The following is a 226973-nucleotide window of genomic DNA, read 5'->3' as shown; positions in this document are numbered from 1 at the left end:
ATGATCCTGATCGGCGGCGTCGCGCTGTTCAATCTCGCAGTCGCGCAATATCCCGATGTGGTGCCGCCGACGGTCCAGGTGACGACGCGCTATCCCGGCGCGTCGGCTAAAACCGTGATCGACACGGTGGCGCTGCCGATCGAGCAGCAGGTCAACGGCGTCGAGGACATGCTCTACATGCAGTCCTACAGCGGCGCCGACGGCACCTACACGCTGACGGTGACCTTCAAGATCGGCACCGACCTCAACTTCGCGCAGGTGCTGGTGCAGAACCGCGTCTCCTCGGCGCTGTCGCAACTGCCGACCGCGGTGCAGAACCAGGGCGTCACGGTGCAGAAGCGGTCGACCTCGATCCTGCTGTTCGTGACACTGACCTCGCCGAACAAGACCTACGACAGCCTGTTCCTGTCGAACTATGCCACCATCAACATCCGCGACGAGCTGTCGCGTCTGCCGGGCGTCGGCAACGTCACCGTGTTCGGCGCCGGGCAGTATTCGATGCGGGTGTGGCTCGATCCGAACAAGCTGCAGGCGCGCGGGCTGATGCCGCAGGACGTCATCCAGGCGATCCAGCAGCAGAGCCAGCAGGTCACCGCGGGTCAGGTCGGCGCGCCGCCTGCGCCGCAGGGGCAGGCGTTCCAGTACACGCTGAACGTCAACGGCCGGCTCGACGATGCGAGCCAGTTCGAGAACATCATCGTCAAGACGGGCAATGTCGGCGACGTCATCCGCGTCCGCGATCTCGGCTGGGTCGAGCTCGGCGCGCAGACCTACAGCCAGGTGTTCTCGCTCAACCAGAAGCCGGCCACCGGCATCGGCGTGTTCCTGTCGCCCGGCGCCAACGCGCTGCAGGTCGAGAAGGAAGTGCAGAAGAAGGTGGCCCAGCTCGCCAAACAGTTCCCGCAGGACATCAAGTACGACACGCCGTTCGACACCACCAAATTCGTCCAGGCCTCGATCGACGAGGTCTACCGGACGCTGATCGAGGCCGGCCTGCTGGTGCTGGTGGTGATCCTGGTGTTCCTGCAGGACTGGCGGGCGATGCTGGTGCCTGCGACCACGGTGCCGGTCACCATCATCGGCGCGTTCGCGGCGATGGCCGCCCTCGGCTTCACCATCAACCTCTCGACCTTGTTCGCGATCGTGCTGGCGATCGGCATCGTGGTCGACGATGCCATCGTGGTGGTCGAAGGGGCCGCGCACAATATCGAGCGCGGCATGTCCGGGCACGATGCCGCGATCAAGGCGATGGACGAATTGTTCGCGCCGATCGTCGGCATCACGCTGGTGCTGATCTCGGTGTTCCTGCCGGCGGCCTTCCTGCCGGGGCTGACCGGCCGGATGTACGCCCAATTCGCCCTGGTGATCGCGGCGACCGCGCTGCTCAGCGCCGTCAATGCCGCGACCTTGAAGCCGACGCAATGCGCGCTGTGGCTGCGCCCGCCGGTGCCGCCGGAGCGGCGCAATTTCTTCTACCGCGGCTTCAACGCGGTGTATGACCGGGTGGAGCGGGGCTACGCCCGGATGATCGGCGGCATCGCCGGCCACGCCAAGACCTCGGTCCTCGTCGCGCTGATCCTGATCGGAATTGCCGGCTACGGATTGTCACGGGTGCCGACCGGCTTCATTCCGATCGAGGACCAGGGTTACCTGCTGGCCGCAGTGCAGTTGCCCGACGGCGCCGCGATCGATCGCACCCAGCGGGTGCTCGATCAGGTCACCGAGATCGCCCGCAAGACGCCGGGTGTCGAGCAGGTGGTCGCCATCGCCGGCATCTCCGCGCTCGACAATTCGTCGAGCCTCGCCAATGCCGGCGTCGCCTATGTGATCCTGAAGGATTGGGGCTCGCGCGGGCCCGGCGAGGATCTGCGCTCGCTGGTCTACGGCCTCAACGACAAGCTTGCGGCGATTCCGGAGGCGCGGATCCTGGTGATCCCGCCGCCGCCGATCCAGGGCATCGGCAATGCCGCCGGCTTTGCCATGCAGGTGCAGCTCCGTGACGGCAACGCCGATTACGGCAAGCTGCAGGCGGTCACCGGCGCCGTCGTCGGCAATGCGCAGACCCAAAGCGCGCTGCAGCGGGTGCAGTCGTCGTTCCGCTCGATGGTGCCGCAGTTCGACGTCCAGGTCGACCGCGTCAAGACCGAGACGCTGCACGTCACCACCGACCAGATCTTCTCGACGCTGTCGTCCTATCTCGGCGCGAGCTACGTCAACCAGTTCACCAAGTTCGGCCGCACCTTCCAGGTCTACGCCCAGGCCGATGCGCAATACCGCCTGACACTGCGCGACATCGAGAACATGATGGTGCGCAACAGCAATGGCGACATGGTCCCGCTCGGCACCGTGGCGAAGATCACCCCGTCGGTCGGACCGTCGCTGATCAGTCTCTATAACCTCTATCCGTCGGCGACCATCATCGGCCTGCCGTCGCAGGGCTACAGCTCCGGGCAGTCGATGGCGCTGATGGAGGAGATCGCCGCGAAGACGCTGCCGACGGGGACCGGCTATGAGTGGACGGCGATGTCGTACCAGGAGAAGGAGGTCGGCGGCCAGATCTACTACGTATTCGCGCTGGCGCTGCTGCTGGTCTACCTCGTGCTCGCCGGACAATATGAGAGCTGGTACGCGCCGATCTCGGTGATCCTGGCGGTGCCGCTGTCGCTGCTCGGGCCCATGCTGGTGCTGACGTCGCTTCGGATCGAGAACAATCTCTACACCCAGATCGGCACCATCCTGCTGATCGCGCTGTCGGCCAAGAACGCGATCCTGATCGTGGAGGTCGCGCTCGAGCATCACATCCGCGACGGCAAGCCGGTGCTGGAGTCGGCGATCGACGCGGCGCGGGCCCGGTTCCGGCCGATCCTGATGACGTCGTTTGCCTTCATCCTCGGCGTGCTGCCGCTGGTGATCGCGACCGGCGCCGGCGCCAATGCCCGCAAGTCGATCGGCATCACCGTGTTCTCCGGGATGATCGCCTCGACCTGCCTCGCGGTGCTGTTCGTGCCGGCGTTCTTCGTCGTGGTGCAGAATTTCGAGAACTGGCGCAAGGCGAAGAAGGGCAAGGCGGCCACGCCGCAAGCCGCACCGCAGCCGTCAGGGACGGTGCATTGACTCCCTCGCCCCGCTCTTGCGGGGAGAGGGTTGGGGTGAGGGGCTCGCTCCGCCGGGCGGTGCGAGTTGCTAGACCTGTACCCCCTCACCCGGATCGCATCTTGCGATTCGATCCGACCTCTCCCCGCAAGCGGGGCGAGGTAAGAAAGATGGCTACACCCTCACCATGCGCTTGCCGCGGTTTTCGCCGGCGAGCAGGCCGATCAGCGCCTGCGGCGTGTTCTCGATGCCGTCGATGACGTCCTCCTGGACCTTGAGCTTGCCCGAGGAGACCCAGGATTGCAAGTCGGCGAGCGCGGCATCGCGCTGGTCCATGTAGTCCATCACGATGAAGCCCTGCATGATCAGCCGCTTCACTACGATCAGGCCGGGCACGCCGCGCGGGCCGTGCGCGGAGGGCACGCCGTCATATTGCGAGATCGCGCCGCAGCAGGCGATCCGGCCGCGGTTGTTCATCTGCGCCAGGCAGGCCTCCAGGATGTCGCCGCCGACATTGTCGAAATAGACGTCGATGCCCTTGGGCGCCGCTGCGCGCAGCGCCTTGTAGGTGGCGCCGTCCTTGTAATCGACCGCGGCGTCGAAGCCGAGCTCCGAGGTCAGCCAGTGGCACTTGTCCTTGCCGCCGGCAATGCCGACCACGCGGCAGCCCTTGATCTTGGCGATCTGGCCGACGATCGAGCCGACCGAGCCGGCGGCCGCCGACACCACCACGGTCTCGCCTTCCTTCGGCTTGCCGACATGGAGCAGGCCGAAATAGGCGGTCAGGCCGGCAATGCCATAGACGCTGAGCAGATGCGTCATCGGCTCGAGCTTCGGCATCTTCGCGAGGTGCTTGGCAGGCACGGCGGCATAGTCCTGCCAGCCGGTGTCGCCGAACACGATGTCGCCGGGCTTCAAGCCGGGGTCATTCGACGACACCACTTCGGCGATGCTGCCGCCGGCCATCACGGTGTTGGCTTCCACCGCAGCGCGATAGGTGGCGCCGTGCATCCAGGCGCGGTTGGCGGCGTCGAGCGAGATGTAGCGCGTCCGCACCAGCGCCTCGCCATCCTTCGGCGCGGGGACCGCGCCCTTGGTTAGGCGAAAATGCTCGGGACCAAGCTTGCCGGTCGGTTTTTCAACAAGCAGGATCTGGCGATTGACGGTTTCGTTCATTGGCGGTGTCTCCCCTCGCGTTGGTCGTTTCGCATGCAGTTTGACTGCGACGCGCGCAGCGTGTTGCACAGATTGTGCGCTGCACGAACGCTAGAGCATTTTCGAGCGAAGTGGAAACCGGTTCGCGCAAAGAAAATGCGTCAAAACATGAATCCAGAGCCCGTTCCGATTCATCGGAGCGGAAAAGGCTCTCGTCCGCGCGCTGGCATCCCACAACGCGAACAAATCGGCAAAGTCCCGCTCGGCGCGAAGCGTGTTGCGAAGCTGCGTAAATCTGCCACACTTGCCCTTCGCCGGGAACTTACGGGGGTAAGAATGTCGAACAGGTTTACGCAATACATCCTGATTGCGATGGTCCTTGGCATCGCGATGGGGACGATCGTCTTCAACTATCTGCCTGACAGCCGCGCCGAGATCGCAGCCGACGTCAACCTGATTGCAATGCTGTTCCTGCGCCTGATCAAGATGATCATCGCGCCACTGGTGTTCGCGACCCTCGTCGGCGGCATCGCCCATATGGGAAGCGGCGCCAAGCTGGGGCGCATCTTCGCCAAGACCATGGGCTGGTTCGTTTCCGCCTCGTTCGTTTCGCTGCTGCTCGGCCTCGTGATGGTCAACCTGTTGCAGCCCGGCGCCAATTTCCCCGGCACGCTGCCCGACAAGGCGCAGTCCACCGGCCTGCCGGTTTCGGCCTTCTCGATCGAGAAATTCCTGACCCATCTGATCCCGACCTCGATCGCGGATGCGATGGCGCAGAACGAGATCCTTCAGATCGTGGTGTTCGCGGTGTTTTTCGCGGTCGCGCTCGGCGCCATGCCTGAGCGGGCCAAGCCGATCATGGCGCTGATCGACGATCTCGCCCACATCATGCTGAAGGTCACCAGCTATGTGATGCTGTTTGCGCCGATCGCGGTGTGGGCCGCGATCATGGCGACCGTCTCGAAGAACGGCCTCGGCGTGCTCTGGAAGCTGATCGTCTTCATGGGCGGCTTCTACCTGTCGCTGCTGATCCTGTGGGCCATCCTGGTCGTGGTCGGCTTCGTCGTGATCGGGCCGCGTTACAGCCATCTGCTGCGGCTGATCCGCGAGCCGCTGATGATCGCGTTCTCGACCGCCTCCTCGGAGGCGGCCTATCCGAAGACGCTGGAGGGGTTGAACAGGTTCGGCGCCTCCTCGCGGATCTCGGCCTTCGTGCTGCCGCTCGGCTATTCCTTCAATCTCGACGGCACGATGATGTACTGTACCTTCGCGAGCATCTTCATCGCGCAGACCTACCACATCGAGATGTCGCTCGGCACGCAGTTCGCGATGCTGGCGACACTGATGATCACCTCGAAGGGGGTCGCCGGCGTGCCACGTGCCTCCCTCGTCGTGATCGCCTCGACGCTCGGCCAGTTCGGCATCCCCGAGGCGGGACTGTTGATGATCATGGGCATCGACACCTTCCTCGACATGGGCCGTAGCGCCACCAACGTGATCGGCAACTCGCTGGCGACATCAGTGGTCGCGAAGTGGGAGGGCGAGCTGAAAGCCGAGCACGAGCTCGGGCCCGACGACGTTGTGCCGCAGGATGCGGTGCCCGGCGCCGTGATGGCCGGTCATTGACGGGAGGGATGCATGCATCGCGCCCGCTGGAGGCCGATATGGGCTGAGGCGCCTCTATTGTCGACCTGCCTGCTGTCAGCATGTGTGCTGGCGGCAAGCCTGCTGATCGGACCGGTGTCCGCACAGCCGGCGGGCGAGGGGCTCAGCCCCACGCTCGCCAACATCAAGGCCACGCACGCGGTGCGGATCGGCTATCGCGAAAGCTCGCCGCCGTTCTCGTTCCTCGACCACTCCAACCGGCCGATCGGCTACAGCCTCGAACTATGCGATGCGATCGTCGACGAGATCGCGGCCGAGGTCGACGACGCCAACCTCAAGATCGACTACGTCAAGGTCACCTCCGACGACCGCATTGCGGCGGTCGTCGACAAGAAGATCGATCTCGAATGCGGATCGACCACGGCGAATGCCGAGCGCGGCAAGCAGGTCGCGTTCTCGCCGCTGATGTTCGTGGCCGGCACCAAGCTGATGGTGCCGAAGGCCTCCGGGGTCACCCAGGTCGGCGACCTCAAGGGCAAGACGGTGGTGGTGACCAAGGGCACCACCAACGAGCAGGCGATGCACAATGTCGACGCCAAGCAACAGCTCGGCCTCGACATCGTGACCGCCGGCGACCATGAGCAGTCCTACCAGATGCTGGTGGACGGCAAGGCGGATGCGTTCGCGACCGACGACATCCTGCTCTACGGCCTTATTGCGCGGCACAAGTCGCAGGACAAGTTCCGCGTCACCGGTGACTATCTGTCCTACGATCCCTACGGCATCATGTACCGCAAGGGCGAGCCGCAGATGAAGGACGTGGTCGAGCGCGCCTTCCGCAAGCTCGCCTCGAACCGCGACATCATCCCGCTCTACAACAAGTGGTTCGTCGCCCGCCTGCCGACCGGCGAGAAGCTCAACGTCGCGCTCTCACCGCAGCTCGAAGACGCCTTCAAGGCGCTCGACGATTCGGCGGGCGGAGCCAACTAGCCGCGAAGTCCGGCCTCTCTCCTTGCGGAAGAGGCCGGATTGCGTTGCAGACGCAATCGGATGAGGGGTCCTGCGCAAGGCGCGCGGCTTTCCAAGCGTTTCCGAACTGTCCCGACGAAGCGCGACTTCGCGCCGACCTTCGTCAAGCGACTCAAGCCGGTGGCTATGGGTCCCTGCGTTCGCAGGGACGACACCGGTGTAATGGCAAAAGCCGGGACGACATCACTGGCTTGTGGTCACGGTCGGAACATACGCCGCCGCAAACTCTCCGTCGTCCCTGCGAACGCAGGGACCCATAACCACAGAGAGCGGTTCGTGGCACACCGGTCAGACAAGCAGAGCTGCAGCTTGCCCTGGAGCGATATCGAAACTCATCGCCAATAGCGATGCGACAAATCCAGGCACTGCCGCACCCAGTAGCCGTTCACATGGATCAGCTGGCATGGGCTCGGCGGCGGCTCCTTGATGATCGGATAGCCGTGGATGTCGATATTCGTCGGGGCCGTGACGCCGCGCCAGAACACGGCGTTGGCGGCCGGAGGATTGAAGGCGGCAACGAACGCCGTGATTGCGAGGAAGCTCAAAAGAAGTTTGCGCATAATCTGTATCCGGATCGATTAATGCGCATCAGCGTACTCCCTTGAGCGGGATGAGCAAGCCGCTGAATGGATCAAAATGACGGCGAGAGCTTCGCTGCAAGCTGCACCGCCGCACGCGCTTAGCCGCCGTGGACCGCCATGGAAGCGAGGGCAATGATGCCCACCGCCGCCAGGACACCAGTGACCTGGAAGATCGCGCGTCCAAGGATCGCTCCCATCAAAACTCCATCGATCCGGCGGGCATCCTGCTTCGAGTTTCCGCGCCGCGATCTCTGGAGCATCATCGGCAGGCGAGATTTGAAGTCTGCGAACTCGTCACTTCACGAGCTAAAGCGCGATGAGATCAGGTGGAATCGTCATCGCGCTTTAGCTCCTTATTTGAGCATGATCTTTTCGGAAAACCGCTTCACACTTTTCCGGATCATGCTCTAGTGCCGCTCCGCGACGAGCCGATCGACCTGCTGCTTGAGCTCTGCTTCCATCTCGGAAACGATATCGTGCGGCAGGCGAGCGCCGAGCGAACCGGTCGTCTCTCGCTCCATCGCCTGATGCCGCATGTCATTGGCATCCGGGATCGGGTCTTCGACCCGTCGTCGAGAGGACAGATAGCTGGGCGGGCCAGCCGCCGCGTCGGCTTTGTAGGGTTCAGAAAGATCCTGATCCGGCCGTACAGCGTTCTTCATGCGCTTTGCCTCCTGCCAAGACTTCATTCCCCAGGCCCGAACCATCTGGCCCGTCGCTCATCAATGACGTGGTAACCTCGAATGTTGTTCCGCTCGGAACTTGCAAACGTCCGCTGGAACCCGGCGGTTATCGAGCCTGGAACCAGAACTATAAACGTCCTCAGTCATTGACACTGGGGTTGACCGTTTGGAGGTTGCCATGGGCTACGCGAGGTCAATTCATCAGACCGCAATTGTGGTCGAAGACGACACGATCCAGCGCGACATGATTGCGCTGTTGTTGAAAGAGGGCCACTTCGACGTCATCCAGTGCGAAGATGCCGAGACGGCAGCGCTGGCCATCAAGATGCGTCACCCGTCGCTGCTGGTCACCGATATCAAGCTCACGGGTAGAATGAACGGCATCGAACTCGCACAATTGGCCCTCGATTGCGACCCGGGCGTGCGCGTGCTGGTGATCTCAGGCCTGGCGCCGCCCAGCGATCTGCCTGACGGCGTCAAATTTTTTGCCAAACCGGTTTATCCAGCAGCCCTGCTACGCGAGCTGGCGTCGTAACTCCTGGCCGATAGAGACATAGATTGATGCAAGACGATCCCGAAATCGATTGGCACCGCGAGCAGATCACCAGGAACCGTGAACTGCTCGCGGAATTGCAATCCGGAAATACAGCCGGGACTGACGTCTTTCCAGAGACGCAAGCCGAGATCGACCGTCTCACGGCGCAGATCGAGCAGTCGGAACTGATCGTCGCCGCCTATGAGAAAGAGCACCCGCGAAAATGATCGGGGGATCAAGGCAAGCGCGTGGCACGCTGCCTATGCAAACACGGCGTCCAGCGCCGCGTGATACGCCGCCTCGACCAGCGCCGGATAGCGGCGGCCCAACGCTTCCATCTTCACGCCGGAATTCACCTCAAGCACCTGCCACGCGCCATCAACGCGCACGACATCGATCGAAGCGAACCGGATGCCGACGGCCCGTGCGGCCTTGATCGCGAGCGCGACGCAGGCGTCGCGTCTCGCAACATCGGTGAGCAGCACCGGCTCGGCGCCGGCATCGAGATTGTGCCGCCAGTTGAGCAGAAGCCGTTCGCCGGCCGGCGGAACGGCGTCAAGCGCAGCGGCATCGAAGTCCTCGGAGAGGGCCTTCAGCTGTTCGGCCGTCGCGGTCGCCTGCGCCAGCGCGCGCAGCGAGTGGACGCCGTCGCCAACCACCGACGGCCGTGTCTTGCGGTAGACGATCAGCGCGCGATCATCGAGCAGCACGACGCGCACCTCGTCCTTGATCTCGACGTAAGGCGAGATCGCAAGGCTCGGATGCGCGGCGAGGATACGGGCGACCGCCGCCTCCAGCTGCGTTCGCGTCGTCACGCGGAAGACGCGCTCGCCGGAGGTCCCCTCATTGGGCTTGACGACGAGGCCGTGCGGATACTGCTTGAGCAGAAGCGACATCGCATCCAGCGAGTCCGATCCGGGGATGTGCTTGCTGAGCTTGCTGCCGAGAAACAGCCTGTGCGGAACGGCGGGGATGCCGGCCGATTCCAGCACTTCGGCGCAGGCCGATTTGTCGTTGGCGACCTGATGCGCGACCGCGCTGTTCAGCCCGATGTCGTAGCCGATCGCAAGCCGACGCGCGTCGCCCTTGGTCATGATGACCAGCCAGCCGCCGGACCGCACCTCGACGGCAATCGCGTGCGCCAAACAATATTTTTTGATGGTTTCCAGGAAGATTCGCTGGCTGATCAGGACCACGAGATCATTTTCCCTTCACCGTGGTTTTCGCAGCAATTAATTGCCAGATCGGCGCCGATCTCAGCAAGTAAATTACCTGCGGCATGACGTGTTAACGATGTCGCGGTTGAACCTCCGCGCGAAATCGAACGACTGCCATTCTGAGATCGCAATTGCACGCCAGTTGATCTTGACTATCTCATGCATTGGCGCAATGGACACGCGAGATCTTCAATGATTTCGGCCACTTCAGCGCGGTCGCGAGCAGTCTAGAAATCAAATCATTCTAAATCTGATCAGCCGAGAAAACGAAAACCCATGAGCGCGTTCTATCGAGAGAAAGTTCTTTCCGTTCAGCACTGGACCGATACGCTTTTCAGCTTCCGAGCCACCCGCGATTCCGGTTTCCGCTTCCAGAATGGCCAGTTTGCCATGATCGGCCTCGAGGTCGATGGCCGGCCGCTGCTGCGCGCCTATTCGATGGCGAGCGCCAATCACGAGGAAGAGCTCGAGTTCTTCTCGATCAAGGTGCAGGACGGCCCGCTCACCTCCAAGCTGCAGAAGATCCGCGAGGGCGACACCATCCTGGTCGGCCGCAAGGCGACCGGCACGCTGATCACCGACAATTTGATCCCCGGCAAGCGGCTGATGCTGCTGTCGACCGGCACCGGCCTTGCGCCGTTCGCGAGCCTGATCAAGGACCCCGAGGTCTACGATCGCTACGATCAGATCCTGCTGGTGCATGGCTGCCGCCAGGTCTCCGAGCTCGCCTATGGCGAGGAGCTGGTCGCCAAGCTGCGCGACGACGAGCTGTTCGGGCCGCTGCTGTCCGAGAAGCTCTCCTATTATCCGACCGTGACGCGCGAGCCGTTCCGTAACCGCGGCCGCATCACCGACCTGATTACCTCGAACCAGCTGTTTGCCGACCTGCATCAGGGGCCGCTCGACATCGAGACCGACCGCATCATGATGTGCGGCAGCCCGGCGATGCTGGAAGAGCTGAAGCAGCTGTTCGAGACCCGCGGCTTCAAGGAAGGCAGCGGCAACACCCCCGGTCACTTCGTGATCGAGAAGGCGTTCGTCGAGCGCTGATCTCTGTCGTCCCGGGCAAGCGAAGCGCGACCCGGGACCCATAACCACCGTTGCTGATTGGACGAAGGCTGGGGCCCGATCGGGCTCCAGCCTTTTGCATTTTCCCGGCGCAATTGCGAAGGCCAGGACGACATCGGTGTTGGTGGCGCCGTCCATTCCGTCGCTGCTATAACGCCCGCAACGCCGCGCAGCCGTTTCCTGAACGCGGCGACCGAGGGAGCAGTACCTTGTCCATCACCGATCCGGATGCCCCGAAGACCGCCTTTGTGTTCGCCGGCGGCGGCAGCTTTGGCGCGGTTCAGGTCGGCATGCTGCAGGCGCTGGCCGCGCATGGCGTGGCGGCCGATATGGTGGTCGGCTCCAGTGTCGGCGCCTTGAACGGCGCGTTCTATGCCGGCGACCCGACCGTGTCGGGCGTGGCACGGCTGGCCGAGATCTGGCGCGGCTTGAACCGGCAGGACGTGTTTCCGGTCACCTGGCGGACACTGGTGGGCTTCCTGTGGCGGCGCGACTTCCTGATCCCGCATGACGGGGTCCGCAGGCTGATCGAGGATTACATCCCGTTCCGTAATCTCGAGGACGCGCGGCTCCCGATCCACATCGTCACGACGGACATCATCAGCGGCGACAGCGTGGTGCTGTCGGAAGGCTCGACCGCGGAGGCGATCGTCGCATCGACCGCGATCCCCGGCGCATTCACGCCGGTGCACTACCGCGATCATTTCCTCGCCGATGGCGCGATCTCCAGCAACACACCGGTCCGCGTCGCCGTGAAGCACGGGGCAAAGCGCCTGATCGTGCTGCCGACCGGATATGCCTGCGCCAACCAGGCGCCACCGGTCGGCGCGCTCGCCAATGCGCTGCATGCGCTGACGCTCCTGATCGCGCGGCAGCTCGTCAACGAGCTCGAGAACATTGGTCCCGACGTCGCGTATTTCGTGGTGCCGCCGCTCTGCCCGCTGGTCGGTTCGCCCTACGATTTCTCCCGGACATCCGATCATATCGCCCGCGCTCTCGACGTCACCAATGCGTGGCTCGCCAGCGACGGCCTGAAGGCGGGGCATATCCCCCACGAATTGCAGCCGCACGACCACTAGGCAAACGGCGCATGCGACCTCGCCCGCAAGCGCAGGACGATAGTTTCGGGGTCTCTCCACGATTTCTGGATAATGGAAGAATGCCGCTGATTTGCCCGACGAGTCAAGCTGCCTTGTCGAACGCCGGCAGTCGCCGGCTCCTTTGCATGGGGTTGTTTTCGATATTTTGGCAGCGCGCCCCGGCGACGGTAGCTATCGGCCTCGTTCCATAGCCGGGCCATGACGAGTGGACAGGTCAGTTGCAGAAGCCCGCAGGCGCATGTGCGATAGCCTTGCCCGCAAGCGGGAAAGGGGGGCGCAGTCTTTGTGGAGCTCCGCTTCGTTGCACTGCAAAAGGCGATTTCGTTTCAATTTGACTGGCGCCGCACCCACCCAACCGGGCGGTTGTCACATCTGTGACTGCTCGGCCGTATTACCGTAGTGCACTTGTTCCGCGAGTTAGATTAGGCTCACTGCCGACAGGGCATTCAAGGCAGACCGGGGGATTTGATGGATACGTTGCTGCTTCCGTTCTCGCCGCGCTTCATCGTGCTGACGATCTGCGCCGTCGTCACCGCGCTGCTGCTGCTGGTCGGAATTTTCGATCACAAGGTCGTCAAGATCGTTGTGATCCCGCTGGCGATCTTCGGCGCGCTGACATTGCTCGGCATCCGCGACCTGACGCAGAAGAACCACGCGGTGCTGCGCAACTACCCGATCTCGGCGCATGTCCGCTTCCTGCTCGAGGAAATCCGCCCGGAGATGCGGCAGTATTTCTTCGAGAGCGAGAAGGACGGCATGCCGTTCTCCCGCGACACCCGCGCGGTGGTCTATCAGCGCGCCAAGGCGGTGCTCGACAAGCGGCCGTTCGGCACCCAGGAGGATGTCTACCGCGAGGGCTATGAGTGGATGCACCACTCGGTGGCGCCGAAGCCGCGTGCCGACGAGAAATTCCGCATCACCATCGGCGGCCCCGACTGCACCAAGCCGTATTCGGCCTCGGTCTTCAACATCTCGGCGATGAGCTTCGGCGCACTCAGCCCTAATGCGGTGCGGGCGCTGAATGCCGGCGCCAAGAAGGGCGGCTTCGCCCATGACACCGGCGAGGGCGGCGTCAGCCCCTATCACCGCGAGATGGGCGGCGACATCATCTGGGAGATCGGCTCCGGCTATTTCGGCTGCCGCAACCGCGACGGCAGCTTCAATCCGGAACTGTTCGCAAGCGTCGCAGGCGACGACCAGATCAAGATGGTCGAGCTCAAGATCAGTCAGGGCGCCAAGCCCGGCCATGGCGGCGTGCTGCCGGCCGCCAAGGTCTCCGAGGAGATTTCGAAGATCCGGGGCGTGCCGATGGGCGAGGACTGTATCTCGCCGGCCTATCACAAGGCGTTCTCGACACCGCTGCAGATGATGGAATTCGTGGCCCAGATGCGCAAGCTGTCCGGCGGCAAGCCGGCCGGTTTCAAGATGTGCATTGGCCATCGCTGGGAGTTCCTGGCGATCTGCAAGGCGATGAAGGAGAGCGGGCTCTATCCCGACTTCATCGTGGTCGACGGCAATGAGGGCGGCACCGGCGCCGCGCCGCTCGAGTTCATGGACCATCTCGGCATGCCGATGCGCGAGGGCGTCAATTTCGTCCACAACGCGCTGATCGGCATCGGGGCGCGCGATCGCATCAAGATCGGCGGTGCCGGCAAGATCGCGACCGCTTTCGACATGGCGCGCGCGATGGCGATCGGGGCCGACTGGTGCAATTCGGCGCGCGGCTTCATGTTCGCGCTCGGCTGCATCCAGTCCCTGAGCTGCCACACCGATCGCTGCCCGACCGGCGTGACCTCGCAGGACCCGATCCGCAACCGAGCGCTCTACGTGCCGGACAAGATCGAGCGCGTGTACAACTACCACCACTCGACCCTGCACGCGTTGACCGAGCTGCTGGCCGCCGCCGGCCTCGAGCACACCAAGGATCTCCGCCCGATCCACTTCTCGCAGCGGTCCTCGACCACCGACGTCCGCACCTTCGCGCAGCTCTATCCGGCGCTGCGCCCGGGCGAACTGCTCGAAGGCACCCAGGATCCCCGCTTCCGTGAAGCCTGGGCAATGGCGCGCGCAGATTCGTTCCAGCCGGCGGCGTAGGGGCGCGGTTTCGGTTCACCTCTCCCGCTTGCGGGGGAGGTCGCCGCGCATTGCGCGGCGGGTGGGGGCTCTCTCCACGATGTGACACGCGGAGAGAGCCCCCACCCTAACCCTCCCCCGCAAGCGGGAGAGGGGACGCGGTCCCGATGCTGCCAACGCCGGGGCCCTATCTTGTCACGCAGCTGGCGCGCCGAACCATTTGGTCAGCGCCTCGGCGAGGCCGAACTGACTCCGGCCTCCGACCCACGCCACATAACCGTCGGGCCGGACCAGCGCCGCGCCGGGCGCCGCAACCTTTCCGAGCGCCGGAAGCTCCCACGTGCCGGCGTAATCGGCGTCGACCAGCTGAACCCGGTCAGCCCATCCCGCAATGTCGAAGCTGCCGGGCTCGTCGAAATTGAGCAGCACCGGTCGCGCGCCGTGCAGCAGCGCGAAGACCCGCAGCGGACCGTTGGTCGTCGCCAGATCGAGATCGGGCATGCGCCGTCCGAGCAGCGGATGGCCGTCGCCGAGATCGTAGTGCAGGTCGAGGCCCGACATCATCGCGGCGAATTTTCGGCGCGGTTCGTCCATGCGCAGCAGTTCGGAGACGATCTCGTGCATCGCCTTGCTGCGGGCGTCGGTCCGGCCGAGCGCGACATGCGCCATGGTGTTGCGCAGCACGCGGGCCGCCACGGGATGCCGCTCGGCCTGATAGCTGTCGAGCAGGCCGTCCGGTGATGTCAGCTTGACCACCTGGGCGAGCTTCCAGCCAAGGTTCACCGCGTCCTGCACGCCGATATTGAGGCCCTGTCCGCCCATCGGCGGATGCACATGGGCCGCATCGCCGGCCAGCAGCACGCGCTGCTTGCGATAGGTCACGGCCTGCCGGGTCATGTCGGTGAAGCGTGATATCCAGACCGGGCTGTGGATGCCGAAATCGGTGCCGTACACGGCGGCCAGCCGCTCGCTGACGTCGCGCAGGGTCGGCTCCCTGTCCGTGCCGAGTTGCCCTTCGGTCAGCACGAGCCGCACCCGTTCACCGTCTTCGACCTTGCCGATGGCATAGATGCCGCCATCGTCCTGGCGAAAGCCCCATTCCGGTTCGTTCGATGTCTCGGCCTCGGCGATCAGCCAGCTCCTGGTCGGATCCCATCCGGCGAATTCGATGCCGGCCGCCTTGCGGACGATGCTGCGGCCGCCGTCGCAGCCGACCAGATACCGTGCCCGGAGCACCTGGCCATCCGACAGCGCGACATCGACGCCATCCTCGTCCTGCGTGAAGCCGGTCACGTCACGCCCGCGATCGATCGGCACCGCCAGTTGTTCGGCCCATTCGCCGAGCACGCGCTCGATATGATTCTGCCGCAGCCCCAGCGTGAAATTGCGCCGGGTCGGGAAGTCGCTGATCCCGAGCGGAACCAGATGGGAGTGGAACAGCACCGCCGGATGGCGCGTCCCCAGCGCGACGAAGCGATCGCCGATGCCGCGCTGATCGAACACCTCGATGGTGCGCGCGTGCAGACCGCCTGCTCGCGCGCCGATCAGGTCCGGATTCTCGCGCCGCTCGACGATCGTAACGTCAACGCCGGCCAACGCCAGCTCGCAAGCCAGCATCAGCCCGGTCGGCCCTCCGCCGGCAATCACCACAGCATGTTCCCGCATCGCGCACTCCTCCGTTCGATTGGGCGCGCGTTCTACGGGATGACCCCGGGCTTGCGGCAAGCCAGGGGAGTCTACATATATCTGGGTGGGGAGAGGGCGCTGGCGTGGCCGTGTCCCAACCTCGGTCAATCCGTCATTGCGAGGAGCGAAGCGACGAAGCAATCCATGCTTCCGCGCGTGCGGAACTATGGATTGCTTCGCGTCGCCCGCAATGGCTTCGGGATCAGAACTCGCCGTGGATGCGGCCGGAGAAGATGTGCACCGGGCCGCGATCGGCGTTGTAGGCGGGGTTGGTGATGAACTGATAGTCCGCGGTCAGCGTCAGGCTCTTGTTCACCTGGTAGGCATAGTAGGTCTCGAAAATCCGCTCTGGACTGTAGTTGAGCGCGCCGTCGCCGATCAAAAGGCCGAGGCCGCCGGCGGCGATGTAGTCGCGATGCGCTGACGACAGTCCGTTGACCGCGCCGCCGATGCCGATCGTGTCGTTCGCCCGGCCCCAATAGCTGCCCTTGATCGACACGCCGCCGGAGACGCTGCGGTCGACGTCGGTGAACGACAGGATCTCGTTCTGGCCGTCGTTCCAGCTCAGGCGGCCGAACAGGCCGACATCGGTTGCGATCTGCTGCTCGCCGTTCAGGTAGAAGCCGTATTTCAGGTTGTCCTTGCGGATGCCCGCCATCACGGTGTTGATGTCGAGCGACGGGTCAGTGGCTTCGATCGCAAGCGCCTGGCTGTAATTGCCGGTGTTGCCGCGGTTGCCGAACACGCCGACGCGCAGCTTGCCCGGTTGATCGAAGATCGAGTAGCGGCCTTCGAATTCCACCACTGCACCGCCGGTCTTGAACGTCAGGACGTCGGTGTTCGGTGCATTGGGCACCTGGAACACGCCGGCGCGCACCGCCCAGTCCTTGCGGTTGAGCTCGACCACGGCGCCGCGGGTGTAACCTGGCAGATCGGCCGGGAAATCGTAGGCCGCCGAGGCCCACATCGCCCAGTTCATGAAATCGGCGCGCGGGTCCTTGGCGTAGGAATTGCCGTCGAAGAAATCGCCGACCGCAAAGCGTCCGACGACCACCGTGAGGCGGTCGATGTCGCGCTTGCCCGCGATCTGGTTGGGACCGTCGGGGACGTCTTCCTGCTCGCCGCCGAAGCCGAAGGTCTGCTTGAGATAGTAGCGTTGCGGCCGGATCCTCGGATATTCGGCGCCGGCCTTCTGAGCCTCGCCGTTCGGGAAACCGGCGAGGCCGAGCGTGCCGTGGAGGCCGAAGCCCTGCGCAGTCTCCGGATTGAAATAGAGCTCGCCGCCTTCCCAGAGCCGCACGCCGAGAAACGCCGTCGTGGTCCAGGTTTGTTGCGCTTGCCCCGCGCCCGGAAGGCTGTTGGTGCCGCTATAGGGCGCGCGGAACGACAGATAGCCCTGGCCGATCAGCGTGGTCTGCCCATGCACGCTCCAGTCGCTGGAGTCCGGCAGCGCGGACCGCGTCGGTGTCGCCGACCAGGGCGAATCGCCGAGCTGGTAGTTCAGGCCGAATTTCAGCAGATGCAGCCGCGGGTCGATACTGACGCCGGGCATGCCGAAATCGTTGAGACCGAGCGTGCGGCGCGACAGGTCGATGTAGTCGTATTCGAGCTTGGCCGTCCAATTGCCGCTCAGTGCAAATTCGGCGCCGGCGCCGACAGTCCAGCCGGTCTGATACTGGCCGGGCTCCGAGATCACGTCGCCGGCGGTATCGTTGACCCTGACCTGGCTGCGGCCCCAGGCGAAGCCGCCAGTGATGTACGGCATCCAGGTGCCAAAGCTGTAACCGGCGCGGCCGCGCACGGTGCCGACATAGTCGATCGACGAGTTGAAGGGGCCGAGCCTGCGCCGCGGCAGATCGACCGGGCCCACGAATGTCGCATCGGCCTCGACGCCGAGCACGAAGCGGTTTGCGAACTGGTGATTGTATCCGACCTGGAAGCCGCCGATCCCTCCCGTGACACTGTGAGGAAAGAAGACGCCCTGCAAGGGAAGCGGATTGGTATCGGGACCGAGGCTGCCGTCGCCATAGCCGACATGGCCGCCGACGTAAAAGCCGGTCCAGCTATAAACCGCCGCGTTCATGGCCCGTGACTTGACGGCCATATCGGCCGCGGCCGCCGGCGTGCCGAATGCCGCCGCGCCGAGCGCTGCGCCGGCGGCGATGCGAACCCGGAAGAGGCGGACGCAGGTCATGACGCGGCTTTCCGCGAACGGTTGGCGGTTTCGCCCGGCATTGCAGATTTGGCGGCCACTTGCCACCCGAGATTTGTCGTCATTGCCCGCCGTCCCCGGTCCGATCCGTATCGCCCTATCCAAAGCCAGACCAGCACCTAGCATCCACTGTGGCTTGTTGGAAGTAATTCGCAATAGCAACTGAGGCGCGCCCGATACCTCTCCGATTTGCACGCCACTATGACAGTCGCGTAACACGCCGAGGCTGTAGGCCTCATCCGCTACGATCGCCCGCGCCGCTGTGGCAAATCGATCGAAATCCGACCGTTCAAGCAATGTCAGCATGGTCTTCGTCCTTAATCTTGATCAACGTGGGTCGCGTCCTGCCGAGTACGACCCTTGCGCCGGCCCGTTCGACACATCGCGCCATGGACAGCGCCGTCCGCAGCTCGGCGCCTGAAATCTTGCGCCGCTGACAAAGCGCGGTTGCGCCGCGCAAGATGGCGCTTGCCAGCTTGAACAACACGATCGCGCCCCATCTCCGGCCGCGGCCTAGCGCGGTCACGCCCCCACCGTGGCGAGCTGGACGATCCGCAGCAGCACGAGGCCGGCAGCGACGACGAGGTAGCCGCGCAGCACCAGCATCCAGATCCGGCTCAGCGGGCTGAGCCGTGCTGGCGGCAGCCGGTCGAGCGGCGGCATCCGCCAGGTGTCGCGCTCGACCAGAGCGTTTTCGAGCGAAGTGGGTACCGGTTCGCGTGAAGAAAACGCGCCAAAACAAGAATCTGGAGCCCCGTTCCGATTCCATCGGAACGAAAGAGGCTCCAGCGGCGGCTTGCGCTTGAAGCGGAACGACGCGTGGCGGTGCGACGACATCTCGTACAGCTTGACCGCCGCGGTGACTGCGAGCGCGAGCAGGCTGCCGCCGACCAGGATGCCGATGATCCATTGCTCGCTGAGATCCGGGAACAGAACCGCGGCAGTCAGGATCACCGATAGCATCACGAGGCCCGCCACCACCGCGCCCGTGAACAGGTTCAGCCAGGTCGAGTTGATCCAGGGCCCGAGGATGTGGCGGTCGTTGCACAGCAAGAGCAAGAACGCGGTCGCGCTCGGCAGCAGCACGCCGGCCAGCGTCTGCACCGCGTTGGTGAGCAGTCCGAGCGGCGTGCCCGGCGTCAGCACCAGCACGGCGGCGAGCACGATCAGCCCGCAATAGACGCCGTAGAAGCCCTTCGCATCCCACGGCTTGCGGTGCAGCGAGTGCTTGACCGCGAACACGTCACCGATCGCGTAAGCCGTCGAGAGGGAGACCGCGGCCGCGCCGATGATGCAGGCATCCAGTAGTGCGAGGGCAAACAGCACCGCCGGCAGCCGGCCGGCATATTTCTCCAGCCCGACCGCGGTCCCCAGCGCGTCGGTGTAATTGCCGAATTCGGGCTTTCCGGCGAATACCTCGGCGCAGAACGAGATCATCGCCACGGCGCCGACCACGACCAGCACGATGCCGATGCACAGATCCATCCGCTCATAGCGGATGAAGCGCGGCGTGATCCGCTTGTCGACGATGTAGCTCTGCTGGAAGAACAATTGCCACGGCGCCACCGTGGTGCCGACGATGGCGACGATCAAGAGCATCACCTCGCTGAGCTTAGCGCCCTCGGGCATCTTCGGCACGAAGAAATCAGCCGCGATCTGCCCGACCGGCGGATGCACCATCAGGATCACGGGCACCAGCAGCAGGCTGCCGGCGACCAGCACGATGCCGAAGCGTTCGAAACGGCGGAAGGCTCCGGTCGAGACCGCGAGCATCACGATAACAGCCGAGGCCAGAACGCCCCAGAACTGCGAGACGCCGAGAAAACGAAGCGCGAAGGTGATGCCGATGAATTCGGTGACGATGGTCAGCGCGTTCAGCACCAGGAGATCGATGACGCTGAAGGCGCCCCAGAATTTGCCGAAGCGCTCGAAGATCAGCCGCGCATGGCCGACGCCGGTGACGGCGCCGAGCCGCACCACCATCTCCTGGTTGACGTAGAGCACGGGGATCAAAAGCAGCAGCGTCCACAGCAGCGTGGTGCCGTAGTTCTGTCCGGCCTGGGTATAGGTGCCGAACGCGCCGGCATCGTTGTCGCCGACCATCACGATCAGGCCGGGGCCGACGATTGCCAGCAGGGTCTTCAACCGGGCCAGCAAGGTCGCGCGCGGCGCGGTGTCGTCGCGCGCGATGCTGCCGAGCGCGCCGTGGATGTCGCCGGCATGCGCGGTGTCGAGAATGGCGGTTTGGGTGGACTTGGTTTCGGTCATATCGCGTCTCCTCGCCGCCCTTCGGGCACGGCGAGAGGGACGCGGACCGTCAGGCGCGCACGTCTCCGCTGCCGTGAGCAGCGGCATTTCCAGATGTGATGCAGGTCGAGAATCCCGCTGCCGCGCCGCAATGGCGCGCAACGGGACGACTAGGTCCGTCGTCCATATTGGCCTCCTGGCGCATCATCCGGAAAAGTGCGCAGCGGTTTTCCGAACGAGATCATGCGAAAAAGATTCGAGCGCACAGCCGCGACTTTGCCGCGGCGCGACGCGCAGTTGTCACGCGCGGGCCAAAATACCGGCCCGCGCGCCGCTGATGATCGAGATCACCGCTGGTGTCGTCGACGGTCCACCGGCACTCCAGGCGGCCGTCGATCAGGATCCAATGACAGGCCGGGGTTGGACGCCGGCGGTCCGCCGGGCGGCGAAAACCCGGCAGGTTGTCATTGGAATAGGTGGCCGCCCGCGGCGGGATCTGCCGCGGCTCGACAACGCGCCGCGGGCTTGCTTGCCGGAATTTTGCGAGCTTTTCGAACATCGCTCACCTCCACTTCCGCTGTCGCGCGGCAGGCCGGTGAGGAGCAGGCGGTTACGTGAGGCGTGACCACCCATCCACGCAGGCGAAATCTGCGCGATCAGTCTTGCTGTGTTGCGGCGTCAATAGTCCCGTCAGCGGTCTACTGTCGCCTGAGTTGCTACTGCCCATGTGCCTTCTGTGTTGGCTCGTGGTCGGGTTGATGTCCGGGGTCAGACCCCGGTGCGGAACGCATGTTCCGACAATCGGGCACTACGCCTGCCACAATGGCCTGTCAAGCCGATTCTACTATCCTCCGGGGAGGATCATGATTATCCTGCGGGGAGGATAGGAGAACCGAATGTCAGACGACCATCCGCACGCTGCGATCGCCCGTCGCCTCAAGCGTGCCAACGGCCATCTCGAGACCATTGTCGAGATGATCGAGCAGGGCCGGCCCTGTGCGCAGATCGCCCAGCAATTGCAGGCGGTGGAGAGCGCGATCGAGAGTGCCAAGAAGGCGCTGATCCACGATCACATCGGCCACAGCCTGGAGGAGACGCTGAAGGTATCGGGTCCGAAGGGCCGCAACGTGCTGCGCGACTTCCGGCTGATCGCAAAATATCTGTGATCGCCGCGATCAAGAATTGACCCGCCCGGGGGGATCACCGGACGGGTCGTGTGCGACACGGGGTGGATGAGGACCCGTGCCGAACGCAGGATCCGCAGCCCTAGAGCCTATTCGGCTCTGGATTCTTGTTTGACGTGTTTTCTTCACGCGAACCGGCGCCCACTTCGCTCGAAAACACTACGAAAATCCCGTCGATCAGTAGCAGGAGCGCACGCGGCCGATGTAGTTGCCGTAGGCGTCGAACTGGCGCACCCAGGCGCAGCGCCGATAGCCGCCGTCGTAATAGCCGTCACTGGCCGCGATCGCGCTGCCGACGATGGCGGCGCCGACGATGCCCGCGCCAACGCCCCAGCCCCAGCCATACGGCTTGGCGTTGGCCTGCGACGTCGCGGCCGCGATGGTGCCGGTCACGGCGAGCGCGGTGAGGGCGAGGGCGGCAAACTTGGTCTTGATCGACATGGGATACTCCATCCTATTTGGGCGCGGCGCCGGTGTGGTCCGCATGCCCGTTGGACGGAGGCTTTTCGGTTCCGGTTCGAAGGCCGTGACGGAAATATGGTTTCGTGGATTGTTTCGCCGCCTCCGCCAGGACGAAGGAATTCCGGGTCAGCTGGCGCGAAATACGCCCGGATCAAACCGGTCGACGTCGGCCAGCAGCTCGCAGAACGCGCGCGCGCCGTGCTCGATCAGCTGCTCGCCCTTCGCGGCCGAGGCCTTGGTCGCATCGCCGATCGCGCCGCTCGGATTGAGGTCCTGCGCCTGCCAGGCGAACGGCGCCGGCCGCTGGGTCGACAGGAAGCGGTGGTCTTTCTCGATCTGTACGCTCGTGGGCTTGAAATCCGCGATCGCATCCTTGCGCACATGTTGCGGATATTTTGCCAGCATGATCGAGGTCTCGACCGCGCCGCCATGGATGCCGTGGCGCAATTCCTCGGCATCGAACAGCCCGTCCGGCGTGCCGAAGCGCGACCAGCTCGTGGTCACCACCAGCATGCCATGTTGCGCGCGCAAATCCTGCGCCACCAGCTGCATCGCGGCGGAATTGCCGCCATGGCTCGTCACCATCACGAGCTTCTTGATCCCGGCGCGTGCCACGCTCTCGCCGAGCGCCATCCAGCTGTTCAGCGCCACCTCGGTCGGCAGGGTCAGCGTGCCCGGAAAATCGATGTGCTCGGTGGAGATGCCGACCGGCTGCAGGGGCAGGAACGTGGCCGGGATGGCCGCCGGCAGCAGCTGCTGCACCCGCGCCAGATACGCCTCGCCGATCATGACGTCGGTTCCAACAGGCAGATGCGGCCCGTGCTGCTCGGTCGCGGCCAGCGGCAGTACCGCGATCCAGCGCGCGGCCGCGTCCCTGGCGAGGTCGGGCCAGTGGATAACGGTCCAGTCACGGGGCGGAAGCGTCGAGGTCATCAAGCCAGTCGTTTCAATACAAGCGTTTCATGGGATGGATTTGCAGGGTAGTTTGTTTAACATCGGTGAGGCGTTCGCGTCTCCGGGTGCGATCCACGTCTTCCCGCCTTCCATCATGGGCCATATTGATCGACGGAGTCCAACCATGATCCCGGCCTTTTTGCCGCGAGCGTTAACCACGGCCCTTCTGGCCGCCACCCTCGGCGTTTCCGCAGGCCTCCTCCCGGCGCGGGCGGAGACTCTGGACAAGGTCTCGTTCGGCACCAATTGGGTCGCCGAGGGCGAGCATGGCGGGTTCTTCCAGGCGCTCGCCGACGGCACCTACAAGAAGTACGGCCTCGACGTGTCAATCGTGCCCGGCGGTCCCAACGAGAACAACCGCATGCTCTTGATCGCGGGCAAGCTCGACTTCTTCATGAGCGCGAACTCGCTGCAGACCTTCGACGCCGTCACCAACAACGTGCCGCTGGTCGCCGTCGCGGCGATGTTCCAGAAGGACCCGCAAGTCTTCCTGACCCATCCCGAAGTCAAGGTTGGCAAGATCGAGGATCTGAAGCCGCTGACGCTTTTGATCTCGAAGGAAGGCATCACCAGCTACTTCCAGTGGCTGAAATCCGAATATGGCTTCGACGAGAACAAGGTGAAGCCCTACACCTTCAACCCGCAGCCCTTCATCGTGAACAAGCAGACCGCGATGCAGGGTTATGTCACCTCGGAGCCCTTTGCGGTGGAGAAAGCCGCCGGCTTCAAGCCGGACGTGCTCTTGCTCGCCGATTACGGCTTCAACTCCTATTCGACGTTGATCGAGACCCGCCGCGACCTGGTCGACAAGAAGCCGGACCTGGTGCAGCGCTTCGTCGATGCTTCCGTCGTCGGCTGGTACACTTACGTCTACGGCGACAACTCGGCCGGCAATGCGATGATCAAGAAGCTCAATCCGGAGATGAACGACGAACTGCTGACTTATTGCGTCGCCAAGATGCGCGAGCACGGCATCGTCGATTCCGGCGATTCCATCAAGAACGGCATCGGCGCGATGACCGACGAGCGGATGGCGAGCTTCTTCGACAAGATGGTGCGCGCCGGCGTGGTCAAGAGCACCATCGACTATCGCCAGGGCTACACGCTGCGCTTCGTCAACAAGGCGGTCGGCGTCGAGCTCAGGCCGAAGAACTGACGGTGCGGACGGGCGTAATGAGATTTAGCGCAGATGTTGCGGCGCTGGCGGTCTACCTCTCCCCTTGTGGGAGAGGTCGCGTCGCATCGCCAGATGCGATGCGGGTGAGGGGTTCGGCTCTCTCGTGGGACCGGCGCCCCCTCACCCGGCGCTTCGCGCCGACCTCTCCCCAGTGGGAAGAGGTGGAGTTTGCGGCACGATCGCGCCCGGCAATATCCAGTTCCCGATGGTAGAGAGCACCTTGCCGGAAACCGATGGCAGCGGCTTCGCCGTGCGCCTGCGCAGCGTCACCAAGACCTATGACAGCGGGGTGATGGCGCTCGGGCCGCTGGATCTCGACGTGAAACACGGCGAGTTCGTCTCGCTGCTCGGCCCCTCCGGCTGCGGCAAATCCACCGCACTGCGCCTCATTGCGGGGCTTGCCACGCCGAGCGCCGGCACGGTGGATCTCGCCCATCACGGCCTTGAGCCGCGCGGCAGCCACAGGATCGGCTTCGTGTTTCAGGAGCCGACGCTGATGCCGTGGGCCAATGTGCGCGACAATGCCCGCTTGCCGCTGAAGCTCGCCCGGCTGCCCGCGACCGACGCCGAAGCGCGCATCGAGGCGGCGCTCGATCAGGTCGGGCTGGCGGAGTTCGCGGCCGCCTATCCGCGCGAATTGTCCGGCGGCATGAAGATGCGGGTGTCGCTGGCGCGCGCGCTGGTCACCGATCCCGATATCCTGCTGATGGACGAGCCGTTCGCCGCGCTCGACGAGATCACGCGCTTTCGCCTCAACAACGACCTGCTGTCGCTGTGGCGGAACCTGCACAAGACCGTCATTTTCGTGACGCACTCGGTGTTCGAATCGGTCTATCTCTCGCAGCGCGTGATCGTGATGACGGCGCGCCCGGGCCGGATCGGCGCCGAGTTTCGCATCATCTCGCCGGAGCCGCGCGGCGAGGAGTTCCGCACCTCGGCCGAATATGTCGCCTTCTGCCGCGAGGTCTCGGCCGCGCTGGCGCCGTCTTACGCGGGGCAGGCGGGCGCATGAAGTCTCCGCAGGACCTCATCCGCTTTCTGCTTCCGCTTGCAGTGTTTGCCGCGGGCCTCGTGCTCTGGGAAGCCGTTGTCCGCGCCTATGGCATCCAGCCCTATGTGCTGCCGAGCCCGCTCCTGGTGCTGAAGACGCTGGTTGTGGACTGGCCGGTGCTGTCGCAATCGCTCGGCGTCACGCTCCTGACTACGCTGGAAGGCTTCGCCGCCGCCGCGGTCGGCGGCATCGTGCTGGCGCTGCTGTTCAACCAGTCCAAATGGCTGGAATATTCGTTGTTCCCTTACGCGGTGGTGCTGCAGGTCACGCCCGTGATCGCGATCGCGCCGCTGCTCCTGATCTATCTGCAACAGCAGACCGCGGTGATCGTCTGCGCCTGGATCGTGGCGTTCTTCCCGGTGCTGTCGAACACCACGCTCGGCCTCAACTCGGTCGATCGCAACCTTGCCGGATTGTTTCAACTTTATGGCGCTTCACGGCTGCAGACGCTGCTGTTCCTGAAGCTGCCCGCGGCGCTGCCCTATATCCTCGGCGGCCTGCGCATTGCCGGCGGCCTGTCGCTGATCGGTGCCGTGGTGGCGGAGATCGCGGCGGGCAGCGCCGGCGCCGGCTCGGGCCTTGCCTTCCGGATCGCTGAATCGGGCTACCGGCTGAATATTCCCCGCATGTTCGCAGCACTTCTGCTGCTATCGCTGGCCGGGATTGTCATCTATGGGGTGCTGGCGTTAGTTTCGCACCTCTTGTTGCGGCGTTGGCATGAAAGCGCGTTAGGAAAGGACAATTGATGGCCCCGATTTCTTCCGAAAAGATCGATCTGTTGATCTATGGACCGATCCGGCCAATCCTCGAAAACGGCTTCTCCGATCAATACGTGCTGCACCGGGCCGAGAGCCGCGGCGACCTTGAGCGCCTGACGCCCGACACGATGGCCAAGATCCGCGGCATTGCCGTCACCTATCACACGATGGCGACCGACAAGACCGCGATGGCGATGTTTCCCAAGCTCGAGATCGTCGGCAGCTTCGGCGTCGGCTACGACCATGTCGATTCCACCTATGCGCGGGATCACAATATCGTGGTCACCAATACGCCCGACGTCCTGACCGAGGAGGTCGCCGACGTCGCGATGGGGCTGTTGATCGCGACGCTGCGCGAATTCGTCAAGGCCGACCGCTACGTGCGCTCCGGCCTGTGGCAAACCCAGAATTATCCGCTCAGCGTCGGCTCGTTGCGCGATCGCAAGATCGGCATCGTCGGCATGGGCCGGATCGGCCAGGCGATCGGGCGCAGGCTCGAGGCCTCGCGCGTGCCGGTGTCCTATCATTCGCGCAATCCGTCCAAGGACGTCGCGTACAAGCATTATCCCGATCTGATCGAGATGGCGAAGGCGGTCGATACGCTGATCGTCATCGTACCGTGGCGGCGCCTCGACGGCGAAGATGATCAACGCCGACGTCCTGAAGGCGCTCGGCCCGCGCGGCGTGCTGATCAATGTCGCGCGCGGCTCCGTGGTCGACGAGCCTGCGCTGGTCGCGGCGCTGAAGTCCGGCACCATCCTCGCCGCCGGCCTCGACGTGTTCGCAGCCGAGCCGAACGTGCCGGACGAACTGAAGGCGATGCAGAACGTCGTGCTGCTGCCGCATATCGGCTCGGCCTCGGTGGTCACGCGCAATGCGATGGACCAGCTCGTGGTCGACAACATCAAGAACTGGTTCGCCGGCAAGCCGCCGCTGACGCCGGTTGCCGAAACGCCGGTGAAGGGGCGCTGATGTCCCTGTCCCGCTTCAACGTCGTGCTGCTCATGCTGCTGGCCGCCTGCGGTCCGACAGCCGCGCAGGACGTCAAGACGTTGCAGAAGGACATGATCGGGCAGTGGGAGCTCGCCACCACCGAGCGCAGCAAGACGTGCGTCGTGACGCTGAAGAGCGATGCGACGCCGCAAGGTTTCAAGCTCGAGCTCGAGCCGGCCTGCGCCGCCGCGTTGCCTTTCACCAAGGAGATCACGGGCTGGAGCATCAAGGGCCTCGGCGACATCGTGCGGCTGCACAATGCGGCCGGCGAGGCCGTGATCGATTTCACCGAGGTCGAGACCGGCATCTTCGAGGGCATGCGCACCAACGAGGGCGTCTACATTCTTCAAAACCTGGCCGCTGCCCGCGCGCTCGCCAAGTCGATGGACCAGATGATCGGCGACTGGTCGATGGTCCGCGGCAACGGCCAGGCGATCTGCGCGCTGGTGCTGACCAACACCGACGCCGGCAACGACAATTTTCAGGTGTTCCTGAAAGGCAAATGCGATCCCGCGGTCGCGGCCTTCAACCCGACGCTGTGGCGGCTCGACCACGGCCAGATGATTCTGATGTCCGCCAAGGGCGAGACCTGGCAGTTCGAGGCCGACGACAACGCCCAGTGGCGCCGCGTCCCCGACAGCGCCGACCCGCTGATCATGCTGCGGGAGCAGTAGGGGCACCTATTTCGCCTCTCCCGCTTGCGAACCTGGTTTTCCCGTCATCCTGAAGAGCGCGTCGGCGCTTCCGAGTTCCCCGACACGTCAAGTTGCTGTATCGAGCGCCGGCAGCCGCCGGCTCCTTTGCATGGGGTTGTTTTCGATATTTTGGCAGCGCGCACCTGCGGCGCTCGCAAGCGCGGAAGGGGCGCACCACCGATGCGTCGGCGGTTTGCCCTGCTTCCTCGTCCACCCTTAAAAATAATTCCCGAGCCCATGTCGATCCGGCTGGCCCCGAATCGTCGTCCCCTGTAGCGAGCCGGTCTTGCGGCGATCGTCGCCGCGTCTCGCCTCACAGGAGCTTTCCGATGCGTTTCATGTATATCGTCACCTCCCCGCAGCCCCCCGGGCCGCCGACCCCGGCCCTGATGGAGGCAATGGGCAAGCTCGCCGAGCGAGAGATCAAGGCGGGCCGCATGATCGACACCGGCGGGCTCTTGCCGGTCGCGATGGGCGCCCAGGTGCGCATCACCGACGGCAAGCTTAACGTCATCGACGGTCCGTTCGTCGAGACCAAGGAGATGATCGGCGGCTACGCGATCTTCGAGCTCCGCAACAAGGAGGAGGCGGTCGCAGCCGCGGTGGAGTTCATGCAGCTACACAGGGAACATATGCCGGGCTGGGAGGGTACCTGCGAGGTTCGTCCCTTCGCCACGCCTGGTGCCGACGGCGGTTGCCAGGTCGACGTCTCCGCCTGCGCCTGATGCGCGAAGCGACGACATCACGTCGGCGGCGATGACGGCCGCCGACATCGAGGCCACGATCCTCGCGGTGTGGCGCATCGAGCAGCCGCGGCTGATCACCAGCCTGTCGCGGATCCTGCGCGACGTGCCGCTCGCCGAGGATCTGACTCAGGAAGCGCTGATCGCGGCGCTCGAGCACTGGCCGCTCGGTGGTGTGCCGGAGAAGCCGGGTGCCTGGCTGATGGCGACCGCCAAGCGGCGTGCGCTCGATCATATCAGGCGCCATCGCATGCTGACCGAAAAGCACGGCATGCTTGCGCATGATCTGGTGCGGGAGCAGGAGACCATGCCCGATTTCGATTCCGCGCTCGACGACGATATCGGCGACGAATTGTTGCGGCTGATCTTCACCGCCTGCCATCCGCTGCTGTCGCGCGAGGCCCGCGCCGCGCTGGCGCTTCGGATGATCTGCGGCCTCACCACCGAGGAGATCGCGCGCGCCTTCCTGCAGGCGGAGGCGACCATCGCCCAGCGCATCGTGCGCGCCAAGCGCACGCTGTCGGAGTCAGGTCTTGCCTATGAGACCCCGCGCGGAGAGGCGCTGTCGGAGCGGCTCGCCTCGGTGCTCGAGGTCGCCTACCTGATCTTCAACGAGGGTTACACCGCGGCAAGCGGCGACGAATGGTTGCGGCCGCAGCTCTGCAACGAGGCGCTGCGCATCGGCCGCGTGCTGAGTTCGATCGCGCCGCAGGAGCCGGAAGCGCACGGATTGCTGGCGCTGATGGAATTCAACGCCTCGCGGATGGCGGCGCGCACCGACGCGGCCGGCGAGCCGATCCTTCTGATGGACCAGAACCGCGCGCTGTGGGATCGCCTGCAGATCCGCCGCGGGCAGCTGGCGCTGGCGCGCGCCCGCGAACTCGGTGGCGGCGGCGGCTTCTACGCGCTGCAGGCCGCGATCGCCGCATGCCACGCCGAGGCCGACACGCCTGACGCGACCGACTGGCGCCGTATCGCCGCGCTGTACGGCGATCTCGCCGCGCTGCTGGATTCGCCGGTGATCGAGCTCAACCGCGCGGTCGCGATCGGCATGGCCGAAGGGCCGGTTGCCGCGCTTGCGATCGTCGACGGTCTCGCCGACGAGCCGGCGCTGAAAGCCTATCATCTGCTGCCGAGCGTGCGCGGCGATCTATTGCACCGGCTGAGCCGCTTCGCGGAGGCGCACGCCGCGTTCGAGGCCGCTGCCGCATTGGCCGGCAACGCACGCGAGCGCGAGTTCCTCAAGCGGCGCGCGGCGGTCGCGGCACGCGCCGCGCAGGGTCACGATGGCCGCTGAATGGCTTCGCGATTTCGACGCAAAGCGCCGGCATGTTCGCCGAACCCGCAGTGCGTCAGGGAACCGCGACCATGACCAAGCCATCCGTGCTGGCGATCGGGCTCGATCCCACCTTCGTCGATCTGTCCGTCATGCCGCAGTTCACGCCCGAACTCGTGCGCAGCTACATCGGCGCGCAGATCGAGGGCCTGCGGACGCTTGGCTACGATGTCGAAAGTTGCCTCATCGACCTTGGCGACACGGCCGAAGCGGTGACGGCGGTGGCCCTCAACGCGCGCCGCTATGATTGCGTCGTGATCGGTGCCGGGCTGCGCGAGCCGCCGGAGCGGCTGCTGCTGTTCGAGACGATCCTCAATCTGGTGCATCGGCTCGCGCCCGGAGCGGCCATCTGCTTCAACACCAACCCGGCCGACACCGCTGCGGCCGTGCAGCGCTGGGTCAAACCTTGAAGCGCGACAACATTGGGCAGAATCGTCATCGCGCTTTAGCTTTTTGTTTCAGCATGGTCTTTTCGGAAAACCGCTTCGCACCTTTCTGGATCATGCTCGAGGTGCAACGCGCGCAGCCTTGCCGCGCAGCCCCCAAAGCAGCAGGATCGATGCTGCGATGATCGCAAGACCGATCGAGACGAATCCGATGGTCACCAGCGTTTCCTGCCACGGCGCGGCACCATGCCCGGCCGCAGTGACCGGCGACAGCGCGCCGGTTCCGAGAATGGCGGCGAGCGTCGTCACGGCCCAGTTGCCGTATGTCCCGCACAGCAGCGCCCAGTAGGCTGCGACGCCCGCGCGGGGCGGCAGCCTGACCTCGCTCCAGATCGCGCCGACCGCCAGCAGGAACGTGCCATTCATCACGCCTTCGAGATGCGCTGCGAGCGCCATCCGCACATTGGTGAAGCGCTGCTCGAGAAGGCCGGTCAACAGCCCGATCAGGAACAGGGCCATGCCGTGAAAAAGCAGACGCCGCCGATAATCCATTCTCGCCTCTCGAATAGCTTGCCTGAGAATCGGCCGATCATAGCAGAAAGTACGAAGGCGCCCCGCCGGCGATCCGGACCGTGGCCTGGGCTCTCCGTGTCCCGCCGACCCTGCGGCGGACGCACCGGGGCGGGTTGGTGCCAAGCGGAAAAGGCCGGAGGCCTGGCGGAAAAGGCCGGCGGTTGTTGCCGGCGGCAACCTATGACACCATCCCGACTCCAGCTTGTTTTTTGACTTTGGAAGCCTATGCCGCGTCGCAAATATGCCTGGGAGAAGCTCACGGATGCGCAGTTGCTCGAGCGACGCCTCAGCAGTCTGAGGGTTGCGGTCGAAGGCACCTGGCTCGCGGATTGTGTCAGCACGCTCTACGAAGAGCTCGAAGAGCGCGGCATCCGGCTGCGGCCGCACACTTGGATCTCGAGCGAATGGTTCAGCCCGGCCGATGTGCCCGGGATCGCCATTCCCTTCTATCTCGCCCATCCCCGCCTGATGAAGCTCGAGAAGAAGATGATGCTCGACGTCGAGGGCGCCTCGTGGTCCGAGTGCATGGCCATCCTCCGCCACGAGGCGGGCCATGCCATACAGCACGGCTACCAGCTGCAACGCCGCCGGCGCTGGCAGCAGCTGTTCGGCCCATCGTCGCAACACTACCCGCGCTACTATCGGCCCAATCCGGCCAGCCGCAATTACGTCCAGCATCTCAGGCTGTGGTACGCGCAGAGCCATCCGGACGAGGATTTCGCCGAGACCTTCGCGGTGTGGCTGCGGCCGCGCTCGAACTGGCGGACGCGATATGCCGGCTGGCCGGCGCTGAAGAAGCTCGAATATGTCGACGAGCTGATGGGCGAGATCGCAGGTGAGCGGCCGTTGCTCACGACGCGGGAGCGGGTCGATCCGCTGCATACGCTCAAGCAGACGCTGGGCGAACACTACAAGAAGAAGCAGGCGTTCTACGCCTTCACGCCGCCGAAGACCTACGACCGCGATCTGTCCAAGCTGTTCTCCGCCGATCCGCGGCATCAACGGCATCCGGCGGCCGCGGTCTTCATCAGGCGGCACCGCGCCCAGATCAGGCAGCTGGTCGCGCGGTGGACCGGCGAGAACCAGTTGACGCTCGATGCCGTGCTCGATGACATGATCCTGCGGTGCCGCGAGCTCAACTTGCGTGCCGTCGGCCCCGAGCAGAAGCTCGTGACCAATTTCACCATCCTGCTGACAGCCAAGACCATGCACGCGTTGTTCGGCCCGTCGCGCCGCAAATGGATCGCGCTATGAAACACTTTCGCATTCTGGTGCTGATGCACCCGGACTGTGTGCCGCCGGACTCCAGCGACGGATACTCCGCGCGGGAAATCAACGAGTGGAAAACCGAGTACGACGTGGTGAGCACCCTGCGCGCCGCCGGTCATGAGGTTCGTCCGCTCGGCGTGCAGGAGGAAATCAAGCCGGTGCGCGACGAGATCGAGGGCTTCAAGCCGCACGTGGTGTTCACGCTGCTGGAGGAGTTTCACTACGACGTCGTGTATGACCAGCACATCGCGAGCTATCTCGAGCTGATGAAGATCCCCTATACCGGGTGCAATCCGCGCGGCCTGATCCTGGCGCGCGGCAAGGATCTGTCCAAGACGCTGGTGCATCACCGCCGCATCGCGGTGCCGGCCTTCGCCGTGTTCCCGATGCGCCGCAAGGTCAAGCGGCCGCCGCGGCTTGCGCTGCCGCTGATCGTCAAGAGCCTGAGCAGCGATGGATCGCTCGGCATCTCGCAGGCGTCGATCGTCGATACCGACGAGAAGCTGGCGGAGCGCGTCGCCTTCATCCACGAGCGGATCGGAACGGCGGCGATCGCCGAGCAGTTCATCGAGGGCCGCGAGCTCTATGTCGGCGTGATCGGCAACAACAGGTTGCGTGTCTTGCCGGTCTGGGAATTGAAGTTCGGCAGCATGGGCGGCCCCGCCGCACGCCAGATCGCCACCGAGAAGGTCAAGCACGATACCAGCTACCAGGAGCGGATCGGAATTGCGGACGGGCCGGCCGAGGATCTGACGCCGGAACTGTCCGCCCATATTCAACGGCTGGCGAAACGCATCTACCGGACCTTGGGGCTCGATGGCTACGCGCGCATCGACTTCCGCCTGTCCACCAGCGGCGTTCCATATTTCATTGAAGCCAATCCCAATCCCGAAATCGCGAAGAGCCAGGAGTTCGCGACGGCCGCCGGGCATGACGGACTGGACTATCCGGTTCTGTTGAATCGCATCGTGGCGCTCGGGATCAGCCGCGCCAAGGCCGGCGTATCCCTGGGCTGAAACGAAGCTCTCGATTCTTGTTTTGACGCATCATCTTCGCGCGAACCGGCGTCCACTTCGCTCGAAAGCGCTTTAAAGGCGCCGCTGCATCAGGTGGCGTCGCGCGTCCCTGGGGATGAACATCGCAAACGTTTCCCTAACGCGCGCCGCCGGGGTCGCGGTGGCCGTGGTTGCGGGAGCGGGTGCCGCCTCCGGACGAAACGCATCCGGTTCCGGCCAGCGCTGTGCAATCACGTCGCTCACGGGAGCCGGCCTCAGCAATCCGTCGCTGCGGCAGGCATCGTAGACGTACAAAGCGGCAAGAAAAATCGATACGACAACAAGGATCGTCCTGAAAATCGGCATTGTGATTGCGCCTTCTTGATTGAGGCGAACAATGCCCGGTCACGGTGAACCGCGCGTTTAGCGCGCCGGCCGATCGGCCGATACGGTTCCCAACTCATGAACGGGCTGGTGTAAACGGCTCGCTTACCAATGCCTTCAAGGTTGCGGCAACCAGCTTTCCTCACCGCCGGGAAAGAACTCTCTGGCATCAAGAGACCAACAAGAAGACTGAGGAGGCACCATGTTCGTCGCCATTCGCGTTATGATCCTGATCGCCAGTGCCTACGCCGGCTCGGCCGTTGCAGAGATGCAGTTCGCGCCGCTGCCGAGCCTTGCGGCGTCGTCCGCGCCGTAGCACCGGCATGCTCGCAGGTAGCTCCCGCCGCGGTCTAGGCCGCAGCGGCCGCCATCAGTGCGAGCCCGCGACAACCCGATTGCGCGGGCTGCGTTTTCCGTCATCATCCGGATCGCCGTCAGCCGCAGGAACTACAGCGACAGTCCTGGATTGCGTTTGGCTTCAGCCCGACGAACGCGAGCGCGAGGCTACGCGAATGGCGCGGCCCTTCGCCGACCTTACCTTGGCTGCGACGATGGTCGGGCGTGACCTGCCGAGCCGGGCTGCACCGGGCGAACCCTTCCCAAGCAGGAGTGCGAGTCGTTTGCGTGTGCGGCTGGCGACGGACCTTGCCGCCTGCTGGGCCGCCTCCGCCTTACGAATGAGCGTGGTCATCGCAGATGCTGGCGATGCAGAGACGAAAGCGACATCCTTCGACTTCGACAGGCCGCCGGTTCCTTCGCAAGGCGCTTCGCTCGGCAGATCGATGCGAATGGCGAGCGTGTCGACGTTCTCGATCCAATCCTCAGCCCTGGTTCCGGTGATGATCCGGACATAATCCCGGGTCTCGCGCGGCAACTCGCTTTGCCTGGCAAGCCACTTCAGGACGCGGCCGCTACCGGCGTTGTAGGCGGCAGCCGCAAGGCCGAGATTGCCGAAATCGTCGCGCAGCTTGCGCAGCAGCTTGGCCGAAGCAGGCAGTGCCTTGAGCGGATCGAAGGGGTCGTCGAGCCCGACTTCCGCGGCCGTCTCGGGCATGAACTGTGCAACGCCCTGCGCACCCGCGTGGCTGACTTCGTTCGAACGAAAGCGCCTCTCCTGCCAGATCAGGCGCGCAAAGAACGCGACGGGGATTTCGCTCGCTTGGGCCGCGTCCTGTAAGGAGTGGCAGAACGTTTCGATCGCGGACGCCTGCGGCTCGGCCGCGGCATCGCGCGGCTCGATCGCAGGTGGCGGCGCCTCATCCTCGGCCGTCGGACCGGGTGCTTCGCCGGCATCGGCGCTTTCGATGAAGCGGGCGGCGAAAGGAACGGCGTCCGTTGCAGTGTCGTGCGAGAGTGGAGGGGCCTGGGCTGTTGAGGTGTTGATTGAACTTGGCAAACGATCGACGTCGAGCATCAAGACAAGAAACGCGGCAAGCGCCGCGACGATGAATCGCATTTGCTTCGAGAGACCTGAACTGTGATGTGAGCTGCGCGCAAATGCGCTTCGGATAACGACTTTCTAGCGGGTCGATTGCGGCGATGCCGCGATATCAGCTGTTCCACTGCAGAACTCGGCCGCTGCTGCATTGGAACTTCGACGCTTTCCGTAACTTTACGGAATGGAGCCACGTTGGGACACGCGATGCTTCGACATTGTTTCGTTGCGCGTTTTGCTTTTGTACTTTTGCTTGTCTCCGCGCCGGTGATGGCGGAGAGCCTCGATGCCGCCGTGATCAACGACGCAGTGGCGCCAACGGGAAAATTGCCGGGCCGACACCAGGTCAACGCCTCCATTGCCAAGCTCGAGATTCTGCTCGACCGCGCGCATTTCTCTCCCGGTGAAATCGACGGCAAGCTCGGCGAGAATGCGCTGAAGGCGCTCACGGCGTTTGCCGAGGCGAATGGACTGTCATTCGACAAGGCCGTGACGCCAGAACTCTGGAGCAAACTCGCCGCTGCCAGCGAAGGGACCGCGATCGTCAACTACACGATCGCGGATGCCGACGTGAAAGGCCCCTTCCTGAAGCGGATCCCTGCGAAGATGGAGAGCATGAAGGACTTGCCCGCGCTGAACTACACCAGCCCGCGCGAAGCGCTCGCTGAGAAATTCCACATGAGTGAGGCGCTGCTTCAGGCGCTCAATCCGGGACAGAAGTTCGACAAGGCCGGTGACAGCATTGCGGTCGCGAACGTTCTCGACGCCGGAGGTTCAGCGCCGGTTGCACGCGTCGAAGTCGACAAGACGCGGCAGACGCTCAGCACATTCGATGCCGCAGGGAAGCTCATCGCCGTCTATCCTGCAACGGTCGGCAGCACGGAGAAGCCGACGCCGAGCGGCACGTTGAAGGTAACGGCGATCAACAAGAACCCGATCTATCGCTATAATCCGAAATACAAGTTCAAGGGCGTCAAATCGAAGAAGCCATTCACGATCAAGCCCGGCCCGAACAATCCGGTCGGGTCGATCTGGATCAACCTTTCGGCGGAAGGCTACGGCATCCACGGCACACCCGAACCCGGCAAGGTTTCCAAGGCCGCGTCGCATGGCTGTGTTCGGCTCACGAACTGGGATGCGCAGCGAGTCGCGGCCGGTGTCGCGAAGGGAACGCCGGTCACGTTCGTGGAGAGCTCGCGATAATGCGATTGACGCAGGAGGGACCGAGTCGCGCCGTCATCGCAAATCGCCGCCGGCACCGCGGCACCGAGATTGACAGGTATGCCAGGGATCGCGGATGGTCCGGTGACAGCCGCATCCCGACGGGGCGCCGATGCATCTCAGACATTTGGTCGTGTCGACGCTGCGGGGGCTGTCGCTTGCCGCGCTGATCTGGTCAGGTTCAGCCCGCGCAGAAGGCGCCGCCGATCCGGTGTGGCCGACCCGGCAGTGGCAGACGACGACGCCGGAAGAGCAGGGGATGGAGTCCGCCGCGCTCGCGCGGCTCGTCAACTTTGGCGCGGCTCACAGTTTCGATAGCCTCCTGATTGCGCGTCATGGCCGGATCGTGCTCGACGCTTACTATGCGCCGTACACGCCGGAGATCCCGCATCTGATCAATTCCGCCACCAAGGCGGTGACCGGCACGCTGGTCGCGATGCTGCTCAAGGATAATTTGCTCGACAGCCTCGACCATCGCATGGTGGATTTCTTCGGCGACCGCACCATCGCCAATCTCGATGACCGCAAGCGGGCGATCACGATCCAGACCATGCTCGACATGACCTCGGGGATGGCCTGGACGGAGGGCGTCGAGGGCGGCAGGCCGGACTCGCTGATCGAATGGGGGCGCAGCCCCGATGCGATCCAGTTCATCCTGGACCGTCCGATGGCGAAGCCGCCGGGCGCGGCGTTTGACTACAACACCGGCAATCCGCAGCTATTGGCCGCGATCATCAACAAGCTCGCCGGCGTGAGCGCGCGGGACTATGCGGTGACGAAACTGTTTCGTCCGCTGGGGATTGCCGCGCCGTACTGGCACAGCATCGGGCCGGGGCTGACGCAAGGCGGCGGCGGGCTTCTGCTCGCGCCGCGCGACGCAGCCAAGATCGGGCTGCTCTATCTGCATGACGGCGAATGGGAGGGGCAACGGCTGCTGCCGTCCGGCTGGGTCGATCGCATCAGGCACGCGACGACAGAGATGCACGCCTCGTTCGATCCGTCCCTGCACTATGCCAATTTCTTCTGGGTGGTGCCAAAGCAGCAGGCCTTCATGGCGGTCGGCGACCGCTGCCAGCTGATCATGATCTTTCCCGCGCTCGACATCGTCGCGGTCGTGACCGCGCGCGACTACTGCTCATTCGGCAGGATGGCCGACGACATTTCCGGCGCCGTCAAGTCCGACACGGCGCTGCCGGTGAACTCCGCCGGCGGCAATCAGCTTGCCGCGGCGCTAAGCGACAGCGCGACGGAAAAGCCGTCGGCGGTCGGTGCGGTGCCCGAGATTGCGGCGGCCATCTCGGGCAAGACCTGGCGCTTCCCGCCCAACGGCCTCAATCTGCGGGCGCTGACGCTGTACCTGGCCGATCCGTCCGCGCACTACGAGCTGGAAACGGCGACGCCGGATGCGGCGAGGTCGGCAGTCAAATTGGCGGGACCGATCGGGCTCGACGGCACCTATCGTCTCGGCCAGCCAACGCCGCTCGGCGTGATGGCGCTGAAAGGGACGTGGCAGACCGCTGAGACGTTTGCGATCGACCTGCGTCTGGTCGGCGGCGATACCGACCGCAGATGGCTGCTCACGTTCGACGGCGGCAAGGCCAGGCTCAGCGGCAAGGATCGCTTCGGCCACGATGTGCAAGTCGATGCGGAAGCGCAGGCCGCGCAATAACGATTCGCTATTTTGAGGCAAGGCGCACGGTGCAATGATGGTGATGTGTGCACGCACCCCGGCCTTCCCTGCGCCCTCTGTTCAAGAGAGAGGGCGAAACAAAATGCAAAACTCGGACAAGGATGTCGCGAGAACGCGGAAGCGTGATCCACAAGCAGCGCCATAAATTCAGTGTCGTCCCTGCGAAAGCAGGGACCCATCACCATCGAAGGTGATTGTTGCGCGCAGCTGGGGCCACAGCTCTCTTCAACAACACGACCCTGTGGGTATGGGTCCCTGCTTGCGCAGGGACGACGCCTGGGAAGGAGCCGTGCACTCGCGCCTAATGGTCCGTCTTCGGCGTCTTGGCTGCGAAGTCGAGGCCGAGCCGAAGGGCGCGCTCCTGGCGCTCCTCCGTCAGGAGCTGCAGCTCCCGTTCCAGCGACCGCGCGACCTGGTCCTGCGTTTCCTTGGAGTGGCGGCGGGAGCCGCCTAGCGGTTTGGCCGATTGGGCAGTCACGGGAGAACCCTTGTCATCGCAGTGTCACAGGCCCTGATGCCACGGCCGGAGTCCGGCGAACAATCAAAAAGAATTCAGCGAGGCCGCTTTGGAACGTTTGTTGTGCATCTGACTCAAATTTAAGCAGGAAATTCTCCTGGCCTTGTCGCGAGCGCAGAAGCCGTAGACCGGCGGTCTCATCAATTCGGATGAGACGGCCCGGTTCCCACGAAATCATTTCCGGATTCGCACGAAGACGTCCCGAAACCGACAAGGTCTAACCTTAGTAGCGTTGTGAAGGACGGGTGCCTGGTGAGACGCTGACGATTGAGGTCGCAAGATTCATCGGTGCTCCTGAGACGTTGGGGATGATCTCGGAAATGAAGAAACCGAATGCTGTGCCATATGTCTGGGCGGCCGCGCTGATCGCAGTTGCGATCTGGGGCGTGACCGGGACCCCGCAGATGGCACATACCTCCGCCAGCACGCATCTGGCTCGGGCGAGATAGACCGTTTTCCAGCGAAGTGGATTCCCCCTCGCGTCGAGAAAGCGTGTCTCAGCAGCCTAGAGCTTTGGCCGCAGCGAGCGCTGCATTTCCATCGTGTAGGTGTAGCGTCCTTCCGGGTGCGTGGTGATGGTGACCTCGAACAGTTCCTCGCGCAGGCCGTAGTAGCGGCGTACCACGGTGAGCGCCGGCGAGCCGGTCTTGACCCCGAGCGCCTTGGCGATCGGCGCCGGCATGCCGCGCACGAAGATTTCCATCTGCGCGCGCTCGGTGACCTGGCCGTACATCCTGGCGATCTGCTCGTGCACCGGGGTGCGGCCGTGGTCGGGCCGGGTCACGACATCGGCGAACCGGCGCAGCACGTAGATCTCGGTCCAGCCGAGCGGCGCGGCGAACTGGTCGGAGCGGCGCACGGCCTCGATCAGGAACCAGCTCTTGCCGGGCTCGCATTTCAGAAGCGCAGCCAGCTTGCGGTCGGCGACGATGTCGCTGCTGCCGACCACGTCGCGGTAGGTCTCGTTGGAATAGCGCAGCCACTCGCCGAGCGACTTGACGCTGTGGGTGAACAGCACCGGCGGCTCGGAGGCGATCACCACCGAACCGAGGCCGGCGCGGCGTACGATCAGGCCCTGGTCGATCAGGATGCGCAGCGCTTCGCGCACCGTTTGGCGGCTTGCCTGATAGCTCGCCATCAACTCGGTTTCGGTCGGCAGCAGATTGCCGACCGCGTAGGTGCCGAGACGGATGTCCTTCTGCAGCCCGGTGGCAATGTCGCGGTAGCGGGACGATCTCGCCCTCTCCGGTTGTTCAGGCATGGCGGATCACTGGTATGCCGTATGGCAGGCAACCGGATATCCAGACTGCATCGACTGCAACGCGGCCTCGAACGCGGCGAGCGTCGCCAGCACATCTGCTTCGGGCACCGGGAACGGCTGTTTGCGTTCGATCGCGTCGGCAAAGGCCGAAAGTTCCGCGGTGAGCGTATTGACCGCCGGATAGCGTGTCGTCGCGGGCGCCTCGCCGGATTTCCGTAGCACCATCGTCCCTTCGTCGAGCACCTCTGCGGATCCCCTCGTCCCGAACACATGCACGCGCCAATAGAACGGTGTTGCGCGGACCGTAGCAAGGGTTGCACTCACGCCATTCACAAATTCAATCGCTAAAGTTGCAGTATCGAGCGGCGGGGGTCCGGCCTCGCGTGCACTCAACCGGGCATAGACCTGGCGCGCGGGGCCGAGCAGGCTGACGAAGCCGTCGAGCACATGCAGTCCCGCGCCGGTCAGCCCGCCGCCCGGCGACTCCGCGGGCGACAGCCGCCAGCCCTGCGTAATGCCTTGCGAGTTCTCGTTGCTGTTGTGGCCCTCGACATGCATGATCGTGCCGAGCTCGCCGCCGGCGACCATCGCGCGCAGCGCCTGCATCGACGGCCAGAACCGGCGGTTATGTCCGACCGCGAGCAGCACGCCGGCGTTGCGGCAGGCTGCGAACATCTCGGCCGCATCGCTGCGCTTGAGCGCCAGCGGCTTCTCGCAAAACACCTGCTTACCGGCCGCGGCGGCCGCGATCACCTGGCTCCGGTGCAGCGAATGCGGTGTTGCCAGCAGCACGGCATCGATCTCGGGCTCGGCCAGCACGGCCTCGAGGCTGACCGCAGGGGACAGACCGTGCGCTGCGCAAAAGCTCGCGGCGGCGCTTATGTCGGGTTCCACCGCGCGGACGATCCTCAGCCGCGGCTCGCTCTGCGCAGCCTCGACCAGCGCGCGGCCCCAGCGGCCGAGGCCCGCGATCGCACAATTGATCATGAGTGGTCCCTGTCCTGATCGCGTTCGGCACGGATAGCCTCGATGACAGCGGCGCTGTCGCTGTCCGGGCCTCGAAGCACGATCGCCTTGCGCAGCAGCTCGGCCTGCACCGAGGTCAGCGGCAGAGGCAGGCCGTGCCGGCCGGCCTCCTGCAGGATCAGCTCGGCGTCCTTCAGGGTCTGCGCGATATGCGATTGCGGCGAGAAATCCCGCGCCAGCATCTTCGGTCCCTTGCTGTCCATCATTCTGGAATATGCCGCCGATTGCCGCGCGGTCGCAAGGAACGTCGCGCCGTCGAGGCCGAGACTCTCGGCAAACGCAATGCCTTCGGCGAGCGCGGCGCGGTTGTTCTGCAGGATCAGGTTGATGGCGAGCTTGGTGCGGCTGGCACTGCCGATCGCGCCGACATGGATGCGCTGCGGGCAGAGGATGTCGAGCGTCGCCGCTGCGGCAGCGATGACGTCGCGATCGCCGGCGACCAGCGCGGTGGCCGTGCCCGCGCGCACCTCGGCGCTGGTGCCCGAGAGCGGTGCTTCGATGAAGGAGAGGCGCGAGCGCGCGGCGAATTCGGCGATCGCCGTGATCTCGCCGGGCGCGCAGGTGGTGGTGCAGATGAGGAGCGGCGGCGGCTTGGCGTTCGCGAGGTCCGGCAGCAAGCCCGTGACCTGGGCCGCGTCGTACACCGCAATGACGATGGTCCGGCAGCGCGCCGCCACGTCCGCGGCGAAGGTCGCGAACTCGGCGCCGCTGGCCCGCAACCCGTCCGTCTTCGCCGCATCGATGTCGAAGCCGATCACCCCGACGCCCGCTTCGATCAGCCGCGCGGAAAGCGCTGATCCCATCAGGCCCAGGCCAATCATGCCGACCGGTGTCTCGCGAGCCATGATGCGGCGGAGCTCTGGTCTATTGCGGCTGGATGCCGGCCGCCTTCACCTCCGCCGACCAGCGCACGACCTCGCTCTTGACGAATGCGCCGAACTCGGCCGGCGCCAGCGGCGCCACCGTCACGCCGACATCGGCGAGCTTCTTCCTGGTCTCCGGCATTGCGAGGTATTTGGCGCACTCGGCGTAGATCTTGTTGACCACCGGTTCCGGCGTGCCGGCGGGTGCGAACAGCCCGTACCAGATGGTGGCCTCGAAGCCGGGCATCGCTTCGGAGAGCGCGGGCAGGCCGGGCGTCAGCTCGTTGCGGGTCGCCGATGTCACGGCGATCCCGCGCAAGGTGCCGCCCTGCATCTGCGGGATCGCGACCGAGAAATCGCCGAAGGTCAGGTCGATCACCCCTGCCATCACGTCGGTCATCGCCTGCGGCACGCCGCGGTATGAAGCTGCGATCAGCGACAGGCCGCCGCGCGACTGCAGCTGCGCGATCGAGATCTGCGATGCGCCGGAGCCGTAGCCGGCGGTCAGATTGGGGGTGGCCTTGGCGTAGGCGAGGAACTGCGGCAGGTCCTTGGCCGCAAGCTTCGGGTTGACCAGCAGCACCATCGCCGTGGTGGTGGTGCGGATCACCGGCGCGAAATCCTTCACCGGGTCGTAGGGCAGGCTCTTGAGAGTTGCGACATTGCTGGCGTGGGTGGTGTTGGTGCCCATCAACAGCGTGTAGCCGTCGGGCGCGCTGCGGGCGACCTCCTGGGCGCCGATGCTGCCGAGCGCGCCGGCGCGGTTCTCGATCAGCACGGTCTGGCCGAACGCGTCCTGCAGATGCTGGCCGACCAGCCGCGCGACATTGTCGGGCCCCGCGCCGGCCGGAAACGGCACGATGATCCGGAGCGGTCGTTGCGGGAAATCGTCCGCTGCCCGCGCCGGCAGGGCTGGAAGCGCAGCGAGCAGGACGACGAGCAGCCCCAGCCGTAACTTCATCCCGGTCCCCTCCGCTTCTGCTTTTGGCCAATTTATACGGACAAATGGCTCGGAAGCGCAAGCGTCGAGCCTGTCGGAATGTTGAGGTGCGTCATATTTATCCGTATAAATAGCCCATACAGGGGAGCCAGACGACGATGGTGGACACCAGCGATCTCCACGCCCGCGGGCTGCGCCGGCGTCAGAAGATGTTCGGCGAGGTCGATGTCGCCAAGCGGATGGCGGCCGCGGGCGATTTCGGCACGCCGCTGCAAAACATCATCAATGCCTACGTCTATGGCGACGTCTGGGAGCGCAGCGGGCTGTCCGACCAGATCCGCAGCCTCGTGATGCTCGGCATCACCGCGGCGAGCAGCAAGCCGACCGAGTTCCGGGTTCATGCCAAGGGCGCGCTGGCCAATGGCTGCACCGCCGCGCAGGTGCAGGACGTGCTGCTGCTGGTCGCGATGTATTGCGGCATTCCGGCCGCGATCGAGACCAGCAAGATTGCAGCCGAGGTGTTCGGCGAGGCGCCTGCGGAGGGGTAGGGCACGGACCCGCGCCGTGATAGGGACGTTGCCGACTGCGACCGGCAACAGGATCTGCCCATGTCCGCCTTTCCGACCTCGACCACCGTGCTCGATTCCGTGCTGTTTCGCGATGCCTTCGGCACAAGCGCGATGCGCGAGGTGTTTTCCGACCTGCGGCTGCTGCAACGCTATGCCGAGGTCGAAGTCGCGCTGGCAAAGGCCGAAGCGCGCTGCGGCGTGATCCCTGCGGAAGCGGCCGAGGAGATCGCAAAGCGCACCGACGTCGCCGCGTTCGATTTCGACCTGCTGCGGCAGGAGACCGACATCGTCGGCTACCCGATCCTGCCGCTGGTGCATCAGATGGCCAAGCAGTGCGGCGAGGCGGGCCGATATGTCCATTGGGGCGCGACCACGCAGGACATCATGGACACCGCCGTAGTGCTGCAGCTGCGCGACGGCCTGAAAATCGTTGAGGACGATATCAGCGCGCTGCGCGGCATCCTCGCCGATCTCTCGAAACGATACCGCGACACGCCGATGGCCGGTCGCACCCATCTGCAGCAGGCGCTGCCGGTGACCTTCGGCTACAAGACCGCGATCTGGCTCGCCGCCTTCGATCGCCACGCCGCGCGGCTGGCGGAGCTGAAGCCGCGCGTGCTGGTCGGTCAGTTCGCCGGCGCCGCCGGCACGCTGGCCTCGCTGGGCGACAAGGGCTTCGAGGTCCAGCAGGCGCAGTGCGAGGAGCTCGGGCTCGGCGTGCCGGTCGCCACCTGGCACGTCGCGCGCGACGGTCTGGCGGAAGCCGTGAATTTCCTCGCGCTGGTGACGGGAACGCTCGGCAAGATCGCGCTCGATATCATGATCATGGCGTCGACCGAATTCGGCGAAGTCTACGAACCGTTCGTGAAGGGACGCGGCTCCTCCTCGACCATGCCGCAGAAGCGCAACCCGATCTCGTCGGAGCTGATGCTCGCCGCTTCCAAGGCGGTGCGTCAGCATGCCGGCCTGATGCTGGACGCGATGGTGCAGGATTTCGAGCGCGCCACCGGCCCGTGGCACGCCGAATGGATGGCGATCCCGGAAAGCTTCGTGCTGACCGCAGGCGCTCTGCACCAGGCCAGGTTCGCGCTTGGCGGCCTGATCGTCGACGAGAAGCGGATGGCCGGCAATCTCGACATCAGCCGCGGGCTGATCGTCGCCGAAGCCGTGATGATGGGCCTTGCGCCCGCGATCGGCAGGCAGGAGGCGCATGATGTGGTCTACGACGCCTGCCGTGTCGCCAACGACAGGGGTCTGACGCTGGCCGAGGCGCTGGCGGCGGATGATCGCGTCACGAGCCGGATCGACCGGGCGACGATCGACCGCCTCACCGCGCCGAAAAACTATCTCGGACTCGCGCCCGCGATGGTCGATCGGGTGCTGGCTTCAGTGAAGCGGTAAAATTCGACGCAATTGCTCGCCGTCGCGTGATCGGGCGCGGCGGGCGGGAACCTTGCGGATGCGGCTCGAATTGGACTACGAATCCTTAAATGCCCTCAAACGACACGGCCGGACGCTTCATGACCGCACATCAACGCAACCTTTCCGCCTCGATCGATCCTGTAAAACTCGATCGGCTCGCCGAAGTCGCGATCAAGGTCGGCCTGCAACTGCAGCCGGGGCAGGATCTGCTGCTAACGGCGCCGGCGGCGGCGATGCCGCTGGTGCGGCGGGTGGTGGAGCACGCTTACAAGGCCGGCGCGGGTCTTGTGACCCCGTTCTTCTCGGACGAGGAACTCACCCTGGCGCGCTACCGCTACGCCAACGACGCAAGCTTCGATCGTGCCGCGGGCTGGCTCTACGAGGGCATGGCGAAGGCGTTCGGCGCCAACACCGCGCGGCTTGCGATCGTCGGCGACAATCCGATGCTGCTGTCGGGCGAAGACCCGACCAAGGTGGCGCGCGCCAGCAAGGCGAATTCGATCGCCTACCAGCCGGCGCTGGAGAAGATCGTCAATTTCGACACCAACTGGAACATTATCGCCTATCCCAGCACGTCCTGGGCGAAGCAGGTATTCCCCGATGATGCCGAGGACGTCGCGGTGGCGAAACTCGCGGATGCGATCTTCTCCGCGTCCCGGGTCGATCAGGACGGCGCCGTCGCCAACTGGGAGAAGCACAATGCCAGGCTGCGCGAGCGCACCGAATGGCTGAACGGCCAGCGCTTCCACGCGCTGAAATATTCCGGTCCCGGAATGGACCTCACCATCGGCCTTGCCGACGGTCATGAATGGGAAGGCGGCGCGTCGACCGCCAAGAACGGCATTGTCTGCAATGCCAACATTCCGACCGAGGAGGTCTTCACCACGCCGCACTGCCGCCGTGTCAGCGGCCACGTCGTCAGCTCCAAGCCGCTGTCCTATCAGGGCACGCTGATCGACAATATCTCGGTCAAGTTCGAGGAAGGCCGCATCGTCGAGGCCAAGGCCTCCCGCGGCGAGGAAGTGCTGAACAAGGTGCTCGACACCGACGAGGGCGCGCGCCGCCTCGGCGAGGTCGCGCTGGTGCCGCACTCATCGCCGATCTCGAAGAGCGGGCTGTTGTTCTTCAATACGTTGTTCGACGAGAACGCCGCCTCGCACATCGCGCTCGGCCAGTGCTACTCGAAATGCTTCGTCAACGGCGACAAGCTGACGCCGCAGCAGATCGCCGAGCAGGGCGGCAACAAGAGCCTGATCCACATCGACTGGATGATCGGCTCCGCCCACACCGACATCGACGGCATCCACGCCGACGGCCGCAGCGTGCCGGTGTTCCGCAAGGGCGAGTGGGCGTAAGGCGCGGCTACCAAAGCTTGCGCGCACGCGCGGCGATCAGGTCGCCGCGCGGCGCACTGAAGCGGCAGGTCTCGTGCTGCGGCCGGAAGCCGAGGCGGCGGTAGATCTTCAGCGCGGGCGCGTTGCGGCTCGAGACGTTGAGCCAGCAGGGATGCTCGACCGACACGTCGTGTGCGGCCAGCACGCGGTAGACGAGGAGTTGGCCGAGCCCGCGTCCCTGCCGCGCCGGGTCGACGGCGACCGACTCGATCCACATCGAGTTCCGCTCCGGCTCGGTCAGGCAGAAGCCCGACATCTGGCCATCCTCCGACGCGATCCAGACTTCGCTCTCGGTCAGGACCTGCGCCATCTCCTCCGGCGAATACCGGCGGAACGCGGAGTCCGAGGCATAGGCAGCGTTGTGGATGCGCGCCACCTCGCCGGCGCAGGCGGTGACGTCACTGACCTGCTCGATGGTGGCGCGGGCCGCCGCGAGCGTGCGTGCCGGCTGCAACGGCTCGACGCATTTCATCCCGATCTCTGACTCGAGATGAACAAAGCCGAAGGCGCCCACGAAGGCCATTCCCGCCGGCCAATCGCTGCTCACCAGCGTCTGGACAGTGAGATCGGGATCGGTGTCGATCGCAAGCACGTCGTCGAACAGCGCGAGGCCAATCCGGCGGTGCCGCATCTCCGGCGCGACGACGATCTTGAGGAACCGGGAATGATGCGCGCCCTGATCGCGCAACGATGATTCAGCCAAGCCGATGAGCCGCCCATTCCGCTCGGCAATGCGGAAGTCGCGGCCGCCACGGTTCTGCGGCAGTTTCAGGAACTGGTCCCACTGCGGCAGCGTGACAGGGCCCAGCCGCGGTTCCACCGCAGCCGCCTTTGCGTAGAGTTCGACCACCGCTTCTGCATCAGCCTCACGAAGCGGCCGGATGGTGATGCTGTCATCCATGAGTCGGAAGTTTACCCGATATCGAGCCGATAGACATCCTTTGCCGTCTGCAAGAACAACGCCGTCTTCTCGGCTTCGCTATATTGTGATGCAAGCCGTTTAAAGGTGTTGAAGATCACCTGATAGCTGCACTGTCCCTTATCAGGTGGGAAGTTGCTTTCGAACATGCAACGGCTCGGGCCGAAGGCCTCGATGCAGGTCTCCACATAGGGTCGCCAGGCGGCGGCGAGTTCCTCCGACGAGGGCGGCCTGGGGCGCAGGTGGAAGTCGTAGCCGAGCAGGCACATCGCCAGCCCGCCGAGCTTGACCACGACGTTCGGGCATTTGGCGATCTCCTGGATCGACGCCTTCCAGACCGGAAAGGTCTCCTCGCGCTTGCCGGCGAAGCGGCCGGTGCCGACCGGGCCGCCGCAATGGTCGAGCACGATCCGGGTGTCGGGAAAGGCCCGGGCGAGGTCGGCCAGTTCGCCGATCTGCGGGTGGAACAGCCAGGCATCGAAGCTGAGGCCGAGCGGCGCCAGGCAGGCGAACCCCCTACGAAAGGTGGCATCCAGCAAGATGCCCTTCGGGCGGTTGGCATACATGTGGGCGACGTTGGGGTCCTCGTCCCAGGCCGAGGAGTGGCGGATGCCGCGGAACCGGCCGTTGCCGGCGGCTATCTCAGCCTCCAGCACCGCCTTGGCCTGGTCGCCGATCAGAAGGTTAACGTGGCTGACGATGCCGGCGCAGATCGCGGCCTTGCCATAGCCGCCGCTCGCCGCCATCGCCGCGACGCCGTTGGCGAACTCGACCTCGCCGACCGGGCGGAGCGCCTCCGGCCCGTCGGCGCGATACATCGACCGGCAATCGACATAGACGGTCGCCACGATGTTGTGGCCGGAGGCAATGTCATCGCGCATCTCCTCGATCAGATAGCGCAAGCCCCCGCGGTCCCAGAGATGATGGTGCGGATCGACGATCGGCCTGTCAGGATCGATGATCTCCTCGGTGTATTGGGCGAGCCAGTCTTCGCGCGGATTGGCATAGAGCCCGCTCGCAGAGGCGGGCAGAGTGCTGGCCATGGATGATGCTCCCTGTTCTTGCTCTTGTCGGCCGCCGATCCGATGTCGGCTGTGGAGAGGATAACGAGGCGTGCGAGAGCAGGTCAAATGCGCAGGCGTGGCGCCTCGTGCCCTGTCACCATCGACGCCACGCCGGCGCCAGCGAACTGGACGAGGCTTCCGGCGATCATCGAAAGCAGCAGGCCGTGGCTGCCGCCGCTTAGCATGCACCGAGCATCGCGGCCCCGAGCCAGTGCGATGCGCGCATGGCAAAGGGTTTACGCCGAAGCATATCGTCCATCGCGGATCCTGCTATTCGATGTCGGGTTGGGCGTTCAGGCCCTGGTGGCGGGCCGCTTGGCGCGGGCGCGCTGCTGTGGCGAGACCTTGGGTCGCGTGCCTGCCGCGACCCACTCGTCGTAGAACTCGATCTTGGCGTCGACCAGCGCGAGCGCTTCGGTCCATTTGTGGTGATCATGGCCCGGACGCGGAGCTGGTGCTCGGCGAGCAGCGCGCGGCGCTTGCGCAAGGTCGCGCTGCCCTGCTTCACGAGCGTGGTATAGTCGCGAAGCTGCTTGATCGACATCCCGGTCAAGCGCAGCCGCTCCATCAGATCCAGCCAGCCAATGTGATAGTCGTTGTAGACGCGGCGCCTGCCGCGGTCTCTGACGACGCCGGGCATCAGGCCCTGCGCTTCATACCAGCGGATGGTATGCACGCTTCGGCCGGAGCGCCGCGCGATGTCGCCGATGTAGAGTGTGTTCGGCGTCGCCTGCAAATCAGGTGTCCGGGCGTCCATCACAGATAAACCGCCTTCATCGCGCCGGCCGGATAACGCTCACCTGCCGCGGCGCCGGCCGGGATGGCTGCTGAAATCCGTGCCAGCTCGTGCGGCGAAAGCACCACGTCGAGGGCGCCGATGTTCTCGTCCAGCCGGCTGCGCTGCTTGGTGCCGGGAATCGGCACGATGTCCTGTCCCTGTGCCAGCAGCCAGGCGAGCACGAGCTGAGCCGGTGTGCAATTCTTCTCACGTGCGATCGTCACGATGCCGCTGACGAGATCGCGGTTGCGGACAAAATTATCGCCGGCGAAGCGCGGATGGTCGCCGCGGCGATCGCCCGCGATGTCGGCCGGCGACTGGATCTGCCCGGTCAGGAAGCCGCGGCCGAGCGGCGAATAGGCGACGAAGGCGATACCGAGCGCACGCGTCGTCTGCAGGGTCTCCTCGGCCTCGCTGCGGTACAGCAGGGAATATTCGGTCTGGACCGCGGCCAGCCTGTGCACCTTGTGCGCGCGGCGAATGGTTTCGGGGCGCGCCTCGCACAGGCCGAGATGGCGAACCTTGCCTTGCTCGACCAGACGCGCCATCGCGCCGACCGTATCCTCGATCGGGACGTTCGGATCGATGCGGTGCTGGTAGTAGAGATCGATGGTTTCGATGTTGAGCCGCTTCAGGCTCGCCTCGCAGGCTTGCTGGACATAGGCGGGCCGTCCGTCCACGCCCTGTCCGGTCGCGGTCTTCACCTGACCGAATTTGGTCGCGATCACGACCCTGTCGCGCAGGCCCTTCAGCGCGCGGCCCAGCAATTCCTCGTTGTGGCCCCAGCCATAGAGATCGGCGCTGTCGAGGAAGTCGATGCCGCGGTCGATGGCGTAGCGGATGAAGTCGGGCGTCGCCGTATCGTCATTGGCGCCGTAGACGCCGGATAGTGACATGCAGCCGAGCCCGACGGCGGAAACCTGCGGGCCGTCATTGCCGAGCCTGCGGTGCGGGAGCTTGCTTGAAGGTGTCATGCGGTTGGTCCTCGTGGCCGGGTGTTGCCGGACGATCCCGAGTGAACAAGCTAGAGTATACTCTAGGTCAAGTGCGAAAAGTGCAGGCGCACGAAATCGTGTCAGGGGGCAGTCGGGCGCCTTATACCCCGTCGAGGATGATCACCGTCGGCGTCCCCGGCAGTGTGTCGCGCGAGATTCGCAAGGTACGCTCGCCGCCGCGGCGGTCGATCTCGAATTGCTGGCCGATCAGGCGCATGAACTCGTCGAGCGGGGTGGCGAACCGGTGCATCGGCAGCACGACGGCGGCGCGCAACCGCCTGGTGATCTCGGAGATGCCGTCGAGCGACATCGTATAGGTGCCGTCGATCGGCACCATCACGATGTCGAGCCGGCCGATCGCCGCGAAATGGCTGTCGTCGAGCTTGACGTGGAGGTGGCCGAGATGGCCGATGCAGAGGCCGGCGACCTCGAAGATGAAGATCGAGTTGCCGTCCTTGATCATCTCGCCGCCGGAGCCCTCGCCCCAATAGCGGCGAATGTCGGTGGTGACGTTGCGGATATAGACGTCGCCGATCCGCATCCCGTAATGCGCGGCCTGGCCGTTCTCGCCCCAGCCATGCAGCACGTAGGGAATCCCGGGGTCGGGAAACAGCGTGTAATGCGTCTCATGGGCCCGGTTCATGGTCGCGACGTCGGGCAGCCGCCCGGTCCGATAGACGCCGTTGTAGTCGGTCGCGATCCTGATGCCGCCGGGCGTGTCGATGTAATAGGTGGAATGGCCGGCATAGGTGATCGCGACCTCGTCGGCTTTGGCTGCGACACGCCGGTCGTTCACCGGGACGGCGCGGGGCGATGCATTGGCCATCGCCAGGCATTCGCTGCGCTGGGCGTCCTGCGCCAGGGCGTGGCTGGTGAATGTTCCCAGCAGGACGAGCGCGGCGAGCAATCTCAGCATGACCTGTTCCGCCTTCGGCGATATCCGCCGGAGCGAGAGTATCGCGCAATTGGCGTGCCGTCATGATGAGGCGGGCGCATCGCTCCATGGCGTTGGCTGCAATGCGATCCGGGCGATTATTGCGTTGGCAGGCGCTATCATGCCGCGCAGATCACAGCGATCAGGGAGTTCTGCGTGACTGACAATAGCTCCGCGCCGCGCGCATCATCCACCAAACGGCTCGAGCCATTGCGCCATGTCGATGCAGGCGTGCTCGACATCGCCTATTACGAGGCGGGTCCCGCCGACGGTCCGGTCGTGATGCTGATGCACGGCTTTCCCTACGACATCCATTCCTATGTGGATGTCGCCCCGATGCTGGCGGCACAGGGTTGCCGGGTCATCGTGCCCTATCTGCGTGGCTACGGCCCGACGGCCTTCCGCGACAAGGCGACGCCGCGCTCGGGCGAGCAGGCGGCGGTCGGGGCCGACCTGATCGCGCTGATGGATGCGCTCGGCATCAAGCGCGCGGTGGTCGCCGGGTACGATTGGGGCGGCCGCGCCGCCTCGATCGGTGCGGCGCTGTGGCCGGAACGATGCATCGGGCTCGTCTGCACCAATGGCTACATGATCCAGGATATCGCACATGCGATGGTGCCGGCGCGGCCGGATCACGAAGTGGCGCTGTGGTATCAATATTACTTCCAGCTCGAGCGCGGACGCGCCGGGCTTGCCGCCAACCGGGGCGGCATCGCGAAGATATTGTGGGCGCAATGGTCGCCGAGCTGGGCGTTCGACGACGCCTGTTTCGAGCGCACTGCCATCGCATTCGACAATCCGGACTATGTCGACGTCGTGATCCACAGCTACCGGCATCGCTTCGGCCTCGCCGATGGGGACCCGCAATATGCGGAAGTGCAGCGGCGGCTGGCCGCATTGCCGGTGATTACGGTCCCCACGATCTCGCTCGATGGCGCCGACGACGGCGTGACGCCTGCGCGCGACGGCAGCGCCAGCGCGGCCAAGTACACTGCCCGCCGGGCGCATCGCGTGATCCCGGGCGCCGGGCACAATCTGCCGCAGGAAGCGCCGGAGGCGTTCGCCGCGGCGGTGATGGAGCTGGTGAAGGGTTGATTTGGTTCCTACGCGCGCTGCGGGCTGATCTTCCAGGCGATCGCAAGCGTCAACAGCGTCAGACTGCCGCTGATGAGCGCGGCCGTCGGGATCGTCAGGACCAGCGCTGCGGTTGCGGCCCAGCCGATCGAGGAGAAGGCTTCCGCGAAGGTGGCGATGCGGGAGGAGGTCTGGCGCCGGCGGAACTGGCTGCGCTTGGCCTGCGCGCGGAACCAGAGCTGGACCGCGGCGGCGGATCCGGTCGCGACGACGATCGCGATCGCCGTCACCGCGGCCTGCCCCGGCGAGGCGAATGCCAGCGCGGCCACCAGCGGCGCGAAGACGGCCGCGATTGCGATCAGGACGACCTCGAGCTTGGCGCGGGTCACGCGCGACGGCGGCAGCGGCGCGGTCGCCACCAGATCGGGCGCGTCCTCGCCCGAGATGGTCAGCCAGGCCAGCCCGCCGGCGAGCTGGCCTGCGGCCATCACGATGACCGGCGTGATCAGCACGATCGCGGTCGACGTGCCGGAGAAGGTGCGCCACAGCATCAGCGCCGGCGGCAGCAAATAGAGCATCTGCATCAGGCTCTGCGACAGCAGCCAGGGATCGCGGCGCAGCAGCAGAAATTCCTTGCGCCGCAGCGCCTGCTGCCGCGAGCCGGTCCGGAACGCGCGGGCGCGTCCCTGCGTGACCGTCGCCGGATTGGCGGCGACACGTGCGACGGTGTCGGCGAACCGCGGCGCGAACACCGCCATCACGCCGCCGAGCAGCACGAGCGCGGTGGCGAGCAGCAGCATCATGATTTCGAAATCGCCGAGCGATGCGCGCGCCGGCCACCAGACGAGGCTGTCGAGGGCCGGGGCAATTCGTGCCGCGGTATCCGAGGTCAGAAAGGCAAAGCGCGACAGCGTGCCGTAGGACAGCACGGCGACGACCTGCAACGCGATGACGAAGCCGGCGCCGATGACGGCGGAGACGATCTGTGCCACCAGCCGCGTCCGGCCGGGTCCGATCATGCGAAACAGCAACGCGGTGACGGCGATCGCCGCCGCCGCCGCCGACAGCCCGATCGCAAGGACGACGCCGAAGCCGGCAAGCCAGCGTGCACCGCCGAGATACACCAGCACGTCGATGAACGGCGTCGACAGCAAGAGCGCCATGCTGCTCACCGTCAGCGCGATCGCGGCGATCCGGATCGAGAAGATGTTGGTGAGCTTTGCCGGCGACGACATGATCAGGTCGAGATCGGCGCGGGCGTAGAACACCCGCGTCACCGACTCGATCGCCTGCGAGAGCATCAGCGCCCAGGACAGGAAGATCGTCGCGGTCAGCACGATCAGCGAGGAGGGATCGAGCGGAAACCGCAGGTCGACATAGCGGGCGACCACGGCATAGGCCGGCAGATGCAGGATCGCCGCGAAGATCAGCAGGCCGATGGCGGCGCGATTGCGCCGGCGCCGGCCGCCGGTCATCATCGCCAGCCATTCGCGCCACGCTAGGCGGAATTCGTGGCGGGCGAACCAGGTGAGGTGGGCTGTCGAGCTCACGCGGCGGCCGCCTCGGTATCGACCAGCGCGATGAACATGTCCTCGAGGGTGGTGTCGTTGCGGCCGTTCTGCTCGCGCAGCTCGGCCAGCGTGCCCTCGGCGATCAGCCTGCCGGCCGCGATCACGCCGATCCGGTCGGCCATGCGCTCGGCGACCTCGAGAATGTGAGTGGTCATGATCACGGTGCAGCCGGCCCGGACGCGCTCCTGCAGCAGTCCCTTGACGTGACGCGCCGACAGCGCGTCGAGGCCGGTCAGCGGCTCATCGAGAATGATCAGGCGGGGATCGTGCACCAGCGCACCGGCGAGCGCCACCTTCTGGCGCATGCCCTTGGAGAAGCCCTCGCAGCGCTCGTTGAGATGCGGCTCGAGCCCGAGCGACACCAGGAGATTGCGCGCCGACTTCTCCGACGTGCGGGGATCGATGCCCCACAGGCCGGCGACGAATTCGAGATATTCGAGCGGCGTCAGCTTGTCGTAGATCATCGGCTCGTCGGACACCCAGGCCATGATCTGCTTGGCTGAGACCGGGTCGGCCAGCGCATCGATGCCGAGGATCGACACCGAGCCGGCATCGGGCCGCAATAGCCCCGCCACCATGCGCAGCGTCGTGGTCTTTCCGGCGCCGTTCGGTCCGAGCAGCGCATAGAATTCACCGACACGGACGGTGAGATCGAACGCGTCGACCGCCGGGCGGTCAAAACGCTTGGTTAACCCTCGCACGGCGAGTGCGGACAGTTCCGAAGTCATGGTGCGTGGCGATCCGGGAGTTCGCTCGTCGGTTGCGCAAGCTTGGACAAAAACCGTTTCGGTGCAATGAATCGCACGGGGCAAATCGAACGCGATATCCGTATTAGTCCGTGCTGCGGCATTTCTCCGCAAATGTGATGATACAGCCGGATCAGCGGTTTGTTGACAGGGATCGGGCCTTTTGGCTCAATCGGGGCGGACATAGGCAGCTTTCAGCGCTTCCGACACAAGGGCGCGAAGGCGGGATGCAACGAGCGATCGGGAAGAATCGCCGGGCATCGGGGAGGGAACGATGCTGGACTTTGTTCAGCAGCTCGTCAGCGGCATCGCGCTCGGCTGCGTTTACGGCCTGATCGCGCTCGGCTTCGTGCTGGTCTACAAGGCAACCGAGGTCGTCAATTTCGCGCAAGGCGATTTGATGATGCTGGGCGGCTTTTTCGCCTTCACCTTCATCGGCATGCTCGGGCTGAATTACTGGGTCGGCTTCGCCGGCGCGGTGATCTGCATGGCGCTGTTCGGCATGCTGGCCGAGCGGCTGGTGGTGCGGCCGATCCTCGGCTATCCGCAGTTCTCCATCATCATGGCGACGATCGGGCTCGGCTATTTCCTGCGCTCGGTCGCCGGCATGATCTGGGGCACCGACGACTTCAAGATCGAAACGCCGTTCAGCCAGGGCGTCTTGAGGATCGGCAGCCTGGTGCTCGCCTATGACAAATTGTCGGTGATCGCGGCGACCGTCATCCTGTGCGCGCTGCTCTATCTGTTCTTCAACCGCACCATGCTCGGCACCGCGATGCGCGCCAGCTCCGAGAACATGCTGGCTGCCTATTACATGGGCATCCCGGTCAAGCGCGTGGTCTCGATCGTCTGGGCGATCTCGGCGGCGGTGGCGACCTGCGCCGGCGTGCTGCTGGCGCCGATTACCTTCATCCATTCCAATGTCGGCCTGGTGCTGGGTCTGAAGGCGTTTCCGGCCGCGGTGCTCGGCGGCTTCGGCTCGATCCCGGGCGCGGTGGTCGGCGGCGTCCTGATCGGCGTGATCGAAAGCATGGCCGGCTTCTATCTGCCGCAGGGATGGAAGGACGTCGCGCCCTATATCGTGCTGCTCGCGGTGCTGCTGCTCAAGCCCGAGGGCCTGTTTGGCCTTCACGTCCGCAAGAAGGTCTGAGGAGGAAGCATGCGGTTTCTCTTCAAGACCGACTACGAAGACGACATCAGGCTGTTCCCGCATTCCGGCTATATCTATTCCTACGGCCTGCTGCTGGCGGTGCTGCTGATCGCGCCCTACCTGCTCTCAAGCTATCTGATGAGCCAGCTCGTCTTCGTCTGCATCTATGCGACCGTCGGCGTCGGGCTGATGATCCTGACCGGCTTCACCGGGCAGGCCTCGCTCGGCCATGCCGCGTTTCTTGCCATCGGTGCCTACACCGCGGCCTATCTGCAGCAATTCAACGTGCCGTTTCCGGTCTATTTCCTCGCGGCGGGGCTGTTGACCGGCGTGGTCGGCGCGCTGGTCGGATTTCCGGCGTTGCGCCTGCAGGGCATCTATCTCGTGATCGCGACGATCTCGTTTGCCTTCATCGTCGAGGAAATCCTGGCGCGCTGGGAAAGCGTAACCCACGGCAATGAGGGCATGCGGGTCAAGACCATTCAGCTGCTCGGCACCACGGTGTCGCGCGATGGCCCGACCTTCTACTATCTCTGCCTCGCGGTACTGGTGCTGACCATCGTCGGCACGCTCAATCTGCTGCGCTCGCCGACCGGGCGCGCCTTCGTCGCGATCCGCGACAGCGAGACCGCCGCACGCAGCATGGGCATCAACGTCGCGCTCTACAAGGTGAAGTCGTTCGCGATCTCGGCGGCGATCACCGGCTTTGCCGGTGTGCTGTTCGCCCACAAGCTCTCCTTCATCTCGCCCGAGATGTTCACCTTGCAGCTCTCGATCGAGTTCATCATCGTGATCCTGATCGGCGGCACCTTCAGCCTGCACGGCGCGGTGCTCGGCGCGATCTTCCTGGTCATGATCGATCCGTTCCTGACCTACCTGAAGGACGACATGCCTGGCGTGATCGGCGGCGTCGCTGCCACGTTCGGCGCCGGCACGGAACGCGCGGGCCACATCCAGGATGCGGTCGCGGCGTTTGCCTCCGCCAACGGGCTGAAGGGCGCGATCTACGGCATCATCATCGTGGTGTTCGTGCTGTTCGAGCCCTTGGGGCTCTATGGCCGCTGGCTCAAGATCAAGCTCTTCTTCCAGCTGTTCCCGCTGTACAAGCGCGCGACCTTCAAGCGGCAGAAGATCTATGTGAAATCGGAGCGGAACCGATGAGCTATTTCCGCGCCGAGAACCTGTCCCTGCATTTCGGCGGCCTCAAGGCGGTCGATGCCGTCAGCTTCGCGGTCGAGAAGGGCGAGATCCTCTCGATCATCGGACCCAATGGCGCCGGCAAGAGCTCGATCTTCAACCTGATCTCGCGGATCTATCCGCCGACCTCGGGCAAGATCTTCTTCGAGGATCAGGACATCACGCAGGAGCCGGCCTACGACATCGCCAGGCTCGGCATCGCGCGCACCTTCCAGAACATCGAGCTGTTCGAGAATGCGACCGTGCTGAGCAATCTGCTGGTCGGCCGCCACCGCCATTCCACCACCCGGCTCTGGCAGGAGCTCTTGTTCCTGCCGAGCGTCCGGGCCGGCGAGAAGGCGCATCGCCGCCGGGTCGAGCAGGTGATCGAATTCCTCGATCTCGAGCCGTACCGCGACAAGCTGATCTCGGGGCTGCCTTACGGCGTGCGCAAGGTGATCGAGCTGGCGCGCGCGCTGTGCTCGGAGCCGAAGCTGATCCTGCTCGACGAGCCGTCATCCGGCCTCAACGTCGAGGAGACCGACGACATGTCGTTCTGGATCCGCGACATGAAGAGCGAGCTCGGCATCACGGTGCTGATGGTCGAGCACGACATGACGCTGGTCAACCGCGTCTCCGACCGCGTCATCGCGCTGAACTACGGCCGTGTGCTGGCGATGGGCTCGCCGTCCGAGGTGCAGCACCACCCCGACGTCGTCGCAGCGTATCTCGGCGCATGAGGATGATGCCATGAGCGCAGCAGACATCATCCTGAAACTCTCCAACATCGAGAGCTATTACGGGCCGATCATGGCGATCCGCGGCATCAGCCTCGAGGTGCCGCGCGGCCGGATCGTGACGCTGCTCGGCGCCAACGGCGCCGGCAAGACCACGGTCTTGAAGACGATCTCCGGCATCCTCGATCCGCAGAAAGGGTCGATCGAATTCCTCGGCAAGCCGATCCAGCGCATGGAGGCCGACCGGATCGTGCGGCTCGGCCTCAGCCACGTGCCGGAAGGACGCGAGGTGTTTCCGTTCCTGTCGGTGCGCGAGAACCTGATGATGGGCGCCTATCTGCGCAAGGACCGCGACGGTGTGGCGCAGGACCTCGAGCGCGTCTACGGCTATTTTCCACGGCTGAAGGAGCGGCTCGGCCAGCCGGCCGGACAGCTTTCGGGCGGCGAGCAGCAGATGCTTGCGATCGGGCGGGCGCTGATGAACCGGCCGACGCTGCTGCTGCTGGACGAGCCGTCGCTCGGGCTGTCGCCGATCCTGGTGAAGGAGATCTTCACCATCATCCGCCGCGTCAATGAGGAGCAGGGCATGTCGATCCTGCTGGTCGAGCAGAATGCCAAGATCGCGCTGGAGACGGCGCATTACGGCTATGTGCTGGAGATCGGCCGCGTCGTCATGAACGACACCTGCGAGCGGCTGTTGAATTCGCCCGATATCCAGGAGTTCTACCTCGGCGCCAAGGAAGCGGGCGCGCGGGGTGAGCGGCGCTGGAAAAAGAAGAAGACGTGGCGCTGAGCTCAGATCGGCGTTGACGAAGGTTGCCGTCGACTAAAGTTGGCCGAGGAAGGTTTGGCGCTGAGAGCGAGTTGGAGCTAGATTTCGGGCCTGCTTCGCGAACAAGACCGGCATTCGAGCCGGCGGGTGAGGCAAGCGGCAGAGGAGGGAGCGCGCATGGCAGGACCAGCGGTGCTGACGGTTGCCGACACGATCGCGAGGAGCTTTCTGCTCGCGGTGCAAACGCGTGGCGACAGGCCCGCGATCCGCGAGAAGAAGTTCGGCATCTGGCAGCCGACCAGCTGGCGCGAATGGCTGCAGATATCCAGGGACATCGCCTTCGGCCTGCATGCGACCGGCTTCCGTCCCGGCGACGTCGCCTCGATCATCGCCAACGCGGTGCCGGAATGGGTCTATGCCGACATGGGCATCCTGTGCGCCGGCGGCGTGTCCTCCGGCATCTATCCGACCGATTCGGCGGCGCAGGTCGAATACCTCGTCAATGATTCCCGCACGCGGGCGATCTTCGTCGAGGACGAGCAGCAGCTCGACAAGGTGCTGACCTGCCGGTCGCGCTGTCCGACGCTGGAAAAGATCGTCGTGTTCGACATGGAGGGCCTCTCCGGCTTCTCCGATCCGATGGTGCTCTCGCTCGCCGAATTCACAGCGCTCGGCCGCAATCATGCGCAGGGCAACGACGCCCTGTGGGATGAAATGACCGGCAGCCGCACCGCCTCCGATCTCGCGATTTTGGTCTATACGTCGGGCACCACGGGCCCGCCCAAGGGCGCGATGCACTCCAACCGCAGCGTCACGCACCAGATGCGCCACGCCAATGATCTCTACCCCTCGACCGACAGCGAGGAGCGGCTGGTGTTCCTGCCGCTCTGCCATGTCGCCGAGCGGGTCGGCGGTTACTACATCTCGCTCGCGCTGGGTTCGGTGATGAATTTCGCCGAGAGCCCGGAGACGGTACCGGACAATCTGCGCGAGGTGCAGCCGACTGCATTCCTCGCGGTGCCGAGGATCTGGGAGAAGTTCTATTCCGGCATCACCATCGCGCTGAAGGACGCGACCCCGTTCCAGAACTGGATGTACGCCCGGGCGCTTGCGATCGGCAACCGGATGACCGAGTGCCGGCTGGAGGGCGAGACGCCGCCGCTGTCGCTGCGGCTCGCCAACCGCGCGGCCTACTGGCTGGTGTTCCGCAACATCCGCCGCATGCTCGGGCTCGACCGCTGCCGGATCGCACTGACCGGCGCGGCACCGATTTCGCCGGATCTGATCCGCTGGTATCTCGCGCTCGGCATCGACATGCGCGAGGTCTACGGCCAGACCGAGAATTGCGGCGTCGCGACCATGATGCCGGCGGACCGCATCAAGCTCGGCTCGGTGGGCAAGGCCGCGCCCTGGGGCGAGGTGATGATCTGCCCGAAGGGCGAAATCCTGATCAAGGGCGACTTCCTGTTCATGGGCTACCTCAACCAGCCGGAGAAGACCGCCGAGACGATCGACGCGAAAGGCTGGCTGCACACCGGGGATGTCGGCACGATCGACAATGAGGGCTACGTCAAGATTACCGACCGGATGAAGGACATCATCATCACCTCCGGCGGCAAGAACATCACGCCGTCGGAGATCGAGAACCAGCTGAAATTCTCGCCTTACGTCTCCGATGCGGTCGTGATCGGCGACAAGCGGCCGTATCTCACCTGCCTGATCATGATCGATCAGGAGAATGTCGAGAAATACGCCCAGGACCGGGATATCCCCTTCACCAACTACGCGAGCCTGTGCCGTGCCCGCGAGATCCAGGACCTGATCCAGCGCGAGATTGAGGCGGTCAACGCGAAGTTCGCGCGCGTCGAGACCATCAAGAAATTCTACCTGATCGAGCGCCAGCTCACGCCCGAGGACGAGGAGCTGACGCCGACCATGAAGCTGAAGCGCAATTTCGTTAACAAGCGCTACGCGGCCGAGATCGACGCCATGTATGGCGCGCGGGCGGTTGCGTAGCCGGACGACGACGGACGCGGCGAAGGAGCGAGCAGGCCCGACCCTTCGCTCAACATGGGCCATGTAAGGAGGAGACTGCAATGTCGAAATCGCTGAAGGCGCTGGGCCTTGCGGTGAGCGCGCTGGCGCTGACCTGTCTGCCGGCCGCGGCCCAGACCAAGGTCACCAATGAAGGCATCTCGCCGACCGAGATCGTGATCGGAACGCATCAGGATTTGTCCGGCCCGATCAAGGTCTGGGGCGTCCCGGTGTCCAACGGCATGAAGATGGCGGTTGAGGAAATCAACGCCAGCGGCGGCATCAACGGCCGCAAGATCAAGATGATCCTGGAGGACAATGGTTACGACCCGAAGAAGGCCGTGCTGGCCTCGCAGAAGATGGTCGAGCGCGACAAGGTGTTCGCGATGATCGGCCCGATGGGCTCGCCGACCGTGCTCGCCGCGCAGGACATCCTGTTCGATGCCGGCGTGCTGCAGCTGTTCCCGCTGACCGCCGCCGAATTCACCTTCAAGTTCGATCCCGCCAAGCCGCAGGAGCGGCTGAAGTTCAACAACCTGCTGCCCTATGTCGAGAGCACGCGCGCCGCGATCAAATACATGATGGAGTGGAAGAACTTCAAGAAGCCCTGCATCATGCACCAGGACGACGAGTACGGTAAGAACGTGCTCGACGGCTTCACCCAGCAGCTCGCCGCGATGAAGGTGCAGCCGGCCTCGGTCACGAGCTACAAGCGCGGCGCCTCCGACTTCTCGGCGCAGGTCGCCAAGATGAAGTCCGACGGTTGCGACCTCGTCGTGCTCGGCACCGTGATCCGCGAGACCATCGGCGCGATGAACGAGGCGAAGAAGCTCGGCTGGGACGTCACCTTCCTCGGCGCCACGCCGACCAACGTGCTCGAAGTGCCGGCGCTCGGCAAGGAAGCGGTCGAAGGCCTCTACGCCGCTTCGGGCTTCGAGATTCCCTACGAGGACACCGCCAAGGGCAAGGTGAAGGACTGGCTCATCAACTACAAGAAGATGTTCAACAGCGAGGCCAACACGCAGGCGATCATCGGCTACAATGCGGTGATGACCTTCGCCTTCTACGCGCAGAAGGCGGGCAAGGATCTCACCGGCCAGAAGATGCTCGACGCGCTGGAGTCAGGCGACAAGTTCCTCGACATCTTCAACTCGCCGCCGACCAAGTTCTCCAAAACCGATCATCTCGCCAACACCATCACCCAGGTGCAGCAGGTCAAGGGCGGCCGCTGGGTGCTGGTGAAGGATAATTTGATGTTCTGAGGGGCGGTCCACAACTCCGTCATTGCGAGGAGCAGAGCGACGAAGCAATCCATCCCTCCGTGGAGCGATGGATTGCTTCGCTTCGCTCGCAATGACGCAAAGGTAACTTGATTGTCGTGCTCAATTCACCGCCGCCGCCGGCCGCCACGCGGCCTCGGCGACGGGCGGCGCAGCGACATAACGGCTGACGCCGTTCAGGTCGATCACGAAGGTCGGCCGAAAACGCCTGATGTCGGCGTCCTCGATCATCGCCATGCGGCGGTTGTCGAGCGTCAGCCAATGACCGTCGAGCCGCGCCGCGACCACGGCATGGTCCCCGCCGCCGAGCAGGTCATGCATCACGACGATGCGCAAATCTTCCGGCGCGACGCCGGCCTTGCCGAGCGCCACGAATTTCGCGATCGCATAGTCCTCGCAATCGCCGCTGCCGCGGGCAAAGGTGGCGAGCGGCGTGGCCCAGACGTCGGGCTCGCCATACGTCGCGAGATCGCTGCCGGGGCGGATCGCCAGATTGATCGCGCGGTTGATCTCGCCGAAACGGGCGCGGCCGGTGCGCGCGCGACCGGCATCGACGATCGCCAGGAACCGCAGCGCCTCCAGCGACGCACATCCTGCGCGGTCGCGCTCGCAGGCTGCGAGCTGCACCAATTCGTCGGCAAGCTGGCGCTGCACGCCGAGCCATTTGTCGCGCAGGCCGCCGCCGGCAAGCAGGCTGGTCGCCAGGCCGAACGGCTCGGTCGATTTTCTGAGCAGTGTTGCCGGGCCGGGCGAAAGCACCGAGGCGGCATTGAGCTCGGCAATTGGCGCGGCCAAGGCCAGGCCGAAGCCCAGCATGACGGCGCGCAGCGCAAACGAGCGAAGCGAGTTACCCATGTGACACCCCCTGTCCGCTCATCGACGGGTGGATACTGCACCGCGCACGCGACCGGATCGTTTCATGCCGGCAGCATGGCCAACGATCCCTTCGAATCGACTTAAGATGTGGGCAAACCGGGCAGGAGGCTAAACGGCGTGTGGTCCGGGTCCCGAAAACTTTACCGGTTTGTGAAACGAACCGGCGAACCTTTTTCCACCGAAAAACGCCTCATCGTTGCCCTCTGGTTAGCCCGGCCGGTCCGCGCACGGGATAGCTGCGATTTGTAAGCCAGGTCACAGCTTTAGCCGGAAAATTGGGGTCAAATGCCCTCTCGGGGCTGCGGGGAAATAAAGGCAAGTAGAGAAATGCCAGTTAATACCACGAATACGTGGCTCACCACCCATCTTGGCTTAAATCCCATCTCATGGTACCGTCAATTAAGTCAGAACTACACGACTCATGAGAGCGTGAGCCAAGTCACACCCAGTCAAACCGCGCAATCAGAGCACCTTGCGAAAGCACAGGATGGTTTCGCGAAGCTTTATCCGATGATATGCAGACGAAATCATTCGGATATTCTACCAATATTAACCCTCGTGCGGTGATCCGCAGTGAACTTTGTCGAGAAATTCGACGGCCATTTGCCGAATGCGGACGCTTATGCCCGTGGATCGGTGCAAGTCGACAGCGTTTCCGCGCATGCTCCGTCCGGCGCGATCACCGTCGCTGACGGGCAATTGCTGTTCACCGGCGACTTCAAGCGGACCGGGCTCGATCTCGTCATTTCGAAGGACGACCGGGAACTCGTCCTGCACGACTACTTCAAGGGCGAGAAACGCGCGGCCCTGGCGTCGCCTGAAGGCGCGCATCTCACCGGCGACCTCGTCAACGTGCTCACCGGCCACACCCAATATGCCCAGGCCGGCGGCGCGGTGGAACCGGCGAAGGTCATCGGCCACGTCACCAAGCTGGCGGGCAGCGCCACCGCGGTCCGCAACGGCGTCTCGGTCGTCCTCAACCAGGGCGACAACGTCTACAAGGGCGACGTGGTGCAATCCGGCGGCGACTCGACGCTCGGCATCACCTTCATCGACGGCACCGTGTTCGGTCTCGGACCGAATGCCAAGATGGTGCTGAACGAGATGGTCTACGACCCGAACGGGTCGAGCAACTCCTCGCTGATGAGCCTCGTGTCCGGCACGATCTCGTTCGTTGCCGGCGCGACCGCCAAGCATGGCGACATGAAGGTCGATACGCCGGTTGCGACCATGGGCATCCGCGGCACCGCGGTGCTGGTCGAGATCGATTTCGACGTCCAGGGTGCGGGCGGCGTGCCGCCGGCCAAATTCCAGGTGCTGGTCGAGCCCGACGGCTCCACCGGCTCCTACATCCTGTTCGACAAGACGACGCTCAATCCGATCGCAACCGTCGATCAGGCCGGCACCCAGACCATCGTCAACGGCCAGGGCAGCGTCAGCTTCGTGTCGTCGGCGCAACTGTCGACCGATGCGCAGAAGCTGATCTCCGATGTCTTCGCGCTGAAGTTCACCGACAATTCGAATCCCAACACCAAGCTCACGACGAACTTCACGGACAGCGTCATCCCGGTCACGATCGGCTTCAAGCTCGCGGCCGGCGATGCCATCGTGCCGATCAGCTTTCTGCTGGGGTTGACCAACAATCCCGGATCGCAGCCCGCTCCCATCAAGTCCGACCACATTGCCGGGGCGCCGCATGTCGTGACCCAGAATGGGGCGATCACCGAACAGGCGGGGCTGACCCACAGCGCGCTGCCCGACACGGTGAAAGGCCAGATCACCTGGGTGGACGTCAATCTCGGCGACAAGCCGACTGCAACCGTCAACTTCAGCACGTTCAGCTACCGCGATGCCGGCGGCAACGACGTCACCTCGTCGCTGACGGCGGCGGAACAGGCGGCGATCGCGGCCGTCGAGGTCCCGGTACTGCTCGACCCCAATCCGCTGAACAGCAACATCGGCTCGGCGACATGGACCTACAGCCTTGCCGACGGCGCCTTCGACTTCCTCGCCGCCGGCGAAACGCTGACGCTGACCTACATGGTGCGCGTCGATAACAACTACGCGCCGAGCAACGAGACCGCATTCAAGACCATCACGATCACGATCACCGGCACCAACGACACGCCGGTCGTGACGTCCCCGGCGCAGGCCGGTTCGATCACCGAGCTGCCATGGACGACGAATTCCGCCTCGCCCGATACGGCGCATGGCACGGTGACGTTTACCGATGCGGATTTGACCGACACGCACACGGTCGCCATCACCGGCGTCACCGCGACCGGCTTCACGGGCGGAATTCCCAACCAGGCCACCATGCTGAGCTGGCTGTCGCTGGGCACACTGACCGATTCGACCGACGGCGTGATAGGATCGCGCTCCTGGACGTTCTCGGCCGCCGACAAGAGTTTCGACTATCTCGCCGCCGGCGAGACGCTGACGCTGATCTACACCGTCCAGATCGACGACCATCATGGCGGCGTCGTCACGGTCCCCGTCACGATCACGATCGCCGGCACCGACGACAAGCCGGTGATCACCTCGCCGACCCAGGCGGCGGCCATCACCGAGGCCGAGGGCGTGACCAGTTCGGCGAATCCGGACAGCGCGTCCGGCACCGTGACCTTCACCGATGCCGATCTCAGCGATACCCACAGCGTCACCGTGGCCGGTGTTACCGAAACGGGCGTGACCACCGGGCTCCCCGATCAGGCGACGATCCTGAGCTGGCTGTCGCTCGGCACGTTGAAGGATACGACCGGCGGCGTCACCGGATCCAATGCCTGGACGTTCTCGGCCGCCGACAAGAATTTCGACTATCTGGCGGCCGGCGAGAAGCTGACGCTGACCTACCTGATCCAGGTCGACGACCACCACGGCGGCGTCGTCACCCAGCCCGTCACGATCACCATCACGGGCACCAACGACACCCCGACATTCACATCGGAACCGTCGACCACCTCGATCCCCGAGGCGATCGGCGAGACCGGCTCGACCAAGCCGGACGTGGCCCAAGGCGTGGTGGCGTTCGCCGACGTCGATCTCAGCGATACTCACACCGTATCCATCACCGGCGTGACCGAATCCGGGGCGACCGCGGGCCTGCCCGAGGACCAGTCCACCATCCTGAACTGGCTGTCGCTGGGGACGCTCACGGATTCGACCGGCCATGTGAATGGATCGCAGGCCTGGACCTTCTCGGCCGCGGACCAGAATTTCGACTATCTCGCCGCCGGCGAGACGCTGACGCTGACCTATACGATCCAGATCGACGACCATCACGGCGGCGTCATCACCACGCCCGTGACGATCACGATCGACGGCGCCAACGACGCGCCGACGCTGGCTGACGTCAACGCCGGCACGCTCACCGATACCGCTGCTGACGACACGTTCAGCCCGCTCACCGGAGCGCTGCACGGCCATGACGTCGACGATGGCGAGACCGCGACGCTGACCTATGCCGCCCTCAATGCGAACCACGTCGCGGTCAACTCGCCGATCGCGGGCCTCTACGGCTCGCTCACGGTCAACCCGGACGGTACCTACAGCTACGTTCCCGACGCCGCCGCGATCAACGCGCTGGCCAAAGGCACCTATGCCGATACGTTCACCGTCGAGACCATCGATGCGCATGGCGCGACCGGGACTGCGACGCTGACGGTCGATGTCGTCGGCGCCAACGACGCGCCGGTGATCCATGCCGACAACATCAGCATTACCGACAATCCCAATGGGACCGAAACGATCTCCGGCCTGACCGTGACGGATGTCGATGCCGGCGCCAACGAGAACTTCACCCTGGCGGCCGCGACGAACCCCGGTTCGGGCAGCAGCGTCGCGCCGACGGTGCTGCTCGGCCATCTGCCGGATATCAACACCGCACTCGGGTCGCCGGGCCTTGTCTACGACCCGGGCCAGACGCCGCCGGCGACCGACAAGATCGCGCTCTCCGTGACCGACGGCCATGGCGCGAGCGATACGGTCAACCTGATCTTCAACGTCCAGCAAAATCCGTCTCAGCCGGTGACGCTGACGGGCACCGGCGACAAGGACGTGTTCTTCGGATCGGGCTATCAGGACAAGTTCGTGTTTGCGCCGAACTTCAATCACGACACGATCCTGAACTTCACGCCGGGCCAGGACCAGATCGACCTGTCCACCGTCGTCTCGACGAGCACCTTCAGCAGCTGGTTCGATCAGAATGTGACGACGTCGCCGACGAATTCGGCGGATACGCTGATCACGGTCGACAGTGCGGACACAATCACGTTGCACAACATCTCGAAGGCGAGTCTGTCCCAGAACGACTTCATCATTCATTATACGTGATGAGCGCCGCCCTCCCGAAAAGCCGGCCTAATCCTGCATTGCCCGACGTCTGCTCGATTGGAACTCCTCTCCGCGCGTGATATCCAGATGGCATGAAACGGCTGAAGGCGATACGAAGGTGGTTCGGACGGCGCTTCGGCTATGCGCGGCTGGCCTGCGTGGCGCTGTTGATCGGCATTGCCGCGCTGCGGATGGCGGATCCGGGCCCGGTTCAGGAGCTTCGCGTCAGGACGTTCGACACGTTCCAGGTGATCGAGCCGCGCCAGAAGACCGCGCGGCCCGTCACCATCGTCGATATCGACGAGAAGAGCCTCGCTGATCCCCGGCTTGGCCAATGGCCGTGGCCGCGGACGCGGCTCGCCGACATCGTCGTCAATCTCACCCGGCTCGGCGCCGTGGTGATCGCGTTCGACGCGGTGTTCTCCGAGCCTGATCGTCTCAACCCCGATATCGCGGCCGATACGTTCAGCAGCCTGGATGAGGAGATGCGCGCCAGGCTGCGGCAGCTGCCGAGCAACGACAGCATCCTGGCCGACGCGATCAGGAATTCGCGTGTGGTGCTCGGCGAGTCCGGCGGCCCCAACGTGCGCGCCGACCTCAACGAAAAGCTGCCGGTCACCGGGCTTGCGATGCTCGGCGAGGAGCCGCAGAGCTTCATGTTCCAGTTTCCGGGATTGTTGCGCAACGTGCCGGTGCTCGAGGAGGCCGCGGCCGGGCGAGGCCTGTTCACGATCAGGCCGGAACGCGACGGCATCGTCAGGCGGGTGCCGATGATGATGGTCGCGCAGGGCATCACCATGCCGTCGCTGACCTTCGAAATGCTGCGGGTGGCGGGCGGCTCGGGCACGATCCTGATCAAGGCCGACAAGGCCGGCATCAAGAGCCTCGGTATCAAGGGCTTTGCGATCCCGACCGATCTCCACGGCCAGCTCTGGATCCACTATGCGCGGCGTGACCCCTCGATCTACGTCTCGGCCGTCGACGTGCTGGACGGGCGGGTGCCGCCGGACAGGATCGCCGGCAAGCTGATTCTGATCGGCACCTCCTCGGTCGGGCTCAACGACATCAAGACCACGCCGGTGACGCCGGCGATGCCCGGTGTCGAGGTTCATGCCCAGGTGCTGGAGAGCGCACTGACCGGTGACGTGGTTTCGCAACCGAACTACGGCATCGGCATCGAGTTCTTCGCTGCGCTGATCATGGGGCTCCTGGTCATTGCCTTCGCGCCGAAGTTTGGTCCGGTCACGCTGGTCGTCGTCGGCGGGTTGTTTGCCTCGGTTCTGATCGGCACCTCCTGGTATTTCTACTCCCAGCACCGGCTCCTGATCGACTTCACCTATCCGCTGATGTCGACCACGGCGATCTATCTCACGCTGATCTTCTCCGCCTTCGTGCGCGAACAGCAGCAGCGCCGGCAGATCAGGTCGCAATTCGTGCAGTACATGTCGCCCGCGCTGGTCGAGCAGTTGGCGCAGGCGCCGGAGCGGCTCGTGCTCGGCGGCGAAGAGCGCGAGATGACCATCATGTTTTCGGACATGCGCGGCTTCACCACGATCTCGGAAACCTACAAGCGCGATCCGCAGGGCCTCACGGCGCTGATGAACCGTATCCTCACCCCGCTTTCCAACGCGATCCTTGCTCGCAAGGGCACCATCGACAAGTATATGGGCGACGCCATCATGGCGTTCTGGAACGCGCCGCTCGACGACAAGCAGCACCAGCTCAACGCCTGCGACGCCGCGCTCGACATGTTGGAACGCGTCGACGACCTCAACCGTGAGCGCGAGCGGGAGGCAAAGGAGGGCGGCCACATCTATGTGCCGCTCAACATCGGGGTCGGTCTCAACACCGGCACCTGCGTGGTCGGCAATATGGGCTCCGACGTGCGCTTCGACTATTCGGTGTTCGGCGACAGCGTCAATCTGGCCTCGCGGCTGGAGGGGCAGTCCAAGGAGTACGGCTTCCCGATCATCGTTGGATCGAAGACTGCGCTCGCGGTGAAGGAGAAGTTCGCGATCCTCGAACTCGACTTCATCATGGTGAAGGGCAAGAAGGAGCCCGAGGTGATCTATGCGATCGCAGGCCGCGAGGACGTGGCCCGTTCCGGCCGCTTCCAGCGGCTGCGCAACCTGACCATCGAAATGCTCGCCTGCTATCGCAGCCGCGATTGGGGCGGTGCGCTCGCCGCGATCGAGCGCGGCCGCAAGACCGACGAGGCGCAGACGCTGCAATATCTCTACCGCCTCTACGAGGCGCGCATCCGCGCCTTCCAGAGGGAGCCGCCGCCGGACGATTGGGACGGCGCCTTCGCGTTGACGACGAAATAGGCGACGCACATTCGATGTCGTCCCGGCCTGGCGCGCAATTGCGCACTAGCCGGGCCGACGAGAGATCTACTCCAGTCCGATCTGCGTTAGATCCTGGAACCAGTGCTGCGCCTGCACGAAGGTTTTCACCTTCGGCGACAGCGCGTGCGGATTGGTGTCGTGCACCACCCACACCAGCGCGGCATCGTCGACGATCAGCGCGTGCGCCTGCGCCAGCAGCGCATCCTGTTTTGCGCTGTCGAACGTCTGTTTGGCCTCGTCGATCAGCGCGTCGACCTTCGGATTCTTGTAGCCGCCCCAGTTGACGCCTGTCGGCGCCACTTGGCCGGAATGGAAGAACCGCACGATCGCGTAGAGCGGGTCCGAGGTGACATAGGCGATGTTGTTGGCGGTGATGCCGGCGTTCATCTCGTCGGCCGCGCCCTTGCGCCAGTGCGAATAGAGTGTCTCGAGCTCGACCACCTTGAAGTCGATGTCGATGCCGATCTCCTTGAAGCTCTGCTGCAGGAATTCGTTCATCGGCAGCGACAGCATCTGCCCGGTGCCGCCCTGGGCGATGATGAAGGTCGTCTTCAGCGGCTTGTCCTTGGAATAGCCGGCTTCCTCCACCAGCTTCTTGGCCGCGGCGAGGTCGTACTTCAACTCGAAGCTCGGCTTGCCGAACCACGGGCTCGACGGGTCGACCTGGCCCTTGGCCGGCTTGGCGAGGCCGTTCATCAGGCCAACCACCGCATCGCGGTCGATCGCGAGGTTGAGCGCCTTGCGCAGGCGGATATCGGTCCAGGGCGAGCCCGGCAGCACGCTCAAATGATAATTCCAGACATGCGGCGTAACGTTGTCGACGATCCTCATGCCGGCGGCCTTGAGCTGCGGCACGGCGTCCGGCGCCGGCGTTTCGATCAGGTCGACCTGACCGGCCAGCAGCGCGTTGGTGCGGGTCAACGCCTCCGGCATCGGGATCAGGATCATCTTGTCGACCTTCGCCAGCCGCTTCTTGTCCCAATAGTCCGGGTTCCTGGTCAGCTCGGCGAGCTCGCGCGGCACCAGCTTGGTCAGCTTGAACGGGCCGGTGCCGGAGGGCTGGCTGGCGAACTTGTCCCAGTCCCTGCCGAGCTTCTCATATTGCGCGGGGCTCGAGACCAGGAACCAGAGCATCTGGTAGGGGAAGAAGGAGTCGACCGTCTTGGTCGTGATCTCGACGGTCTGGTCGTCGATCTTGGCGTAGCTTGCGACCGAGGGTAGCCGGGTCTTGACCTGCGCGCTCTGCCGCTTGTCGAATTGCGGTGCCTTGTCGTTCAGCACCTTGTCGAGATTCCAGATCACCGCGTCGGCGTTGAAGTCGCTGCCGTCGTGGAATTTGACGCCCTTGCGCAGGGTGAAGCGCCACTTGGTCTTGTCGCTATCGTCGACCTTCCATTCGGTCGCAAGCCCGGGCACCAGTTTGCCGGGCCGGTCGGCCACGTCCATCTCCCAGGCCACCAGCGGATCGTAGATCGTGTAGGCCGTGAACTGATAGGCGCCGGCCCCGCGATCGGGCTGGCCGGTCGTCAGCGGAATGTCGGCCATCGAAATGCCGTAGCGCACAATGGACTCTGCTCGCGCTGAGATGGCCGGCCAGCCCGCGGTCAGGGCGAGCGCCATTGCCGCCGTCAGGATCGAATTGCGCGCGCGCATATGAAGGCTCCGTTGGTGGGAAGTCGGGGCCAGATCCTGCAAGCATGATGCCAGAATAGGCATCTTCGCACGGTTCAGGCGCGAGGTGGGAAGAAATGACGCGCCCAGCGGTTATTTGCTGAAGAACTATTCCCCTTGGCACAGGCATTGCATACGCTTGCTCAAGAAATAATCACTAAAACGTCACCAGACTTCGAAGGGGTTGCTCAGATGCGTAACAGGAAGACCAATGCGACGGCGATCATGCTGGCGCTTGCGATCGCCAATTGTGTGCCGGCGATCGCCAGCGCCGAGACCGTGCTGCGCATTGGCATGACGGCTGCCGATATTCCGCGCACGCTCGGGCAGCCCGACCAGGGTTTTGAGGGCAACCGCTTCACCGGGCTCACGATGTATGACGCACTGACGATGTGGGACCTGTCCTCGTCGGACAAGGCGAGCGCGATGATTCCGGGCCTTGCGACCGAGTGGAAGGTCGACGATGCCGACAAGACCAAGTGGGTCTTCAAGCTGCGTCCCGGCGTCAGCTTTCACGACGGCTCGCCGTTCAATGCCGATGCGGTGGTCTGGAACGTCGACAAGGTGCTGAAGCAGGACGCGCCACAATACGATGCGAGCCAGGTCGGTGTCACCGCCTCGCGCATGCCGACCTTGGTTTCGGCGCGCAAGATCGACGACATGACGGTGGAGCTGACCACCAAGGAGCCGGACAGCTTCCTGCCGATCAACCTCACCAATCTGTTCATGGCGAGCCCGGCCAAGTGGCAGCAATTCTACGACAAGGCCGAAGGTGCCGATGCCAAGGCGAAGTCGCAGGCCGCATGGGCCGCGTTCGCCAAGGACGCTTCGGGCACCGGCCCGTGGAAGATGTCGAGCTTCACCCCGCGCGAGCGGCTCGAGCTGGTGAAGAACGAGAATTACTGGGACAAGGCCCGCGTGCCGAAGACCGACAAGATGGTGCTGTTGCCAATGCCCGAGGCCAATGCGCGCACTGCGGCGCTGCTGTCGGGCCAGGTCAACTGGATCGAGGCGCCGGCGCCCGACGCACTGCCCGAGATCAAGCAGCGTGGCTTCAATCTCTATTCCAACGAGGAGCCGCATGTCTGGCCGTGGCAGTTCTCCCGCGTCGAAGGATCGCCGTGGAATGACATCCGGGTCCGCAAGGCCGCCAATCTCTGCGTTGATCGCGAAGGGCTACGTGACGGCCTGCTCGCGGGGCTGATGGTGCCGGCCACCGGCACGTTCGAGCCCGGCCATCCCTGGCGCGGCAACCCGACCTTCCAGATCAAATACGACAAGCCGGCCGCGCAGAAGCTGATGCAGGAGGCGGGCTTCGGTCCGAACAAGAAGTTGACGGTCAAGATCCAGACCTCGGCGTCGGGCTCGGGCCAGATGCTGCCGCTGCCGATGAACGAGTATCTGCAACAGGCCTTGGCCGAGTGCTACTTCGATGTGCAGCTCGACGTCATCGAGTGGAATACGCTGTTCACCAACTGGCGGCGCGGCGCCAAGGATCCGTCGGCCAACGGATCGAACGCGACCAACGTCACCTATGCGGCGATGGATCCGTTCTTCGCGCTGGTGCGCTTCCTGCAGTCGGGCATGGCGCCGCCGGTCTCGAACAATTGGGGCTTCATCAACAATCCGAAGTTCGATGAGCTGGTGAAGAAGGCTCGCCAGACCTTCGAACCGGCAGCGCGCGACGCCGCGCTTGCCGAACTGCACGCCGCCTCGGTCGACGATGCGGCGTTCCTGTACGTCGCTCACGACGTTGCGCCGCGCGCGATGAGCCCGAAGGTCAAGGGCTTTGTGCAGCCGAAGAGCTGGTTCGTCGACTTCTCGCCGGTCTCGGTCGTGCCGTGAGATAGCGCGCGACGCTTTTAGGTACCCTCTCCCCTTGTGGGAGAGGGTGGTTTCGCGACAGCGAAGCCGGGTGAGGGTTGTCTCCGCGGACGCTCCTCGCCGAAAATGAAATGACTGTATCCGCGGATAGAACCCTCATCCGGCGCGCTCTGCGCGCCACCTTCTCCCACAAGGGGAGAAGGAAGAAAGAACGCAACGTGCTCGCCTATACGTCCAGACGGATCGTCTACGTCATTCCGATCGTGCTCAGCGTTGCGCTGGTGTGCTTCCTCTTGGTGCACATCACGCCCGGCGATCCGCTGGTCGCGGTGCTGCCGGCCGATGCCTCGCAGGAGCTCGCCGCGCAGTTGCGCAGCGCCTACGGCTTCGATCGCCCGCTACCGGTACAATTCGGTCTGTGGCTGTGGCGCGCGATCCATGGCGACCTCGGCAATTCGATCGCCACCGGGCGGCCGGTGCTGTCGGAAGTGATGCGCGCGGTCGGCAACACCGTGATGCTGGCGATTGCGGCCGCGATGATCGGCTTCACGCTCGGCCTGCTGTTCGGGCTGATCGCCGGCTATTTTCGCGACACCTGGGTCGACAAGGTCGCGACGTCGGTTGCCATCGCCGGCGTCTCGCTGCCGCACTACTGGCTCGGCATGGTGCTGGTCATCATCTTCTCGGTGCAGCTCAACTGGCTGCCGGCGGTCGGTGCCGGTCCCGGCGGCTCCGGCGCCTGGGCGTGGGACTGGGAGCACCTGCGCTATCTGGTGCTGCCCGCGATCACCACCTCGGTGATCCCGATGGGCATCGTCACGCGCACGGTGCGCGCGCTGACCGGCGACATCCTGAGCCAGGATTTTGTCGAGGCGCTGCGCGCCAAGGGCCTGCGCGAGACCGGGGTATTTCGTCACGTCATCAAGAACGCGGCGCCGACTGCGCTTGCGGTGATGGGTCTGCAACTCGGCTACATGCTCGGCGGCTCGATCCTGATCGAGACCGTATTCTCCTGGCCGGGCTCGGGCCTGTTGTTGAACTCCGCGATCTTCCAGCGCGATCTGCCGTTGCTGCAGGGCACGATCCTGGTGCTGGCGCTGTTCTTCGTGCTGCTCAATCTCCTGGTCGACATCGCGCAGGCCGCGATCGATCCGCGCATCAAGCGGAGTTAGAGCATGATCCGGAAAAGTGGAGACCGGTTTTCCGCGAAGATCATGCTCCAACCAAGAGTCTTCCCATGAGTGCGATGTCAGATACTGCATTGCAGGCCGCCCCCGCGACAAAGGCACGCGGCTACTGGGCGACGGTTGGGCGCCGCATCAGGCGCGACAAGGTCAGCATGGCCTGCGCTATCATCCTGGTTCTGATCTTTGCCTCCGCGCTGCTGGCGCCATGGCTGCATCTCGCCGATCCCTATCAGGGCTCGATGATCCGCCGTCTCCGTCACATCGGCACGCCAGGCTATCCGCTCGGCACCGACGAACTCGGCCGCGACATGCTGGCGCGGCTGATCTATGGCGGACGGCTGTCGCTGGTCATCGGCATCCTGCCGGTGATCCTCGCCTTCATGATCGGCACCTCGCTCGGCCTCGTCGCCGGTTACGTCGGCGGCAAGCTCAACACCGCGATCATGCGCACCGTTGACGTGTTCTACGCCTTCCCATCGGTGTTGCTGGCGATCGCGATCTCGGGTGCGCTCGGCGCCGGCATCGCCAATTCGATCGTATCGCTGACCATCGTGTTCGTGCCGCAGATCACCCGCGTCGCCGAAAGCGTCACCACCGGCGTCCGCAACATGGACTTCGTCGAGGCGGCGCGCGCGTCTGGCGCCGGTCCGTTCACCATCATGCGCGTCCACATGCTCGGCAATGTGCTGGGCCCGATCTTCGTCTACGCCACCGGCCTGATCTCGGTGTCGATGATCCTGGCCGCTGGCCTCTCGTTCCTCGGGCTCGGCACCAAGCCGCCGGAGCCGGAATGGGGCTTGATGCTGAACACGCTGCGTACCGCGATCTATGTCAACCCGTGGGTCGCGGCGCTGCCGGGTGCGATGATCTTCGCGGTCTCGATCTGCTTCAATCTGCTCAGCGACGGCATGCGCAGCGCCATGGACATCAGGAACTAAGGCATGAGCGAAGCCAAACTCTCCGTCGATATGCTGGAGCCGGTCGCCGATATCGGCGGCGCCGCGCAGCCGCTGCTGCAGGTCAAGGGACTGACCAAGCACTTCCCGGTGCGCGGCGGGCTGTTCAGCCCGCGCAAGACCGTGCGTGCCGTCGACGATGTCTCGTTCGCGGTCATGAAGGGCGAGACCGTCGGCATCGTCGGCGAATCCGGCTGCGGCAAGTCGACCACTGCGCGGCTGTTGATGCACCTGATGGCGCGCGATGCCGGCGACATCATCTTTGACGGCCGGCAGGTCGGCCCGGCGCTCTCGCTGCGCGATTTGCGGCGCGGCGTGCAGATGGTTTTCCAGGACAGCTACGCCTCGCTCAACCCGCGCCTCACCATCGAGGAGTCGATCGCGTTCGGACCCAAAGTCCACGGCATGGCCGATGATACGGCGCGGACGCTGGCGCGCGAACTGCTCGGCAAGGTCGGCTTGCGGCCGGAGATTTTCGCCAACCGCTATCCGCACGAAGCGTCCGGCGGCCAGCGCCAGCGCGTCAACATCGCCCGCGCGCTCGCGCTGTCGCCGCGGCTCGTGATCCTCGACGAGGCGGTTTCCGCGCTCGACAAATCGGTCGAGGCGCAGGTGCTCAATCTGCTCGCCGATTTGAAGCGTGAATTCGGCCTGACCTATCTGTTCATCAGCCACGATCTCAACGTGGTCCGCTACATCTCCGATCGCGTGCTGGTGATGTATCTCGGCGAAGTCGTCGAGCTCGGCCCGGTCGACTCGGTCTGGGACGCGCCGGCGCATCCCTATACCCGCGCGTTGCTGGCGGCGATGCCGTCATCCGATCCCGACAGGCGCACCGAGGTGCCGCCGATCTCGGGCGATCCGCCCAATCCGATCGACCCGCCGGCCGGCTGCCGGTTTCACACCCGTTGTCCGTTTGCGGAGCCGCTCTGCGCAAACGACACGCCAAAACTCAGCGATCTCGATACAATGGGCCATCAAGCGGCGTGCTACATGGCCATTGCTGGCTCGGGGCACAGCCGCGCGCCGGCAAAAGCAAAAGGAGAAAACGCGGCATGACCAGACCAACTCCCAAGGACGTCAAGGTGATCGCGCACGTCGCCGACGTGCCCGCCGATGACGATGTTGCGACCCGCATCGCCAACTCGATCGGGCCGGCATTCGACGGCTTCGCGCCGATCTCCGGCACGCTGCCGTTCGATCTCGAACCCGCGAGCTTCCTGCTGGCGCAGAAGGTGTCGAAATGAGCACCGAACCGGCCCTGATGACGCTGACCGCGGTCGCCAAGGCGATTGCTGACAAGAAAGTCTCCTCGCATGAGGTGACGCGCGCCGTGCTGCATCGCATTGCTGAATGGCAGCCGCGCCTCAACGCCTATATGGCGATCGAATCCGAACAGGCGCTTGCCGCCGCTACCGAGGCCGATGCCGCGCTCGCCAAGGGCAACAGCCGCGGCCCACTGCACGGCGTGCCGCTGGCGCACAAGGACATGTACTACGAGGCCGGCAAGGTCGTGACCTGCGGCTCGCTGATCCGCCGCGACTTCGTGCCGAAGACGACCGCGACGGCGTTACGGCGGCTGAAGGATGCCGGGCAGGTCCGGCTGGGTTCGCTGCAGATGGTCGAGTTCGCCTATGGGCCGACCGGCCACAACGTGCATTACGGCGCGGTGCGCAATCCCTGGAACGTCGCGCACATCACCGGTGGCTCGTCGTCGGGTTCGGGCTCGGCGGTCGCCGCGCGGCTCACCTTTGCTGCGCTCGGTTCCGATACCGGCGGCTCGGTCCGCATGCCCGCGCATTTCTGCGGCGTCACCGGCCTCAAGACGACGGTCGGCCGCGTCAGCCGCGCCGGCGCGATGCCGCTGTCGCAGTCGCTCGATACCGTCGGTCCGCTGGCGCAAACCGCGGAGGATTGCGCGCTGCTGCTCGGCCTGATGGCCGGCGCCGACCCTGAGGATCTGACGGCGTCGACGCAGCCGGTACCCGATTATCTGGCCGCGACAAGACAGTCGCTGAAGGGTCTCAAGATCGGCGTGCCGACGGCGTTCTATGTTGACGACCTCGATCCCGAGGTCGCGCACATCCTCGACGAGACGGTGGCCACCTTGAAAAAAGAGGGCGCCGAGATCGTCAAGGTCGAGCTGCCCGATCAGGGCCAGCTCAGCGCCGCGTCGCAACTCGTGCTCGCGGCCGAGGCCGCGGCCTACCACAAGCGCTGGATGATCGAGCGGCCGCAGGATTACGGCGCGCAGGTCCTGATGCGGCTGCAGAACGGCCTCACCATTCCCGCGGTCACCTACCTCGAGGCGATGCGCTGGCGCGGCCCCGCGCTCGCCGCGCACAACGCGGCGGTCAGCGGCGTCGATGCGGTGATTGCGCCGTCGGCCCCGGTGCCGGCACCGACGATCGCCGAGAGCGACGTCGGCAATGGCCCGGGCGCTGAAGCGGTGATCCAGCGGCTGACGCGGTTCACCCGCCCGGTCAACTATCTCGGCCTGCCGTCGCTCTCGATCCCCTCGGGCTTCACAAAGGCGGGTCTGCCGGTCGGCATGCAGCTGATCGGCCGCTCCTTCGAGGAAGCGGTGTTGCTCCGGATCGGCGCCGCCTTCCAGCGCGCGACCGATTTCCACGCCAGGGTCCCCAAGCTCGCATGACCAGTCTCGTCGAGATCAACAACCTCAACATCCGCTTCACCGGAGATCGCACGGTCCATGCCGTGAACGATCTCAGCCTACAGCTCGGCGAGGGCGAGGTGTTGGGGCTGCTCGGCGAGTCCGGCTCGGGCAAGAGCGTGACGCTGCGCGCACTGATGCGGCTGTTGCCGAAGAAGCGCACGCAGATCACCGGCAGCGTCAATGTGCTCGGTCGGGACGTGCTGGCGATGGATGACGAGGCGCTGTCCGCATTCCGTGGCCAGACCGTCTCGATGATCTTCCAGGAGCCGGCGCTGGCGCTCGATCCGGTCTACACCATCGGCCGCCAGATTGCGGAGACGGTGATGCGTCACGAGGGCAAGAGCGAGCGCGACGCCACGGCGCGCGCGCTCGAGATGCTCGAAGTGGTACGGATCCCCTCGGCGAAACGAAGGCTCGAGTCCTATCCGCATGAGATGTCGGGCGGCATGCGCCAGCGTGCGATGATCGCGCTGGCGCTGGCCTGCAAGCCGAAGATCCTGCTGGCGGACGAGCCGACCACCGCGCTCGATGCCACCGTGCAGATCCAGATCCTGCTGCTGCTGCGCGAGCTGCAGCGCGAGTTCGGGATGTCCGTCATCTTCGTCACCCACGACATCGGCGTTGCCATCGAGATCTGCGATCGGGTCGCGGTGATGTATGCCGGCCAGATCGTGGAGCAGGGCGCCTTGCGCGATATCGTGCGCACGCCGGTTCATCCCTATGCGAAGGGCCTGCTGGCCTCCACAATTCACGGCGCGATGCGCGGTCAGCGGCTCGAGACCATTCCGGGCACGCCGCCCTCGCTCGATCACGCACCGGCCAGTTGCTCGTTTGCACCACGCTGCAAGTTCGCCGAGCCGCGCTGCGGTGAACAATTGCCGCCCAGCGTGCAAACCGCGCCGGGGCATCTGGCGCGCTGCGTTCTCGCAGAGCCGGCGGTCGCCGCGGTTTAGGATGCCCGCGCCACCGCGTCGGCGATCCAGCGCCGCACCGCCGCGATCCGCCGGTCTCGTGCCTGCTCGGTGCGGGAGACCAGGTAGATCGTCTCGTGATGCGCGGCCTCGAACGCAAACGGCGCCACCAGCCGCTTGCCGAAGCCCGGCCGCGCCTTGATCAGGGGCGTCATTGCGAGCGCCACGCCGAGCCCGTGTTCGGCGGCCTCCAGCATCGCCGGCACGCTGTCGAGCCACAGATGCCCGCGCGGGGCGAGATGCGGCAGCCCGGCCTCCTTCAGCCAGGCCGGCCACGCCCGCGGTTGCGTCGTGACATGGATCAGCACCTCGCGAGACAGGTCCGCAGGGCTCCGAAGCCCCGCCTTGACCATCGCCGGCGTGCACACCGGCAGTCCCCTGACCTGGACCAGCGGCTCGACCTTCAGCCCGGCGGCCTGTTCCCGCCCGTAGCGGACCGCGACATCGACGCGCGAGCCGTTGAAGTCGGCATATTGGTGCGTGGCCTCGATCCGCAGCGTCAGTTGCGGATGGCGCCGCTTGAACTCCGGCAGCGCCGGCAGCAGCACGGCGCTGGTGAAGAACGGCAGTGAGCTGATCCACAGCTCGCCGCTGGCCTCGCCGCGTTGCCGCAGCATGTCGCGGCTCGCCTCCTGCAGCGTCGCCAGCGCGGCCGACACCTTTACAAGGTAACGTTCGCCGTCCGCGGTCAGCCGCACCGAGCGCGCGCCGCGGATGAACAGCTTGGTGCCGAACTGCTGCTCCAGTCCGCGGATCTGATGGCTGATCGCCGACGGGCTCAGCGACAGGTCGCGCGCGGCGCGACGGAAGCTGAGCTGGGTTGCCGCGCGCTCGAAGGCGAGCAGCGCCGGCAACGGTGGGATGGCCCGTGGATCCGGGGCATCCAATGGGTGAATCCTGTTCACCTGAAGTGATGAATGGCCTTTTGTCATGGTCGCTATTTCTGGACCAGATTGCTCCCACGCTCAATCCTGCTCACCTCAAGGGATCTCATCCGCCTTGGCTATCTTCGAACCGCTCGCCACGCCGCATCACTGGAAGCCCGCCGCGCTGGCGGCGGGCCCGTTCGCAGGCCTCCAGGGCGGAGCGGTCGCGAGCCTCTTGACCGCCGAGGTCGAGGCCATGGCAGGTCCGCGCAACTGGGGCACCGCGATATCGGCGTCGGCCTGGTTCCTGCGGCCGACGCCGATGGCGGAATTGCGCACGCAAGTGACCGTCGTGACCGAGGGCGGCCGGATCAGCGTCGTCGACAACACCCTGTGGCCGGCCGGCGAGGAGCAGCCCTGTGCGACGGTGCGCGTGACGCTGTCGCGCGAACGTGCGGTCGAGGTCCCCGGTTTTCGCGGCAGCGCAGCCGACCCGGTGGATCCCACGCGCTTTCCGTTGCGCAGCCCGCACGCGGTCCATGGCCGCAGCTGGTTCATGGACGCGATGGAAGCCCGTGCCGGCGGCGACGTCGCCTGGTTTCGCATGCATCATAGCGTGACTGCGGATGCCGGCCCGCTGGCGCGCGTGCTCGGTCCGGCCGACTGGACCCACGGCATCGCGCGCCCGGTGCAGAATGTGGTGGCCGACCCCAATCCGAACCTTGCGGTGCAACTGTTCCGGCCACCGCGTGGCGAGTGGGTCGGCGTTCGCGCCGAGGCCCGCTGGCGCCCGGAGGCCGGGCTCGGCGTCGGCAGCGGGGTATTGCTCGACGTGGATGGCGAGATCGGCCGGGTCTCGATGTCGGTCATTCTCGTGCCCTTTCCGGGAAGCGCACCCGCTGCGGGTCCGGGTTCCGCGGCAGGTTAACCCTAATTATTCCGTCAACTGTCTGTGGGATCACAAAAATAGGCCGCGAACCATGCTTTGGTCGGCGCGACTTGAAATGGACGGTGGTCGCAAACGTCTGTACAACGTGGCGATCACGTAACTCTTTTGTTTTGCAGAGATCGGTTTTTATGGCAGCCGCGCCCGCTGTCCGGCGTTCCGAACTGGCTGAGGCGCTGCGCGCATGCCGCAGTGCCTTCGTCGGCGTCGGCCTCATCAGCTGCATGATCAACCTGCTCTATCTGACAGGTTCGATGTTCATGCTGCAGGTCTACGACCGGGTGCTGCCGAGCCGCAGCGTTCCGACCCTGGTCGGCCTCGTCGTCATCGCCGCAGTCCTCTACATGGCCCAGGGCGTGCTCGATCTGTTGCGCGGACGGATCCTCGGCCGCGTCGGCACCTCGCTCGACGAAGCGCTCAATGCGCGGGTGTTCGACACCATCGTGCGGCTGCCGCTGATGGCCGGCAATCGCAGCGAGGGCCTGCAGCCGCTGCGCGACCTCGACAATGTGCGTTCCTTCCTCGGCAGCATGGGGCCCGGCGCGTTCTTCGATCTGCCCTGGCTGCCGTTCTACATGCTGATCTGCTTCGCATTCCATTGGTTGCTCGGCGTCACGGCGCTGGTCGGGGCCGTCATCCTGGTGACGCTGACGCTGATCACCGAATACATGTCGCGCACGCCGGCCAGGGAAGCGATGTCGCTCGCGGCGCGGCGCAACGATCTCGCCGCCTCCAGTCGCCGCAACGCCGAAGTGCTCGTGGCGATGGGCATGGCCGGGCGGATGAACAAGCGCTGGAACGAAGCCAACGAGGAGTATCTGTCCGGCAACCAGCGTGCGAGCGACGTGAGCGGCGGGCTCGGTGCGGTCGCCAAGGTGCTGCGCATGATGCTGCAGTCGGCCGTGCTCGCGGTCGGTGCCTATCTCGTGATCCACCAGGAGGCCACCGGCGGCATCATCATCGCCGGCTCGATCCTGAGCGCGCGGGCGCTGGCGCCGGTCGATCTCGCGATCGCGCATTGGAAGGGCTTCGTTGCCGCGCGGCAGAGCTGGCAGCGTCTCAACCGCCTGCTGCAGCAGATTCCGGCGCGGCCGGAGCAGACGCTGCTGCAGGCGCCGCAGAAGAAGCTGTCGGTCGAGGCGGTGACCATAGTTGCGCCGGGCGACCAGCGCCCGATCGTGCAGGATGTCACCTTCGCCGTCGAAGCCGGCAGCGGCGTCGGCGTGATCGGCCCGAGCGGGTCCGGCAAGTCGTCGCTGATCCGGGCGCTGGTCGGCGTCTGGGTGCCGGCGCGCGGCAAGGTGCGGCTCGACGGCGCCGCGCTGGATCAGTGGTCGTCGGACCAACTCGGCCGCCATGTCGGCTATTTGCCGCAGGACGTCGAACTGTTCGCCGGCACGGTCGCGCAGAACATCTGCCGGTTCGATCCCGACGCCAAGTCCGACGCTATCATCGCGGCGGCCAAGGAGGCCGGCGTGCATGAGATGATCATCAAGATGCGCGAGGGCTACGACACCCAGGTCGGCGAGCAGGGCACGGCGCTTTCCGCAGGCCAGGCGCAGCGCGTCGCGCTGGCGCGCGCGCTCTACGGCAATCCGTTCCTGATCGTGCTGGACGAGCCGAACTCCAATCTCGACAGCGAAGGTGACGAGGCGCTGACCCGCGCGGTGCGTGGCGCCCGCGCGCGCGGCGCCGTCGTCATCGTGGTCGCGCACCGGCCGATCGGCATCGAGGGCGTCGACCAGCTGCTGGTGCTCAAGGACGGCCGCATGCAGACCTTCGGGCCGAAGGAGACCGTGCTCGCGCAGGTGCTGCAGCGCGTCGCGCCGCCGGCGCCCACGCCGATCAAGATCGTCGCCGAGGCGGGGGCGGCCAAGTCATGAGCGACCGCATGACCGATCAGCCGCGCAACGCACATGCTTCGATCAGAAGGCACCTCGTGGTCGGCCTCGTCGTGGTCCTGGTGCTGGGCGGCGGCGTCGGCGGCTGGGCCGCGACGGTGCCGATCTCGGGCGCGCTGATCGCGCCGGGCTCGGTGGTGGTCGATACCAACGTCAAGAAGGTGCAGCATCCGACCGGCGGCGTCGTCGGTGAAATCCTGGCGCGCGACGGCGACACGGTCAAGGCGGGCGACGTCGTCGTGCGCCTCGACGAGACCGTCGTGAAGGCGAGCCTTGCGATCGTGGTCAAGACGCTGAACGGTCTCTATGCGCGTGCGGCTCGGCTCCAGGCCGAGCAGCAGGGCCTCGACAAGGTCGCCTATCCGCCGCAGCTCACCGAGCAGGCGAGCGATCCCGACGTCCGCGATATCATGGCGAACGAAACCAAGCTGTTCGAGGTCCGGGTCAACGGCCGCGCCGGCCAGAAGGCGCAGCTGCGCGAACGCGTCATCCAGCTCAACGAGGAAATCGCCGGCCTTCAGGCCCAGGAAGCCGCCAAGGACAAGGAGATCGCGCTGGTGCAGCAGGAGCTGGTCGGCGTCCGCCAGCTGTATGAGCAGCATCTGGTGCAGCTGACCCGCCTCACCACGCTGGAGCGCGACGCGGCGCGGCTCTCCGGTGAGCGCGCGCAGTACATTGCGTCGCGCGCCCAGGCCAAGGGCAAGATCACCGAGACCGAGCTGCAGATCATCCAGGTCGACAAGGACATGCTGTCGGAGGTCTCGAAGGACCTGCGCGAGGCCAACGACAAGATCGGCGAGTTCGTCGAGCGCAAGGTCACCGCCGAAGACCAGCTCCGCCGCATCGACATCCGCGCGCCGCAGGACGGCGTGGTGCTGCAATCGACCGTCCACACCGTCGGCGGCGTCATCACCGCGGGCGATGCGATCATGATGATCGTGCCCAGGGCCGACGACCTGTCGGTCGAGGCCAAGGTCAATCCGCAGGACATCGACAAGCTCCAGGTCGGACAGAAGACCGTACTGCGGCTCTCCGCCTTCAACCAGCGCACCACGCCGGAGCTGAACGGCGTCGTCACCCGCGTCTCCGCCGACGTCAACACCGACCAGCGCACCGGGCAGAGCTACTACACGATCCGCGTCTCGATGCCGCCCGAAGAAGTCGCGCGCCTCGGCAGCGAGGTGAAGATCATCCCCGGCATGCCGGTGGAAGCCTTCGTCCAGACCGGCGACCGCACCATGATGTCGTACCTGATGAAGCCGCTGAGCGACCAGTTCATGCGCTCGTTCCGCGAGAAGTAGGTTCTCGCGAGTCCTCGTAGCGGGTCGCGCGAAGGCGCGCCCGACGACAGGCTTCGCGAAATCCGGGAACGGTCGCGCGGCGGATGCAGCTGCGCCGGATTGCGCTTCGCTCCATCCGGGCTACTGCTCTTCGTTAGATTGCAAGCTCCTTCCCATGTCGTCCCTGCGAAAGCAGGGACCCAACCACCGTCGATCATTGCTGCGCACGGCTGTGGCCCCAGCGTTCTTTAACGCCGGCAGTTGTGGTTGGGTCCCGGGTCGCGCTTTGCTTGCCCGGGACGACACCGGGGGCAATCACAGATTCTTCAACAACAGCTCCAGCGCCGCCTTCGCGAACGCCTGCATGTTGGCCTGGCGGTCGCCGCTGGCGGTTTCCAGCGTGATCACCTGTTGCCGAGGGCCTGCGACCGCCATGCAGCTGTGGCCGGCGGCATCGCCGTAACGGTTGCCGGTCGGGCCGGCGGCGCCGGTTTCCGACAATCCCCAATCGGTCGAGAGGCGCTCGCGGATCCGGCGTGCCAGCAGCTGCGCATAGGGCTCCGACGACGAGCGGAGGCCGCGCATGGCATCGTCGGGAATGTCCATCAGCGCGCGCCGTGCATCGCGGGTGTAGATCACGCCGCCGCCGAGGAAATAGGCCGATGCGCCGGGGACTGCGAGCAGCGATGCCGAGATCAGTCCGCCCGTCGATGATTCCGCGACCGCAATCGTCTGCTTGTTCGCGATCAGCTTCGCGGCGACCTGTTCGGCGATGGATATGAGTGCGTTCATCGGCGCTCTTTCTCGTTGCTTGCCATGAAAATCCTGTAGGGCGTTCTGCCTTCCTAGCACACCACACCGGCCCCTGCCGAGTTGCGGACCGCAGCCCGGCCTGATTGAATATCGGACAACAACCAAGCGGCGCCCGACAAGTTGTCGTGAGAGCGTGCGCCGGAGGAAACACCATGACGTTGCCGATCGCGGGCGGCGTGGATTGCGATCTGCATCCCGCCGTGCCTCACCTCACCAGCCTGCTGCCGTATATGAACGACTACTGGCGCGACCAGGTGACGACGCGCGGCATGACCGACCTGATCTCGCAATCCTATCCGACCAATTCGCCGATCGCCTCGCGGCCGGACTGGCGTCCCGCCCAGGGCAAGCCGGGTTCGAGCCTTGCCGACATGCAGCGCCAGGCGCTCGACCGGTTCGGCACCGCCACCGGCATCTGCAATCCGCTCTATGGCGTGCAGATGGTGTTCTCCGAGGACATGGCCGATGCCTTCTGTCGCGCGCTGAACGACTGGCTGGTCAAGGAGTGGCTCGACAAGGACGATCGCCTGCGCGGCTCGATCGTGATCCCCGTGCAGAGCATCGACAAGGCGGTCGCCGAAATCGAGCGCTGCGCGCAGGACAAGCGCTTCGTGCAGGTGCTGATGCTCGTGATGGGCGACATGCCGCTCGGCAAGCGTCACTATTGGCCGATCTACGCCGCGGCCGAACGGCTCGGCCTGCCGATCGGCATCCATGCCGGCAGCGCCTATCACAACCCGCCGACCTCGGTCGGCTGGGGCTCCTATCACATCGAGGACTATGTCGCGCAGGCGCAGGCGTTCCAGACCCAGCTCACCAGCCTGATCGTCGAGGGCGTGTTCGCGCGGCATCCGAGCCTGAAAATGGTGATGCTGGAGTCCGGCTTCACCTGGCTGCCGCCGTTCCTGTGGCGGCTGCACAAGTTCTGGCGCGGCGTGCGCATGGAGACGCCGTGGGTCGACCGCGCGCCGCTGGAGATTGTGCGCAGCAACATCCGTTTCTCGCTGCAGCCGGTCGACGCGCCGCCGGACGGCGACACGCTGAACCGGCTGTTCGACCATATGCAGTCGGACGAATTGATCCTATTCTCGACCGACTATCCGCATTGGCAGTTCGACGGCGACGAGGTGCTGCCGAAGGGGCTGTCGCAGGACCTGGTCCGCAAGATCATGATCGACAATCCGCACGCGACATATGCGCGCTTGCAGGTGAAGGAGACGACGCCATGAACATCCAGATTCGGGAACGTCCCGAGGCGGCTGCGTCAACTGGCACCAAGACTGCGATCGCCGATTGCGACATCCATCCGGCGCGCGCGACCAAGGACGAGCTGCATCCTTATCTGGCCAAGCGCTGGCACAGCCATCTCGAGACCTTCAGCGTCCATCCCTATCAGGGCATGATGGAAGGCCCGCCCTATCCGAAGGCGCAGCCGAATGCCTCGCGCCGCGATGCCTATCCGCCGGAAGGGGGCCCGCAGGGCTCGTCGCTGTCGTTCATGCAGAAGCAGCATCTCGACCCGAACAATGTCGTGCTCGGCGTGCTCAACCCGCTCAACACCGGGCAGGGCATCCGCAACCAGGATCTCGCCGCCGCGATCTGCTCTGCGATCAACGACTGGCAGATCGAGAAATGGACCAGCAAGGACTCCCGCCTGAAGGGCTCGGTCGTTGTCGCCAATGAGGACGGCGTGTCGGCCGCGGCCGAAATCCGCAGGCGCGCAGGCGATACGAATTTCGTCCAGGTGCTGCTGCTGAGCCGCAATGTCGAGCCGCTCGGCCAGCGCCGTTACTGGCCGATCTATGAGGCGGCGCAGGAGGCCGGCCTTCCGATCGGCGTGCACGCCTTCGGCTTCGGCGGCAACCCGATCACCGCGTCGGGCTGGCCGAGCTATTACATCGAGGAGATGGTCGGCCATTCGCAATGCCAGCAGACCGCGCTGGCGAGCCTCGTGCTCGAGGGCGTGTTCGAACGCTTTCCGAAACTGAAGATGGTGATGGTCGAGGCCGGGTTCGGCTGGGCGCCGTCGCTGGCGTGGCGGCTCGACAAGGTGTTTGCGCGGCTGCACGCCGAGGTGCCGCATCTGAAGCGCAAGCCATCGGAGTATATCCGCGATCACATCTGGTGGACGACGCAGCCGATGGAGGACCCGGAGAGCCGCGACCACCTGTTCCAGACCATCGAGTGGATCGGCTGGGACAAGCTGCTGTTCGCGACCGATTACCCGCATTGGGACTATGACGAGCCGTCGCGCGTGCTGCCGGCCGGCGTCAGCGATGCCAATCGCCAGGCGTTCTATCTCGACAATGCGAAGCAGCTTTACGGTATCGCATGATCCGGAAAAGTGGGAACCGGTTTTCCGAATCAGATCATGTGTGAGAACAACTAGATGGCGCGTCATGTGATCGCCCCGGTGGACGAGCTGCCGCCGGGGTCGCGAAAATTCCTCGAGATCGACGGACGGCCGATCGCCGTCTTCAACGTCAAGGGCGAGTTCTTCGGGCTGCTGAACCGCTGCCCGCATCAGGGCGCGGCGCTGTGCGAGGGGCCGCTGATCGGGCTCGCCTCGTCGTCAGACCCCGGCGAGATCGAATACACCAAGCTCGGCGAGATCCTGCGCTGTCCCTGGCACGGCTGGGAATTCGATATCCGCACCGGCCAGTCCTATTGCGACCCGCGCCGCTTCCGCGTGCGCGCCTATCCCGTCAGTGTCGAGCCGGGCACCAATGTGGTGAAGGGGCCGTATGTCGCCGAGACCATCAAGGTCGCGGTCGAAAGCGACTACGTCGTCGTGGATCTCTGACCATCCGTCATTCCGGGGCGCCCCGAAGCGGCGAGCCCGGAATCCATTCCACCGCTTGTTCTCCGGCTCGATGGATTCCAGCCCTGCGCCTTCGGCGCATCCCGGAATGACAAGGATGCGGGTGAGCCGGCGTAGCGCAATCCACCCTGCGCTTATTCCGCCATCATCTGCCGTTCGCGCGCGTAGCGCATCAGAGCGACGAAGCGGTAGATGCCGTGCACGAATTTTCCGTAGGGCATGGTGATGAACAGCGCGAACACCACGCCGAGATGCAGCGCCAGCAGCGGGCCCATCGCGGCGCTCTCGCGCCACAGCAGCAAGGCAAGGCCGGTGATGCTGGTCAGGAACAGCATCAGGATGAACGCGGTGTCCATGCCCATCTGCTGCTCGTCGACCAGCACGCGGTCGCGCTTCCATTTCTCTGAAAAGAGCCCGATCGGGCCGACCACGAGGCCAATGCCACCGAGCGTGCCGAGCACGACCGGCAGGTCCCACCACGCATAGGGCGCTTCGCGCGCCAGCAGATAGTGGTACAGCGTGCCGACGCAGGTCGCGGCGAAGCACAGCATGAAGCCGTAGAAGGTGAAGTGGTGATACAGCTTGCGGCGGTCGGTCGGGTGGTCGTCCTCGTTGAAGCAGCCGACGCCGCCGCCGTCGAGATAGCGCAGCTCGCCGGCGTCGCGGACCGCCTGCAACAGCGACTTCGCGTCCGTTTTCATGCCGACGGGCTCGCCGATCGCGCGCCAGAATGCGCGCACGCCCATCACCAGCGCGAGGATCGCATAGAGCAGGGCGGCGCCGAACAGCAGCGCCATCGCATTATGCGGCATCAGTTTGTAGAACGCACCGGGCCCGGTGTGGGTGCCATAAAGCACGCCGCGGTCGTTGATCGCGGCGAAGCCGAAGATGAACGCGGCGACGCTGAGCGCGGCGATCAGGCTGATGACGAGGCCGTTACGCGCGAACGCGCCGGCAAATGCGCGCGGCCAGGCACAGGCGGCGTAGGATTCCGCGCGTGCCACCGCCAGCGTCTTCGGGACATTGACGTTGAACTCGTGCGGTGGCGAGAACTGGCAGTCGGTGTAGCAGGCGCCGCAGGCATGGCACAGATTGGCGAGATAGTTGAGGTCGCCGTCGGAGAAGGCGCGGCGCATCTCCATCGCGGGAAATACCGCGCACAGGCCTTCGCAATAGCGGCAGGAATTGCACACCGTCATCAGACGGTCGGCTTCCTGCAAGATCCTTGTCCCGTGCATCGCGCCAGTCCCGTCCTCAGTTCCGCGCATTCTTCGCCGCTTCCCGCCCGGCGACGCGGCCGAACACGCTGCCGATGGTCATGCCGATGCCGGCGGCGTAGCCCTTGCCGAGCACGTTGCCGGCCATGATCTCGCCGGCGGCGAACATGTTGGCCGACGGCTTGCCGTCCTTCATCAGCATCCGCGACTGCTTGTTCACGCGGGTGCCGAGATAGGTGAAGGTGATGCCCGGCCGCACCGGATAAGCGAGATAGGGCGCCGTCTCGATCCTGCGCGCCCAATGCGTCTTCGCCGGCGTGATGCCTTGGGTGCGGCAGTCGTCGAGGATGGTGTGGTCGAACGTGCCGGGCTGCACCGCGGCGTTGAAATCGGTGATGGTCCTTTCCAGCGCTGACGCATCGAGCTCCAGCTTGCCGGCGAGTTCGGCAATCGTCGCGCCCGCGATCGGCGGAAACAGCGTCGGCATGAAGCTCGTCACGACGGTGGAGTCGAAGATGATGTAGGCGATCTGGTCCGGCTGCGCGGCGACCAGGCGGCCCCAGATCGCGTAGCGCTTTGGCCAGATGTCCTCGCCTTCGTCGTAGAACCGCTCGGCATGCTTGTTGACGACGATGCCGAACACGACCGAGTCGTGGCGGGTGATGATGCCGCCGTCGAATTTCGGCGCACGGGCATCGATCGCCACTGCATGGCATTGCGTCGGATCGCCGATCTCCTGGACGCCCTTGGCGAGCAGCATCTTCAGGATCGCGCCGCGGTTATAGGGCGTACCGCGGATCAGGAAATTGTCGGCGGCCTCGCCCCAATATTCCTTCAGCCATTCGATATTGGCCTCGAAGCCGCCGGCGGCCGCGACCAGCGTCGAGGCGCGCACCTCGGTCTTGCCGCCGACCGGCTGCTTCAGCTGCGCCGACAGGAACATGCCGTCCTCGATCTTGAGATCGATCACCTCGGCGTCGTAGAGGACGTCGATGCCGAGCTCCTCGGCGGTGCGATAGAGCGCGTTCAGCATCGCGCGGCCGCCGCCGAGGAAGAACGAGTTGGTGCGGCCGAGGCTCAGCGTGCCGCCGAGCGAGGGCTGCCAGCGCACGCCCTGTTCGACGATCCAGTTCAGGATGTCCTTGGACTCGTGGATCATGAAGCGTGCCAGTTCCTCGTCGGTCTGGCCGCCGGTCACCAGCAGCAAATCCTTCCAGAATTCCTCCTCGGTGTAGGGGCCGGTGAGGATCTCGGTCGCCGCGTCATGGGCGCAGCGCATGTTGCGGGTGTGGCGGGTGTTGCCGCCGCGGTAGAATTTCGGGGCGCCCTCCAGCACCAGCACGGAGGCGCCGGCGCGCCGTGCGCTGATCGCAGCGCAGAGCGCGGCGTTGCCGCCGCCGATCACCAGCACGTCGAACCTGCGCGTCAGATCAACCATGCGCTCTTGTTATCGTTGTTGGCATGGAAAGCAACACGGCCGGACGGATACCTGATCCCCCGGCCGCGATGCGGAATATCAGGCCGTGACCGTCTTGCGCTGCTCGATGGTCTGGCCGCCACGATAGACGATCAGTGCGGCGATGATGCCGAGAACAGCGCCGAACATGAGCCAGTAGGCAGGCGAGGCCTTGTCCTGGCCGGTCATGGCGATCAGCTTGGTTGCGACAAAGGGGGTCGATGTGCCGAAGATGCCCGCCGCCAACGCGAACGCGATCGAGAAGCAGGTGGTGCGGACATGCGCCGGCACGATCTCGACCAGGCATCCCAGCATCGTGCCGCTGTAGACGCCAAAGTAGAACGAGAACATCATCTGCACGGCCAGCAGCTTTCCGAGCGTGGGCTCATGCGAGAGCCACGACAGTGCCGGGTAGGCGGTCACGAACGACAGGCTCGCGATCGCGATCAGCACCGGCTTGCGGCCGATCCGGTCGGACAGCGCGCCGCCGACCGGATTCCAGATGAAATTCGTCACCGCAACGAGCAGGGTCACCAACAGCGTCCCGGAGGCTGAAAGATGCAGCTCCTTGCCGAAGCCGGGCGCATACACCGTGATGAAATAGAACGTCGTGGTGGTCAGAACCGCGATCATCATGCCGAGAATGACGATGCGCCAGTTCTCGATCGCCGAGGCGAACACTTCGCTCGCCGTCGGATGCTTTTTCATGGCCAGGAAGGCCGGCGTTTCCTCGAGCGAACGCCGCAATATGAAGATCACGGGAATGATGAGGCATCCAATGAAGAACGGGATGCGCCATTTGGCGACGCCGCCGATCGCATCCAGGAAAGTGTCGCCGGGGATCGCCTCTCTCAGGACGAAGCCGATCACGGCTGCAACAAAGATGGCAACCTGCTGACTGGAGGATTGAAACGAGGTGTAGAATCCCCGATTGCCGGGCGTCGCGATCTCGGAAAGATAAACGGAGACGCCGCCCAGTTCGACGCCGGCGGAGAAGCCCTGGATCAGCCGGCCAATCAGCACGATGATCGTTGCGGCGATGCCGATCGACGCGTAGGACGGGCAGAAGGCGATCACCACCGTGCCAAGCGCCATCAGCGTGAGCGTCACGATCAGGCCCTGGCGGCGGCCGATGCGATCGATGTAGGAGCCGAGCACGACCGCGCCCACGGGACGCATCAGCGCGCCGAGCCAGAACACGCCATACGCATTGAGCAGCGCCGCGGTCTCGTTCTGGGCGGGGAAGAACGCCTTCGCGATGTCCTGCGCATAGAAGCCGAACAGGAAGAAGTCGAATTGCTCGAGGAAATTGCCGCTGGTCGCGCGCAGGATGGCGCCGAGACGCGACTTGATCTGCGGGACTTGCGATGAACTCGACTGCGACATAACGCCCTTTCCTCCCCGTGACAAAACGGCCGGCGCAAATTGTGTCGCCGGCCAAGGCAGTTAACTGCCATATGCGGCAATTTGGCACGGCTGTCCGGCGCGACCAACCTGAAATCGCGCCGGCGCTATGGGAAAAAAGCCGTAGGTGGGAATTTGCTGATGCCGCGTGCGCCGCATCAAGTCGTCGTATGTGCCGCAGCGCCGAGCCAGGAGCGGAACGCAGAAAGCTTCGGGGAATCGGCGCGTCCTTGCGGCGTGACCAGATAGAAGCCGGCGTCCGCCGGCAGCGCGATCTTGAAGGGAACCACGAGACGACCCTTGGCGATGTCGTCCTGAACATAGGAGGTGCGGCCCATCGCGATGCCGATGCCGTCGATCGCGGCCTGGATCGTCACGAACAGCAGGTCGAAGGTCACGCCCGGCTGCTTGGAAATGTCGGTCGGCAGTCCGGCCGCGGTCAGCCACAGCCGCCAGTCGTCGCTGTTGGCGTTGCTGGTGTGCAGCAGCACATGGTCCCTGAGATCTTCGGGGCATTTGAGCGGCCTGGTTCCATCCAGCAGCGACGGGCTGCACACCGGAAACAGCTCGTCCGCCATCAGCCAGTCCGCGCGCAGGCCCGCCCATTGTCCGCGGCCATAGCGGATCGCCGCGTCTACCTTGTCGCGCTGGAAGTCGACCAGACTGGTCGAGGTGGTGATGCGGACATCGATGCCGGAATGCGCCTCCTGGAATGCCGACAGCCGCGGCAGCAGCCATTTGGCGGCGAGCGATGCCAGCGTCGAGACGGTCAGCACGTGATCGTCGTCCCGGCGCAGCAGGCGGTCGGTCGCGAGCCTGAGGTCATTGAAGGCTGCGCGGACGCCGGGAAGGTATTCGGCGGCCTCCGGCGTCAGGCTCAACGAGCGGTTCTGGCGGACGAACAGACGGATGCCGAGCTCTTCCTCGAGGCGCCGGATCTGATGGCTGATCGCGGTCTGCGTCACGTTCAGTTCGGACGCCGCGACCGTGAAGCTCATGTGCCGCGCGGCGGCCTCGAACGCCCTCAGGCCGTTCAACGAAGGCAGGCGGCTGGTCATGTCAGATGGCCTCCAATGCATGATTTTAATTCATGCGAATCGGTACAAAGTGTCGTTTGTGAACGGGCCGAATAGCTCAGATATTACCGCCAACAGGTTACCGATAGGAGCCGCAGATGTCCATTTTCACCCACGAATCGATGACAAATCATCATACGCCTGGGTTGCTGAACCAGGTCAGCGACACGCTGCATGTCTGGTGGGATCGCTACGAGCGCCGCCGCGAGCTGTCGCAGTGGACCGAGCGCGACCTGCACGACTTCGGCATGTCCCGCAGCGACATCGTTTTCGAGACCGACAAGCCGTTCTGGCGGGCCTGACAAGGACGCCTTCGCCGGCGCTGCCTCGACCGGGGGGCGCCGGCCAATTCCTTCACCCGAGGAGCGTGTCATGACTGCGCTGCATCTCGACGATCTCAAGCAATATTCTGACGTGCTGCGCGCCAAGAACGGGAGCGAGATCAAGGTGCGCTTCGTCGAGCCGCGCGACCGCGAAGAGCTGCAGAATTACATCCGCTCGCTCTCCGCCGGGTCCCGTTACAACCGCTTCCTGGGTGCACTGAGCGAGCTGCCAAAGATGGAGCTCGAGCGTTTTATTCACGTCGGCGAGGCTGACCGGTTCACGGTGGTCGCGACGATGCTGGTCGATGGCTTTGAGACCATCGTCGGCGAAGCCCGCTACGCCTTCCATGCCGATACGTCGAGCGTCGAGTTCGGCCTGTCGATCGATGACCGGTGGCAGGGCCACGGCATTGGCAAGGCGCTGCTGAAGAATCTCGAATGCCGCGCGGCGTCTTTCGGAGCTGAGCGCATCTTCGGCGACACGTTACGTTCCAACGCGACGATGATCGGTCTCGCCCGCAAGTCCGGCTACGCCTTCACTACAAGCCCCGGCGATTGGAAGCTGGTGCGCTTTGCGAAAGAGATCCACGTCGAACCGCAAGACATTCCCTGTGCCAGCTGGCGGCTCGCCGCCACTTCCCGCTCGGCCACGATGTCCTCGCTTGCGGTTTGACTGACTAGGCCCGGTTCTGGCCCCTCCAGAACCGGGCCCTTTTCTTTTGCACTGCCGCGCTTGCCCTGACCTCCCCTTGAAAAGGGGAGGTCGCTTTGCTCGCCAGAGCAAAGCGGGTGGGGATCGGCTCCCTCCACGAGTAACCGTGCGTGTCGCTGGACCCCCATCCCGACCTTCCCCCTTTCAGGGGAAGGAGAAGAGATCGTGTGGTCGCCCCTCAATTCCCGCGGAACACCGGCTTGCGCTTCTCGATGAAGGCCTGCACCGCCTCCTTGTGATCCGCCGTCGTGGTGAGGCGGATCAGCCGCTCGGCCTCGTGGTCGCGCGCGCTGGCGAAGTCGAATTGCAGCGCCTCGTCGAGATTGTCCTTCATGTAGCGCAGCGCCAGGGTCGGGCCTTCGGCCATCGACTTCGCCAGCGCGAACGCCTCGTCCTGCAGCGTCTCGTCCGGTACCACGCGGTTGACGAGACCGATCTGCTCGCATCTTGCGGCATCGACCTTCTCGGACGTGAACATCAGCTCGCGGGCGCGCGAGGTGCCGACCAGGCGCGTCAACAGCCAGGCCATGCCGTAGTCGCCGCTCAGCGCCACGCGCAGATAACCGGTCGAGATGAAGGCGGATTGCGCCGCGATCCGGAGGTCGCAGGCCATCGCGATCGCAAGGCCGGCGCCTACCGCCGGGCCGGGCAGTGCTGCGATGGTCGGCTTGCGCACCGAGGCGAGCGCGCCGGTGAGCAGGCGCTGGCGCTCCTGCAGGTCGGCGACCTTGTCCTCATAGGACATTTCGAGCTTCTTCGGGTCGCGATTGGCGCCCATGCCCTTGACATTGCCGCCGGCGCAGAACGCCTTGCCGGCGCCGGTGACGAGCAGCACGCCGACCTCGGGGTTCTCGCCGCAGGTGCGGATCATCGTGCGCAGCGCCGGCGTCAGCGTGTCCGACAGCGAATTGCGGGCGTCCGGACGGTTCAGCGTGATGACGGCGACGCGGTCGCGGATCACGCAGAGCAGTTCGTCGGTGCCGGTCTCGATCTTGATTTCGTGGGTCATGGTTCCTCCGCGGGTCAATTGTTGTCGTCATTGCGAGCGCAGCGAAGCAATCCATGCCGCCGCGAATGGAGAAATGGATTGCTTCGTCGCTTCGCTCCTCGCAATGACCATCAGGATCGGTGCTCGGGCCAGCCTACGCCTTAGAGATGATCTCCGTCATCTCAAAACTTCTCAACCCAGGGCCGCAATTCCAGCTCCCAGGTCCAGGCGCTGCGCGGCTGCTGCAGCACGTTCCAGTAGCTCAACGCGATCGCGTCGGGATCGAGCATCGAATCCGGGCGGTCGGCGGGCTCGGCGCGCGCGGCGCTGCGGATGCCGCCGTCGATCACGAAATGCGCGACATGGATGCCCTGCGGCGACAATTCGCGCGCCATGCTCTGCGCCAGCCCGCGCAATGCGAACTTGCCCATCGCGAACGGCGCCGATTGCGCATAGCCCTTGACGCTGGCGGAGGCGCCGGTGAACAGGATCGCGCCCTTCTTGTTAGGGACCATCCGCTTCGCCGCCTCCTGCGCCACCAGGAAGCCGCCGAACGCCGAGACCGCGATCGCTTGCTCGACCTCGGAGGGAACGAGTTCAACGAAGGGTCCGCGCGAGCGCCCGGAGGCGTTATAGACCACGAGGTCGGGTGTTCCGATCTCGCGCTCGACCAGGCCGAACAGACGCTCGACATCTTCCGCCTTGGTGGCGTCGCAAGCATAGGCGCGCGCGCCGGTTTCCGTGCAGAGCGCACCGAGCTTCTCGATGCTGCGCGCGCCCAGTGCCACGCGAATTCCCTCCCGCGAAAATACCCGCGTCAGCGAGGCGCTGAGGCCCTCGCCGGCGCCGACGATCAGGGCGATCTTGTACTTCGGAATATCCATTGGGCTTTCCTTTGCTCGGCCGGAGGAGGATAGTCGTGCCCAAACAAATGAGCACCGCAACCGGGAATTCAATGCAGCCGCACAAGCAGGATCCGAAAACGCCATCCGCCAGCCAGCCGGGCCTGCTCGCGCCCGACACGACGGGAATGAACTTCTACCGGGCCGATCCCGCGCTGACCGATCTTCTGAAGCTGCATCTGCCCGAGGCGTTGTTCCGCCACATCGAGCCGCATCTCGACCGGCTCGGCGGATTGGCCGGCGGCACTCTCGACGAGTGCGCGCGGCTTGCCGACCGGCATACGCCGGTGCTGCACCAGCGCGACAAGTTCGGCCGCGACGTGCAAACCATCGAATATCATCCGGCCTATCGCGAGATCGAGAAGGCCGCGTTCGGCGAGTTCGGCATTCATGCGCTGTCGATCCGCAAGGGCATCATGGGCTGGCCCGACAAATATCCCGTGGTGGCCAAGCACGCCTTCACCTTCCTGTTCAACCAGACCGAATTCGGCATGGGCTGTCCGATCAACGTCACCGACGGGTGCGCAAAGCTGCTGGCGAATTTCGGCAGCGAGGCGTTGAAGGCGAAATATCTCGACGGCCTGACCCAGACCGACATGAGCAAGCTGACGCAGGGCGGTCAGTTCATGACCGAGAAAGAAGGCGGCTCCGACGTCGGCACGCTGACCACGCGCGCGGTGCAGGAGGGCGACCACTGGCGGCTCTATGGCGAGAAGTGGTTCTGCTCGAATGCCGATGCCAAGGTGGTGATGCTGCTGGCGCGCCCCGAAGGCGCGGGGCCGGGCACCAAAGGTGTCGGCCTGTTCCTGATGCCGCGTTTCCTCGACGACGGCTCGCAGAACCACTACCGGATCGTGCGCCTCAAGGACAAGCTCGGCACCCGCTCGATGGCCTCGGGCGAGATCAAGCTCGACGGTGCGATCGCGTACGCCGTCGGCAAGCTCGACCGCGGCTTCGTGCAGATGGCCGAGATGGTGAATTCGTCGCGGCTCTCCAACGGCGTGAAGTCGACCGCGCTGATGCGCCGTGCCTGGCACGATGCGATCACGGTCGCGAAGGGCCGTGTGGTGTTCGGCCAACGGATCATCGACCTGCCGCTGGCGCGGCGCCAGCTGATGAAGATCATGCTGCCGACCGAGCAGGCGCTGTCGATGAGCTTTTTGACCGCCGATGCGCTCGACCGCGCCGAGGCCGGCAGCCAGGACGCCGCGGCGCTGCTCCGCATCCTGACGCCGACTTTGAAATTCCGCGCCACCCGCGACGCCCGCAAGGTCTGCGGCGACGCGATGGAGATGCGCGGCGGCATCGGCTACATCGAGGAATTCGTCACGCCGCGGCTGCTGCGCGATGCGCATCTCGGTTCGATCTGGGAAGGCACCGGCAACATCGTCGCGATCGATGCGCTGAAGCGCGCGGTCGGGCGCCATGGCGCCGACAATGCGCTCGCCGCCGATCTACATGCGCGGCTCGACGACAGCCCGAATGTCCCGCAAGCCTGGCGCAACCGGCTGCGCGATCTCAGCGATCGTGCGGTCGGGTTTGCGCGCGAGGTCGCGAGCCGCATCGACAATGAGGGCGATGCGCGGCGCGCCACCAGCCTGCTCTATCATGTCGCAAGCGCCGTGGCGCTGGCATGGGAGGGCGGACGTATCCACGAGATGCGCGGCGACGCGCGCCGGCTGCTGCTGTCGCGGATGGTGATCGAGCATCGCGTGATGCCGGGCGATCCGTTCCGGCTTACGGAAAATACCGTTCAGCGCAGGATGACCGAGCACCTGCTCGGCGATCGCGCAATCGGCATGGCCGAGGTTGGCGAATTGCTCATCGCAGCGTAGGCTCGCCGTGGCCGCTCGCGCAGTCTCACCTCTCCCATCGGGAGAGGTCGGATCGCGCCAGCGATCCGGGTGAGGGGTTGCGCTCTATCGATAGACCTGAACCCCTCACCCGGACCGCATCTTCGATGCGCTCCGACCTCTCCCGTTGGGAGAGGTGGAGAGCGTACAAAAAACACGAGAGGAAATTCCGATGAAGGCCGCCGTCCTGCATGAAGTCAATCAGCCGCTGGTGATCGAGGATGTCAGCGTGCCCAATCCGGGGCCGCGCGAGGTCCTGATCCGCACCGCGGTCGCGGGCCTCTGCCATTCCGACCTGCATTTCATGGAAGGCCTCTATCCGCATCCGCTGCCCGCGGTGCTCGGCCATGAATCGGCCGGCGTGGTCGAGAAGGTCGGCTCAGACGTCAATTACGTGAAGCCCGGCGATCACGTCGTCACCTGCCTCTCGGTGTTCTGCGGCACCTGCGACAATTGCACCACCGGCCGCACCGTGCTGTGCACCGACACCACGGTGAAGATGCTGCCCGGCGCCTCCAACCGCCTGTCGTGGGGCAGGAAGGAAAAGCTCAACCAGTTCCTCAACCTGTCGTCGTTCGCCGAGCAGATGCTGGTGCACGAGAACGCGATCGTGAAGATCAAGAAGGAGATGCCGCTCGATCTCGCCGCGCTGATCGGCTGCGGCGTCATCACCGGCTATGGCGCCGTGGTGAACACCGCGAAGGTCACCGCGGGCGAGACCGTGGCTGTGATCGGCTGCGGCGGCGTCGGCATGGCCGCGATCAACGGCGCGCAGATTGCCGGTGCCGGCCGTATCATCGCGATCGACACCAATCCGGCGAAGCTGCAGCTGGCGACCAAGCTAGGGGCCACCGACATCGTCGATCCCGCGCGCGGCGACGTGGTCCAGCAGGTGCGCGAGCTCACCGGCGGCGGCGTGCATCATTCCTTCGAGGTGCTCGGCCGCAAGGAGACCGCCGAGCAGGCCTTCGCCATGCTGGCGGCGGGCGGCACCGCGACCATCGTCGGCATGATCCCGTTCGGCCAGAAGATCGAGCTGCACGGCTTCGACTTCCTGCGCGAGCGCCGCATCCAGGGCTCGTCGATGGGCTCCAACCACTTCCGCGTCGACATGCCGCGCCTCGTCGACTTCTACATGCGCGGCAAGCTGCATCTGGAGGACTGGATCTCGGCCAAGCTGAAGCTCAGCGAGATCAACGAGGGCTTTGCCAACATGAAGGCCGGCAAGACGCTGCGCAGCGTGATCATGTTCGATAGTTGAGGTTATGTCGTCCCGGCGAAAGCCGGGACCCATACGCCGCGGCCGTGCTTTGGGCACGGCGATGGACGACTTTCTTTGCTCACCACCGGTAGCGGTGGTTGATGGTGTGGACGGCCCCCTACGGCATCAGTGTGCCAGAATGAGGTTGTTGCAAATCTCAGACATGGGAGCCGTCCGTGAACCAGATTATCCGCATTGGGATGGATACGTCGAAGCATATTTTTGTGCTGCATGGGGTTGATGCGTCCGAGCAGCCGGTCTTACGCAAGAAGCTTTCGCGCAAACTCGTGCTGGAGTTCTTCGCCAAATTGCCGCCGACGGTGATCGGGATGGAGGCCTGCGGGGCGTCGCAATATTGGGCGCGAGAGCTTTCCAGGCTGGGCCATGAGGTGAAGCTGATGGCACCGCAATTGGTGAAGCCCTACGTGATGCGGAACAAGAATGACGGGCGAGACGCAGAAGGCCTGTGTGAGGCGATGAGCCGGCCGAGCATGCGCTTTGTGCCGGTGAAAAGCGCCGAGCAGCAGGCTGCGCTGATGCTGATGGGGGTCCGCGACGGACTGATCGCCCGGCGCACCCAATTGACCAACACGATCCGCGGCCATGCGGCGGAGTATGGCCTGATCGCGCCCAAGGGGCTGGAGGCGATCGAACCGCTGCTGGCGCGGATCGCGCAGGACGAGACGCTTCCCGCTCTGGCGCGCGAGCTGTTTGCCATGCTGGGCCGGGAGTGCGTCAGGCTCGAGGACGAGTTGGAGGCGGTTGAGGCCAAGCTGATGGCCTGGCACCGCGGCGATGCCACGGGCCGGCGCCTGGCGCAGATTCCGTCGATCGGTCCGATCATTGCAACGATGCTGGTGATGAAGACACCTGATCCGGCCGCGTTCCGCTCAGGTCGTCACTTTGCGGCTTGGCTCGGCCTCACGCCCAAGGACCACTCCACCGCAGGCAAGACCAGGCTTGGCAAGATCACGCGGGCGGGCGATGAGGACCTGCGCCGTCTGCTGGTCGTCGGGGCCACGGCGGTGATCCAGCAGGCCAGGCGCGGACGCGGTCATCACTCGCGCTGGCTACTGGCGCTGATCAAGCGCAAGCCGCCGAAGCTTGCGGCCGTAGCGCTTGCCAACAAGGTGGCGCGCATCGCCTGGAAGCTGATGGTGACGGGTGAGAGTTATGACGCCGCACGGCTGAATGCCGCTACGACGGGTACCGCTTAACAGATTGGCCGGCCGGCGGGCTCGCTCGCCGACCGACCGGAGCTGCAAGAGCAGATGGAGCGATCGATCGAGCAACGATGCGAGACAATCCGTGGGACCCATCGGCCGTCAACAGGTCGCGTGGTTGTTTGGAACTCGCATCGCGCAAACCAGCTTGGCCAGCGATTCATTCGATCGCACTCAACAGGCCGGACATATGGATGCAAGCGATCCGATCAATCCCAGAAAGCTCTTGTGCCACGGGGGCCGTCCACATATGGGTCCCGGCATTCGCCGGGGCGCCGATCGAGGTTGTGATCGGGTTCACCGCGCGACGTGGGCGGACACCGCGAGCCATTTGCCGTTCTGCCTCGCCCAGCAGTCGGTGTAGCGGCCGTGCGCGGGCTCACCGTCCGCGCCGGTGTAGCTGGTCTGGGCGTGGATGATGGCGAAATCGCCGAGGATGCGGATTTTGACGTCCTCGGCCTTCAGCCCCTTGATCTTCACCGGGATCGCCGTCTGCTTCAGGAAGGCGGCGCGGTCGACCAGGCTCTTGTCGGGATTGGTGCAATAGAAGTCCTGCGCCAGGATTTCATCGAAGCGCTTGACGTCGCAGTTCTGAACCGAGTCGACGTAGTCCTTGTTGAGCTTCGTGAGCTCTTCGAGGTCCTTGCTCATTGGTGTCCTCCCAGTTGTTCCTCATTGCGAGCGCAGCGAAGCAATCCATCGCCGTGCTCGCTGATATATGGATTGCTTCGTCGCTTCGCTCCTCGCAATGACGACAGCAACTCACCTAGTCATCAAACATCTTCGGCGGCAAGAAGCCGCCGAACTCGCGCTCGATCAGCTCGGCGAGCTTCAGCGGCGTGCGGTCTTCCAGCATCGGGCCGACGATCTGCACGCCGACCGGCAATCCGTCGGGCGCAAAGCCGGTCGGGATCGCGGTGGAGGGCAGGCCCGGCAGGGTGGCGATGCCGGGCCAGGCGAGCTGGTCGGTATACACATGCGGCTCGCCGTCGATCAAAATTCGCCGCTGCTCCTGGTCGGGCGAATGATCGTGCGGATAGGCCGGCGTCGGCATGATCGGGCAGATCACGGCGTCGAACGACTTGAACAGCTCGCGCCATTGCGCGCGCAGCCGGGCGCGGCCGCCGTCGGCGATCACCCAGTCGCGATGGCTGAGCGCGATGCCGCGCAGGCGCTCGGCTTGCAGGCTGGTGTCGCTGGCCGGCAGCGCAGCTGCCGCCGCGCAGGCGCCGGCATAGACCTCCGGCGGGAAGGTCGCCCCAAGGAACGACAGCAGGATCCGCATGTAAAGCCGCGAGGACGCGGCGAAGTCCGGCAGCAGCGGGCTCGAGCGAGACACCTTCGCGCCGGCCTTGTCGAGATTGCTCGCGAGCTTGTCGATGCTTCCGCGGATCACCTTGTCGGTCGGCAGCACCGGATCGCTGTCGATCACGAGGACGCGGAAATCCTTCAGGGCGGTGTGGCGCGCCGCCGGCAGGTCCAGCCGGTACGCCTTGCCCGCTTCGAGCGGATCGGGACCGGCCATCACGTCGAGCACGAGTGCGAGGTCGGCCGCGCCGCGCGCCATCGGGCCGATCACGGACAGGTCGCGATCGAACGGCAGGGGCGGCAGCGGCGGCGGGGTGTGACCACGCGACGGCAGCAGCGCGAAGGTCGGCTTGTGCGCATAGATGCCGCAGTGGAATCCCGGCACGCGCAGCGAGCCGCCGATGTCGGAGCCGAGCGACAATGCGCCGTAGCCCGCGGCAAGCGCCGCCGACGATCCGCCGGAGGAGCCGCCCGGCGTGCGGCCGAGGTCGTAAGGGTTGTTGGTGGTGCCGTAGATCTCGTTGTAGCTCTGCCAGTCGGCGAGGCCGACCGGCACGTTGGTCTTGCCGAGGATGACGGCGCCGGCGTCCTTTACCCGCGTGATCGAGAGCGCGTCTTCCGCCGGCACGAAGTCCTTTTGCGGCAGGAAGCCCCAGGTCGTCGGCAATCCCGCGACGTTGAAGGATTCCTTCACCGTCATGGGAATGCCGAGCAGCGGTCTGTGCTCGCCGCGCGCGATCGCGGCATCGGCAGCGCGGGCAGCAGCGAGGCCCCGCTCGAAATCGCGCACGCAAACTGCGTTGATCTTGCCGTCATGGCGCTCGATGCGGCCGATCGCGTCTTCCGCTAGTTCGACGGCCGAGACCTGCCTGTTGCGCAGCGCCTCCGACAGTTCGACGGCGGTCTTGAAACTCCATTGCGATTTGGCCACAGCGTGCTCCCTTGTTCTGGCGGCGATCATGCGCAGAATGGAACGGGCGGGCAAGACCGGCTTGATCGCAATTGCGCTGGCCGCCTAGCCCGGAAGCATGCGCTGCATGACGCGGTCGCGGTAGATCAGCGAGTGCACCAGCGCGGTCGCGACGTGGAGGCAGATCAGCACCAGCAGAGACCATTCTGCAGCCTGATGCAGGCCGTCGATCGCCTTGCCGGCCGCTGTATTGTCCGAGACCAGCATCGGCAGCGGCATCACGTAGAAGAACGAGACGGTCCAGCCGCGAAACGATGCAAACAGCCAGCCGCTGATGGTCGTTGCCAGCACGAGAACATAGAGCATCCAGTGCACGGCTTCCGAGCTCAGCCGTTGCCACGCAGGCAGCGAGCTTTCCGGCGCGACCGGGTGCGTCAGCCGCCAGATGAACCGCAGCACGATGAGCGCAAGGATGACGATGCCGAGGGAAATATGGAACGTCATGGCGGCGCCGGGAGCCTGACCGCGATGAATGTCCGGCATCAGCCAGCCGATCGGGTATTGCACCGCCAGCAGGGCGACGATCACCCAATGCAGCAGCTTCGCGGTGGTGCCGTAATGCAGGCGACCGGTCATAAACTTTCGAGCCGTTTCTGAGATTGTCGAGCCAATCTAATACGGCGTGCTGCGCGCCGACAGATGCGCCATCGGATTGATGGGGCCGCTCGCGCTGGCGCGCTCGCTGCTCTCCTTGGTCCCGGGCACCGGGAAGGCGTATTCGATGATGGTCTTGACCACGAGCCGGTCGGATGCCCGCGTCAGGCCGTAGCCGACGCCGAAGTCGATGTCGACATCACCCACCTTGAAGTCGGTCACCGCGAACAATGTGTGCTGCTGCTCGGCGAGCGGGCTGAAGGCGCCGATCTTGCCGAAATCGGCATAGTATTCGAGGCCGACATACACATCGTCCTTCAGCTTGCGCGCCACGCGCGCGGCCGGCGCGAAATCCGCCTCGCCATATCTGCCGAAGCCGACATCGACGATCGGGTTGACGATGAATTCATAGTCCGCGTTGCGCACGCCGATGATCGGCCGGATCTCCAAGCCCCAGCGGGTCTGCGCGAACTTCGGCATCTCGTAGCTCAGCTCGAAATTGATGCCGTAGAACAGGTTGCGCTTGTCGGCGTTCGGCGAGACGAACAGCGTGCGCAGCTTGAATGCATTGGACAGGAATTGCCGGTCCTGCACGGCAAACGGCAGATAGAGCCCGAGCTCCCACCAATCCGTCATGCCATAGGCAAATTCCGGCGTGCCGTTAAGGCTGTGGTTGGAGGGAAAGCCGCCGGGAAACGGCGGGTCCTTCTGGCCGATGCCGACATAGTTGAGATGCTGCTCGACGGTGAGCTGGCCGACTGCCGCAATGCCGGCATTGTAGACCTGGATCTCATCGGTCGCCCGCGCATGGCTGCTGTATCCGACCGCGCCGAGCGCAATCAGCACCGCGCTGGCTAGATCTCTACATTGGTGCCGGGATCGCATCGGGAGCCTCGCCGTCCTACGCCGCGCCGATCAGGATGCCGACCGCGAGCACGATCGCGCCGCCGAGCACGATCTGGAATACCGCCTGCAGGAACGGCGTGTCCATATAGCGCGAGCGGATGAAGGCGATCGCCCACAACTCGAAGAACACCACGATCCCGGCGATCGCGGTCGCGATCCAGAATGCGTTCGGCCAGGCATCGGGCACCAGATAGGGAATGGTGTGGCCGAGGCCGCCGAGTGTCGTCATCAATCCGCAGGTGATGCCGCGCAGCCAGGGCGAGCCGCGCCCGGTCAGCGAGCCGTCGTCGGACAGCGCTTCGGCAAAGCCCATGCTGATGCCGGCGCCGATCGAGGCGGCGAGGCCGACCAGAAACGTCTGCCAGTTGTGATGGGTGGCGAAGGCGGCGGCGAACAGCGGCGCCAAGGTCGAGACCGAGCCGTCCATCAGTCCGGCGAGGCCCGGCTGCACATATTGCAGCACGAACATCCGCCGCCGCGTGCGGTCTTCCTCTGCGCGCACATCTGGCTTGAGGATGTCGCCGGTCAGCTTGACCGCGAGTTTCTCGTGGCCCTTCTCCTCTTCGGCGAGATCGCCGAGCAGCCGGCGTACGCCGGTATCCTCAGCCTTTTCTGCCGCCTTGGCATAGAAGCGCTCGGCCTCCAGTTCCATGGTCTCGACTTCCTTGCGGATGGTGTCGAGCGGCAGGTTCTTGGTCAGCCAGATCGGACGCCGGCGCAGAAAGCCTTTGACGTCCTCGCGCCGGATCGGCGGCAGATGGGGGCCGAAGCGCTGCTCGTAGGTCTCCAGCAGACGGTGGCGATGGCCGCGCTCTTCCTCCGCCATTTCCTCGAAGATCTTTGCGGTATCGGGATAACGATCGGCGAGGTCCTCGGCGAAGGACATGTAGATGCGGCTGTCCTCCTCCTCGGAGGCAATCGCGACCGCCAGCACCTCGCGCTCGGTCAGATCGGCGAAATTCTTCACGGCAGACGCCTTGTTTTCAGAGTTTAGAATTAGAATAATTCTAATATTTGTTCGTCAGTCCGAGGTCAATCCTGGATGGGTGCGTCTCTGCCCGTTCGTGATCAAGATCAGGGGAACCAGGCTGTGCTACGTCCGTTCGAGTTCCTGCTGTGCACGAGAGGATGCCATGGACACCGTCAAATTCCGCCTGAACGACGCGCGACTGGCGCCGCGGCGGACGAAACTCGAGATTCCGGGCTGGGCCGGCAACCGTGAGCCGCGCAGCGATGGTTCGCGCGAGCAGGTCTGGCATTGCGTGCCGTTCTCGGAAGGCGCGCAATACGGGATCGAGCTGTTCTATCCCTATGATTTCGAGCTGCGCGTCACCACGAAGGACGGAAGGCTACAACTCGACGCCGATTGGGGTGAGCCGCCGGACAGCGGCGTGCAGTGGCCGCCGTTCCGGAATTTCGGCGACGCGTTCTACACCTATCAGATATTGCTCGATCTCAAGGTCGAGAAGGGCATGGCGATCCGTACCGAACCGCATCCGCGCTTCTACACCGATCGCTCCGACACCGTGCCGATCGCCGTTCCGGCGCTCGTGCGCAATTGGTGGCCGATGATGTTCTTCACGGTGTTCAAGGCGCCGGCGGAAGGGCGCACTCACATTTTCCGGCCGAACGAGCCGTTCGCCCAGATCATCGTGATTCCCGAGGAAGCGAACTTTCAGCTCGAGCAGATGGGCGAGGAGGAGGCCGCCGAACGCGAATTGCAGGCGCGCCGCATCTACAACAATCGGCCCAAACTGGCCGCCGGAACGGAATGGACGTCGTCATCGGACACGGTGTTCGACGGCACATATCGCCATCTGCACCGCGCCGCAAAGGAGAAGGCGCGCAACGATTGAGCGAGATGCCGCATCATAGTTGACAAAACAACGGGGCCCGCGGGCCCCGTTGTGGTATCGCCGATCGGGCGCGATCGCTCAGTAATCGCGACGGTAGAAGCTGTGATGATGATGGTGGTGATGATGGTGATGGTGGTAGCGCCGATAGCGCGGCACCACGATGACCGGGCGCTCGTAGTAGCCGCGGCGATAGTAGCCGTGATGATGGTGGTGGTGATGGTGGTGGTAGTACTGTGCAAGCTGCACGTTCTCGCGGACCGGAGCGGGCGCAGCCTCGTCGAGCGCCTGCAGCTTTGCGGAGGCGTTCGAGATCGGCTCCAACAGGTCCGCGTATGAGTTCGCCTGCAGAACGTCGGCCGGGTTCGGCCCAGGCGCAGCTTCGGCGGCACCGACCGCGCCGAACGCGGCCACCGCTCCCAGAAGTCCAGCGATTTTCTTATCCATCTTTGCTCTCCTCAAAAAGTCGCCGGACCGAGCGCCGGTTTCTAGCAACGCCAATCATTGCCCAATGTTTCGTGAACCGCGCATTAACGCCCTGTGACGGGATCGTGGCGGCAGGCATCCGCATCTGACGCGGGACGGATGCCGGTTCGCGCGAAGAAAACCTGCCAAAACAAGAATCTAGAGCGACTGATTCGATCAGAACCGAAGTGGCTCTAGCTTGCGCGATCGAGGAACTGCAGCAGCAGCCGGCTCACTTCGTCCGGCTGCTCCTGCTGCACCCAGTGGCCGGCTCCGTCGATCAGGTGGCAGCCGATCATTTTGGTACAGGCCCTGGTCTGCATCGTCTCGAACACGCCGGGCCGCTGATAGGTGCCCCAATCCTGCTTGCCCGAGATGAACGCGGATGGTTGTTCGATGCAGCGGCCGCTCCAGGTCTGCAATTCCGGAGTGAACGCGCCTGACGTGCCGCAGCGATACCATTGCAGCCCGCCCTGGAATCCCGTGCGCTGATACTCCGCGCTGTAATAGGCCAGCTCGTGGTCCGGTAGCCATGCGTTGGCGGCGATCGCCTCGCGCGACGGCATCTCCTCGGCGACCGTCGCGGCCATGTCCTTGGCGAGGTCCATCACATAGTAGGTCGGCAGTTTGGCCAGTTCGCCCGCCGACCAGGACTGCAGCGGATAGGGCTTGTTGCCGGTCCAGTCGGCGCTCTTGTGATGATAGTAAGCGCGCAGGAAGTCGTGCACGCCCTGCGGCGCGCGATGCATGTCGTCGTTGGCCTGATACGTCGAATAGTACCACTGGTAATGCTTGCGCGGCCTCGGCAGCGCGGCGAGCTCGCGATGCACGGGGTCTTCGGTCGCGGGCTTCGCCGGCTCATTGGCCGTGTTGAACGGCAGCGGCGGCGGCCCTGCGAACGGCGCGCTCATCATCACCACCGCACGGAACACGTCGGGGCGGATCAGCGCGCACCATGCCGCGATCGACGAGCCGAAATCGTGCCCGATCACCGCATCGACGTGCTTGTAGCCGAACGCCGCCACCAGCCCGAGCGCATCGCGCACCAGATTGGGCAGGCGGAAGGGGGCGAGGTCGCCGTCATACCCCGCGCTCCAGCCTGTGGTGCGGCCATAGCCGCGCTGGTCCGGCGCGATCACGTGATAGCCGGCCGCGGCAAGCCTCGGCATCACCTTGCGCCAGGAGAACGCCAGCTCGGGAAAACCGTGCAGCAGCAGCAGGCAGGGACGGCCGGCTGTTTCGAAGCCCGCCTCCAGCACATGCATGCGCAGGCCGTTGATCCCGTCGACATAACGCGAGCGGATGGTGGCGGGCAGTGGGACGTCGGGGAGCGTTTCCATCGTGCAGATCACCTGTTGGGCCTCGCCGCACAACCAGCGCATTTTGCTGTATGCTGGCGGCCATCGATTCACGATAGCAACTTTGGCCACGGGATGCATACCGCATGCGCCACGCGAGGATTGCAGAGCTGCCCGGCCGGATGTCGCGTCTTGGCGTGATGATCGTGGCCGCCGGCCTGATGCTGATGTCCGCGGTCCGCGCGGCCGACATCAAGGAGCTCACCGAAAAATTGCCGCGCGCCTATATCGGCGAATTCCTGTGGGATGGCGACAACACTGTGCAGAACGTCGTCATCACCTTCGACAAGGTGCAGGTCCTGAACGAGCAGAACGCGGAAGCCCGAGGCTGCGGTTCGTATGAGGTCGGCCGTCATGTGACCAGGATCGGCGTGCAGATGTTCATCCGGCTGTCCGATCTCGAGGTCGAGATCTTCGAACGGTCGCCCGACGGCAACGGGACGTTCGAGACCGACGGCAGCCATCGCGGCAAGCTGTCGGGGGATTTTCAGCAGATCGATGCGCAGTGGACTACCACAGCATCGGGCAAGCACGGCCAACTGCATTTGCGTGCCGCGGCGTCGGTGGCGTGCGGACCGGCCGAGGATTTGTAGGTCGGCGGGTTGGGCGCGAGCGGCGTCCCGCATGCGCTCTTCATCCTCCTGGAGCGCGGGTGCGGATCGCCTGCACGACTTCGGAATATTAGAAATATACCCCTGAGTTGCCCGACGTGTCAAGTTGCCTTGTCGAACGCCGGCAGCCGCCAGCTCCTTTGCATGGGGTTGTTTTCGATATTTTGGCCGCGCGCGGCGGTGGCCATCCAGGGGAGGTGAACCGCGGTCACGCCCTGGCAGGCGCCTTCGGCCAGTATCTGTCGCGCAGATGCCGCTTCACCAGTTTCCCGGTCGGGGTCCGCGGCAACTCTTGCTCGAAATCGATGCTCTTCGGGCATTTGATCGGTGACAGATGCTGGCGGCAGAACGCGATCAGCTCGGCCTCGAGCTTCTTGCCGGCCGTGGCGATGTCGTGCGGCTGCACCACGGCCTTGACCTCTTCGCCCATCTCCTCGTTCGGCACGCCGAACACCGCGACGTCGGAGACCGCGGGATGCGTGATCAGCACGTCCTCGGTCTCCTGCGGGTAGATGTTCACGCCGCCGGAGATGATCATGTAGCTCTTGCGGTCGGTGAGGTAGAGGAAGCCCTCTTCATCGAGGTAGCCGACGTCGCCGAGCGTCGACCAGCCCTTGGCGTTGTAGGCCTTCTTCGTCTTCTCGGGATCGTTGTGATAGCTGAAAACCGGCGCGTCGGCGAAATAGACCTGGCCGATCTGGCCGGTCGGCGCCTCCTCGTCGTTCTCGTCGAGAATCTTGACCTTGCCGACCACGGCGCGGCCGACCGTGCCGCGATGGGTCAGCCATTGCTGCGAGGTCGAGACGGTGACACCGTTGCCTTCGGAGCCGGCGTAATACTCGATCAGGATCGGTCCCCACCATTCGATCATCTTGGCTTTCACGTCGACGGGGCAGGGCGCGGCGGCGTGGATCGCCCCCTTCAGCGATGAGACGTTGTAGCGGGCGCGCACCTCGTCGGGCAGCTTCAGCATGCGCACGAACATGGTCGGCACCAGCTGCGACTGCGTCACCTTGTGCTTCTCGACCTGCTTCAGGAACTCCTCGGCGTCGAAATGCTCCATGATGATGGAGGTGCCTCCCAGCACGGTTGCCATCATGTTGAAGCGCAGCGGAGCCGCGTGATAGAGCGGCGCCGGCGACAGATAGATCGAGTCGGCATTCATGCCGCACATATCGGCGGTGAGGATCCGCAGGAACGGGTTCGGCACGTCGATCCGGTTGCCCTCGAATTCCTTCTTGATGCCCTTGGGCCGGCCGGTGGTGCCGGAGGAATACAGCATGTCGTAGCCCGCAACCTCGTCGGCAACCGGCGTGGACGGCTGCGCGGCGGCCTCCTTGTCATAGGAGCGGAAGCCCGGGGCCGGCTCGTCCATCATGTAGAACAGCGGCTCGCCCGGCTCGCCCTTGATCAGGCCCTTCACCTTGTCGGCGCATTGCGGCGTGGTGATGAACACCTTCGCACCGCAGTCTTTGATGATATAGGCAATCTCCTCTTCGGTCAGGTAGCGGCTGATCGCCGTGTAATAGAGCCCCGAGCGCTGCGCGGCCCAGCAGATCTCCATGAAGGCGAGGCGGTTCTCCATCAGGATCGCGATGTGGTCGCCGGGCTTCAGGCCGAGCGAGCGGAACAGATGCGCGCCCTGGTTCGAGAGCTCGTCGAGCTCGCGATAGGTGATCGCCTTGCCGCTGCCCGCCATCTGGTAGGCGATCTTGTTCGGATGGTTGCGCGCGTGGATGGACGGGTGGGTCAAAGATGTTTCCTCAGGTGGTGCGTCGTCCCTGCGAAGCAGGGACCCATAACCACCGTGTTGTGTTGTTGAAATGGGTTAGGGCCGCAGCCCGGCATAACCACAAGCACCTGTGGTCGGGTCCCGGCTCAAGGCTGAGACGACACCTTTTGTGTGGCCGCTTGTACGGCTCGTTTGTCCGTTGATGCGGACTCTCTCTTACAGCCGCTCGACGATCGTCACGTTGGCCATGCCGCCGCCTTCGCACATGGTCTGCAGGCCGTAGCGCTTGTTGCGCTGCTTCAGGGCGTGCAGCAGCGTCGTCATCAGCTTGGTGCCGCTGCCGCCGAGCGGATGGCCGAGCGCGATCGCGCCGCCATTGACGTTGAGCCGGGCCGGATCGGCGCCGGTGGTCTTCAGCCACGCGGTCGGCACCGAGGCGAAGGCCTCGTTGACCTCGAACAGGTCGATGTCGTCGATTGTCATGCCGGCCTTCTGCAGCGCGCGCTGGGTTGCCGGCAGCGGCGCTTCCAGCATGATCACGGGGTCGCCGCCCATCATGGTGAGGTGATGGATGCGGGCCATCGGCTTGACGCCGAGCGCCTTGAGGCCCTTCTCGTTGACGACCATCACGCCGGAGGCGCCGTCGCAGATCTGGCTGGCGCTCGCCGCGGTCAGCTTGCCGTTCTCGGCGATCAGCTTGACGCCCTTGATGCCGTCGAGGCTGGCGTCGAAGCGGATGCCTTCGTCGATGTGGTGGGTGTCGGTCGAGCCGTCGGCGCGGGTGATTGTCACCGGCACGATCTCGTCCTTGAAGTGGCCGGCTTGCGTGGCCGCGATCGCGCGCTGGTGGCTGTTGTAGGAATATTCGTCGAGTTCGTCCTTCGACAGGCCGTACTTCTCGGCCATCATCTCCGCGCCGGTGAACTGGCTGAACACGATGTTGGGATATTTCGCCTCGATGCCCGGGCTCTTGTAGTGGCCGAAGCCGTTCTTGGCGGGCAGCGAGGAGGCGAGCCCCATCGGCACGCGGGTCATCGATTCCACGCCGGCGGCGATCACGCAGTCCATGGTGCCGCTCATCACCGCCTGCGCCGCGAAGTGCAGCGCCTGCTGCGAGGAGCCGCACTGGCGGTCGATCGAGGTCGCGGGCACGCTCTCCGGCAGCTTCGAGGCCATCACCGCGTTGCGCGCGATGTTGGTGGACTGCTCGCCGGTCTGCATCACGCAGCCCATGATCACGTCCTCGACCTGCGCCGGGTCGGCGCCTGATCGTTCGACCAGCGCATCGAGCACGGTGGCGGCCAGATCGGCCGGATGCCAGCCGGCGAGACGCCCTCCCTTGCGGCCGCCAGCGGTGCGGGCGGCGGCGACGATAAATGCCTCGGCCATGTCTGTTCTCCCTGATGTTTCTGGATTGGGCGGTTTTGAAAGTTGGGCCGGATTTAAGGGGCGGCTCAGCATTTAGTCAATCAATCAATTAACTCTTGAGTGCAGCCCCGCCATGGGCTTATGTGCGGCCTCGATTTACCGGCGAGCCAGGAAACAGCTAGGAACAGCCGGGGACACAGAGCGGGACCAGAGCGCAGTTGAATACCAGCGTACCGACGAAACTTCCGGCCGGCAAAAATGCCACTGCCGACAAGCTATTGGTCGCAGCCAGCGAGCTGATGATCGAGCGCGCCTCGATCGAGGTGTCGCTGTCCGACATCGCGCAGAAGTCGGGCGTCAACGCCGCGCTGGTGAAATATCATTTCGGCAACAAGGACGGCCTGTTGCTGGCGCTGCTCGCGCGCGACGCCGCCACCGAGATCTCGCAGCTCGAATATCTCATCAGCCAGCCGATCACGCCGTCCGCGAAACTGCGCCTGCATATCGGCGGCATCATCCGCGCCTATCACCAGTTCCCCTATATGAACCGGCTGATCCATTATCTCCTGCACGAGAGCTCGACTGCCGCCGCGAACGAGGTGTCGAAATTCTTCGTCGCGCCGCTTTTGGATTTTCACCGCCGCCTGCTCGCAGAGGGCATCAAGGCCGGTGAGTTTCGCAAGATCGATCCGGTGCTGTTCTACACCAGCCTGATCGGCGCCTGCGATCACCTGTTCTTCGGCCGCCACGCGATGTCGCGCGCGGTCGGCGTCGGTCCGGTCACCGACGAGGTCTGCCGCGAATATATCAAGCATATGGAAGCCTTGATCTTCGGCGGCGTGCTCAATCCCGATAAGGAAACGGCAGCGGTTGCCGCCGGATAACAAGTTCGAAGTCTAGAGAAGAAACGCCCAAGGAAAGGTTGCTCCCATGCAGTTGAAAGACGTTGCCGTTCTCATCACCGGCGGTGGCTCCGGCCTCGGTGCCGCAACCGCGCGCGCCATGGCCGCCAAGGGCGCCAAGATCGGCGTGATCGACCAGAACAAGGAAAACGCCGAGAAGGTCGCCGCCGAAGTGAAGGGCGTTGCCCTGCACGCCGACGTCACCGACGAGGAGGCGATCAAGGCCGCGATCGCCAAGGCCGAGGCCGCGCACGGCATCGCCCGCGTGCTGATGAACTGCGCCGGCATCGGCGGCTCGCAGCGTATCGTCGGCAAGGACGGCGTCTATCCGCTGGCGAAGTTCGTCCGCATCATCAACGTCAATCTGATCGGCACCTTCAACGTGCTGCGCCTGTTCGCCGAGCGCCTCGCCACCGCCGAGACGATCGGCGAGGAGCGCGGTGTCGTAATCAACACCGCATCCGTCGCAGCCTATGAAGGCCAGATCGGCCAGATCGCCTATTCGGCCTCGAAGGGCGGCGTCGTCGGCCTCACGCTGCCGGCCGCGCGCGACCTCGCCAGCCTGAAGATCCGCGTCAACACCATCGCGCCGGGCCTGTTCCTGACCCCGCTCTTGATGGGTCTCAACGAGGAAGCCCGCAAGAGCCTCGGCGCCCAGGTGCCGCATCCGGCCCGCCTCGGCGACGCCTCGGAGTACGGCAACCTCGCGGTCCACATCGTCGAGAACCCGATGCTCAACGGCGAAACCATCCGCCTCGACGGCGCCATCCGCATGGCGCCGCGCTAAGCCACAAGCTCGACTGTCGTCCCGGCCTTGCGCGCAATTGCGCGCTGGAGCCAGGACCCATACTCCGCGGCGTCTGTAACAGGCAAACCTGGCAGACGCCGCGCAAAAACACCAAAAGCCTGTGGTTATGGATCCCGGCTCGCGCTTCGCTTGGCCGGGACGACGGTCGGGAGGACCATGCGCGTGTCTCAGCCGCTGCTGATCGAACATCACGACGGAACAGATTGGGTCACGCTCAATCGCCCGGAAAGCCTGAACGCGCTCGATCCCTCGCTGATCGACGCGCTCAATGTCTACTTCCAGGGCCTGCAGCGCAATCGCGACACCCGTGTCGTGGTGCTGAAGGGCGCCGGCGCGAATTTCTGCGCCGGGCTCGACCTCAAGCATGCGATGGCGCGCCGCGGCGGACAGGCCGAACCGCCCGGCGTCACCGAGTCGCTCGACTCGCAGCGCCGCATTGCCGATATCGTGATGCTGATGCGACGCTGTCCGCAGCCGATCATCGCGCTGGTGCAGGGCGCGGCCGCCGGCGGTGGTTTTGCGCTGGCGCTCGCCGCCGACATCCGCATCGCGGCGAAGAACGCGCGGATGAACTGCGCCTTCATCAAGCTCGGCCTCGGCGGCTGCGACATCGGCACCAGCTACTTCCTGCCGCGCCTCGTCGGCGTGTCGGTCGCCTCCGAATTGATCCTCACCGGGCGCTTCATCAACGCGGACCGCGCGCTTGCCGTCGGTCTTGTGTCTGAAGTGGTGGAGGCGTCCGATCTCGACGCTGCGGCCAATCCTTATGTCGACGCGATGATGACGGCCTCGCCGGTCGGCCTCCGCCTCTCGAAGGAGTGCCTCAACATGAGCGTCGATGCCGGCTCGATCGAGGCCGTGATCGCGATGGAGGATCGCAATCAGGTGCTGTGCAGCCGCTCGGAAGATTTCCAGGAAGGCATCAAGGCCTTTCTCGAGAAACGAAAGCCTGTCTATATCAGGCGCTGAGAACAGATCCTCAAAAGGACGAGAATTCCGGGAGACGCAAAATGGATGGAGGCGCGGCGATGCTGACGAAGCCTGCCTTTCGCAAGGTGGATTGGCTCGCGCGTGACATCGCGGTCGAGCGGCGCGCTGACGGGACCGTCGTCCTGAAGTCGCGGATCCCGTTGCAGGCCTACGAGACGCACATCCCGGCCTATCTTGCCAAATGGGCGGCAGAGGCGCCGGAGCGGATCTGGCTGGCGCAACGCGGCGGCCCCGACCGGCGGTGGCGCAAGGTCTCCTATGGTGAAGCCAAGCGCACCGTCGATGCGCTGACGCAGGGCCTGCTCGATCTCGGCATCGCCGACGGCCGGCCGGTCGCGATCCTGTCCGGCAATTCGATCGAGCACGCGCTGATGACGCAGGCTGCGATGCAGGCGCGGCTGCCGGCCGCGCCGGTGTCGCCGGCCTATTCGCTGATGAGCCAGGATCATCTCAAGCTCAAATACCTCTTCAACCTGATCAAGCCCGCCGTCGTGATGGTGCAGGACGGTCCGACCTTCGAAAGGGCGCTGAAGGCGATCGATCTTACCGGCATCACGGTTGTTCACGTGCAGCGTCCCTGTGAGGGGATCAAGAGCGTGTCCTTCGCCGAGCTCGCGGCAACGCCGGTGACGGCCGATGTCGGCGCGTCGATCGCGAAGATCGCGCCCGACACCGTCGGCAAGCTGCTGTTCACCTCGGGCTCGACCGGCATGCCCAAGGCTGTCATCAACACCCAGCAGATGATGTGCGCCAATGCGGCGATGATGATGCAGGTGCGCCCGCGTGAAACGGCCGGCCCGATCCCGACCGTGCTCGACTGGATGCCGTGGAACCACACCATGGGCGGCAACGCCGCGTTCAATCCGGTGCTGGTCGACGGCGGCACGCTCTATATCGACGACGGCCGGCCGATGCCCGGGCAACTCGAGGAGACCATCAGGAACCTGCGCGAGGTGTCGCCGACCTATTACGCCAACGTGCCGGCGGGCTATGCCGCGCTCGCGGCGGCGATGGAGAAGGACGAGGCGCTGTGCGCGAGCTTCTTCAAGAACCTCTCGATCATGGCCTATGGCGGCGCCCGGCTGCCCGACGATCTCTATGACCGGATGCAGGCGCTGGCGGTGAAGACGACGGGCGAGCGCATCGTGTTCTACACCGGCTGGGGCTCGACCGAGACCGCGCCGACCTCGACCGGCACCTATTGGGACACCGAGCGCGTCGGCCTGATCGGCCTGCCGTTCCCCGGCGTCGAGCTGAAGATGGTGCCGTGCGGTTCGAAGTACGAATTGCGGCTGCGCGGCGTCAACGTCACGCCGGGCTATTTCGGCCAGCCGGACCTCACCGCGAAAATGTTCGACGAGGAGGGCTTCTACTGCATCGGCGACGCCGGCGTGTTCGTGGATCCCGAGGACCCGCTGCAGGGCATCATCTTTGCCGGCCGCGTGGTCGAGGACTTCAAGCTGACCACAGGCACCTTCGTCCATGTCGGCTCGCTGCGCACCGATGCGATATCAGCTGCGACGCCGGTCGTTCATGACGCACTGGTGGCCGGGCAGGATCGCGAGTTCATCGGCCTGTTGTGCTGGCCCAACCTGCATGCCTGCCGTCAGCTGGTCGGCAATGCGGACGCAACCTATGAGGATGTGGTCCGGCATCCCGAGGTGGTCGCCTGTCTCAGGAAAGGCTTGCAGGCGCACAATGCATCTTGCACCGGCAGCAGCATGCGCATCGCGCGTGCGATGCTGATGGTCGAGCCGCCGTCGATCGACGGCAACGAGCTCACCGACAAGGGCTACATCAACCAGCGCGCCGGCCTCGAACGCCGCGCCGCACTGGTGGAGAAGCTCTACGCCGGCAAGCCCGGCGATGAGGTGATCGTGCTGTGATGAGGCCGACGCTCTCTCCATTCGTCATTTCCGGGCTCGCGCTTCACGCGCCCCGGAATGACGGCCAATTGAAACGACAAGAACCAAGAAGGTAGCCGCCATGAATTTCGATTTCTCCGACGAACAGAAGCAGATGCGCGACGAGGCGCGGAAGTTCCTCAGCGAGCAGTGCCCGCCGAAGGCCGTGCGCGAGGTGCTCGACGGCAAGGCGCCCTACGACAAGGCACTCTGGAAAGGTCTCGCCGAGATGGGCTTCCTCGGCGTCGCGATCCCGGAGAAGTTCGGCGGCGCGGGTGCCGGCCATCTCGAGCTCTGCGTGATCGCGGAGGAAATGGGCCGCGCGCTGGCGCCGGTGCCGTTCTCGTCCACGGTCTATCTCGCCGCCGAAGCGCTCCTGATCGCAGGCAGTGACGCGCAGAAGCAGAAGTGGCTGCCGAAGATCGCCTCCGGCGATGCCATCGGCACGCTGGCGCTGTTCGAGGGCAAGGGCAATCCGTCGCCGAAGGCGATCAAGGTCACGGCCAATGGCGGCGTGCTCAACGGCGTCAAGAAGCCGGTCGCCGACGGCGCGATCGCCGATTTCGCCGTTGTCGCCGCGCGCACCGGTTCGAGCGGTCGCGAGTCGGACATTTCGTTGTTCATCGTCGATCTCAAGGCCGGCGGCGTCGAGGTCAAGTCGCTCACCAACATCGATCTGACCCGCGGCCAGGCCGAGATCGCCTTCAAGGACGCCAAGGCCGAACCGCTGGGCGCCACAGGCGAGGGCTGGGGTTTGATCACCCAGGTGCTGGATCGTGCCGCCGTGTTGATGGCGTTCGAGCAGGTCGGCGGCGCCGACCGCGCGCTGGAGATGGGCCGCGACTATGCGCTCGACCGTATCGCGTTCGGCCGTCCGATCGGCTCGTTCCAGGCGGTGAAGCACATGCTGGCCGACATGTATGTCTCGGCGACCCTGGCGCGCTCGAACTGCTACTACGGTGCCTGGGCGCTCTCGACCAATGCCGGCGAACTGCCGGAAGCGGCAGCCGCCGCGCGCATCAGCGCAACGCAGGCGTTCCAGCACTGCGCCAAGAACAACATCCAGGTCCATGGCGGCATGGGTTTCACCTGGGAGTTCGACTGCCACATGTACTACCGCCGCGCCAATGCGGTGGCGCTCGGTCTCGGCAGCCTGTCCTATTGGGAAGACGCGCTGATCGACCGCATGCGCAAGAAGAACGCGGCGTGAGGATTCGCAACTTGTAGGATGGGAATGGGTAGAGCGTAGCGAAACCCATCATGGCGCGGGTGGTCCAAAGATGGGTTTCGCTTCGCTCTACCCATCCGACGACACCGGCGAAGGATGACAGACTATGAATTTCGACGATACCCCGCAGGAGGCCGCATTCCGCGCCGAGGCGAAAGCCTGGATCGCGGCCAATGCGCCGAAGCAATATGAGGAGGAGCTGCGCAAGGCCTCGCTCGGCCGCGTTCAGCTCAAGGGCGCCAACATTCTCGAGGTCGCGAAGGCCTGGCAGAAGAAGAAGGCCGACGCCGGCTGGGCCTGTCTGCACTGGCCGAAGGAGTATGGCGGCCGCGGCGCGTCGCCGATCGAGCGCGTGATCTGGCAGCAGGAGGAGGGCCCGTTCGGTCGCCTCAGTTCGATGTTCATCATCGGCCACGGCATGTGCGGGCCGACCATGATGGCGTTCGCCGGCGAGGAGCAGAAGCGCAAATATCTGCCGCCGCTCGCTTCCGGCGAGAAGGTCTGGTGCCAGCTGTTTTCCGAGCCGGCCGGCGGCTCCGACGTCGCGGGCCTGCGCACCCGCGCCGAGAAGCACGGCGACGAATGGGTGATCGACGGCCAGAAGATCTGGACCTCGGGCGCGCATTACTCCGACTACGGCATCCTCTTGACCCGCACCGATCCGACCGTGCCGAAGCACAAGGGCCTCACCATGTTCTTCCTGGACATGAAGAGCCCGGGCGTCGAGGTCAGGCCGATCAAGCAGGCGAGCGGGGCCTCCGACTTCAACGAGGTCTATTTCACCGACGTGCGGATTCCGGACTCGCAGCGGCTCGGCAATGTCAATGACGGCTGGAACGTGTCGCTGACGACGCTGATGAACGAGCGGATGTCGATCGGCGCCGGCGTCGCGACCGGCTTCCCCGAGTTGTTCGAATTCTGCAACAGCCTGATGCTGGAGGACGGTCCCGCGATCGAGAACCGCGCGGTGCGCGCGAAGCTCGCGAACTGGGCGGTGAAGGCGAGCGGGCTGAAATACACCAGCATGCGCGCGATCTCCGCGCTCTCCCGTGGCGAGCGCCCCGGGCCTGAGAACTCGATCGGCAAGCTGGTTGCCGGCTCGATGATCCAGGACGTCGCAACCTACGCGCTCGATCTGCAGGGCGCCGCCGGCGCGCTGACCGGACCCGAGGATGCCGAGGTCGCCGGCAAGTTCCAGGCGATGCTGCTGCGCGCGCCGGGCACCCGCGTCGAGGGCGGCACCGACGAGATCATGCGCAACATCGTCGCCGAGCGCGTGCTGGGCCTGCCCGGCGACATTAGGGTCGACAAGGACGTTCCCTTCAACAAGATCCCGACCAAGGGCCGCGCCTGAGCGCGCGAAAAATCAAAAGAGGTTCGCCATGAATTTCGACGACACGCCGCAGGAAGCTGAATTCCGTAGCGTCGCCCGCAACTGGATCGCGGCCAACGCGCCGAAGGAGTTCGAGGAAGAGCTCTCGAAGTCCTCGCTCGGCCGCATCAGGCTTGCCAAGCACGACATGGTCGAGGTCGGCAAGGCCTGGCAGAAGAAGAAGGCGGAGGGCGGCTGGGCCTGCCTGCACTGGCCGAAGGAATATGGCGGCCGCGGCGCCACCCCGATCGAGCGCGTGATCTGGCAGCAGGAGGAGGGCGTCTACGGCAAGCTGACCCAGCCGTTCCAGATCGGCGAGGGCATGTGTGGCCCGACCGTGATGGCCTGGGGCTCCGAAGATGCCAAGCGCCGCTATCTGCCGAAGCTCGCCTCCGGCGAGGAGATTTGGTGCCAGCTGTTCTCCGAGCCGTCGGCCGGCTCCGACGTCGCCGGCCTGCGCACCCGCGCCGAGAAGAAGGGCGACAACTGGGTCGTCAACGGCCAGAAGATCTGGACCTCCGGCGCGCATTACTCCGACTACGGCCTTCTGATCGCGCGCACCGATCAGAATGTGCCCAAGCACAAGGGCCTCACCATGTTCTTCCTCGACATGAAGAGCCCGGGCGTCGAGGTCAGGCCGATCAAGCAGGCCAACGGCATGCAGGAGTTCAACGAGGTCTATTTCACCGATGTCGTGATCCCGGACAGCCAGCGCTTAGGCGCGGTCGGCGAGGGCTGGAGCGTGTCGCTGACCACGCTGATGAACGAGCGCATGTCGATCGGATCGCGGCTTGCGACCGGTGTCCCTGAAATGTTCGAGTTCTGCTCCAATCTGATGCTGGAGGATGGCCTTGCGATCGATGATCCGGCGGTGCGCTCCAAGCTTGCGAGCTGGGCGGTGAAAGCGAGCGGGCTGAAATACACCAGCTACCGCGCGATCTCGGCGCTGTCGAAGGGCGAGCGGCCCGGTCCGGAAAACTCGATCGGCAAGCTCGTCTCCGGCCTGATGCTGCAGGACATCGCGACCTATGCGATGGACCTCGAGGGCGCGGCCGGCAGCCTCACCGGCAGCGACGAGGAGCAGGCCAACGGCCAGTTCCAGCAGATGCTGCTGTCGTCGCCGTCGATGCGCATCGCCGGCGGTACCGACGAGATCCTGCGCAACATCATCGCCGAGCGCGTGCTCGGGTTGCCGGGCGACATCCGGGTCGACAAGGACGTGCCCTACAACAAGATTCCCACCAAGGGGCGTTGAGCATGGACGCGAAAACACCGAACGCGCGCTACGCGGCCGAAGACCGCATCGGCGCGCTCGAGGAATTGCTCAACGAGCGCTACTCGGTGCGCGCGTTCGAGCCGCGCGAGGTGCCGCGCGACGTCATCGAGCACATCCTCGCGACCGCGCAGCGCACCGCGTCCTGGTGCAACAGCCAGCCCTGGCAGGTCCTTATCGTATCCGGCGAGGCCAAGGAGCGCTTTCGCAAGGCGATCTATGCCGAGGCTTCGCGCGGCCTCGGCGAGGACTACGACTTCACGCCGCCGCGTGAATATGTCGGGGTCTATCTGGAGCGCCGCCGCGAAAGCGGCTTCCAGCTCTACAACACGCTCGGCATCATCAGAGGCGACCGGGCGGCGTATGCCAAGCAGGCGCTGGAGAACTACAATTTCTTCGGCGCGCCGCACATTGCCGTGATCCACACCAACGAGCCGCTCGGCATCTATGGCGCGATCGACTGCGGCGGCTATGTCTCGAACTTCATGCTGGCCGCGCAGGCGCTCGGGCTCGGCACCATTCCGCAGGCCGCGATTGCGCGCCATTCCGGCCTGATCCGCCGCCATTTCAACCTAGCCGACGACCGCCGGGTTGTCTGCGGTATCTCGTTCGGCTATGCGGATCATGCGCACAAGGTGAACAGCTACCGCACGTCGCGCGCAACTGTGGCGGATACTGTCACATTTGTGGATGTATAGTTTCCTCAAGGCGGGAAGGTCGGTTCACCCTCCCGCCGAGGACAAGAAGAAACGACAAGAAGAACGACTAGAACAACAATGGCGAATAACGCCTCCCTGACGCCGGCGGAGATCAGCTGGCAACTGCACCGTCTGCCTGCGCTTGAGCGCGACGCGTTCATCGCCGCGCATTACCTGGGACAGCCCGTTGCCTGGAAGACCCGCTTCTTCGATGCGATCGACTGGGGCGCGGGCTCGGTGCTGCAATTCAGCTTTCTGCAACGCGGCTGGCACCGCCATTCCCGGCTCGACAACCCGATCTATGCCTATATCGACATCGAGCAACATCCGGAAACACGCGGCTTGCGCCGCGGCCGGCGGATCGATCTCGACGGAACGATCAAGGGCGTCGATTTCGTGACCGGGATTACGCTCGAGCTCGACCGGTTCGAGATCCTGCCGGTCAACTTTCTCGACCGCTTCGTCATCAGCTCCGATCGCCGCTACTGACCCGGGCTTGATGAGAGCAAGTATCAGCGGCATCGGTACCGCGTCCCCTCTCCCGCTTGCGGGGGAGGGCTAGGGTGGGGGCTCTCTCTGCGAGTCACATCGTGGAGAGAGCCCCCACCCGGCGCTGCGCGCCGACCTCCCCCGCAAGCGGGAGAGGTGCAGCGACTGTGCCGCGCCATTCAACCCAATCTCATCGCGCTTTGGCGCCCGCCGCGCGGCACGCTGGCGCGTCCGCATAGCGTGCGGCCATCGCGACCGCCAGCTCGGCCATCTTCTCGCGCAGCTCCGCGGGCGCGATCACTTCGGCCTCGGCGCCGAGCCGCAGCAATTCGGAGGCGGCATGCCACACCGTCTTGCCGACCGGCATGGTGGCGACGCGCCAGCCGTCGGGCTCAGCGCCATCGGCAAGCCGCATCCGCGCCTTCACGTAAGGGTGGGCCAGCGCATCGAACAGTTTCAGCCCCAGCGGCGACAGCCGCACCGTGGCCTCGTTCGGATGCAGCTCGGCCTCGAGCCGCGCGATCGAGGCGCGCCAATAGGTGGCGAGATCGAACTCCGCCGGCCGCGCGAACGGCGTCTCCAGCACCGTGCAATCCAGCACCCGCGCGACCCGATAGGTGCGCACATTGCCGTCGACGAGGCCGGCGAGATACCAACTGCCGCCCTTCAGCACGAGGCCGAGCGGCGCCACGCGCCTCCGCTTCTCGGCCTTCCAGCTCTGGTAGCGGATCTCGATCAGCGTCTCGCGCAGCACCGACGCTGCAATGGCGCGCAGATGCTTCGGCTCCTCGGTCTCGCCGAACCAGCCCGGCGCGTCGAGATGGAAGCGCTGCTGCATGCCCCGCGCGTTGGGGCGCAGCTTCTCCGGCAGCGCCGCCATCAGCTTGGTCTGCGCCGCCGCCATCGCGGCATCGAGGCCGAGCGCGGCGGCGGGGCCGGGCAGCCCAGCCATGAACAGCGCCTCGGCCTCGCCCTGCGATAGCCCGTTGAGCCGCACCCGATAGCCGTCGAGCAGGCGGTAGCCGCCCTCGGCGCCGCGGTCGGCATAGACGGGAACGCCGGCGGCCGAGAGCGCATCGATGTCGCGATAGATCGTGCGCACCGAGACCTCGCAGGCCTCGGCCAGCTCGGGCGCGGTGACCTGTCCCCGCGCCTGCAGGGTGGTGAGGATGGAAAACAGCCGGCTTGCGCGCATGACGGATTCATACCTGACACAAGGTGTCAGGTATAGGCCGACATAAGGAGACCATGCCCCTGACGGCGCAAGGAGACCCGCTGATGACCACCGCTGCCCCCACCGACAGCGTCACGCTGTATTACTCGCCGCAGAGCCGCGCCACCGGCACCCGCGTGCTGCTGGAGGAACTCGGCGCGCCCTATGATTTGCACATCCTCAACATGAAGGCGGCCGAGCAGCGCAAGGACGCCTATCTCGCGATCAATCCGCTCGGCAAGGTGCCGGCGATCCGCCACCGCGACGCGCTGGTCACCGAGCAGGTCGCGATCTTCATCTATCTCGCTGATCTGTTTCCGCAGGCGGGCCTGACGCCCGCGCTGAACGACCCGCGCCGCGGCCCGTATCTGCGCTGGATCGCCTATTACGGCGCCTCGTTCGAGCCGGCGGTGATCGACCATTTCATGAAGCGTGAACCGGCGCCGATCACGCAGTCGCCCTATGCCGATTACGACACCATGCTGGGCACGCTTGAGGCGCAGCTCGCAAAGGGGCCCTATCTGCTCGGCGAAGAGATCACGGCGGCCGACATCCTCTGGGGCATCGCGCTCAGCTGGACCATGATGTTCGGCATCGTGCCGAAAAGGGACGTGTTCGTCCGCTATGCCGAACGCATCGCCGCGCGCCCGGCTTTCATCCGGATCACGAAGGCCGACGACGAGATGGCGGCGCAGCATGCAGCAGCAGCCGGAGTGTGATACGGATCGTGTCGATGGCGAAACAGCTGTACAGCACCAACTGCTTCAACACCCTGATCCGCGTCGCCGAGGATTGCCCGGCGCAGTGCGGCGAGGAGCCGCAGCCGCGCGGCGGCCAGCCCACGGTCGCCGTGCTGCAATTCCGGATGATCGCAGGCGCGCCGTACAAATACACCTCCGACGACGTCGTGTTCGCGACCTCGGCGGCCGGCCGCGCGCTCGATGCGAAGGCGGCGAAGAAGGCGCGCAGCCTCGCCCGCGAGACGTTCTTCTCGCGCGGCCAGGCCTGCATGCGCGCCTCGCCGCTCGGCAAACGTTTCGGCTGGGGCGTCCACGCCGACGCCGAAGGCCGCATCGCGATCTACGCCGTCGACAGCAAGCGCTACCAGGCGCTGGCGCGTGATCCGGAGGTTACGCAGGCTCGTGCGATGCGGTCGAAGCGGGCGTGAGGGGACGCTGCTCTCATCCTCCCCGGGAGGGGGAGGATCGACGCGAATGAAATGAGCGGCGAGGTGGGGTGATCTCTCCACGCGGGCACCGCTCGTGTTGAGGGATCACCCCACCCGCTGCGCATTCCGCCTCGCTGCATGCGCAACGACCCTCCCCCTCCAGGGCAGGGTGAGTGAACTGTGCCTCACGAGGAGAAACTAAAACCTCGGTGCCCGCTTCTCGGCGAACGCCTTGATGCCTTCCTTGATCTCGTCGCCGCGCATGCTGTCGCGGTGGCGCTGGTCGGCGGCGGCCTCATCCAGCGCGCCGCGGGCGAATTCGTTGATTGCGCGCTTCATGCCGGCCATCGCCTTGGGCGCATTGCCGGCCAGGATCGTGGCGAGCTTGTCGACCTCCTCGTCGAGCAGGTCGAGCGACACCATCGCGGTGAGGTAGCCGATCCGCAGCATCTCCGGCGCCGTGATCTTCTGCGCGGTCAGGAACAGCATCTTGGCGTTGTCGACGCCAAGCCGTGTGACGTAGCGCTGGATGCCGCTCCTGTAATAGTGCAGCCCGAGCCGCGCCGCCGGCATGAACATCTCCGCGGTATCGACGCCGATCCGGAAGTCGCAGGCGAGCGCGAGGTCGGTCGAGCCGCCATAGACGCCGCCATTGAGCCGGCAGATCGTCGGCACGCTCAGATCTTCGAGCCGGTTCACCACCACCTCGAACGCCGAGCCCGCACTCTGCTGCTCGCTCTCGCTCACCGCGCGCTCGGCCACCGAGTTGAGGTCGTAGCCGGCCGAGAACGCGCGCCCGGTTCCGGTCAGCACCAGCACGCGGATCGCGGGATCGGTCTCGATCCGGTCGAACAGCCTGACGAGGTCGCCGAGATCCTCGGCCTGCAGGCGGTTGAGATGCTTCGGCCGGTTGAGGCGGATCGTGGCGCGGGCGCCCGCGATTTCGAGCACGGGTCCGCTGGCGGTGTCGGCCGCGTCGGCCATCTTGGTCTCCATCATTGGTTCTCACGTTCGCGCCGCTTCGCCTCGGCGTCGATGGTCTCGGCGAGATCGGGATGCCTTGCCATCAACAGGCGGAAATCGACGAGGTCAAGCACCAACAGCCGGGTCACCTTGCTGGTCGAGACGCTGGCGCCCCGCTTGGCGTTGCCGAGCAGCGCCATCTCGCCGAAGAACGCGCCTTCGCCGAGCTTGACCTTGCGTCCGGGCAGGTCGACCTCCACCTCGCCGGCGGCGACGAAATACATGCAGTCGCCATTGGTGTCCTTGCGGATGATCATGGTGCGCGGCGGCAGGTCCATGGTCCGCAGCACCTGGGTGACGTCGGCGATCGCGGCCGGGCCGAGATGCGCGAAGAACGGCACCTTGCTCACGGCCTCCCAGGTTCTCAGAAAATTGTCGCGACGGGTTTCGGCGGCAAAGCCGGTCGCCAGAATACCGGTCCACAGCCCGAACACGCCGAGGCCCGAGATCATCACCATGGCAGCGACCATGCGGCCGAGCGGGGTGATCGGCACCACGTCGCCATAGCCTGTCGTGGTCAGCGTCACCACCGCCCACCACAGCGCCGCCGGCACGCTGCCGAAGGTCTGGGGCTGGACGTCCCGCTCCAGGAAATATTCGGCGACCGAGGCCAGGAACACCACCATCAGGAAGATCACGAGCACGCTGAACAGCGGGCCGGATTCCACCACGAGCACCCGCCGGAGTTGGCGCAGGCCGGGAATGCCCGGCACCACCTTGAGCACCCAGAGCACGCCGAGCAGCCATGCGGTCTTCGGCTCGATGCCGCTGAGCAGGGCCAGCGGCACCGCCAGCGCGCCGACCGCATCGACGACGCCTGCGCTGGATAGCGCGTAGAACCAGAGCTTGTCCTGCCGCCGCATGTGCCGTAACCGCACCAGCCATTCGAACACGAAATAGGCAAGGCAGGCCCACAGCAGCGCATCGACCCAGTGCGGGACCGCGTCATAGGCCGGCGTGACCGTCAGCAGCGTCATCATGGCGACACCGACCGTGACCGCGACATAGGCCGCCTTGGTCATGTTGCGGCCGGCGGTGGCGGAAACGAAGCGCGTCAAGGCCGGAAGGACGAGCGGCTTGGACATCGGAACGGAGCTTGCCTGTCGCTGAACTGCTGGAATTGAGGCCCCCGCGAATGGGGAGCCTGTGTCACAACGTGCCTCTCCCGGTTGAGGCCGTCAACGCGCAGGCGGTGGTGAAATGGTCGCGGCGAAAGTCCCAAATGTTGGACGAATGGCCTAACCATGTTGGCCCGTTTTTGCGCCCGCGAATGTGAGAAATCAGACAAATCGTCGCTTTTTCACCGTATATCAGGGATGCTGGTCACCGATGCGACCTTGGCCGGAATGAAGCGACTAATAAGGCGATCTTGTTCATTTCTTGAGAAATTGGTTGGTTTCCGATGGATACCTCACATCTCGCGGAGCACGCCGGCGCCGCCGGCAGTTTCTTTGCATCGATCTTCGTGGTCGCCACGCTGTCGATGCGGACCATGATCCCGTTGCGCGTCTTCGCCATCCTGACCAACATCATCCTGATCGCGACCGCCGTCCCGACCCATAATTACGCGACGCTGATCCTGCATGCCGTGCTGCTGCCGGTGAACACCTATCGTCTGCACCAGATGCTGCAACTGGTCCGCAACGTGAAGAAATCGGTCAACAGCGATCTGTCGATGGACTGGCTGAGGCCGTTCACGACGGAGCGCAGATGCGCGGCGGGCGAAGTCCTGTTCTACAAGGACGAGAAGGCCGACAGCATGTTCTACATTGTCAGCGGCCGCTTTCGCCTGGTCGAATCCGGCATCGAGCTGCCGGTCGGCGCCCTCGTCGGCGAGTTCGGCATGCTGTCGCCCTCGAACACGCGAACCCAGACGCTGGAGTGCGTCGAAACCGGCATGGTGCTGTCGGTGACCTATGACCAGGTCGAGCAGCTCTACGTTCAGAACCCGGCGTTCGGCTTCTACCTTCTGCGTCTGTTCAGTGCCCGCCTGTTCGAGAATATCTCGACACTCGAGCAGCGGCTCGCGCAGCACGCCACCCCACAGGTCGCGGAGCCAAAGCCTGCATGAGCCCCGCGACGAGTTCTCGAGGCGCCGCAGTGCCGGATGACGACAGTCTGCTGGCTTCGCTTCGTTACCTGTTTGCCGATATCATCGGCGATGAGGACGAGGGGCCGCCGGTGCTGCCCGACGCCTGCCCGGACCACCTCGCGCCCGCGGTCACCGCTGCCATCGATCTGTTGATCGCCTATCAAAGCACGAGCTACGCCCAGCTCTATGTCGACCGGCTCAAGCGCTTCGTCGGCCGCCGCGGCGTTGACGACGCCCTGCTTGCGGAGATCGCGCGGCTGATGGCCGAGCGCATGGCCTATGAGGACGCGATCCGCATCGCGCAGCTCAAGCTCGGCGAAGTCAATGCGGCGGGCGGCCTTGCGGCGCGCTCGGCCGACGACGTCAAGAAGCTCCGCCTCGACGAGTTGATCGACGCCCTGCCTGCGATGGTCGCCGATCCGATCCTCGCCGTGCTCGATCAGCTCGGCTGGCGGCGCCGCCGGGTCTCGATCCGCTTCAGCGCCAACACCCGCTTCAGCGTTCGCCGGCTCCGGATCGAGGCCGGCCTGAAGCGCTGGCGGCTGTTCTCGGGGCGCTACGCCAAGGAACGTATGTGGGTCGAGCGCTGGCTGCACATGATCGACCGCAGCCTGACCAAGCAGCCGGGCGCGGCCTCAGCGATTGTGCAGACCGCGACCGTGATCCAGGGCTACGGTGATCCTTATCGCCAGGGCATCGCGGACTGGCACGTGATCATCGACGGGCTCGTCAAGCCGACCTTGGACGGCGTGCTCGCGCTTCCCGATCTTGCCGCCGCCATCACCGAGGCCCGCGCCGCCATCATGCCCGATCCGCGGCAGGCGTCGCTGAAGCGCAAGGTCGCCGAGATTCGCGCACGGGTGCCCGTGACGTCCTAGTGCCAGGCTATCCACGTCATTGCGAACGAAGCGAAGCGAAGCAATCCATCGATCCGCGTATGGGGAGGGATGGATTGCTTCGTCGCTTTGCTCCTCGCAATGACGGGGAGGCGTTCGTAACCTACCGCTTAATATGCGGCGGCTCGTCGTAGCCGCGGCGGCTGGAATAGAACAGCAGGCCCATCAGGCCGACGCCGACCGCGACCAGCAGGGTGATCCCGATCGTGAACATGACGATGCCGTAGGTCGGCACCGGTGCACCAGGCACCATCAAGCCTTCAAACGCGTAGGCGCCGACGGCGGCCAGGAGGACCAGCAGGCCGATGCTGATTGCAATGCGCATGCGTAGTTGCCTTTGCCAAAGGCCGAGAGCAGGGCAGGTTGCGGCGGCTATTCCGCCGCGGCGGCGACTTTGGCCAGCGCCTGCTGTCCGGCCTCGAGAAGCTCGGGGAGCGTCGTCCTGCCGCTCTTGGCGCACCTGATGATGTATCTGGCAACGCGCTTGCGGGTGTCGTGTTCCTCGCCGTGCAGTGCATCGGCGCATACGCGATCCAGCGCAAAATTCATGACGGCGAGCGTACGTGAGTCGAATTTCTCCTCGATCATCGCGGCCCTCCCTATGGACCGGTGTCCGGCGCGGCTATTTGCGGAGCGTCAGCCAATCACTGACTTCCATCACCGTCTCGGTTTGTCTGGCTTTCTTCATCAGCATTTCGCGTTCCCGTCCCGGCGGCAGCTTGCGTGCCGCAAGGCGTGCATCTTCGGCAAATTTTTGCAGGCGGTCCTCGAACGATCCGGGGGGACGCGCCCTGTTGCGTTTCTTCTTGATCATGCCGCCTCCGAACTGGAACCAGCAATTTTTGGCATGTTGCGTGGAGGCCGTCGTTAACCCATGACATCGGGCGAATTGAAAAATCACGCCGAAGGATCGCAAGTGCGATCTTGAGATCGCAAGCGCGACTTAGAGATCGCAGAGCGATCATGCGATCGCAGGAACGATCTTCGGCGCACTGCGTAACACCATGCGTTCGCTGCTTTGCTCCCCGAAAAGCGGTGGGCCACTCCGGTGACGGGCCTCGGCGAATTTCATCGCCGGGGCCCGCATAGCCTCGAGGGATATCAGCCAGGGAGTTTAGCAATGCCACATTCCAATCACGGTATCGTCAAGGATGACAAGGGTCAGGAGCAGCCCGTCGACAAGGAGCGGGCACAGAGCGCTCACCAGACCGAGCCCCGAAAGCCGTCGACGCGCGAAGCGACGCGTGATCCGAAACTGAACGACCCCGACAAGACGCCGGGCTCCGGCATGGCGTCAGACGATCGCGGCGATCCTCCAACGGGCTGAAACAAGCATTTTGCTGTGCAGCAAGTGGGGTAATGCGGCAGGAACGACGGTCCGGCTCCGCCGTTGGCCTTGCGAGATCAGCTTTGGGACATCAATGGAGAACTGACATGGCGATGGACGAGAAAGAGGTCGGAAACCTGATCGGCAGCGACAAGGTCGAGGGCACAGCAGTCTATGGATCGGACGAGCGTAAGATCGGCTCGATCGAACGCGTGATGATCGACAAGCAGAGCGGACGGGTGTCCTACGCCGTGCTCGGCTTCGGCGGTATCCTCGGGCTTGGCAACGACCATTATCCGCTGCCTTGGCAGTCGCTCAAGTACGACACCAGGCTGGGCGGTTATGTCACCGGCGTGACCGAGGACCAGCTGCGCGGTGCGCCGAAATACGGCAGCGAGCGGGATTGGAATTGGGCCGATGCCGGCCGCACACGCGCAGTGAATGATTACTACGGCGTGCCGCTCGTCTGAGCGGCGACGAATCCCGGAGGTCCCACGCTTGAAGGGGCGAGGGCCTTCGGGCTGAACTGTACGGCGCTTGAGGACGTAGCCGTTACGGCTTCCGGCGTTTGTCCACTAGTGAACAGACGGAATAGTTGCCCTATGTAACATGCGTTATTGAAATCGGCCCGGCGATTACTCGATTAGATATCCGGGGAGACCAATGTCGTTGGCGTCGTTAGTTCGGAAATTGGAGCAGTTCGTACGGCTTTCGCCGGCTGACCACGCCATCCTCAATCGCGCGTCGAGCGAGCGCGTCCGCCACTTCGGGCCGCGCGTCGATATCGTTCGTGAAGGCGAGAAGCCGAAAGACGTCCACCTGATCCTGTCCGGCTGGGCCTACCGCTACAAGCAGCTCGAGGATGGCCGGCGCCAGGTGGTGTCGTTCGTCCTGCCCGGTGATATCTGCGACGTGAACGTCTTCATCCTGCGCGAGATGGATCATTCGATTGGCACTGTCACCGCGGTGTCGATCGCCGACCTCTCCCGCGAATTCTTCGACAAGGTCGCGGCCGAACATCCGCGCATCGTCACCGCGTTCTGGTGGGAAACCCTGGTCAATGCCGCGATCCAGCGCGAATGGACCATGAGCCTCGGCCAGCGCACGGCGCTCGAGCGGATGGCCCATCTGCTCTGCGAGATCTGGCTTCGTTTGCGGCTGGCCGGTCTGACCCAGGGCAACAGCTGCGACTTCCCACTGACCCAGGGCGACCTCGCCGACGCCACCGGGCTCTCCAAGGTCCACGTCAACAGAACTTTGCAGGAGCTGCGCGCCGACGGCCTGATCGTGCTCAAGGCAAAGACCCTGGCTCTCCCCAATCTCGATCGGCTGATGCGGGCAGGGCTGTTCAACCCGAACTATCTGCATATGGACCATGAGGGGCGGAAGCTCGATGCGGTCGGGATGACCGACGCCGCGGCGGGGTGATACGCCGCGCCGCGCGGCATGTCGCGAGAAGGCGGATGCATGATTCACAGGTCGCAGCATGCCGGTGTCGTCCTTGCTTTCGACCGCCTCCTCCGAGATCGCCGGGTATTTGCGCGCCAGCGCCTTGGCGTTGTCGCGATTCGGCGCGATCTTCAGCGCAGCCCCGACGAATTGTTCTTCAGCACGGTGGCGAGGCGGGTGGGAACTTGGCTCCGGGCCGTTGGCATCGCCGACCGCGAACACCAGCGTTTCCGAATTGCGCAGCCAGACCCGGCCGCCGAGCACGGTGACCGCGCTCAAGAACAGCGTCGGCATGGTGAAGATGATGATCTGCGCGCGGTTGCTCTTGGCGACCGGAGGGCGTGGTCGCGGCAGCCCTGGCGAAGGCGCAGGGGCTTCGGCACTCATGGCTGATCACCCGTCCGGGACGGCCCATTGCCGCAACGGCGCGGCGCTGCCCGGTGAATCCGTAAATGACTATAAATGAAAGAAAATTTCCTGTGTCGCCAGCGATATACCTCCCCGGCGGGAATGCAAACCGGCCACCCGCCGTAACCTTAATCCCGGTTCGCCTGCGCCGCGATGCCACATGACCATCGCCACTATCGACGTCCGAACCCAGATGTGATTTTCGGGGGACCGCAGGTGCATTCCGCCGCCGGAGATGTCATAAATGACACAAGCTCCGCTTCGCGGAATCGTGCTGACGGCCTGACCCGGATTTCTTGCAATTACATTCATCGAAGTAAAAGGGCGTCGGCTTGTTGTTTCCTTCCATGTCATCGTCCGTGTCGGTTGGTGCCCTGGTGGGATGGATGTTGCTTCTCACCGCAAAGCACATCATCGCTGACTTCATGCTGCAGAACGCCTGGATGGCGATCGGCAAGGACCAGAAGACGGGCTGGGCCATGCCGCTGCTCGCGCATTGCCTGGTCCATCTCGCGGTCGCGCTGGCGCTGATCCTGGTGGTGGCGCCGCGCTTCTGGTACGTCGCCTTCGTCGACTTCGTGATCCACATCATCGTCGATCGCTGCAAGGGCATCTGCGCCTCGCATCTCGGCGTGACGCTGGAGTCCGGCCATCCCTGGTTCTGGACCCTGATCGGGGTCGACCAGGCGCTGCACCACCTCACCGGATTCGCGCTGTCGATCTACATGGCCGCGAACTGAGCGGCGCGCGGACGCCTCTTCCCACATTTCGGACCATGACCGGACGCTAGAGCCGCTTTCGCTCCGATCGAATCGGAACGGGGCTCTGGTTCTTGTCTTGACGCTTTTACTCCTGCGAACCGGCATCCGCTTCGCTTGAAAGGGCTCGAGCAGCGGGCGGATGTGATTCGCGTGCAACGGGCAAGGGGCCCCGGAGGCGACCGGAGGCCGTGGTTAACCTTTCGTTAGAGGATTGCGCGGCATCTTCCCGATCGAGGGGGATTTGCAAATGTTTTCAAGCCGCGACGCGTTCGAGAACGATGCCTGCCCAGTTGCGGACGACCTGCTCGGCCAGATGTACCGCGCCAATCCGAACGGGCTATCGCTGCTGGTCGCCAATGTCGCGCCCGACGTCAGGGCGAGGCTGGCGCTGTTCTGCTATCGGCGCAGCCACCTGCACGCGCTCGCCGTGGCGATCGCGTCGAGCTGCAGCGAGTGGGAGCTGGTCAATTCCGGCGGCCGTGTCGGGTCGACGCTCTATGCGCTGTCGCGTGAGCCGGTCCGTGTCACCGCCGCTTCGCATGGCGGCCGCAAGCCGATCACGCTGTCGACCAAGCCGCTGTCGACCTTTGCACCCGTCGTCGACGACGAACTCGACGACGAGGACGTCAGCGACAGGGTCACGGCGTAACGTCCAGTCAGATCGGCTGCGCGCTCGGGATGAGCGGCAGCCCGTGCCGGCGCCGCGCCATCGCGCATTCTGCGTCGCCCGGCAGACAGGTTCGGCACACCTCCGGCCGCACCGCATAGACCTCGCAGCGCGTTGCTTCGCCGACCCGGCCTGACAGCGCCGAGCAGCGGTCACCCTCGCAGCGCATCCCTGATTGCCGCGCGTTGACGAATTGCGCCGGGATCAGATCGAGCTGCGCGTCGTCCTCCACGGTGAAGCGCGGCCAGTTCACCGAATAGCTGCAGCAGGCGCCGCAGGACTGGCAGGGGCTCGCGTCCGTCGCGTCGATCGCGTTGCCGGTCATCAGGTGTCCCTCGGTGCTTCCCACACCAGGCTGCGCCGCCAGCGCGCCCTGAGCAGGTCGCGCCGCTCCGGATATTTCTCGTCGTGATAGATCGCGGTGACCACGCGGTCGGTGCGGAAGCTGCGGAAATCCTTGCGCAGCTCGCACCAGGCGGCGAGCAGCCGCACCGCCTCGTGATAGCCGACCGCGATCGGCCAGATCGTGCGCTCGCTATCGCGGCCATGCTCGTCGCGATAGTTGAGCGTGATCTTCTTGCCTTCGTGGATCTGGCTGCGGGTCCTGACCATGTCGATGCGGTCGGGCTCCCGGTTCCAGGCGGAGCGGGCGCGGCTCGCCGGCTCCAGCACGAACGGCCGCAGCCGGTCGGGCACGGTCTCGGCGATCTTGGCCATCAGGTCCTCGGCGGCGCGCGCCAGCGCCGGATCGGCGTGACCGACCACCCATTGCGCGCCGAGCACGCAGGCCTCGATCTCGTCGGGTGTCAGCATCAAGGGCGGCAGGTCAAAGCCCTTCTCCAGGATGTAGCCCATGCCGGCCTCGCCGCGGATCGGCACGCGCTGCTCGATCAGGCTGGCGATGTCGCGATAGATCGTCCGCTTCGATGTCTCGAGTTCGGCTGCGATCGCATCCGCGGTCAAAGGCTTACGGGTGCGGCGGAGCACCTGGATGATCTGAAACAGCCGGTCGGCGCGTCTCATGGCAATTCTCTTGGTCGCTCTCTTGGCGGATGTCTTAGCAGTGTTTTGGCAGCGGTCTTGACGGGTCTCGCAGTGTCTTGGCGCGTCGGCTTTTCGCGCCCCCTGTCGCTGCTGCTGACAGCATGTTGGCAGCAGGTGGGGGCTATATCAGGACAACAGCTCAAGTGAAGGGAATTTGTCCATGACGAATCTTGACGAACTCGGTTTCCGGCAGGCGCAGAGCTTCGCGCTGGAACAACTGGTCACGGTCTACTCCACCTCCGGCGACCTGCGCTGGGCCCTGGTCGCGCTGGTCGCTCAGTCGATCGGCGCAGCCTGGTCCTACGGGAGGGCCTGGCTGGTCAAGCGGGTTCGCGAGGCGGTTCGCCGCCTCGCGCCCGCAGGCCCGCTCGACAGTGAATGCCACTACTGCTGACACCATGCTGGCAGCAGGGGGCGGCTAGCTTCATTTCACTGACCACAGGCGATCGGGAGTTTCATATGATTACGCTTTTTGGCTTTGGCACGGGCTTCGGCTTGCCGGAAATCAGCCCCTTTGTGACCAAGACCGAGGTCCAGCTCAAGATGGCCGGGCTCGAGTATCGCAAGGAGAAGGCGATGCCGCCGGCCTCTCCCAAGGGCCAGCTGCCGTTCATCGCCGATGACGGCGAGACGATCGCCGATTCGACCTTCATCCGCGCCCATATCGAGGGCAAATATGGTTTCGATTTCGACGCGCCGCTGAGCCTGCAGGCGCGCGCGCAGGCTTGGGCCTTCGAGCGCATGATCGAGCATCACGTCTACTGGGCGCTGGTCGGCGCGCGCTGGGTCGACGACACCAATTTCGCCAAGGGGCCCGCGCATTTCTTCGACGGCGCGCCCGATCACATGCGCGACAAGCTGCGCGAGGATGCCCAGTTCCGGGTTGCCGAGAACTATCTCCTGAGCGGACTCGGCCGTCACGGACCGGATGAGGACGTCGATCTCGCGATGCGCTCGCTGTTCGCGCTGTCGGTGCAGCTCGGCGACAAGCCCTATCTGATGGGCAATGCGCCGTGCGGGACCGATGCCACCGCATTCGGCGCGCTGGCGGGAATCCTGACGCCGTTCTTCGATTCGCCGCTGCGCGAGCGCACCGAGAAATTCGACAATCTCACCGCCTATGTCGGCCGGATGATGCAGCAATATTACCCGGAATTCGCTTGGGCGCCGCTGCAGCAGCAGGCGGCCTAAGCTGGCGCGACAGGTGCGGGCTCGCCCTTCAACGCCGCGAGCTCCGCCTGGAGCTCGGCGATGCGCTGATCGCGTGAGGCCAGCGCTGCTGCCACATCGGCCGCGTCGAACTTCTGCGGGATGTGCTGCGGGCAGTTGGTGTCCCACGCCGCGACCTTGAACAGGATCACCTGCTCCGGCCGCGCCCGATAGCCTTGCGGCATCAGCGACCGCGTCAGCGCCGGGTCGTCCTCCACGACCCGCGCCTCGCCCCACAGCTTGACGCGGCGGCGATGCGCATAGTCCATCACGAAGATGTACGCCTTCGCATTCTCCGAGAGGTTGCCCTGCGTGATGAACTGCCGGTTGCCGCTGTAGTCGGCGAACGCGATCGTGTGCTTGTCGAGCACCTTGATAAAGCCCTTCGGGCCGCCGCGATGCTGGATGTAAGGCTGCCCGTCGGCCGAGGCGGTCGCGAGATAGAAGCTGTTCACCTCGCCGAGAAAGCCGGCGAGGTTCTCGTCGATCTCGGTGCGCCAGCCGCCATGCGCTTCGACCTCGGCGTAGGTCTCGCGCGAGCCCTTGCGGGTCTGGATCGCCTTCACCGCCGGACTGAATGCGATATCGCTCGCGTGGCTGTGAGCATCTGACATCGGAGCCTCCCCAAGACGGGTGCCAAGACTGGGCGCCAAAATGACTGGGCGCCAAAACGCTAGTGCTGACCCATAGATGGATGTTTCCGGATCGTAGGCAATCTTGGCAGTTGACACTTCACTGTTGCCGATTATGCAATAGTGTCATGGACCGGATCGATGCCATGCAGGCCTTCGTCGCGGTGGCGGACCTCGAGGGGTTTGCCCCCGCCGCCCGCAAGCTCGGCTTGTCTCCGTCCGCCATCACGCGGCTGATCGCGGCGCTGGAGGAGCGGCTCGGTGCGCGGCTGCTGCAGCGGACCACGCGGCAGGTGACGCTGACCGACGCCGGCTCGCGCTATTTGGAGCGGGCGCGGCGGATCCTCGCCGACGTCGAGGAGGCCGAGGACGCGGTAGAGAGCGAGCGCACCCGCCCCGAAGGCCGCTTGGTGATCTCGGCGCCGTTCGGCTTCGGGCGGCTCCATGTCAGCCCGGTCGTGACCGCCTACCTCAAACGCTATCCCGATGTTGGCGTTGACCTGCGGCTGTCGGATCGCCGGATCAATCTCGTCGAGGACGGCGTCGACCTCGCGGTCAGGCTCGGGCACCTGCCGGATTCGACGCTGGTGGCACGGCATGTCGGCCAGATGCGCCGCATCGTGGTGGCTTCGGCCGGTTATCTCAAGCTTCGCGGCGAGCCGAAGCGGCCGGCGGACCTCACCGCCCACGACACGATCCAGTTCGGCGCGATGACCGCGACGCCGGATTGGCGCTTCATGGAGGACGGCCAGGAGATCCGCATCACGCCGACGCCCCGCTTCACCAGCAACAGCTCGGACGCTGCCATCCAGTACGCCGAGCAGGACGGCGGACTGACGCGGGTGATGGCCTACCAGGCCGCCGAATCGCTGAAGGCGCGGCGGCTCAGGATCGTGCTCGCCGAATTCGAGCAGCCACCGGTGCCGATCCATGTCGTCTACCCGACATCCCGGCTGTTGTCGGCCAAGGTGCGGACCTTCATCGATCTCGTCACCGAGATTACCGACTGGCACTTCGGCTAGCTGGCGCCTTCTTCGGCACCACGCGGAACGTGCCGCTGGCGCGCGCGATCGTCACGCCGTCGGCCTTGATCAGGCTCTGTGCGAAGCAGATCGTGCTGCCGGTCTTGATCACGTCGCTCTCGATCGCGAGCCACTGTCCGACATTGGCCGAGCCGACGAAATCGACCGTGAGCGAGATCGTGACATACGAGGTGGTCCAGCCGGTCGCCTGGCCGCAGCTATAGCCCATCGCGTTGTCGGAGAGTGCCGCGATCAGCCCGCCATGGATCAGGCCGCGGCCGTTGGTGTGCGGTCTCGCCAGCCGCAGGCCGATGATGACGGACCGCTCGGTCTTCTTTTGGTACAGCGGCTCCCAGGGCTCGGTGAGCGGGCTCTTGCGGAATAGCGGCTCGAAGCCCTCGGGGACATCTTGGGAGTTGTCTTGGGGAATGTCCGGGGCGACTTGCGTGTCGGTGGTCATCTCTGGCTCGCGTATGACGTTGCGTTGCCGCCATTGAACGCGATGTCGACCGCGGTTTCACCGCCTACAAAGTTTTAAACGGGATTTGCAGGGACGTTTGAAAGCGGCTCCGGCCTGTCGCCACATCCCTCGCCGTCATCGTCCGGAGAGGCCACGGCGTACTGGATACCCCGCATGCGCGGGGTATGACAGCTGAGGGCATGACGGCGAGATTGCTCAACGGAAAACGGCGACCTAGCTAGAACGGCAGCCCCACATAATTCTCCGACAGCGAGGTCGACGCCGCCTTCGAGCTGACGAGGTAGTCGAGCTCGGCGATCTGGATGCGCGCGGCGAATTCGCCCTCGTCGGGGAATTTGTGCAGCATCGAGGTCATCCACCAGGAGAACCGCACCGCCTTCCAGACCCGCGCCAGCGCTTTCGCCGAATAGAAGTCGAGACCGGCCGAGGATTTCTCGTCGTAATATTCGCGCAGCGCCTGCGACAGATAATGCACGTCGCTGGCCGCAAGGTTCAGCCCCTTGGCGCCGGTCGGCGGCACGATGTGCGAGGCGTCGCCGGCGAGGAACATCCGGCCGAACCGCATCGGTTCGGCGACGAAGCTGCGCAAGGGCGCGATGCTCTTTTCGATCGACGGGCCGGTGATGATCTCGTCGGCGGCCTTCTGGTCGAGGCGCCGCTTCAACTCGTCCCAGAACCGCTCGTCGGACCATTGATCGACATGATCGTCGAGCGGGCACTGCACGTAATAACGGCTGCGATGCGTCGAGCGCATCGTGCAGAGCGCAAAGCCGCGCGCGTGGTTGTTGTAGATCAGCTCTGGCGAGACCGGCGGCGTCTCCGAGAGGATGCCGAGCCAGCCGAACGGGTACGCCCGCTCGTAGCTGGTGATCGCCGACGCCGGCACGCTGGCGCGGCTGACGCCGTGGAAGCCGTCGCAGCCGGCGATGAAATCGCAGGCGATCTCGTGGGTGACCCCGTCCTTGACGTAGGTGACGCGCGGATGATCGGTGCCGAAATCATGCGGCGTGACGTCGGCGGCGGAGTAGACCGAGGTCAAGCCGGCCGCCTTGCGGGCGTTCATCAGATCGAGCGTGACTTCGGTCTGGCCGTAGATGGTCACGGTCTTGCCGGTCGCCGCGTGCATGTCGATGCGGTGCCGCGCCCCGCCGAACGCCAGCTCGACGCCGTGATGAACCAGGCCTTCCTGGTGCAGCCGGGCGCCCGCGCCGACGCTGTCGAGCAGCGACACGGTGCCTTCCTCAAGCAGGCCGGCGCGGATCCGCCCCAGCACGTAATCCGGCGTCTGCCGCTCGAGAATGACGTTGTCTACGCCGAAAGTATGAAGTAGTTGCCCAAGCAACAGTCCGGCCGGACCTGCGCCAATGATTGCTACTTTTGTCCGCAACACCTGCTCCTCCCGATCGGATAGGCTTTCAGCAGGCGCCCGCGCCGGGGCGGTCGCCATCAACTTGCCAAGGCAACTATATCATATAACAGGTTTGGCAAGGCGGATTTGCGCGGGACCGGCGTTCGCCGCAGCGCAAGATGCGGGAGAGGCCGGGTGCGACGAGGCGTCCTCGCTGCGGATTTTGTCTTGAATATCCGCGTGAATTAGATAACATGTTAAGTAAAGAGACCGGGCACGAAGCCCGTCCTGGAGAGGAGGAGAGGTGATGAGGAAGAGTTTGTTGGCGCTGCTGATGGCAGCCGCCGCCATTGTGCCGGCCGCAGGTCCTTCGCAGGCGCAGGACAAGACCGTCAATCTCAAAGTGTCGCTGTGGGTGCCGCCGGCGCATCCGCTGGTGCCGGCGACGCAGGCCTGGGCCGCCGACATCGAGAAGGCATCGGGCGGCACTATCAAGGTCACCGTGTTTCCGTCCGAGCAGCTCGGCAAGGCATTCGACCATTACGACATGGCGCGCGACGGCATCGCCGACGTCACCTATGTCAATCCCGGCTATCAGCCCGGCCGGTTCCCGATCGCGGCCGCGGGCCAGCTCCCGTTCGTGTTCTCGGACGGCAAGAAGGGCACGCTGGCGCTGAACGAATGGTACCACAAATACGCGCCGACCGAGATGAAGGACACCAAGCTCTGCTTCGCCTTCATCCACGATCCGGGCGCGCTGCACGGCAAGAAGAAGATCCTGCTGCCGAGCGACCTCTCCGGCGTGAAGGTGCGACCGGCGCAGAGCACCATCGGCGAGATGGTGAAGATGTTCGGCGGCACCAATGTGCAGGCCTCCGCGCCGGAATCGCGCGATGCGATCGAGCGCGGCGTCGCCGACGAGATCACCTTCCCCTGGGGATCGATCTTCCTGTTCGGCATCGACAAGGTGGTGAAGTACCACATGGACGTGCCGCTCTACACGACGGTGTTCACCTACAACATCAACCTCGCCAAATATAATGCGATGTCGGACGCCCAGAAGAAGGTGATCGACGATCATTGCACGCCGGAATGGGCCTCCAAGGTCACCGATCCCTGGACCGATTTCGAAGCCAATGGCCGCACCAAGATGAAGGCGCTGCAAGGCCACGAGGTCTATCCGCTGACGGCGGATCAGCTCGCCGAGTGGAAGAAGGCGGTCAAGCCGCTGCGCGACAGCTGGGCCGAGGCGGTGAAGAAGGCCGGCGGCGATGCAGAGAAGATCGAGGCCGATCTGCAGGCCACGCTGAAGAAGTACGAGGCGGGGATCTGATCCCGTTGCCCCTTCACCTTTCCCCGCTTGCGGGGAGAGGTCGGATCGCGCATCGTCAGATGCGATCCGGGTGAGGGGGTACAGGTCTCACCGCCTTCACAACTCGTGGAAGCAGCCCCTCACCCCAACCCTCTCCCCGCAAGAGCGGGGCGAGGGAGCTCATCGAAGCAACGCATGACGCAATCTGCCGAAGTTTCCCAGGACGGCGCGATCACCGGTCCACCCGAGCCGGTGCGCAAGAATTTCATGGACCGCTTCATCGATTCGATCGAATGGGTGGCGGCCTTCTTCGTCGGCGTCGTCGCGCTCAACACCTTCACCGCGGTGTTCATGCGCAAGTTCTTCTCGGTGACGATCCCCGACTACTACAATTTCGGTCAGTTCCTGCTCGGCATCCTGATCTTCTGGGGCATCGCGGCGACGAGCTATCGCGGCACCCACATCACCGTGGATCTGGTCTGGGCCAATGCCTCGCCGCGCCATCAGCGCTGGATCGACATCTTCGCGACGCTGGTGCTGCTGTTCGTGGTGACGGTGCAGACCTACACGCTGGTCGACAAGGTGATCGACACCCGGAACAGCCACATCGTCACGATGGATCTCGGCGTTCCGGTCTGGCCGTTCTTCCTGGTGTCGTGGCTCGGCGACGTCTCCGCGGTTTTGCTGATCGCGATCCGGACCTACCGCCTGATCTTCCATCCGGAAGATATCCATGATGCCAAGATCAAGACTGCGGAGTAGACGGCCATGAGTCTCGATTTGAGTCCCGAGGCCGTCGCTATCATCGGCTTCGTCTGCTTGTTCGCGCTGATGCTGCTGCGTGTGCCCGTCGGCATGGCGATGGGCCTCGTCGGCATCACCGGCTTCGGCTATCTCACCGGCTTTGCCCCGGCGCTGAAGCTGGTCGGCCAGACTACGATGCGCACGGTGACGGATTATTCCTTCGGCGTGATCCCGATGTTCCTGCTGATGGGTGCCTTCGTGTCCGTCTCGGGGATCAGCCGCGAGCTGTTCCGCTCCGCCAACACCTTTGTCGGCCACTGGAAGGGCGGGCTCGGCATTGCGACCATCGCCGCCTGCGGCGGTTTTGCCGCGATCTCGGGCTCGTCGGTTGCGACCGCCGCGACCTTCTCGGCGGTGGCCTATCCCGAGATGCGTCGCTTCGGCTATCCGCAATCGTTCTCGACCGGCGTGATCGCGGTCGGCGGCACACTCGGGGCGATGCTGCCGCCGTCCACCGTGCTCGCGGTGTACGGCATCATCACCCAGCAGGATATCGGCAAGCTGTTCATCGCCGGCGTGGTGCCGGGCCTGCTCGCGATCCTGATGCACATGATCACGATCGGCATCATCGGCGTGACGCGGCCGGGCTTCCTGCCGGCAGGCAAGAAGGCGTCGTGGCACGAGCGCGCCATGGCCATGCGCGACGTCTGGTCGCCGCTGCTGCTGTTCCTGTTCGTGATCGGCGGCCTCTATGGCGGCTTCTTCGTCCCGACCGAGGCGGGCGCGGTCGGTGCGGTCGGTGCCTTCATCATCGGCATCCTCAGGGGCAAGCTGACCAGGGACGGCATCCTGCAATCGCTGCTGCAGGCGACGCGCACCGCGGCGGCGGTGTTCACGGTGCTGATCGGCGCGCTCTGCTTCGGCTATTTCCTCACCATCACCCAGACGCCGCAGAACGTCACCGAATTCCTTACCGGGCTCGGCATCGGCCCTTACGGCGTGCTGGCGCTGATCCTCCTGATGTATCTGGTGCTCGGCTGCCTGATGGACGCGATGGCGATGGTGATCCTCACAGTGCCGATTGTGTTCCCGGTGGTGACCGCGCTCGGTTTCGACCCGATCTGGTTCGGCATCATCATCGTCATGACGGTGGAACTCGGGCTGATCCATCCGCCGGTCGGCATGAACGTGTTCGTGATCAAGAGCGTGATCAAGGACGTCAACATGTCGACGATCTTCGTCGGCGTGCTGCCGTTTGTGATCACCGACCTGATCCGGCTGGTGATCCTGATCCTGTTCCCGCTGCTCGCGACCTGGCTGCCGCAGCGCATGATAGGGTAAATCCATGGTGCCCGAGCTTCAGACCAGATACGTCTTCACCATCACCGCCCGGATCGCGGAGGTGACCTCCGCCGGCGACATCGGCACCGGCGTCCGCCGCATCATTCCGATCGTCGGCGGCGAGGTGAGGGGCGAGACCGTCAACGGCAAGGTGCTGCCTTTCGGCGCCGACTTCCAGATCATCCGGCCCAGCGAGCTGATCGAGCTGGAGGCAAAATATGCCTTCGAGACCGACGACGGCGCCGTCGTCTATGTCGAGAACAAGGGCATCCGCTTCGGGCCGGTCGATCTGCTCGAGAAGCTCAAGCGCGGCGAGCCGGTCGACCCGAAGCTGATCTATTTCCGCACCGTGCCGAAATTCGAGACCGGCGCCGAAAAGTACCGCTGGCTGATGGAGCACATCTTCATCGGCTCCGCCGCCCGCCACGCCGACCGCGTCGTGATCGACGTACATCAGGTGCTGTGAGGCTCCGCTGTCATCCTCCCCTGGAGGGGGAGGATCGACGCGCATGAAAAAGCGCGGCGAGGTGGGGTGATCTCTCCACACGGGCACTGTCCGGGTGGAGAGGCCGTCACCCCGCCCCGTCTCACATTCCGCTTCGCTTCATGTGAGCCGACCCTCCCCCTCCAGGGGAGGGTGAAGTCCTGCGCCGCCACGCGCGTCTTGACTCCTGCGATGATAGTTATAAAACATAACTATTCTGAATAGGAAACAATAACGCCATGGGAAACGCTGCCGACGCGGGTGATGCCTCGCTGCTCAGGATCGAGACGCGAGGGGCGGTGCTGATCGTCGGGCTCAACCGGCCGGCCAAGCGCAATGCCCTTAATGACGGCATCATCCTGGCGCTGCGGGACTGCTTTTCCGCGATTCCCGACGCCGTTGGCGCCGTCGTCATCCATGGCGTCGGCGATCATTTCTCGTCCGGCCTTGATCTCTCCGAACTGACCGAGCGCGACGCCACCGAGGGGCTGGTGCATTCCCAGATGTGGCACCGCGTGTTCGACCGCATCCAGTATTGCCGCGTGCCCGTCATCGCCGCGTTGAAGGGCGCGGTGATCGGCGGCGGGCTGGAGCTTGCCTGCGCCGCGCATATCCGGGTCGCCGAGCCGTCGGCCTATTTCGCGCTGCCCGAGGGCCAGCGCGGCATCTTCGTAGGCGGCGGCGGGTCGGTGCGGCTGCCGCGCCTGATCGGTGTGCCCAGGATGGCCGACATGATGCTGACCGGCCGGGTCTATTCGGCGACCGAGGGTGCAGCCTACGGCTTCTCGCAATATCTCACCGAGGCCGACGGCGCGTTGCCGAAAGCGCTGGAGCTTGCCGAGCGCGTCGCCGCCAACGCGCCGCTGACCAACTTCGCAGTGTTGCAGGCGCTGCCGATGATCGCCGAGGCCAATCCGCAGACCGGCCTCTTGATGGAATCGCTGATGGCGACGGTGGCGCAGAGCGACAAGGAAGCCAAGAAGCGCATCCGCGCCTTCCTGGATCGCAAGACCGCCAAGGTGAAGCCGACATGAGCTCCAAGGCTGATATATCTGCGTCTTCGTCCACTGCGAGTGCGCATCCGCTGCGCCCGATCTCGTTCGGCAATCCCGACGTCACCGTCGAGCGCCGCGACGACGGCACGATCTATCTTCGCCCGAAGCTCAAGCTCGCAGACTTTCCCGCTCGCCTCACCGACCGCCTGCATCACTGGGCAAACGCCGAGCCGAACCGCGTCTTCATGGCCGAGCGCGCGGCCGGCGGCGGCTGGCGGCAGATCACTTACGCGCAATTGCTCGAGGTCACGCGGCGCATCGCCTCGGCCCTGATCGCGCGCGGGCTGTCGGCCGAGCGGCCGATCGTGATCCTGTCGGGCAATTCGATCGATCACGCGCTGATCGCGCTCGGCGCGCTCTATGCCGGCATTCCGTTCTGTCCGGTGTCGCCGGCCTATTCGCTGGTGTCGCGCGACTACGGCAAGCTCAGCTTCGTCATCAAGCTGCTGACGCCCGGCCTCGTCTTCGTCGACGACGCCGACAAATTTGCCGACGCCCTGCGCGCCAATGTCGGCCCCGCTGTCGAGATCGCGGCAAGCCGCGGGACCGTGCCCGGCCGCGCGGTGACGCGGCTCGCCGATCTGATGGCGGCGCCGGAAGAACCGCGCCTCGACGCGACCCATTCCGCGATCGGTCCGGATACCATCGCAAAATTCCTGTTGACGTCGGGCTCGACCGGCAATCCCAAGGCCGTCATCAACACCCAGCGCATGATCTGCGCCAACCAGGTGATGCTGCGCGAGACATTGGCGTTCCTGAAGGACGAGCCGCCTGTGATCGTCGACTGGCTGCCGTGGAATCACACGTTCGGCGGCAACCACAATGTCGGGCTGACGCTCTATAACGGAGGCTCGATGTATCTCGATGAGGGCAAGCCGATACCCGGCGGCATCGAGGAGACCGTGCGAAACCTGCGCGAGATCTCGCCGACGGTCTATTTCAACGTGCCCAAGGGCTATGAATCGCTGCTGCCCTATCTGCGCGACGATGCTGGCCTGCGGGCGAAATTCTTCCACCGGCTGCATGCGATGTTCTTCTCGGGCGCCGCGCTGTCGCCGTTCATCTGGAACAGCCTCGATGCGCTCGCGGTGCAGGAGAAGGGCTATCGCGTCCCGATGCTGACCGGGCTCGGCGCCACCGAGACCTCGCCGTTCTTCATGTCGGTGCGGCCCGATACCAGCCGCTCCGGCCATGTCGGGCTTCCAGTGTCTGGAAATGATGCGAAGCTGGTGCCGAACAACGGCAAGCTCGAGGTGCGCGCCAAGGGTCCGAACGTGACGCCCGGCTATTGGCGGCAGCCCGAACTGACCGCCAAGGCGTTCGACGAGGAAGGCTTCTACAAGTTCGGCGACGCGCTGAAGCCCGCCAACGCCGGCGATCTCGATGCCGGGTTCGATTTCGATGGCCGCATCGCCGAGGATTTCAAGCTGGCGAGCGGCACCTGGGTCAGCGTCGGGCCGTTGCGGGCGCGCTTCGTCGGCACCTGCGCGCCGCTGGTGCGCGACGTCGTGATCGCGGGGCTCAACCGCGACGAGCTCGGGGCGATCGTGATCCTCGATCTCGATGGCTGTCGCCTGATCAATCCACAGCTTGCCCCTGGCGACATCGCGGCCGCAGCCAACGATCCGCTGGTGCGTGCTGCCTTTCGCGAACGTTTCGCGCGGGTCCTTGCGGGCGCGACCGGTTCGTCGAACCGGATCGGGCGGGCGATCCTGCTCGACACGCCGCTGTCGATCGATCGCGGCGAGGTCACCGACAAGGGTTCGATCAACCAGCGCGCGGTGCTGGAGCATCGCACTGACATCATCGAAGCGCTCTATGCGCCGGTGCCGCCGGCATCGGTGATCAAACTCGTCTGACCATTCAAGGAGAGAATGCCATGCAGTTGAAGGACCAGGCCGGCATCGTCACCGGCGGCGCATCGGGATTGGGCGCGGCGACCGCGCGCCGGCTGGCTGCGCAGGGCGCCAAAGTGGCGGTCTGCGACCTCAACGCCACGCTCGCCGAGCGCGTCGCCGCCGAGATCGGCGGCATTTCGGTCGTCTGCGACGTGGCCGATGCAGCGGCCGCCGAAGCCGCGGTCGCTGCCGCCGCCAAGGCGCACGGCCCGGCGCGCGTGCTGGTCAACTGTGCCGGCATCGGGGTGGCCAAGCGTGTGATCGGCCGCGAGGGGCCGATGGCGCTCGCCGACTTCGACAAGGTGATCAAGGTCAATCTGATCGGCTCCTTCAACATGCTGCGGCTTGCGACCGCCGAGATGTCGAAGCTCGAGCCGCTCGCAACCGGCGAGCGCGGCGTCGTGATCTCGACGGCTTCGGTCGCGGCCTATGACGGCCAGATCGGGCAGGCGGCCTATTCGGCCTCCAAGGGCGGCATCGTCGCGATGACCTTGCCGATCGCGCGCGAGCTTGCGCAATTCGGCATTCGCGTGCTGACCATCGCGCCCGGGCTGTTCATGACGCCCTTGCTGGCCGGGCTGCCGCAGGAGGCGCAGGACTCGCTCGCCGCCGCGATTCCGTTCCCCCGCCGGCTGGGGCAGGCCGACGAGTTCGCCTCGCTGGCGCTGCACATGATCGACAATCCCTATCTGAATGGCGAAGTGGTGCGGCTCGATGCCGCGCTTCGGATGGCGCCACGCTGACTATGGTCATGAGTATGAATCAGGAGCATCCGACGAGCTTGCTTCGACCTCTCCCATTGGAAGAGGTCGGATCGCGCAGCGATCCGGGTGAGGGGTTACGATCAACAACGAAGACCGTACCCCCTCACCCCAGCCCTCTCCCCATGGGAGAGGGAGTTCACCGCGGTTGCCGCGCTATCGGGGTTGGCTAAACCATGTTCGTCCATCGGCGCGACGTGCAGATCCAGTGGGGCGATTGCGACCCCGCCAACATCGTCTACTACCCGCGCTACTTCGCGATGTTCGACGACTCGACCTCGATCATGTTCGAAGCGGCCGGTTGCTCGAAGCAGGATCTCGTCCACAAATACGGCCTGGTCGGCATTCCCATGGTCGACACGCGGGCGAAATTCCACATCCCGTCGACCCATGGCGACTGGATCACCATCGAGAGCCGGATCGAGAGCATCAAGCGCTCCAGCTTCGAGGTGGTGCACCGCGTGTTCAAGGGCGAGGCGTTGGCGATCGAGGCGTTCGAGACAAGGGTGCTGGTCGGCCGCCACCCGGACGATCCCGCCAGGCTGAAATCGGCGCCATTTCCGCAGGAGGTCATCGACCGCTTCATGAAGGGCTGACTTGTTCAGGGCTGACTTGCGGCCCCTCATGACCTAAAGAAGGGGCTGAATTGGCCCGCAAAACTGGTTTAAACCCAAAAAACATATCCGCAGGGAGGAATGAATGAGGAAGGCCACTCTCGCCGCAGCAGTGCTGGCAGCCGCTATCGCGCTGTCGGGCGCACCCGCGCTGGCGCAGACCAACGAAATCACCATCGGCATCTCGATCTCGACCACCGGCCCCGCCGCGGCGCTCGGCATCCCCGAGCGCAATGCGCTCGATTTCGTGCCGAAGGAGATCGGCGGCGTGCCGCTGAAGCTGATCGTGCTCGACGACGCCGGCGATCCGACGGCTGCGACCACCAATACGCGGCGCTTCGTCACCGAGTCCAAGGCCGACATCATCATGGGCTCCTGCATCACGCCGACGACGATCGCAGTGTCGACGGTCGCCAACGAGGCCGGCATCCCGCATCTCGGCCTCGCGCCGTTTCCGATCAATGAGGCCCGCGCAAAATGGTCGGTCGACCTGCCGCAGTCGATTCCGATCATGGGCAAGGTGCTCTACGAGCACATGAAGGCGCACAACATCAAGACCGTCGGCTATATCGGCTATTCGGATTCCTACGGCGATCTCTGGGTCAACGACTTCAAGGCGCAGGCCGTGCCGATGGGCCTGACCATGACCGATGAGGAGCGCTTCGCGCGTCCGGATACGTCGGTCGCGGGCCAGGTGCTGAAGCTCGTCGCCGCCAATCCCGACGCCATCCTGGTCGGCGCCTCCGGCACCGCCGCGGCGCTGCCGCAGACCGCGCTGCGCGAGCGCGGCTACAAGGGCCTGATCTACCAGACCCACGGTGCCGCCACCATGGACTTCATCCGCATCGCGGGTGCGTCGGCGGAAGGCGTCATCATGTCGGCCGGCCCGGTGATGTCGCCGGAAACCCAACCCGACAGCGCGCTGACCAAGAAGCCGGGCCTGACGCTGAACGCGGCCTATGAAGCCAAGTACGGCGCCAACAGCCGCAGCCAGTTCGCCGGCCATTCCTTCGACGCCTTCGAGGTGCTGAAGCGCATCATCCCGACGGCGCTGAAGACCGCCAAGCCCGGCACGCCGGAATTCCGCGAGGCGATCCGCCAGGCCTTCATCTCCGAGAAGGAGATCGTCGCGAGCCAGGGCGTCTACAACTGGACCGAAAAGGACCGCTACGGCCTCGACGACCGCTCGCGCATCCTGCTCACGGTCAAGGACGGCAAATACGTCCCGGCGATGTGAACCGGTCGCGATCCGCGAAACGAGGAAGCCGGCCCCGATAAAGGGCCGGCTTTTTCTTTACCCTCCCCTGGAGGGGGAGGGTCGCTTCGCATCGCGTGAGCGATGTGAAGCGGGGTGGGGTGATAGCCTATCGTCGTCGGTGGTGCTTCAGCGGCAATGCTTCCGCGTCGCGAGCGCCGTAGAGCTCGACATAAATCCGCTCCAGCACAGCGTCGAGGTCAGTCGTGATCTCCGAGTTCCAGAACCGGATGACGCGGAAGCCCTCCTTTTCGAGCCATTGTTGGCGCTCGCGATCGCGCATTGCCGTTTCATCGTCGTTGTGATGCCCGCCGTCGAGTTCGATGATCAGCCGCTTGGCCGGACAGAAGAAGTCGACGATATAGGGGCCGATCGGAGCTTGCTTTCGGAAATGCGTGCCTTCCGTCGGCATTTCCTTCAGCGCACGCCATAATATCCGCTCGTGCGGCGTGGCATTCGCGCGCAGCTTCTTCGCAGCCGCTCTTCGGATCGATGCTGAGACAATTCGTGCGGCTTCACCCCACCCCGATCGCACCCGACGATGCTACGCATCGCCGTGCGCGCTCGACCCTCCCCCTCCAGGGGAGGGTGAAGTGGAGCGCAAGCGTTGCGCGAATGCAAGTCTTCACCCTGCCCTGGAGGGGGAGGGTCGCTTCACATCGCGTCAGCGATGTGAAGCGGGGTGGGGTGATGGTCTATCCGCGTCGGCAGTACCTCAATCACCACTGGCAACCGACATACAACAAGCGCAGAACTAGATCGCGCTCTCGCCTTCGTGCTGGAAGCCGAGATAGCTGGCGGCGACGCCCTTGTTGGCGGCGATGTCCTTCGCGGAGCCGCTAAGCACGAACTCGCCGAGCTCCATCACATAGGCGCGGTCGGCGATCTGCAGCGCGGCCTGGGCGTTCTGCTCGACCAGCAGCACCGAGACGCCGGCGGCGCGGAGTTCGCCGACGATGCGGAAGATGTCGGCGACGATGATCGGGGCGAGGCCGAGGCTCGGCTCGTCCAGCATCAGCAATTTCGGCGCGCCCATCAGCGCGCGGCCCATCGCCAGCATCTGCTGCTCGCCGCCGGACAGCGTGCCGGCGAGCTGCTTGCGCCGCTCCTTGAGCCGCGGAAACAGCGTGTAGACCCGCTCCAGCGAGCGTGCTGCGGTTGCCTTCGTGATCCGGAACGCGCCGAGCTCGAGATTGTCCTCGACATTCATGGTGCCGAACAACTCGCGATGCTCGGGCACCAGGCTCAGGCCCGTCGCGACGCGGTCCTCGATATCGAGCGGCGCCATGTCGATGCCTGCGAAGGTGGTGCGGCCCCGCAGCGGCAGCACGCCCATGATGGCGTTGAGCAGCGTGGTCTTGCCGGCGCCGTTGGCGCCGATGATGGTGACGATCTCGTTGTCGGCGACGTCGAGCGAGACGCCGCGCACGGCCTCGACCTTGCCGTAGGCGATGTGGACGTCGGTCACCGATAGCAGCGCACTCATGCGGCGGCTCCGAGATAGGCCTTGATCACGTCGGGGTTGCGCTTGATCGCAGCCGGCGTGCCTTCGGCGATCTTGGTGCCGAAATCGAGCACCACGATGCGGTCGGCGAGATCCATCACGAACCCCATATCGTGCTCGACCAGCAGCACCGACATGCCGCCGTCGCGCAATTGCCGGAGCAGCGCGGCCAGCCGCTGCTTCTCCATGTGGCGCAGCCCGGCGGCCGGTTCATCGAGCAGCAGCAACATCGGATCGACGCACAGCGCACGCGCGATCTCGACGATGCGCTGCTGGCCGAGCGACAGCGAGCCCGCGAGCTGGTCGATCTGGTCGGACAGGCCGACGCGTTCGATCTGACGCGCGGCTTCCGCCAGCAGTTTCGCCTCGTCAGTGCGGTCGAGCCGCAGCATGCTGGAGATCGCGCCTGAATTGCCGCGCAGATGCGCGCCGATCGCGACGTTCTCCAGCACGGTCATGTCGGGCACCAGCTTGACGTGCTGGAAGGTGCGGGCGACGCCGAGCTTGACCACCTCCTGGGGTGGGGCGTTCGCGACCTCCTTGCCCTGCACGGCGATCTTGCCGCTGGTTGCGGCCAGGACGCCGGTGATCAGGTTGAAGGTCGTGCTCTTGCCGGCGCCGTTCGGGCCGATCAGCGCGACGATCTCGCGGGCGTTGACGTCGAATGAGACGTCGTTCACGGCGAGCACGCCGCCGAACTGCTTGCGTGCCTTGTCGATGTGCAGCAGCACCGGAGACGTTCCCGCCGCCCGCTCACGGTGTTCGAGCTTCACCGACGTGTCCGGCGTCTTGCGGGCCTGCTTGAACGGCAGGCGCGACATCAGCCAGGGCCAGACGCCCTGCGGTGCGAGTTGCAACAGCAGCACCAGCATGATGCCGAACACGATGGTCTCGAGCTGGCTCTGGCCGCCGAAGATGTAGGGCAGGTAGCTCTGCAGCACCTCTTTCAGGATCACGACGATGCCGGCGCCGAGCACGCCGCCCCAGACGTAACCGGCACCGCCGACGACAGCGATGAACAGATACTCGATGCCGGCCTGCGCGCCGAACGGCGTCGGGTTGGCGGCGCGCTGGAAATGCGCGTAGAGCCAGCCGGACAGGCCGGCCAGCACCGCCGCATAGATGAACACCAGCAGCTTGGCGCGCGGCGTCTGCACGCCGAACGCCTCGGCCGCGATATGGCCACGTCGCAGCGCGCGGATGGCGCGTCCGGTGCGGGAATCCAGCAGGTTCATGGTCAGGAGCGCGGAGAGCAGCACCACGACCCAGATCGCGTAATAGATCGTATCCGGGCTCAGCATCTTGAACGCGCCGATCGAGAGCGGCGGAATGCCCGAAATGCCGTCGTTGCGGCCGAGGAATTCGAGCTTGCTGAACAGGTAGAACAGGCCGATGCCCCAGGCGATGGTGCCGAGCGGCAGATAGTGGCCCGACAGCCGCACCGTGACGAGGCCGAGCAGCACGGCGGCAATGCCGCTGACCACGAGCGAAGCCGGCAGCGTCAGCCACGGCGAGACGCCGTAGGCGGTGGTCAGCACCGCCGTGGTGTAGGCGCCGAAGCCGCAGAACGCGGCCTGTCCGAACGAGGTGAGGCCGCCGACGCCGGTGAGCAGCACCAGCCCCATCGCGACCAGCGCGGCGAGGCCGATATTGTCGAGCAGCACGATCCAGAACGGCGGGATGCCCGGGAGAAGCGGGATCACCGCCATCACGAGTGCGAAGATGATGAGAGGGAGCCGCTGCGTCATCGCGTTCAATCCTTCTCTTCCTCGACCTGGGGCGCTGCGAGCGAGCGCAGCACCAGGACGGGAAGGATCAGCGTGAACACGATGACTTCCTTGAAATTGCTGGCGTAGAACGACGAGAAGGCCTCGACGATGCCGACCACGATGGCCGCGACCGCGGTCAGGGGATAGCTGACCAGGCCGCCGATGATGGCGGCGATAAAACCCTTCAGGCCGATCAGGAAGCCGGTGTCGTAGTAGAGCGTCGTGATCGGCACGATCAGGATGCCGGAAATCGCGCCGATCACGGAGGCGAGCAGGAACGCGATCTGGCCCGACAGCGTGGTGCGGATGCCGACCAGGCGGGCGCCGAGGCGATTGACCGCGGTGGCGCGCAACGCCTTGCCGGTCTTGGTGTAGCCGAAGAACAGCCACAGCCCCACGATGAAGCCGACCGTCAGGCCGTAGACGGCGAGGCTCTGGCCGGTGAAGCGCAACGGGCCCGCGGTCACCGCGGCGCTCGACAGCGCCGGGCCGCGCAGGCCTTCGGCGCCGAAGAACACCAGGCCGAGGCCTTGCAGCGCCAGATGACAGCCGACCGAGGCGATCAGGAGCACCAGCACGGAGGTATGCGCGATCGGCTGGAAGGCGATGCGATAGAGAAACAGCCCGATCGCCGCCACGATCAGCAGCGCCAGCGCGATGTTGACGGCGATCGGCGTATGGGGACCGACCAGGGCATAGACGAGGCCGAGCAGCGCTGTGGGAAAGACGATATTGAGCGCGACCGAGCGCAGCACCAGCCGGGCATGCAGCGCCTTGCGGGCGAAGAACAGGTCGAGCGCGAACGCGACGAGGCCCATCGCGACGGCAAGGCGCACCGTGCCGGGCACCTGGCCGGTCGCCAGCATGGCATAGCTCAACGCGCCGTAGGTGACGAATTCGCCTTGCGGGATCAGGATCACCCGCGTCACCGCGAACACCAGCACCAGGGCCAGCCCGAGCAGTGCGTAGATCGCGCCATTGGTGATGCCGTCCTGCAGCAGGAACAGCATGATCGTTGTGTTCAAGGCCGAGCGCTCCCCCTCAAGCGTCGGACCGCCGCGGCCGGCTGTGCCGGTCGGGTCGGCCGATATCGGCTGTTGATAGCCGTCGATATTTGATATGGTGTATAACGATTATTAGATATAACCTCAAGGTCCCCGAGCGTCCCGCGGGGGTTTTGTACCGGGATTGCGAGCCTGGAGCGATGACTGTTTCCAAAACTGCCTCCGATGCCGTCCGTTCGTCGCGTGCCCTGCGCAGGGAACCGGTCGATCCTGCCGGGGACGACAGCATGCTGCAATTGGGCGAACTGTCCGGACTGCTCGGCTATTCGTTGAAGCGCGCGCAGCTCAAGGTGTTCGAGGACTTCCTGCGCTGCGTCGCGCCGCTGCAGCTGACGCCGGCGCAGTTCTCGGTGCTGCTGCTGCTCGACAAGAATCCGGGCCGCAACCAGACGGAGATCGCCAATACGCTCGGCATCCTCCGGCCGAATTTCGTCGCCATGCTCGACGCGCTGGAGAGCCGCGACCTTTGCGCGCGGATGCGCTCGACCAACGACCGCCGCTCCCACATCCTGGTCCTGACCGACAAGGGCCGCGCCGTGCTGGCGCGCGCCAAGAAGCTGGTTGCCAACAAGCACGAGGCCCGGCTGATCGAGGTGCTCGGCCCGGCCAATCACGCCGCGCTGCTGGAGATGCTGGCGAAGCTCGCGCAGGAGTTTTGAGGGGCGGGTTTCGGCCCGTCGGCCGTCATTGCGAGGAGCGACAGCGGCGAAGCAATCCATCTCTCCGCACGTGACGCGGTGGATTGCTTCGCTGCGCTCGCAATGACGGGGAGAGAGCGGTGCGCGTCAGTCGACCAAAATCACCCTGACATCGTTGACATTGGTCAACGTCGGCCCGGTCAGCAGCAAATCGCCGGTCTGCGCGAAGAAGCCCGTGGCATCATTGTTCTCGAGATAGGCCCTCGGATCGAGGCCGATCGATTTCATCTTCGCGAAGGTCGCCTGATCGATCACGGCCCCGGCCGGGTCGGTGGCGCTGCCGGCGCCGCCGTCGGCACCGTCGGTGTCGGCGGCGAGCGCCGCGATGTCGGGCGTATCCTTGAGCAGGTCGGCCAGCGCCAGCGCGTATTCCTGGTTGGGGCCGCCGCGGCCATTGCCGCGCACCGTCACCGTAAGTTCGCCGCCGGAGATGATCGCGACGCGCTTGCGCTCGCCGCGGGCCTTCAGCGCGAGCCTGGCGTGTCCGGCCGCGACGTCGCGGGCCTCGCCTTCGAGATCGGCGCCGAGCGCGATGGTCTCGTAGCCGGCGTCCTGCGCGACCTTTACCGCGGCGTCGATCGAGGCCTTGGGCTTTGCCAGCAGTTCGAACGTCGCACGCGCAAAGGCGGGATCGCCCGGCTTGCAGCTCTCGTTCCTGGGATCGTCGAGCGCGCGGCGGACCGCGTCATCGATGGAGAGGTTGTACTTCGCGACCAGCGCGCGGGCATCCGCGAGCGTAGTCGGGTCCGGCACCGTCGGCCCCGAGGCGATCGCGGAGGGATCGTCATGCGGCACGTCGGAAATCGCCAGCGTGACGATCTCGGCGGCGTGCTGGCCGGCGCGCGCCAGCCGTCCGCCCTTGATCCGCGACAGATGCTTGCGGACGATGTTCATCTCGCCGATCGGCGCGCCGGAGCGCAGCAGCGCGCGGTTGACCTGCTGCTTCTGGGCAAAGCTCACGCCCTCGACGGGCGCGATCCAGTTCGCCGAGCCGCCGCCGGTCAGCAGCACCAGCAGGAGATCGTCGGGCGTGGCTTCCGCCGCCAGCCGCAGCGTATCGTCGGCCGCACGCAGGCCGGCTTCATCGGGCACCGGGTGGCCGGCCTCGACCACCTTGATACGGCGGGTCGGCACCCCGTGGCCGTGGCGGGTGGTGGCGATGCCGATCAGTCGCGATGGTTCGAGGCCGAGCGTGTCGAGATAGTGCCGCTCCGCCGCCGCGGCCATGGCGCCGGCGCCCTTGCCGGCGGCGAGGCAGATCACGCGTCCCTTCGGTGCCGGCCGCAGCCGCGATGCCAGCACGACATCGGGATGCGCAGCCGCCACCGCGGCATCGAAGATCGAACGCAGAAAGGGACGACGGTCGGTCATGGCTGTGCTTCCGTTACGCGGTCAGTTTCCGGCGAGTTCGCCGCTAATGACGTCGCCGAACAATTGCCAGCGCTCGCCCTTGAACTGCATCAGCTGCAATTGCTCGATCGGCTGGAAGTCGGACGGCCCGGTCGACAGCGTCACGCCGGGCAGCAGGCCGCCCTGCGCAAACTGCTTCAGGCTCGCCGCCTGCTTCATCACGTTGGCGCGGGTGAGATCGTCGCCGCAGCGGCGCAGCACCTCGACCATGGTGGTTGCCATGTTGTAGCCCGTCATCGCCGAGGCATCGGCGCGGTTGGTGTCGGGCATGTACTTGGCGAGCAACTCGTCGAACGCCTTCATGCCGGCATCGTCCTTCCACTGCGGATCGCTGGCGTCTTTGGCGTAGGCCGCCGAGATCACGCCCTGCGCATTGTCGAGCCCCGCCGGACGCATCACCGTCGCGGTGGAGGCCGAGACGTTGGAGACGATCGTCACCGGCTTCCAGTTCATCTCGCCTAGCTTCTTGATCGCCTGGGCGCCGAATTTCGGCGTGGTGAAGAAGATGATGACGTCGGGGTTGGCGGATTTCAGCCGCACCACATGGGAATCGATGGTCGGTTCGGCGACCTCATAGCTCTCCTTGGCGGCAATCCGCGCCGGATCGCCGGCGAAGCCGTCTTCCAGGCCCTTGAGGTAGTCCTTGCCCATGTCGTCGTTCTGATAGAGCACCGCGACCTTGGCGGCGGGCTTCTCCTTGAGCAGATATTTCGCGTAGATCCGCGACTCGCTCTGGTAGCTCGGCAGCCAGCCCATGGTCCACGGGAACGCTTTCGGATCGTTCCACTTGGTGGCGCCGGTGGCGACGAACAGCTGCGGCACCTTCTTGGCGTTGAGGTATTTCTGGATCGCGGTGTTGGAGGCGGTGCCGAGCGTGCCGAACAGGAACAGCACCTCGTCGCTTTCGACCAGCTTGCGGGCCTGCTCGACCGCCTTCGGCGGCGAATAGGCGTCGTCATAGGAGATGAAATTGATCTTGCGGCCGTTCATGCCGCCATCGTCGTTGACCTTCTTGAACACCGCAGCCATCGCCTTGCCGACCACGCCATAGGCCGACGCCGGGCCGCTATAGGGCACGATGTTGCCGATCTTGATCTCGGTATCGCTCGCACCGGTGTCGTATTTCTTCTGCGCCCACGCGGCATTGCCGGTCACGGCGGCGACGGTGAGGCCGAGCAGGGCGGTTGCGACACGGTGACGGATCGGCTTCGGCATTTCCCGAAAACTCCTTGTTGTTGCCGGCGCGCAAGGGCGCCGGGTTCGCTGCGGTTGTTGCCGGTTTTCCTAGCGCATTGCCGGGCAAAGTGTAAGCAGGCATCGCCCGGGCCGGTCGGCCCATGGTGAATGAAAAGCCCCCTGCGACGCGGTATCGCAGGGGGCCATTGTCGGTCGGTTGTCGGCAGGAAATCAGCCACCGACGTCGGCGCTGATGACGTCGCCGAACAGTTCCCATTTCTCGCCCTTGAACTTCATCAGCTGCAACTGGCTGATCGGGGCGAAATCGTTCGCGGCGGTATTGATCTTGATGCCGGGCAGCAGCACTTCGGTGCGGAAGTCCTTCAGGTTCGCCGCCTGCTTCATGATGTTCTCGCGCGTGAGGTTGTCGCCGCACTGCTTGAGCACTTGAACCAGGGTCTGGGCCACGCCGAAGCCGACCACGGTGCCGCCGTCGAGCTTGTCGCCCTCGGGGAAGTCCTTGGCCATGAAAGCGTAGAATTCCTTCATGCCGGGATCATTGTCCCATTGCTTGTCGGAAGCGTCCTTCAGGTAGGCGGCGGAGATGATGTCCTGCGCATTCTCGAAGCCGGCCGGTTTGATCACGCTGCCGACCGAGGCCGACACGTTGTTGAGGAAGTGGGTCGGCTTCCAGCCGATCTCGGCGACCTTCTTGATCGCCTGCGCCGCGAATTTCGGCGTCGCGATGTCGATGAAGACGTCGGCGTTGCTGGCTTTCAGCTTGACGATGTTGCTATCGATGGTCGGCTGGGAAGTCTCGAAGCTCTCTTCGGCGACGATCATGCTGGCGGCCTTCTGGCCGAGACCGTCCTTCAGGCCCTTCAGATAGTCCTTGCCGTAATCGTCGTTCTGGTAGAGCACCGCGATCTTGGCGTTCGGCATGTTCTTCAGGATGTACTTTGCGTAGATCTGGGTCTCGCTCTGGTAGTTGGGCTGCCAGCCCATGGTCCAGGGGAAGTCCTTCGGATCGTTCCACTTGGTGGCGCCGGTGGCGACGAACAGCTGCGGCACCTTCTTGGAGTTCATGTATTTCTGGATCGCCGAGTTCGACGGCGTGCCGAGCGAATTGAAGATCAGCAACACCTCGTCGCTTTCGACCAGCTTGCGGGCCTGCTCCACGGCTTTCGGCGGCGAGTAGGCGTCATCATAGGAGATGAAGTTGATCTTGCGGCCGTTGATGCCGCCGGCGTCGTTGATCTTCTTGAAATAGGCGGCCTCGGTGCGGCCGATGATGCCGTAGGCGGAGGCGGGTCCGCTATAGGGCATGATGTTGCCGATCTTGATCTCGGTGTCGCTGGCGCCGGTGTCGTATTTCTTCTGGGCAAGCGCAGCGCCACTGGATGCGGCGATCAGCGTCAGCGCAGCGGCAAATGCCGCCAGTTGTCGTGTTGCAGACATTCCGTCTCTCTCCCTGATTTCAGCCGATGTGTCGTGGCTCCTTGATGCGAGAGCTCTTTGTTGGTCGGAAAACTATCATCTTACCCAGGGCGCCTCAACGAAAAGCCCCTGCGGCATTGCCGCAGGGGCTGCATCTTTAGTCGACAATTTCGTGGTTAACCGCCGACGTCGCCACTCAAGATGTCACCGAACCGCTCCCAGGTCTGGCCCTTGAACCGCATCAGTTGCAGTTGCGAAATGGGCGCGAAGTCGGTGGGCGAGGTGTTGACCTTGATTCCCGGCAATAGTCCGTCGAGCTCGAGGTCGCGCAGGTTCGCGGCCTGCTTCATGACGTTCTCACGGGTCAGGTTGTCGCCGCAGGCCTTCAGCACGTGCACCAGGCCCTGCGAGACGATGTAGGCATACATCACGGACGCATCCGCGCGGTTTGCTTCCGGGTAGTACTTGTCCAGGAATTCGTTCCAAGCGATCATCGCCGGATCTTTTTTCCATTGCGGATCAGTCGGGTCCTTCAGGTACTGCGACGAAATGATGTCCTGGGCGTTCTCGAAGCCAGCCGGCTTGATCACGCTGCCGATCGAGGACGAGACGTTGTTGAGGAAGTGCAGCGGATGCCAGCCGAGCTCGTTGTTCTTCTTGATCGCCTGTGCCGCGAATTTCGGCGTCGTGATGTTGAAGAACACGTCGGCGCCGGAGGCCTTGAGACTGACGATGTGGGAGTCGATGGTCGGCTCCGTCACCTCGTAGCTGTCCTCGGCGACGATCATCGATGCAGCCTTGGCGCCGAGCCCGTCCTTGAAGCCCTTCAGATAGTCCTTGCCGTAATCGTCGTTCTGGTAGAGCACCGCGATCTTGGCGTCGGGCTTGTTCTTCAGGATGTACTTTGCGTAGATGATGGACTCGCTCTGGTAGTTGGGCTGCCAGCCCATCGTCCAGGGAAATTCCCTCGGGTCGTTCCACTTGGTGGCGCCGGTGGCGACGAACAGTTGCGGCACCTTCTTCTGGTTCATGTACTTCTGGATCGCCGAGTTCGGCGGCGTGCCGAGCGAATTGAAGATCAGCAGCACCTCGTCGCTCTCGACGAGCTTGCGCGCCTGCTCGACGGTCTTCGGTGGTGTGTAGGCGTCGTCATAGCTGATGAAGGTGATCTTGCGGCCGTTGATGCCACCCTCGGCGTTGATCTTGCGGAAATAGGCATCCTCGGTCTTGCCGATCACGCCATAGGCGGAAGCCGCTCCGCTGTAGGGCATGATGTTGCCGATCTTGATTTCGCTGTCGGAGGCACCGGTGTCGTATTTCTTCTGCGCGGCGGAGGGACTCGTGGTCGCTGCGAGCAATGCGAGGGCGGCCGAAAAGGCCCCCAACCGCAAACCGATAGCAGGCATTTTGATCTCCCTTGGATCACGGTGAATGTGTCACGATTTTTGGAGTGGGAGCACTTTGCGGCTCCTCGCGGCATTGAATACCTTTCGCCAGGCGCCAGCAACAGAAAGCCCCCCGCGGCGCTGCCGCGGAGGGCGTCATTTAGTCGAACGCGTTGCGAGGAAAGCCGGTGCCGCACTAACGCTTCCCAACACACGCGAAGCGTTTGTGTGGAGATCGTGCGTCGTCCTAGTTGCTGAGTCCGCTCGAGATGATGTCGCCGAACAGCTCCCACTTCTCGCCCTTGAAGCGCATCAGCTGCAACTGCTTGATCGGCGCGAAGTCGGTGGCGGAGGTGTTGATGCTGATGCCCGGCAGCAGCGTGCCGGGGACAAAATCCTTCAGGCTCGCGGCTTGCTTCATGACGTTGGCGCGGGTGAGGTCGTCACCGCACATCTCCAGCACCTGGACCATGGTCTGTGCGGCGGCGTAGCCGAAGGAGGTGGCGCCGTCGAGCTTGTTGGCGTCGGGATAATCCTTCTTGAGGAAGGCAAGGAATTTCTCCATGCCGGGGTCCTTGTCCCATTGCGGATCGGCGCCGTCCTTGAGATAGGACGCCGACAGGATGCCCTGCGAGTTCTCGAAGCCGGCCGGCTGCATGACGCCGCCGACCGAGGCTGAGACATTGGCGACGAACTGCAAGGGCGTCCACGCGATTTCGGCGGCCTTCTTGATCGCCTGCGCCGCGAATTTCGGTGACGTGATGCTGATGAAAGTGTCGGCGCCGGCGGCCTTCAGCTTGACGATATGACTGTCGATCGCAGGCTCCGACGTCTCGTAAGCTTCTTCGGCGACGATCATCGAGGCCTTGTCGCCGAAGGCGTCCTTCAGGCCCTTGAGGTAGTCCTTGCCGAAATCGTCGTTCTGGTAAAGCACGGCAACCTTGGCGTCTGCTTTGTGCTTCATGATGTATTTTGCGTAGACCCGCGCCTCGTCCTGGTAGGACGGCTGCCAGCCCATGGTCCATGGATAGTTCTTGGGGTCATTCCACTTGGAGGCGCCGGAGGCGATGAACAGCTGCGGCACCTGCTTCTCGTTCATGTATTTCCGGATCGCAGCGTTGCCTGCGGTGCCGACCGAGCCGAACAGCAGCAGCACCTCGTCGTCCTCGACCAGCTTGCGCGCCTGTTCCACCGTCTTGGGCGGCGAGTAGCCGTCGTCGTAGGAGATGAACGTGATCTTGCGGCCGTGGATGCCGCCAGCCTGGTTGATCATCTTGAAGTAGGCCGCCTCGGTCCTGCCGATCACCCCATAGGCCGAGGCGGGACCGCTGTAGGGCGCGGTGTTGCCGATCTTGATCTCGGTGTCGCTGGCCCCGGTGTCGTATTTCTTCTGCGCCAGCGCGACATTGCAGCTCGTCAGGAGCAGAGCCAATGCGGACAAGAGCGCCGTCAGGGGCGGACGTGCGGCAGTCATGGTTTCCCCACCTCGGGTTCTTTAGTTTCGAGTATTCAATACGATCGGCGCGGGGCGTCAACAAAAAGCCCCCGCGACTGCTATCGCGGAGGCTGTTGTGTTATTCCCGCAGTGCAACGTCACTCAGAGGGGACGTCGCCGGAAATGATGTCACCGAACAGTTCCCACTTCTGGCCCTTGAAGCGCTGCATCTGCAGCTGGGCGATCGGGGCGAAGTCGGTGGCCGAAGTGTTGATCTTGACGCCGGGCAGCAGGGTGTCCGGCGTAAAGTCCTTCAGGCTCGCCGCCTGCTTCATGACGTTGGCGCGGGTGAGATCGTCGCCGCACATTTCCAGCACCTTGGCGAGCGTCTGCGCGGCGCCATAGCCGTAGACATAGCCGCCGTCGGTCTTGTCGGCGCCCGGCATGTACTTGTCGAGAAACTCGGACCACTTCTTCATGCCGGGGTCGTTGTTCCACTGCGAGTCGGCGCCGTCCTTGGCATAGGCCGCCGACAGCACGCCCTGGGCGTTGTCGAAGCCGGCCGGCTGCATCACGCTGCCGACCGAGGCCGACACGTTGGTGATGATCTGCAGCGGCTTCCAGCCGAGCTCGGCGGTCTTCTTGATGGTCTGCGCGCCGAACTTCGGCGTGGTGTAGATCAGCAGCACGTCCGGATTGGCGGCCTTGATCTTGACGATGTGGCCGTCGATCGACGGCTCGGACACCTCATAGCTCTCCTCCATGATGATGCTGGAGGCCGCCTTGGCGCCGAAACCGTCCTTGGTGCCCTTGAGGTAGTCTTTGCCGAAATCGTCGTTCTGATAGAGGATCGCGACCTTGGCGTCGGGCTTCTCCTTCATCAGCCATTTGGCATAGATCTGCGCTTCGCTCTGGTAGCTCGGCTGCCAGCCCATGGTCCACGGGAAGTTCTTCGGATCGTTCCACTTGGTGGCGCCGGTTGCGACGAACAGCTGCGGGATCTTCTTGGAATTCAGGTATTTCTGGATCGCGGTGTTGGACGGCGTGCCGAGCGGGTTGAAGACCAGCAGCACTTCGTCGCTCTCGACCAGCTTGCGCACCTGCTCGACCGCTTTCGGCGGCGAATAGGCGTCGTCATAGCTGACGAAATTGACCTTGCGGCCGTTGATGCCGCCGCGGTCGTTGATCATCTTGAAGTAGGCTTCTTCGGTCTTGCCGATCACGCCGTAGGCGGAGGCCGGTCCCGAATAGGGGATGATGTTGCCGACCTTGATCTCGGTATCGCTTGCGCCGGTGTCGTATTTCTTTTGGGCGAATGCGGCAGTGGACGTCGCGGCAACAGCGACGATCGCCGCGGAAATCGCGGCGATCCGAACGGTAGAAAGCATAATGTCTCCTGGTTTGGTTCTAAAGATTCTTAGTTTTTCTTGAGCTTTGCGGCCAGTTGCTGGGCAACGATCGCAACCTGCCTGGCGCCGTGCGGCACGAGGAAGATGACGAGGAACAGCAGCACGCCAAACACCGCGCCCGAAAGGCCCTTCGAGATGCCTTCGGCGATGTTCGGCACGAAGATGATGAAGGCGGAGCCTACGATCGAGCCGGGCAGCCAGCCGACGCCGCCGACGACCATGCCGAGGAACAGCGAGATCGCGAGCTGGATGGTGTAGCCGTCGGGCGCCACGAACTGCACCGCAATGGCGCCGAGACCGCCGGCAACGCCGGTGATGCCGGCCGAGACGCCGAACGCCAGCGTCTTGTACAGCGCGACGTCGACGCCCATCGCGGAAGCCGCGATCTCGTTGTCGCGGATCGCCATGAAGGCGCGGCCGGAGCGCGAGCGCAGCAGGTTCACCGAGGCGACGTAGATCGCGATCGAGACCGCCAGGGTGAAGTAGTAGAGCCACATGTCCTGCGACATTGGCAGCCCGAACGGGGCATCCGGCTTGGTGACCACGAGGCCCTGCACGCCGCCGGTCCACTGCTCGAAATAGCCGAGCTTGAGGAGCTGCGGCATTGCGGTGGCGAGCGCGAAGGTCGCGAGCGCCAGATAGACGCCGGATAGCCGGAGTGCCGGCTGGCCGAATAGGAAGCCGAAGCCGAAGCAGACGATGCCGGCGACCGGCAGCGTCAGGGCATAGTTCATGCCCGCATGCTCCATCAGGATCGCCGACGTATAGGCGCCGACGGCGTAGAACGCGCTCTGGCCGAGCGAGAACTGGCCGCTTCCGCCGGTCAGGATGTTGAGCGCCATCACCGCAAGCGCGTAGATCAGAAGCATCGTCATCTGGAAGATGATGAAGTTCTTCACGAACAGGGGGATCAGGATCAGCGCGGCGAGCACGACGAGCGAGGTGCCGTAGCCCAGCGTCATGGCACGCTTGGGCACAGCCTCGACGGCGGGGACTTCTGTGACGATTTCTTCAGCGGCGCTCATGATCAAACTCGCTTGACGATGGCGCGGCCGAACAGGCCTGCCGGTTTAACGACCAGGACGACGATGATCAGCGCAAGCGCGATCGGAAGTTTAAGCTCATTGCCGACGCCGGGGATGTAGGTGCCGACGAGGTTCTCGAAGATGCCGACCAGAAAGCCGCCCATCACGGCGCCGAACGGCGAGGTCAGGCCGCCGAGCACGGCCGCGGCGAATCCGTAGATCAGCACGCCGAGCATCATGTTCGGCTCGAGGAACACCACCGGCGCGATCATCATGCCGGCGATCGAGCCGATCGCGGACGCCATGCCCCAACCCAGCGCGATCATCCAGGAGGTATTGATGCCGACCAGCCGCGCCGATTCAGGCAGCGAGGCGGCCGCCCGCATCGCAAGGCCGACCCGGGTGAAGCGGAAGAAGAAGAACAGCAGCAGCAGCATCAGCAGCGTGATGCCGATCATGCCGGCCTGGTGGGTCGAGATCAGCTGGCTGCCGAGGAACGGCGAGGAGCCGAACGGCGTCGGATACTGCTTGATGGTGAAGTCCCAGATCAGGCCGGCGACCGAGTTGATGATCGCATACAGCGCGATGAAGCCGGCGACATTGGTCAGGATCGGGGCCTTGGCCAGCGGCTTGAACAGCAACCGCTCGATGACGATGCCGGCGACAAACGAAAAGGCGACGGTGAGCACGAAGGCGCCCCAATATGGCACACCCCATTGCATCAGCTGCCAGGATACGAAGGTCGAGAACATCGCCATTTCGCCCTGGGCGAAATTCAGATGGTCGATGGCCTGGTAGATCATCACGACCGCGAGCGCCATGCAGGCATAGATCGCGCCCGTGGCGATGCCGGCCAGGACCTGGTTGGCAAAAAGCTCCATTGTGCCAGCTCCTCAGTAGCCGAGATAGGATTTGCGGACGTCTTCGTTGTTCGCGATGTCCTTGGCATTGCCCGACATCACGATCCGTCCGGTTTCGATCACATAGGCCTGGTCGGCGAGCTCGAGCGCGAGCTGCGCGTTCTGCTCGACCACCAGGATGGTCACCTTTTCCTCGCGATTGATCTTGCCGAGGATGCGGAACAGGTCGCGCACGATCAGCGGCGCGAGGCCGAACGACGGTTCGTCGAGCAGCATCAGGCGCGGCCGCAGCATCAGGGCGCGCGCCACGGCGAGCATCTGCTGCTCGCCGCCCGACAGCGTGCCGGCCTGCTGGGTGTAGCGCTGCTTCAGCACCGGGAAATGCTCGTACATCCGCTCGATGTCGGAGCCGATGGCGTTCTTGTCGGAACGGCTGATGGCGCCGAGCTGCAGGTTCTCCTCCACCGTCATGTTGGTGAAGGTGCCGCGGCCCTGCGGCACATGGGCGATGCCGAGGCGGACCACGTTTTCAGTGGAGCGGGTGCCGATCGGCTTGCCCTCGAACTCGATCGCGCCGGTCGAACGCACCATGTTGCAGATCGCCCGCAGCGTGGTGGTCTTACCGGCGCCGTTGGCGCCGAGCAGGGTGGTCAACGAACCCTCGTTGAGCGAGAAACTGAGGCCGTGCAGGGCCTGGACCTGACCGTAATAGGCGCGCAGGTCCTTGACGTTGAGCATCGCGGTCATTGGTCCTTGCTCCCCAGATAGGCCTTGATGACGTCGGGGTCGGCCTGGACCTGGGCCGGCGTGCCTTCGGCCAGCTTGCGGCCGAAATTGAGCGCGACGACGTGGTCGGCGATCGACATCACGAGACCCATGTGATGCTCGACCAGCAACACCGTAATTTTACGGTCATCGCGGATTTTGCGGATCAAATCGCCGAGCACATAGACTTCCTCGTGATTGAGGCCGCCGGCCGGCTCGTCGAGCAGCAGGATCTTCGGATCCGCCGCCAGGGCGCGCGCCAGCTCGACGCGCTTCTGGGTGCCGAACGGAAGTCCCGAAACCACGGTGTGGGCGACGTCCTCGAGATCGAGGTAGCCGAGGATGTCGTGCACCTTCTTGTTCATGTCGCTCTCGCCGCGGCGGACCCAGGCGAGGCGCAGCGAGTCGCTGACGATGTCGCTCGATGTGCGCGCATGCGCGCCGACGCGCACATTGTCGATCACCGACAGATTGGGGAACAGCGCGACGTTCTGAAAGGTGCGGCCGATGCCGATCTCGGCGATCCGGTGCGGCGGCCGCGACAGGATGCTCTTGCCTTCCATCAGGATGTCGCCGGACGACGGCTGATAGAGCCGCGACAGGCAATTGAACAGCGTCGTCTTGCCGGCGCCGTTCGGTCCGATCAGGCCGAGGATCTGCCCATGGCGCATGTCGAACGACACGCCATTCAGTGCAATGATGCCGCCGAACACGACGCTGACGTCGCGAACTGCGAGCAGGGGATCATTCCCCTGCGCGAGCTGTGCCTGCGTCATCTCGTCTCGCCCGCCATCTTTGAGCGGTGCGAGCGGCCCTGCGATGGATTTCGCCGGACGCGATGGAGGCTATCTGATCCCCTCGGCCAAACGTGCAACTTTCCCTCCTACTCTAGACTTTTTGCTTTGTTCTTTTTTGGATTGCGGCGCTATTCCACCGAGCGCCTGCTCGATGTTCCTTACCATCGCGACAAGGCGAGGTCCAATGTCGTTGAGTAATCTATCTTCCGTGAAGCGGAATGCCGGCGCGCCGCAATTGAAGGCGTAAGGACCGGTTCCGTCGTTCAATTTCAATGCAACGCCGGCTGCGGCGACGTCGTTCTGCCAGTCGCCGGTGGACAGGGTGAAGCCGTGCTTCGCCACCGTCTCGCCGGAGCGCTCGATGCCGTCGCGGATCTTGGCCCAGCGGCTGCCATAGTGGTCCCGCAGCTCGCGTAGTAGAGCCGCACGTTCTTCGGGTGGCAATGCCCAAATATAGGCACGGCCCATCGCTGTGGTTGCGATCGGAATGCGCGAACCGACGTCGAGTTGCACGCCGAGCGTCAGGCCGTTCCGGCTCTGGCCGAAGTAGATCATGCTGTGACGGTCGCGGCCGCCGACCGCGACCGCGCCGCCGGTCGCGCGCATCACTTCTTCTCGATACGGCTCGGACAAATGCCGAACGCCGAGATTGGCGAGCGCGGCGTAGCCGAGCGCCATCGCCGACGGCGCGAGCTGATACTTTTCGAATTTCGGTACAGGTGTAAGGTATCCCAGCTTGGTCAGCGTGTAGGTCAGCCGGGAAATGGTTGGTTTCGGTAACTTGGTGCGGGCGGCAATCTCCTGATTGCCGAGCAGCCCGTCATTGGGCTGAAATGCACGCAGGACATCCAGTCCGCGGGAAAGCGCGACGACGAAATTGCGATCGGTCGCTGCTTTCTTGCTGGCGCGCTTCATTCCCTGCCCTTGTCATGCTCGTTGACAAGGCTCGTGCTTCAAAATAACCCTCCGTGTCAAGATGTGGAATTAAATTTCGCAGTGCGAAATTGGTCTAATCCTAGCCGCTCGACGCCAGCCGTGCAGCTACTCAACGCAAGTTCAAGAACAAGCATCCAGGGAGAGTTCCGGTGAGTGAAGTCGTCAAGCTCGAACGTCATGACAACATTGCCGTCGTCACGGTTAACAGTCCGCCCGTGAACGCGCTGAGCGCTGCCGTGCGCGGCGGCATCTTCGATTGCGTCAAGAGCGCCATCGATGACGCGCAGGTCCAGGGTATCGTGCTGACCTGCGCCGGCCGCACCTTCATCGCCGGCGCCGACATCACCGAATTCGGCAAACCGCCGAAGCCGCCCGGCCTCGCCGACGTGCTGAGCCTGATGGAGAGCTCGCCGAAGCCGATCGTTGCCGCGATCCACGGCACCGCGCTCGGCGGTGGCCTCGAGGTCGCGCTGGCCTGCCACTATCGCGTCGCCACCAAGGACGCCAAGCTCGGTCTGCCCGAGGTGAAGCTCGGCCTGCTGCCGGGCGCCGGCGGCACCCAGCGTCTGCCGCGTGCGGTCGGTCCCGAGCTCGCGGTCAAGATGATCGTCGGCGGCGATCCGATCGGCGCGGATGCCGCGCTGAAGGCCGGCCTGATCGATGAGATCGTCGAGGGTCCGGCGTCGGGCGGCGAGGCATTTGCGCGCAAGGTGGTCGCCGAGAAGCGTCCGTTGCGCAAGCTGCGCGATGACGACAGCAAGCTCGCCGCGGCCAAGGCCGACCGTTCGATCTTCACCAATGCGGTCGCTGCGCTGACCAAGAAGTCGCGCGGCCTCGAGGCGCCGTTCGCCGCCGCCGACGCCGTCGGCGCCGCGATCGACCTGCCGTTCGATGAGGGCCTGAAGAAGGAGCGCGAGGGCTTCCTCAAGCTGATGAACGGCGAACAGTCCAAGGCGCAGCGCTACGCCTTCTTCGCCGAGCGCGAAGCCGCCAAGATCTCCGGCGTCCCCGAGGGCACCAAGGGCCGCAACGTGGCGCGCGTCGCCATCCTCGGCGCCGGCACCATGGGTGGCGGCATCGCGATGTCGTTCGCCAATGCCGGCATCCCGGTCACCCTGATCGAGACCGGCGAGGAGCAGCTCAAGCGCGGCATGGGCATCATGCAGAAGAACTACGAGGCGACCGCCGCGCGCGGTGGCATCCCGGCGGACGCGCCCGCCAAGCGCATGGCGCTGATCAACGGCGTCGTCGGCATCGAGAACATCGGCGACGCCGATCTCGTGATCGAGGCGGTGTTCGAGACCATGGCGGTCAAGAAGGAAGTGTTCGGCAAGCTCGATCAGTACGCCAAGCCGGGCGCGGTGCTGGCCTCCAACACCTCCTACCTCAACATCGACGAGATCGCGAAGGCGACCAAGCGTCCTCAGGACGTGCTCGGCATGCACTTCTTCTCGCCGGCCAACGTCATGAAGCTGTGCGAGATCGTGCGCGCCGACAAGACCGCGCCGGATGCGCTGGTCACCGCCGTCTCGATCGCGCGCAAGATCGCCAAGGTGCCGGCCGTGGTCGGCGTCTGCGACGGCTTCGTCGGCAATCGCATGCTGGCGCAGCGCGGCAAGCAGGCCGAAAAGCTGTTGTTCGAAGGCGCGCTGCCGCAGCAGGTCGACGCTGTTGTCACCAAGTTCGGCATGCCGATGGGCCCGTTCGCGATGGGCGATCTCGCCGGTCTCGATATCGGCTGGCGCTCGCGCAAGGACCGCGGCATCAAGTCGGAGATCGCGGACGCGCTGTGCGAAGCCGGCCGTTTCGGCCAGAAGACCGGCAAGGGCTACTACAAGTATGAAGCGGGCTCGCGCGCGGCGCTGCCCGATCCCGAGGTCGAGAAGCTGATCGACGAGACGCTGGCGCGCCTCGGCCGCAAGAAGCGCGTCGTCAGCGACGACGAGATCCTCGAGCGCATGATGTACCCGATGATCAACGAAGGCGCGAAGATCCTCGCCGAGGGCATCGCGGCGCGTCCGTCGGATATCGACGTGGTCTGGCTCTATGGCTATGGCTGGCCGATCTATCGTGGCGGCCCGATGTTCTGGGCCGACACCGTCGGCCTCAAGCACATCGCGGATCGCCTGGCCTTCTACGCCAAGGAGACCAACGATCCTTCGCTCGAGCCGGCGCCGCTGCTGAAGAAGCTCGCGGACGAAGGCAAGACCTTCGCCTCGCTCGCCGCCGTGTCGAAGGCGGCGTGATCTTTCTTGGCGCCACTGGCTCGGTGTTCGGGTTCCCTCTCCCCTTGTGGGAGAGGGTTAGGGAGAGGTGTGGCCGCATCGGCACTGCCCGCGTGAACCCCCTTCCCCAACCCCTCCCCACAAGGGGGAGGGGAGCCCACACGCCGATGCTCACCTAACAGGTGTTGAACGTTTCCATGACCTATCCCGGCGAACAATATTATCCCAAGGGCGTGCAGTGGAGCGACGAGATCACGCGCGGCACGCTGCCGGACCTGCTCTCGAATGCGGCTGCCGAGTTCGGCGCACGTCCGGTGCTCGAATTTCGCGACCGGCAGATCAGCTACAGCGAGCTTGAGGCGCTGGTCGAGACCGCGGCGGCCGCCTTCATGCGGGCCGGTTACGGCAAGGGCACCTCGGTCGCGCTGTTTCTCGGCAACTCGCCGGACCATCCGATCAACTTCTTCGGCGCGCTGAAGGCCGGAGCGCGCGTCGTGCATCTGTCGCCGCTCGACGGCGAGATCGCGCTGTCGCACAAGCTCTCCGATTCAGGCGCACGGGTGCTGGTCACCAGCAACCTGTCGGCGCTGTTGCCGACCGCGCTGAAATTCCTCGCCAAGGGGCTGCTCGACCGCCTGATCGTTTGCGAGGACGATCATTGGGGCAAGGTCGGCACACCGCAAGCCGCGCTGCCCGATAACCCTGCGATCATCACCCACCGCCAGTTCATCGAGGGCGCAGTCAAGCCGTCGCAATGGCCTGCCGTCGACGTCGAGGACGTCGCGCTGCTGCAATATACCGGCGGCACCACCGGCCTGCCCAAGGGCGCCATGCTCAGCCACGGCAATCTCACCGCGGCGGTGTCGATCTATGATGTCTGGGGCAAGCCCGCGCGGCTCGAACGCAACGCGATCGAGCGCGTCATCTGCGTGCTGCCGCTGTTTCATATCTATGCGCTGACCGTCGTGCTGCTGTCGGCGATCCGGCGCGGCCATCTGATCTCGCTGCATCAGCGCTTCGACGTCGAGGCCGTGATGCGCGACATCGAGGTCAAGCGCGCGACGGTGTTTCCCGGCGTGCCGACGATGTGGATCGCGATCGCCTCGCTGCCGGATCTCGACAAGCGCGATCTGTCCTCGCTGGTGGTCGCCGGCTCCGGCGGCGCGCCGCTGCCGGTCGAGGTCGCAAAGATCTTCGAGCGCCGCGTCGGCATGAAGCTGAAGAGCGGCTGGGGCATGACCGAGACCTGTTCGCCCGGCACCGGCCACCCCAAGGAAGGGCCGGAGAAGCCGGGCTCGATCGGGCTGATGCTGCCCGGCATCGAGATGGACGTGGTGTCGCTGGAGGATTCCACCAAGGTGATGCCGGTCGGCGAGGTCGGCGAAATCCGCATCCGCGGCCCGAACGTCACCAAAGGTTACTGGAACAGGCCGGCGGAGACCGCGGAAGCCTTTGTCGGCGACCGCTTCCTGACCGGCGACATCGGCTACATGGATGCCGACGGCTATTTCTATCTGGTCGACCGCAAGAAGGACATGATCATCTCCGGCGGCTTCAACGTCTATCCGCAGATGATCGAACAAGCGATCTACACGCATCCCGCCGTGCAGGAAGTAATCGTGATCGGCATCCCCGACGATTACCGCGGCGAGGCGGCAAAGGCGTTCATCAAGCTGCGCGACGGCGAGAAAGTGTTCTCGATCGACGAGCTGCGCGCATTCCTCACCGGCAAGGTCGGCAAGCATGAATTGCCGGCGGCGGTCGAGTTCGTCGACGAGCTGCCGCGCACCCCGGTCGGCAAGCTGTCCCGTTACGAACTGCGCCAGCAGCAGCCGAAGACGTCTCAAACCACGCAACAAGCCGCATCAGGATCGCGCTCATGATGGACGCCGTCATCGGGTCCGTTCGAGGTGTTGTAGTTATTTCGTCGTCCCGGCCAAGCGAAGCGCGAGCCGGGACCCATACGCCGCGGCCCTCGGAAGAGGCACAAGCGGCAGCCAGCTTTGCCAGTTGCGATGGGCCGGTGGTTATGGGTCCCTGCTTTCGCAGGGACGACAGCGAGAGAGTTAGAAGGGTAGTTTAGCTTTCAAAAAGGAGGATCCGATGGATCTCGCTTTCACCAAGGAAGAGATAGCGTTTCGCGAGGAGGTACGGGAGTTCTTCAAGAACAACGTGCCGCCGGAGACCCGGCGCAAGCTGCAGGAAGGCCGCCATCTGTCGAAGGACGAGATGGTCACCTGGTGGCGCATCCTCAACAAGAAGGGCTGGGGCGTCACCCACTGGCCGAAGGAATATGGCGGCACCGGCTGGAGCACCGTGCAGCACTACATCTTCAACGAAGAGCTGCAGTCCTATCCCGCGCCGCAGCCGCTCGCCTTCGGCGTCAGCATGGTCGGCCCGGTCATCTACACATTCGGCAATGAGAAGCAGAAGAAGGAATATCTGCCGCGCATCGCCAATGTCGACGACTGGTGGTGCCAGGGCTTCTCGGAGCCGGGCTCGGGTTCGGACCTTGCGTCGCTGAAGACCAAGGCCGAGCGCCGTGGCGACAAGTGGATCATCAACGGCCAGAAGACCTGGACCACGCTCGCCCAGCACGCCGACATGATCTTCTGCCTCTGCCGCACCGATCCGGCCGCGAAGAAGCAGATGGGCATCTCCTTCATCGTGTTCAGCATGAAGTCGAAGGGCGTCACCGTGCGCCCGATCCAGACCATCGACGGCGGCCACGAGGTCAACGAGGTGTTCTTCGACGACGTCGAGGTTCCCTACGAGAACCTGATCGGCGAGGAGAACAAGGGCTGGGACTACGCAAAATTCCTGCTCGGCAATGAGCGCACCGGCATCGCCCGGGTCGGCGTCTCGAAGGAGCGGCTGCGCCGCATCCGCGCGCTGGCCTCCAAGGTCGAGTCCGGCGGCCGCGCCATCATCGAGGATCCGGCGTTCCGCGAAAAGCTCACGGCCTGCGAGATCGAGCTGAAGGCGCTCGAGCTCACCCAGCTCCGCGTCGTCGCCGACGAAGGCAAGCACGGCAAGGGCAAGCCCAATCCGGCCTCCTCGGTGCTCAAGATCAAGGGCTCGGAAATCCAGCAGACCACCACCGAGCTTCTGATGGAGATCATCGGTCCGTTCGCCGCGCCCTATGACGAGCACGGCGATGCCGGCTCGAACGAGAGCATGGATTGGACCGCGCAGATCGCGCCGAGCTACTTCAACAACCGCAAGGTTTCGATCTACGGCGGCTCCAACGAGATCCAGCGCAACATCATCAGCAAGGCGGTGCTGGGGCTTTGATGCTCTTCTCCCTTGGCCCCGCTCTTGCGGGGAGAGGGTTGGGATGAGGGGCCTCTCTCCGTGCAGGGAATGCCGAGAGACCTGTACCCCCTCACCCGGAACGCATCTCGCGATGCGTTCCGACCTCTCCCCGCAAGCGGGGCGAGGTGAAGAGGTCCCGGTTTGAACAACGATCAGTTAGTTAGGGGAACGAACATGGATTTTGATCTGTCCGAGGAGCAGCGGCTTCTCAAGGAAAGCGTCGACGGATTGCTGGCTGATGCCTACGACTTCGATGCACGCAAGAAGTACATGAAGGAGAAGGGCGGCTGGAGCAAAGCGCTCTGGGGCAAGCTCGCCGAGCAGGGCCTGCTCGGCCTGCCCTTCGCGGAGACCGATGGCGGCTTCGGCGCCGGCGCGGTCGAGACCATGATCGTGATGGAAGCGCTCGGCAAGGCGCTGGTGGTCGAGCCTTATCTGGCCACCGTCGTGGTCGCCGGCGGCTTCCTGCGTCATGGCGGCTCGGCCGAGCAGAAGGCCAAGTACATCCCCGGCATCATCGACGGCAGCAAGACCTTCGGCTTCGCGCAGCTCGAGAAGAACTCGCGCTACGATCTCCATGACGTCGTGACCACGGCCAAGAAGAAGGGCGAGGGCTGGGTGATCGACGGCGAGAAGTTCGTCGTGCTCAACGGCGAGAACGCCGACACCTTGATCGTGACCGCGCGCACCAAGGGCGGCCAGCGCGACAAGACCGGCATCGGCGTGTTCCTGGTTCCGGCGGACGCGAAGGGCGTCACCAGGAAGGGGTATCCCACCCAGGACGGCCTGCATGCGGCCGACATCACCTTCACCAATGTCGAGGTCGGCGCGGATGCCGCGATCGGCGATCCCGAGAATGGCCTGCCCCTGATCGAGCGCGTCGCGGACGAAGCCCGCATTGCGCTGTGCGCGGAAGCGGTAGGCGCGATGGACCAATCGCTGAAGGACACCGTCGAGTACATCAAGACCCGCAAGCAGTTCGGCGTTGCGATCGGCTCGTTCCAGAGCCTGCAGCACCGCGCCGCCGACATGTTCGTGGCGCTGGAGCAGGCCCGCAGCATGTCGATGTTCGCGACCATGGCGTCGGACTTCAGCGATGCCAAGGAGCGTTCGTCGGCGGTCGCGGCCGCCAAGGTGCAGGTCGGCAAGTCCTTGAAGTTCGTCGGCCAGCAGTCGATCCAGCTTCATGGCGGCATCGGCATGACCATGGAAGCCAAGATCGGCCACTACTTCAAGCGGCTGACCATGATCGAGAACACGTTCGGCGATACCGACTACCACCTCCGTCGCGTCAGCGAGGGCGGCGGTCTGTTGGCGTAAGCACACTGATGTCATTCCGGGGCGCCGCAGCGCGGCGAACCCGGAATCCATTTCACAACCAATGATGTGGCCTAATAGATTCCGGGTTCGCGACTGCGTTGCGCCCCGGAATGACGGCGCATCCGGGAGGCAACAACAATGAAGAACACCCCGTTCGATCTCACCGGCCAGGTTGCGGTCGTCACCGGCTCGAGCCGCGGCATCGGCCGCTCCTCGGCGGAACTGCTGGCAAAAACTCGGCGCCAAGGTCGTGATCTCCTCGCGCAAGGCGGATGCCTGCCAGGAAGTCGCCGACGGCATCAAGAAGGCGGGCGGTGACGCGCTCGTCATCCCCTGCAACATCGCGCGCCGGGCGGAAGTCGAGGGACTGATCTCGGGCACGATCAAGCACTACGGCAAGATCGACATCCTGGTCTGCAACGCCGCGGTCAATCCCTACTACGGCCCGCTGCTCGACATCACGGACGAGGCCTTCGACAAGATCATGGGCTCCAACGTCAAGAGCAACATCTGGCTTTCCGCGCTGGCGATCCCGCAGATGGCCGAACGCGGCAAGGGCTCGGTCGTCATCATCTCCTCGATCGGTGGCCTGCGCGGCTCGACCGTGATCGGCGCCTACGGCATCTCCAAGGCGGCGGACTTTGCGCTGTGCCGCAGCCTCGCCGGCGAATGGGGCCCGAAGGGCGTGCGCGTCAATTGCGTGGCGCCGGGCCTGGTGAAGACCGATTTCGCCCGCGCGCTGTGGGAGGATCCGGACAATCTGAAGCGCCGCACCGCGTCGACGCCGCTCCGCCGCATCGGCGAGCCCGACGAGATCGCGGGCGCGGTAGCCTATCTCGCCTCCGATGCCTCGACCTTCATGACCGGCCAGACCATCGTGGTCGACGGCGGCGTCACGACGGCTGCGACGTAAGGCACAATGAACTTTGATTGAATCGCTTTGGCCGCGCACTCGCTTCACCTCTCCCCGTTGGGGAGAGGTCGATTTGCGAAGCAAATCGGGTGAGGGGCCGCAGCTCTGACGAGAGACCGTAACCCCTCACCCGGCGCTACGCGCCGACCTCTCCCAAGGGAGAGGTGAACCTCCGCTGCCGATCCAGGCTTAGACCTGCTCCAGCGCGCGCTGGAAATCCTCGATCAAATCGTCGGGGTGCTCGAGCCCGGCCGAGAAGCGGATGAAGCCTTCGCTGATGCCGAGCTCGGCGCGAGCCTCCGGCGCGAGGCGCTGATGCGTCGTGGTCGCGGGATGCGTGACCAGGCTCTTGGCATCGCCGAGATTGTTGGAGATGCGCGAGATCTTCAGCGCATTGAGGCAGCGGAAGGCGCCGGCCTTGCCGTCCTTCACCTCGAAGCCGACCAGCGTCGAGCCGGCGCCCATCTGCTTCTTCACCGTTTCGGCCTGCGGATGATCGGGGCGACCGGGATAAACCAGCCGCGTGATCTTCGGATGCTTCGCCAGCGCCTCGGCGATCTTCGCCGCGTTTTCGGTCTGCGCGCGCACGCGGATGCCGAGCGTCTCCAGACCCTTCAACAGCACCCAGGCGTTGAACGGCGACAGCGACGGACCGGTCTGGCGCATGAAATTATGGATGTGCTCGGCGATGAAGGCTTCCGACGACAGGATGACGCCGCCGAGGCAGCGGCCCTGGCCGTCGATATGCTTGGTCGCGGAATAGACCACGACGTCGGCGCCGAGCGACAGCGGGCTCTGCCAGATCGGCGTCGCGAACACATTGTCGACGATCAGCCGGGCGCCGCCGCTATGCGCGATCTCCGCGATCGCGCCGATGTCGAGCACGTCGAGCGTCGGATTGGTCGGGCTCTCCAGGAAGAAGGTCTTGGTGTTGGGCCGCAATGCGCGTTGCCACTGGTCGAGATCGAGGCCGTCGACCAGCGTCGTCTCGATTCCGTAGCGCGGCAGCAGGTCCTGCACGACGTAGAGGCAGGAGCCGAACAGCGCCTTCGATGCCACCACGTGGTCGCCGGCCTTCAGCGGCGCGAGGATCGCGGTGGTCACCGCGGCCATGCCGGTCGCGGTCGAGCGCGCGGCTTCGGCGCCCTCGAGCTCGATCATGCGGCGCTCGAACATCGCAATGGTCGGATTGGAATAGCGCGAATAGATGAAGCCGGGATCCTGGCCCTTGAAGCGCGCCTCGCATTGCTCGGCGGTGTCGTAGACGTAGCCCTGGGTGAGAAACAGCCCTTCCGACGTCTCCCCGAATTGCGAGCGGAGCGTGCCGCCATGGACGAGGCGGGTTTCGGGACGAAGGTGGGCAGTAGACTTGGCTTCAGAAGACTTGGATTCAGACATGTGACCTCCGAAGTGGCCATTTCCTGGCGAAAATGGCCACAAAAAAACCGGCCTGGAGCAACCTCCACAAGCCGGGATCACACTGTCCCCGGCCTGTTTAGCGACTTATTTAACGTGGCTGCAAGCCGGCCGGCTCAAATCACCACGGGATAAGTGGAGCTGATATTCCCTCGCGCCCTTTCCGTCAAGACGGTCATCGGATAACCCGTAAAAGCCCATAATTTGGGGCTTGATGGCCGCTCAGAGTATGATTTTGGGCCATCTCGAGGGATCGCCAAGGGACCGCATCGTGTCGTTCACGCTGGAAGACGAATCCAACGGAATTCTGCCCGACCGCATGATCGCGGAGATGGCGGAGGCCGGCCTCATTCTGCCCGCCTATGACTTTGTCGAGAGCCAGATCCAGCCGGCAAGCCTCGATCTTCGCCTCGGCGACATCGCCTACCGCGTCCGCGCCAGCTTCCTGCCCGGTCCCGATGCCACCGTCGCCGAGCGGATCGACCAGCTGAAGCTGCACGAGATCGATCTCTCCGACGGCGCGGTGCTGGAGACCAACTGCGTCTACATCGTCCCGCTGCTGGAAAGCCTGGCGCTGCCGCCGGAGATCGTGGCCGTGGCCAACCCGAAGAGCTCGACCGGACGGCTCGACGTCTTCACCCGCGTGATCGCCGACGGCACCCGCCGCTTCGACATGATCGGCGCCGGCTATCACGGCCCGCTCTACGCCGAGATCAGCCCGAAGACGTTTCCCGTGCTGCTGCGCGAGGGCTCTCGGCTCAGCCAGGTCCGTTTCCGGATCGGCGAGGCGACATTGACCGCCGACGAGCTCGACGCCCTGCATGCCGCCGAGCGGCTGGTCGATGCCGACGATGCCGATCTCACTCACGGCGTCGCGCTGTCGGTCGATCTCTCCGGCGAAAACTCGGGCGGCTTCGTCGGCTATCGCGCCAAGCGCCACACTGGCGTGGTCGATGTCGATCGCCGCGGCGGCTATTCGGTCGACGAGTTTTGGGAGCCGATCAAGGCGCGGCCCGACGGCAGCCTGATCCTCGATCCCGGCGAGTTCTACATCCTGGCGTCGAAAGAGGCGGTGCAGGTGCCGCCGGATTACGCCGCGGAGATGGTGCCGTTCGATCCGCTGGTCGGTGAATTCCGCGTCCACTATGCCGGCTTCTTCGATCCCGGCTTCGGCTATGCCGGCGCCGGCGGCAAGGGTGCGCGCGCCGTGCTCGAAGTGCGCTCGCGCGAGGTGCCGTTCATTCTCGAGCATGGCCAGATCGTCGGCCGCCTCGTCTATGAACGCATGCTCGAACGCCCCGACGCGCTCTACGGCCAGCGCATCGGCTCGAACTACCAGGCGCAGGGACTGAAGCTCTCCAAGCATTTTCGCGTATAATTCCGCAACCTGGATTTCTTGTCGCGAGACAAGACCGTCTCGCCATTATTCTCCGCCGTCATTCCCCGCGAAAGCGGGGAATCCAGTACGCCGAGGCCTCTCCATCGACAACGACTGTCTCTGGAATACTGGATCGCCCGATCCCGTCTACGCCAAGGCTTCGACGAGGCCTACAGTCTCAGGCACGCCGAAGCTTCAGCGGAGGCGGCAAGTCGGGCGATGACACCGAGTGTGTTGGTTGCGTCGTCTCTTCGGCGATGACACAGTCCAGCAAACAACAAACCGGGAGTGAACATGAGCGCCGCAGCAGATTCAGCGCAGCAAGAAGCGCGGTGGCGGAAGTGGCGCAGCGTCGCCGATCTCTATCACGCCTTCTTCACCGGGCTGATCCTCACCGTGGTCACGCGCCGCGGTACCGCCGACGCCGCCGAGTTCGTCTTCCGCGTGTTTCGCCGCCAGCAGCAGGAGCGCTTCCTGCCCGGCTTGAAGAAGCTCGGCCTCGACGGCCTGCCGCCGGCGGTCGCGGCCGCGCAATATCACTATCTCTCCAACTGGATCGGCGGCGTGCATGTCGAATACATGTACGAGACCGACCGCAAGGCCTGGATCCGCTATCCGCCGCCGCGCTGGATCTGGAAGGGCACGGCGATCTGCGGCGTGCCCGGCGAGGTCTCGCGCGCGATGCTGCGCGGCTGGCACGCCAACAACGGTGTCGCGCTCGGCGATCTCAGGCTCGGCTTCGTCTGCACCAAGCAGAGTGTCGACGGCCAGGACGGGCTCGAGGGCTATTACTGCGAGTACGATCATCCGCTCGAGCTCGACCAGCGCCTGGTGTTCGCCCGCCATCTCGAGGCGCCGCTGTTCGATTCCGGAACCGCGCCGGCATTGCCGGTCGACAGCTGGCCGAAACCGCGGCTGGAAAAGGCCTATCGCAACTACGCGATGGAATATGTGAAGACGGCCGCGCCCGTCATCGTGCAGGTGTTCGGCCCCGAGGATGCGAGCTATCTGCTGCACCTCACCGGCAAGCTCATTGGCATGCAGTATTTTGACGAGGTCGCGCAGGCGCTCGGTGGCCGTCGTGGCCGTGCCGCGGAATTTGCCGCATTCCTGCGCGTGCTCTTCGAGTCGCAGGATGATGTCGCTGACATCAGCGAGTCCGAGGGCCAGTTCGAGATCCGCCAGCAGGGCTGGAAGCTGATGGCTGATGTGGCCGATTATCACCCGGCCTGCGCCAGCGTTCTGACAGGCTTGTTCGAAGGGCTGGCGGCCGGCTGCGGACGGCACATTCCGGTGCATCTGAGGCCAAATGGCGCCGCCGACGCGCCGTTCGTGTGGTCGGTCGGCTAGGTCAGAGGTTCACCTGCAATCACGCAGGCCCCCCTTGCGTCCCGCGCACGTGGAATCCGCGTTCGCCATGGTAGGGAAACACCATGGCGCGGCTCCCGAAGATCGCGCGTGGGAGTGGAAATGTCCGATCTCGGCCTCGCCGAAATACCCGTCGACGAACAAGAACGGCCGCTGCCGCCGCCGGTGACCAGGCCGGCGCGCAACGCGCTGCTCGACGGGCCGATTTTGCGCACGCTGTTGTGGCTGGCGTGGCCGAACGTGATCGCGCTCTCCGCCGGCACCTGCGTGGTGATCGCGGAGACCTCCTATATCGGCCGGCTCGGCGTCGAATCGCTCGCGGCGATGGCGCTGGTGTTTCCCTGCGTGATCCTGACCATGACGATGTCCGGTGGTGCGATGGGCGGCGGCGTCGCATCCGCGATCGCGCGCGCGCTCGGCGCCGGAGAGATCGAGCGCGCTTCGACGCTTGCAATGCATGCGCTGCTGATCGGATTGACGTTCGGTCTGACTTTCATGCTGGGCATGCTGACCTTCGGTCCGCGCCTGCTCGAATTGCTTGGTGGCCGCGGCAATGTGCTGGCGCAGGCGATCGCCTATTCGCAGATCTTCTTCGGCGGCGCGATCCTGCCCTGGCTGATGAACACGATGGCCGGCATCCTGCGCGGCACCGGCAACATGAAGCTGCCGTCGACCATGATCCTGTCCTCGGCGGTGTGGCAGATCATTCTCGGCGGCACGCTCGGGCTCGGCCTCGGGCCGGTGCCGCAATTCGGCATGCGCGGCGTCGCGGCGGGTTCGCTGATCGCCTATTCGATCAGCATCAGCGTGATGGGCTGGTATCTGTTCTCGGGCCGCGCCCGCGTGAAGCCGAAGCTCAAGGGGCTGCGCGTGCAATGGGCGATGTTCATCGACATCCTCAGGGTCGGCGCGGTCTCCTGCTTCTCGCCGCTGCAATCGGTTTTGACGATCTCGATCTTCACCCACATGCTGGCGCAGTTCGGCACCGCGGTGCTTGCCGGCTACGGCATCGGCGCCCGGCTCGAATTCATGCTGACCTCGGTGGCGTTCGCGGTCGGTATCGCCTCGGTGCCGATGATCGGCATGGCCGTCGGCGCCGAACGCGTCGCTCGGGCGCGGCGCATCGCCTGGACCGCGGGCACGCTGTCGTTCCTCGCGGTCGGCGTGGTCGGCAGCTTCATCGCCGTCTTCCCCGACCTCTGGGTCAACCTGTTCACCAACGATCCGCATGTCCGGGCGACCAGCCATCAGTATCTGTCGACCGCCGCGCCGATGTACGCCTTCATTGGGCTTGCGATGTCGATGTATTTCTCCTCGCAAGGTGCGGCGAAGGTGCTGGGGCCGGTGCTGGCGCAGACCGCGCGGCTGATCTTCATCGGCACCGGCGGCTGGTGGCTGTCGACCCATGAGGCGAGTGCGCAAGATTTCTTCGCACTCGCCGCCGCTTCGATGGGCGTGCTCGGCGTGCTCTCCTGCCTCAGCGTGATCCTGACGCGCTGGGGCAAGTCCTCACCGGTCACCCAGGCGCAGCCGGCGCTGTCTTGAGCTATTGGACCCGTCATCCTGAGGAGGCCGCGCAGCGGCCGTCTCGAAGGATCGACGGCCCGGATGCTTCGGCGTCCGCTCGCGGACACAGCGGGGCTGTCGCCCTTCGAGACGGCCGCTGCGCGGCCTCCTCAGGGTGACGGTCGCATGTTGAATGCGCGGACGGTCGCGTGACCTGCAAGGTCACGCCGCGGGCTTCTCCCGCGCCGATTTGGCAAGCGCCGCCTGCATCGCGGCCGCGCCGAGGTCCATCTGCGCGTCCATGTAGGACGCAATCTCGTGCGGCAGCACATCGGCGATCCACACCACCCGGCAGCGCGCATCGCCTTCGGCAAACACCTGCACCGAGGCGGAATGCTGCTTCAGCCGTTCGCTGGTGATCGCATAGACCAGCCGTCGTCGCTTGTCGTCGCAATCGACCAGCGTCTCGCGCGCCACGGTGCCGTTGGCGAAGGTGACGGTGCGGACGTCGCCGACGAGTTGCGTATCGGTCACGAAGCCCGGCACCAGCCGCGTATGCAGCGCGCCGAAATCGCGCAGTGCGTTCCATACATGATCGGCCGGCGCGTCGATCGGAATGTCCTTGTGAATTGAAGCCATGGTTTTGATCCTTTCGAGAGAGGGCGTCATTGCGAGGAGCGAAGCGACGAAGCAATCCATATCGCAGCAGACGGAAACATGGATTGCTTCGCTCCGCTCGCAATGACGGCGGAATGCGGGGAATGCGTCTAGGTCGACACCGCTTCGACATTGTTGCCGTCGGGGTCGAGCAGGAACGCCGCGTAGTAGGTCGGGCTGTAGTCCTTGCGATGGCCCGCCGCGCCGTTGTCCTTGCCGCCGGCCTTCAGGCCCTCGGTGTGGAATTTCTTGATCGCGTCATGGCTCGGGGCGCGGAACGCGACGTGCGCGCCGCCTTGGGTCTTGCCCTTGTGCAGATGCAGCCAGAGCGCCGGCTCGCCCTTGGGGCCGAAGCCCGCGCCGCTGTCGTCGCGTGAGCAGAGCACGAAGCCGAGCGGCGCCAGCACCGCGGTGTAGAAGCGCACGCTGGCGTCGAGGTCGGCGACGCGCAATCCGATGTGGTCGTACATGATGGGGTCTCCAGTCGCTGGGCGCGTCGATGGACGCGCGGACCGGAGCAATCCTGCTATTGCAGCGCAAGGCGTTCTTGGAGAATCTTGCGGTCGCCGCGGGAGGCTTGGCGGAACTTCAGCGGCGAGGCACCGGCGGCGCGGTGGAAGCTGCGCACGAAATTGGAGAGGTCGCCGAAGCCGACATCATAGGCGATGTCGGTAACCGGGCTGTCGTCATCCACCAGCCGTCGCGCCGCATGGCGCAGCCGCGAGCGCACGAGATATTGATGCGGGGTCACGCCGACCACCGCGGAAAACAGCCGCAGGAAATGGAAGGTGCTCAGGCCGGCCTGCTTCGCGGCATCGTCGAGATCGATCTGATGGTGTGAATTGGCGTCGATCCACAGCGCCGCTTCAACGGCGCGGCGGCGGTCGCGCAGGCCGGCGGTGAGGGGCTTTGCCTTGCGGTCCGACACCAGCTCGACAAGACGGCTGGCGAGGAGGTGACCGATCTCGTCGAGCCCGACGTCGCTGTTGCCAGCTGCCGCCGTTTGGGCGAGCTCTCCGATCACCATCAATTCGGGTAGCGGCGGCACCGAGCCGACCTGCCAGACCGAGGTGCGGTCGCCGATCGTCTCGACCAGCTCCGGGTCCAGGAAGAACGACAGGCATTCGTCGCCGACCACATGGTCGTGCGTGCAGGTGTATTCATCGCCGGGATGGCCGACCAGGATCGAGCCTGCCACCAGCTCATGGAAGCGGCCGCGACAATGGCAGCCGAAGCTGCCGCTGCGCACATAGGACACCGAGTGGCAGGCGAACTGCTCGACGAACGGCTTGTCGCCGGGCTCCGCCGTGCAGCGAAACTCGTTCACCGTGATGCGATCGCGCTGCAGCAGTGTGGTCCGGCTCATACCCCCAAATTTAGGGCTGCGGCCGTGGCGGCGCAACGCCGGCAAGATCACCATTGCCGCCACGCATGGTCGCGGCGGTACCCCACGATCGCCTCGATCTCCCCGGGGAGGCGCATCTCGCCCGCATCTGGAATCTTGACGTTCGGTTAAGCATGTCACGGCTGGAATGTGGGGCCCGACGAGCCTCCGGTCACGCATCTTAAAGGCTTTGCCCGCTATCTGGTCGCCGGCATGCTGCTCGAAAGAACGATCGGCGGAACGATGACGAGCACGAGCGCCGAAGCCGCGCCCGGCAGCGCAGGCATGGTCGGGCGCGCGAGCGGGCGTGTTCACCCGCTCTTCGCGTTGTTGCTACTGGCGTTGGTGTTGCGCCTTGCGGCCGCGGTCTGGCCCAACGTGATCTATCCCGACGAGACCTTTCAGTATCTCGAGCCGGCGTGGCGGATGCTCGGCCATGACGGCATCTTGACATGGGAATGGCGCGACGGCATTCGCGGCTGGTTCCTGCCGACATTGATGGCCGGGCCAGTTGCCCTCGGCGATGCGATTGTGCCTGGTGGCGCGGGTGCGTTCCTGGTGCCGCGTCTGATCGCCGCATGCGCGTCGCTGTCGATCGTCGTCAGCGCCTGGTTGCTTGGCGCGCGGGTCTCGCGCACCCATGCCTTCGTCACGGCCTTCGCGGCCGCGGCCTGGTTCGAATTGATCATGCTCGCGCCACACACATTGGGCGAGCCGCTGGCGACAGCGCTCATCGTTCCGGCGGCGCTGCTGGTCACCGATCATCCGTCACAGCGACGTCTCGCGATTGGCGGTGCCTTGCTCGCCTTCGCCTTTGTCTGCCGCTTCCAGTTTGCGCCGGCCATCGCCGTGCTGGCCCTCGGGGCGTGCTGGATGCGCTGGCGAAACCTGGTTTCGCTGGTCGCCGGCGGGCTCGTTGCGCTGCTGCTCGCCGCCGCGATCGACCTGGCGCATGGCAGCGTGCCGTTCGCCTGGCTGATCGCCAATATCCGGGAAAACCTTGTCCACGATCGCGCCATCGAATTCGGCGTGTCGCCGCCGTCGGCCTATCTCATCGACTTCCTGACCGTGTGGTCGGTGGCGATCCTGATCCCGCTCGCTGCGATCTGGCGCGGCTGGCGGCACGCACCGCTGCTGCTGGCCGTGGCGCTGGTCAACCTCGTCTTCCACAGCCTGATCGCGCACAAGGAATACCGCTTCATCTTCCTGTCGGTGGTGCTGTTCACCATCGTCGCGGCGCTGGGATCGGCCGATTGGGTACAGTGGCTGCGTACGAAAGACACGTGGCGCCGCTGCGCATTGCCGATCGTCCTCGGTGGCTGGGCGCTGCTGTCAGTGGCGCTGGCCGGCACCAGCGAAGAGATGCGCGAGTACTGGACGCGCGGCGTCGGTGCTGCGCGGCTCGCGGTTGAGCTGCGCAGCGATCCGCAGATGTGCGGCCTTGCGCTTTACGACGTTCGCTTCCAGCAGTTGCCGGGGCGCGAACGATTGGTCGGCCCGGTGCCGCTCTATGCGCTGCAGCCCGCCGATCCGCTCGCCGAGCTGATCCTGCCGCCGTTGCTGCTGCGGGCGACCCAGCCGGCCTTCAACCGCATCCTTGCGCGGCCCGAGGCCGCAGGCGATCTGCCGGCGGATTTTTCACGGCAAAGCTGCGCCCGCGTCGGCTTCAGCGATGCCTGCATCTATGCACGCGGCGGAAGCTGCGACGCATCCGCCGCTGCGCCCTTTATGATCAATGACGTGCTTGTGAGGATGGGCTGGTAGCGGGCGGCGGCGCGGCGATCGGTGTCAATGCACGCTTGATCCGCTGCCTCGGCCCGGGCTATGGTCCGGCGGTCGCACCGTCGGGGCGACTCAAGCAATTGAGATCGCGGGCGTAGTTCAATGGTAGAACGGCAGCTTCCCAATCTTTTGTGAAGTCTCTCCACCGTTACACATGGTGCCCGCAAACCCCTTGTTTTACAGTAGTTTACGCGACTCGACCGTCGTATAGTTCGGCATGGTTATCCGCCTCAATCCGTGTGAAAGGCGTGCCAAATCGTGCCAATTCTTGGACTCACAGATCTCTCCGTTCAGTCACTGAAGCCCGGTCTGTACATGGACCGGAAGACGCCGGCTTTTGGCTTGCGCGTCGGCAAGCGGCGAAAGACCTGGATCGTCCTAAAGGAGCCAAATCGCACCAAAATTCGGCTGGGTCATTATCCCGATCTCAAGCTCGCGGAAGCGCGCCGCCGCGCGTTCGTCGCGCTCGGCACTCCCGTCGGGCAGAAGGAAATCAGCATCGAGTTCGACCAAGCTAAGCTCGTCTTCGTCGAGGAGAACTACAAAGGTAAAAGCGAGCGCACCAAGTCCGAAACGTTTCGCCTCCTTAACCGCTTAGATTTTCGATGCACGCTTGACGAACTTGACGATGCAACGATTGAGCGTGAACTCGGGAAGCTCGCCGATGTGCCCAGTGAGCAGCTACATGCATTCCGCGCACTCCGTACGATGCTTCGCTGGTGCACGAAACCTCCGCACCGCTACATCAAGCGCAGTCCGCTCGAAGGCTACCCTGCTCCTGGGAAGGATAAGAAACGTAATCGCATCCTGAGCGATGCCGAGCTCAAGAAGGTATGGCATGCGTGCGAGGGCTTCTTCGGCGACATGATCCGGCTCATCATTTTGTGGGGATGTCGAAACGGTGAAATAGGACGGCTGCAACGAGCATGGCGTGAAGGGCGCGTGGTCACCATCCCCGGAGAATTCACAAAGAACGGGCGCGCGCACGCAATCCCGATCCTGCCGATGGCGCGTGCGATCCTCGATCGACAAGAAAAGATAGGCGACAATTGGAGAGACAAGAATACCGACTACTACTTCCCCGGTCACATCAAGAATACACACTTCAACGATGGCTCGTGGGGAAAATTAAAAAAAGAGATCGACAAGCGATCAGATGTGACTGGATGGCAAGTGCGCGATCTTCGGCGAACCTTCCGAACCATGCTCGCGCGCCTCCGAATATCGCGCGAGATCGCAGAGATCATGCTCAACCACGTGACCGGTGGGGGCAAAACCGACCTCGACGAGATTTACGACAGGTACGATTACCTACCCGAGAAACGCGCTGCGCTGCAAAAGCTCGAAGCTCATTTGAAAAAACTGCTCGGTTAACGAGCAACTTCGGATAAGCTCGCCTCGTCGGCTGACTAACAGCCGTCGCGACGGCTCCAACCAAAGGAGTCTAGCGATGTCTGGTAAATCAGTGGTCACATTCAAGCGTCTCCGTTCAGATTTCGGAATACCTTACAGTCGTACTCACCTTGACCGTTTGGAAAAGGCGAAAAGGTTTCCGCAGAGTTTTAAGCTCTCGCCCTATCGCGGTTCCCCACGGGTGTGGTGGGTGATTGAGGTCATCGAATATTTGGAGAGATGCGCGAAGGCCAGGTCCGACGCTCCGAAATGAGGAGCGGGACGGCGCTTCCAAAACGCCGTCCTCCTCTCGGGAGGGTGTCATGAACATTCTTCGCATGTTTATAGGAATGGTGGGTGCGATCCTTTGTTTTATCGGTCTCGTTTCCGTTTGGGGAACATGGGTGGGCAATGAAAGCACTACTGGCCCTTGGGTACTGTCAATAGTCGGAGCGGTCATGTGGCTGCAAGGCCTCCCCGTCATCTGGGCCAGTGAGCAAGAGGAAAGGAGAAAGTTCTATCGCAAGCTCCTCAAAGGGGAGAAGGATTGATGGCCGTCTCTCAAGACAAATGTATCCAATGCGGGAATCGGGCTCGGCGCAGAGACATTGAACTAATATCACCTTCCGATGCGCTGGATGCTGACGGCACATTCATGGGTTTGCCGTATTGGTTCTGCTGCGAAGACTGCTACAAAAAGGCAGTCCGTAAATATCTCGACCCTCGCTATGACTTTGATAAACGGGCCGAAGATGACGAGGAATGTGCCGAACGAATAAGGGAAGCACTCGTTGATTATCACGTGAAAGCAGGCGGTACCCTTTTGCAGACCCTGCTTAGTCCCGTTGCCTGGAAAAAACCCGCTGACTACATTCGCCCTGAAAAGGACGCGGCGATCGACGCTTTTGAAACAAAGCGGGTTGGTGAAATCACAGGAGCCGAGATAGAACTGCACAATCGCCTCTTTGCTGAATGGATGCACGCGTTGGGAGAGGAAATAGATACGAGAGACAAGGAAGAGGCGAAGCGGCATCAGGAAATGAGAAAACTTACGGAAGAGGAGAATGAACGGCAGGCGCTACAAGATGCCTACGAGGAAATGCTCGAGCCCAAGCCCATTCCCTTGGAATACGGATTTCATCACACGCATATTATTGGAAGTTCCGGCCAGGGTAAGTCGACTCTGATCATCAAACAGATCCTTGACCACCTTCTCTCACCGGAGAGACCTGCACTCGTTGTCATTGATCCCAAAGGCACGATGGTCAACGACCTTCGAATGATTGAGTCGTTCTCACCTACCAGCGAACTGTACAGTGCAGGACACTGGACGTTTCCGCACCTGATCGTAATTGATCCCACGCTTTTCCCGCCGGCGCTAAATCTATTCGCGCCGCCAAAACGCACATATTCTGCGCGAGTCAACGAGCAGCTCTCGAACAACACCATTTCGCTGCTTCAGTATGTCTTCAGTGCTAAAGGCTCGGCGCTCACTGACAAACAGATGACATGCTTCTCGTTCGCCGTCGGGCTCATGTTCACAATCCCGAATGCCACGATACACACTCTCCTCGATCTCATGAACGATCCTGTGCCGAAAGCGGGAGGCATACCGCCGACCAGTCCGTTTAAGCCGTACATCGACAAACTCGGAGCAACGTCCAAACGGTTCTTCTATGACTCGTTTTATAATCCAACGGAATACGGTGCCACCAAAGACCAGATCTCTAGCCGCATATACGGGATGCTTCGGTATCCCACGTTCGACGCAATGTTCTCCGCGACCCAAAACAACGTGGACATGTTCGATCATCTGCAAAAAGGGCGCATCGTTCTCATCTCAAGCCCAAAATCCATTCTCGGTACGGAGGGATCACAACTCTTTTCCAGATATATGGTCGCGCTTACGCTCCAAGCGGCTTTCGAGCGCATTGCGATCAGTCGAGACAAATGGCATCCCGCCTTTCTCATCATCGACGAGGCACAGGATGTAATCGATGAAGTGAAAACCCCCGAACTTTTGGAGCAAGCCAGAGAGTTCAAGCTTGGCGTCACCGTCGCCCATCAGAATATTAAGGGCCAATTGACTGACGCACTTTTTTCGTCAATCTCCGCAAATACGCGGATCAAGTACGCAGGCACCCGTTCGTCGCAAGATGCCACGGTGATGGCCCGCGATATGCACTGTGACGCCGAGTTCATTATGAAGCAGCCTATCGGCAGCTTTGCGTGTTTTGTGGGAGGGATGACCGAGCACCCCTTTACTGTTTCATTAGAGCTGGGGGAGATCCAGACCTATCAGAAAATGGAAGTATCGGAGTTCGATTCTCTCGTTGAGAAGCTCTCCGGGTTTCTCGGCGTGGACGAGACGATCGAAAAGCAAGAGCAGATGCCGCTTCCGGAGCCCGCGTCCCCTTCTGCGACCGCAGCAGTAGAAACGCGATCGACCGAGGACAGTTCTCCGCAACCTGACACTTCAGTTCCACGACAGAGCGGCAGTGATCCTAGCAAACCCACTAAGTGGAAGCGCGGCGCTGACCACTACAAATAGCTCACAAATATTTGTCCTCAGCTTCGTCTGTACGATGTGCCACATAGCGCGTCACGGGCGAGCGAGGTCCTACATAGCTGCCGTCTATTTTTTCCTACTTGGGCGTTCTAGCTATGCTTCATGAATTCCCGTTGGTCAACGACTCCCACTAAGCGATGCGGTCAAGTCGTATCCATTCGACCGAACGTCGCTGGCGATATTGAAATCCTCAAGTGCCTCGGGCGCTACAAAATTCTGACGGCGGATGATATCGCAGCGCTCACGAGACGCTCGTACGGCGCGGTAATAGCGCGCCTCAATCTCCTGAAGCGCAAGCCGAACGAGCTGATCCAGGTTCACCGCACGCAGCTAGAGCATCCGCGGATGTATCAATGGGCCGCGCAAGCCCTGCATCTCACTAATAAGGGCATCGCCAGGCTCCAAGAGATCGGCTTCGAGGTCGCGGATCGCGAATCTTCGATCCACTTCATTCACCAGCTCACCGAAAGTCAGACTGCGGCTTCGTTTGAAATCGGCGCGCGTGAGCGGCTGATCCCCTTCAATGAAATCTTGAATAGCCCAAGCACGCCCAAGATGCTTGCGGAGAGCGGCGATCACTCAATCCCGGTCGCGTTTTTATACAAGGGCAAGGACTACAACTACAGGCTCACGCCTGACGGGCGCCCATTCGGCATCGCCTATTCGGACGATACGTACCGCTTCTGTGTCTTTGAAACCGACTGCGCTTCTGAGCCATTGGTGTCGAGCAATCGGGATCGGCAGGCCATCGAAACGAAGCTCGCGGCCTATCTGACGGTGCTGGAACGCGGGCTCTATCAGACACACTTCGGTCTGCCAAATCTGACCGTTCTCTTTACCTCGACGACCAAGACGCGCGTCGAAAACATGATCGCGCTCTTGGCCTCGATGAACGCCAAATATCTGAATTGCTTTGGTTTCCAAGTTTTCCCGACCATCATCAGTGACTCCAAGCAGCCGGAGCCTGGGTGGGCGGTGAAAAGGCCGTGGACACAAGTGCACGGTCATCTCAACCTAGGAGAGCCGTGAATGGAGAGACTTCAGCGCATCAAGGAATTGCTCGACCAACAAGAAAAGATCGGACTCGAACTGACAGCCCTTCGAGAACAAGCCACCCAAGAGTTGGAAGCGTTCTCTACCCCGAAGCGAAAGCGTCGTACGAAGGCTGAAATCGCCGCCGAAGAAAAGTAGATCTGACGGAGAAGCAATGTGACAAGGGCCCGCGGAAATGCGGGCCTCAATTTTCTTTTGCTTAGTCCGATGCGCCGCCCGCTCACGGACATCCCAAGCCGATACGGTGGAGGCTTCGGAGGCGCCCGAAACCATTCCCGATCGCCGGCGGTAGGGTTAGGAGGGGTGCGCGATCGGGAAGTAGTCTCCCCGCAGGAACCGATGTCGATCAAGCCGGTTCATGACGCGTGACGTGCGCGACTCCAGCGTCGACTGCTCGTTCCGCGGTATGGTACGTAGGACCGGTAATCACATCAGCAGTGGCGAAAGACGGTGCTTATGGTAGGGTAAGAACAGAAGAGGAACGTTCGTTGGCGCGATCTTTTGCAGCCGACCGAACTTAGGAGAGTGTTCGCCCATGTCTCAACGGTTCTTCACGACGACAGGCTCACAAGACCACGGCCCCGATCAACGCAGCAAGATTGGAATAGCGACCGTCGTTCTGCTCATCATCGGTGCTATTGCCGGGGGAGGTGGTTTTCTAAGCCACCTGATTGAACCACCCAAAGCGATTTTTCTTATCCTCTTGGCAATGTTCGTATGGTCCGTCGGCGGTTGGTTCCTCGGCGGATGGCAGCTCGTACTGGCCGGACTTGCGGCACTGGCCGCAGCTCTTGCCGCTTCAAACGGCGACTACGTTCTGTCGGTAGCTCTTTCCGTTTTCTTGTTTGTGTTTCTATCGACACACCTGCATGTCGTCGATCGAAAACGATAATTCTAAGGGCCTCATTTGAGGCCCTTTCCTTTTGATTTCCAATACGACCAACAAGAAAACGCCGGATAGCGCACAGCCGCGCAAGGTTTAGGGCTTCTTCAGATCGACGATTAGAGTTCGCTTCCAGAGTGACGTCTCGCAAATTATGCGAGGCGCGTATTGACGGCATACGGAATCAAGCAGGTCCGGCACGCAAGCTCCGCGATAGCTGCCCGCAATTACAAATTTCTTTGCTGGATCTTTGACGCTGATCTCCACATGCGTTTCCCTTTGAAAATCCTCTCGTACTTGCCCTAATTCCCTCCCTGCAGTGTTTAGAGCGACAAAATAAGCATCTTTGAGAGACGCATATCCTTCATAGACCCCGTAGCCTACGCCGATAACTATTCCGACTGTAACCACAACACCCAATGGCCCGTTGCCCGTCGTCACGAGCTTCACTCGCTCGTAGCCGACGATCAGAGAGCCGCCACCTCGCAAAATCAAAAACACAAACCAGATAAGTAGGCCAAGCGCGATTACGAGTGCTGGCAGCCAAAACCACCAGCCCCATTCAAGAGACACGCACCATACGAGTTCGGGCATCTGACCTACTCCGCAGGCATGTATCGTGTGATGAGGAGGCCAAATGGATGCTTCACTGTGATGTACCCTCTACCGACCGTGAAATTTGCATCGCCGATCGTTGTTGAAAATTCTGAGGCGCCTCCCAAAAATACTTTGCTGACCAGATCAGAGTACTTTTCTGAAAAAATTATGATGGCTGAGTCCAACGATTGTACCTGACTAAGGTTAAAATCGCCGCGGGGCGTGCGGAGGTACGCCCCTCGCATGAACATCGGCACAGCCGTCGACAAAAATTTCGGATTGGCTAGGGCCTCCCTGTTATTGTCCTTTAGATATTGTAAGAATAGCCCCACAGTTTCATATACATTTCGTGTGTAGACTGCTGGGTCAAGTCCCAGAACCTGTGCTGCAATCTTTGGGTCGGCGCCGAGACCGCCAAATTCGACCTCACAGGAAGTCCCGCTTTTCCGCGTAATAGTCGTGCAGGCGGCTTTGGTCCCGTACGCTTCCCATGGCGCCTCCTTAAAGGTGCATGGACAGCCAGGCGCCTGCGCGAGTGCTATTCCAATGTCGAAAAGAAAGTACCAGCCCGCGGCGGCTGAGACTAAGCACGTCGCGATCCGTTGGCGTCTAAGATTGTGATTTTCCCACACGTCAGGATTCCTCGTGCCGATGGCATGCCCCCATGCCTCTAAGTGGCGTGTCGCCCTGCCACAACCAGACGCAGTAGGACGACTAAGTTCAGTTGCATGAAACCCCAGGGGACTACGGAGTTATAACCAGCCCGGCTCTCGTCAATAAGCTATTTTGGCTCGCTACCGTATACGGGTCGTGCTGATCATTTCGTGGATAGATTCTGTAGCTCGCCCAACCGTTCGCTGGCGGGGTCTTGTGAACGACGATTCTGAGATAGGGTTTGGCGGCTGGAGGATTTGGAAATACGAACAGGTCCGTCGAACCCTCGACAAACATATTTGCTCCGGTGGGCGTAGTCCCAGTGGCCGGGTCAGTGACGAGCCGACTCTTCGCAATGCCAATACTTTGCCAGCTGCCGGGCACTCCAGTGTCGGAGACCGAGCCCTCAATTTCAGTGATGCCGTTTGTGTGCTGAATGACAATCAGATCTCGTACGCTGGTGGCAGCCGTGAATCGATACGTCACATTGGCACGCGAAGCGTCAGGAGTATTGTTCGATGAGTAATGATGATCGTGCAGTACGAATGGCTCGGGCGCGAAGACAAAGGGAGCCGGTTCAACGAGGTACCCAACTCCTATCCGAGCGGGATCAGTAATCGGAAAGTCCATCTGCCATTTGTTATGACGTAACGGCATGCAATCGGCGTCGCAAGAATTGGCAGGAATCTGGATCGTTTGAATACGAACGGTCGTCATCTGCAAACCTCAAATGAAAATGGTGAAATCTAATAAATTGAGGCTTGGATTATGCACAACTATTGATACACTTCAATTCAAGATTGTTCTAGACGATCTGGCTGGACGCGAACCAGTCAGCATGTCAGACGGGACATGTCGTTTCCGCGACGCAACAGCGCGCGGGACCAGGCAAGGTGAAAGTGCGCGTTCTACTCGGAACCCCCTCCTTCCGCACTCAACTACCCGACCCAATTGTCGACTGATTGTAAGAACATAAGCCCCAACGCCGCTGCATACCCACTTCTGACACAACGAAGGCGCCTAGTTGGCGTCAAACTCCAATCGCGTCATCGCTTCTTGTTCGATATTGCCGTTCGCGACACCTTTCAGACTGATGGTCATGCCGAAAATACGATTGCGTTCCTTTCTAAACTGAAGCGTTTGCTGAGCATCGCCGGATGCGCCGTTCTTGGGTCGCAGTCGGAAAAAGTGCGTACTCGGGCCAAATAAATCTTCGCGCCCATACCATTCATTGCCACTCGCAGCTCTAAAGTAATACGAGCCAACAGGCACCTTCGTGGAATACGATTCGCCGCCTCTCACAAAGATCCAAATCTGATCTCCGGCATTGTCCGCATTAATTAGCTTGATCAGGTAGTTCTGGCCTGACTCAGTTAGCATAGTAAATGGCGCGATCGCGTTCCGGCGTCTTCGGGGCTGCATGTCGCCGGTCGCTGGAGCCGGTTTGGTTTGCTTCTCAGTGGCGTCCACAGCCGCCGGCGAGCTGCGGATGGCCGTCTGAGGCGTTCGTGGCGAAGCTCGATACGCCGCTTTAGGTATCTTGGCCACCTCGAACGTCTGGACAGGGGGGATGGGTATCATGGATAAGGGCAGCATCTGCCCCTCACCTCCATCCATCACATACTTATTGCGTTCGACGATCTCCTTGTTTCGCTCCGAGATACAGGGAATGTCGGCATCCTGGCAGTCGCGAACAGGTGGTTGCGCCGAGGAAATAGAGGCCGCCGCCGTCAGAGTGTTGCTCTTCGTGACAGAAGGAGCAGGCGGCCGTTCCTTTCTTTGATTGGCAATGGTGGCGTAGATCGCGCCGCCAGCGAAGAGGATGGCCAATAACGGTCCAAAACTGCGACGTGGTGCACGAGGCGCCATCGGTCAGCCGCCAGCGATGCGTCGCTTTCGAGCGACATAGTTGACCAGCAATCCTAAAGCGATGAGTGTAAGCAAGGCTCCGATCAGAGAGTGACCTTCTGACCCGCTCCCGCCGTGGCCATTTTGTGATGCGAACGGCGTTGCCGCCGAACGCGGTTCGTTTTCAATTGGATAATCGCTCAGGCTGCGCGGCGAAGACGGATCATTCGCATTTGACGCCAGACGCATAGGAGCGCCAGACCCGTCATCAACGATAAACGAAATGAACTTTCGATCGGAATCGATCGCGTCCGGCTGACCAAGATTGACGCCAGCAAGGGCGGCTTCGACCGAGCGCGTGACAGTCGTCTCGCCATCGCGCATAGCCGTCTCGACAAATTTCTGCCCCGCGATTGACACGCCCCCACTCATTGATGAAGCCTTGACGAATAGCGTTTGGCCGCCCTTTCTAGATGCCGTCGAGTAGCTGGCAATCGTAACGAATAATTCGCTCGGATGATATTCGGGAAGCCTCCCTGCAAGCTTCTCTGAATCGAGAAGCGGCATTGCGTCCAGGGCGCCACAGAGACGGTCGTTGGCTTCCGTGATTTTGCGGGCCGCAATGTAGGCGCGAAAGACCTCTCGAAGTAATCCCAGCTCTTCGTAAAATTTGGCGTACTGATCGAATCTCGCGCTTACGTCCGTCGCCAGCCCATCTAGCCTAGGATCGTGGTCCGATAAATCCTCGTTTGTTGCGGGATCGTGAACGCGAACGAACATTATCGGGTTGACTTGCGACAGGTCGAACACGCTGCCGTGCCGCAAGAAAAATGATGCGTTGTGAACCGATTGATTAGCCGTTCGAATAAGTCCCTTCGATTGAAGAAGCGAACGAAGTGCAGGGTCGTCGAATGATGATCGAGCGGCCACTTCATTCATGATCGTTGTAGGCAATTCGGAGGGGGTGATTTCGAACCACAGCCGACTTCCGTGCCATTGTGGGTGTCCGGCTAACTGGTCGCGAGTACCAGTGAGGAGAGCTTTGGCGGCATATTCAACGTCCGCGGAAAGATACCCTTGGATCGCGGCTGCCCGAAGCTTGCCCGGCACGAGAATTGAAACGCCCGAAGACAACTCCTTTAGCAGTACATCGGCTTTGTAGAGAACCTCTCCTAGTCGTGTTTGCCGCAGCCACTCCGGATAGAAAACTAACTTCGCATGGAAGTTGGGGTAATGAGGCGAAATGTCATGCCAGATACCAGGATAGTCCTGAGTGGCGGAGACAGTGCGAATATTGACGCCGGGCTGAGCATTCTTCGCTTGTGCTGGAGCGTCGGACGGAAAGTCCCTCTTTATCTTCTCCCAAAATTCGTCAGACGCTTGGTCACCCTGCTGGCTCCAAAGCGCTCCATTGTCTGGATCAAGACTGAAATAGGGGTCACGATCACCACATGCCGCTCGAAGAGCTGTCAAGAATAATGCTGCATCCATCCGAGTCTTTGAAGCGCGGCCTGAAAGCACAATCTTTCCGTCGGATAGGGCAGACGCATCCAACGCGAATTCAAGCGGCATTCGATCGGCGGCAGCTCTGCTAAGGGAAACTCCTCCAGCGGCAGCAACGCCTTGAGTTTTAGGAGCGGAGGCGGAACTAATCGACGGGCTGGACAAGCCCGAGTTGAGCGCGGGTGCTCGCGCCGCTATTTTGGCGTTTGGTTGGGGAGCCTGAACGGATCCCCGCACCAGGCCTGTCGGGTCCCATCCAAGGTCCATGGCCACGAGTTGCCGGTCCGACGGACTCGCACTCAGCGCCTGGGCAGCCTTCTGGCGCTCATTGAGCGGTCGATTCGGATCAGTCGTGACAGTGCGCAGGAAATTAGATCCAAACCCATCTTCGGACGAGCTTCCGCGTGCGGAAATAGATGGCGAATTTAATGGAGATACCCTCGATTTTGGCGAAGTTGAGTTCGGGGGCGCGGACAATACATTCGGCGGCGAAGCCGTTTGCCGAACTACCGTTTGGAGCGCCAGCTGTCGAGACCTCTGTTCCCGCCATTGTGGTGTGCCCTGTTGGGTCTGGAGCTGCTTTTTAATAGCTCTTTGCTCATCCACCCGCTGCTGGAGGACTTTTGCGTATTGCTGCGATGCAATTCGTTGTTCCTCTTCGTGTCCATAGTCTACTAAGCCTTCGACGATTTTGCCGGCGAGAGCGGCGTCAATGCCAGCGCCAACCAGAGCCGCTGCGCTAAAGGTCGCAACGCCGGCGCTGCCCGCGCCAATAATTGCACAGGTGCCAGAAGCGAAGCATGGCGCTATCAGAGTGGTGCTAAGAGCCTTCCCAGCTGCCCAGCCGGCACCTGAAACTAGTGCCTGGTCCTTGAGCGTGGTTCCCAAACCGAGATTGTAATCTTGTTGGTGTTTGAAGAACTCCGGTATGGCTTTGGTGGCCGTAAGCAAATTGTCAATCGCCTTGACTCTTGCGTCGAGCATGCCTGCTGTCTTCCCAGCATCGATAGTCGCTGGCAGCCCGATGGATGCGATATCTGATACCCAATCAGCTCGCCCTTGTGACGGCGCGGCAACCACGATGCCGACGATAGTTGCAATTAGGCGACTTGAAGTCATCAGACGATGATTAGCTTTGATCCGACGCATGCTACATCCCAAAAACTGAAGTTTCCCATGCCACGGTGCAATTAGCGGCGGTTACGTTAAACCGCGCAATGACGTGATACCTCGCCATCAGTGGATCGCTGAGAACGAGAAGGATTTGCTTGTTGTCTCTTAAGAACCTCGTTGGCTTTACGCTGGCTGTAAGACCTGGAACGGTCCGGATTGCACTGCGTTTTCCTGCTCGCACCTCGTCGACAAAGCGATTAATTGCTTGCCGGCAACCCAAGGACTGTTCGCGGACTTCGATAGCCTGTTCGATCGGCCGAAGCAGGAGATAGGCCATGGCTTGTTTATCAGCATCGGATTGGGGCGCCGTGCTCCAAACGATTTCGAGGGTCTCTCTTGTACCCTGCTCCTTCATCAGTTCCGCTAAGGCCGCAAACTCGATGAAGCCCTGGCTGTAGGCAGCCAGGAGTGCATTTTGTGGTTTTGGTTTCTTTAGGATTGCGCGCACGGCATCCAACGTTGCCACGCGGATCGGACCTCCACGTTGCCAGTCTTCTGGAAAATGAAGAAAGAGCATGTGAGCCGGATTGTAGAGTATCTGCCCAGCATTGGGCACGCGGCTCACGGCAGACCCGATAACGATCTCTCGCAACACGGCCGTAAGATCGACTGATAGATCGAAGTATGAAGCGAAGAGGAGTTGTAGCCGAGACAGAAGAGCGGGTTCAGGATTAATCGTAGTGTGAAATAGCAGCTTGGGCTTGGGGCTTTCGGGAGGCCCTCGTGCCTCAGATGCTGGTGTGTCAATGCCAGCCTGGGCTCTTGCGGGACCCGGAAGCAAAAATAAAAAGATGGTCGAAATTAGAGCACCTGCGCGCATGTGCGTCGCTCCGTGCAGGTGCAATCTTTATCACCAAATAGGCGGCATGTCATCCTACGGCAAGCGGACGGGCTCGGGTGAATGGCTAGAATGGCTATGAAGTTGCCCGACCGTCTTTCTTGTGCGAGGGGACGGGTGCGACCACTGTCGTTGCCGAAACGCAGCAACGGTAGCTCCCACCGCAACCCGTTCTTACTGTTGGTGCTAATGCAGGGCCGAAATGATCGCGCCGATCATTATTGAAAACACAAGGAGAATCCAAGTTAACCGCGGTACCTTTTGCGAGCCGGCGCCGAGATTCACTATTGTAGGAGTCGCCACGCGAACTCTGGCGGCACCTATCGACATTCCAACGATGGCAGAAACGACAGCAGAGGCCGATGGGATGATCAATATTAAACTAGGATCGAAATCAGGGAGCAGCGTTACCGCAAGAGCTCCCAACAACCCACCGACGACAAATCCTGCTAATCCATAGCCCCAAAAGTACGCTCGCTCCATGCCAACAATATAGCACCGGCATTCCGGGTGATAGTCAATCGACTGTGGACAACATTAGTCTTCGCATTAGCGCTTCCAAGCTCATCAATGCGAAGCGCACGGAAAGAACATCGATCCGAAGCCACGGCCGCGCCGGCGAGAACGCTGTGGGTCTCACCCGTCCAACCATGAGAAAACGTTGACAGCATACTACCACAAAAAGCGCGGCGCCGACGTGCTCATAAGCTTCGTCAAGCGCTTTTGAAATAACGCCGGAGATCTATTCGGAGGTACTCCAACGCGAGCCGCATCGCGTTTCCCCGAACAGTGAGGCAACGGATGTCGGCGCGCACGAGGCTTCTATGCTGCGGATGCTGATGCCGAGCCCCACAGATCTTTGGGCCCAAGTTTGTGCACCGCAAGTACAGGGTGATTCACACGCGAGAGACTCTAGCAGAGATGGACGCGAGAATGATCGGGACTCCTGACACTGTAACGCGTCACCTCGCGAACTGAGCAGGGCGACGCGTAATCGATATCGGCACATTGCGGTGCGTGTCGATCGAAGGGCAGTTGCACGACCCCCTGATAGCGGTGAGACAAGCCGTCCGAGTTACGGAGTTACAACCAGCCCGGCTCTCGTCAATAGGCTATTTTGGCTCGCTACCGTATACGGGTCGTGCTGATCATTTCGTGGATAGATTCTGTAGCTCGCCCAACCGTTCGCTAGCGGGGTCTTGTGAACGACGATTCTGAGATACGGTTTGGCGGCTGGAGGATTTGGAAATACGAACAGGTCCGTCGAACCCTCGACAAACATATTTGCTCCGGTGGGCGTAGTCCCAGTGGCCGGATCAGTGACGAGCCGACTCTTCGCAATGCCAATACTTTGCCAGCTGCCGGGCGCTCCAGTGTCGGAGACCGAGCCCTCAATTTCAGTGATGCCGTTTGTGTGCTGAATGACAATCAGATCTCGTACGCTGGTGGCAGCCGTGAATCGATACGTCACATTGGCACGCGAAGCGTCAGGAGTATTGTTCGATGAGTAATGATGATCGTGCAGTACGAATGGCTCGGGCGCGAAGACAAAGGGAGCCGGTTCAACGAGGTACCCAACTCCTATCCGAGCGGGATCAGTAATCGGAAAGTCCATCTGCCATTTGTTGTGACGTAACGGCATGCAATCGGCGTCGCAAGAATTGGCAGGAATCTGGATCGTTTGAATACGAACGGTCGTCAATCTGCAAACCTCAAATGAAAATGGTGTGAAATCTAATAAATTGAGGCTTGGATTATGCACAACTATTGATACACTTCAATTCTAGATTGTTCTAGACGATCTGGCTGGACGCGAACCAGTCAGCATGTCAGACGGGACATGTCGTTTCCGCGACGCAACAGCGCGCGGGACCAGGCAAGGTGAAAGTGCGCGTTCTACTCGGAACCCCCTCCTTCCGCACTCAACTACCCGACCCAATTGTCGACGGATTGTAAGAACATAAGCCCCAACGCCGCTGCATCGAAAAGACCCATTCGACGGTCTTCGCTCATCCAAGGCCTGCGAGGCGGCGGGACGTATCGCTCAAACGCCGGAATGTGCTTTGCAATCAGCTCCGCCAGGCAATGCTTGTTCGGGCATTCGTAGCGCTCGAATGCGCTTCGGACTTGATCGCGCGAATATGCAAAAACAGGAACGTCGCGGCCCTTCGCGAGCGCGGCGATCGACGTATTGAGAGCCGTAATCCACTGCGCCCGTTGGGTGCCCTGCTCGGAGGTGTCCTGAATAACGAGAACATCGGGAGCAAATCGATCGAGAATTTGCGTAATGCGCGCGAGACATGCTTGACGTTTTCGAAGCCCGCGCATCTCGCGTATTCCCCAATCAAACGGCGAGAAGTGGCGTTCGAACACGACGAAGGCGAAGCCGCGCGTGTTTATGTAGATTGCGAGAGCGAGCACATGTTGATCGGCTCGCTTCATACGGCGCGATACATGCGCTTTTCGGCTCGCTCCAGTAATCGTTCCAGAAAGTCCAGCTTGAATTGCGTCGTGTTAGATGGGTTTCCTTGAAGCTCCTCATAGAGATCATTCGCGCGACGAACCGTGACCTCATGGAGTTCGGACATCAGTGTGGGAAATAGCTCCGAAAGTGTTGTATCAAATAGCAGCGCGAAGATAATCGCGGCCTCAAGGCTCGGTCTGCGTCTAGCACCCTCAAGCCGCGAAATTGCCGTGCGGCACTTGATACCTATCAGGAAAGCAATCTCTTTCTGAGTAAAGCCAAAACGGCGGCGAAAAGGTCGTATGTATGATGTGAGGTCGTGGTTCATAGCGTGGTGGCCTTATGACAGGCACACACGCAATTATTTACCTGAGAACGCCTCAGTTCGAGACACGAGAAAGTGCCGACTCGTCACTCAAATAAAGGCCGGGCCCCCATTTTGGCTTACACAATAGTGCCAGCGTTTCGATGAAGGCAATGTGGAGCGGGACAAGGGGACGTGGGGGCGTTCGCCCGACCTGCCGACAGCTCCGCTACGTGTCGATCTTGCCGTAACCAGCGCCCCCCTTATGGCCTACCTGCTACGTCCCCGAAGTCCCCATGTCCCCTTCTATATCCATCATGACGTTATCGGCGAAAACATTCACGCCGTACCGTTCGCACAGAAGCTCGACTTTCTCTTTCTCGCTTAGCGGAACGACATACACTCCGTGGGATTTGTACGTTTGAAGATTGAGCTTGTTGCGCAGAATGCTCCCTATCCACCGGTTCGTGATTGGCCGATCGTATTCGGCGCCGTACCGATTGATGAAACTCATTGTAATCTCGCCGACGGCAAGAACAGGCCGCCTAGAAATCCACATCAGCTCAGTGACAATTTCTAGCACTTGGGCTTCCATCAGAAGACCACGTTCCGCAATCAACGAGAGCTGGGTACGTTGCGCAGCTTCCCTGAGCTCGTCTCGAAGTGCCGCATCACCGACCACACTTAGCAGTGGCAGCATGATTTGGTTGACACGCGGTTCGAGTTTCGGATCTACGAGACTGGGATCGAGCTTAACTTCGTATCTTCTATGGAAACGATACAGCAGCAGTTTATTGCGCAGCTCGCGCGCTTCCTCCTTGAACGTCTCGGGCAGATTGATGGGAATGTCCGGGCGTAGGGGCCGCCCGCCCGTTTCCTCGGTGATAAAGCGGCTTTCCAGTGCTCTGTCCTCGTACCGTCCTCGTGTGGCCACGATCTTTGGGCCGAATACATGGAATGCCCGCGGATTGAACTCGCGCTGAGCGTTCATCACCGTGCGCAATACCGGCAAGCCACGCATGTTTCCATTGTTGAGGATCTTGACGATCTCCGACCGTTCATCGCTGAAGCGAAAGTCGGCTTCGTCAAATATCAGCGTCCCGCGAAACGCGTCGAGCGTGTGGAAGATTGGCGAGACGGTCGAGGCTCCGCTCGCAAAGAAAGGCTTGTAACAGAGCGACCCAATTGTCAGGAGTGATCTAGTCTTCCCTGTACCGAAGTCCCCACGAAGCCGGAGGTACGGCAATTCGTTGAATGCGTCATACAGCCAGCTCAAGAGCACATAGTGGCAGGCAACCTGCTGGAATGTTGGAGTGAGGTCGGCATATCGGTGGATAAAGCCGGCGATCTCGGAGAAGAGGCTCTGCTCGCTTTCGTAAACCCGGGGCTCCGAAGGAAGCAGAACCACCTCATTCTTGATGAGATTGTTGTTTGGAGAAAACGGTACGAGACGTTGTCCCGCCGTGTCGACGGACTTCCCAAGTGTCCACCGGCCCGCAGAAAATGTGCCGAGCAGCGTAGTCCGCTCCTCCGGTCGGTACAGGAGCTCAACCAGGGTGCCGTCTTGGAGCACATCGGAAACCGTCGGCACGGCGCGATCACGATCATTGCGGCCTACAGTAACATCGTTCATGCCACGACGATCGCAGATCATGGCGAACGCGGCGAGGCCCGGAGTTGTGCTTCACCTGGCACATACAGCAGTCTTGGCCGGAACATCTCCCACACTTAGCACTACTTTGGCAGAATGTGTTTGCGCCACTGTTTTTCACGGATTTTCTTTCGGCAATATGGGCACTGCTGAGGCGGGGGTCGAAGGATGAGATCAACGATGGCGTGACGTACGGCGGGCATGGTTGGCTGAGGCGGAGGCCCGTTGATTCTTTTTTTTCCGCCCCGCGTATGCGAGGCGACGATGTTGCAGGAAGGCGTAAGCAATCATTGTCATCAGGGCATGGCGATGAAGACCCTGCCAGGATCGCCCTTCGAAGTGATCAAGTCCGAGCTCCTCCTTCAACTGCTGATGCGCCTGCTCACAAATCCATCTTGCCTTAATGGTGGCGGCCAGTGTGCGCAGATCCGTCGTCGCAGGGAGATTGGCGAGATAGTATTTCTTTTCCCCCGAGGCACGTTGCTCGCCAATGAGCCAAGCTTCGTCGCCCGGGAGATGCTGCTGACCCTTATCCCATATCCGCTGCGGAGGGCCGTCGGCGGTGCGGACACGGAGAGCAGCAAATCGGGCTTTCAGCCGACCTTTCGTCCCGCTGCGCCAACTCACGGCTTTCCATTTGGCGCTGGCCAACATTTGTTCTGCCGCAATCGATAAGATATCGGGCACGTGGTGCTTTCGTGGTTTCCCGCGGACTTTGGTAATCGGCCAAATGAGCTTCACGTCGACCGGATACACCTTCAGGTGCCGAGGGATGCCGACAGCCCAGGCCAGCCCGCGCTCTGTTAGCCCTTGTCGAAATGGTGCGCTAAGTCCGTATCCTGCATCCGCCAGCACACATCCGAAGCGCACGTTGGCTGCCATCGCGCGGTCAATCTCGGCCAACGCAATTTCCGGCTTGGACCGTGGCGTTCGGTGTTCGACTGGCACGCGAGCGCGCTTCAAACGAGATACGTCGCTTGTCCAACTGTCAGGCAGAAAGAGACGTAACGCGACCATCACTGGCACTTCGCCGCGCGCAAGCGTCAAAGACACCAGCGTTTGGCAATTTGCCGTTTTGCCGAGAGCCGATGCGTATTGAGGCGCAACACCAACCGAGCGTTCGCCCTTCTTCGGCAGTGAGGTGTCATCAATAACCAGCACCGCGTCCCTGCCGCCGACAAGTCGGTCCGCCTGGTTGAGCAACTCCGTCTCCAGCGGCGTCGCGTCCCAGACACCGTCCGCAATGAAATGGTGCAGCTGATCGTAGTTGCCCGAGGCAAGGCGCTCCGCCATCGGCTGAACGCTCTTGCGATCGCCAGGACCGATTAGTCCCGCAACATACAGAGGACACATCCGCTGCCGAGTCTTATGACCCAGCCGGTCCAAGAACGGCATCAGCCAACGTTCGAGTTCGTCTTCCCATCCCGCCATGGTCAGCCCTCCAAGAGCCGACCACCCATGAATCATTGAAAAATTGATTCGGGAATCCTATAAAGCAAGGCAAAACCGACATTCTGCCAAAGTAGTGTTAGGCTGTGTACTCATTAAGCAGCTGGCCGGCTGATGTCCGCTCACCCCCTAACAGCGGCGGGAAAGCGGACGTCTCCCGAGGTCGCTGAAGGGCCCAAACCCGACCTTCAAAAGAGGGCCGCAGAAATCGACGCGCTCATCATGGCTCCCGGATGCTCTCGTCGAGTCCGCGAAGCAGCGGGTACAAGAAATATGAAATGACGCTGCGCTCGCCCGCCTTGATTTCCGCGGTCACGGCCATCCCGGGGATAAGCCGGAAATGATTTGGCACATTGCGCAACTCGCTTGAGGTGAGCTTGACGCGGGCCTTGTAGTGAGGCCGCGCATCTCCGTCTTTCTTGGGGTCTGGAGTAAACACGTCCTCGGATAGCGTTCTAACCTCTCCCGCCAGCGTGCCGTGCTTTTGAAACGGCCAGGCTTCCAGTTTCACGCGTGTTAGAGACGCCGTCTTGACTAGGCCCACGTCGCGGCCGTCCACCAGAACCTCCGCCTCGAGCGGCGAATTCAGGGGAACGAGCGTATAGAGCGGCTCCGCCTCCTTCATGACAGACCCGACCGAGCGTTGCGCCACGTCCAGGACAATGGCATCGGCAGGCGCTTCCAGCACGGTGACTTTGTTGCGTCGGGCCGCCTTCTCAAGCTGTTTGGCCGCTGCGTCGCGCTCGCGACGGGCCTGAACGAGGTCCTCGCCAAGCTGCTGGCGGAATTCGGCGACATAGGCGGCCTTGTCAGCGTTGAGACGATTGAGCGTCTGTTTTAGTTCCAGACATTCGTTGCCGGCCAGTTGCATGTCTCGCTCGATCTGCATGCGCTGGGCCTCGGCATCGAGAAAACTAATCTTGGTACCGACTTCTTTGTTGAACAGCTCGTGTCGCATGTTCTCGAGTTCGCGCGCGATCGCTAGGCGCGGCTTCAAGGCGTCCTGGTCGGCGGTCTTTGTAGCGATCTTGGCTTCCGTTTCCCGAACTTGCCGGTCGAAGGATTCGGCCTTCGCCCTGTACTTCTCGACGCGCCGCGTCCAGATTGTCATCTGCAGGCGCGCCTCGTCGTCGATCGACTCCGGTGCGTAAGGCCTGTCGGCCATTTCGGCATCCAGCCGGGCGATTTGCGCGTCAAAGCTCGCAATCTTGCCGCGAAGCTGCGCGGCGTCGGCCATGCTGAACGTCGGGTCGAGCGTGGCCAGCTGATCACCCTTCTGCACGATGTCGCCAATCTTGGCCTCGAGGCTGCGGACAACAGAGGTCTCAAGCGGCTGCACGACGATGGTGGCAGCGGTCGTGACCAGCCTGCCTTGGGCAACCACGATCCGATCAACCTTCGCGATCGACGCCCACGCAATAGCGCAGGCGATGAGGGCGACGAGCGTGTACAGCACGGCTCGCTCGCTCGCGGGCGGCTGCTGCTCGTCGATTTGACGGACGTCGCTTTGGAACTCGCGAGCGGTTGGCAGTAGTTTGCTCATGCGGCGAGATGCCGATGTTGTTGATTCCAAAGGTGACGGTACGTCGTGCAGCGAGACATTAGCTCGCCATGTGCCCCCTGATCGACAAGCCGACCGCGATCGAGGACGACGATCTTGTCTGCGCCGACCAGCGAAGACAGGCGGTGCGAGACGACGATGACCGTACGTCCCTTGGCGATCTCGGCGAGGTTCGTCTGGAGGATTGCCTCGCTCTCCGGATCGAGCGCTGAGGTTGCCTCGTCGAAAATGAGGATCCTTGGCCGACGAAGCAGCGCGCGGGCGATCGCAATCCGTTGTTGTTGTCCCCCGGAAAGGTTCGTACCCCCCTCCTCGAGCATGGTGTCATAGCCCTGCGGAAGGTTCTTGATGAACTCGTCGGCGCCCGAAGCCGTGGCCGCGGCGACGATTTCTTCCAGTGCGGCGTCCGGCTTGGTCGAGCCGATGTTTTCGCGGACGGTACCCCGAAACAGGAAGGATTGCTGCAGCACCACGCCGACCTGGCTACGGAGGTGCGGCAGATCGATCTCGCGAACGTCGTGGCCGTCGATCCGCACCGAACCGAGCTGGAGCGAGTGCATCGCGCGGATCAGCCGCGTCAACGTGGTCTTTCCGGAGCCGCTGCGGCCGACGATGCCGAAGACTTCACCCGGCTGGATGGTCAGCGAAACGTCATCGAGGGCCGGCGGCGCGCTCTCGGAATACCTGAAGGTAACGTGATCGAACTCGACGTGTCCGGCGATCGGCGCCCGAAGGCCGCGCGCGCTCGGATTCCGTTCCGGTCGCCGGTTCATGATTTCACCGAGCATGCGGACCGATAGGCCGGCTTCCTGGTAGGAATGCACGAGCGAGACGATCTGCCCCAGCGGTCCGGTTACGCGGCTCGAGAGCATATTGAACGCAATAAGCGCGCCCACGGTGATGTAGCCGTCGAACACGAGTTGGGCACCAAAGCCAATGACGGCGACCGTAAGCAGCTTCTCGAGAAGTCCGATGACCGCCTGCGCCCCCGTCGAAATCCGGCCGACCCGAAAATGCGACTGTGCAGCCTGAGCGCAACGCGTGTCCCACTCCCGCCGGCGTAACGGCTCGATCGCCAGCGCCTTCACGGTCTCCATGCCATGGATGGTCTCGACGAGATACGCTTGCCGCTGCCCCTCCGCTTCGTAGAGGGCACGCAAGCGCCGGCGATATATCGGAACGAGCGCGGCGATGACGCCGGCCGTGAAGGCCGAGAAGCCGAGCACCAGCGTCGCCAGCACCTTGCTGTACATGAACAGGAGCGGAACAATGATCAACAGCGACGTCGCATCGAGCAGCGTGAGGAGCATCCGCCCGGTGAGGAATTCGCGGATCTTCTCGACTTGTTGCATGTGCTTGGTGATGACGCCGGCCGAGACGCGCTCGAAGAAATCGATCGAGAGAGATAGCAGGCGCTCGAAGGTGCGAGTCGATGTTCGGACATCGATGCGCGCGGACGCATAGACCAGGAGGGATCGCCTGAGATAATTGAACGCGGCGTCGAAAATGACGGCGAGACTGACCCCGGCCGCCAGAACGTAGAGCGTCGTGTAAGCCTGATGGACCAGCACCTTATCCACGGTAATCTGGATGAAGATCGGCAATGCGAGCGCCAGAACCTGGAGAATGAGCGCCGCAACGACAATGTCCCGGAATGCCGCGCCATTGCGCAGGATTTCCGGGATAAACCAGGCGAAGCCGAAGGGGCGGCTCTCATCTGCAAAGGCATAATTGCGACGCAGCAGCAGGGCCTCCCCCTTCCAGTTCCGACAGAACGTCTCCTTTTCGTAAGCGGTCACCTCCGGCTGTTTGGACATCGGATCGACGATGCCGAGCTTTTCGTCCCGCATGCCGATGGCGATAACGCGCCTTCCGTCGGCGAGGCGAACGATAATGGGGTATGCGTCACCGAGCCGGGTCAAATCCGGCCATTTCAGCTTGAGTGCTTTTGCCAGAAAGCCGCTTTTCCGAGCAATTGCTGGCAGCAGGCGGTCAATCGAGTCGTTTTCGGCGAGGGCAAAGTCGTGCTTGAGCCGTTCGGCCGATAGGTCGACGCCGTGATATCGAGCGACAGCGACCAAGCACTCAAGTGCCGAGTCCATGACGGCGGCCCCTTATCCCTGATGCAAAGCCAAAAACCCTCTTTGCTCTTCCGTTGGTAGTGAACTGGGTAACAGCCCCGATGCGCCCCTACTTACGGCAGGCAAGCCCATGAACTGCTCCGTGAGCGCTGCGATGTTCGGGATCACGGCGCTCGCTATTGCGGGAAAGTCATTACTGAAACGCCCGGCCGTCGTGTCAGAGGTGACTTGAGAGAAGCCGATTCCACGGCCGAACTGGGACATCAGGTCGCTAAGATTGTTTGATCCGCTTGAGGAGCCCGCTGACGCCGACGCCGGGGGATCGGTAACCGAAATGCTCACTGGCGCAGCCGTTGCGGTTTCACCGGCAGTCGTATTTGTCACTTTCACCGTCAGGGTGTTCTTCGGATGACCAGAACCTTTATAAATTGAGTTCAGTATGAGTCCGTTGTTCCAGTCCGCGGCAGGCAGTGCGTTGAACGTGTAGGTAAAGGTGGCGCCATGCTTAGTAACCACCGGCGTGGCGCCAGCGGCCGAGACGGACTCGATATCAGGAACTCCGCTGACCGAAACCGAAAGGACATCATCGGAGTCGACAGCCGCTAGGGTGATCCCCAAATGCGTTGACCCGCCCGCCGGAACGGTGAGCGCCGTCGGCGCGGTCACTCTCGGTACCTCGGATAGGCCGTCGAGAGTGACGCTCGTGCCTCCAGCCTTGTCCGCGGAGAGGTCGAAGGACGCGCCGCCGAAGCTTTGCCCAGGGGCGAGCCTAAGGCTGTACGTGTTCTTGTTCTCCACGACTTGCAGCACGTTGCCGGAGGTGAGGACAGCGGTGCCCGCACTGCTGAAGCTCACCCCCGTAAGATCAATGGTGTCCCCGAGAGCAAAGCCACTGATCACGTTCGTTGGCATCGTGGTGGCGTCGATCTTCAACGTCCCACCGGAGCCCTTGAAAGTTATCGGGCCGCTTCCGGCGGACCCGCCACTGCTCAACTCCATCGTCCCGCCGCTAATTGTGGTCGCGCTGGCGATCCCTCCGGAAAAGACGTCCTCAAAACCTCCGCTATCGACGATCGTGTTGCTCGCCATGCCGTAGACGTCCTGCTCGCCGCCGCTGAGCGTTGCGCCAATCGCGATGCCACCGAGGAGACAACTTGTATGCCGGGGTCGAGCACGAGTGTGTTTGTCGCGGCGCCACCAGCCAAGACGTACTGATAGCCGCCGTCGTTGATCGTCGCGCCCGCGTCTGCGCCATACACGTTTTCGATACCGCCACTGTTAACGACGGCATCGATGGCCGTTCCAAGAACTTCCAGCGTATCACCAGCTGCTATCGTCATTCCGGACAAAGTCTGTCCTGCCGGTATGTTGGTGAACGCGTCCTCCAGTTGTTGAATGAGAGACAAAGTCTCAGGCGTAAATCGTACGGCAGCCTCGTTGTTGACGTCGGTAACGAGGATACCAACAGCATTCGCTGTAGGTCCACCGTTATAGACCCATAGGGGACCACCACTGTAGCCTGGGACTAAATCACTGAGGCCAACCGAGTAATCAAAAAGGTTGGGGAACGTTTGATCCGCGATGACCGCACCGATATCATTAAATTGCGTCGACTGAGAGTCGCCCGATGAATTCGGCACACCGTTCACGGTGACCGGATAACCTGTAACATTCACGGTGCCACTGGTATAACTCGACTGGAGATCGAACCGGCTGGACGATGGAAAATTTGCTGTCGGACAATCGATGACGGCAAGGTCGTATTGCTCGACAGAGGGCTGAGGTAACATGCCCGAGGTGGGCGCGGACCACAGGGGGGCAACTTCTGCTGTTCCGCTATAAACCGGAACGCTATTATTTGCGTTAGACGTCCCCGGGCGAACTGAGATATTTGTACCGACCATTCCCGCGGCCTCGGCCACATGCGCCGCGGTAAGGATAGTGTGTGGTCCGACAATAAACCCCGTGCCGCTTTCTGTGAATACTTGACCCGAGATGGTCAGTGACCAAGAAATTTGACACACTCCAGAATATGGGGAAGCACCCGCAGAATTGATCGAAGATGTGCCGTAACCCGTGACCGCGCCAGAGGTGACTGTGATGTTCGTGCCCGTGCCAGACTGGTCAGCAGAGAGCTTGAAAGCACCTGAGAAAGGCTGCGATCCATCCAGCTGCAGCTCATAGGTCTTTCCGCCCTCAGTCACTTGCAGCACGTTGTTCGCGGGCGACGCATTTGCGGTTTCAAAAATGGTGGCGCCGCTTGTGCTATCGAGCGATACATTCGCCAAGTCGATCGTATCGCTCGGCACAAATCCGCTGATCACATTCGTCGGCATAGTGGTGCCATCGATTTTCAAGGTGCCACTGCTGCCCGTGAACGAAATCGGACCGCTTCCAGCGGACCCGCCGCTGACCAGCTCCATCATTCCGCCGTTGATTGTTGTACCACTCGCAACACCACCAGAGTAGACGTACTCATTGCCTCCACTATTGACTACAGTGCTGATCGTGGTGCCGCCAGAGGAAACGTATTCTTTACCGCCATTATTGATTATCGTGCCGCTCGCTGTCTCCGGACCAACATCCGGCGCAAGAATCTCGGACCCGCCGCTGAAGGTGATGAGCGGTGCGGACTGAAGGAATTGAGAGCCGCCACTGTTGATCGTTGCACTGATATCGGTGCCACTATTCTGGACGTACTCGATACCACCGCTATCGACGATCGTGCCGCTCGCTATGCCCCCCGATCGAACTTCCAGGTTGGTGCCGCTGACGTCGTAGTTGCTTAGATTGTAACTGTTGATTGCTAGGGTGCCGCCGGAGCTGATTGTCCACCCGCTCGCCACCGCTCCGCCCTGAAGGCCTAGAGTTCCGCCGCTATCGACGACCGTATTGTTGGCACTGCCGCCCGAAAGAACGAACTCGATGCCGCCGGCACTGACCATGGTGTTGGAAGCTTGGGCGCCGGCGCGATCAATCTCAAAGCCGCCACTGTTGAGCGTGGTATCTAGCGCGGAGCCAAAGTTAAACATGCCGCCGCTGTTAACGATTGTGCTGTCAGCTGTGCCACCCGAAAAGACAGCTACCAAACCACCGCTGAAAACTTCAGTGGCAATCGCCGAGCCGTAGATGTCAAATTCGCCAGCCTTTTCGGTCGTGCTACTGGCCGTGCCGCCTCCAGCGACCTGTAGTAGTCCGCTGTTGATCATGGTGTTGCTGGCCGTGCCACCTGAAAACACCACCTCCCGGCCGCCCGCGAGCGTGGCGCTGATTGTCATTCCGCTGTCTTCTAGCAAACCGCCGCTACTCACGGTTGCGTCAACCTCTGCCGTGAACTGGAAATAGGTTCCCGCCGTATACTCGATGCCCCCACTGCTGATCGTGGTGCCATAGGTATGGACCAAGGAGTATAGCAACCCGCCGCTGTTAATGGTCGTGCTGTAGGCTGTGTTGGTGCCCCCGGTCAGGCCTGCTGCCGGAAGATACTCCTCGCCTCCGGCGTTGACCGTTGTACTGATTGTCAGCCCGCCGTCGCTCACCGTCTCAAGGCCGCCGCTATTGACGACAGTGGCACTCGCCAAACCGTAGACAAGCTGCTTGCCGCCATCGAGCGTGGCGCTAATTGCAGTGCCGCTACCAGGGTCGACGAAAAAGGTCTGGGACAATAGATCGCTAAAAAAAACTGTATCCGACCCAAGCCACGCAACAATTTGCTCGCCGCCGCTGAGCACCGTGGTGCCAACATCCGGAGCGGGTCCGAAGGCAGCTAGGTAATTATCCCCTATGAAAGGTGAAAAGGAGTAGAAAGTGTAGTTCGAATAGACGGTTTGAACCTCTCCGCTCACGACTGTAGTCATGGGGATCCCTCCCTTGCTATCGCCATGGCATCCACCGTCCCCCGTTGCGCGACTCCGAACCCTGGAATCCGTTGCAGCGTGGCCTTAACCTGATCGACGGTGATCAGCCGAGTGCACTCGAATTGCCGCGGCGTGTCCTTGTGGTGTGGACACCACAGGAAATCTTTGTGATCAAATCGATGACGCACGTCATTCCAGCAGCCATTGCACGCGTGATAGTTGATTACCCGGTAGGGCGTCTCGAACTCATTCAGCGGATGCGAGAAGCCGCTAATCATCACCACCGGCGTTCCCACCGACCAAGCGAGCCAGGAGAGCCCGCTCGATAGTCCGACGAAGAATTCGGCGTGTTTGATCCAACGGGCGCGCTCCAGCAGGGGACGGTCCCCCGTCTCATCCTCCGCTCCATGCGGGATGTGATTCCACACCGACCCAGTCCCGTGAGCCGGCTTCTGGTCGATGCAGATGACTCGATAGCCAGCCTCTTTGAGGAACTTCACTAACTCGCGCCAGCCATTGGGGTTGTTCCAGTATTTGGCTTGAGTCGTACTTTGCGTCGCGATGCACACATAGGGCTCGTCGATTGGCCGGCTCTCGTCATCCAGCGCAATGCGCGGCGGTGCTTCCGTGGGGTTGACGCCCAAGATGTAGCCGGCCGTACGGTGCAGCCCGACATGTCGAAAGTCGCAGGGCTGATGAACACGGTTCTCGTCGTCGAAGAACAACCCCATGGTGTAAGTGGCGTAAAAGCGCTCGGCCTTGACCTCCTCGTGCGTCGCGAAAGTGATATCGAGATAGGCGTCACGGAATAGCGGGACGAGGTGCCCAGCCATGGCGCAGGTCAATCTGCAGCGATGGCGCTCCTTGAATTTCACCGCGTAGGGAAACCAACCGATCGTGTCGCCAAGGGTGCCGACCGGGAACTGGATGAGCACCTCGCGTTCGACGGCCGAGTAATCATGGCTGAATAGGCTTGCGCCCTGGTTCCACACGTCAAGGCGGAAACGCACGAAATACCGCTTGGTGCTGTTCACGCGACCCGCTTTGATCTCGGTCTCGTAGAGAATGTTGCCCGTATCGAGGTCACTGATGCGTACGTGCCAGGGAGCCTTACCCTCGGGCAGCGTCACTCGACAGCCATCATTGAAATCAAATCGGACCCCCTTGGCACCTTCCTGGGTGGGCAGCTCGGCAGGCGCAGGGTAGAGACTCTTTTTTTGGGAAACTCCCACTTGAGGCCGATCAGGACCAGAGACGATCTCGGTCTTCGAAACAAGTCCTGGCTCGCCACTTTCGAGCGGAGTCATCACCCTGTCACTGACGAGAGATCTAGCTCGCCCGATCTCCTCAGCCGTTTTCAACCAATGCTGCGACGCGACCGTGCTCGACGGTTCTGAATGCATGCGGTTGAAGTTTGTGCAGAGGCTTGTCATCGGAGCCTCAATGGTCATGCGGCGAAGTACGCAGCACGACCAAATGAATACGTGATTGAAAAATGAAAATTTCCAAGAAAGACGGAGTTCAAGGATTCCAAATTTTGAGCCGCAACTACACTGCGGCTACATCGCTCGTCTCTTACTGAGCACTTCACCGAGCCAACAAAAGTAATCTCAAGATCGGGTCACTCACTACGGGTTCGAATTAAACCCGCCAATCCATTATTAACCATAAGCTGATGAATTGTAGGAGACAAGGGCCAACAACTGCAAATTGCGGTTCCGGAGAACTACGGTCAGCAGCGTTGACGAATAACGTGAAGTGCGATCGGCAAGGAGAGGGATTCGGCTTAACCGGCGGAGACGCGGGGTGGCGGCGGTATCGCAGAAGCGTCCAAAATTTTCAGATACGATCTATTCAGTCAACGCTGCCGAGGTTGAACCAATTGAGCTTCAGATCGCGATATTCAGCAATGACAACGCGCGAGAGTTCATACAGCTGCGCCAATTTCGGTTTATGCGCCAGCCGGCCGGTAGGGCAACGATGGCAAACGATGCCCCCAAATGAAAGGGCGGATGATTGGTGCGCTTGGCTGGAGCAGGTGTTCTTCTGTTCAATATTCTTGGCCTACCCTTACGCCTGTTTCCGGAAAAGTCCTTCGCTGGTATCGGTCTTTTTTGTTTTGTAGCAAGAATGATTTTGGGTGCCAAAATCTCCTCTCGCGTCCGAGCAAGGTTGCGAACGAGGGGCATGATTATCTTTTTCGGTGCAGTGATAGTGCTTATTGTCGTGATGTATTTTCTCTATTATGGCTCGGTTGATCAGGTAGAGCCTCCGCAATATTATGCGCCCGACAGTTTTGGGAGTTCTTTCTGTATGGCGGGATAGATTTTTGCTGGAGGCTCCTCGCTGAGGTCGCTGCGAGGACAACGACTTTGCTGAGAAAGCCCGATCGTGAGTCGCGGCCTTTCCCTGAACGCTTCCGGAAGGTTGATCGTAACATAATCGCGAAGCGCGCGTGCGCTCGCTTCCTCGGTGATAACCGGCTCTCTAGTCTCGGTCTTCATAGAAGCGGCGCGTGGGCGCGATATCATCGGCACGGCGCGCTCAAGATCATTGCGGCCTACAGTAACATCGTTCATGCCCCGACGATCGCAGATCATGGCGAGCACGACGAGGCCCGGACCTGTGCTTCAGCGGCTCATACACCAGCCTTGGCCGAAAGGTCTCCCATGCTTAGCTTATGGACATATGGAGGAAATAACAGTTCACATCGGCTGGGAGTATTTCCTGGGGCTCTTAGGGGCACTGGTAGCCGTGGCGTGGTACTCTAACGGCAGATTTACCGCACTGGAAACGTCGATGGAGTGGGTCAAGAATATGCTACTGGATTTGAAGAAATCGATCGATGATGCGAACGCCAAGGCGCGTGGCGAGCCGTCAAACGGCAATACCCAAGCGCGCGAACCGCTTAAACAACAAACACTTTGGTAAAATCCGACGCAACTTCCGTAATGGATCAACAGCGCCGGTTTCGGCCGTGGACAGTCAGGTCCGGTCTACCCCCAACCTTCGGAAATGGCCGGGCAACGCTCAGACGGTTGCGATGGGCCACATCCGGACAGGCGACAGGTCAGGTTAGCCGCAATCAAGATTGGTTTCCAGGCGGCGCTTGCTTGTGGTCATCGGCCAATCGGCGCCACCGCCGACGAAAGGCGCGGATACATCCGAAGCCGATATAGCTCCTATTGGTCGAGCACAGTCACGCGAGGATCGTCAGCACGTATTGACGTTTGCAATCGGGCTGGATCGACATTCTTGCGCTTCGCCCATTCGACAAGGCTCGGTGGGCGATAAGTTGGATCGGCCTGCCACCGTTGAAAAACGCTTGCATCGATCGTCTCGTTGACCGTGGTATGCGTTCCGTTCGGTTGGACATCCGGCTCTGCGCCGATGACGCGGTTCAGAGGCGAGGAAACGATGGAATACGCCCCCTCAACGAATGAGTGGTAGGAGTCAATAACGCGTGCTTTCACGGCGTCTCCGTCGAAAATGACTTCCGAACGGAACGAAAGTCCGTGTGCTTGCGCCTTCCCGATCATCCAACGCAGCGGAGCCTGGGCGAGAAGGTCCGTCTCATAGCCTCCGCCGACGTTAGCATGGGCGCCGACGAACCAACGTTGCTCAACGTTGGAAAGCGCGCGCGGCGGCGGGCCGCCTATGCGATGGCGGACGGTCCAAAGGGTGGGAGCAAAGTCGCGGCGGTGCTCGTCGATTGCAAGCGCGTGATAGCCGTTCTGGATTGGAAGGAATAAACCTGTCTGGAGATAATCAAACTTGGACCGGCTGATTCCTGGAATATCCCCGGCCGCAAAGCCGACCGAACCGACGGTATCCCAGACGCCGACGACCTTCACCTTCGTGGGTTGGGAGTACTTGAGCAACCATCTTTCTTGGTCTGTCAGCTTGTTTGCGTCGCCGGCTGCTTCTTTGTCCTTCAACGTCCAGATGCTTTCTTCGTTTCCTCCCTTCTGATAACGACTGAAAAGTTCGGCAATACCTATAGGCGAGCCTGCTTTCAGGATGCCTTCAAGCGCGACCAAACCAGCGAGGCTTCTCGCCGTAAACGCGCCGCGACTGAACCCAAAAATGAAGATTTCATCGCCTTCGTTGTAATTTTCGATGAGCCACTCGTAAGCGAGGCGGATGTTTTCATCGAGCCCCTTGCCGAAGACGCCCCCCATGAACCCATTTACACCAATTGAGTAATAGACAAGTTGAGGCCGGCCATCGGCGCTTTTGGTGCCAGTGAGCGCCCGCATGCGCCAAACATTTGTATTGCTATCGACACTGTTCCATGTGCCGTCGAGGAATATCGCGAGCCGTTTTTGCTGCTGCTCCCCGCCTGCAAAGTTTGGCTGGTTGCCGCTTTTCTCCGCGGGGCGACCGACAAACGCCACGATCCAAGCGATGATGCCGACGGTGAGCACGAAGGCGATTGTGTGTAGACCGCGCTCAATCCAGCGCCAAACTCGCCAGCGCCAAATTCTCCACTTCCAGAACTTCATAGTGGCGTTCCCGCTGGCGGTGAAATCCGATAGGATCGACAATCTAAGCGAGAATAACCCGTTCGCTGATTCGGCGCACGTCGCGCGTCACATTTCCCACATCATACTTTGACTGCCGGCAGCTATCAGGATTGCGAGTTCAAGGCCGCGTACCGGAGTTTCTGGCCCAGGGGGTCCGCTGAGCGCCATTTAAGGCTGACCTCAAGGCGCCTCGTCGATTACGTCAGCTTCGGGGTCATTCGCGGCCGGATCGACCAGCAGAGAATCCGGCAATGTCCGCTGTGCCCAGCCAGTGGAAGTAAATTCAGAGGCGGCTCTTCGACATAGCGGGTTGACGGTGCCACCCTTGCGGTGGTTCAGGATCCAAGCCCTAGTGAGTCGCGGACGGCGCAGAAGACACGATCCTTCCCTTCCCATCTCGGACCACGATTACCCGCTTGATGCGCGGAGGTGGTAACTCTATGCGAAATTCAAACGGGACGTGGTGATGTTGCTTTGTGTCCCGACCATGCCTATGGCGAGTTTGTAACTCGACATGACGGCGTTGATTTATGCCCTCTCAACTCCAGTCGATGCGCATCTGGGTTGAGCCGCGACTCTCGGCGCTCATAGACGTAGCTGAATTTTCGCAGGCCGAGAATTCGTGCCGAAGCGGCATATTGCACCGTCTCGCGTATTGACGACAACTTGGCACGATCTGTTGATATCCGATTCGCGCAAAATCGATTTTGATTCTAGAATCGCGAGTCTAGATCACTTATGCGATATTTTATCTATTGCAGGAAATCATCCGAAGCTGAAGATCGACAGGTCGCTTCAATCGAATCCCAATTAACGACGTTGAAGCGAACATTCGGCGACAGGTCTGACATCGAAATCGCCGGAATTTATGAAGAGTCGTTCAGCGCCAAAGCACCTGGTCGCCCGCAATTCGGTGAGATGCTCGCTGAGATCGAGAATGGGGCGGCCCACGGGATTATCGCGTGGGCACCGGATCGTCTTGCGCGAAATTCGATCGATGGGGGGCGCCTCATCTACATGCTCGATTGTAGCGTGATCCGGGATCTCAAATTCGCAACGTACACCTTCGAGAACAACTCGCAGGGCAAGTTCATGCTCCAGATCATGTTTGGTCAATCCAAATACTATTCCGACGCGCTCTCGGATAACGTCAAGCGAGGCAACAGAACGAAAATTGACAAGGGCTGGCGGCCCAACCAGGCGCCTCTTGGATACCTCAATGATCCTGACACGAAGACGATCGTCAAAGACCCGACACATTTTCCACTCGTACGAGCAATGTTTGAGCTGATGCTCACGGGCTCATATACTGTCAAACAGATAGCGGTCATAGCACGTGACGAATGGAGCTTTCGCACGCCGAAGAAGAAACGGACCGGCGGTACGCCGCTCGCACTTAGCTCGGCCTATCGCCTTCTGGCCAACCCATTCTATGCGGGCATCATAGTCTGGGACGGGCAGACGTATCCCGGGAAGCACGAAGCGGTCGTTACGATAGATGAGTTCGAGCGCGTGCGTTCGCTTTTGGAGCGACCGGGTCGGGCTCGACCGAAAAGACATGCTTTTGCGTTTACAGGTATGATCCGATGCGGATCTTGCGGTCTAGCTGTAACGGCAGAGCACAAATACAAACCGTCCGGCCGCCACTACATCTATTACCATTGCACAAAGCGACGCCTAGGCTCCCGGTGTGCTGAGCGATCCGTGGAAAGTCGAGCCCTTGAACGCCAGATAGAGCAGTTCATTCGGTCGCTGGCGATCGATCCCGCGGTTGAGGCGTGGGTTAGGGAGGAAATGTCGCGCGACACTGCTAGATTCCTCCAACAGCAGGAGGTGCGACAGCGCTCATTGGAGAACTCCCTCAAGAGCGTTGAAGAACAGCTCGCGGCCCTGACCAGCCTTCGTATCCGGAACCTACTGACCGACCAAGAGTATCTTCTGCAGCGCGGCGAACTTCAAAAAGAACACATCCGACTACGGGAAAGGATCGCGTCGAAGGATCACGGAGGCGAGGGGTTCGAACCCGTATCGGAATTCGTTTCGTTCAGCAATAGAGCCGCGGATTGGTTCCTAGCTGGAGACGACCAGTCAAAACGCCTCATTCTTGAAACGATCGGTTCGAACCCGATCCTCACACGAAAAATACTTAGGATTGAAGCCAAAAGGCCGTTCATACCGGGCCACAAAACACCGAACTTGCGCACATTGCTGGGAGTCGACGAGGACGTTAGAACTTTGCATGGCAAATGTGCCGAGTGGTCACTAGAAGTGTGGCGCGAACTGCAAACTGAAGACGGCCAGCGCATCTTACACAACATCAAACGTCTTCGGGAGCGCTTTGAGCCGGAGGTTCATGCAAAGGAAGGAGCTTCTCGCTCTCGTCAGGCGAGGCCGCGAAACCAACGTTTAGAGCGCTTCTCCTTATAGTTCTTTGTAGATCCGTCGAAGCTCTTCGGACGTTTGAGTGAGACCCGGTGGCCGGTGGGGTGGCATACCCGTCGAATATGCTTCCGATGCGAGAGTGTCATAGACGCGGGATTCTGCTTCTTTGGCACGTGTCATGTTTTACGTATGAGCGGCCTGCTTTAGAAACCTGAACGTCATTTCGAACGCCTCGAATGCAAGCTCCCACTGTTTTGCTGGTGAGAGCGCTGAAAATTCCGACTGCCGCTCGGGGCGATACCAACCAACAGCGGTCTCATTCACATTCTCAGACATCATATCTTTTATTACCGCAAGCGAAGCTGGATCTGAATACAGATCCGAAAGTCGGAGAATGGCATTGTTGTTATAGTAGCCTGCCATCCATTGCCGCGTACCTTTGTCCTGAGTGAAGCCAACGGCATTTGTTTCAAGTAATATGTATAGAATATCGTGAGCATGCTCTTGTACTTCCGAGGTCCTGCGCTGCGGCAAAGAAAGGAAGACTGCGCGCCACAATGAAAAGGCGATTCCTATCAGATACCCAAGGACTGGCCAGAGCTTTTCGCGCTCATTGTCGTCGAGGTTGCTGTTAAAGTTGTAGATCTCAAGCGTTAGCTGCTGGATCTTGCTCCTCATTGGGACGACCCAGTTTAAATCTGATTTCGGCGATGATTTCTCTTTAGGCATTGCCGCCTCGCTAATCAAAAAAGTGCCCCACGTGGCGTGGGGCACAAAGTTCGAATCAATTTGGATGCCGATGAATCCATCGAGACCAACTGTAGGTCGTCGTTACTCTTCCGCAGCCGGGGCAGTCAGAAGGGGGCGCCGGAGTGGCATCGGTGGAACCCCAGCACGTCTCGCAATACGCACACTCATACAGGTTGCGAAAACTTACGTCTCCACTTGGGGGATCCCCATCACCAACCGCGTTGGCGTGCTGGATGATGCCACCAACCTGTTCAGCGGATTTATTTTCAATGTTCATGCCATCCTCCTCAAAATCGACACCCATTGAGGTATCGAAGATCAAGGACGATCTTGGTCGTCTCTCGCAAAGATACACGAATCTGTCAGCTCAGCAACCTTCCGCATTGCTGCTCACGGAAAGGCAATATGCTGCGCACGAGTAACGCGCATTCGATGCACAATAGGGCGATAGCGATCACATCCCAAATTATGCATCTTTGTGAAATTTTTGGCCAAGCACAAGCAATGGCGCGAGCTTCAAACTGAAGACGGCCAGCGCATCCTACACAATATCAAACTTCCTCGAGAGCGCTTTGAGCCGGAGACGGTCCCGAAGCAGTCTTCTCGATCTCGCCGGGTAGGGGCCGCGAAATCAACCTATAGAGAGCGAGGAGACGATGCGCCATTTCCTTCGCCTCTTCCGTAGCGATTTCATCTCCCGATATTTCCTTGTAGATGCGACGAAGCTCTTCGAGACGTTCGGGTGAGACTTGATGGCCGGTGAGTTGCATACCGATATCGTATCGAGGTCCGCTACCATTCATAGAGTTGGGACTATGCCACGCGGGCACATATTCCCCTCGTTGGGAGCACGAATCCGTCCTTGAGGCCGTGCAAGGCTTGATGGCAAAGAGGCCGCCAACTGAGGCAGCCTCTGTTAGCGCGTCGGGGCAGAACGCAACCATCGCAAAGGTAACTGCTCTTCAGCAACGCGAGCGACAATAGTCTCCCGCTGCATGTGCCGCTGCTACGCATACTGCGACAGCAACGCCTCCGGTTAAGGCAGAGCATGCAGCAACCGCTGCGGCCTCTGCAACGCCGCAGGCCGCGGTACAGATTGGATTTTTGAAATTGAAGGTTTGAAGCTGCCGCTGAGCCAGAAAGTCTTGCGCCTTCGGAGCACTTGCTTCGGGGACGACCTTATCTCTAAAGTGTGAAGTTATAATCTTCTCAATAGTATCGCGATCTGCAGTGCTTAAGCTGTCCCACTCGCTCTTGTTGACGTTTATGTCCATTTTCGATCTCCATTAAGTTATATTGTCAGAGAACTTTGCCGGAATTCAACGCGCCGTAGCGCCCAACTTGCGCAGACGGTCGATTGCATGACCATGTCGCTAGGAGGCGCCGAGAAGACGAAAGCTCGCAATAGTGCATTGGACTCCCGCCCACGGCTGCCGGTCGAGCGCGGCAGCCGTGGCCGGGGTGAAACGTTCCTCCAGCTTATAAAAAGCGCATCGCCGTCGTCAGTCGGTCCTTCAGCGAATTCCTCTTCGCCACATAGCTGCCATAGGACACGGGATCCTCCCCGTGCTCGCCCCCAGAACAATTCAAATGCAAACCGTTGACTAAAATGTCGAGCTCACCCAAACCAGCATTGACCTGTTGCACCGCATTCTGTGTCTGGTCTCTTGCCAAAGACGTTCTTGCGTCGCTGAAATCATTCACAGCCGAGTGACCGTGAACCTGCAACGCGCCCCAGTTTTCTGGAGGCCTTCCGTGGTTCCCGCCTGAGCAGCCCAGGCTCATTGATGCCATCATATCTTGGAGCTGAGGGATTGCTTCGCCCAGGATCTGGTCTACAACGCCCTTCGGATCGGTGGCCATCTAAGTATCCTCCTCGGTTTTGAATTTCCTCATAAGCTCGCCAGCCGTGGCTAGAGCTTGCGAGCGGAAATCTTTTTATTGAAAGCTAGAGACAGGCTGGCGGCGGCAATAGCCGAAGGAGAGCAATATCACGAACTCAACCTTGAGTGACATACTACCTTGAATAGATTGTTGGCCTCTGTAGGTACTCCGAAGGAGCCAACCCCATCTGAGCTGCCGACCAAAGGCCACCGCGACGGACGATATGGGTCATTCGAGACCGGGGCGCGCCAGCAGAGAATGCCGTTGCAAGCGGAAATAAAGTCAGAGCATTAGCGGCTCCGCGGAGCCGACGAGGACGTTGGAACGTTGAATGGCAAATGTGCCGCGTGGTCACAAGAAGTATGGCGCGAGCGAAGCTCTTCGAGACGTTCAGGTGAGACTTGATGCCCTGTGTGTACCATGTCGAGGTTGTACGTGCGCTGTTTAGGCGCCATAGGAGGGAAATTGTACCGCACTGGCAAAAATCGCGTAGCCATCAGCTATGCTATAGTCTTCTCACATGGAAGAACAATTTGACGACTGGAATATAAAAAGAAGGAAATCATCTGCGAGCTGATGCGCGCTTCTATAGCAAGCGTGAATTGTGGTGGTGCTCACTTGGTGTGAACGTCGGTTTTGAACAGGATGGATCGGGAAAGAAGTGCGATCGCCCCGCCCTCATTCTGAGAGGTTTCAGCAAGAGACATATCTGGCGATCCCGCTTACAACATCTGCGCGAGAGCATCCGCTGCGCCCTCAATCGGAGGGTACCGCTTCCCAGATGGAGCGCAAGTGAACGCCAATCCCTTCAGGGACAGAACAGCGTACCATCTCCTTTACTTCTGCATCACTGTCCAAAAAAGGAAACCCCCGAGGAGGGGGTCAGAGTGAGCCGCCGGTTATAAGCGGGTCTGAGAAGAACACGCCGATTCCGCCGATAGCACAGAAGATAACGCCGGTTACGATTATTGGATCTCCGATATCCTTAGGCGAAACGCCGAATAACAGGCAGACGCCAAACACCAGCACCAGAACGATCCCGAGACATAGCACTGCACCGAACGAGCAGCCGATTACATCGCGTTTTGACATGTTTCTCACCTCCGGTTGATGGAGGCGGCAGTCAATAGTCTAACTGCTATCTCCAAAAACCGAGGCGACTGTCTCCAACATAACAAACAATCCGGGATTGTCCAAATAGCTCACTTGGAAGGCAGAAGAGGCATTGATAGGTAGCCGTTCGTCAATTCCCCGAAGTACGGAATGTTGAAAGCAAACGCCGCCAGAACGTCCACTGCAAACAAAAATGCGAGTCTCCAAAATGTCCAATGCGGTTTAAGGGCCCAATTCGGGTAGGGCTCCAACGTCATTACAATACCATCCGAAGGTAAGCGGAGTAGTCGTCGCCCTATATGATTTGCTTGGGAAAGGAGTGCAGTCCGTCCTTTGAGATCGGAATCAATGCTGAATATAAGACCCGAGCAAAACAGGAAACCGATGAAAAGCGTGATCCAGCTGAGGAGCGAGCCGCGTAAGAAATATGCGGCAATGATGATTGCTGACTGAACGGCAAATATCAGCGCCATCTTCTGCCAGACCAAAGTGTTGAGCTGGCTGGCCTGCAGAGTTGCCGCTTGAAGGTACTGTGGCTCGATTGGCGGAAGTGGTTCAATTTGCGGAGATTGGTCAGACATAGCATTCTCCCGTCAGGCGAGCTAACGCGATGGAAAGTTGTATGCTTTGGAAGACAAGGTTGTCACTCTCTTTGTCCGATTGGACCATTGTTTGTTTGCGCCACTGTCAACTCTGCAAAACACCGTCGGGCTGAGAACCGACGATGTTATAGGGTGCAAAACGTGCCTGGGCGGCTACTACTGCTGGGAGTCGCTTGAATGGTGCCGCGTGGTCACAAGAAGTATGGCGCGAGTTGCAAACCGAAAACGGTCAGCGCATCTTGCACAATATCAAACTTCTTCGGGAGCGCTTTGAACCGGAGGTAGTGGCGAAGGAGCGTGCGGTTCTTCAGGCTTTGCGACCTCGTCGGGCAAGGGACGCGAGATCATCCGGAAGAGTGTTAGCAAGCGGTGCGTCATTTCTGATGCCTCCGCTATCGTAACCTCCTCTCCGGAAACTTCCTTGTAAATGCGTCGAAACTCTTCGAGACGTTCGGATACCTGGTGGCCAGTGATGTGCATAATTGGAGCACACGGAATTAGAGTTGGGACTATGCCACGCGGGTACGTATTCCCCTCGCACTCATTGATGCTTTCTCGGTCAATAATGTTTTCGCATCTGTTCGCTTGCCGATGAACTCGATCCTGTTATCAAAGACGCCTGATTCACTGGAGAATCTAAATGGTCAAGAAAGCAACAAAGAAGATCGGTCGGAGAGAATACACAGCATCCGACGTTAAATTGCTGAGGGCGCACTCAAAAGCGAGAACCCCTGTATCCAAGCTATCGAAGCTGATGAAGCGATCGGAAGGCTCACTAAGACAGAAGGCACGGACCATAGGGATCGGCCTCGGGCATCAGCGATGAGCGAAAAAGGAGCTCAGTCGGCGATGCGGCTGGGTTCCCCTATGCACGCCCTCCGTGCTCGGAGCCATTGCTAATAGTTCGCCCTCGTAGGGTCGAGTCCTACCCGGGGAGCAAAGTTGCTTGCAACGACCGAAGGCGTCTTAGCAGGAAGATCAAGCATTTTCCGACACACCGTCGTACTCACAAGCGATCAGCGTTAGTCACATTTCATCACCTTTTGGGCAACCCGTGGGCAACCACGCAACATTACTAGCAAGAGCGATACGGCAAAGGTGATGAAGGATACCGCAAAACGCCGCCATACGGCGGCTTTTGCATTTACTTTAGGGCTTTCCGAACGCCGTTACCGTTCGAAATGAATGCGTATTGTCGCAGAGATGCGCGCGCATCTATTTTGATGTTTTGAAGACTGCGTTGCGCGGTGACATTCTTGCTTGCGGCACCGATCCGCAGCCGACCAATGACTGGACCAATTAAGGAGAACTCGTGTGCTCAGTCTTTCCGAGCGCATGGCGCGGATTAGAAAGGTGGACACGAAGCCGGAACTCGTAATCCGCAAGCTCCTGCATGCACGCGGTTTCCGTTTCAGGCTTCATCGCCGAGACTTGCCGGGCAGTCCCGACATCGTGTTTCCAGGTAGAAGGAAGGTGATCCTCGTCCACGGCTGCTTTTGGCACCGTCATGATTGTCCCTCAGGTAGGAAGGTGCCGACCTCCAAACCTGAATACTGGGGCCCCAAGCTCGAAGGCAACAAGGCCCGCGATGCCCGCAACGCCCTGGAGCTCGCTGCAATGGGATGGAGCGTCTTCACCGTGTGGGAGTGCGAGCTGTCCGATCTGGAGGCCGTCACAAGGCGCGTCGTTCGTTTCCTGAGATGAGCGTGGGTGGGCCACGAGTCGAAAAACACCGACCGTGGAAGGGGTCGGTCCGGACATCGGAGCTCTTTGCAAGAGTCTCGTTGTGCTTTAGTTAAGAAGCGGCACGTGATTCGGAATCTGATACACTACGTCTACGGCGTATTCATATGCTCAAAGCTATCAGCCTGTTTACGGGAGCCGGGGGGCTCGATCTCGGCTTTGAGGCAGCGGGGTTCAAAACACGTGTCGCAGTAGAGATCGATCCCATATGTTGCGAAACGCTCCGAAGCAATCGGCGCTGGCCGATCATCGAGGGTGATATAGCCGCGATAAGCTCGCAACGCATCCTAAAGACGGCCGCCCTGAGGTCGGGAGAAGCTGACGTACTTATCGGCGGCCCTCCATGTCAACCATTCTCCAAGAGCGGATACTGGGCCAATGGCGATGCTCCGAGGCTCAAAGATCCCAACGCCGGGACGCTCAACGAATATCTGCGCGTCGTCCGTGACACTAAACCGAAGGCAATCCTTCTCGAGAATGTGTACGGCCTTGCATATGACGGAAAGAGTGAGGGTCTCAAGCGCATCCTTAACGGCATCAAGAAGATCAATCGAGAGGCCAAGACAAACTACGTTCCGTACTGGACCGTGCTCGACGCCGCGAGCTTCGGGGTTCCCCAACGTCGCGAACGAGTATTCATAATTGCCAGCCGCGACGGTCGCGAGTTCAAATTTCCCGAGCCAACGCACGCGGATGGAAGTGAAGAGCTGCCAACGGGCATAAAGCCCTTTCATACGGCATGGGATGCTCTCGGAGACTTGGCGGCTCTTCCCGACAATCCAGATCTTCAGCTCACTGGAAAATGGGCGGGCCTTCTGCCCAGCATTCCCGAAGGACAAAACTATCTTTGGCACACGCCGCGCGGCGGCGGAATGTCGCTGTTCGGGTGGCGTACGCGCTATTGGAGCTTCCTTCTGAAGCTAGCCAAGGACAAGCCTTCCTGGACCATCCAGGCTCAACCGGGACCGGCAACCGGGCCCTTCCATTGGTCGAGCAGGAAGCTGTCAGCGAGAGAGCTTGCACGCCTGCAGACATTTCCTGACAATTTTAAATTCGACTGCGACCGAGCGCAGGTCCAACGCATGGTTGGAAATGCCGTACCGTCGCTTTTGGCGGAGGTTCTGGCCCGCGAGATCAGGCACCAACTGCTGGATTCGCCGATGCGCAACAAAAAGCTCAAGCTCCTGCCGCCTAGGCGTCGCGTTATTCCTCCCCAACACGCGGCAGAGCCCGTCCGCGCCAGCTATATGTCTCTTAAGGGTGCTCACGCCGATCACCCAGGGCCCTCGCTCGGACCACGTGCCAAACTACGAACATTAGAGTTGGCGGACTGATAAAGGTCAGGAAAACGTATTACGGAAGGAGCCCTTGCTCTTCCGGTGCAATGGTTTGCCTGAAAGTGCTTACGCTTAACGGATCGCAGCCACTTAGATCAGACACGAAACGTGCCGACGAGACGTTTGGAGGAAGAGGCGGCCGAATCGCCGGAATGATGTTAGCATCAAAGTAGCGCATGGAGCTTCGGGCGAGCTGACCATCGAACCGCCACAGCATCGCCTGCGGCAGCGTGTCGCCTAGCGTGCCCGCGATGACGGATCGAAGCCGGAGGATGTCGGCCGGTTGGTCTGCGATCTTCTCCTCGATCGAGCGCAGCAAATCTGCGAGCGAGATGCCACCCGCCAACGGCTCAACCCAGACAGAAGTTATCAGGCCAGTCGCGCCGCTCGGTGGATTCGCTTGCTCGAATGAGATTTCGTGCACCCTTTGGCGATTGCTCGACGCCTTCACATCCAAACGCAGCTTGCCGATCGCAAAATCGAAACGCTCCTGGGGATCAGATCTCCAAGATTTGACCGCACCCCCCACATCGCGGGCAATCTCAATCACGCTCAATTCGCCCACGAGACCGACTAAAGAGCGTCGCGCCGGGGCACGAAGCTTCTGAAACAGCTCGACGAGCTGCCGAACGGTATCGGCCACCTTATTCGTTGAGGGGCTCCTGCCGATGAATGGCAAGACTGATTCCATTACATTGGCGAAATAACCGACTACATCGTCATCTCGGATCGTGCACACTATCGCGGTTAGTGTTCGAGTAACCGGAGCCTTTCCCTGCTCTACGATGCTGTACGGCATCGAGAACGTAGCCTCGATGCCTGCGAGCCGTAGGGGCACAGTCCTTCCACTGTCGGATGTTTCGACCAAGATGGCCGCGTTGCCACGATTATCGCGACCGGCATAGAAAGCCGATCGATTCTCTAGCCGCCTGACATTGAACTCATTGTCTGCCGAAGGCGCCGCAATCACTTTTAGCAATTCTTCAAGGCGGCCGGTCATGAGGTTGCTTGCTGCCCACGCTGCACCTGCACGAGCCAGTCAGCGGCGAGCGCTGGCGGTACGCTCACCGTGATCAGGGGGACTCTCGGTGCGAAGGGCTCGTCATTGAGAGTCAGGTCGTAGACATGTATCTGGAGAGATACCTTGTCCGAAGCGGCAAAGAACTGGTCGCCCGGATAGGTCGTTCCCCCGACCGTGGCAGTGCGACCTTGCTGGAAGTTGTCGATCTCGCCGCTATCGTTTGTCACCTTGCGTGTTCCAACACGCGCGTCCGGGCGCATGCGATACACCGCAGCCGTTGCGTCGGGGTCCTGGCGCAGTCCCTCTGCCAACGTGATCAACAATCCGGTGAAGCTGGCCGTATCCCTGGGATCTTCGAATTGGTAATCGACAAGCGCCTCAAATATTTGCTGCAGGGGCACATTGGCGGCGACCTTGTGCTGCTGCGAGGGCGATATTCCGGGGTAGCTGGTGTCTTCCACCAACTCGAGGCCGCTCAATAGCGCGTCCAAGATCCTCATGTTCGCGTCGCGCGCGCTCGGATTGGTTCCCCGCTGCCTGGTCCACCCGCCGCCGAGGCTGTTCCGCGTGTATGGATCGGAGATTACCGACCTTCTGCAGGGATTGAGCGCAGGATCAAGGATAAAACGGCGTCGCCACGTGCGAAGATCGCCGCCCATATCCGCCACGCGCTTCAACTCCTTGCGCATGAGTTCCTCATGTTGGACGTAGTCCTCATAAGAGGTTCTCATCGCCTGTTCCAGATACACGCGGCAGAGACCAAAATATCCTCGCGCCCTCGCATAGCCGAAGAACCGCGCTCGCTGTTGAAGCGTGTCTGCGTTGCCCATGCCCATCCCTCTGGGCATGTATGTGACCGTCAGCGAGTCTACGGTAAATCCGCGGTCAACAGCCTGCCCGCCGACAAGTATCCAACCCTCGGCATGTCTCCAATTGATTTCCGGGGTTTTTGGCCTTCCGCGAGTATTGAATTCGATCACCGTCGTGTTGCGGAGCGCGCGCGGCAGCTTCTGGATGATTTCATCGAAGCTCGGAAGATTATCCTCCGTCGTCTGGAGTTCCTCGTATGCGTTCCTGAAATCCCCGATGACATCTTGGCGATCAGGATCGCGCTCGTCCGCTCCAAGCGCATTGGCCCACTCGTCCTTCGCAGCTGTTGCCCACGCGGCAGCGATCTGATGGGCAGCCCTCTCCCGAGCGGGATGAATCAACATCGAGCGGCGGCCCGGTTTGGATATCAGCGTCGCCGCCAGACCGACGTAAAATACCCGCATGGCCTCGAGCAGGCTCTGCGGGGGCTCGGTCGGCATCGCATTCGCCTGCAGTAGATCGCCCGGGGGAATCACTTCGATATACGGGCTGTCCGGGGCGAAAAATGCCGCACCGCCTACATAGCCTTCTCCAGGCTCAAGCACATGCACGAAATCAGGCGACAAGTTATCCGCGATGTTGATCAGAAGCGGCGCCTGCGGCGTCGCCGTGTACTGCAGGAATGTGTGGCATGGAAGCGCAGCACGCAGCTCTCGCAATCGCTGATATGTCGTGCTTTCCTGGCCGCGCTGAACTTTCGTGTTGAGGCTTGCCTGGTCGGCCTCGTCGTCAATGAGCAACGCTGGAACGTTTTGTAGGTTCATCCGTCTGAACAGTGCTGTCAGTGAAGCGAGGCGCTGATTCTGCTTCAGAACCGTCAGGAGAAGTGTTGACTTCTCGTCGGGATCGCGGGTGGCATCCTGCCAGTTATCTATAGCCTGTCGGATTAGTTGCTCGTATTGCGCATCCTGCCCTCGGGGATTCTTTTCCATTTTCCACGCCGGCAGTCCTTCACCGCCGTCCACATCGAGATCCCGGGCGAGGCGCTCATGCGATTGCGTGAGGAGATTGTCCTTATTGCCTGCAATGACGATAACGATTGGAAAACCGTTATCTCGTGCAAGACCTATCGCAGTCGTAAAGGAAAGCGTCTTGCCGCTTTGTACATAGCCCACCACCAACCCGGTCGCGGTGCCTTGCGCCCTCTTCGGGTCGATTCCTTTGCCCAATATTTCGGCCGACGACTGGATAAGCCTATTCTGTGCCTCGCGATTGAGCTTGCTGCGTTCGGCGACGCCGGCGGCCTCTGCGCCTTCGACAGGTAGCCACTTCATGCCCGGCTTGAGCGACAGTCCTGCGGAGGTCACGACGATGTTCGGATCATTATCCATATGCATTATGGCTGCGACAGCCCCTCCCGCAGTATCTGATTCATATTTCGTCTCAGGGTGCCACCTGACCTGACGCCGGACATCCGAGCGAGCTTCTCGCCGAGAGCGAGAGCAGCGGCAACGCGCAGCAACGCATCGATGCTCTCCGGATCGGTCTGGGCGAATGCCACCATGAACGGATGCGCCATCGAGACCCGGATATCAATTGTATCTGGCTCCTGGTCCTGACCACTCCCCCGATCGCTTATAGAGAGCCAATCAGACTCAGCCGGATCATCGGAGAGCTCTATCCGGATGAGCCATGGCGCACCCCGGAAATTGAAGCGCAATTCCCGCATGGCCAGCGTCGGCTGCGGTACTAATGGACTGGTCTGGGTTTCCGTGAGAGGCTGGTCCGCAACCCGCGGCAATACCTCGGATACCGATGCAGCGATAGCGTCTCCAGCCTGCGAAAGTCCCTGGGCAGCAGCCTTTACGCGGTCCTTCTTCGAAGCTAAGGAACGGTAGTGCTCGCACTGCCTCAACAGTGGAAGCTCATCCTTATCGATATATTCCTTGAGGAGTTCCAGGAAGGGCTCCTCGTTCTCATCCCAGCGAAACCCGTCCTTGGTATGACTGACCTCGAACCCTTCCAGGTGGAGCTCGCCGAACAGGCGTAGTCGGGCATAGCTGCTGCTGCCCGACGTGCCGAACAAGAGCGGTGGCCGATAGCCGTCCTCGCCGCTTCCCTGTATGAGCCGTCCCCGTCGGAACAAGGAAAATCCCGACCGGGCGTAATTCCCCGGATCTCGCAGCGCTGCAAATCCCCTGACAGACATTCCATCGCCGAGCTCGAACTCGATCTCCTTCCGCCACACCTGATCCGGCCCGTCGGGCTCTTTATAATAGGGAGCCGTCAGCACAGGCGGCTCCTCATACGACAGGCTTTCACTATTGAAGCGGAGGTCGAGAGTTCCATCGCGAAGGAATACTCGATAGATGTCCGCCAGATGCTCTTTGATCTTCCCTAGAGTTCGTCCCACAGGGATGTGGTGCAAGTCATCAAGAGCGACCTCGGTGAAGTGCTCGTTTGCCGCTGCTGGCCTCTCATCGATGTCGAGTTCCTCCAACTCATCACGCACGATCATTGCAATATCGAATCGCACGGTTCGTTCGACGGGCTCTCCAAGAGCCTTGGTGCGGACCTGCCATCTGGGAGCAAACCAGCATGCCGCGCTCTTCATTCCCATACCGAACTCAGAGAGGCCCGTTCGATCGGGCGGAATCACTGCAGGACGGAATGCGCGCGGGAAAGCTTGGTTCGCGATGCCTCCAGCGTTATCTCGGATGGTGATCCTCCCTGGATAAGAAGTATCAACGTCTATCGAGACCTTGAGCTTCCAGGCCGATCCGTGAAGCTCGTGGATCTGTTGCTTGTTCTCGACGTAGCTCTGGAGTGAGTTGTCGACGAACTCCGCCAGCGCGAACCACGGACTGTAGTTAAGGTGCCTTAGCACCGACAGAACGCTCACGCCGGGCCGAATGTTGACCTTCTTATTGGCCGGCATCAGTGATTCTCCCCCCGTCATGCACCGCAGTATACTCGACCAACTGCTAGTTGCACGATTGCTGTGCATTTACCGACTGATTCGCTGTCCCGGTATTAAACTATTGATGTACCGTCCATCTCCCCAGTCGATATAGAAATCCGCAGATTTACGGCTTCTTAAATGCCTGCTTCGAGCCAAATAAGAAAAAGCGGCCCCCAACGAATGAGGGCCGTGTTCAAGAGCCAATCCGCGCTGATCGGGCGCCTAACCCGCTAGGGTCCGGCAGGCCATCCGATGGTCCCCGCAACGGTACTCCTCCTGCTGGAGCGTCCATCCGCTGCGTCTAGATGGGAGGCGGTCACTTCTTGCTTTATCAGTACTCGGTCGCGAGCATGAGCGTGAGCACACGCAGTGTCCGCTCCGGATTGCCGGGATCTTCGGAGCCGTGCCGCATGTCCTTGTCGTAGTAATCTATCTTCCAGAAGAACTTGCGGCCGACCAGATCGAAGCTTCCGAAGTCGTGCTCGCCGTGCGGATCGTTATCCGGCGTAAAGTCGGAGAACTTCGCCACTTGAAGAAGCGCCTCGGCCTTCACGCAGTCCGCTAGCTCCGCGACGCCGATTGTCATCATGACCTTGCCGCCGCGGAACGTGTTCCGGAACGCGTCGTTGAGAAGTGCGATCTTATTCATCATCACGCTCCTCCGCGTCTTCGCTTTTGTACGGGGACATATGACGCGCGCCGCAGTACGGACAATCATCGTCACACTGTGCGGACCAGATGTCCGTCCACTCGCGACCACATTCTGCGCAGTGGTAGTAGTTTCGAATCAGCATCGTCGGCCTCCTAGATCAAGCCGGCGAGCACGAGGACCGATACAAGGGTGTTGCCGCCACACGCCTCGCAGAACCCCTGGTCCTGGTCTGGTTCCATATCTGCTGTGTGGTCACATCCCTCCGTCATGCAGATGGCCGGACACACACCATCCTTAAGGGCCGCCGCTACCAGAAGATCGTCGAGGCTCTGGAAGCCTTCGAGATCGCAAAGCTTCATTAGCTTTAGAGACTTTTGGGAAAGAGCAATATTGGACATCGTGTCCTCCTCGCTACGAGCGCCCGACCCATTCGGGTGCTCGATCGCGAGGCGGAAGCCGAGCGTCCGTCACTGAGCCGGATTAGAATAAATACCCAATCGACCGTATGGACGCTCGTCGCGATGCCTCCGCCTCGCCGCCGAGACCTGGACATGCATGCAGGTCCCGGATCGCGGGGCGGAACGCGTAAAGATCAAAACCTCTGAGGTGATTGTCGCGGCTAACTCAAAACGAGTGGAGGCGGCAGATCGT

Annotated in this window: 205 protein-coding genes, 2 pseudogenes and 1 riboswitch (1 of these 208 running past the window's edge); of the genes and pseudogenes, 107 read left to right on the top strand and 100 right to left on the bottom strand. The window is 63.0% G+C overall.

Annotated elements, in window-relative coordinates; all coding sequences use genetic code 11:
- Nucleotides 1–3114, top strand: the 3' portion of a protein-coding gene (locus ACVW1C_RS17175) for an efflux RND transporter permease subunit (protein ID WP_456759440.1). It extends 57 nt beyond the left edge of the window; 3114 of the gene's 3171 nt are visible here — the last part of the coding sequence; the start codon falls outside the window, past its left edge; the stop codon is at nt 3112–3114.
- A gap of 153 nt (nt 3115–3267) precedes the next feature.
- Here ACVW1C_RS17175 and ACVW1C_RS17170 read toward each other — a convergent pair whose 3' ends face one another.
- Nucleotides 3268–4269 (bottom strand): NADP-dependent oxidoreductase, encoded by a 1002-nt coding sequence (locus ACVW1C_RS17170; protein ID WP_456759439.1) that lies wholly within the window; start codon nt 4267–4269, stop codon nt 3268–3270.
- A gap of 315 nt (nt 4270–4584) precedes the next feature.
- Here ACVW1C_RS17170 and ACVW1C_RS17165 point away from each other — a divergent pair, with 315 nt between their 5' ends.
- Complete coding sequence (locus tag ACVW1C_RS17165; RefSeq protein ID WP_456759438.1) at nt 4585–5874, top strand: dicarboxylate/amino acid:cation symporter; 1290 nt, start codon at nt 4585–4587, stop codon at nt 5872–5874.
- A 12-nt stretch (nt 5875–5886) separates the two neighbouring features.
- Entirely contained in the window at nt 5887–6843 is a 957-nt protein-coding gene (locus ACVW1C_RS17160; RefSeq protein WP_456759437.1) for an amino acid ABC transporter substrate-binding protein, read from the top strand.
- A gap of 371 nt (nt 6844–7214) precedes the next feature.
- Here ACVW1C_RS17160 and ACVW1C_RS17155 read toward each other — a convergent pair whose 3' ends face one another.
- Complete coding sequence (locus ACVW1C_RS17155; RefSeq protein ID WP_456759436.1) at nt 7215–7442, bottom strand: hypothetical protein; 228 nt, start codon at nt 7440–7442, stop codon at nt 7215–7217.
- Between the two features lie 156 nt (nt 7443–7598).
- Between ACVW1C_RS17155 and ACVW1C_RS17150 the strand changes: the two genes are divergently transcribed.
- On the top strand, nt 7599–7874 hold the full coding sequence (locus ACVW1C_RS17150) for a hypothetical protein (RefSeq protein ID WP_456759435.1): 276 nt from the start codon (nt 7599–7601) through the stop codon (nt 7872–7874).
- Here ACVW1C_RS17150 and ACVW1C_RS17145 read toward each other — a convergent pair.
- Nucleotides 7871–8152: a hypothetical protein gene (locus ACVW1C_RS17145; protein ID WP_456759434.1), complete on the bottom strand. Its 282-nt coding sequence runs from the start codon at nt 8150–8152 to the stop codon at nt 7871–7873. The two genes, ACVW1C_RS17150 and ACVW1C_RS17145, sit on opposite strands and share 4 nt — an antisense overlap.
- Nucleotides 8153–8324: 172 nt before the next feature.
- On the opposite strand from ACVW1C_RS17145, the gene ACVW1C_RS17140 reads away from it, so the two are divergent.
- The gene (locus ACVW1C_RS17140; protein WP_456759433.1) at nt 8325–8681 is read left to right on the top strand and encodes a response regulator; all 357 of its coding nucleotides are present in this window, start codon (nt 8325–8327) and stop codon (nt 8679–8681) included.
- A gap of 26 nt (nt 8682–8707) precedes the next feature.
- Complete coding sequence (locus ACVW1C_RS17135; protein WP_456759432.1) at nt 8708–8908, top strand: hypothetical protein; 201 nt, start codon at nt 8708–8710, stop codon at nt 8906–8908.
- 33 nt (nt 8909–8941) lie between these two features.
- Here the strand turns inward: ACVW1C_RS17135 and ACVW1C_RS17130 are convergent, their stop codons facing one another.
- Nucleotides 8942–9877, bottom strand: a complete 936-nt coding sequence (locus ACVW1C_RS17130) for an ATP-grasp domain-containing protein (RefSeq protein WP_456759431.1) — start codon at nt 9875–9877, stop codon at nt 8942–8944.
- Between the two features lie 297 nt (nt 9878–10174).
- Here ACVW1C_RS17130 and ACVW1C_RS17125 point away from each other — a divergent pair, with 297 nt between their 5' ends.
- From ACVW1C_RS17125 to ACVW1C_RS17115, 3 genes are all read left to right on the top strand, one after another.
- On the top strand, nt 10175–10948 hold the full coding sequence (locus tag ACVW1C_RS17125; protein WP_173640228.1) for a ferredoxin--NADP reductase: 774 nt from the start codon (nt 10175–10177) through the stop codon (nt 10946–10948).
- Between the two features lie 227 nt (nt 10949–11175).
- Nucleotides 11176–12045, top strand: a complete 870-nt coding sequence (locus tag ACVW1C_RS17120) for a patatin-like phospholipase family protein (protein ID WP_456759430.1) — start codon at nt 11176–11178, stop codon at nt 12043–12045.
- A 489-nt stretch (nt 12046–12534) separates the two neighbouring features.
- Nucleotides 12535–14160: an FMN-binding glutamate synthase family protein gene (locus ACVW1C_RS17115; RefSeq protein WP_456759429.1), complete on the top strand. Its 1626-nt coding sequence runs from the start codon at nt 12535–12537 to the stop codon at nt 14158–14160.
- A gap of 174 nt (nt 14161–14334) precedes the next feature.
- Here the strand turns inward: ACVW1C_RS17115 and ACVW1C_RS17110 are convergent, their stop codons facing one another.
- From ACVW1C_RS17110 to ACVW1C_RS17095, 4 genes are all read right to left on the bottom strand, one after another.
- Nucleotides 14335–15804, bottom strand: a complete 1470-nt coding sequence (locus ACVW1C_RS17110) for an FAD-dependent monooxygenase (protein WP_456759428.1) — start codon at nt 15802–15804, stop codon at nt 14335–14337.
- Nucleotides 15805–16027: 223 nt separating this feature from the next.
- The gene (locus tag ACVW1C_RS17105) at nt 16028–18019 is read right to left on the bottom strand and encodes a carbohydrate porin (protein ID WP_456759427.1); all 1992 of its coding nucleotides are present in this window, start codon (nt 18017–18019) and stop codon (nt 16028–16030) included.
- Between the two features lie 540 nt (nt 18020–18559).
- Nucleotides 18560–20305, bottom strand: a complete 1746-nt coding sequence (locus ACVW1C_RS17100) for an NRAMP family divalent metal transporter (RefSeq protein ID WP_456759426.1) — start codon at nt 20303–20305, stop codon at nt 18560–18562.
- Nucleotides 20306–20525: 220 nt separating this feature from the next.
- The gene (locus ACVW1C_RS17095) at nt 20526–20843 is read right to left on the bottom strand and encodes a hypothetical protein (RefSeq protein WP_456759425.1); all 318 of its coding nucleotides are present in this window, start codon (nt 20841–20843) and stop codon (nt 20526–20528) included.
- A gap of 337 nt (nt 20844–21180) precedes the next feature.
- On the opposite strand from ACVW1C_RS17095, the gene ACVW1C_RS17090 reads away from it, so the two are divergent.
- A complete protein-coding gene (locus ACVW1C_RS17090) occupies nt 21181–21450 on the top strand; it encodes a metal-sensing transcriptional repressor (RefSeq protein ID WP_092119782.1) in 270 nt (89 codons plus the stop codon).
- Nucleotides 21451–21645: 195 nt separating this feature from the next.
- Here ACVW1C_RS17090 and ACVW1C_RS17085 read toward each other — a convergent pair whose 3' ends face one another.
- Nucleotides 21646–21909: a hypothetical protein gene (locus ACVW1C_RS17085; RefSeq protein WP_456759424.1), complete on the bottom strand. Its 264-nt coding sequence runs from the start codon at nt 21907–21909 to the stop codon at nt 21646–21648.
- Nucleotides 21910–22056: 147 nt separating this feature from the next.
- Nucleotides 22057–22863 (bottom strand): creatininase family protein, encoded by an 807-nt coding sequence (locus tag ACVW1C_RS17080; RefSeq protein ID WP_456759423.1) that lies wholly within the window; start codon nt 22861–22863, stop codon nt 22057–22059.
- A gap of 145 nt (nt 22864–23008) precedes the next feature.
- Here ACVW1C_RS17080 and ACVW1C_RS17075 point away from each other — a divergent pair, with 145 nt between their 5' ends.
- From ACVW1C_RS17075 to ACVW1C_RS17040, 8 genes and pseudogenes are all read left to right on the top strand, one after another.
- On the top strand, nt 23009–24040 hold the full coding sequence (locus ACVW1C_RS17075) for an ABC transporter substrate-binding protein (RefSeq protein ID WP_456759422.1): 1032 nt from the start codon (nt 23009–23011) through the stop codon (nt 24038–24040).
- A 226-nt stretch (nt 24041–24266) separates the two neighbouring features.
- The gene (locus tag ACVW1C_RS17070; protein WP_456759421.1) at nt 24267–25073 is read left to right on the top strand and encodes an ABC transporter ATP-binding protein; all 807 of its coding nucleotides are present in this window, start codon (nt 24267–24269) and stop codon (nt 25071–25073) included.
- A complete protein-coding gene (locus ACVW1C_RS17065; RefSeq protein WP_456759420.1) occupies nt 25070–25858 on the top strand; it encodes an ABC transporter permease in 789 nt (262 codons plus the stop codon). Before ACVW1C_RS17070 ends, ACVW1C_RS17065 begins: the two co-directional genes overlap by 4 nt.
- Nucleotides 25858–26842: pseudogene (locus tag ACVW1C_RS17060) on the top strand (2-hydroxyacid dehydrogenase). The gene ACVW1C_RS17065 and the pseudogene ACVW1C_RS17060 overlap by 1 nt, the downstream one beginning before the upstream one ends.
- Nucleotides 26842–27537 carry an AprI/Inh family metalloprotease inhibitor gene (locus ACVW1C_RS17055; RefSeq protein ID WP_456759419.1) on the top strand — a complete coding sequence of 232 codons (696 nt, stop codon included), beginning with the start codon at nt 26842–26844 and terminating at the stop codon, nt 27535–27537. Before ACVW1C_RS17060 ends, ACVW1C_RS17055 begins: the two are co-directional and overlap by 1 nt.
- A 350-nt stretch (nt 27538–27887) precedes the next feature.
- A complete protein-coding gene (locus ACVW1C_RS17050; protein ID WP_456759418.1) occupies nt 27888–28283 on the top strand; it encodes a YciI family protein in 396 nt (131 codons plus the stop codon).
- 31 nt (nt 28284–28314) lie between these two features.
- The gene (locus ACVW1C_RS17045) at nt 28315–29598 is read left to right on the top strand and encodes an RNA polymerase sigma factor (RefSeq protein WP_456759417.1); all 1284 of its coding nucleotides are present in this window, start codon (nt 28315–28317) and stop codon (nt 29596–29598) included.
- 71 nt (nt 29599–29669) lie between these two features.
- Nucleotides 29670–30047, top strand: a complete 378-nt coding sequence (locus ACVW1C_RS17040) for a hypothetical protein (RefSeq protein ID WP_456759416.1) — start codon at nt 29670–29672, stop codon at nt 30045–30047.
- Between the two features lie 90 nt (nt 30048–30137).
- Here ACVW1C_RS17040 and ACVW1C_RS17035 read toward each other — a convergent pair whose 3' ends face one another.
- Complete coding sequence (locus ACVW1C_RS17035) at nt 30138–30575, bottom strand: hydrogenase (protein ID WP_456759415.1); 438 nt, start codon at nt 30573–30575, stop codon at nt 30138–30140.
- Nucleotides 30576–30821: 246 nt separating this feature from the next.
- Between ACVW1C_RS17035 and ACVW1C_RS17030 the strand changes: the two genes are divergently transcribed.
- Both ACVW1C_RS17030 and ACVW1C_RS17025 read left to right on the top strand, forming a co-directional pair.
- Nucleotides 30822–31850 (top strand): putative zinc-binding metallopeptidase, encoded by a 1029-nt coding sequence (locus ACVW1C_RS17030; protein ID WP_456759414.1) that lies wholly within the window; start codon nt 30822–30824, stop codon nt 31848–31850.
- On the top strand, nt 31847–32881 hold the full coding sequence (locus ACVW1C_RS17025) for a D-alanine--D-alanine ligase family protein (protein ID WP_456759413.1): 1035 nt from the start codon (nt 31847–31849) through the stop codon (nt 32879–32881). Before ACVW1C_RS17030 ends, ACVW1C_RS17025 begins: the two co-directional genes overlap by 4 nt.
- 841 nt (nt 32882–33722) lie before the next feature.
- Here ACVW1C_RS17025 and ACVW1C_RS17020 read toward each other — a convergent pair.
- On the bottom strand, nt 33723–34700 hold the full coding sequence (locus ACVW1C_RS17020; RefSeq protein ID WP_456759412.1) for a lytic transglycosylase domain-containing protein: 978 nt from the start codon (nt 34698–34700) through the stop codon (nt 33723–33725).
- Between the two features lie 249 nt (nt 34701–34949).
- Between ACVW1C_RS17020 and ACVW1C_RS17015 the strand changes: the two genes are divergently transcribed.
- A complete protein-coding gene (locus ACVW1C_RS17015; protein WP_456759411.1) occupies nt 34950–35882 on the top strand; it encodes a L,D-transpeptidase family protein in 933 nt (310 codons plus the stop codon).
- 151 nt (nt 35883–36033) lie between these two features.
- The gene (locus ACVW1C_RS17010) at nt 36034–37569 is read left to right on the top strand and encodes a serine hydrolase domain-containing protein (protein WP_456759410.1); all 1536 of its coding nucleotides are present in this window, start codon (nt 36034–36036) and stop codon (nt 37567–37569) included.
- 322 nt (nt 37570–37891) lie between these two features.
- Here the strand turns inward: ACVW1C_RS17010 and ACVW1C_RS17005 are convergent, their stop codons facing one another.
- From ACVW1C_RS17005 to ACVW1C_RS16985, 5 genes are all read right to left on the bottom strand, one after another.
- The gene (locus ACVW1C_RS17005; RefSeq protein WP_456759409.1) at nt 37892–38068 is read right to left on the bottom strand and encodes a hypothetical protein; all 177 of its coding nucleotides are present in this window, start codon (nt 38066–38068) and stop codon (nt 37892–37894) included.
- 544 nt (nt 38069–38612) lie between these two features.
- Nucleotides 38613–39368, bottom strand: a complete 756-nt coding sequence (locus tag ACVW1C_RS17000; protein WP_456759408.1) for a GntR family transcriptional regulator — start codon at nt 39366–39368, stop codon at nt 38613–38615.
- A 6-nt stretch (nt 39369–39374) separates the two neighbouring features.
- Nucleotides 39375–40355, bottom strand: coding sequence for a Gfo/Idh/MocA family protein (locus tag ACVW1C_RS16995; protein WP_456759407.1), 981 nt, complete (start codon nt 40353–40355; stop codon nt 39375–39377).
- On the bottom strand, nt 40352–41239 hold the full coding sequence (locus ACVW1C_RS16990) for an NAD(P)-dependent oxidoreductase (RefSeq protein WP_456759406.1): 888 nt from the start codon (nt 41237–41239) through the stop codon (nt 40352–40354). The genes ACVW1C_RS16995 and ACVW1C_RS16990 overlap by 4 nt, the downstream gene beginning before the upstream one ends.
- A 19-nt stretch (nt 41240–41258) precedes the next feature.
- Entirely contained in the window at nt 41259–42218 is a 960-nt protein-coding gene (locus ACVW1C_RS16985) for a Bug family tripartite tricarboxylate transporter substrate binding protein (RefSeq protein ID WP_456759405.1), read from the bottom strand.
- A 137-nt stretch (nt 42219–42355) separates the two neighbouring features.
- Here ACVW1C_RS16985 and ACVW1C_RS16980 point away from each other — a divergent pair, with 137 nt between their 5' ends.
- The 3 genes from ACVW1C_RS16980 (at nt 42356) to ACVW1C_RS16970 (ending at nt 45543) form a co-directional block, all read left to right on the top strand.
- Nucleotides 42356–42745, top strand: a complete 390-nt coding sequence (locus ACVW1C_RS16980) for a carboxymuconolactone decarboxylase family protein (protein ID WP_097670965.1) — start codon at nt 42356–42358, stop codon at nt 42743–42745.
- Between the two features lie 60 nt (nt 42746–42805).
- Nucleotides 42806–44167, top strand: a complete 1362-nt coding sequence (gene pcaB / locus ACVW1C_RS16975; protein WP_456759404.1) for a 3-carboxy-cis,cis-muconate cycloisomerase — start codon at nt 42806–42808, stop codon at nt 44165–44167.
- A 119-nt stretch (nt 44168–44286) separates the two neighbouring features.
- Complete coding sequence (locus ACVW1C_RS16970; protein WP_456759403.1) at nt 44287–45543, top strand: aminopeptidase; 1257 nt, start codon at nt 44287–44289, stop codon at nt 45541–45543.
- Between the two features lie 7 nt (nt 45544–45550).
- On the opposite strand, the gene ACVW1C_RS16965 is transcribed toward ACVW1C_RS16970, so the two are convergent.
- The 5 genes from ACVW1C_RS16965 to ACVW1C_RS16945 all read right to left on the bottom strand — a co-directional run bounded on the left by ACVW1C_RS16965 (nt 45551) and on the right by ACVW1C_RS16945 (nt 50254).
- Nucleotides 45551–46483 carry a GNAT family N-acetyltransferase gene (locus ACVW1C_RS16965; RefSeq protein ID WP_456759402.1) on the bottom strand — a complete coding sequence of 311 codons (933 nt, stop codon included), beginning with the start codon at nt 46481–46483 and terminating at the stop codon, nt 45551–45553.
- An 11-nt stretch (nt 46484–46494) separates the two neighbouring features.
- Nucleotides 46495–47544, bottom strand: a complete 1050-nt coding sequence (locus ACVW1C_RS16960; RefSeq protein WP_456759401.1) for an amidohydrolase family protein — start codon at nt 47542–47544, stop codon at nt 46495–46497.
- Between the two features lie 199 nt (nt 47545–47743).
- The gene (locus tag ACVW1C_RS16955) at nt 47744–48322 is read right to left on the bottom strand and encodes a MerR family transcriptional regulator (RefSeq protein ID WP_456759400.1); all 579 of its coding nucleotides are present in this window, start codon (nt 48320–48322) and stop codon (nt 47744–47746) included.
- Nucleotides 48322–49317: an aldo/keto reductase gene (locus ACVW1C_RS16950; RefSeq protein ID WP_456759399.1), complete on the bottom strand. Its 996-nt coding sequence runs from the start codon at nt 49315–49317 to the stop codon at nt 48322–48324. The genes ACVW1C_RS16955 and ACVW1C_RS16950 overlap by 1 nt, the downstream gene beginning before the upstream one ends.
- 121 nt (nt 49318–49438) lie before the next feature.
- A complete protein-coding gene (locus ACVW1C_RS16945; RefSeq protein WP_456759398.1) occupies nt 49439–50254 on the bottom strand; it encodes an MBL fold metallo-hydrolase in 816 nt (271 codons plus the stop codon).
- A 174-nt stretch (nt 50255–50428) separates the two neighbouring features.
- On the opposite strand from ACVW1C_RS16945, the gene ACVW1C_RS16940 reads away from it, so the two are divergent.
- On the top strand, nt 50429–51367 hold the full coding sequence (locus ACVW1C_RS16940) for an alpha/beta fold hydrolase (RefSeq protein ID WP_456759397.1): 939 nt from the start codon (nt 50429–50431) through the stop codon (nt 51365–51367).
- 8 nt (nt 51368–51375) lie between these two features.
- Here ACVW1C_RS16940 and ACVW1C_RS16935 read toward each other — a convergent pair whose 3' ends face one another.
- Nucleotides 51376–52896 carry a permease gene (locus ACVW1C_RS16935; RefSeq protein ID WP_456759396.1) on the bottom strand — a complete coding sequence of 507 codons (1521 nt, stop codon included), beginning with the start codon at nt 52894–52896 and terminating at the stop codon, nt 51376–51378.
- Nucleotides 52893–53645: an ABC transporter ATP-binding protein gene (locus tag ACVW1C_RS16930; protein ID WP_456759395.1), complete on the bottom strand. Its 753-nt coding sequence runs from the start codon at nt 53643–53645 to the stop codon at nt 52893–52895. The genes ACVW1C_RS16935 and ACVW1C_RS16930 overlap by 4 nt, the downstream gene beginning before the upstream one ends.
- 292 nt (nt 53646–53937) lie before the next feature.
- Between ACVW1C_RS16930 and ACVW1C_RS16925 the strand changes: the two genes are divergently transcribed.
- The 6 genes from ACVW1C_RS16925 (at nt 53938) to ACVW1C_RS16900 (ending at nt 60794) form a co-directional block, all read left to right on the top strand.
- Nucleotides 53938–54813, top strand: a complete 876-nt coding sequence (locus ACVW1C_RS16925; RefSeq protein ID WP_456759394.1) for a branched-chain amino acid ABC transporter permease — start codon at nt 53938–53940, stop codon at nt 54811–54813.
- 9 nt (nt 54814–54822) lie between these two features.
- Nucleotides 54823–55974, top strand: coding sequence for a branched-chain amino acid ABC transporter permease (locus ACVW1C_RS16920; RefSeq protein ID WP_456759393.1), 1152 nt, complete (start codon nt 54823–54825; stop codon nt 55972–55974).
- Complete coding sequence (locus ACVW1C_RS16915) at nt 55971–56729, top strand: ABC transporter ATP-binding protein (protein WP_456759392.1); 759 nt, start codon at nt 55971–55973, stop codon at nt 56727–56729. Before ACVW1C_RS16920 ends, ACVW1C_RS16915 begins: the two co-directional genes overlap by 4 nt.
- Nucleotides 56730–56739: 10 nt before the next feature.
- Nucleotides 56740–57519, top strand: coding sequence for an ABC transporter ATP-binding protein (locus ACVW1C_RS16910; RefSeq protein WP_173640269.1), 780 nt, complete (start codon nt 56740–56742; stop codon nt 57517–57519).
- A 156-nt stretch (nt 57520–57675) separates the two neighbouring features.
- On the top strand, nt 57676–59514 hold the full coding sequence (locus tag ACVW1C_RS16905) for an AMP-dependent synthetase/ligase (RefSeq protein ID WP_456759391.1): 1839 nt from the start codon (nt 57676–57678) through the stop codon (nt 59512–59514).
- An 80-nt stretch (nt 59515–59594) separates the two neighbouring features.
- Nucleotides 59595–60794: an ABC transporter substrate-binding protein gene (locus tag ACVW1C_RS16900; protein ID WP_456759390.1), complete on the top strand. Its 1200-nt coding sequence runs from the start codon at nt 59595–59597 to the stop codon at nt 60792–60794.
- 120 nt (nt 60795–60914) lie between these two features.
- Here ACVW1C_RS16900 and ACVW1C_RS16895 read toward each other — a convergent pair whose 3' ends face one another.
- Nucleotides 60915–61667 carry a transglutaminase-like cysteine peptidase gene (locus tag ACVW1C_RS16895; RefSeq protein ID WP_456759389.1) on the bottom strand — a complete coding sequence of 251 codons (753 nt, stop codon included), beginning with the start codon at nt 61665–61667 and terminating at the stop codon, nt 60915–60917.
- Nucleotides 61668–62261: 594 nt separating this feature from the next.
- Between ACVW1C_RS16895 and ACVW1C_RS16890 the strand changes: the two genes are divergently transcribed.
- Nucleotides 62262–66020, top strand: a complete 3759-nt coding sequence (locus ACVW1C_RS16890) for a VCBS domain-containing protein (RefSeq protein WP_456759388.1) — start codon at nt 62262–62264, stop codon at nt 66018–66020.
- Between the two features lie 92 nt (nt 66021–66112).
- Nucleotides 66113–68347, top strand: a complete 2235-nt coding sequence (locus tag ACVW1C_RS16885) for a CHASE2 domain-containing protein (protein ID WP_456759387.1) — start codon at nt 66113–66115, stop codon at nt 68345–68347.
- A 66-nt stretch (nt 68348–68413) separates the two neighbouring features.
- On the opposite strand, the gene ACVW1C_RS16880 is transcribed toward ACVW1C_RS16885, so the two are convergent.
- Nucleotides 68414–70021: an ABC transporter substrate-binding protein gene (locus ACVW1C_RS16880; RefSeq protein WP_456759386.1), complete on the bottom strand. Its 1608-nt coding sequence runs from the start codon at nt 70019–70021 to the stop codon at nt 68414–68416.
- Between the two features lie 210 nt (nt 70022–70231).
- On the opposite strand from ACVW1C_RS16880, the gene ACVW1C_RS16875 reads away from it, so the two are divergent.
- The 7 genes from ACVW1C_RS16875 to ACVW1C_RS16845 all read left to right on the top strand — a co-directional run bounded on the left by ACVW1C_RS16875 (nt 70232) and on the right by ACVW1C_RS16845 (nt 77636).
- Nucleotides 70232–71884, top strand: coding sequence for an ABC transporter substrate-binding protein (locus ACVW1C_RS16875; protein WP_176528671.1), 1653 nt, complete (start codon nt 70232–70234; stop codon nt 71882–71884).
- A 197-nt stretch (nt 71885–72081) separates the two neighbouring features.
- Nucleotides 72082–73035: an ABC transporter permease gene (locus tag ACVW1C_RS16870; protein ID WP_176528672.1), complete on the top strand. Its 954-nt coding sequence runs from the start codon at nt 72082–72084 to the stop codon at nt 73033–73035.
- A 74-nt stretch (nt 73036–73109) separates the two neighbouring features.
- Nucleotides 73110–73988, top strand: a complete 879-nt coding sequence (locus ACVW1C_RS16865; protein ID WP_456763104.1) for an ABC transporter permease — start codon at nt 73110–73112, stop codon at nt 73986–73988.
- Between the two features lie 3 nt (nt 73989–73991).
- Nucleotides 73992–75065: an ABC transporter ATP-binding protein gene (locus ACVW1C_RS16860; RefSeq protein WP_456759385.1), complete on the top strand. Its 1074-nt coding sequence runs from the start codon at nt 73992–73994 to the stop codon at nt 75063–75065.
- A complete protein-coding gene (locus tag ACVW1C_RS16855; protein ID WP_092119665.1) occupies nt 75062–75253 on the top strand; it encodes a hypothetical protein in 192 nt (63 codons plus the stop codon). The genes ACVW1C_RS16860 and ACVW1C_RS16855 overlap by 4 nt, the downstream gene beginning before the upstream one ends.
- Nucleotides 75250–76662: an amidase gene (locus tag ACVW1C_RS16850; RefSeq protein ID WP_456759384.1), complete on the top strand. Its 1413-nt coding sequence runs from the start codon at nt 75250–75252 to the stop codon at nt 76660–76662. The genes ACVW1C_RS16855 and ACVW1C_RS16850 overlap by 4 nt, the downstream gene beginning before the upstream one ends.
- Nucleotides 76659–77636, top strand: a complete 978-nt coding sequence (locus tag ACVW1C_RS16845) for an ABC transporter ATP-binding protein (protein WP_456759383.1) — start codon at nt 76659–76661, stop codon at nt 77634–77636. Before ACVW1C_RS16850 ends, ACVW1C_RS16845 begins: the two co-directional genes overlap by 4 nt.
- On the opposite strand, the gene ACVW1C_RS16840 is transcribed toward ACVW1C_RS16845, so the two are convergent.
- Nucleotides 77633–78541, bottom strand: a complete 909-nt coding sequence (locus ACVW1C_RS16840) for a LysR substrate-binding domain-containing protein (protein ID WP_456759382.1) — start codon at nt 78539–78541, stop codon at nt 77633–77635. The two genes, ACVW1C_RS16845 and ACVW1C_RS16840, sit on opposite strands and share 4 nt — an antisense overlap.
- Before the next feature lie 112 nt (nt 78542–78653).
- On the opposite strand from ACVW1C_RS16840, the gene ACVW1C_RS16835 reads away from it, so the two are divergent.
- The 3 genes from ACVW1C_RS16835 to ACVW1C_RS16825 all read left to right on the top strand — a co-directional run bounded on the left by ACVW1C_RS16835 (nt 78654) and on the right by ACVW1C_RS16825 (nt 82668).
- The gene (locus tag ACVW1C_RS16835) at nt 78654–79448 is read left to right on the top strand and encodes an acyl-CoA thioesterase domain-containing protein (RefSeq protein ID WP_456759381.1); all 795 of its coding nucleotides are present in this window, start codon (nt 78654–78656) and stop codon (nt 79446–79448) included.
- A gap of 149 nt (nt 79449–79597) precedes the next feature.
- Complete coding sequence (locus tag ACVW1C_RS16830) at nt 79598–81349, top strand: type I secretion system permease/ATPase (RefSeq protein WP_456759380.1); 1752 nt, start codon at nt 79598–79600, stop codon at nt 81347–81349.
- Entirely contained in the window at nt 81346–82668 is a 1323-nt protein-coding gene (locus ACVW1C_RS16825; RefSeq protein WP_456759379.1) for an HlyD family type I secretion periplasmic adaptor subunit, read from the top strand. Before ACVW1C_RS16830 ends, ACVW1C_RS16825 begins: the two co-directional genes overlap by 4 nt.
- Before the next feature lie 294 nt (nt 82669–82962).
- Here the strand turns inward: ACVW1C_RS16825 and ACVW1C_RS16820 are convergent, their stop codons facing one another.
- Complete coding sequence (locus ACVW1C_RS16820; RefSeq protein WP_456759378.1) at nt 82963–83439, bottom strand: CinA family protein; 477 nt, start codon at nt 83437–83439, stop codon at nt 82963–82965.
- Nucleotides 83440–83612: 173 nt separating this feature from the next.
- Here ACVW1C_RS16820 and ACVW1C_RS16815 point away from each other — a divergent pair, with 173 nt between their 5' ends.
- Genes ACVW1C_RS16815 through ACVW1C_RS16805 form a run of 3 tightly spaced genes read left to right on the top strand, consistent with a single transcriptional unit; the run spans nt 83613 to nt 86263 of the window.
- Entirely contained in the window at nt 83613–84689 is a 1077-nt protein-coding gene (locus ACVW1C_RS16815) for an amidohydrolase family protein (protein ID WP_456759377.1), read from the top strand.
- A complete protein-coding gene (locus ACVW1C_RS16810; protein ID WP_456759376.1) occupies nt 84686–85795 on the top strand; it encodes an amidohydrolase family protein in 1110 nt (369 codons plus the stop codon). Before ACVW1C_RS16815 ends, ACVW1C_RS16810 begins: the two co-directional genes overlap by 4 nt.
- 54 nt (nt 85796–85849) lie before the next feature.
- Nucleotides 85850–86263, top strand: a complete 414-nt coding sequence (locus ACVW1C_RS16805; protein ID WP_016846808.1) for a Rieske (2Fe-2S) protein — start codon at nt 85850–85852, stop codon at nt 86261–86263.
- A 152-nt stretch (nt 86264–86415) separates the two neighbouring features.
- Here the strand turns inward: ACVW1C_RS16805 and tcuB are convergent, their stop codons facing one another.
- The 4 genes from tcuB to ACVW1C_RS16785 form a co-directional block, all read right to left on the bottom strand.
- Nucleotides 86416–87519, bottom strand: coding sequence for a tricarballylate utilization 4Fe-4S protein TcuB (gene tcuB, locus ACVW1C_RS16800; protein WP_456759375.1), 1104 nt, complete (start codon nt 87517–87519; stop codon nt 86416–86418).
- 16 nt (nt 87520–87535) lie between these two features.
- A complete protein-coding gene (gene tcuA, locus ACVW1C_RS16795) occupies nt 87536–88936 on the bottom strand; it encodes an FAD-dependent tricarballylate dehydrogenase TcuA (protein ID WP_456759374.1) in 1401 nt (466 codons plus the stop codon).
- Nucleotides 88937–89014: 78 nt separating this feature from the next.
- Entirely contained in the window at nt 89015–90340 is a 1326-nt protein-coding gene (tcuC, locus tag ACVW1C_RS16790) for a tricarballylate/proton symporter TcuC (protein WP_456759373.1), read from the bottom strand.
- 176 nt (nt 90341–90516) lie between these two features.
- Nucleotides 90517–91416, bottom strand: coding sequence for a transcriptional regulator GcvA (locus tag ACVW1C_RS16785; protein ID WP_456759372.1), 900 nt, complete (start codon nt 91414–91416; stop codon nt 90517–90519).
- A 116-nt stretch (nt 91417–91532) separates the two neighbouring features.
- Between ACVW1C_RS16785 and ACVW1C_RS16780 the strand changes: the two genes are divergently transcribed.
- Entirely contained in the window at nt 91533–91736 is a 204-nt protein-coding gene (locus tag ACVW1C_RS16780; protein ID WP_456759371.1) for a DUF1127 domain-containing protein, read from the top strand.
- 70 nt (nt 91737–91806) lie between these two features.
- A complete protein-coding gene (locus ACVW1C_RS16775) occupies nt 91807–92430 on the top strand; it encodes an N-acetyltransferase family protein (RefSeq protein WP_456759370.1) in 624 nt (207 codons plus the stop codon).
- Between the two features lie 217 nt (nt 92431–92647).
- Here the strand turns inward: ACVW1C_RS16775 and ACVW1C_RS16770 are convergent, their stop codons facing one another.
- The gene (locus ACVW1C_RS16770) at nt 92648–93478 is read right to left on the bottom strand and encodes an enoyl-CoA hydratase (RefSeq protein WP_456759369.1); all 831 of its coding nucleotides are present in this window, start codon (nt 93476–93478) and stop codon (nt 92648–92650) included.
- A gap of 161 nt (nt 93479–93639) precedes the next feature.
- Complete coding sequence (locus ACVW1C_RS16765; RefSeq protein WP_456759368.1) at nt 93640–94341, bottom strand: SDR family NAD(P)-dependent oxidoreductase; 702 nt, start codon at nt 94339–94341, stop codon at nt 93640–93642.
- A gap of 71 nt (nt 94342–94412) precedes the next feature.
- Between ACVW1C_RS16765 and ACVW1C_RS16760 the strand changes: the two genes are divergently transcribed.
- The 3 genes from ACVW1C_RS16760 (at nt 94413) to ACVW1C_RS16750 (ending at nt 98690) form a co-directional block, all read left to right on the top strand.
- Nucleotides 94413–96194: an acyl-CoA dehydrogenase family protein gene (locus ACVW1C_RS16760; RefSeq protein WP_456763103.1), complete on the top strand. Its 1782-nt coding sequence runs from the start codon at nt 94413–94415 to the stop codon at nt 96192–96194.
- 190 nt (nt 96195–96384) lie between these two features.
- A complete protein-coding gene (locus ACVW1C_RS16755; protein WP_092119616.1) occupies nt 96385–97473 on the top strand; it encodes a Zn-dependent alcohol dehydrogenase in 1089 nt (362 codons plus the stop codon).
- A gap of 176 nt (nt 97474–97649) precedes the next feature.
- Entirely contained in the window at nt 97650–98690 is a 1041-nt protein-coding gene (locus ACVW1C_RS16750; protein WP_456759367.1) for an IS110 family RNA-guided transposase, read from the top strand.
- Between the two features lie 303 nt (nt 98691–98993).
- Here ACVW1C_RS16750 and ACVW1C_RS16745 read toward each other — a convergent pair whose 3' ends face one another.
- From ACVW1C_RS16745 to mbfA, 5 genes are all read right to left on the bottom strand, one after another.
- Nucleotides 98994–99347 carry a nuclear transport factor 2 family protein gene (locus tag ACVW1C_RS16745; protein WP_212311766.1) on the bottom strand — a complete coding sequence of 118 codons (354 nt, stop codon included), beginning with the start codon at nt 99345–99347 and terminating at the stop codon, nt 98994–98996.
- Between the two features lie 115 nt (nt 99348–99462).
- Nucleotides 99463–100935 (bottom strand): amidase, encoded by a 1473-nt coding sequence (locus tag ACVW1C_RS16740; protein ID WP_456759366.1) that lies wholly within the window; start codon nt 100933–100935, stop codon nt 99463–99465.
- Nucleotides 100936–101019: 84 nt separating this feature from the next.
- Nucleotides 101020–101550 carry a cytochrome b gene (locus ACVW1C_RS16735; protein ID WP_456759365.1) on the bottom strand — a complete coding sequence of 177 codons (531 nt, stop codon included), beginning with the start codon at nt 101548–101550 and terminating at the stop codon, nt 101020–101022.
- Nucleotides 101551–101586: 36 nt separating this feature from the next.
- Complete coding sequence (locus tag ACVW1C_RS16730) at nt 101587–102453, bottom strand: hypothetical protein (protein WP_456759364.1); 867 nt, start codon at nt 102451–102453, stop codon at nt 101587–101589.
- Between the two features lie 16 nt (nt 102454–102469).
- Nucleotides 102470–103441, bottom strand: coding sequence for an iron exporter MbfA (gene mbfA / locus ACVW1C_RS16725; protein ID WP_456759363.1), 972 nt, complete (start codon nt 103439–103441; stop codon nt 102470–102472).
- Between the two features lie 166 nt (nt 103442–103607).
- Between mbfA and ACVW1C_RS16720 the strand changes: the two genes are divergently transcribed.
- Complete coding sequence (locus tag ACVW1C_RS16720; protein ID WP_456759362.1) at nt 103608–104330, top strand: hypothetical protein; 723 nt, start codon at nt 103608–103610, stop codon at nt 104328–104330.
- Between the two features lie 78 nt (nt 104331–104408).
- Here ACVW1C_RS16720 and ACVW1C_RS16715 read toward each other — a convergent pair whose 3' ends face one another.
- On the bottom strand, nt 104409–104774 hold the full coding sequence (locus tag ACVW1C_RS16715) for a hypothetical protein (RefSeq protein WP_456759361.1): 366 nt from the start codon (nt 104772–104774) through the stop codon (nt 104409–104411).
- A 212-nt stretch (nt 104775–104986) separates the two neighbouring features.
- Nucleotides 104987–106132 (bottom strand): alpha/beta fold hydrolase, encoded by a 1146-nt coding sequence (locus ACVW1C_RS16710; RefSeq protein ID WP_456759360.1) that lies wholly within the window; start codon nt 106130–106132, stop codon nt 104987–104989.
- Between the two features lie 104 nt (nt 106133–106236).
- On the opposite strand from ACVW1C_RS16710, the gene ACVW1C_RS16705 reads away from it, so the two are divergent.
- Nucleotides 106237–106743, top strand: a complete 507-nt coding sequence (locus ACVW1C_RS16705; RefSeq protein ID WP_456759359.1) for a hypothetical protein — start codon at nt 106237–106239, stop codon at nt 106741–106743.
- A gap of 226 nt (nt 106744–106969) precedes the next feature.
- On the opposite strand, the gene ACVW1C_RS16700 is transcribed toward ACVW1C_RS16705, so the two are convergent.
- Both ACVW1C_RS16700 and ACVW1C_RS16695 read right to left on the bottom strand, forming a co-directional pair.
- Nucleotides 106970–108514, bottom strand: coding sequence for an acyl-CoA synthetase (locus ACVW1C_RS16700; RefSeq protein ID WP_456759358.1), 1545 nt, complete (start codon nt 108512–108514; stop codon nt 106970–106972).
- A gap of 195 nt (nt 108515–108709) precedes the next feature.
- Nucleotides 108710–109882 carry an acetyl-CoA C-acetyltransferase gene (locus tag ACVW1C_RS16695; protein WP_456759357.1) on the bottom strand — a complete coding sequence of 391 codons (1173 nt, stop codon included), beginning with the start codon at nt 109880–109882 and terminating at the stop codon, nt 108710–108712.
- A 197-nt stretch (nt 109883–110079) separates the two neighbouring features.
- Here ACVW1C_RS16695 and ACVW1C_RS16690 point away from each other — a divergent pair, with 197 nt between their 5' ends.
- The 9 genes from ACVW1C_RS16690 to ACVW1C_RS16650 all read left to right on the top strand — a co-directional run bounded on the left by ACVW1C_RS16690 (nt 110080) and on the right by ACVW1C_RS16650 (nt 119525).
- On the top strand, nt 110080–110745 hold the full coding sequence (locus ACVW1C_RS16690; protein ID WP_173640304.1) for a TetR family transcriptional regulator: 666 nt from the start codon (nt 110080–110082) through the stop codon (nt 110743–110745).
- 46 nt (nt 110746–110791) lie between these two features.
- Nucleotides 110792–111550 carry an SDR family NAD(P)-dependent oxidoreductase gene (locus tag ACVW1C_RS16685; RefSeq protein ID WP_074130586.1) on the top strand — a complete coding sequence of 253 codons (759 nt, stop codon included), beginning with the start codon at nt 110792–110794 and terminating at the stop codon, nt 111548–111550.
- Between the two features lie 183 nt (nt 111551–111733).
- Nucleotides 111734–112540, top strand: coding sequence for an enoyl-CoA hydratase/isomerase family protein (locus ACVW1C_RS16680; RefSeq protein WP_456763102.1), 807 nt, complete (start codon nt 111734–111736; stop codon nt 112538–112540).
- A gap of 41 nt (nt 112541–112581) precedes the next feature.
- Nucleotides 112582–114447, top strand: a complete 1866-nt coding sequence (locus tag ACVW1C_RS16675; protein ID WP_456759356.1) for an AMP-binding protein — start codon at nt 112582–112584, stop codon at nt 114445–114447.
- A gap of 100 nt (nt 114448–114547) precedes the next feature.
- Nucleotides 114548–115675, top strand: a complete 1128-nt coding sequence (locus ACVW1C_RS16670; RefSeq protein ID WP_456759355.1) for an acyl-CoA dehydrogenase family protein — start codon at nt 114548–114550, stop codon at nt 115673–115675.
- Nucleotides 115676–115799: 124 nt separating this feature from the next.
- On the top strand, nt 115800–117047 hold the full coding sequence (locus tag ACVW1C_RS16665; protein WP_456759354.1) for an acyl-CoA dehydrogenase: 1248 nt from the start codon (nt 115800–115802) through the stop codon (nt 117045–117047).
- A 28-nt stretch (nt 117048–117075) separates the two neighbouring features.
- Nucleotides 117076–118320 carry an acyl-CoA dehydrogenase gene (locus tag ACVW1C_RS16660; protein WP_456759353.1) on the top strand — a complete coding sequence of 415 codons (1245 nt, stop codon included), beginning with the start codon at nt 117076–117078 and terminating at the stop codon, nt 118318–118320.
- Between the two features lie 2 nt (nt 118321–118322).
- Nucleotides 118323–119036 (top strand): nitroreductase, encoded by a 714-nt coding sequence (locus ACVW1C_RS16655; RefSeq protein ID WP_456759352.1) that lies wholly within the window; start codon nt 118323–118325, stop codon nt 119034–119036.
- Nucleotides 119037–119114: 78 nt separating this feature from the next.
- Complete coding sequence (locus ACVW1C_RS16650; RefSeq protein ID WP_456759351.1) at nt 119115–119525, top strand: hypothetical protein; 411 nt, start codon at nt 119115–119117, stop codon at nt 119523–119525.
- 190 nt (nt 119526–119715) lie between these two features.
- Here the strand turns inward: ACVW1C_RS16650 and ACVW1C_RS16645 are convergent, their stop codons facing one another.
- Nucleotides 119716–120720, bottom strand: a complete 1005-nt coding sequence (locus ACVW1C_RS16645) for a helix-turn-helix transcriptional regulator (RefSeq protein ID WP_456759350.1) — start codon at nt 120718–120720, stop codon at nt 119716–119718.
- 83 nt (nt 120721–120803) lie between these two features.
- Here ACVW1C_RS16645 and ACVW1C_RS16640 point away from each other — a divergent pair, with 83 nt between their 5' ends.
- Both ACVW1C_RS16640 and ACVW1C_RS16635 read left to right on the top strand, forming a co-directional pair.
- Nucleotides 120804–121457: a glutathione S-transferase family protein gene (locus ACVW1C_RS16640; protein WP_456759349.1), complete on the top strand. Its 654-nt coding sequence runs from the start codon at nt 120804–120806 to the stop codon at nt 121455–121457.
- A 14-nt stretch (nt 121458–121471) separates the two neighbouring features.
- Nucleotides 121472–121906 (top strand): DUF6157 family protein, encoded by a 435-nt coding sequence (locus ACVW1C_RS16635; protein ID WP_456759348.1) that lies wholly within the window; start codon nt 121472–121474, stop codon nt 121904–121906.
- Nucleotides 121907–122104: 198 nt separating this feature from the next.
- Here the strand turns inward: ACVW1C_RS16635 and ACVW1C_RS16630 are convergent, their stop codons facing one another.
- A complete protein-coding gene (locus ACVW1C_RS16630; RefSeq protein ID WP_456763101.1) occupies nt 122105–122890 on the bottom strand; it encodes an enoyl-CoA hydratase/isomerase family protein in 786 nt (261 codons plus the stop codon).
- 11 nt (nt 122891–122901) lie between these two features.
- Entirely contained in the window at nt 122902–124014 is a 1113-nt protein-coding gene (locus tag ACVW1C_RS16625) for a cyclic nucleotide-gated ion channel (RefSeq protein ID WP_456759347.1), read from the bottom strand.
- 317 nt (nt 124015–124331) lie between these two features.
- Between ACVW1C_RS16625 and ACVW1C_RS16620 the strand changes: the two genes are divergently transcribed.
- Together ACVW1C_RS16620 and ACVW1C_RS16615 are read left to right on the top strand one after the other, a co-directional pair.
- The gene (locus tag ACVW1C_RS16620; protein WP_456759346.1) at nt 124332–125000 is read left to right on the top strand and encodes a Crp/Fnr family transcriptional regulator; all 669 of its coding nucleotides are present in this window, start codon (nt 124332–124334) and stop codon (nt 124998–125000) included.
- Nucleotides 124997–125899: a DUF6537 domain-containing protein gene (locus ACVW1C_RS16615; protein ID WP_456759345.1), complete on the top strand. Its 903-nt coding sequence runs from the start codon at nt 124997–124999 to the stop codon at nt 125897–125899. The genes ACVW1C_RS16620 and ACVW1C_RS16615 overlap by 4 nt, the downstream gene beginning before the upstream one ends.
- Before the next feature lie 121 nt (nt 125900–126020).
- On the opposite strand, the gene ACVW1C_RS16610 is transcribed toward ACVW1C_RS16615, so the two are convergent.
- Genes ACVW1C_RS16610 through ACVW1C_RS16600 form a run of 3 tightly spaced genes read right to left on the bottom strand, consistent with a single transcriptional unit; the run spans nt 126021 to nt 126731 of the window.
- Nucleotides 126021–126242 carry a hypothetical protein gene (locus ACVW1C_RS16610; RefSeq protein WP_456759344.1) on the bottom strand — a complete coding sequence of 74 codons (222 nt, stop codon included), beginning with the start codon at nt 126240–126242 and terminating at the stop codon, nt 126021–126023.
- A 47-nt stretch (nt 126243–126289) separates the two neighbouring features.
- Nucleotides 126290–126505 carry a hypothetical protein gene (locus ACVW1C_RS16605; protein ID WP_456759343.1) on the bottom strand — a complete coding sequence of 72 codons (216 nt, stop codon included), beginning with the start codon at nt 126503–126505 and terminating at the stop codon, nt 126290–126292.
- 34 nt (nt 126506–126539) lie between these two features.
- The gene (locus ACVW1C_RS16600; RefSeq protein WP_176528720.1) at nt 126540–126731 is read right to left on the bottom strand and encodes a hypothetical protein; all 192 of its coding nucleotides are present in this window, start codon (nt 126729–126731) and stop codon (nt 126540–126542) included.
- Between the two features lie 306 nt (nt 126732–127037).
- Here ACVW1C_RS16600 and ACVW1C_RS16595 point away from each other — a divergent pair, with 306 nt between their 5' ends.
- The 6 genes from ACVW1C_RS16595 to ACVW1C_RS16570 all read left to right on the top strand — a co-directional run bounded on the left by ACVW1C_RS16595 (nt 127038) and on the right by ACVW1C_RS16570 (nt 130511).
- Complete coding sequence (locus ACVW1C_RS16595; RefSeq protein WP_456759342.1) at nt 127038–127244, top strand: hypothetical protein; 207 nt, start codon at nt 127038–127040, stop codon at nt 127242–127244.
- A gap of 107 nt (nt 127245–127351) precedes the next feature.
- The gene (locus ACVW1C_RS16590; RefSeq protein WP_456759341.1) at nt 127352–127714 is read left to right on the top strand and encodes a PRC-barrel domain-containing protein; all 363 of its coding nucleotides are present in this window, start codon (nt 127352–127354) and stop codon (nt 127712–127714) included.
- Nucleotides 127715–127913: 199 nt separating this feature from the next.
- Nucleotides 127914–128672 (top strand): Crp/Fnr family transcriptional regulator, encoded by a 759-nt coding sequence (locus tag ACVW1C_RS16585; protein ID WP_456759340.1) that lies wholly within the window; start codon nt 127914–127916, stop codon nt 128670–128672.
- Nucleotides 128673–128730: 58 nt separating this feature from the next.
- Entirely contained in the window at nt 128731–129159 is a 429-nt protein-coding gene (locus tag ACVW1C_RS16580) for a hypothetical protein (RefSeq protein WP_456759339.1), read from the top strand.
- A 328-nt stretch (nt 129160–129487) separates the two neighbouring features.
- Nucleotides 129488–129841 carry a DUF3307 domain-containing protein gene (locus ACVW1C_RS16575; protein ID WP_456759338.1) on the top strand — a complete coding sequence of 118 codons (354 nt, stop codon included), beginning with the start codon at nt 129488–129490 and terminating at the stop codon, nt 129839–129841.
- A gap of 268 nt (nt 129842–130109) precedes the next feature.
- Nucleotides 130110–130511 carry a hypothetical protein gene (locus tag ACVW1C_RS16570; RefSeq protein WP_456759337.1) on the top strand — a complete coding sequence of 134 codons (402 nt, stop codon included), beginning with the start codon at nt 130110–130112 and terminating at the stop codon, nt 130509–130511.
- A gap of 7 nt (nt 130512–130518) precedes the next feature.
- On the opposite strand, the gene ACVW1C_RS16565 is transcribed toward ACVW1C_RS16570, so the two are convergent.
- Nucleotides 130519–130854, bottom strand: coding sequence for a YkgJ family cysteine cluster protein (locus ACVW1C_RS16565; RefSeq protein WP_456759336.1), 336 nt, complete (start codon nt 130852–130854; stop codon nt 130519–130521).
- The gene (locus tag ACVW1C_RS16560; protein WP_092119525.1) at nt 130854–131552 is read right to left on the bottom strand and encodes a helix-turn-helix transcriptional regulator; all 699 of its coding nucleotides are present in this window, start codon (nt 131550–131552) and stop codon (nt 130854–130856) included. The genes ACVW1C_RS16565 and ACVW1C_RS16560 overlap by 1 nt, the downstream gene beginning before the upstream one ends.
- A 181-nt stretch (nt 131553–131733) precedes the next feature.
- Here ACVW1C_RS16560 and ACVW1C_RS16555 point away from each other — a divergent pair, with 181 nt between their 5' ends.
- The gene (locus ACVW1C_RS16555) at nt 131734–131967 is read left to right on the top strand and encodes a hypothetical protein (protein WP_456759335.1); all 234 of its coding nucleotides are present in this window, start codon (nt 131734–131736) and stop codon (nt 131965–131967) included.
- Between the two features lie 65 nt (nt 131968–132032).
- The gene (locus tag ACVW1C_RS16550) at nt 132033–132764 is read left to right on the top strand and encodes a glutathione S-transferase family protein (RefSeq protein WP_456759334.1); all 732 of its coding nucleotides are present in this window, start codon (nt 132033–132035) and stop codon (nt 132762–132764) included.
- Here the strand turns inward: ACVW1C_RS16550 and ACVW1C_RS16545 are convergent.
- The gene (locus ACVW1C_RS16545; protein WP_456759333.1) at nt 132761–133396 is read right to left on the bottom strand and encodes a pyridoxamine 5'-phosphate oxidase family protein; all 636 of its coding nucleotides are present in this window, start codon (nt 133394–133396) and stop codon (nt 132761–132763) included. The genes ACVW1C_RS16550 and ACVW1C_RS16545 overlap by 4 nt on opposite strands.
- Before the next feature lie 146 nt (nt 133397–133542).
- Here ACVW1C_RS16545 and ACVW1C_RS16540 point away from each other — a divergent pair, with 146 nt between their 5' ends.
- Nucleotides 133543–134436, top strand: a complete 894-nt coding sequence (locus ACVW1C_RS16540; RefSeq protein ID WP_092119512.1) for a LysR family transcriptional regulator — start codon at nt 133543–133545, stop codon at nt 134434–134436.
- Here ACVW1C_RS16540 and ACVW1C_RS16535 read toward each other — a convergent pair.
- Nucleotides 134414–134896: a PaaI family thioesterase gene (locus ACVW1C_RS16535; RefSeq protein ID WP_456759332.1), complete on the bottom strand. Its 483-nt coding sequence runs from the start codon at nt 134894–134896 to the stop codon at nt 134414–134416. The genes ACVW1C_RS16540 and ACVW1C_RS16535 overlap by 23 nt on opposite strands.
- Nucleotides 134897–135134: 238 nt before the next feature.
- Nucleotides 135135–136304 carry a 4-hydroxybenzoate 3-monooxygenase gene (gene pobA / locus ACVW1C_RS16530; protein WP_456759331.1) on the bottom strand — a complete coding sequence of 390 codons (1170 nt, stop codon included), beginning with the start codon at nt 136302–136304 and terminating at the stop codon, nt 135135–135137.
- 268 nt (nt 136305–136572) lie between these two features.
- Between pobA and ACVW1C_RS16525 the strand changes: the two genes are divergently transcribed.
- The 9 genes from ACVW1C_RS16525 to ACVW1C_RS16485 all read left to right on the top strand — a co-directional run bounded on the left by ACVW1C_RS16525 (nt 136573) and on the right by ACVW1C_RS16485 (nt 145711).
- Nucleotides 136573–137598 carry a TRAP transporter substrate-binding protein gene (locus tag ACVW1C_RS16525; protein ID WP_176528734.1) on the top strand — a complete coding sequence of 342 codons (1026 nt, stop codon included), beginning with the start codon at nt 136573–136575 and terminating at the stop codon, nt 137596–137598.
- 231 nt (nt 137599–137829) lie between these two features.
- Nucleotides 137830–138339, top strand: coding sequence for a TRAP transporter small permease (locus tag ACVW1C_RS16520; protein ID WP_456763100.1), 510 nt, complete (start codon nt 137830–137832; stop codon nt 138337–138339).
- Nucleotides 138340–138357: 18 nt separating this feature from the next.
- Nucleotides 138358–139662, top strand: coding sequence for a TRAP transporter large permease (locus tag ACVW1C_RS16515; protein ID WP_456763099.1), 1305 nt, complete (start codon nt 138358–138360; stop codon nt 139660–139662).
- Between the two features lie 4 nt (nt 139663–139666).
- Complete coding sequence (locus ACVW1C_RS16510) at nt 139667–140128, top strand: DUF3237 domain-containing protein (RefSeq protein ID WP_456759330.1); 462 nt, start codon at nt 139667–139669, stop codon at nt 140126–140128.
- 257 nt (nt 140129–140385) lie between these two features.
- The gene (locus tag ACVW1C_RS16505; RefSeq protein ID WP_456759329.1) at nt 140386–141180 is read left to right on the top strand and encodes a crotonase/enoyl-CoA hydratase family protein; all 795 of its coding nucleotides are present in this window, start codon (nt 140386–140388) and stop codon (nt 141178–141180) included.
- On the top strand, nt 141177–143060 hold the full coding sequence (locus ACVW1C_RS16500) for a feruloyl-CoA synthase (RefSeq protein ID WP_456759328.1): 1884 nt from the start codon (nt 141177–141179) through the stop codon (nt 143058–143060). The genes ACVW1C_RS16505 and ACVW1C_RS16500 overlap by 4 nt, the downstream gene beginning before the upstream one ends.
- 20 nt (nt 143061–143080) lie before the next feature.
- On the top strand, nt 143081–143842 hold the full coding sequence (locus ACVW1C_RS16495) for an SDR family NAD(P)-dependent oxidoreductase (protein ID WP_456759327.1): 762 nt from the start codon (nt 143081–143083) through the stop codon (nt 143840–143842).
- A 194-nt stretch (nt 143843–144036) separates the two neighbouring features.
- Entirely contained in the window at nt 144037–144456 is a 420-nt protein-coding gene (locus ACVW1C_RS16490) for an acyl-CoA thioesterase (RefSeq protein WP_456759326.1), read from the top strand.
- 103 nt (nt 144457–144559) lie between these two features.
- Nucleotides 144560–145711, top strand: a complete 1152-nt coding sequence (locus tag ACVW1C_RS16485; RefSeq protein WP_456759325.1) for an ABC transporter substrate-binding protein — start codon at nt 144560–144562, stop codon at nt 145709–145711.
- Nucleotides 145712–145838: 127 nt separating this feature from the next.
- Here the strand turns inward: ACVW1C_RS16485 and ACVW1C_RS16480 are convergent, their stop codons facing one another.
- The 4 genes from ACVW1C_RS16480 to ACVW1C_RS16465 form a co-directional block, all read right to left on the bottom strand.
- Nucleotides 145839–146165: an endonuclease domain-containing protein gene (locus tag ACVW1C_RS16480; RefSeq protein WP_456763098.1), complete on the bottom strand. Its 327-nt coding sequence runs from the start codon at nt 146163–146165 to the stop codon at nt 145839–145841.
- A gap of 318 nt (nt 146166–146483) precedes the next feature.
- On the bottom strand, nt 146484–147215 hold the full coding sequence (locus ACVW1C_RS16475) for an ABC transporter ATP-binding protein (RefSeq protein WP_456759324.1): 732 nt from the start codon (nt 147213–147215) through the stop codon (nt 146484–146486).
- Nucleotides 147212–148981 (bottom strand): branched-chain amino acid ABC transporter ATP-binding protein/permease, encoded by a 1770-nt coding sequence (locus ACVW1C_RS16470; RefSeq protein ID WP_456759323.1) that lies wholly within the window; start codon nt 148979–148981, stop codon nt 147212–147214. The genes ACVW1C_RS16475 and ACVW1C_RS16470 overlap by 4 nt, the downstream gene beginning before the upstream one ends.
- A gap of 5 nt (nt 148982–148986) precedes the next feature.
- Nucleotides 148987–150027: a branched-chain amino acid ABC transporter permease gene (locus ACVW1C_RS16465; RefSeq protein ID WP_456759322.1), complete on the bottom strand. Its 1041-nt coding sequence runs from the start codon at nt 150025–150027 to the stop codon at nt 148987–148989.
- A 179-nt stretch (nt 150028–150206) separates the two neighbouring features.
- Between ACVW1C_RS16465 and ACVW1C_RS16460 the strand changes: the two genes are divergently transcribed.
- Complete coding sequence (locus tag ACVW1C_RS16460; RefSeq protein ID WP_097676731.1) at nt 150207–150725, top strand: MarR family winged helix-turn-helix transcriptional regulator; 519 nt, start codon at nt 150207–150209, stop codon at nt 150723–150725.
- Nucleotides 150726–150851: 126 nt separating this feature from the next.
- On the opposite strand, the gene ACVW1C_RS16455 is transcribed toward ACVW1C_RS16460, so the two are convergent.
- The 11 genes from ACVW1C_RS16455 to ACVW1C_RS16405 form a co-directional block, all read right to left on the bottom strand.
- Nucleotides 150852–152135 (bottom strand): glycerate kinase type-2 family protein, encoded by a 1284-nt coding sequence (locus ACVW1C_RS16455; RefSeq protein WP_456759321.1) that lies wholly within the window; start codon nt 152133–152135, stop codon nt 150852–150854.
- A gap of 21 nt (nt 152136–152156) precedes the next feature.
- Nucleotides 152157–153389: an ABC transporter substrate-binding protein gene (locus ACVW1C_RS16450; protein WP_456759320.1), complete on the bottom strand. Its 1233-nt coding sequence runs from the start codon at nt 153387–153389 to the stop codon at nt 152157–152159.
- Between the two features lie 192 nt (nt 153390–153581).
- A complete protein-coding gene (locus ACVW1C_RS16445; protein WP_456759319.1) occupies nt 153582–154808 on the bottom strand; it encodes an ABC transporter substrate-binding protein in 1227 nt (408 codons plus the stop codon).
- A gap of 155 nt (nt 154809–154963) precedes the next feature.
- The gene (locus ACVW1C_RS16440) at nt 154964–156193 is read right to left on the bottom strand and encodes an ABC transporter substrate-binding protein (protein ID WP_456759318.1); all 1230 of its coding nucleotides are present in this window, start codon (nt 156191–156193) and stop codon (nt 154964–154966) included.
- Nucleotides 156194–156419: 226 nt separating this feature from the next.
- On the bottom strand, nt 156420–157646 hold the full coding sequence (locus ACVW1C_RS16435; protein WP_456759317.1) for an ABC transporter substrate-binding protein: 1227 nt from the start codon (nt 157644–157646) through the stop codon (nt 156420–156422).
- Nucleotides 157647–157765: 119 nt separating this feature from the next.
- Complete coding sequence (locus ACVW1C_RS16430) at nt 157766–158995, bottom strand: ABC transporter substrate-binding protein (protein WP_092119463.1); 1230 nt, start codon at nt 158993–158995, stop codon at nt 157766–157768.
- Between the two features lie 29 nt (nt 158996–159024).
- Entirely contained in the window at nt 159025–160041 is a 1017-nt protein-coding gene (locus tag ACVW1C_RS16425) for a branched-chain amino acid ABC transporter permease (protein ID WP_456759316.1), read from the bottom strand.
- Between the two features lie 2 nt (nt 160042–160043).
- Entirely contained in the window at nt 160044–160922 is an 879-nt protein-coding gene (locus tag ACVW1C_RS16420; protein WP_456759315.1) for a branched-chain amino acid ABC transporter permease, read from the bottom strand.
- Between the two features lie 12 nt (nt 160923–160934).
- Nucleotides 160935–161648: an ABC transporter ATP-binding protein gene (locus ACVW1C_RS16415; protein ID WP_097676739.1), complete on the bottom strand. Its 714-nt coding sequence runs from the start codon at nt 161646–161648 to the stop codon at nt 160935–160937.
- On the bottom strand, nt 161645–162442 hold the full coding sequence (locus ACVW1C_RS16410; protein WP_050406254.1) for an ABC transporter ATP-binding protein: 798 nt from the start codon (nt 162440–162442) through the stop codon (nt 161645–161647). Before ACVW1C_RS16410 ends, ACVW1C_RS16415 begins: the two co-directional genes overlap by 4 nt.
- A 69-nt stretch (nt 162443–162511) precedes the next feature.
- Nucleotides 162512–163378, bottom strand: coding sequence for an IclR family transcriptional regulator (locus ACVW1C_RS16405; RefSeq protein WP_456759314.1), 867 nt, complete (start codon nt 163376–163378; stop codon nt 162512–162514).
- A gap of 170 nt (nt 163379–163548) precedes the next feature.
- Between ACVW1C_RS16405 and ACVW1C_RS16400 the strand changes: the two genes are divergently transcribed.
- From ACVW1C_RS16400 to ACVW1C_RS16380, 5 genes and pseudogenes are all read left to right on the top strand, one after another.
- Nucleotides 163549–165645: a 3-hydroxyacyl-CoA dehydrogenase NAD-binding domain-containing protein gene (locus ACVW1C_RS16400; protein ID WP_456759313.1), complete on the top strand. Its 2097-nt coding sequence runs from the start codon at nt 163549–163551 to the stop codon at nt 165643–165645.
- A gap of 176 nt (nt 165646–165821) precedes the next feature.
- Complete coding sequence (pimA, locus tag ACVW1C_RS16395) at nt 165822–167507, top strand: dicarboxylate--CoA ligase PimA (RefSeq protein ID WP_456759312.1); 1686 nt, start codon at nt 165822–165824, stop codon at nt 167505–167507.
- 220 nt (nt 167508–167727) lie between these two features.
- Nucleotides 167728–168918 carry a pimeloyl-CoA dehydrogenase large subunit gene (pimC, locus tag ACVW1C_RS16390; RefSeq protein WP_456759311.1) on the top strand — a complete coding sequence of 397 codons (1191 nt, stop codon included), beginning with the start codon at nt 167728–167730 and terminating at the stop codon, nt 168916–168918.
- 195 nt (nt 168919–169113) lie between these two features.
- Nucleotides 169114–170259: a pimeloyl-CoA dehydrogenase small subunit gene (pimD, locus tag ACVW1C_RS16385; protein WP_456759310.1), complete on the top strand. Its 1146-nt coding sequence runs from the start codon at nt 169114–169116 to the stop codon at nt 170257–170259.
- Between the two features lie 138 nt (nt 170260–170397).
- A pseudogene (locus tag ACVW1C_RS16380) lies at nt 170398–171172 on the top strand (SDR family NAD(P)-dependent oxidoreductase).
- 189 nt (nt 171173–171361) lie between these two features.
- Here ACVW1C_RS16380 and ACVW1C_RS16375 read toward each other — a convergent pair.
- A complete protein-coding gene (locus tag ACVW1C_RS16375; RefSeq protein ID WP_456759309.1) occupies nt 171362–172570 on the bottom strand; it encodes an O-succinylhomoserine sulfhydrylase in 1209 nt (402 codons plus the stop codon).
- Nucleotides 172571–172646: 76 nt separating this feature from the next.
- Nucleotides 172647–172726: riboswitch (SAM riboswitch) on the bottom strand.
- 133 nt (nt 172727–172859) lie between these two features.
- Between ACVW1C_RS16375 and ACVW1C_RS16370 the strand changes: the two genes are divergently transcribed.
- From ACVW1C_RS16370 to ACVW1C_RS16360, 3 genes are all read left to right on the top strand, one after another.
- Nucleotides 172860–173966, top strand: a complete 1107-nt coding sequence (locus tag ACVW1C_RS16370) for a 2'-deoxycytidine 5'-triphosphate deaminase (protein ID WP_456759308.1) — start codon at nt 172860–172862, stop codon at nt 173964–173966.
- 294 nt (nt 173967–174260) lie between these two features.
- Nucleotides 174261–175316 (top strand): hypothetical protein, encoded by a 1056-nt coding sequence (locus ACVW1C_RS16365; protein ID WP_456759307.1) that lies wholly within the window; start codon nt 174261–174263, stop codon nt 175314–175316.
- A gap of 120 nt (nt 175317–175436) precedes the next feature.
- Nucleotides 175437–176879 (top strand): MATE family efflux transporter, encoded by a 1443-nt coding sequence (locus ACVW1C_RS16360; RefSeq protein WP_456759306.1) that lies wholly within the window; start codon nt 175437–175439, stop codon nt 176877–176879.
- A gap of 183 nt (nt 176880–177062) precedes the next feature.
- On the opposite strand, the gene ACVW1C_RS16355 is transcribed toward ACVW1C_RS16360, so the two are convergent.
- From ACVW1C_RS16355 to ACVW1C_RS16345, 3 genes are all read right to left on the bottom strand, one after another.
- Nucleotides 177063–177479, bottom strand: a complete 417-nt coding sequence (locus ACVW1C_RS16355) for an SRPBCC family protein (RefSeq protein WP_456759305.1) — start codon at nt 177477–177479, stop codon at nt 177063–177065.
- A gap of 128 nt (nt 177480–177607) precedes the next feature.
- A complete protein-coding gene (locus ACVW1C_RS16350) occupies nt 177608–177967 on the bottom strand; it encodes a VOC family protein (protein ID WP_456759304.1) in 360 nt (119 codons plus the stop codon).
- 56 nt (nt 177968–178023) lie between these two features.
- Entirely contained in the window at nt 178024–178863 is an 840-nt protein-coding gene (locus ACVW1C_RS16345; protein ID WP_456759303.1) for a helix-turn-helix domain-containing protein, read from the bottom strand.
- Nucleotides 178864–179124: 261 nt separating this feature from the next.
- On the opposite strand from ACVW1C_RS16345, the gene ACVW1C_RS16340 reads away from it, so the two are divergent.
- The 7 genes from ACVW1C_RS16340 to ACVW1C_RS16310 all read left to right on the top strand — a co-directional run bounded on the left by ACVW1C_RS16340 (nt 179125) and on the right by ACVW1C_RS16310 (nt 186569).
- The gene (locus tag ACVW1C_RS16340; protein ID WP_456759302.1) at nt 179125–180645 is read left to right on the top strand and encodes a 4-amino-4-deoxy-L-arabinose transferase; all 1521 of its coding nucleotides are present in this window, start codon (nt 179125–179127) and stop codon (nt 180643–180645) included.
- Nucleotides 180646–180921: 276 nt separating this feature from the next.
- Entirely contained in the window at nt 180922–182037 is a 1116-nt protein-coding gene (locus tag ACVW1C_RS16335; RefSeq protein ID WP_456759301.1) for a site-specific integrase, read from the top strand.
- Between the two features lie 341 nt (nt 182038–182378).
- Nucleotides 182379–182606: a hypothetical protein gene (locus tag ACVW1C_RS16330; RefSeq protein ID WP_456759300.1), complete on the top strand. Its 228-nt coding sequence runs from the start codon at nt 182379–182381 to the stop codon at nt 182604–182606.
- The gene (locus ACVW1C_RS16325; RefSeq protein ID WP_456759299.1) at nt 182606–184606 is read left to right on the top strand and encodes a hypothetical protein; all 2001 of its coding nucleotides are present in this window, start codon (nt 182606–182608) and stop codon (nt 184604–184606) included. Before ACVW1C_RS16330 ends, ACVW1C_RS16325 begins: the two co-directional genes overlap by 1 nt.
- Before the next feature lie 120 nt (nt 184607–184726).
- A complete protein-coding gene (locus tag ACVW1C_RS16320) occupies nt 184727–185653 on the top strand; it encodes a hypothetical protein (protein WP_456759298.1) in 927 nt (308 codons plus the stop codon).
- Nucleotides 185654–185815, top strand: a complete 162-nt coding sequence (locus ACVW1C_RS16315; protein ID WP_456759297.1) for a hypothetical protein — start codon at nt 185654–185656, stop codon at nt 185813–185815.
- A gap of 397 nt (nt 185816–186212) precedes the next feature.
- The gene (locus tag ACVW1C_RS16310) at nt 186213–186569 is read left to right on the top strand and encodes a hypothetical protein (RefSeq protein WP_456759296.1); all 357 of its coding nucleotides are present in this window, start codon (nt 186213–186215) and stop codon (nt 186567–186569) included.
- An 87-nt stretch (nt 186570–186656) separates the two neighbouring features.
- On the opposite strand, the gene ACVW1C_RS16305 is transcribed toward ACVW1C_RS16310, so the two are convergent.
- The 14 genes from ACVW1C_RS16305 to ACVW1C_RS16240 form a co-directional block, all read right to left on the bottom strand.
- A complete protein-coding gene (locus tag ACVW1C_RS16305) occupies nt 186657–187154 on the bottom strand; it encodes a hypothetical protein (protein WP_456759295.1) in 498 nt (165 codons plus the stop codon).
- A 747-nt stretch (nt 187155–187901) separates the two neighbouring features.
- On the bottom strand, nt 187902–188528 hold the full coding sequence (locus ACVW1C_RS16300) for a hypothetical protein (RefSeq protein WP_456759294.1): 627 nt from the start codon (nt 188526–188528) through the stop codon (nt 187902–187904).
- 303 nt (nt 188529–188831) lie between these two features.
- The gene (locus tag ACVW1C_RS16295) at nt 188832–189641 is read right to left on the bottom strand and encodes a hypothetical protein (protein WP_456759293.1); all 810 of its coding nucleotides are present in this window, start codon (nt 189639–189641) and stop codon (nt 188832–188834) included.
- A 42-nt stretch (nt 189642–189683) separates the two neighbouring features.
- Entirely contained in the window at nt 189684–192311 is a 2628-nt protein-coding gene (locus tag ACVW1C_RS16290; RefSeq protein ID WP_456759292.1) for a hypothetical protein, read from the bottom strand.
- Between the two features lies 1 nt (nt 192312).
- Nucleotides 192313–193155 (bottom strand): hypothetical protein, encoded by an 843-nt coding sequence (locus ACVW1C_RS16285; protein ID WP_456759291.1) that lies wholly within the window; start codon nt 193153–193155, stop codon nt 192313–192315.
- A gap of 1944 nt (nt 193156–195099) precedes the next feature.
- Entirely contained in the window at nt 195100–195615 is a 516-nt protein-coding gene (locus ACVW1C_RS16280; RefSeq protein ID WP_456759290.1) for a hypothetical protein, read from the bottom strand.
- The gene (locus ACVW1C_RS16275) at nt 195612–195965 is read right to left on the bottom strand and encodes a helix-turn-helix transcriptional regulator (RefSeq protein ID WP_456759289.1); all 354 of its coding nucleotides are present in this window, start codon (nt 195963–195965) and stop codon (nt 195612–195614) included. Before ACVW1C_RS16275 ends, ACVW1C_RS16280 begins: the two co-directional genes overlap by 4 nt.
- Before the next feature lie 253 nt (nt 195966–196218).
- Nucleotides 196219–197574, bottom strand: coding sequence for a hypothetical protein (locus tag ACVW1C_RS16270; protein WP_456759288.1), 1356 nt, complete (start codon nt 197572–197574; stop codon nt 196219–196221).
- Between the two features lie 192 nt (nt 197575–197766).
- Nucleotides 197767–199059, bottom strand: a complete 1293-nt coding sequence (locus tag ACVW1C_RS16265) for an IS701 family transposase (protein ID WP_456756671.1) — start codon at nt 199057–199059, stop codon at nt 197767–197769.
- A 202-nt stretch (nt 199060–199261) separates the two neighbouring features.
- A complete protein-coding gene (locus ACVW1C_RS16260; RefSeq protein WP_456759287.1) occupies nt 199262–200584 on the bottom strand; it encodes an HlyD family type I secretion periplasmic adaptor subunit in 1323 nt (440 codons plus the stop codon).
- Nucleotides 200581–202704 (bottom strand): peptidase domain-containing ABC transporter, encoded by a 2124-nt coding sequence (locus ACVW1C_RS16255; RefSeq protein WP_456759286.1) that lies wholly within the window; start codon nt 202702–202704, stop codon nt 200581–200583. The genes ACVW1C_RS16260 and ACVW1C_RS16255 overlap by 4 nt, the downstream gene beginning before the upstream one ends.
- Before the next feature lie 12 nt (nt 202705–202716).
- Nucleotides 202717–203772: a hypothetical protein gene (locus ACVW1C_RS16250; RefSeq protein WP_456759285.1), complete on the bottom strand. Its 1056-nt coding sequence runs from the start codon at nt 203770–203772 to the stop codon at nt 202717–202719.
- Nucleotides 203673–206540: an AIDA repeat-containing protein gene (locus ACVW1C_RS16245; protein ID WP_456759284.1), complete on the bottom strand. Its 2868-nt coding sequence runs from the start codon at nt 206538–206540 to the stop codon at nt 203673–203675. Before ACVW1C_RS16245 ends, ACVW1C_RS16250 begins: the two co-directional genes overlap by 100 nt.
- Nucleotides 206537–207847 (bottom strand): autotransporter strand-loop-strand O-heptosyltransferase, encoded by a 1311-nt coding sequence (locus ACVW1C_RS16240; RefSeq protein WP_456759283.1) that lies wholly within the window; start codon nt 207845–207847, stop codon nt 206537–206539. Before ACVW1C_RS16240 ends, ACVW1C_RS16245 begins: the two co-directional genes overlap by 4 nt.
- 499 nt (nt 207848–208346) lie before the next feature.
- On the opposite strand from ACVW1C_RS16240, the gene ACVW1C_RS16235 reads away from it, so the two are divergent.
- Nucleotides 208347–208544, top strand: coding sequence for a hypothetical protein (locus ACVW1C_RS16235; protein ID WP_456759282.1), 198 nt, complete (start codon nt 208347–208349; stop codon nt 208542–208544).
- Nucleotides 208545–208819: 275 nt separating this feature from the next.
- On the opposite strand, the gene ACVW1C_RS16230 is transcribed toward ACVW1C_RS16235, so the two are convergent.
- Complete coding sequence (locus tag ACVW1C_RS16230; RefSeq protein ID WP_456759281.1) at nt 208820–209119, bottom strand: hypothetical protein; 300 nt, start codon at nt 209117–209119, stop codon at nt 208820–208822.
- A gap of 220 nt (nt 209120–209339) precedes the next feature.
- On the opposite strand from ACVW1C_RS16230, the gene ACVW1C_RS16225 reads away from it, so the two are divergent.
- Nucleotides 209340–209471, top strand: a complete 132-nt coding sequence (locus ACVW1C_RS16225) for a hypothetical protein (RefSeq protein ID WP_456759280.1) — start codon at nt 209340–209342, stop codon at nt 209469–209471.
- 251 nt (nt 209472–209722) lie between these two features.
- Here the strand turns inward: ACVW1C_RS16225 and ACVW1C_RS16220 are convergent, their stop codons facing one another.
- A complete protein-coding gene (locus ACVW1C_RS16220) occupies nt 209723–211045 on the bottom strand; it encodes a DUF2235 domain-containing protein (protein ID WP_456759279.1) in 1323 nt (440 codons plus the stop codon).
- A 759-nt stretch (nt 211046–211804) separates the two neighbouring features.
- Between ACVW1C_RS16220 and ACVW1C_RS16215 the strand changes: the two genes are divergently transcribed.
- Nucleotides 211805–213493 (top strand): recombinase family protein, encoded by a 1689-nt coding sequence (locus ACVW1C_RS16215; RefSeq protein WP_456759278.1) that lies wholly within the window; start codon nt 211805–211807, stop codon nt 213491–213493.
- Nucleotides 213494–213631: 138 nt separating this feature from the next.
- On the opposite strand, the gene ACVW1C_RS16210 is transcribed toward ACVW1C_RS16215, so the two are convergent.
- The 6 genes from ACVW1C_RS16210 to ACVW1C_RS16185 all read right to left on the bottom strand — a co-directional run bounded on the left by ACVW1C_RS16210 (nt 213632) and on the right by ACVW1C_RS16185 (nt 217776).
- Nucleotides 213632–214177 (bottom strand): hypothetical protein, encoded by a 546-nt coding sequence (locus ACVW1C_RS16210; protein ID WP_456759277.1) that lies wholly within the window; start codon nt 214175–214177, stop codon nt 213632–213634.
- Between the two features lie 572 nt (nt 214178–214749).
- Complete coding sequence (locus ACVW1C_RS16205) at nt 214750–214968, bottom strand: hypothetical protein (protein WP_456759276.1); 219 nt, start codon at nt 214966–214968, stop codon at nt 214750–214752.
- A 192-nt stretch (nt 214969–215160) separates the two neighbouring features.
- On the bottom strand, nt 215161–215472 hold the full coding sequence (locus ACVW1C_RS16200; protein WP_456759275.1) for a hypothetical protein: 312 nt from the start codon (nt 215470–215472) through the stop codon (nt 215161–215163).
- Between the two features lie 205 nt (nt 215473–215677).
- Nucleotides 215678–216061 (bottom strand): hypothetical protein, encoded by a 384-nt coding sequence (locus tag ACVW1C_RS16195; RefSeq protein WP_456759274.1) that lies wholly within the window; start codon nt 216059–216061, stop codon nt 215678–215680.
- A 903-nt stretch (nt 216062–216964) separates the two neighbouring features.
- Nucleotides 216965–217174 (bottom strand): hypothetical protein, encoded by a 210-nt coding sequence (locus ACVW1C_RS16190; protein ID WP_456759273.1) that lies wholly within the window; start codon nt 217172–217174, stop codon nt 216965–216967.
- A 110-nt stretch (nt 217175–217284) separates the two neighbouring features.
- A complete protein-coding gene (locus tag ACVW1C_RS16185; RefSeq protein WP_456759272.1) occupies nt 217285–217776 on the bottom strand; it encodes a hypothetical protein in 492 nt (163 codons plus the stop codon).
- Between the two features lie 661 nt (nt 217777–218437).
- Between ACVW1C_RS16185 and ACVW1C_RS16180 the strand changes: the two genes are divergently transcribed.
- The 3 genes from ACVW1C_RS16180 to ACVW1C_RS16170 all read left to right on the top strand — a co-directional run bounded on the left by ACVW1C_RS16180 (nt 218438) and on the right by ACVW1C_RS16170 (nt 220874).
- The gene (locus ACVW1C_RS16180) at nt 218438–218623 is read left to right on the top strand and encodes a hypothetical protein (protein WP_456759271.1); all 186 of its coding nucleotides are present in this window, start codon (nt 218438–218440) and stop codon (nt 218621–218623) included.
- A 488-nt stretch (nt 218624–219111) separates the two neighbouring features.
- Nucleotides 219112–219501, top strand: coding sequence for a very short patch repair endonuclease (locus ACVW1C_RS16175; protein WP_456759270.1), 390 nt, complete (start codon nt 219112–219114; stop codon nt 219499–219501).
- A 146-nt stretch (nt 219502–219647) separates the two neighbouring features.
- Nucleotides 219648–220874, top strand: coding sequence for a DNA cytosine methyltransferase (locus ACVW1C_RS16170; protein ID WP_456759269.1), 1227 nt, complete (start codon nt 219648–219650; stop codon nt 220872–220874).
- A gap of 19 nt (nt 220875–220893) precedes the next feature.
- Here the strand turns inward: ACVW1C_RS16170 and ACVW1C_RS16165 are convergent, their stop codons facing one another.
- The 5 genes from ACVW1C_RS16165 to ACVW1C_RS16145 form a co-directional block, all read right to left on the bottom strand.
- Entirely contained in the window at nt 220894–221877 is a 984-nt protein-coding gene (locus ACVW1C_RS16165; protein WP_456759268.1) for a PD-(D/E)XK motif protein, read from the bottom strand.
- Nucleotides 221874–224099 carry a Z1 domain-containing protein gene (locus tag ACVW1C_RS16160; RefSeq protein WP_456759267.1) on the bottom strand — a complete coding sequence of 742 codons (2226 nt, stop codon included), beginning with the start codon at nt 224097–224099 and terminating at the stop codon, nt 221874–221876. Before ACVW1C_RS16160 ends, ACVW1C_RS16165 begins: the two co-directional genes overlap by 4 nt.
- A 5-nt stretch (nt 224100–224104) precedes the next feature.
- Nucleotides 224105–225646, bottom strand: a complete 1542-nt coding sequence (locus ACVW1C_RS16155) for an ATP-binding protein (RefSeq protein WP_456759266.1) — start codon at nt 225644–225646, stop codon at nt 224105–224107.
- 355 nt (nt 225647–226001) lie between these two features.
- The gene (locus tag ACVW1C_RS16150; protein WP_456759265.1) at nt 226002–226319 is read right to left on the bottom strand and encodes a DUF3768 domain-containing protein; all 318 of its coding nucleotides are present in this window, start codon (nt 226317–226319) and stop codon (nt 226002–226004) included.
- A gap of 155 nt (nt 226320–226474) precedes the next feature.
- A complete protein-coding gene (locus tag ACVW1C_RS16145; RefSeq protein WP_456759264.1) occupies nt 226475–226720 on the bottom strand; it encodes a hypothetical protein in 246 nt (81 codons plus the stop codon).
- Nucleotides 226721–226973 lie beyond the last annotated feature (253 nt).

This window comes from Bradyrhizobium sp. USDA 4011 (genome assembly GCF_054063415.1).
The sequence above is the reverse complement of the archived record's forward strand: the minus strand, read 5'-3'. Positions and strand labels throughout refer to the sequence as shown.

Excerpts from the sequence above, each read along its gene's own strand:
- ACVW1C_RS17170 (WP_456759439.1), bottom strand. The coding sequence starts at position 4,269 with ATGAACGAAACCGTCAATCGCCAGATCCTGCTTGTTGAAAAACCGACC.
- ACVW1C_RS17165 (WP_456759438.1), top strand. The coding sequence starts at position 4,585 with ATGTCGAACAGGTTTACGCAATACATCCTGATTGCGATGGTCCTTGGC.
- ACVW1C_RS17160 (WP_456759437.1), top strand. The coding sequence starts at position 5,887 with ATGCATCGCGCCCGCTGGAGGCCGATATGGGCTGAGGCGCCTCTATTG.
- ACVW1C_RS17155 (WP_456759436.1), bottom strand. The coding sequence starts at position 7,442 with ATGCGCAAACTTCTTTTGAGCTTCCTCGCAATCACGGCGTTCGTTGCC.
- ACVW1C_RS17150 (WP_456759435.1), top strand. The coding sequence starts at position 7,599 with ATGCCCACCGCCGCCAGGACACCAGTGACCTGGAAGATCGCGCGTCCA.
- ACVW1C_RS17145 (WP_456759434.1), bottom strand. The coding sequence starts at position 8,152 with ATGAAGTCTTGGCAGGAGGCAAAGCGCATGAAGAACGCTGTACGGCCG.
- ACVW1C_RS17140 (WP_456759433.1), top strand. The coding sequence starts at position 8,325 with ATGGGCTACGCGAGGTCAATTCATCAGACCGCAATTGTGGTCGAAGAC.
- ACVW1C_RS17135 (WP_456759432.1), top strand. The coding sequence starts at position 8,708 with ATGCAAGACGATCCCGAAATCGATTGGCACCGCGAGCAGATCACCAGG.
- ACVW1C_RS17125 (WP_173640228.1), top strand. The coding sequence starts at position 10,175 with ATGAGCGCGTTCTATCGAGAGAAAGTTCTTTCCGTTCAGCACTGGACC.
- ACVW1C_RS17115 (WP_456759429.1), top strand. The coding sequence starts at position 12,535 with ATGGATACGTTGCTGCTTCCGTTCTCGCCGCGCTTCATCGTGCTGACG.
- ACVW1C_RS17110 (WP_456759428.1), bottom strand. The coding sequence starts at position 15,804 with ATGCGGGAACATGCTGTGGTGATTGCCGGCGGAGGGCCGACCGGGCTG.
- ACVW1C_RS17105 (WP_456759427.1), bottom strand. The coding sequence starts at position 18,019 with ATGACCTGCGTCCGCCTCTTCCGGGTTCGCATCGCCGCCGGCGCAGCG.
- ACVW1C_RS17100 (WP_456759426.1), bottom strand. The coding sequence starts at position 20,305 with ATGACCGAAACCAAGTCCACCCAAACCGCCATTCTCGACACCGCGCAT.
- ACVW1C_RS17095 (WP_456759425.1), bottom strand. The coding sequence starts at position 20,843 with ATGTTCGAAAAGCTCGCAAAATTCCGGCAAGCAAGCCCGCGGCGCGTT.
- ACVW1C_RS17090 (WP_092119782.1), top strand. The coding sequence starts at position 21,181 with ATGTCAGACGACCATCCGCACGCTGCGATCGCCCGTCGCCTCAAGCGT.
- ACVW1C_RS17085 (WP_456759424.1), bottom strand. The coding sequence starts at position 21,909 with ATGTCGATCAAGACCAAGTTTGCCGCCCTCGCCCTCACCGCGCTCGCC.
- ACVW1C_RS17080 (WP_456759423.1), bottom strand. The coding sequence starts at position 22,863 with ATGACCTCGACGCTTCCGCCCCGTGACTGGACCGTTATCCACTGGCCC.
- ACVW1C_RS17075 (WP_456759422.1), top strand. The coding sequence starts at position 23,009 with ATGATCCCGGCCTTTTTGCCGCGAGCGTTAACCACGGCCCTTCTGGCC.
- ACVW1C_RS17070 (WP_456759421.1), top strand. The coding sequence starts at position 24,267 with ATGGTAGAGAGCACCTTGCCGGAAACCGATGGCAGCGGCTTCGCCGTG.
- ACVW1C_RS17065 (WP_456759420.1), top strand. The coding sequence starts at position 25,070 with ATGAAGTCTCCGCAGGACCTCATCCGCTTTCTGCTTCCGCTTGCAGTG.
- ACVW1C_RS17055 (WP_456759419.1), top strand. The coding sequence starts at position 26,842 with ATGTCCCTGTCCCGCTTCAACGTCGTGCTGCTCATGCTGCTGGCCGCC.
- ACVW1C_RS17050 (WP_456759418.1), top strand. The coding sequence starts at position 27,888 with ATGCGTTTCATGTATATCGTCACCTCCCCGCAGCCCCCCGGGCCGCCG.
- ACVW1C_RS17045 (WP_456759417.1), top strand. The coding sequence starts at position 28,315 with ATGACGGCCGCCGACATCGAGGCCACGATCCTCGCGGTGTGGCGCATC.
- ACVW1C_RS17040 (WP_456759416.1), top strand. The coding sequence starts at position 29,670 with ATGACCAAGCCATCCGTGCTGGCGATCGGGCTCGATCCCACCTTCGTC.
- ACVW1C_RS17035 (WP_456759415.1), bottom strand. The coding sequence starts at position 30,575 with ATGGATTATCGGCGGCGTCTGCTTTTTCACGGCATGGCCCTGTTCCTG.
- ACVW1C_RS17030 (WP_456759414.1), top strand. The coding sequence starts at position 30,822 with ATGCCGCGTCGCAAATATGCCTGGGAGAAGCTCACGGATGCGCAGTTG.
- ACVW1C_RS17025 (WP_456759413.1), top strand. The coding sequence starts at position 31,847 with ATGAAACACTTTCGCATTCTGGTGCTGATGCACCCGGACTGTGTGCCG.
- ACVW1C_RS17020 (WP_456759412.1), bottom strand. The coding sequence starts at position 34,700 with ATGCGATTCATCGTCGCGGCGCTTGCCGCGTTTCTTGTCTTGATGCTC.
- ACVW1C_RS17015 (WP_456759411.1), top strand. The coding sequence starts at position 34,950 with ATGGCGGAGAGCCTCGATGCCGCCGTGATCAACGACGCAGTGGCGCCA.
- ACVW1C_RS17000 (WP_456759408.1), bottom strand. The coding sequence starts at position 39,368 with ATGCCTGAACAACCGGAGAGGGCGAGATCGTCCCGCTACCGCGACATT.
- ACVW1C_RS16995 (WP_456759407.1), bottom strand. The coding sequence starts at position 40,355 with ATGATCAATTGTGCGATCGCGGGCCTCGGCCGCTGGGGCCGCGCGCTG.
- ACVW1C_RS16990 (WP_456759406.1), bottom strand. The coding sequence starts at position 41,239 with ATGGCTCGCGAGACACCGGTCGGCATGATTGGCCTGGGCCTGATGGGA.
- ACVW1C_RS16985 (WP_456759405.1), bottom strand. The coding sequence starts at position 42,218 with ATGAAGTTACGGCTGGGGCTGCTCGTCGTCCTGCTCGCTGCGCTTCCA.
- ACVW1C_RS16980 (WP_097670965.1), top strand. The coding sequence starts at position 42,356 with ATGGTGGACACCAGCGATCTCCACGCCCGCGGGCTGCGCCGGCGTCAG.
- pcaB (WP_456759404.1), top strand. The coding sequence starts at position 42,806 with ATGTCCGCCTTTCCGACCTCGACCACCGTGCTCGATTCCGTGCTGTTT.
- ACVW1C_RS16970 (WP_456759403.1), top strand. The coding sequence starts at position 44,287 with ATGACCGCACATCAACGCAACCTTTCCGCCTCGATCGATCCTGTAAAA.
- ACVW1C_RS16965 (WP_456759402.1), bottom strand. The coding sequence starts at position 46,483 with ATGGATGACAGCATCACCATCCGGCCGCTTCGTGAGGCTGATGCAGAA.
- ACVW1C_RS16960 (WP_456759401.1), bottom strand. The coding sequence starts at position 47,544 with ATGGCCAGCACTCTGCCCGCCTCTGCGAGCGGGCTCTATGCCAATCCG.
- ACVW1C_RS16955 (WP_456759400.1), bottom strand. The coding sequence starts at position 48,322 with ATGGACGCCCGGACACCTGATTTGCAGGCGACGCCGAACACACTCTAC.
- ACVW1C_RS16950 (WP_456759399.1), bottom strand. The coding sequence starts at position 49,317 with ATGACACCTTCAAGCAAGCTCCCGCACCGCAGGCTCGGCAATGACGGC.
- ACVW1C_RS16945 (WP_456759398.1), bottom strand. The coding sequence starts at position 50,254 with ATGCTGAGATTGCTCGCCGCGCTCGTCCTGCTGGGAACATTCACCAGC.
- ACVW1C_RS16930 (WP_456759395.1), bottom strand. The coding sequence starts at position 53,645 with ATGACTTCGGAACTGTCCGCACTCGCCGTGCGAGGGTTAACCAAGCGT.
- ACVW1C_RS16925 (WP_456759394.1), top strand. The coding sequence starts at position 53,938 with ATGCTGGACTTTGTTCAGCAGCTCGTCAGCGGCATCGCGCTCGGCTGC.
- ACVW1C_RS16920 (WP_456759393.1), top strand. The coding sequence starts at position 54,823 with ATGCGGTTTCTCTTCAAGACCGACTACGAAGACGACATCAGGCTGTTC.
- ACVW1C_RS16915 (WP_456759392.1), top strand. The coding sequence starts at position 55,971 with ATGAGCTATTTCCGCGCCGAGAACCTGTCCCTGCATTTCGGCGGCCTC.
- ACVW1C_RS16910 (WP_173640269.1), top strand. The coding sequence starts at position 56,740 with ATGAGCGCAGCAGACATCATCCTGAAACTCTCCAACATCGAGAGCTAT.
- ACVW1C_RS16905 (WP_456759391.1), top strand. The coding sequence starts at position 57,676 with ATGGCAGGACCAGCGGTGCTGACGGTTGCCGACACGATCGCGAGGAGC.
- ACVW1C_RS16900 (WP_456759390.1), top strand. The coding sequence starts at position 59,595 with ATGTCGAAATCGCTGAAGGCGCTGGGCCTTGCGGTGAGCGCGCTGGCG.
- ACVW1C_RS16895 (WP_456759389.1), bottom strand. The coding sequence starts at position 61,667 with ATGGGTAACTCGCTTCGCTCGTTTGCGCTGCGCGCCGTCATGCTGGGC.
- ACVW1C_RS16885 (WP_456759387.1), top strand. The coding sequence starts at position 66,113 with ATGAAACGGCTGAAGGCGATACGAAGGTGGTTCGGACGGCGCTTCGGC.
- ACVW1C_RS16880 (WP_456759386.1), bottom strand. The coding sequence starts at position 70,021 with ATGCGCGCGCGCAATTCGATCCTGACGGCGGCAATGGCGCTCGCCCTG.
- ACVW1C_RS16875 (WP_176528671.1), top strand. The coding sequence starts at position 70,232 with ATGCGTAACAGGAAGACCAATGCGACGGCGATCATGCTGGCGCTTGCG.
- ACVW1C_RS16865 (WP_456763104.1), top strand. The coding sequence starts at position 73,110 with ATGTCAGATACTGCATTGCAGGCCGCCCCCGCGACAAAGGCACGCGGC.
- ACVW1C_RS16860 (WP_456759385.1), top strand. The coding sequence starts at position 73,992 with ATGAGCGAAGCCAAACTCTCCGTCGATATGCTGGAGCCGGTCGCCGAT.
- ACVW1C_RS16855 (WP_092119665.1), top strand. The coding sequence starts at position 75,062 with ATGACCAGACCAACTCCCAAGGACGTCAAGGTGATCGCGCACGTCGCC.
- ACVW1C_RS16850 (WP_456759384.1), top strand. The coding sequence starts at position 75,250 with ATGAGCACCGAACCGGCCCTGATGACGCTGACCGCGGTCGCCAAGGCG.
- ACVW1C_RS16845 (WP_456759383.1), top strand. The coding sequence starts at position 76,659 with ATGACCAGTCTCGTCGAGATCAACAACCTCAACATCCGCTTCACCGGA.
- ACVW1C_RS16830 (WP_456759380.1), top strand. The coding sequence starts at position 79,598 with ATGGCAGCCGCGCCCGCTGTCCGGCGTTCCGAACTGGCTGAGGCGCTG.
- ACVW1C_RS16825 (WP_456759379.1), top strand. The coding sequence starts at position 81,346 with ATGAGCGACCGCATGACCGATCAGCCGCGCAACGCACATGCTTCGATC.
- ACVW1C_RS16820 (WP_456759378.1), bottom strand. The coding sequence starts at position 83,439 with ATGAACGCACTCATATCCATCGCCGAACAGGTCGCCGCGAAGCTGATC.
- ACVW1C_RS16815 (WP_456759377.1), top strand. The coding sequence starts at position 83,613 with ATGACGTTGCCGATCGCGGGCGGCGTGGATTGCGATCTGCATCCCGCC.
- ACVW1C_RS16810 (WP_456759376.1), top strand. The coding sequence starts at position 84,686 with ATGAACATCCAGATTCGGGAACGTCCCGAGGCGGCTGCGTCAACTGGC.
- ACVW1C_RS16805 (WP_016846808.1), top strand. The coding sequence starts at position 85,850 with ATGGCGCGTCATGTGATCGCCCCGGTGGACGAGCTGCCGCCGGGGTCG.
- tcuB (WP_456759375.1), bottom strand. The coding sequence starts at position 87,519 with ATGCACGGGACAAGGATCTTGCAGGAAGCCGACCGTCTGATGACGGTG.
- tcuA (WP_456759374.1), bottom strand. The coding sequence starts at position 88,936 with ATGGTTGATCTGACGCGCAGGTTCGACGTGCTGGTGATCGGCGGCGGC.
- tcuC (WP_456759373.1), bottom strand. The coding sequence starts at position 90,340 with ATGTCGCAGTCGAGTTCATCGCAAGTCCCGCAGATCAAGTCGCGTCTC.
- ACVW1C_RS16785 (WP_456759372.1), bottom strand. The coding sequence starts at position 91,416 with ATGACCAGCCGCCTGCCTTCGTTGAACGGCCTGAGGGCGTTCGAGGCC.
- ACVW1C_RS16780 (WP_456759371.1), top strand. The coding sequence starts at position 91,533 with ATGTCCATTTTCACCCACGAATCGATGACAAATCATCATACGCCTGGG.
- ACVW1C_RS16775 (WP_456759370.1), top strand. The coding sequence starts at position 91,807 with ATGACTGCGCTGCATCTCGACGATCTCAAGCAATATTCTGACGTGCTG.
- ACVW1C_RS16770 (WP_456759369.1), bottom strand. The coding sequence starts at position 93,478 with ATGACCCACGAAATCAAGATCGAGACCGGCACCGACGAACTGCTCTGC.
- ACVW1C_RS16765 (WP_456759368.1), bottom strand. The coding sequence starts at position 94,341 with ATGGATATTCCGAAGTACAAGATCGCCCTGATCGTCGGCGCCGGCGAG.
- ACVW1C_RS16760 (WP_456763103.1), top strand. The coding sequence starts at position 94,413 with ATGCAGCCGCACAAGCAGGATCCGAAAACGCCATCCGCCAGCCAGCCG.
- ACVW1C_RS16755 (WP_092119616.1), top strand. The coding sequence starts at position 96,385 with ATGAAGGCCGCCGTCCTGCATGAAGTCAATCAGCCGCTGGTGATCGAG.
- ACVW1C_RS16745 (WP_212311766.1), bottom strand. The coding sequence starts at position 99,347 with ATGAGCAAGGACCTCGAAGAGCTCACGAAGCTCAACAAGGACTACGTC.
- ACVW1C_RS16735 (WP_456759365.1), bottom strand. The coding sequence starts at position 101,550 with ATGACCGGTCGCCTGCATTACGGCACCACCGCGAAGCTGCTGCATTGG.
- ACVW1C_RS16730 (WP_456759364.1), bottom strand. The coding sequence starts at position 102,453 with ATGCGATCCCGGCACCAATGTAGAGATCTAGCCAGCGCGGTGCTGATT.
- ACVW1C_RS16720 (WP_456759362.1), top strand. The coding sequence starts at position 103,608 with ATGGACACCGTCAAATTCCGCCTGAACGACGCGCGACTGGCGCCGCGG.
- ACVW1C_RS16715 (WP_456759361.1), bottom strand. The coding sequence starts at position 104,774 with ATGGATAAGAAAATCGCTGGACTTCTGGGAGCGGTGGCCGCGTTCGGC.
- ACVW1C_RS16710 (WP_456759360.1), bottom strand. The coding sequence starts at position 106,132 with ATGGAAACGCTCCCCGACGTCCCACTGCCCGCCACCATCCGCTCGCGT.
- ACVW1C_RS16705 (WP_456759359.1), top strand. The coding sequence starts at position 106,237 with ATGCGCCACGCGAGGATTGCAGAGCTGCCCGGCCGGATGTCGCGTCTT.
- ACVW1C_RS16695 (WP_456759357.1), bottom strand. The coding sequence starts at position 109,882 with ATGGCCGAGGCATTTATCGTCGCCGCCGCCCGCACCGCTGGCGGCCGC.
- ACVW1C_RS16685 (WP_074130586.1), top strand. The coding sequence starts at position 110,792 with ATGCAGTTGAAAGACGTTGCCGTTCTCATCACCGGCGGTGGCTCCGGC.
- ACVW1C_RS16675 (WP_456759356.1), top strand. The coding sequence starts at position 112,582 with ATGGATGGAGGCGCGGCGATGCTGACGAAGCCTGCCTTTCGCAAGGTG.
- ACVW1C_RS16670 (WP_456759355.1), top strand. The coding sequence starts at position 114,548 with ATGAATTTCGATTTCTCCGACGAACAGAAGCAGATGCGCGACGAGGCG.
- ACVW1C_RS16665 (WP_456759354.1), top strand. The coding sequence starts at position 115,800 with ATGAATTTCGACGATACCCCGCAGGAGGCCGCATTCCGCGCCGAGGCG.
- ACVW1C_RS16660 (WP_456759353.1), top strand. The coding sequence starts at position 117,076 with ATGAATTTCGACGACACGCCGCAGGAAGCTGAATTCCGTAGCGTCGCC.
- ACVW1C_RS16655 (WP_456759352.1), top strand. The coding sequence starts at position 118,323 with ATGGACGCGAAAACACCGAACGCGCGCTACGCGGCCGAAGACCGCATC.
- ACVW1C_RS16650 (WP_456759351.1), top strand. The coding sequence starts at position 119,115 with ATGGCGAATAACGCCTCCCTGACGCCGGCGGAGATCAGCTGGCAACTG.
- ACVW1C_RS16645 (WP_456759350.1), bottom strand. The coding sequence starts at position 120,720 with ATGCGCGCAAGCCGGCTGTTTTCCATCCTCACCACCCTGCAGGCGCGG.
- ACVW1C_RS16640 (WP_456759349.1), top strand. The coding sequence starts at position 120,804 with ATGACCACCGCTGCCCCCACCGACAGCGTCACGCTGTATTACTCGCCG.
- ACVW1C_RS16635 (WP_456759348.1), top strand. The coding sequence starts at position 121,472 with ATGGCGAAACAGCTGTACAGCACCAACTGCTTCAACACCCTGATCCGC.
- ACVW1C_RS16630 (WP_456763101.1), bottom strand. The coding sequence starts at position 122,890 with ATGGCCGACGCGGCCGACACCGCCAGCGGACCCGTGCTCGAAATCGCG.
- ACVW1C_RS16625 (WP_456759347.1), bottom strand. The coding sequence starts at position 124,014 with ATGTCCAAGCCGCTCGTCCTTCCGGCCTTGACGCGCTTCGTTTCCGCC.
- ACVW1C_RS16620 (WP_456759346.1), top strand. The coding sequence starts at position 124,332 with ATGGATACCTCACATCTCGCGGAGCACGCCGGCGCCGCCGGCAGTTTC.
- ACVW1C_RS16615 (WP_456759345.1), top strand. The coding sequence starts at position 124,997 with ATGAGCCCCGCGACGAGTTCTCGAGGCGCCGCAGTGCCGGATGACGAC.
- ACVW1C_RS16610 (WP_456759344.1), bottom strand. The coding sequence starts at position 126,242 with ATGCGCATTGCAATCAGCATCGGCCTGCTGGTCCTCCTGGCCGCCGTC.
- ACVW1C_RS16605 (WP_456759343.1), bottom strand. The coding sequence starts at position 126,505 with ATGATCGAGGAGAAATTCGACTCACGTACGCTCGCCGTCATGAATTTT.
- ACVW1C_RS16600 (WP_176528720.1), bottom strand. The coding sequence starts at position 126,731 with ATGATCAAGAAGAAACGCAACAGGGCGCGTCCCCCCGGATCGTTCGAG.
- ACVW1C_RS16595 (WP_456759342.1), top strand. The coding sequence starts at position 127,038 with ATGCCACATTCCAATCACGGTATCGTCAAGGATGACAAGGGTCAGGAG.
- ACVW1C_RS16590 (WP_456759341.1), top strand. The coding sequence starts at position 127,352 with ATGGCGATGGACGAGAAAGAGGTCGGAAACCTGATCGGCAGCGACAAG.
- ACVW1C_RS16580 (WP_456759339.1), top strand. The coding sequence starts at position 128,731 with ATGCCGGTGTCGTCCTTGCTTTCGACCGCCTCCTCCGAGATCGCCGGG.
- ACVW1C_RS16575 (WP_456759338.1), top strand. The coding sequence starts at position 129,488 with ATGTTGCTTCTCACCGCAAAGCACATCATCGCTGACTTCATGCTGCAG.
- ACVW1C_RS16570 (WP_456759337.1), top strand. The coding sequence starts at position 130,110 with ATGTTTTCAAGCCGCGACGCGTTCGAGAACGATGCCTGCCCAGTTGCG.
- ACVW1C_RS16565 (WP_456759336.1), bottom strand. The coding sequence starts at position 130,854 with ATGACCGGCAACGCGATCGACGCGACGGACGCGAGCCCCTGCCAGTCC.
- ACVW1C_RS16560 (WP_092119525.1), bottom strand. The coding sequence starts at position 131,552 with ATGAGACGCGCCGACCGGCTGTTTCAGATCATCCAGGTGCTCCGCCGC.
- ACVW1C_RS16555 (WP_456759335.1), top strand. The coding sequence starts at position 131,734 with ATGACGAATCTTGACGAACTCGGTTTCCGGCAGGCGCAGAGCTTCGCG.
- ACVW1C_RS16550 (WP_456759334.1), top strand. The coding sequence starts at position 132,033 with ATGATTACGCTTTTTGGCTTTGGCACGGGCTTCGGCTTGCCGGAAATC.
- ACVW1C_RS16545 (WP_456759333.1), bottom strand. The coding sequence starts at position 133,396 with ATGTCAGATGCTCACAGCCACGCGAGCGATATCGCATTCAGTCCGGCG.
- ACVW1C_RS16540 (WP_092119512.1), top strand. The coding sequence starts at position 133,543 with ATGGACCGGATCGATGCCATGCAGGCCTTCGTCGCGGTGGCGGACCTC.
- ACVW1C_RS16535 (WP_456759332.1), bottom strand. The coding sequence starts at position 134,896 with ATGACCACCGACACGCAAGTCGCCCCGGACATTCCCCAAGACAACTCC.
- ACVW1C_RS16525 (WP_176528734.1), top strand. The coding sequence starts at position 136,573 with ATGAGGAAGAGTTTGTTGGCGCTGCTGATGGCAGCCGCCGCCATTGTG.
- ACVW1C_RS16510 (WP_456759330.1), top strand. The coding sequence starts at position 139,667 with ATGGTGCCCGAGCTTCAGACCAGATACGTCTTCACCATCACCGCCCGG.
- ACVW1C_RS16505 (WP_456759329.1), top strand. The coding sequence starts at position 140,386 with ATGGGAAACGCTGCCGACGCGGGTGATGCCTCGCTGCTCAGGATCGAG.
- ACVW1C_RS16500 (WP_456759328.1), top strand. The coding sequence starts at position 141,177 with ATGAGCTCCAAGGCTGATATATCTGCGTCTTCGTCCACTGCGAGTGCG.
- ACVW1C_RS16495 (WP_456759327.1), top strand. The coding sequence starts at position 143,081 with ATGCAGTTGAAGGACCAGGCCGGCATCGTCACCGGCGGCGCATCGGGA.
- ACVW1C_RS16490 (WP_456759326.1), top strand. The coding sequence starts at position 144,037 with ATGTTCGTCCATCGGCGCGACGTGCAGATCCAGTGGGGCGATTGCGAC.
- ACVW1C_RS16485 (WP_456759325.1), top strand. The coding sequence starts at position 144,560 with ATGAGGAAGGCCACTCTCGCCGCAGCAGTGCTGGCAGCCGCTATCGCG.
- ACVW1C_RS16475 (WP_456759324.1), bottom strand. The coding sequence starts at position 147,215 with ATGAGTGCGCTGCTATCGGTGACCGACGTCCACATCGCCTACGGCAAG.
- ACVW1C_RS16470 (WP_456759323.1), bottom strand. The coding sequence starts at position 148,981 with ATGACGCAGCGGCTCCCTCTCATCATCTTCGCACTCGTGATGGCGGTG.
- ACVW1C_RS16460 (WP_097676731.1), top strand. The coding sequence starts at position 150,207 with ATGACTGTTTCCAAAACTGCCTCCGATGCCGTCCGTTCGTCGCGTGCC.
- ACVW1C_RS16455 (WP_456759321.1), bottom strand. The coding sequence starts at position 152,135 with ATGACCGACCGTCGTCCCTTTCTGCGTTCGATCTTCGATGCCGCGGTG.
- ACVW1C_RS16450 (WP_456759320.1), bottom strand. The coding sequence starts at position 153,389 with ATGCCGAAGCCGATCCGTCACCGTGTCGCAACCGCCCTGCTCGGCCTC.
- ACVW1C_RS16445 (WP_456759319.1), bottom strand. The coding sequence starts at position 154,808 with ATGTCTGCAACACGACAACTGGCGGCATTTGCCGCTGCGCTGACGCTG.
- ACVW1C_RS16440 (WP_456759318.1), bottom strand. The coding sequence starts at position 156,193 with ATGCCTGCTATCGGTTTGCGGTTGGGGGCCTTTTCGGCCGCCCTCGCA.
- ACVW1C_RS16435 (WP_456759317.1), bottom strand. The coding sequence starts at position 157,646 with ATGACTGCCGCACGTCCGCCCCTGACGGCGCTCTTGTCCGCATTGGCT.
- ACVW1C_RS16430 (WP_092119463.1), bottom strand. The coding sequence starts at position 158,995 with ATGCTTTCTACCGTTCGGATCGCCGCGATTTCCGCGGCGATCGTCGCT.
- ACVW1C_RS16425 (WP_456759316.1), bottom strand. The coding sequence starts at position 160,041 with ATGAGCGCCGCTGAAGAAATCGTCACAGAAGTCCCCGCCGTCGAGGCT.
- ACVW1C_RS16420 (WP_456759315.1), bottom strand. The coding sequence starts at position 160,922 with ATGGAGCTTTTTGCCAACCAGGTCCTGGCCGGCATCGCCACGGGCGCG.
- ACVW1C_RS16415 (WP_097676739.1), bottom strand. The coding sequence starts at position 161,648 with ATGACCGCGATGCTCAACGTCAAGGACCTGCGCGCCTATTACGGTCAG.
- ACVW1C_RS16410 (WP_050406254.1), bottom strand. The coding sequence starts at position 162,442 with ATGACGCAGGCACAGCTCGCGCAGGGGAATGATCCCCTGCTCGCAGTT.
- ACVW1C_RS16405 (WP_456759314.1), bottom strand. The coding sequence starts at position 163,378 with ATGAAGCGCGCCAGCAAGAAAGCAGCGACCGATCGCAATTTCGTCGTC.
- pimA (WP_456759312.1), top strand. The coding sequence starts at position 165,822 with ATGACCTATCCCGGCGAACAATATTATCCCAAGGGCGTGCAGTGGAGC.
- pimC (WP_456759311.1), top strand. The coding sequence starts at position 167,728 with ATGGATCTCGCTTTCACCAAGGAAGAGATAGCGTTTCGCGAGGAGGTA.
- pimD (WP_456759310.1), top strand. The coding sequence starts at position 169,114 with ATGGATTTTGATCTGTCCGAGGAGCAGCGGCTTCTCAAGGAAAGCGTC.
- ACVW1C_RS16375 (WP_456759309.1), bottom strand. The coding sequence starts at position 172,570 with ATGTCTGAATCCAAGTCTTCTGAAGCCAAGTCTACTGCCCACCTTCGT.
- ACVW1C_RS16365 (WP_456759307.1), top strand. The coding sequence starts at position 174,261 with ATGAGCGCCGCAGCAGATTCAGCGCAGCAAGAAGCGCGGTGGCGGAAG.
- ACVW1C_RS16360 (WP_456759306.1), top strand. The coding sequence starts at position 175,437 with ATGTCCGATCTCGGCCTCGCCGAAATACCCGTCGACGAACAAGAACGG.
- ACVW1C_RS16355 (WP_456759305.1), bottom strand. The coding sequence starts at position 177,479 with ATGGCTTCAATTCACAAGGACATTCCGATCGACGCGCCGGCCGATCAT.
- ACVW1C_RS16350 (WP_456759304.1), bottom strand. The coding sequence starts at position 177,967 with ATGTACGACCACATCGGATTGCGCGTCGCCGACCTCGACGCCAGCGTG.
- ACVW1C_RS16345 (WP_456759303.1), bottom strand. The coding sequence starts at position 178,863 with ATGAGCCGGACCACACTGCTGCAGCGCGATCGCATCACGGTGAACGAG.
- ACVW1C_RS16340 (WP_456759302.1), top strand. The coding sequence starts at position 179,125 with ATGACGAGCACGAGCGCCGAAGCCGCGCCCGGCAGCGCAGGCATGGTC.
- ACVW1C_RS16330 (WP_456759300.1), top strand. The coding sequence starts at position 182,379 with ATGAACATTCTTCGCATGTTTATAGGAATGGTGGGTGCGATCCTTTGT.
- ACVW1C_RS16325 (WP_456759299.1), top strand. The coding sequence starts at position 182,606 with ATGGCCGTCTCTCAAGACAAATGTATCCAATGCGGGAATCGGGCTCGG.
- ACVW1C_RS16320 (WP_456759298.1), top strand. The coding sequence starts at position 184,727 with ATGAATTCCCGTTGGTCAACGACTCCCACTAAGCGATGCGGTCAAGTC.
- ACVW1C_RS16315 (WP_456759297.1), top strand. The coding sequence starts at position 185,654 with ATGGAGAGACTTCAGCGCATCAAGGAATTGCTCGACCAACAAGAAAAG.
- ACVW1C_RS16310 (WP_456759296.1), top strand. The coding sequence starts at position 186,213 with ATGTCTCAACGGTTCTTCACGACGACAGGCTCACAAGACCACGGCCCC.
- ACVW1C_RS16305 (WP_456759295.1), bottom strand. The coding sequence starts at position 187,154 with ATGCCCGAACTCGTATGGTGCGTGTCTCTTGAATGGGGCTGGTGGTTT.
- ACVW1C_RS16300 (WP_456759294.1), bottom strand. The coding sequence starts at position 188,528 with ATGACGACCGTTCGTATTCAAACGATCCAGATTCCTGCCAATTCTTGC.
- ACVW1C_RS16290 (WP_456759292.1), bottom strand. The coding sequence starts at position 192,311 with ATGCGTCGGATCAAAGCTAATCATCGTCTGATGACTTCAAGTCGCCTA.
- ACVW1C_RS16285 (WP_456759291.1), bottom strand. The coding sequence starts at position 193,155 with ATGCGCGCAGGTGCTCTAATTTCGACCATCTTTTTATTTTTGCTTCCG.
- ACVW1C_RS16280 (WP_456759290.1), bottom strand. The coding sequence starts at position 195,615 with ATGAAGCGAGCCGATCAACATGTGCTCGCTCTCGCAATCTACATAAAC.
- ACVW1C_RS16275 (WP_456759289.1), bottom strand. The coding sequence starts at position 195,965 with ATGAACCACGACCTCACATCATACATACGACCTTTTCGCCGCCGTTTT.
- ACVW1C_RS16270 (WP_456759288.1), bottom strand. The coding sequence starts at position 197,574 with ATGAACGATGTTACTGTAGGCCGCAATGATCGTGATCGCGCCGTGCCG.
- ACVW1C_RS16265 (WP_456756671.1), bottom strand. The coding sequence starts at position 199,059 with ATGATTCATGGGTGGTCGGCTCTTGGAGGGCTGACCATGGCGGGATGG.
- ACVW1C_RS16260 (WP_456759287.1), bottom strand. The coding sequence starts at position 200,584 with ATGAGCAAACTACTGCCAACCGCTCGCGAGTTCCAAAGCGACGTCCGT.
- ACVW1C_RS16255 (WP_456759286.1), bottom strand. The coding sequence starts at position 202,704 with ATGGACTCGGCACTTGAGTGCTTGGTCGCTGTCGCTCGATATCACGGC.
- ACVW1C_RS16250 (WP_456759285.1), bottom strand. The coding sequence starts at position 203,772 with ATGGCGAGCAACACGATCGTCGATAGCGGAGGTTTTGAGGACGTCTTT.
- ACVW1C_RS16245 (WP_456759284.1), bottom strand. The coding sequence starts at position 206,540 with ATGACTACAGTCGTGAGCGGAGAGGTTCAAACCGTCTATTCGAACTAC.
- ACVW1C_RS16240 (WP_456759283.1), bottom strand. The coding sequence starts at position 207,847 with ATGACTCCGCTCGAAAGTGGCGAGCCAGGACTTGTTTCGAAGACCGAG.
- ACVW1C_RS16230 (WP_456759281.1), bottom strand. The coding sequence starts at position 209,119 with ATGAACGATGTTACTGTAGGCCGCAATGATCTTGAGCGCGCCGTGCCG.
- ACVW1C_RS16225 (WP_456759280.1), top strand. The coding sequence starts at position 209,340 with ATGGAGTGGGTCAAGAATATGCTACTGGATTTGAAGAAATCGATCGAT.
- ACVW1C_RS16220 (WP_456759279.1), bottom strand. The coding sequence starts at position 211,045 with ATGAAGTTCTGGAAGTGGAGAATTTGGCGCTGGCGAGTTTGGCGCTGG.
- ACVW1C_RS16215 (WP_456759278.1), top strand. The coding sequence starts at position 211,805 with ATGCGATATTTTATCTATTGCAGGAAATCATCCGAAGCTGAAGATCGA.
- ACVW1C_RS16210 (WP_456759277.1), bottom strand. The coding sequence starts at position 214,177 with ATGCCTAAAGAGAAATCATCGCCGAAATCAGATTTAAACTGGGTCGTC.
- ACVW1C_RS16205 (WP_456759276.1), bottom strand. The coding sequence starts at position 214,968 with ATGCAACTCACCGGCCATCAAGTCTCACCCGAACGTCTCGAAGAGCTT.
- ACVW1C_RS16200 (WP_456759275.1), bottom strand. The coding sequence starts at position 215,472 with ATGGACATAAACGTCAACAAGAGCGAGTGGGACAGCTTAAGCACTGCA.
- ACVW1C_RS16195 (WP_456759274.1), bottom strand. The coding sequence starts at position 216,061 with ATGGCCACCGATCCGAAGGGCGTTGTAGACCAGATCCTGGGCGAAGCA.
- ACVW1C_RS16190 (WP_456759273.1), bottom strand. The coding sequence starts at position 217,174 with ATGTCAAAACGCGATGTAATCGGCTGCTCGTTCGGTGCAGTGCTATGT.
- ACVW1C_RS16185 (WP_456759272.1), bottom strand. The coding sequence starts at position 217,776 with ATGTCTGACCAATCTCCGCAAATTGAACCACTTCCGCCAATCGAGCCA.
- ACVW1C_RS16180 (WP_456759271.1), top strand. The coding sequence starts at position 218,438 with ATGGTCAAGAAAGCAACAAAGAAGATCGGTCGGAGAGAATACACAGCA.
- ACVW1C_RS16170 (WP_456759269.1), top strand. The coding sequence starts at position 219,648 with ATGCTCAAAGCTATCAGCCTGTTTACGGGAGCCGGGGGGCTCGATCTC.
- ACVW1C_RS16165 (WP_456759268.1), bottom strand. The coding sequence starts at position 221,877 with ATGACCGGCCGCCTTGAAGAATTGCTAAAAGTGATTGCGGCGCCTTCG.
- ACVW1C_RS16160 (WP_456759267.1), bottom strand. The coding sequence starts at position 224,099 with ATGGATAATGATCCGAACATCGTCGTGACCTCCGCAGGACTGTCGCTC.
- ACVW1C_RS16155 (WP_456759266.1), bottom strand. The coding sequence starts at position 225,646 with ATGCCGGCCAATAAGAAGGTCAACATTCGGCCCGGCGTGAGCGTTCTG.
- ACVW1C_RS16150 (WP_456759265.1), bottom strand. The coding sequence starts at position 226,319 with ATGAATAAGATCGCACTTCTCAACGACGCGTTCCGGAACACGTTCCGC.
- ACVW1C_RS16145 (WP_456759264.1), bottom strand. The coding sequence starts at position 226,720 with ATGTCCAATATTGCTCTTTCCCAAAAGTCTCTAAAGCTAATGAAGCTT.